The 230,686-nt window shown below is 71.3% G+C and carries 208 protein-coding genes and 2 riboswitches (1 of these 210 cut by a window edge); of the genes, 84 read left to right on the top strand and 124 right to left on the bottom strand.

Going from position 1 to position 230,686, the window contains the following annotated elements:
- On the top strand, positions 1–400 hold the 3' end of the coding sequence (locus BG418_RS14360) for an NPCBM/NEW2 domain-containing protein (RefSeq protein WP_188274211.1). 1,730 nt of this gene lie to the left of the window's left edge; only the last 400 of its 2,130 coding nucleotides appear in the window; its start codon lies off the left edge, out of view; the stop codon is at positions 398–400.
- Positions 401–613: 213 nt separating this feature from the next.
- Positions 614–2,434, top strand: a complete 1,821-nt coding sequence (locus BG418_RS14355) for a bifunctional UDP-sugar hydrolase/5'-nucleotidase (RefSeq protein ID WP_188274210.1) — start codon at positions 614–616, stop codon at positions 2,432–2,434.
- A 118-nt stretch (positions 2,435–2,552) separates the two neighbouring features.
- On the opposite strand, the gene BG418_RS14350 is transcribed toward BG418_RS14355, so the two are convergent.
- The 5 genes from BG418_RS14350 to BG418_RS14330 all read right to left on the bottom strand — a co-directional run bounded on the left by BG418_RS14350 (position 2,553) and on the right by BG418_RS14330 (position 9,521).
- Positions 2,553–3,962, bottom strand: coding sequence for a lysine N(6)-hydroxylase/L-ornithine N(5)-oxygenase family protein (locus tag BG418_RS14350; protein WP_188274209.1), 1,410 nt, complete (start codon positions 3,960–3,962; stop codon positions 2,553–2,555).
- The gene (locus tag BG418_RS14345; protein WP_188274208.1) at positions 3,959–5,323 is read right to left on the bottom strand and encodes an aminotransferase class V-fold PLP-dependent enzyme; all 1,365 of its coding nucleotides are present in this window, start codon (positions 5,321–5,323) and stop codon (positions 3,959–3,961) included. The genes BG418_RS14350 and BG418_RS14345 overlap by 4 nt, the downstream gene beginning before the upstream one ends.
- A gap of 218 nt (positions 5,324–5,541) precedes the next feature.
- Positions 5,542–8,028: an aminopeptidase N gene (pepN, locus tag BG418_RS14340; protein WP_188274207.1), complete on the bottom strand. Its 2,487-nt coding sequence runs from the start codon at positions 8,026–8,028 to the stop codon at positions 5,542–5,544.
- Positions 8,029–8,313: 285 nt separating this feature from the next.
- Positions 8,314–8,616, bottom strand: a complete 303-nt coding sequence (locus BG418_RS14335; RefSeq protein WP_188274206.1) for a chorismate mutase — start codon at positions 8,614–8,616, stop codon at positions 8,314–8,316.
- An 11-nt stretch (positions 8,617–8,627) separates the two neighbouring features.
- Complete coding sequence (locus BG418_RS14330; protein WP_188274205.1) at positions 8,628–9,521, bottom strand: AraC family transcriptional regulator; 894 nt, start codon at positions 9,519–9,521, stop codon at positions 8,628–8,630.
- Between the two features lie 144 nt (positions 9,522–9,665).
- Here BG418_RS14330 and BG418_RS14325 point away from each other — a divergent pair, with 144 nt between their 5' ends.
- Both BG418_RS14325 and BG418_RS14320 read left to right on the top strand, forming a co-directional pair.
- Positions 9,666–11,420 carry a beta-galactosidase family protein gene (locus BG418_RS14325; RefSeq protein WP_188274204.1) on the top strand — a complete coding sequence of 585 codons (1,755 nt, stop codon included), beginning with the start codon at positions 9,666–9,668 and terminating at the stop codon, positions 11,418–11,420.
- Between the two features lie 57 nt (positions 11,421–11,477).
- Positions 11,478–11,894, top strand: coding sequence for an enediyne antibiotic chromoprotein (locus BG418_RS14320; protein WP_188274203.1), 417 nt, complete (start codon positions 11,478–11,480; stop codon positions 11,892–11,894).
- 96 nt (positions 11,895–11,990) lie between these two features.
- Here BG418_RS14320 and BG418_RS14315 read toward each other — a convergent pair whose 3' ends face one another.
- The 4 genes from BG418_RS14315 to BG418_RS14300 all read right to left on the bottom strand — a co-directional run bounded on the left by BG418_RS14315 (position 11,991) and on the right by BG418_RS14300 (position 18,080).
- Entirely contained in the window at positions 11,991–15,056 is a 3,066-nt protein-coding gene (locus BG418_RS14315) for an endo-alpha-N-acetylgalactosaminidase family protein (protein WP_188274202.1), read from the bottom strand.
- Positions 15,057–15,435: 379 nt separating this feature from the next.
- Complete coding sequence (locus tag BG418_RS14310; RefSeq protein ID WP_188274201.1) at positions 15,436–16,575, bottom strand: histidine kinase; 1,140 nt, start codon at positions 16,573–16,575, stop codon at positions 15,436–15,438.
- The gene (locus BG418_RS14305) at positions 16,572–17,225 is read right to left on the bottom strand and encodes a response regulator transcription factor (protein ID WP_188274200.1); all 654 of its coding nucleotides are present in this window, start codon (positions 17,223–17,225) and stop codon (positions 16,572–16,574) included. The genes BG418_RS14310 and BG418_RS14305 overlap by 4 nt, the downstream gene beginning before the upstream one ends.
- A 72-nt stretch (positions 17,226–17,297) precedes the next feature.
- The gene (locus BG418_RS14300; protein WP_188274199.1) at positions 17,298–18,080 is read right to left on the bottom strand and encodes a trypsin-like serine protease; all 783 of its coding nucleotides are present in this window, start codon (positions 18,078–18,080) and stop codon (positions 17,298–17,300) included.
- Positions 18,081–18,309: 229 nt separating this feature from the next.
- On the opposite strand from BG418_RS14300, the gene BG418_RS14295 reads away from it, so the two are divergent.
- From BG418_RS14295 to BG418_RS14260, 8 genes are all read left to right on the top strand, one after another.
- Entirely contained in the window at positions 18,310–19,218 is a 909-nt protein-coding gene (locus BG418_RS14295) for a hypothetical protein (protein ID WP_188274198.1), read from the top strand.
- A gap of 40 nt (positions 19,219–19,258) precedes the next feature.
- Positions 19,259–19,969: an ankyrin repeat domain-containing protein gene (locus BG418_RS14290; protein WP_188274197.1), complete on the top strand. Its 711-nt coding sequence runs from the start codon at positions 19,259–19,261 to the stop codon at positions 19,967–19,969.
- Between the two features lie 241 nt (positions 19,970–20,210).
- Positions 20,211–21,380 carry an extracellular solute-binding protein gene (locus BG418_RS14285; protein WP_317453652.1) on the top strand — a complete coding sequence of 390 codons (1,170 nt, stop codon included), beginning with the start codon at positions 20,211–20,213 and terminating at the stop codon, positions 21,378–21,380.
- Positions 21,381–21,390: 10 nt separating this feature from the next.
- Complete coding sequence (locus BG418_RS14280; protein ID WP_188274497.1) at positions 21,391–22,281, top strand: ABC transporter permease subunit; 891 nt, start codon at positions 21,391–21,393, stop codon at positions 22,279–22,281.
- Positions 22,269–23,120: an ABC transporter permease gene (locus BG418_RS14275; protein WP_188274196.1), complete on the top strand. Its 852-nt coding sequence runs from the start codon at positions 22,269–22,271 to the stop codon at positions 23,118–23,120. The genes BG418_RS14280 and BG418_RS14275 overlap by 13 nt, the downstream gene beginning before the upstream one ends.
- On the top strand, positions 23,117–24,175 hold the full coding sequence (locus BG418_RS14270; RefSeq protein WP_188274195.1) for an ABC transporter ATP-binding protein: 1,059 nt from the start codon (positions 23,117–23,119) through the stop codon (positions 24,173–24,175). The genes BG418_RS14275 and BG418_RS14270 overlap by 4 nt, the downstream gene beginning before the upstream one ends.
- Positions 24,172–24,822 carry an HAD family phosphatase gene (locus BG418_RS14265; RefSeq protein ID WP_317453651.1) on the top strand — a complete coding sequence of 217 codons (651 nt, stop codon included), beginning with the start codon at positions 24,172–24,174 and terminating at the stop codon, positions 24,820–24,822. The genes BG418_RS14270 and BG418_RS14265 overlap by 4 nt, the downstream gene beginning before the upstream one ends.
- Before the next feature lie 18 nt (positions 24,823–24,840).
- The gene (locus BG418_RS14260) at positions 24,841–25,599 is read left to right on the top strand and encodes a GntR family transcriptional regulator (RefSeq protein ID WP_188274194.1); all 759 of its coding nucleotides are present in this window, start codon (positions 24,841–24,843) and stop codon (positions 25,597–25,599) included.
- Between the two features lie 103 nt (positions 25,600–25,702).
- Here BG418_RS14260 and BG418_RS14255 read toward each other — a convergent pair whose 3' ends face one another.
- Positions 25,703–26,104: a ribonuclease domain-containing protein gene (locus BG418_RS14255; protein WP_188274193.1), complete on the bottom strand. Its 402-nt coding sequence runs from the start codon at positions 26,102–26,104 to the stop codon at positions 25,703–25,705.
- Between the two features lie 177 nt (positions 26,105–26,281).
- Between BG418_RS14255 and BG418_RS14250 the strand changes: the two genes are divergently transcribed.
- The gene (locus BG418_RS14250) at positions 26,282–26,752 is read left to right on the top strand and encodes a MarR family winged helix-turn-helix transcriptional regulator (protein ID WP_188274192.1); all 471 of its coding nucleotides are present in this window, start codon (positions 26,282–26,284) and stop codon (positions 26,750–26,752) included.
- Positions 26,753–26,792: 40 nt separating this feature from the next.
- Here the strand turns inward: BG418_RS14250 and BG418_RS14245 are convergent, their stop codons facing one another.
- The gene (locus tag BG418_RS14245) at positions 26,793–27,674 is read right to left on the bottom strand and encodes an SDR family oxidoreductase (protein ID WP_188274191.1); all 882 of its coding nucleotides are present in this window, start codon (positions 27,672–27,674) and stop codon (positions 26,793–26,795) included.
- A gap of 1 nt (position 27,675) precedes the next feature.
- Positions 27,676–28,470 carry an SDR family oxidoreductase gene (locus tag BG418_RS14240; RefSeq protein ID WP_188274190.1) on the bottom strand — a complete coding sequence of 265 codons (795 nt, stop codon included), beginning with the start codon at positions 28,468–28,470 and terminating at the stop codon, positions 27,676–27,678.
- A gap of 56 nt (positions 28,471–28,526) precedes the next feature.
- Here BG418_RS14240 and BG418_RS14235 point away from each other — a divergent pair, with 56 nt between their 5' ends.
- The 4 genes from BG418_RS14235 to BG418_RS14220 are packed head-to-tail and all read left to right on the top strand — an operon-like array spanning position 28,527 to position 31,904.
- The gene (locus tag BG418_RS14235; RefSeq protein ID WP_188274189.1) at positions 28,527–29,285 is read left to right on the top strand and encodes an enoyl-CoA hydratase family protein; all 759 of its coding nucleotides are present in this window, start codon (positions 28,527–28,529) and stop codon (positions 29,283–29,285) included.
- Positions 29,282–30,127, top strand: coding sequence for a CoA transferase subunit A (locus BG418_RS14230; protein WP_188274188.1), 846 nt, complete (start codon positions 29,282–29,284; stop codon positions 30,125–30,127). Before BG418_RS14235 ends, BG418_RS14230 begins: the two co-directional genes overlap by 4 nt.
- The gene (locus BG418_RS14225) at positions 30,124–30,846 is read left to right on the top strand and encodes a CoA-transferase (RefSeq protein WP_188274187.1); all 723 of its coding nucleotides are present in this window, start codon (positions 30,124–30,126) and stop codon (positions 30,844–30,846) included. The genes BG418_RS14230 and BG418_RS14225 overlap by 4 nt, the downstream gene beginning before the upstream one ends.
- A complete protein-coding gene (locus tag BG418_RS14220) occupies positions 30,846–31,904 on the top strand; it encodes a nitronate monooxygenase family protein (RefSeq protein WP_188274186.1) in 1,059 nt (352 codons plus the stop codon). Before BG418_RS14225 ends, BG418_RS14220 begins: the two co-directional genes overlap by 1 nt.
- A gap of 246 nt (positions 31,905–32,150) precedes the next feature.
- Here the strand turns inward: BG418_RS14220 and BG418_RS14215 are convergent, their stop codons facing one another.
- The 5 genes from BG418_RS14215 to BG418_RS14195 form a co-directional block, all read right to left on the bottom strand.
- Positions 32,151–33,719: a DEAD/DEAH box helicase gene (locus tag BG418_RS14215; RefSeq protein WP_223184800.1), complete on the bottom strand. Its 1,569-nt coding sequence runs from the start codon at positions 33,717–33,719 to the stop codon at positions 32,151–32,153.
- 105 nt (positions 33,720–33,824) lie between these two features.
- Entirely contained in the window at positions 33,825–34,028 is a 204-nt protein-coding gene (locus tag BG418_RS14210; protein ID WP_053727847.1) for a cold-shock protein, read from the bottom strand.
- A gap of 206 nt (positions 34,029–34,234) precedes the next feature.
- On the bottom strand, positions 34,235–35,392 hold the full coding sequence (locus BG418_RS14205) for an acetyl-CoA C-acetyltransferase (protein ID WP_188274184.1): 1,158 nt from the start codon (positions 35,390–35,392) through the stop codon (positions 34,235–34,237).
- Positions 35,393–35,418: 26 nt separating this feature from the next.
- The gene (locus BG418_RS14200) at positions 35,419–36,030 is read right to left on the bottom strand and encodes a TetR family transcriptional regulator (RefSeq protein WP_188274183.1); all 612 of its coding nucleotides are present in this window, start codon (positions 36,028–36,030) and stop codon (positions 35,419–35,421) included.
- 25 nt (positions 36,031–36,055) lie between these two features.
- Positions 36,056–36,868: an SDR family oxidoreductase gene (locus BG418_RS14195; RefSeq protein WP_317453650.1), complete on the bottom strand. Its 813-nt coding sequence runs from the start codon at positions 36,866–36,868 to the stop codon at positions 36,056–36,058.
- Positions 36,869–36,944: 76 nt separating this feature from the next.
- On the opposite strand from BG418_RS14195, the gene BG418_RS14190 reads away from it, so the two are divergent.
- Positions 36,945–38,090 carry an acyl-CoA dehydrogenase family protein gene (locus BG418_RS14190; RefSeq protein WP_188274182.1) on the top strand — a complete coding sequence of 382 codons (1,146 nt, stop codon included), beginning with the start codon at positions 36,945–36,947 and terminating at the stop codon, positions 38,088–38,090.
- Positions 38,090–39,085, top strand: coding sequence for an acyl-CoA dehydrogenase family protein (locus BG418_RS14185; protein ID WP_188274181.1), 996 nt, complete (start codon positions 38,090–38,092; stop codon positions 39,083–39,085). Before BG418_RS14190 ends, BG418_RS14185 begins: the two co-directional genes overlap by 1 nt.
- A gap of 291 nt (positions 39,086–39,376) precedes the next feature.
- On the opposite strand, the gene BG418_RS14180 is transcribed toward BG418_RS14185, so the two are convergent.
- The 6 genes from BG418_RS14180 to BG418_RS14155 form a co-directional block, all read right to left on the bottom strand.
- Positions 39,377–39,886 carry a pyridoxamine 5'-phosphate oxidase family protein gene (locus BG418_RS14180; protein ID WP_188274180.1) on the bottom strand — a complete coding sequence of 170 codons (510 nt, stop codon included), beginning with the start codon at positions 39,884–39,886 and terminating at the stop codon, positions 39,377–39,379.
- Between the two features lie 35 nt (positions 39,887–39,921).
- Positions 39,922–40,641, bottom strand: coding sequence for a VWA domain-containing protein (locus tag BG418_RS14175; RefSeq protein WP_188274179.1), 720 nt, complete (start codon positions 40,639–40,641; stop codon positions 39,922–39,924).
- Between the two features lie 105 nt (positions 40,642–40,746).
- The gene (locus BG418_RS14170) at positions 40,747–41,844 is read right to left on the bottom strand and encodes a hypothetical protein (protein WP_188274178.1); all 1,098 of its coding nucleotides are present in this window, start codon (positions 41,842–41,844) and stop codon (positions 40,747–40,749) included.
- Between the two features lie 14 nt (positions 41,845–41,858).
- Positions 41,859–42,077, bottom strand: a complete 219-nt coding sequence (locus BG418_RS14165; protein ID WP_188274177.1) for a hypothetical protein — start codon at positions 42,075–42,077, stop codon at positions 41,859–41,861.
- A gap of 74 nt (positions 42,078–42,151) precedes the next feature.
- A complete protein-coding gene (locus tag BG418_RS14160) occupies positions 42,152–43,234 on the bottom strand; it encodes a glycoside hydrolase family 113 (protein WP_317453649.1) in 1,083 nt (360 codons plus the stop codon).
- Positions 43,231–45,054, bottom strand: coding sequence for a DUF2334 domain-containing protein (locus BG418_RS14155; protein ID WP_398998746.1), 1,824 nt, complete (start codon positions 45,052–45,054; stop codon positions 43,231–43,233). Before BG418_RS14155 ends, BG418_RS14160 begins: the two co-directional genes overlap by 4 nt.
- 505 nt (positions 45,055–45,559) lie before the next feature.
- On the opposite strand from BG418_RS14155, the gene BG418_RS14150 reads away from it, so the two are divergent.
- The 3 genes from BG418_RS14150 (at position 45,560) to BG418_RS14140 (ending at position 48,767) form a co-directional block, all read left to right on the top strand.
- A complete protein-coding gene (locus BG418_RS14150; protein ID WP_188274175.1) occupies positions 45,560–46,804 on the top strand; it encodes a glycosyltransferase family 2 protein in 1,245 nt (414 codons plus the stop codon).
- A gap of 101 nt (positions 46,805–46,905) precedes the next feature.
- Complete coding sequence (gene wecB / locus BG418_RS14145; RefSeq protein WP_317453648.1) at positions 46,906–48,066, top strand: non-hydrolyzing UDP-N-acetylglucosamine 2-epimerase; 1,161 nt, start codon at positions 46,906–46,908, stop codon at positions 48,064–48,066.
- A complete protein-coding gene (locus tag BG418_RS14140; protein ID WP_223184799.1) occupies positions 48,063–48,767 on the top strand; it encodes a family 16 glycoside hydrolase in 705 nt (234 codons plus the stop codon). The genes wecB and BG418_RS14140 overlap by 4 nt, the downstream gene beginning before the upstream one ends.
- Before the next feature lie 220 nt (positions 48,768–48,987).
- Here the strand turns inward: BG418_RS14140 and BG418_RS14135 are convergent, their stop codons facing one another.
- From BG418_RS14135 to BG418_RS14125, 3 genes are all read right to left on the bottom strand, one after another.
- The gene (locus tag BG418_RS14135) at positions 48,988–50,448 is read right to left on the bottom strand and encodes a glutamate synthase subunit beta (RefSeq protein ID WP_188274174.1); all 1,461 of its coding nucleotides are present in this window, start codon (positions 50,446–50,448) and stop codon (positions 48,988–48,990) included.
- Entirely contained in the window at positions 50,441–54,997 is a 4,557-nt protein-coding gene (gene gltB, locus BG418_RS14130; RefSeq protein WP_188274173.1) for a glutamate synthase large subunit, read from the bottom strand. The genes BG418_RS14135 and gltB overlap by 8 nt, the downstream gene beginning before the upstream one ends.
- Before the next feature lie 438 nt (positions 54,998–55,435).
- A complete protein-coding gene (locus BG418_RS14125; RefSeq protein WP_188274172.1) occupies positions 55,436–56,167 on the bottom strand; it encodes a VIT1/CCC1 transporter family protein in 732 nt (243 codons plus the stop codon).
- A gap of 243 nt (positions 56,168–56,410) precedes the next feature.
- Between BG418_RS14125 and BG418_RS14120 the strand changes: the two genes are divergently transcribed.
- The 7 genes from BG418_RS14120 to BG418_RS14090 all read left to right on the top strand — a co-directional run bounded on the left by BG418_RS14120 (position 56,411) and on the right by BG418_RS14090 (position 64,260).
- Complete coding sequence (locus BG418_RS14120) at positions 56,411–57,406, top strand: ADP-ribosylglycohydrolase family protein (protein WP_188274171.1); 996 nt, start codon at positions 56,411–56,413, stop codon at positions 57,404–57,406.
- On the top strand, positions 57,406–58,785 hold the full coding sequence (locus BG418_RS14115) for an ADP-ribosylglycohydrolase family protein (RefSeq protein WP_223184798.1): 1,380 nt from the start codon (positions 57,406–57,408) through the stop codon (positions 58,783–58,785). The genes BG418_RS14120 and BG418_RS14115 overlap by 1 nt, the downstream gene beginning before the upstream one ends.
- Before the next feature lie 61 nt (positions 58,786–58,846).
- Positions 58,847–60,010 (top strand): ADP-ribosylglycohydrolase family protein, encoded by a 1,164-nt coding sequence (locus tag BG418_RS14110; RefSeq protein ID WP_188274170.1) that lies wholly within the window; start codon positions 58,847–58,849, stop codon positions 60,008–60,010.
- Entirely contained in the window at positions 60,007–61,368 is a 1,362-nt protein-coding gene (locus BG418_RS14105) for an ADP-ribosylglycohydrolase family protein (RefSeq protein WP_188274169.1), read from the top strand. The genes BG418_RS14110 and BG418_RS14105 overlap by 4 nt, the downstream gene beginning before the upstream one ends.
- A complete protein-coding gene (locus tag BG418_RS14100) occupies positions 61,365–62,270 on the top strand; it encodes a ribokinase (RefSeq protein WP_188274168.1) in 906 nt (301 codons plus the stop codon). The genes BG418_RS14105 and BG418_RS14100 overlap by 4 nt, the downstream gene beginning before the upstream one ends.
- The gene (locus BG418_RS14095; RefSeq protein WP_188274167.1) at positions 62,267–63,454 is read left to right on the top strand and encodes a CaiB/BaiF CoA-transferase family protein; all 1,188 of its coding nucleotides are present in this window, start codon (positions 62,267–62,269) and stop codon (positions 63,452–63,454) included. The genes BG418_RS14100 and BG418_RS14095 overlap by 4 nt, the downstream gene beginning before the upstream one ends.
- Positions 63,451–64,260 carry a CoA ester lyase gene (locus BG418_RS14090; RefSeq protein WP_317453647.1) on the top strand — a complete coding sequence of 270 codons (810 nt, stop codon included), beginning with the start codon at positions 63,451–63,453 and terminating at the stop codon, positions 64,258–64,260. Before BG418_RS14095 ends, BG418_RS14090 begins: the two co-directional genes overlap by 4 nt.
- Positions 64,261–64,639: 379 nt before the next feature.
- Here BG418_RS14090 and lgt read toward each other — a convergent pair whose 3' ends face one another.
- From lgt to BG418_RS14050, 9 genes are all read right to left on the bottom strand, one after another.
- The gene (gene lgt, locus BG418_RS14085; RefSeq protein WP_188274166.1) at positions 64,640–65,587 is read right to left on the bottom strand and encodes a prolipoprotein diacylglyceryl transferase; all 948 of its coding nucleotides are present in this window, start codon (positions 65,585–65,587) and stop codon (positions 64,640–64,642) included.
- A gap of 82 nt (positions 65,588–65,669) precedes the next feature.
- A complete protein-coding gene (locus BG418_RS14080) occupies positions 65,670–66,662 on the bottom strand; it encodes a thioredoxin domain-containing protein (RefSeq protein WP_188274165.1) in 993 nt (330 codons plus the stop codon).
- Between the two features lie 130 nt (positions 66,663–66,792).
- The gene (gene trpA / locus BG418_RS14075) at positions 66,793–67,608 is read right to left on the bottom strand and encodes a tryptophan synthase subunit alpha (RefSeq protein ID WP_188274164.1); all 816 of its coding nucleotides are present in this window, start codon (positions 67,606–67,608) and stop codon (positions 66,793–66,795) included.
- Complete coding sequence (gene trpB, locus BG418_RS14070; protein ID WP_188274163.1) at positions 67,605–68,858, bottom strand: tryptophan synthase subunit beta; 1,254 nt, start codon at positions 68,856–68,858, stop codon at positions 67,605–67,607. Before trpB ends, trpA begins: the two co-directional genes overlap by 4 nt.
- A gap of 164 nt (positions 68,859–69,022) precedes the next feature.
- Complete coding sequence (gene trpM / locus BG418_RS41180) at positions 69,023–69,211, bottom strand: tryptophan biosynthesis modulator TrpM (RefSeq protein ID WP_398998733.1); 189 nt, start codon at positions 69,209–69,211, stop codon at positions 69,023–69,025.
- Complete coding sequence (gene trpC / locus BG418_RS14065) at positions 69,177–69,986, bottom strand: indole-3-glycerol phosphate synthase TrpC (protein WP_188274162.1); 810 nt, start codon at positions 69,984–69,986, stop codon at positions 69,177–69,179. Before trpC ends, trpM begins: the two co-directional genes overlap by 35 nt.
- 151 nt (positions 69,987–70,137) lie before the next feature.
- The gene (locus BG418_RS14060) at positions 70,138–70,575 is read right to left on the bottom strand and encodes a DUF2752 domain-containing protein (RefSeq protein ID WP_398998730.1); all 438 of its coding nucleotides are present in this window, start codon (positions 70,573–70,575) and stop codon (positions 70,138–70,140) included.
- Positions 70,576–70,706: 131 nt separating this feature from the next.
- Complete coding sequence (locus BG418_RS14055) at positions 70,707–70,979, bottom strand: HGxxPAAW family protein (RefSeq protein ID WP_188274160.1); 273 nt, start codon at positions 70,977–70,979, stop codon at positions 70,707–70,709.
- Positions 70,980–71,111: 132 nt separating this feature from the next.
- Positions 71,112–71,762, bottom strand: coding sequence for a TIGR02234 family membrane protein (locus tag BG418_RS14050; protein ID WP_188274159.1), 651 nt, complete (start codon positions 71,760–71,762; stop codon positions 71,112–71,114).
- A 296-nt stretch (positions 71,763–72,058) separates the two neighbouring features.
- On the opposite strand from BG418_RS14050, the gene BG418_RS14045 reads away from it, so the two are divergent.
- Entirely contained in the window at positions 72,059–73,273 is a 1,215-nt protein-coding gene (locus tag BG418_RS14045; protein WP_188274158.1) for a S53 family peptidase, read from the top strand.
- 89 nt (positions 73,274–73,362) lie between these two features.
- On the opposite strand, the gene BG418_RS14040 is transcribed toward BG418_RS14045, so the two are convergent.
- Positions 73,363–74,847 carry an anthranilate synthase component I gene (locus BG418_RS14040; RefSeq protein WP_188274157.1) on the bottom strand — a complete coding sequence of 495 codons (1,485 nt, stop codon included), beginning with the start codon at positions 74,845–74,847 and terminating at the stop codon, positions 73,363–73,365.
- An 11-nt stretch (positions 74,848–74,858) separates the two neighbouring features.
- Complete coding sequence (hisI, locus tag BG418_RS14035) at positions 74,859–75,215, bottom strand: phosphoribosyl-AMP cyclohydrolase (RefSeq protein ID WP_188274156.1); 357 nt, start codon at positions 75,213–75,215, stop codon at positions 74,859–74,861.
- An 83-nt stretch (positions 75,216–75,298) separates the two neighbouring features.
- On the opposite strand from hisI, the gene BG418_RS14030 reads away from it, so the two are divergent.
- Complete coding sequence (locus BG418_RS14030) at positions 75,299–75,931, top strand: TIGR03085 family metal-binding protein (protein ID WP_188274155.1); 633 nt, start codon at positions 75,299–75,301, stop codon at positions 75,929–75,931.
- A 140-nt stretch (positions 75,932–76,071) separates the two neighbouring features.
- Here BG418_RS14030 and hisF read toward each other — a convergent pair whose 3' ends face one another.
- Genes hisF through hisD form a run of 8 tightly spaced genes read right to left on the bottom strand, consistent with a single transcriptional unit; the run spans position 76,072 to position 81,800 of the window.
- A complete protein-coding gene (gene hisF / locus BG418_RS14025) occupies positions 76,072–76,827 on the bottom strand; it encodes an imidazole glycerol phosphate synthase subunit HisF (protein ID WP_188274154.1) in 756 nt (251 codons plus the stop codon).
- The gene (locus tag BG418_RS14020; protein ID WP_188274153.1) at positions 76,824–77,240 is read right to left on the bottom strand and encodes a RidA family protein; all 417 of its coding nucleotides are present in this window, start codon (positions 77,238–77,240) and stop codon (positions 76,824–76,826) included. Before BG418_RS14020 ends, hisF begins: the two co-directional genes overlap by 4 nt.
- On the bottom strand, positions 77,237–77,965 hold the full coding sequence (gene priA / locus BG418_RS14015; RefSeq protein WP_188274152.1) for a bifunctional 1-(5-phosphoribosyl)-5-((5-phosphoribosylamino)methylideneamino)imidazole-4-carboxamide isomerase/phosphoribosylanthranilate isomerase PriA: 729 nt from the start codon (positions 77,963–77,965) through the stop codon (positions 77,237–77,239). Before priA ends, BG418_RS14020 begins: the two co-directional genes overlap by 4 nt.
- Positions 77,965–78,615, bottom strand: a complete 651-nt coding sequence (hisH, locus tag BG418_RS14010; RefSeq protein WP_188274151.1) for an imidazole glycerol phosphate synthase subunit HisH — start codon at positions 78,613–78,615, stop codon at positions 77,965–77,967. The genes priA and hisH overlap by 1 nt, the downstream gene beginning before the upstream one ends.
- Positions 78,612–78,776 (bottom strand): hypothetical protein, encoded by a 165-nt coding sequence (locus BG418_RS14005; protein ID WP_188274150.1) that lies wholly within the window; start codon positions 78,774–78,776, stop codon positions 78,612–78,614. Before BG418_RS14005 ends, hisH begins: the two co-directional genes overlap by 4 nt.
- Positions 78,773–79,366, bottom strand: a complete 594-nt coding sequence (hisB, locus tag BG418_RS14000; protein ID WP_067158063.1) for an imidazoleglycerol-phosphate dehydratase HisB — start codon at positions 79,364–79,366, stop codon at positions 78,773–78,775. Before hisB ends, BG418_RS14005 begins: the two co-directional genes overlap by 4 nt.
- Positions 79,363–80,481, bottom strand: a complete 1,119-nt coding sequence (locus BG418_RS13995; protein WP_398998720.1) for a histidinol-phosphate transaminase — start codon at positions 80,479–80,481, stop codon at positions 79,363–79,365. Before BG418_RS13995 ends, hisB begins: the two co-directional genes overlap by 4 nt.
- Complete coding sequence (gene hisD / locus BG418_RS13990; protein ID WP_188274148.1) at positions 80,478–81,800, bottom strand: histidinol dehydrogenase; 1,323 nt, start codon at positions 81,798–81,800, stop codon at positions 80,478–80,480. Before hisD ends, BG418_RS13995 begins: the two co-directional genes overlap by 4 nt.
- A 218-nt stretch (positions 81,801–82,018) precedes the next feature.
- Here hisD and BG418_RS13985 point away from each other — a divergent pair, with 218 nt between their 5' ends.
- The 4 genes from BG418_RS13985 (at position 82,019) to ybaK (ending at position 86,166) form a co-directional block, all read left to right on the top strand.
- Complete coding sequence (locus tag BG418_RS13985) at positions 82,019–83,560, top strand: oxidoreductase (protein ID WP_188274488.1); 1,542 nt, start codon at positions 82,019–82,021, stop codon at positions 83,558–83,560.
- Between the two features lie 163 nt (positions 83,561–83,723).
- Positions 83,724–84,884 carry a hypothetical protein gene (locus BG418_RS13980; protein ID WP_223184796.1) on the top strand — a complete coding sequence of 387 codons (1,161 nt, stop codon included), beginning with the start codon at positions 83,724–83,726 and terminating at the stop codon, positions 84,882–84,884.
- A gap of 5 nt (positions 84,885–84,889) precedes the next feature.
- Positions 84,890–85,657, top strand: coding sequence for an LON peptidase substrate-binding domain-containing protein (locus BG418_RS13975; RefSeq protein WP_188274147.1), 768 nt, complete (start codon positions 84,890–84,892; stop codon positions 85,655–85,657).
- A 17-nt stretch (positions 85,658–85,674) separates the two neighbouring features.
- Positions 85,675–86,166: a Cys-tRNA(Pro) deacylase gene (gene ybaK, locus BG418_RS13970; protein ID WP_188274146.1), complete on the top strand. Its 492-nt coding sequence runs from the start codon at positions 85,675–85,677 to the stop codon at positions 86,164–86,166.
- Positions 86,167–86,500: 334 nt separating this feature from the next.
- Here the strand turns inward: ybaK and BG418_RS13965 are convergent, their stop codons facing one another.
- From BG418_RS13965 to BG418_RS13950, 4 genes are all read right to left on the bottom strand, one after another.
- A complete protein-coding gene (locus tag BG418_RS13965; protein ID WP_188274145.1) occupies positions 86,501–87,163 on the bottom strand; it encodes a hypothetical protein in 663 nt (220 codons plus the stop codon).
- A gap of 34 nt (positions 87,164–87,197) precedes the next feature.
- On the bottom strand, positions 87,198–88,010 hold the full coding sequence (locus BG418_RS13960; protein ID WP_398998946.1) for an ABC transporter permease: 813 nt from the start codon (positions 88,008–88,010) through the stop codon (positions 87,198–87,200).
- Positions 88,011–88,015: 5 nt separating this feature from the next.
- Positions 88,016–88,987, bottom strand: a complete 972-nt coding sequence (locus tag BG418_RS13955) for an ABC transporter ATP-binding protein (RefSeq protein WP_188274486.1) — start codon at positions 88,985–88,987, stop codon at positions 88,016–88,018.
- A gap of 142 nt (positions 88,988–89,129) precedes the next feature.
- Complete coding sequence (locus BG418_RS13950) at positions 89,130–90,389, bottom strand: NYN domain-containing protein (protein WP_188274144.1); 1,260 nt, start codon at positions 90,387–90,389, stop codon at positions 89,130–89,132.
- A gap of 281 nt (positions 90,390–90,670) precedes the next feature.
- On the opposite strand from BG418_RS13950, the gene BG418_RS13945 reads away from it, so the two are divergent.
- A complete protein-coding gene (locus BG418_RS13945) occupies positions 90,671–90,841 on the top strand; it encodes a hypothetical protein (RefSeq protein ID WP_188274143.1) in 171 nt (56 codons plus the stop codon).
- A 134-nt stretch (positions 90,842–90,975) separates the two neighbouring features.
- On the opposite strand, the gene dnaE is transcribed toward BG418_RS13945, so the two are convergent.
- A complete protein-coding gene (gene dnaE / locus BG418_RS13940; RefSeq protein WP_188274142.1) occupies positions 90,976–94,515 on the bottom strand; it encodes a DNA polymerase III subunit alpha in 3,540 nt (1,179 codons plus the stop codon).
- 223 nt (positions 94,516–94,738) lie between these two features.
- Between dnaE and BG418_RS13935 the strand changes: the two genes are divergently transcribed.
- From BG418_RS13935 to BG418_RS13920, 4 genes are all read left to right on the top strand, one after another.
- Positions 94,739–96,067, top strand: a complete 1,329-nt coding sequence (locus tag BG418_RS13935) for a DUF2252 domain-containing protein (protein ID WP_188274141.1) — start codon at positions 94,739–94,741, stop codon at positions 96,065–96,067.
- Between the two features lie 110 nt (positions 96,068–96,177).
- Positions 96,178–96,867 carry a hypothetical protein gene (locus BG418_RS13930; protein WP_188274140.1) on the top strand — a complete coding sequence of 230 codons (690 nt, stop codon included), beginning with the start codon at positions 96,178–96,180 and terminating at the stop codon, positions 96,865–96,867.
- A gap of 76 nt (positions 96,868–96,943) precedes the next feature.
- Positions 96,944–97,756 (top strand): thioredoxin domain-containing protein, encoded by an 813-nt coding sequence (locus tag BG418_RS13925; protein WP_188274139.1) that lies wholly within the window; start codon positions 96,944–96,946, stop codon positions 97,754–97,756.
- An 89-nt stretch (positions 97,757–97,845) separates the two neighbouring features.
- Positions 97,846–99,498: an alkaline phosphatase gene (locus BG418_RS13920; protein ID WP_188274138.1), complete on the top strand. Its 1,653-nt coding sequence runs from the start codon at positions 97,846–97,848 to the stop codon at positions 99,496–99,498.
- A gap of 8 nt (positions 99,499–99,506) precedes the next feature.
- On the opposite strand, the gene BG418_RS13915 is transcribed toward BG418_RS13920, so the two are convergent.
- Complete coding sequence (locus BG418_RS13915; protein WP_188274137.1) at positions 99,507–100,076, bottom strand: dienelactone hydrolase family protein; 570 nt, start codon at positions 100,074–100,076, stop codon at positions 99,507–99,509.
- 30 nt (positions 100,077–100,106) lie between these two features.
- On the opposite strand from BG418_RS13915, the gene BG418_RS13910 reads away from it, so the two are divergent.
- A complete protein-coding gene (locus BG418_RS13910; protein ID WP_188274136.1) occupies positions 100,107–101,150 on the top strand; it encodes a mechanosensitive ion channel family protein in 1,044 nt (347 codons plus the stop codon).
- A gap of 129 nt (positions 101,151–101,279) precedes the next feature.
- On the opposite strand, the gene BG418_RS13905 is transcribed toward BG418_RS13910, so the two are convergent.
- From BG418_RS13905 to BG418_RS13885, 5 genes are all read right to left on the bottom strand, one after another.
- Positions 101,280–102,866 (bottom strand): Na+/H+ antiporter, encoded by a 1,587-nt coding sequence (locus BG418_RS13905; protein WP_188274135.1) that lies wholly within the window; start codon positions 102,864–102,866, stop codon positions 101,280–101,282.
- A gap of 192 nt (positions 102,867–103,058) precedes the next feature.
- Positions 103,059–103,523, bottom strand: a complete 465-nt coding sequence (locus BG418_RS13900; RefSeq protein ID WP_188274134.1) for a GNAT family N-acetyltransferase — start codon at positions 103,521–103,523, stop codon at positions 103,059–103,061.
- Positions 103,520–104,461 (bottom strand): RluA family pseudouridine synthase, encoded by a 942-nt coding sequence (locus BG418_RS13895; RefSeq protein ID WP_188274133.1) that lies wholly within the window; start codon positions 104,459–104,461, stop codon positions 103,520–103,522. The genes BG418_RS13900 and BG418_RS13895 overlap by 4 nt, the downstream gene beginning before the upstream one ends.
- Before the next feature lie 71 nt (positions 104,462–104,532).
- Entirely contained in the window at positions 104,533–105,099 is a 567-nt protein-coding gene (gene lspA / locus BG418_RS13890; protein WP_188274132.1) for a signal peptidase II, read from the bottom strand.
- 60 nt (positions 105,100–105,159) lie between these two features.
- Positions 105,160–106,188, bottom strand: a complete 1,029-nt coding sequence (locus BG418_RS13885; protein ID WP_188274131.1) for a TraR/DksA C4-type zinc finger protein — start codon at positions 106,186–106,188, stop codon at positions 105,160–105,162.
- A 576-nt stretch (positions 106,189–106,764) separates the two neighbouring features.
- Between BG418_RS13885 and ileS the strand changes: the two genes are divergently transcribed.
- Complete coding sequence (ileS, locus tag BG418_RS13880) at positions 106,765–109,923, top strand: isoleucine--tRNA ligase (RefSeq protein ID WP_188274130.1); 3,159 nt, start codon at positions 106,765–106,767, stop codon at positions 109,921–109,923.
- 290 nt (positions 109,924–110,213) lie between these two features.
- On the opposite strand, the gene BG418_RS13875 is transcribed toward ileS, so the two are convergent.
- The 16 genes from BG418_RS13875 to rsmH form a co-directional block, all read right to left on the bottom strand.
- Positions 110,214–111,428 carry a DivIVA domain-containing protein gene (locus BG418_RS13875; protein WP_188274129.1) on the bottom strand — a complete coding sequence of 405 codons (1,215 nt, stop codon included), beginning with the start codon at positions 111,426–111,428 and terminating at the stop codon, positions 110,214–110,216.
- Between the two features lie 57 nt (positions 111,429–111,485).
- The gene (locus BG418_RS13870) at positions 111,486–111,776 is read right to left on the bottom strand and encodes a YggT family protein (protein WP_188274128.1); all 291 of its coding nucleotides are present in this window, start codon (positions 111,774–111,776) and stop codon (positions 111,486–111,488) included.
- A gap of 70 nt (positions 111,777–111,846) precedes the next feature.
- A complete protein-coding gene (locus BG418_RS13865; protein ID WP_188274127.1) occupies positions 111,847–112,458 on the bottom strand; it encodes a cell division protein SepF in 612 nt (203 codons plus the stop codon).
- A 142-nt stretch (positions 112,459–112,600) separates the two neighbouring features.
- Positions 112,601–113,323: a YggS family pyridoxal phosphate-dependent enzyme gene (locus BG418_RS13860; protein WP_188274126.1), complete on the bottom strand. Its 723-nt coding sequence runs from the start codon at positions 113,321–113,323 to the stop codon at positions 112,601–112,603.
- On the bottom strand, positions 113,310–114,053 hold the full coding sequence (gene pgeF / locus BG418_RS13855) for a peptidoglycan editing factor PgeF (protein WP_188274125.1): 744 nt from the start codon (positions 114,051–114,053) through the stop codon (positions 113,310–113,312). Before pgeF ends, BG418_RS13860 begins: the two co-directional genes overlap by 14 nt.
- 17 nt (positions 114,054–114,070) lie before the next feature.
- Complete coding sequence (gene ftsZ / locus BG418_RS13850) at positions 114,071–115,264, bottom strand: cell division protein FtsZ (protein ID WP_188274124.1); 1,194 nt, start codon at positions 115,262–115,264, stop codon at positions 114,071–114,073.
- Positions 115,265–115,540: 276 nt separating this feature from the next.
- A complete protein-coding gene (locus tag BG418_RS13845; RefSeq protein WP_188274123.1) occupies positions 115,541–116,338 on the bottom strand; it encodes an FtsQ-type POTRA domain-containing protein in 798 nt (265 codons plus the stop codon).
- Between the two features lie 24 nt (positions 116,339–116,362).
- Entirely contained in the window at positions 116,363–117,448 is a 1,086-nt protein-coding gene (gene murG / locus BG418_RS13840) for an undecaprenyldiphospho-muramoylpentapeptide beta-N-acetylglucosaminyltransferase (RefSeq protein WP_188274122.1), read from the bottom strand.
- A gap of 6 nt (positions 117,449–117,454) precedes the next feature.
- Positions 117,455–118,801 carry a putative lipid II flippase FtsW gene (gene ftsW, locus BG418_RS13835; RefSeq protein ID WP_188274121.1) on the bottom strand — a complete coding sequence of 449 codons (1,347 nt, stop codon included), beginning with the start codon at positions 118,799–118,801 and terminating at the stop codon, positions 117,455–117,457.
- 60 nt (positions 118,802–118,861) lie between these two features.
- On the bottom strand, positions 118,862–120,292 hold the full coding sequence (murD, locus tag BG418_RS13830; protein ID WP_188274120.1) for a UDP-N-acetylmuramoyl-L-alanine--D-glutamate ligase: 1,431 nt from the start codon (positions 120,290–120,292) through the stop codon (positions 118,862–118,864).
- Entirely contained in the window at positions 120,274–121,344 is a 1,071-nt protein-coding gene (mraY, locus tag BG418_RS13825) for a phospho-N-acetylmuramoyl-pentapeptide-transferase (protein ID WP_188274119.1), read from the bottom strand. Before mraY ends, murD begins: the two co-directional genes overlap by 19 nt.
- Entirely contained in the window at positions 121,341–122,747 is a 1,407-nt protein-coding gene (gene murF, locus BG418_RS13820) for a UDP-N-acetylmuramoyl-tripeptide--D-alanyl-D-alanine ligase (protein WP_188274118.1), read from the bottom strand. Before murF ends, mraY begins: the two co-directional genes overlap by 4 nt.
- A 4-nt stretch (positions 122,748–122,751) precedes the next feature.
- Entirely contained in the window at positions 122,752–124,443 is a 1,692-nt protein-coding gene (locus tag BG418_RS13815) for a UDP-N-acetylmuramoyl-L-alanyl-D-glutamate--2,6-diaminopimelate ligase (protein WP_188274117.1), read from the bottom strand.
- 14 nt (positions 124,444–124,457) lie between these two features.
- The gene (locus BG418_RS13810) at positions 124,458–126,389 is read right to left on the bottom strand and encodes a penicillin-binding protein 2 (protein WP_188274116.1); all 1,932 of its coding nucleotides are present in this window, start codon (positions 126,387–126,389) and stop codon (positions 124,458–124,460) included.
- 4 nt (positions 126,390–126,393) lie between these two features.
- The gene (locus BG418_RS13805) at positions 126,394–126,999 is read right to left on the bottom strand and encodes a septum formation initiator (protein ID WP_188274115.1); all 606 of its coding nucleotides are present in this window, start codon (positions 126,997–126,999) and stop codon (positions 126,394–126,396) included.
- Positions 126,996–127,952 (bottom strand): 16S rRNA (cytosine(1402)-N(4))-methyltransferase RsmH, encoded by a 957-nt coding sequence (gene rsmH / locus BG418_RS13800; RefSeq protein WP_188274114.1) that lies wholly within the window; start codon positions 127,950–127,952, stop codon positions 126,996–126,998. Before rsmH ends, BG418_RS13805 begins: the two co-directional genes overlap by 4 nt.
- 438 nt (positions 127,953–128,390) lie before the next feature.
- On the opposite strand from rsmH, the gene BG418_RS13795 reads away from it, so the two are divergent.
- The 4 genes from BG418_RS13795 (at position 128,391) to BG418_RS13780 (ending at position 134,058) form a co-directional block, all read left to right on the top strand.
- A complete protein-coding gene (locus BG418_RS13795; RefSeq protein WP_223184792.1) occupies positions 128,391–128,954 on the top strand; it encodes a carbonic anhydrase in 564 nt (187 codons plus the stop codon).
- Positions 128,955–129,254: 300 nt separating this feature from the next.
- On the top strand, positions 129,255–130,265 hold the full coding sequence (locus BG418_RS13790) for a MoxR family ATPase (protein WP_188274113.1): 1,011 nt from the start codon (positions 129,255–129,257) through the stop codon (positions 130,263–130,265).
- Positions 130,265–131,662 carry a DUF58 domain-containing protein gene (locus tag BG418_RS13785; RefSeq protein ID WP_188274112.1) on the top strand — a complete coding sequence of 466 codons (1,398 nt, stop codon included), beginning with the start codon at positions 130,265–130,267 and terminating at the stop codon, positions 131,660–131,662. Before BG418_RS13790 ends, BG418_RS13785 begins: the two co-directional genes overlap by 1 nt.
- On the top strand, positions 131,659–134,058 hold the full coding sequence (locus tag BG418_RS13780; RefSeq protein ID WP_188274111.1) for a DUF3488 and transglutaminase-like domain-containing protein: 2,400 nt from the start codon (positions 131,659–131,661) through the stop codon (positions 134,056–134,058). The genes BG418_RS13785 and BG418_RS13780 overlap by 4 nt, the downstream gene beginning before the upstream one ends.
- A gap of 181 nt (positions 134,059–134,239) precedes the next feature.
- On the opposite strand, the gene BG418_RS13775 is transcribed toward BG418_RS13780, so the two are convergent.
- From BG418_RS13775 to BG418_RS13765, 3 genes are all read right to left on the bottom strand, one after another.
- Positions 134,240–134,635: a DUF3040 domain-containing protein gene (locus tag BG418_RS13775; RefSeq protein WP_188274110.1), complete on the bottom strand. Its 396-nt coding sequence runs from the start codon at positions 134,633–134,635 to the stop codon at positions 134,240–134,242.
- A 352-nt stretch (positions 134,636–134,987) separates the two neighbouring features.
- A complete protein-coding gene (locus BG418_RS13770; protein WP_188274109.1) occupies positions 134,988–135,746 on the bottom strand; it encodes a methyltransferase in 759 nt (252 codons plus the stop codon).
- 154 nt (positions 135,747–135,900) lie between these two features.
- Complete coding sequence (locus BG418_RS13765; RefSeq protein ID WP_188274108.1) at positions 135,901–136,428, bottom strand: SAV_6107 family HEPN domain-containing protein; 528 nt, start codon at positions 136,426–136,428, stop codon at positions 135,901–135,903.
- Positions 136,429–136,671: 243 nt separating this feature from the next.
- Here BG418_RS13765 and BG418_RS13760 point away from each other — a divergent pair, with 243 nt between their 5' ends.
- The 5 genes from BG418_RS13760 (at position 136,672) to BG418_RS13740 (ending at position 142,633) form a co-directional block, all read left to right on the top strand.
- Complete coding sequence (locus BG418_RS13760; RefSeq protein ID WP_188274107.1) at positions 136,672–137,484, top strand: ATP-binding cassette domain-containing protein; 813 nt, start codon at positions 136,672–136,674, stop codon at positions 137,482–137,484.
- Positions 137,456–139,540 (top strand): YhgE/Pip family protein, encoded by a 2,085-nt coding sequence (locus BG418_RS13755; RefSeq protein WP_188274106.1) that lies wholly within the window; start codon positions 137,456–137,458, stop codon positions 139,538–139,540. The genes BG418_RS13760 and BG418_RS13755 overlap by 29 nt, the downstream gene beginning before the upstream one ends.
- A gap of 29 nt (positions 139,541–139,569) precedes the next feature.
- Positions 139,570–140,175 carry a TetR/AcrR family transcriptional regulator gene (locus tag BG418_RS13750; protein WP_188274105.1) on the top strand — a complete coding sequence of 202 codons (606 nt, stop codon included), beginning with the start codon at positions 139,570–139,572 and terminating at the stop codon, positions 140,173–140,175.
- A gap of 280 nt (positions 140,176–140,455) precedes the next feature.
- Positions 140,456–141,073 (top strand): DUF4126 domain-containing protein, encoded by a 618-nt coding sequence (locus BG418_RS13745; RefSeq protein WP_188274104.1) that lies wholly within the window; start codon positions 140,456–140,458, stop codon positions 141,071–141,073.
- Between the two features lie 45 nt (positions 141,074–141,118).
- Positions 141,119–142,633 (top strand): NAD(P)/FAD-dependent oxidoreductase, encoded by a 1,515-nt coding sequence (locus tag BG418_RS13740; protein ID WP_188274103.1) that lies wholly within the window; start codon positions 141,119–141,121, stop codon positions 142,631–142,633.
- Between the two features lie 82 nt (positions 142,634–142,715).
- Here BG418_RS13740 and BG418_RS13735 read toward each other — a convergent pair whose 3' ends face one another.
- The 5 genes from BG418_RS13735 to BG418_RS13715 form a co-directional block, all read right to left on the bottom strand.
- Positions 142,716–143,594, bottom strand: a complete 879-nt coding sequence (locus tag BG418_RS13735) for a hypothetical protein (protein ID WP_188274102.1) — start codon at positions 143,592–143,594, stop codon at positions 142,716–142,718.
- Positions 143,595–143,663: 69 nt separating this feature from the next.
- Complete coding sequence (metF, locus tag BG418_RS13730) at positions 143,664–144,581, bottom strand: methylenetetrahydrofolate reductase [NAD(P)H] (RefSeq protein WP_188274101.1); 918 nt, start codon at positions 144,579–144,581, stop codon at positions 143,664–143,666.
- 96 nt (positions 144,582–144,677) lie between these two features.
- Positions 144,678–145,334 (bottom strand): thiamine phosphate synthase, encoded by a 657-nt coding sequence (gene thiE / locus BG418_RS13725; RefSeq protein ID WP_188274100.1) that lies wholly within the window; start codon positions 145,332–145,334, stop codon positions 144,678–144,680.
- Between the two features lie 74 nt (positions 145,335–145,408).
- Positions 145,409–145,774, bottom strand: coding sequence for an Rv2175c family DNA-binding protein (locus BG418_RS13720; protein WP_101387944.1), 366 nt, complete (start codon positions 145,772–145,774; stop codon positions 145,409–145,411).
- 43 nt (positions 145,775–145,817) lie between these two features.
- Positions 145,818–147,038: an NAD(P)/FAD-dependent oxidoreductase gene (locus BG418_RS13715; protein ID WP_398998683.1), complete on the bottom strand. Its 1,221-nt coding sequence runs from the start codon at positions 147,036–147,038 to the stop codon at positions 145,818–145,820.
- A gap of 138 nt (positions 147,039–147,176) precedes the next feature.
- Positions 147,177–147,290: riboswitch (TPP riboswitch) on the top strand.
- Here BG418_RS13715 and thiO point away from each other — a divergent pair.
- The 6 genes from thiO (at position 147,288) to BG418_RS13685 (ending at position 153,082) form a co-directional block, all read left to right on the top strand.
- On the top strand, positions 147,288–148,469 hold the full coding sequence (thiO, locus tag BG418_RS13710; RefSeq protein ID WP_188274099.1) for a glycine oxidase ThiO: 1,182 nt from the start codon (positions 147,288–147,290) through the stop codon (positions 148,467–148,469). (Overlaps the previous riboswitch by 3 nt.)
- Positions 148,466–148,681, top strand: a complete 216-nt coding sequence (gene thiS, locus BG418_RS13705) for a sulfur carrier protein ThiS (RefSeq protein WP_188274098.1) — start codon at positions 148,466–148,468, stop codon at positions 148,679–148,681. The genes thiO and thiS overlap by 4 nt, the downstream gene beginning before the upstream one ends.
- 3 nt (positions 148,682–148,684) lie before the next feature.
- Entirely contained in the window at positions 148,685–149,479 is a 795-nt protein-coding gene (locus tag BG418_RS13700; RefSeq protein ID WP_188274097.1) for a thiazole synthase, read from the top strand.
- Positions 149,480–149,590: 111 nt separating this feature from the next.
- Entirely contained in the window at positions 149,591–151,570 is a 1,980-nt protein-coding gene (gene pknB, locus BG418_RS13695) for a Stk1 family PASTA domain-containing Ser/Thr kinase (protein WP_188274096.1), read from the top strand.
- Positions 151,571–151,578: 8 nt separating this feature from the next.
- Complete coding sequence (locus tag BG418_RS13690) at positions 151,579–152,430, top strand: deoxyribonuclease IV (RefSeq protein ID WP_188274095.1); 852 nt, start codon at positions 151,579–151,581, stop codon at positions 152,428–152,430.
- Between the two features lie 106 nt (positions 152,431–152,536).
- Positions 152,537–153,082 carry a DUF4396 domain-containing protein gene (locus BG418_RS13685; protein ID WP_188274094.1) on the top strand — a complete coding sequence of 182 codons (546 nt, stop codon included), beginning with the start codon at positions 152,537–152,539 and terminating at the stop codon, positions 153,080–153,082.
- A gap of 33 nt (positions 153,083–153,115) precedes the next feature.
- On the opposite strand, the gene BG418_RS13680 is transcribed toward BG418_RS13685, so the two are convergent.
- Complete coding sequence (locus tag BG418_RS13680) at positions 153,116–153,748, bottom strand: sulfite oxidase-like oxidoreductase (protein ID WP_188274093.1); 633 nt, start codon at positions 153,746–153,748, stop codon at positions 153,116–153,118.
- Between the two features lie 152 nt (positions 153,749–153,900).
- On the opposite strand from BG418_RS13680, the gene bfr reads away from it, so the two are divergent.
- Positions 153,901–154,380: a bacterioferritin gene (bfr, locus tag BG418_RS13675; protein WP_188274092.1), complete on the top strand. Its 480-nt coding sequence runs from the start codon at positions 153,901–153,903 to the stop codon at positions 154,378–154,380.
- A 77-nt stretch (positions 154,381–154,457) separates the two neighbouring features.
- On the opposite strand, the gene BG418_RS13670 is transcribed toward bfr, so the two are convergent.
- Both BG418_RS13670 and BG418_RS13665 read right to left on the bottom strand, forming a co-directional pair.
- Positions 154,458–154,706, bottom strand: a complete 249-nt coding sequence (locus BG418_RS13670; protein ID WP_188274091.1) for a bacterioferritin-associated ferredoxin — start codon at positions 154,704–154,706, stop codon at positions 154,458–154,460.
- A gap of 163 nt (positions 154,707–154,869) precedes the next feature.
- The gene (locus tag BG418_RS13665; RefSeq protein WP_188274090.1) at positions 154,870–156,207 is read right to left on the bottom strand and encodes a class II 3-deoxy-7-phosphoheptulonate synthase; all 1,338 of its coding nucleotides are present in this window, start codon (positions 156,205–156,207) and stop codon (positions 154,870–154,872) included.
- A 141-nt stretch (positions 156,208–156,348) separates the two neighbouring features.
- Here BG418_RS13665 and BG418_RS13660 point away from each other — a divergent pair, with 141 nt between their 5' ends.
- From BG418_RS13660 to BG418_RS13650, 3 genes are all read left to right on the top strand, one after another.
- Entirely contained in the window at positions 156,349–159,201 is a 2,853-nt protein-coding gene (locus BG418_RS13660; protein WP_188274089.1) for an N-acetylmuramoyl-L-alanine amidase, read from the top strand.
- A gap of 108 nt (positions 159,202–159,309) precedes the next feature.
- Entirely contained in the window at positions 159,310–159,417 is a 108-nt protein-coding gene (locus tag BG418_RS41175) for a trp operon leader peptide (protein ID WP_188274088.1), read from the top strand.
- Between the two features lie 93 nt (positions 159,418–159,510).
- Entirely contained in the window at positions 159,511–161,415 is a 1,905-nt protein-coding gene (locus BG418_RS13650; RefSeq protein WP_188274087.1) for an anthranilate synthase family protein, read from the top strand.
- 139 nt (positions 161,416–161,554) lie between these two features.
- Here BG418_RS13650 and BG418_RS13645 read toward each other — a convergent pair whose 3' ends face one another.
- The 5 genes from BG418_RS13645 to BG418_RS13625 all read right to left on the bottom strand — a co-directional run bounded on the left by BG418_RS13645 (position 161,555) and on the right by BG418_RS13625 (position 166,621).
- Positions 161,555–162,550, bottom strand: a complete 996-nt coding sequence (locus BG418_RS13645; RefSeq protein WP_188274086.1) for a 2-hydroxyacid dehydrogenase — start codon at positions 162,548–162,550, stop codon at positions 161,555–161,557.
- A gap of 149 nt (positions 162,551–162,699) precedes the next feature.
- Positions 162,700–163,728 (bottom strand): 6-phosphofructokinase, encoded by a 1,029-nt coding sequence (locus BG418_RS13640; protein ID WP_188274085.1) that lies wholly within the window; start codon positions 163,726–163,728, stop codon positions 162,700–162,702.
- A gap of 197 nt (positions 163,729–163,925) precedes the next feature.
- Positions 163,926–164,606: a response regulator transcription factor gene (locus BG418_RS13635; protein WP_188274084.1), complete on the bottom strand. Its 681-nt coding sequence runs from the start codon at positions 164,604–164,606 to the stop codon at positions 163,926–163,928.
- Positions 164,603–165,820, bottom strand: coding sequence for a MacS family sensor histidine kinase (gene macS, locus BG418_RS13630; protein WP_188274083.1), 1,218 nt, complete (start codon positions 165,818–165,820; stop codon positions 164,603–164,605). Before macS ends, BG418_RS13635 begins: the two co-directional genes overlap by 4 nt.
- A 33-nt stretch (positions 165,821–165,853) precedes the next feature.
- Positions 165,854–166,621, bottom strand: a complete 768-nt coding sequence (locus BG418_RS13625) for a 1-acyl-sn-glycerol-3-phosphate acyltransferase (RefSeq protein ID WP_188274082.1) — start codon at positions 166,619–166,621, stop codon at positions 165,854–165,856.
- Between the two features lie 153 nt (positions 166,622–166,774).
- On the opposite strand from BG418_RS13625, the gene BG418_RS13620 reads away from it, so the two are divergent.
- Positions 166,775–167,554 (top strand): carboxylesterase, encoded by a 780-nt coding sequence (locus tag BG418_RS13620; RefSeq protein ID WP_188274081.1) that lies wholly within the window; start codon positions 166,775–166,777, stop codon positions 167,552–167,554.
- On the top strand, positions 167,547–168,125 hold the full coding sequence (locus BG418_RS13615; RefSeq protein ID WP_188274080.1) for a hypothetical protein: 579 nt from the start codon (positions 167,547–167,549) through the stop codon (positions 168,123–168,125). The genes BG418_RS13620 and BG418_RS13615 overlap by 8 nt, the downstream gene beginning before the upstream one ends.
- Before the next feature lie 10 nt (positions 168,126–168,135).
- On the opposite strand, the gene BG418_RS13610 is transcribed toward BG418_RS13615, so the two are convergent.
- From BG418_RS13610 to BG418_RS13585, 6 genes are all read right to left on the bottom strand, one after another.
- Positions 168,136–168,876: an endonuclease/exonuclease/phosphatase family protein gene (locus BG418_RS13610; protein ID WP_188274079.1), complete on the bottom strand. Its 741-nt coding sequence runs from the start codon at positions 168,874–168,876 to the stop codon at positions 168,136–168,138.
- A 77-nt stretch (positions 168,877–168,953) separates the two neighbouring features.
- On the bottom strand, positions 168,954–169,895 hold the full coding sequence (locus BG418_RS13605; RefSeq protein WP_188274078.1) for an ROK family glucokinase: 942 nt from the start codon (positions 169,893–169,895) through the stop codon (positions 168,954–168,956).
- A 66-nt stretch (positions 169,896–169,961) separates the two neighbouring features.
- Complete coding sequence (locus BG418_RS13600) at positions 169,962–170,390, bottom strand: DUF5304 domain-containing protein (protein WP_188274077.1); 429 nt, start codon at positions 170,388–170,390, stop codon at positions 169,962–169,964.
- A gap of 67 nt (positions 170,391–170,457) precedes the next feature.
- Positions 170,458–171,633 carry an ArsA family ATPase gene (locus BG418_RS13595; protein WP_188274076.1) on the bottom strand — a complete coding sequence of 392 codons (1,176 nt, stop codon included), beginning with the start codon at positions 171,631–171,633 and terminating at the stop codon, positions 170,458–170,460.
- Between the two features lie 2 nt (positions 171,634–171,635).
- Positions 171,636–172,097 (bottom strand): SRPBCC family protein, encoded by a 462-nt coding sequence (locus BG418_RS13590; RefSeq protein WP_188274075.1) that lies wholly within the window; start codon positions 172,095–172,097, stop codon positions 171,636–171,638.
- Between the two features lie 90 nt (positions 172,098–172,187).
- Positions 172,188–172,949, bottom strand: coding sequence for a metallophosphoesterase (locus BG418_RS13585; protein WP_188274074.1), 762 nt, complete (start codon positions 172,947–172,949; stop codon positions 172,188–172,190).
- A 269-nt stretch (positions 172,950–173,218) separates the two neighbouring features.
- Between BG418_RS13585 and BG418_RS13580 the strand changes: the two genes are divergently transcribed.
- A complete protein-coding gene (locus tag BG418_RS13580; protein WP_188274073.1) occupies positions 173,219–175,015 on the top strand; it encodes a long-chain fatty acid--CoA ligase in 1,797 nt (598 codons plus the stop codon).
- Here the strand turns inward: BG418_RS13580 and BG418_RS13575 are convergent, their stop codons facing one another.
- Both BG418_RS13575 and BG418_RS13570 read right to left on the bottom strand, forming a co-directional pair.
- Positions 175,016–176,644: a GMC oxidoreductase gene (locus tag BG418_RS13575; protein WP_188274072.1), complete on the bottom strand. Its 1,629-nt coding sequence runs from the start codon at positions 176,642–176,644 to the stop codon at positions 175,016–175,018.
- Positions 176,645–177,009: 365 nt separating this feature from the next.
- Positions 177,010–178,152, bottom strand: a complete 1,143-nt coding sequence (locus BG418_RS13570) for a glycosyltransferase family 4 protein (RefSeq protein WP_188274071.1) — start codon at positions 178,150–178,152, stop codon at positions 177,010–177,012.
- A 110-nt stretch (positions 178,153–178,262) separates the two neighbouring features.
- Here BG418_RS13570 and BG418_RS13565 point away from each other — a divergent pair, with 110 nt between their 5' ends.
- On the top strand, positions 178,263–179,498 hold the full coding sequence (locus BG418_RS13565) for a glycosyltransferase 87 family protein (protein WP_188274070.1): 1,236 nt from the start codon (positions 178,263–178,265) through the stop codon (positions 179,496–179,498).
- Here the strand turns inward: BG418_RS13565 and BG418_RS13560 are convergent.
- The 5 genes from BG418_RS13560 to BG418_RS13540 form a co-directional block, all read right to left on the bottom strand.
- Positions 179,474–180,703 (bottom strand): hypothetical protein, encoded by a 1,230-nt coding sequence (locus BG418_RS13560; RefSeq protein WP_188274069.1) that lies wholly within the window; start codon positions 180,701–180,703, stop codon positions 179,474–179,476. The genes BG418_RS13565 and BG418_RS13560 overlap by 25 nt on opposite strands.
- A gap of 16 nt (positions 180,704–180,719) precedes the next feature.
- Positions 180,720–181,733, bottom strand: coding sequence for an NlpC/P60 family protein (locus BG418_RS13555; RefSeq protein ID WP_188274068.1), 1,014 nt, complete (start codon positions 181,731–181,733; stop codon positions 180,720–180,722).
- 263 nt (positions 181,734–181,996) lie between these two features.
- Positions 181,997–183,022 (bottom strand): NlpC/P60 family protein, encoded by a 1,026-nt coding sequence (locus tag BG418_RS13550; protein WP_188274067.1) that lies wholly within the window; start codon positions 183,020–183,022, stop codon positions 181,997–181,999.
- Between the two features lie 257 nt (positions 183,023–183,279).
- A complete protein-coding gene (locus BG418_RS13545; RefSeq protein WP_398998660.1) occupies positions 183,280–184,641 on the bottom strand; it encodes an NYN domain-containing protein in 1,362 nt (453 codons plus the stop codon).
- Between the two features lie 43 nt (positions 184,642–184,684).
- On the bottom strand, positions 184,685–184,930 hold the full coding sequence (locus tag BG418_RS13540; protein WP_188274066.1) for a hypothetical protein: 246 nt from the start codon (positions 184,928–184,930) through the stop codon (positions 184,685–184,687).
- Positions 184,931–185,097: 167 nt separating this feature from the next.
- Between BG418_RS13540 and BG418_RS13535 the strand changes: the two genes are divergently transcribed.
- Together BG418_RS13535 and BG418_RS13530 are read left to right on the top strand one after the other, a co-directional pair.
- A complete protein-coding gene (locus BG418_RS13535; RefSeq protein WP_188274065.1) occupies positions 185,098–185,844 on the top strand; it encodes a rhomboid family intramembrane serine protease in 747 nt (248 codons plus the stop codon).
- Positions 185,841–186,125: an Lrp/AsnC family transcriptional regulator gene (locus BG418_RS13530; protein ID WP_188274064.1), complete on the top strand. Its 285-nt coding sequence runs from the start codon at positions 185,841–185,843 to the stop codon at positions 186,123–186,125. Before BG418_RS13535 ends, BG418_RS13530 begins: the two co-directional genes overlap by 4 nt.
- A gap of 81 nt (positions 186,126–186,206) precedes the next feature.
- On the opposite strand, the gene BG418_RS13525 is transcribed toward BG418_RS13530, so the two are convergent.
- The 6 genes from BG418_RS13525 to BG418_RS13500 form a co-directional block, all read right to left on the bottom strand.
- Positions 186,207–187,595, bottom strand: coding sequence for an aminotransferase class V-fold PLP-dependent enzyme (locus tag BG418_RS13525; protein WP_188274063.1), 1,389 nt, complete (start codon positions 187,593–187,595; stop codon positions 186,207–186,209).
- Positions 187,596–187,822: 227 nt separating this feature from the next.
- Positions 187,823–187,940: riboswitch (SAM riboswitch) on the bottom strand.
- A gap of 96 nt (positions 187,941–188,036) precedes the next feature.
- Positions 188,037–189,101: an anthranilate phosphoribosyltransferase gene (gene trpD, locus BG418_RS13520; RefSeq protein ID WP_188274062.1), complete on the bottom strand. Its 1,065-nt coding sequence runs from the start codon at positions 189,099–189,101 to the stop codon at positions 188,037–188,039.
- A gap of 134 nt (positions 189,102–189,235) precedes the next feature.
- On the bottom strand, positions 189,236–190,864 hold the full coding sequence (locus tag BG418_RS13515; RefSeq protein ID WP_188274061.1) for a cytochrome bc complex cytochrome b subunit: 1,629 nt from the start codon (positions 190,862–190,864) through the stop codon (positions 189,236–189,238).
- On the bottom strand, positions 190,861–191,910 hold the full coding sequence (locus BG418_RS13510) for a ubiquinol-cytochrome c reductase iron-sulfur subunit (RefSeq protein ID WP_188274060.1): 1,050 nt from the start codon (positions 191,908–191,910) through the stop codon (positions 190,861–190,863). The genes BG418_RS13515 and BG418_RS13510 overlap by 4 nt, the downstream gene beginning before the upstream one ends.
- Positions 191,907–192,716: a c-type cytochrome gene (locus BG418_RS13505; protein ID WP_188274059.1), complete on the bottom strand. Its 810-nt coding sequence runs from the start codon at positions 192,714–192,716 to the stop codon at positions 191,907–191,909. The genes BG418_RS13510 and BG418_RS13505 overlap by 4 nt, the downstream gene beginning before the upstream one ends.
- Positions 192,717–192,779: 63 nt before the next feature.
- On the bottom strand, positions 192,780–193,400 hold the full coding sequence (locus BG418_RS13500; RefSeq protein WP_188274058.1) for a heme-copper oxidase subunit III: 621 nt from the start codon (positions 193,398–193,400) through the stop codon (positions 192,780–192,782).
- 178 nt (positions 193,401–193,578) lie between these two features.
- Between BG418_RS13500 and BG418_RS13495 the strand changes: the two genes are divergently transcribed.
- Positions 193,579–193,995, top strand: a complete 417-nt coding sequence (locus tag BG418_RS13495) for a response regulator transcription factor (RefSeq protein WP_188274057.1) — start codon at positions 193,579–193,581, stop codon at positions 193,993–193,995.
- Positions 193,996–194,017: 22 nt separating this feature from the next.
- Here BG418_RS13495 and BG418_RS13490 read toward each other — a convergent pair whose 3' ends face one another.
- The 4 genes from BG418_RS13490 to coxB all read right to left on the bottom strand — a co-directional run bounded on the left by BG418_RS13490 (position 194,018) and on the right by coxB (position 198,510).
- On the bottom strand, positions 194,018–195,268 hold the full coding sequence (locus BG418_RS13490) for an Ig-like domain-containing protein (RefSeq protein WP_188274056.1): 1,251 nt from the start codon (positions 195,266–195,268) through the stop codon (positions 194,018–194,020).
- Positions 195,269–195,410: 142 nt separating this feature from the next.
- Positions 195,411–195,809 carry a cytochrome c oxidase subunit 4 gene (locus BG418_RS13485; RefSeq protein WP_188274055.1) on the bottom strand — a complete coding sequence of 133 codons (399 nt, stop codon included), beginning with the start codon at positions 195,807–195,809 and terminating at the stop codon, positions 195,411–195,413.
- Complete coding sequence (gene ctaD / locus BG418_RS13480) at positions 195,806–197,542, bottom strand: cytochrome c oxidase subunit I (RefSeq protein WP_188274054.1); 1,737 nt, start codon at positions 197,540–197,542, stop codon at positions 195,806–195,808. Before ctaD ends, BG418_RS13485 begins: the two co-directional genes overlap by 4 nt.
- Positions 197,539–198,510, bottom strand: coding sequence for a cytochrome c oxidase subunit II (gene coxB, locus BG418_RS13475; protein ID WP_188274053.1), 972 nt, complete (start codon positions 198,508–198,510; stop codon positions 197,539–197,541). Before coxB ends, ctaD begins: the two co-directional genes overlap by 4 nt.
- A 324-nt stretch (positions 198,511–198,834) precedes the next feature.
- Between coxB and BG418_RS13470 the strand changes: the two genes are divergently transcribed.
- Positions 198,835–200,217, top strand: coding sequence for a cysteine desulfurase/sulfurtransferase TusA family protein (locus BG418_RS13470; protein WP_188274052.1), 1,383 nt, complete (start codon positions 198,835–198,837; stop codon positions 200,215–200,217).
- Positions 200,218–200,368: 151 nt separating this feature from the next.
- On the opposite strand, the gene BG418_RS13465 is transcribed toward BG418_RS13470, so the two are convergent.
- Positions 200,369–201,343, bottom strand: a complete 975-nt coding sequence (locus BG418_RS13465) for a carbohydrate kinase family protein (RefSeq protein ID WP_188274051.1) — start codon at positions 201,341–201,343, stop codon at positions 200,369–200,371.
- Between the two features lie 131 nt (positions 201,344–201,474).
- Between BG418_RS13465 and BG418_RS13460 the strand changes: the two genes are divergently transcribed.
- Both BG418_RS13460 and BG418_RS13455 read left to right on the top strand, forming a co-directional pair.
- Entirely contained in the window at positions 201,475–201,681 is a 207-nt protein-coding gene (locus BG418_RS13460; RefSeq protein WP_223184790.1) for a hypothetical protein, read from the top strand.
- 128 nt (positions 201,682–201,809) lie between these two features.
- Entirely contained in the window at positions 201,810–203,336 is a 1,527-nt protein-coding gene (locus tag BG418_RS13455; RefSeq protein WP_188274050.1) for a hypothetical protein, read from the top strand.
- 84 nt (positions 203,337–203,420) lie between these two features.
- On the opposite strand, the gene BG418_RS13450 is transcribed toward BG418_RS13455, so the two are convergent.
- Entirely contained in the window at positions 203,421–203,777 is a 357-nt protein-coding gene (locus tag BG418_RS13450; RefSeq protein ID WP_101387995.1) for an iron-sulfur cluster assembly accessory protein, read from the bottom strand.
- A gap of 264 nt (positions 203,778–204,041) precedes the next feature.
- Between BG418_RS13450 and nadA the strand changes: the two genes are divergently transcribed.
- Positions 204,042–205,229, top strand: a complete 1,188-nt coding sequence (gene nadA / locus BG418_RS13445) for a quinolinate synthase NadA (protein WP_188274049.1) — start codon at positions 204,042–204,044, stop codon at positions 205,227–205,229.
- A 113-nt stretch (positions 205,230–205,342) separates the two neighbouring features.
- Here nadA and BG418_RS13440 read toward each other — a convergent pair whose 3' ends face one another.
- The 4 genes from BG418_RS13440 to BG418_RS13425 all read right to left on the bottom strand — a co-directional run bounded on the left by BG418_RS13440 (position 205,343) and on the right by BG418_RS13425 (position 208,458).
- Positions 205,343–206,032 carry a response regulator transcription factor gene (locus BG418_RS13440; protein ID WP_188274048.1) on the bottom strand — a complete coding sequence of 230 codons (690 nt, stop codon included), beginning with the start codon at positions 206,030–206,032 and terminating at the stop codon, positions 205,343–205,345.
- Complete coding sequence (locus BG418_RS13435; RefSeq protein WP_188274481.1) at positions 206,029–207,288, bottom strand: sensor histidine kinase; 1,260 nt, start codon at positions 207,286–207,288, stop codon at positions 206,029–206,031. The genes BG418_RS13440 and BG418_RS13435 overlap by 4 nt, the downstream gene beginning before the upstream one ends.
- Positions 207,289–207,361: 73 nt before the next feature.
- Positions 207,362–207,640 carry a PspA-associated protein PspAA gene (locus BG418_RS13430; protein ID WP_188274047.1) on the bottom strand — a complete coding sequence of 93 codons (279 nt, stop codon included), beginning with the start codon at positions 207,638–207,640 and terminating at the stop codon, positions 207,362–207,364.
- A 23-nt stretch (positions 207,641–207,663) separates the two neighbouring features.
- Complete coding sequence (locus BG418_RS13425; protein ID WP_188274046.1) at positions 207,664–208,458, bottom strand: PspA/IM30 family protein; 795 nt, start codon at positions 208,456–208,458, stop codon at positions 207,664–207,666.
- 284 nt (positions 208,459–208,742) lie between these two features.
- On the opposite strand from BG418_RS13425, the gene BG418_RS13420 reads away from it, so the two are divergent.
- The 4 genes from BG418_RS13420 (at position 208,743) to BG418_RS13405 (ending at position 213,205) form a co-directional block, all read left to right on the top strand.
- Complete coding sequence (locus BG418_RS13420; protein ID WP_188274045.1) at positions 208,743–209,339, top strand: DUF3043 domain-containing protein; 597 nt, start codon at positions 208,743–208,745, stop codon at positions 209,337–209,339.
- Positions 209,340–209,425: 86 nt separating this feature from the next.
- Positions 209,426–210,133 carry a methyltransferase domain-containing protein gene (locus BG418_RS13415; protein WP_317453645.1) on the top strand — a complete coding sequence of 236 codons (708 nt, stop codon included), beginning with the start codon at positions 209,426–209,428 and terminating at the stop codon, positions 210,131–210,133.
- Between the two features lie 102 nt (positions 210,134–210,235).
- Positions 210,236–212,011 (top strand): ABC transporter ATP-binding protein, encoded by a 1,776-nt coding sequence (locus BG418_RS13410; protein ID WP_317453644.1) that lies wholly within the window; start codon positions 210,236–210,238, stop codon positions 212,009–212,011.
- Positions 212,012–212,095: 84 nt separating this feature from the next.
- A complete protein-coding gene (locus BG418_RS13405) occupies positions 212,096–213,205 on the top strand; it encodes a S1C family serine protease (protein WP_188274044.1) in 1,110 nt (369 codons plus the stop codon).
- Positions 213,206–213,277: 72 nt separating this feature from the next.
- Here BG418_RS13405 and BG418_RS13400 read toward each other — a convergent pair whose 3' ends face one another.
- Positions 213,278–213,490 (bottom strand): hypothetical protein, encoded by a 213-nt coding sequence (locus tag BG418_RS13400; protein WP_188274043.1) that lies wholly within the window; start codon positions 213,488–213,490, stop codon positions 213,278–213,280.
- A gap of 79 nt (positions 213,491–213,569) precedes the next feature.
- Here BG418_RS13400 and BG418_RS13395 point away from each other — a divergent pair, with 79 nt between their 5' ends.
- The 4 genes from BG418_RS13395 to BG418_RS13380 all read left to right on the top strand — a co-directional run bounded on the left by BG418_RS13395 (position 213,570) and on the right by BG418_RS13380 (position 218,488).
- Positions 213,570–214,754: a bifunctional adenosylcobinamide kinase/adenosylcobinamide-phosphate guanylyltransferase gene (locus BG418_RS13395; protein ID WP_188274042.1), complete on the top strand. Its 1,185-nt coding sequence runs from the start codon at positions 213,570–213,572 to the stop codon at positions 214,752–214,754.
- 73 nt (positions 214,755–214,827) lie between these two features.
- The gene (gene cobT, locus BG418_RS13390; RefSeq protein WP_188274041.1) at positions 214,828–215,901 is read left to right on the top strand and encodes a nicotinate-nucleotide--dimethylbenzimidazole phosphoribosyltransferase; all 1,074 of its coding nucleotides are present in this window, start codon (positions 214,828–214,830) and stop codon (positions 215,899–215,901) included.
- A gap of 83 nt (positions 215,902–215,984) precedes the next feature.
- Positions 215,985–217,751, top strand: coding sequence for a phosphatidylglycerol lysyltransferase domain-containing protein (locus BG418_RS13385; RefSeq protein WP_188274040.1), 1,767 nt, complete (start codon positions 215,985–215,987; stop codon positions 217,749–217,751).
- Positions 217,751–218,488 carry a hypothetical protein gene (locus BG418_RS13380; RefSeq protein WP_188274039.1) on the top strand — a complete coding sequence of 246 codons (738 nt, stop codon included), beginning with the start codon at positions 217,751–217,753 and terminating at the stop codon, positions 218,486–218,488. Before BG418_RS13385 ends, BG418_RS13380 begins: the two co-directional genes overlap by 1 nt.
- Here BG418_RS13380 and BG418_RS13375 read toward each other — a convergent pair.
- Positions 218,437–219,219, bottom strand: a complete 783-nt coding sequence (locus BG418_RS13375) for a hypothetical protein (protein WP_223184788.1) — start codon at positions 219,217–219,219, stop codon at positions 218,437–218,439. The two genes, BG418_RS13380 and BG418_RS13375, sit on opposite strands and share 52 nt — an antisense overlap.
- A gap of 90 nt (positions 219,220–219,309) precedes the next feature.
- On the opposite strand from BG418_RS13375, the gene BG418_RS13370 reads away from it, so the two are divergent.
- Entirely contained in the window at positions 219,310–220,092 is a 783-nt protein-coding gene (locus BG418_RS13370; protein ID WP_188274038.1) for an adenosylcobinamide-GDP ribazoletransferase, read from the top strand.
- 50 nt (positions 220,093–220,142) lie between these two features.
- Here the strand turns inward: BG418_RS13370 and BG418_RS13365 are convergent, their stop codons facing one another.
- The 5 genes from BG418_RS13365 to BG418_RS13345 are packed head-to-tail and all read right to left on the bottom strand — an operon-like array spanning position 220,143 to position 226,784.
- A complete protein-coding gene (locus BG418_RS13365) occupies positions 220,143–221,036 on the bottom strand; it encodes an endo alpha-1,4 polygalactosaminidase (RefSeq protein ID WP_188274037.1) in 894 nt (297 codons plus the stop codon).
- Positions 221,033–221,677 carry a spherulation-specific family 4 protein gene (locus BG418_RS13360; RefSeq protein ID WP_188274477.1) on the bottom strand — a complete coding sequence of 215 codons (645 nt, stop codon included), beginning with the start codon at positions 221,675–221,677 and terminating at the stop codon, positions 221,033–221,035. Before BG418_RS13360 ends, BG418_RS13365 begins: the two co-directional genes overlap by 4 nt.
- A 53-nt stretch (positions 221,678–221,730) precedes the next feature.
- Positions 221,731–223,182, bottom strand: coding sequence for a hypothetical protein (locus tag BG418_RS13355; RefSeq protein ID WP_188274036.1), 1,452 nt, complete (start codon positions 223,180–223,182; stop codon positions 221,731–221,733).
- Positions 223,179–224,717, bottom strand: a complete 1,539-nt coding sequence (pelF, locus tag BG418_RS13350) for a GT4 family glycosyltransferase PelF (protein WP_188274035.1) — start codon at positions 224,715–224,717, stop codon at positions 223,179–223,181. Before pelF ends, BG418_RS13355 begins: the two co-directional genes overlap by 4 nt.
- A 36-nt stretch (positions 224,718–224,753) precedes the next feature.
- The gene (locus BG418_RS13345; protein WP_188274034.1) at positions 224,754–226,784 is read right to left on the bottom strand and encodes a hypothetical protein; all 2,031 of its coding nucleotides are present in this window, start codon (positions 226,782–226,784) and stop codon (positions 224,754–224,756) included.
- A gap of 298 nt (positions 226,785–227,082) precedes the next feature.
- Between BG418_RS13345 and BG418_RS13340 the strand changes: the two genes are divergently transcribed.
- From BG418_RS13340 to BG418_RS13330, 3 genes are all read left to right on the top strand, one after another.
- Positions 227,083–228,594, top strand: a complete 1,512-nt coding sequence (locus tag BG418_RS13340; protein WP_188274033.1) for a leucyl aminopeptidase — start codon at positions 227,083–227,085, stop codon at positions 228,592–228,594.
- Positions 228,595–228,940: 346 nt separating this feature from the next.
- On the top strand, positions 228,941–230,329 hold the full coding sequence (lpdA, locus tag BG418_RS13335; protein WP_188274032.1) for a dihydrolipoyl dehydrogenase: 1,389 nt from the start codon (positions 228,941–228,943) through the stop codon (positions 230,327–230,329).
- Between the two features lie 54 nt (positions 230,330–230,383).
- Positions 230,384–230,686: biotin/lipoyl-containing protein (locus tag BG418_RS13330; protein ID WP_317453643.1), on the top strand; the 303-nt coding region annotated here is incomplete at its 3' end.

The following is a 230,686-nucleotide window of genomic DNA, read 5'->3' as shown; positions in this document are numbered from 1 at the left end:
CACCAACGGCTGGGGTCCGGTCGAGAAGGACCGCAGCAACGGCGAGCAGGCGGCCGGTGACGGCACACCGCTGACGATCAACGGAACGGTGTACGCGAAGGGCCTCGGCACCCACGCGCCGAGCTCCGTCGCGTACTACCTGGGCGGCACCTGCTCCTCGCTGACCACGGCGGTCGGGGTGGACGACGAGGTCACCACGAAGGGCTCGGTGGACTTCCAGATCTGGCGGGACTCCACGCTCGTCGCCGAGAGCGGCACGCTGACCTCGGCGGACGCGGCCAAGCAGCTCACCGCCGATGTGACCGGCGCCATGGAGGTGCGCCTGGTGGTCACCGACGCCGGGGACGGCATCGACTACGACCACGCCGACTGGGCGGGGCCGCGGCTCACCTGCGCGTAAGCGATCACCGAGCGCCCGCCGTCCCGCGCCACGCGCGCGTGGGCGGCGGGCGTCCGTGTATCCGTGGGTAAGGAGGCGCGTGACTTCTCCAGGTCATCGAACAGAAACCTGAGAGGGGTGTTGCGAACGGCAGTTCTGCGCCAAAATCCTCTCGACCTTCTACGCGCGTCGAGCGTGTCTACGCGCGTAACACACCGTCAGGGAGTGCATGAAATGCCGCTGAACCGTAGGACGTTCCTGGGCAGCTCGGCCGCCGCCGGGGCCGGCGTCGCGATCGCCGGAGGCGTCGCGGTCCCCGCCGAGGCCGAAGAGCAGCACCACGGCAAGGGCCACGGCCGTCCGCCGAAGCGGTACTCGTTCACGGTCATGGGCACCACCGACCTGCACGGCCACGTCTTCAACTGGGACTACTTCACCGACAAGGAGTACGACGACAAGGCGCACAACGACGTCGGCCTGGCGAAGGTCGCGACGCTGGTCAAGCAGGTGCGGGAGGACAAGGGCCACCACAACACGATGCTGATCGACGCGGGCGACATCATCCAGGGCACCCAGCTCTCGTACTACTACGCGCGCGTGGAGCCGATCACGGGCACGCACGGCAAGCGCGGGCCCAAGCACCCGATGGCGCTGGCGATGAACCACATGCGCTACGACGCGGCGGCGCTCGGCAACCACGAGTTCAACTACGGCATCCCCACCCTGCGCGCGTTCCAGGAGCAGCTGCACTTCCCGCTGCTCGGGGCGAACGCGCTGGACGCGAAGACGCTGAAGCCCGCGTTCCCTCCCTACGCGGTGCGGCGGCTCAAGGTGCACGGCGCGCCGGACGTCAAGGTCGGCATCCTGGGTCTGACCAACCCCGGCATCGCCATCTGGGACAAGGCGAACGTCCAGGGGAAGATGACGTTCCCGGGTCTGGTGGAGCAGGCGAAGAAGTACGTGCCGCGGCTGCGGGCGCTCGGCTGTGACGTCGTGATCTGCACGGACCACTCGGGCCTCGACGGCAGCACCTCGTACGGCGACGCGCTGCCGTACCCGGAGAACGCGTCGTCGCTGGTTGCGGAGCAGGTGCCCGGCATCGACGCGATCCTGGTGGGCCACACCCACAAGGAGGTGCCCTCGCGCACGGTGGTGAACGCCGAGACCGGCAAGTCGGTGGTGCTGTCCGAGCCGTACATGTGGGGCATGCGCCTGAGCGTCTTCGACTTCGAGCTGGAGCTCTCGCACGGCCAGTGGCAGGTCACGTCGGTGAAGGCGGACGTGCTCAACGCCAACACCGCCGACGAGGACCCGGTCGTCGCCAAGCTGGTGCGGGCCGAGCACGAGAAGGTCGTGGCGTACGTCAACCAGGTCATCGGCACGTCGAAGACGGCCATGACCACGGCCGAGGCGGCCTGGAAGGACGAGCCGATCATCGACCTGATCAGCACGGTGCAGACGGAGACGGTGAAGGCGGCGCTCGCGGGTGGCGCGTACGCCTCGCTGCCGGTGCTGTCGCAGGCGTCCTGCTTCTCGCGGACCGCCGCGATTCCGGCCGGGACGATCACCATCAAGGACGCGGCGGGTCTTTACCCGTACGAGAACACGATGGAGGCCCGTCTGCTGACGGGTGCGCAGCTCAAGGACTACCTGGAGTTCTCGGCCCGGTACTACGTGCAGACGCCCGCCGGTGCGCCCGTCGACACGTCGAAGCTGACGAACGCGGACAACACGCCGGACTACAACTACGACGCGGTGTCGGGGCTGACGTACGACATCGACGTCGCGAAGCCGGCCGGGTCGCGGATCGTGAACCTGTCGTTCCAGGGCAAGCCGCTGGACCCGGCGGGTCAGTTCGTGCTCGCGGTGAACAACTACCGCGCCAATGGTGGTGGCGGCTTCCCGCATGTCGCCACGGCCAAGCAGGTGTGGGCGAACTCCGACGAGATTCGCAACACGATCATTGCGTGGGTGAAGGCGAAGGGGACGATTGATCCCGCCGCGTTTGCTTCCGTGGACTGGAAGCTCGTCCGCGACGGGGTGCCGGTCTTCTAGGTTCGCTTTCGGCTGCGGGGCGTGGGGGGCTGGTCGCGCAGTTCCCCGCGCCCCTGATTGTCCGGGGGGTGCGCAGGCTGATCGCGTTGCTCCCCTGGCCCCCTGACGGCAACCTCCCCTACCCCTCCAGCGGGATCAGGCCCTCTGGTGTCTTTGTCGGGCGGGGTTGCGGTGTTTCCGTCAGGCCGAACGTCGTGAACGCCGTGCGGGTCGGGAGCGGGTAGGGCTCCTTGCCCGTCAGGGTGTTCAGGATGCGGGCGCTGCGCCAGGCCGCCAGGCCCAGGTCGGGGGCGCCCACTCCGTGGGTGTGCTTTTCCGCGTTCTGGACGTAGACCGCGCCCGTGACCGAGCTGTCGAGCACGAGCCTGAAGTCGGCGTCGATGCGCGGGCGTTCGGAGGAGTCGAGGCGCATGTACGGGTCGAGTCCGGCCAGCATGCGGCTCAGGGGGCGCTCGCGGTAACCCGTGGCGAGGACGACCGCGTCGGTGGTGAGCCGCGAGCGCGCGCCCTGCTGGACGTGTTCCAGGTGCAGCTCGACCTTGGTGGTGGCGACCCGGCCCGCGGTACGGACGGTGACGCCCGGCGTGAGGGTCGCGTCGGGCCAGCCGCCGTGCTGGGTGCGGCGGTAGAGCTCGTCGTGGATCGCGGCGATCGTGTCCGCGTCGATGCCCTTGTGGAGCTGCCACTGGCGGGGCACGAGCTGGTCGCGCATGGGCTCGGGCAGGGCGTGGAAGTAGCGGGTGTAGTCGGGCGTGAAGTGTTCGAGGCCCAGCTTGGAGTACTCCATCGGCGCGAAGGTCTCGGTGCGGGCGAGCCAGGTCACCCGCTCCTTGCCCGCCGGGCGGGCCCGCAGCAGGTCGAGGAAGACCTCGGCGCCGGACTGGCCCGAGCCGACGACGGTGACGTGGTCGGCGGCGAGGAAGCGCTCGCGGTGGTCGAGGTAGTCCGCCGAGTGGATCACAGGCACGGCGGGCGCCTCGGCGAGGGGCTTGAGCGACTCCGGTACGTACGGCTCGGTGCCGACGCCGAGGACCAGGTTGCGGGCGTAGCTGCGGCCGAGCGCCTCGGCCTGGCCGTGCACGTCGAGTTGGGTGAAGTCGACCTCGAACAGCTCGCGTTCGGGGTTCCAGCGGACCGCGTCGACCTGGTGCCCGAAGTGCAGCCCGGGCAGGCTCTCGCTGACCCAGCGGCAGTACGCGTCGTACTCGGTGCGCTGGATGTGGAAGCGCTCGGCGAAGTAGAACGGGAAGAGGCGCTCGCGGTGGCGCAGATAGTTCAGGAACGACCAGGGGCTCGCCGGGTCGGCGAGGGTCACCAGGTCGGCCAGGAACGGGACTTGGAGGGTGGCGCCCTCGATGAGCAGCCCGGGGTGCCAGTGGAAGGCGCGGCGCTGCTCGTAGAACGCGGTGGAGAGGCCGCCGGGGACACCGTGCGCGAGGGCGGCGAGCGAGAGGTTGAACGGGCCCACTCCGATGCCGACCAGGTCGTATGGGTGGTCCAGGTCTGGGGCGAGTGCCGGTGCGGTCATCGGGGGATGCTGCCTTCCACGATCTTGAGAAGCTGGGCCAGGTCGTCGGTGGTGGCGTAGGGGTTGAGCAGGGTGGCCTTGAGCCAGAGCCGCCCGTCGGCGCGGGCCCGGCCGAGCACGGCGCGGCCCTCGGTGAGCAGCGCCCGGCGGATGTGCGCCACCTCGTCGTCGGGGGCGCCGGCCGGGCGGAACAGGACGGTGGAGAGCGCGGGGCGTCCGTACAGCTCAAGGGCGGGATGTTTCTCGACGAGGTCCGCGAACGTGTGCGCCGCCCCGATCGTGCGGTCGACGAGGTCCGCGAGCCCGGCGCGGCCGAGCGCGCGGAGGGTGACGGCGATCTTCAGTACGTCGGGTCTGCGGGTGGTCCGCAGGGAGCGGCCCAGCAGATCGGGCAGGCCCGCCTCGGTGTCGTCGTCGGCGTTGAGGTAGTCGGCGGTGTGCGCGAGCGCGGCGAGGCGGGCCGGGTCGGGGACGGCGAGGAGCCCGGCGGCGACGGGCTGCCAGCCGAGTTTGTGCAGGTCAAGGGTGACCGAGTGGGCTCGCTCGATCCCGCGCAGGAGGGCCCGATGGGTCGGGCTGAAGAGCAGCGGTCCGCCGTACGCGGCGTCGATGTGCAGCTCGGCGCCGTGCCGTGCGCACAGGTCGGCGATCTCGGGGAGCGGGTCGACGGCGCCGGTGTCGGTGGTCCCGGCGGTGGCGGTGACGAGGACGGGGTGGTGCAGATCGGTGAGGGCGTCGTCGAGCGCGGCGAGGTCGAGGGTGCCGGCGGGGGCGGGCACGACGACGGGGTCGGGGAGTCCGAGCAGCCAGGCCGCGCGCGGGACGGAGTGGTGGGCGTTGGCGCCGCACACCAGCTGGACCGCGCCGTGCCGCTCGCGCGCGAGGAGCAGGGCGAGCTGGTTGGACTCGGTGCCGCCGGTGGTGACCAACGCGTCGCCGCCGCCGAAGAGTTCGGCGGCCAGGGCTCGGGTGACATGGCCTTCGAGCTCGGCGGCGGCGGGTGCCTGGTCCCAGGAGTCCAGGGACGGGTTGAGGACGGCGGCGGCGAGGTCGGCGGCGGCGGCGAGCGCGAGCGGCGGTGTGTGCAGATGGGCGGCACAGCGGGGGTCGGCGGGGTCGGCCGCGCCCTCCGCCACCGTACGGACGAGGCTGGCGAGCGCCTCCTCGGCGCCGGTGCCCTCGGCCGGGAACACCTCCCGTACGGCGGCCGCCACCCGCACCGCGACGGCCTGCGGTCCGCCTCCCGGCAGCGGCCCGCCCCGGGCCACCGCGCCGTCCCGCAGCGCGTCGAGGACGACACCGATCAGGGGGCGCAGGGCGGCGGGGCCGGTGGGGCCGCCGGCGAGGGGCGGGGTGTGCATGGGGGGGTCCTTCGGGTGGGCGAACGACGGCCCCACCAGCGTGCTGCGTCACGCGGTGGTGCGGCTGCCCTGCACAACGATCTCAACCCGAAAGTGGTACTGCCTTGCGGAGGTGGGGTGTTGGGGGGTGGCGCGCTGGTATGAGCGTCACCCCCCTGGGGCCTCTGGACTGCTGCTGAGGGCCTGCACCCCCGGGCCCCGGACCTCCCGTCGTGCGCCTACGACTCCCGTACCGCCAGCGCCCGGCGCAGGTCGTCGACCTGGTCGGCGAGCTTGCGGCGCAGGGCCGGCAGCAGGTCCTCGCGGGCCAGGCACGCCTCGCCCAGAGACACCGCCTCCGCGTCGATCGCGAAGTGCGGGAAGGCGTGACGGCCCGCCGCCTCCGCGATCGCGGGGCCGCGCCGGTCCGCGAGCGGCACCGCGTCGGCGTAGAAGCGCGCCACGTACTCCCGTACGAGATCGGCCTGTTCGGGCTGCCAGAAGCCCTGGGCCGTGGCCGTGAACAGGTAGTTCGAGAGCTCGTCGCCCTCGAACATGGCCGCCCACGCGGCCGCCTTGGCCGCCGGGTCGGGCAGGGCCGCGCGACAGCGGGCCGCGCCTTCCTCGCCGGTGGCGCTGGGGTCGCGGGCGAGCTCGGCCGCGATCGCCGCCTCGTCGGTGGCGCCGAGGACCGCGAGGCGGTTCAGGACGCGCCAGCGCAGCTCGGGGTCGAGCTCCGGGCCGCCGGGCACGCTGCCGTCGGCCAGCCACTCCTGGATGGTGTGGGGCTGGGCGGCGCAGTCGATGAAGTGGCGTACGGCGGTGAGCCGCAGGCCGGGGTTGTCGCCGTCCTCGGTGCGCCGGATCAGGTCCCGGGTCAGCTCGGTGAGCAGCGCGAGCGCGGCCGGGCGGGCGTCGGGGGCGAGGTAGCGGTTGGCGGCCTGCGCGGCGGCGAAGGTGAGGACGCCCTGCACATTGGCGAGGTCCGACTCGTACGGCAGATGCGCGCGGGCCGTCTCCAGGTAGGCGACGGGCTCCAGTTGACCGTCGCGGACCATGTCACGGGCGGCGTTCCAGACGACCGCGCGGGCGAGGGGGTCCGGCAGGCCGGAGAGGGTACGGAAGGCCGTCTCCGAGGACTCCTCGTCCAGGCGCACCTTGGCGTAGCTGAGGTCGCCGTCGTTGAGGAGGACGAGCGCCGGGCGGGCGCCGGTGCGGGTCAGGGGCGCGCCCGGGACGTCGATCTCGAAACGCTCGCGCAGCACGAGACGGCCGGGGCTCGACCGGTCGATGTCGTACGCGCCGACGGCGATCCGGTGCGGCCGGTTGCCGTCCTGGTCGACGGTGAGGGTCCAGGAGCCCTCGGCCTCCTCGACGACGGGCGTCAGCGTGTCCACGCCCGTGGTGCGCAGCCAGCTCTCGGCCCAGCCGTGCACGTCACGGTCGGTCGCCGAGGCGAGGTTGTCGATGAAGTCGGCGAGCGTGGCGTTGCCGAACTTGTGCCGCTTGAAATGGGTGTTGATGCCCGCGAGGAAGTCCTTCTCGCCCATCCAGGTCACCAGCTGGCGCAGCGCCGAGGCGCCCTTGGCGTACGAGATGCCGTCGAAATTGAGCATCGCGGAGGCGGTGTCCGGCACGGCGTCCGGGTCCGGGGCGACCGGGTGGGTGGAGGGGCGCTGGTCGGCGTCGTAGCCCCAGGCCTTGCGCACGATGCCGAAGTCGACCCAGGTGTCGGTGAAGCGGGTGGCCTCGGTGAGCGTCTGGTAGCCCATGTACTCGGCGAACGACTCGTTCAGCCAGATGTCGTCCCACCAGCGCAGCGTGACGAGGTCGCCGAACCACATGTGGGCCATCTCGTGCGCGATGACCATGGCGCGGGTCTGGCGCTCGGTGTCGGTGACGGCCGAGCGGTAGATGAACTCGTCCCGGAAGGTGACCAGACCGGGGTTCTCCATCGCGCCCGCGTTGAACTCGGGCACGAAGGCCTGGTCGTAGGAGTCGAACGGGTACGGCTCGTCGAACTTCTCGTGGTAGCGGTCGAAGCACTGCCGGGTGATCTCGAAGAGCTCGTCGGCGTCGGCGTCCAGATAGGGCGCGAGCGAGCGGCGGCAGTGCAGGCCGAACGGCAGGCCCGCGTGCTCGGTGGTCACCGAGTGGAAGGGGCCGGCGGCGAGCGCCACGAAATAGGTGGACAGCAGCGGGGTGGTGGCGGCCTTCCAGCGGCCGTCCTCCTGCCGCTCGGTGATGCCGTTGGCCAGCACGCTCCAGCCCTCGGGCGCGGTGACCGTGAGGTCGAAGGCGGCCTTGAGGTCGGGCTGGTCGAAGGCGGCGAAGACGCGCTGCACGTCCTCCATGAACAGCTGGGTGTACGTGTAGGTCTCGCCGTCGACCGGGTCGGTGAAGCGGTGCAGCCCCTCACCGGTGTGCGAGTACGTCATGGCCGCGTCCAGGCGCAGCTCGTGCGGGCCCTCGGCGAGGCCGGTGAGCGCGATCCGGTTCTCGACGAGCGAGGCGGGGTCCAGCGGCTGCCCGTCGAGGCTGACCGAACGCAGAACGGCGGGCTTGACCTCGACGAACGTGTCCCCGGCCGCGCGCGCGGTGAAGTGGATGACGGTACGGGAGTCGAAGGTGTCCTCGCCGGTGGTCAGATCGAGTTCGATCGCATACCGCTGTACGTCGAGGAGCTGGGCTCGGGTCTGCGCTTCGTCGCGCGTCAGTACGGACATGGGGGCCATGCTGCCTGATGGCCCCCGGTCCGCACAGCGGGATTACGTTGCGCTCTCAGCGCACGGGGCGCTTGGGCGCGCGGCTACGAGGTGGTGCCCCGGACGCGGTGCGGGCGCCGCTCCCGTGCGGCGGTGCCACTGCGCTTCGCTGGAAGTGCCGTCATTCGACTGCGGGCCGTGTGTGGCTGGTCGCGCCCACGCGGCGGAGCCGCACATTGGCACAGCCCCGCGCCCCTTACGTGACCCAGGCACGCATCGGACTTCCATACCTCCGCTGAGCCCCCGTTATGACGACTTCGCGATCGTCTCGTGGTGCCTGATCACCTCGGCGATGATGAAGTTCAGCAGTTTCTCGGCGAAGGCCGGGTCCAGCTTGGCGTTCTCCGCGAGCCGCCGCAGCCGGGCGATCTGCTCGGTCTCGCGGGTCGGGTCCGCCGGGGGCAGCTTGTGCTGGGCCTTGAGGTGGCCGACCTGCTGGGTGCATTTGAAGCGCTCCGCGAGCATGTGCACGACGGCCGCGTCGATGTTGTCGATGCTGTCGCGGAGCCGGGCGAGCTCCGCCTGCACGGAGGGGTCGATCGTGGTCATGGTCGTCGAGCTTACGTGGCCCGGCCCGCGATCGTCGGAGGGTGTTCGGGATCCGGGACGCGGCTGCTCCAGCCGCCGGGGACGGCGCGGCCCTGCTGCTCGCGGAAGCGGACCGGGGCGATGCCGACCCGACGGGTGAACAGCCGGGAGAAGTACGCGGGGTCGTCGTAGCCGACGCGCCGGGCCACGGCGGCGACCGGCAGCTCGGTGGCGGCGAGGAGTTCCTTGGCCCGGCCGAGCCGGATGCCGAGGAGGTAGTCCTTGGGGCTGCACCCGGCACCCCGGCGCACGGCGACGCGCAGCTCGGCGGGGGTCATCCCGTGCCGTGCGGCGTGTTCGGCGACCGACAGCGGCTGGAAGGCGTCGCGGGCGAGCGCCTGGAGGACGGGGTCGCCGTCGGGGGCGAGGTCGGCGCGGGCGCGGCGCAGGGCGACCAGGAGTTCATGGACGGCCGCGCCCGTCTCGACCTCCAGGAGCGGGTTGCCCCGGCGGGCCGCCCGCGCGATCTTCCCGACGGCGGCCCGGGCGCCCCCGGTGTCGGCGAGCGGGACGACCGGGCGGTCCGGCTCGATGTAGCCGAGCTCGGTGTAGGTGGCCGTCGCGGGTCCGGTGAAGTCGACGAAGGACTCGTCCCAGCCGGTCGCCGGGTCGGGCCCGTAGTGGTGCGGAACGCCCGGGGTGAGCCAGATCAGCGCGGGCGCGACGACCGCGACCCGCACCCCGTCCGCGCCCCGGAACCAGCCGCCGCCCGCGCCGACGACCACGGCCACATGGTGGTCGAGGGTGCGGGGTCCGACCGTGGGCAGCAGCCCGTGCTGCATCCCGACCCCGAGGCAGACCAGACCGAGCCGATGATGGACCGGGCTCGGGGTGAAATAACGCATCCAGGTGTGATATCCACCCATTTCGCCGCCTCCCGCCCGCCCGTGCATCCAACCGTTGGCGTTCCGCCTCTTGCGTCCAATCAGCGCCGATCTTTGTCCATGGACCGGCGGGGCGCCAGGGACAAAAGTGGCGGGGGCGAGCGGACGAGAGACGGGCGGGGGCCGGTGGCTGACTTCACCGTGGGTGACGAGGACTTTCTGCTGGACGGGCGGCCGGTGCGGCTGCTGTCGGGGGCGCTGCACTACTTCCGGGTGCACGAGTCCCAGTGGGGCCACCGCCTGGCGATGCTGCGGGCGATGGGGCTCAACTGTGTGGAGACGTACGTTCCGTGGAACCTGCACGAGCCGGCGCCGGGCACCTATCGCGACCCCGGCGCGCTCGGCCGGTTCCTGGACGCGGCCGAGGCGGCCGGGCTGTGGGCGATCGTGCGCCCCGGCCCGTACATCTGCGCCGAGTGGGAGAACGGCGGGCTTCCGCACTGGCTGACGGGCCCCCTGGGGCGGCGGGTGCGCACCCGGGACGCGGAGTATCTGGGTCATGTGCGGCGCTGGTTCGGGGAGTTGCTGCCGCAGGTGGTGGCGCGGCAGATCGACCGGGGCGGCCCGGTGCTCATGGTGCAGGTCGAGAACGAGTACGGCAGCTACGGCTCGGACCAGGCGTATCTGAGCGCCCTCGCCGAGCTGCTGCGGGAACTGGGCGTCGCCGTACCGCTGTTCACCTCCGACGGGCCCGAGGACCACATGCTCACCGGCGGGTCGCTGCCGGGCGTGCTCGCCACCGCGAACTTCGGCTCGGACGCGCTCGGCGCCTTCGAGGTGTTGCGCCGCCATCGGCCGAAGGGGCCGCTGATGTGCATGGAGTTCTGGTGCGGCTGGTTCGACCACTGGGGCGCGGAACCGGTCGTCCGGGACGCGCGCGAGGCGGCCGGGGCGCTGCGCGAGATCCTGGAGTGCGGCGCCTCGGTCAACCTCTATATGGCGCACGGCGGCACCAGCTTCGCGGGCTGGTCGGGCGCCAACCGCGACGGCGAGGCGCATGTAGGAGCGCTGCTGCCGGACGTGACCTCGTACGACTACGACGCGCCGATCGACGAGGGCGGCCGCCCGACGGAGAAGTTCTGGGCGTTCCGGGAAGTGCTCGCCGAGTACCAGGACGGCCTACTCCCCCAACTCCCGCCCGCTCCAAGGAGCTTGGGCACCCCGGTCACCGTGCCGCTCACCGAGTGGGTGGCCGCCGAGGACATGCTGGAGGTGCTGGGCTCGCCCGAGAGCGAGTACGGGATACCGCCGACGTTCGAGGAGCTGGACGTGGACCGGGGCGTGGTGCGCTACCGGTTCGAGGTGCCGGGCCCCCGGCAGCCGTATCCGCTGCGGGTGGAGGGGCTGCGCGATCGGGCGGTCGCCTACGTCGACGGGGTGCGGGCGGGGGTGCTCACCGAGGACGACGCGGTGCTGCCCGAGCCGGTCACGGGGCCCGCCGTGGTCGAGCTGTGGGTGGAGTCGCTGGGGCGCGTCAACTACGGCCCCCGGCTCGGCGAAGCCAAGGGCGTCACCGTCGGGGTGCTCCACGAACGGCAGTTCCTGCACGGCGTACGCGCGCGTGGGCTGCGGCTCGACGCGTTCGAGGACGCGGACCGGATGCGGCGGCTGCCGTTCCGTTCAACTGCGGAGAACAGCGGACGGGGTCTGTTTCAGGGCACGTTCGACATTCAAGAACCCGGCGACGCCCGCCTCGAACTTCCGGGTCTGGTACGAGGTTTCGCCTGGGTGAACGGATTCAACCTCGGACGTTACTGGTCCAGCGGGCCACAGAGGCCTCTTCGCGTCCCGAGAGCGGTGCTGCGGGAACAAGCCAATACGGTATGGATTTGGGAGCTGGAGCTTGATCATTCAACTAATCTGGAAGTGAAATTCCACTAGCCTCGAAGAGCGCGAGGAAAGCGCGTTCCCTCTTCCGTCGCACACATCGAGGTTGACATGAAGGGTCTCATCACCCGGTCCCGCATCGCCAAGTTGGCCGCCTCCGGTGCCGCCGTGGCGGCGACCGTACTGCTCGCGACTCCGGCGAGCGCCGCGACCGCCATCTCGGTGACCCCGAACACCGGGCTCTCCGACGGCCAGACGGTCACGATATCGGCCTCCGGCTACACGCCCGGCGCCGCTGTGAACGTGGGCGAGTGCGCCTCGGCCACCGTCTGTTCCACCGATGTCAAGTACCTCACCGCCGACGCCAGCGGCGCCGTCTCGCTGAGCTACAACGTCGCGAAGGCCTTCACGGCCAAGGACTGGTCCACGGGCAAGGACGTCACCGTGGACTGCGCCACCACGCAGTGCAACATCACCGCCTGGGAGCAGACCACCGGCAACACGGTCCAGACGATCGCCTTCAAGTAAGCACACTGCCTCAACAAGCCCGTGATCTCCTCCTGATCATGTGAATCCCGCGGGCCGCCCCGCCCCCTCGCATCGGGGCGGCCCGCGTCCCTCCCGTCAGACCTCGCGCACCTCGAAGGCGTCGAGCACGAACTCCGCCGTCCCGTCGTCGCCGGCCTTGCGCAGCCCGACCCACGCCTCACCGGCCGCCGGAGCCGTGAACTCATAGGCGTACACGGTCGGTTCGTTCACCGTCGGGAGTGCTTCGCGGCTCAGCTCGCGCGTCGCCGAGCCGTCGTCGACGCCGGTGATCCAGGCGTACTGACCCGCCTTCTCGCTCTCGTACCGGAACGCGACGCGATAGCGCTTACCCGGGACGAACCGGACGGTGAACGGAACCGTCCGGTAGACCAGGCCGTCGTTCTCGCCACGCGACTTCAGCGACTGACCGCCGTCGATCACATCGTCGATCGCCTTGCCGTTCCAGCCGCGCTGGGTGTACGGCGCGTGCCGCTGCGCGATGTGCGTGCGCGGGTCGGTGGCGCCGCCCGCGTCGCCCTTGACGAAGACGCCCCAGCCCTGCGGCACGTTCTCGAAGTCCTCGTACGCGAGCGTGCCCGCCTTGGCGGTGCGGCGCGCGGCGACGATCCGTACGTTGTCGAACCGCACCCGGGCGCTCCCGGCCTCCGCACGCAAGGTCAGCTCGACCGGCCCGCCGCCTTCCGGGACGGTGAAGTACGTGAACATCCGCTGGAATCGGGTGCCGTGCTTGCGGTCGGCGGCCACGTAGTTGCCCGCCGTGGAGGCCCGCGTCCAGTTGCGCGCGGTGACGCCGTCGGCGGTGCGGACCTCCAGGGCCGCCGTGCGCCGCTCGTCCGCCCGCTCCCCCACCTCGACCTGCACGGACGCCGCGTACTGTCCGGGGGCGAGGCGGCTGAGGCGTTGGCCGACGGCGGCCGCCGCACCCGCGCCGATCACCAGCTCGTAGTCGCCGAGCTCGCTGCGGCGCACGGACGCGGGGCCGCTGACCGTCCAGCCGTCCAGGGAGCCGGAGTTGAAACCGGGGTCGTGCAGGGGGGTGCCCTGGCCCCAGTCGGGGCGGCGGGCGGTGACACGGTCGCGGTAGACGACGTACGGCTGGGCGGCCTCCGCGTCGACGGTGACGCTCCCGGCGCGGACCGGAAGATCGCGTACGTACACCCGGCCCTGGTCGGTCAGGCGGTACAGGGCCACCGACCGCGATCCGGCCCAGCCGCGCGGCAGGCGCCAACTCGTCGTCCCGCCAGCCGGGTTGTAGTGGTAGAGCTTCGCCGGATCCAGCGCGCTGCGGGGATCCCAGGGCAGCAGATAGGAACCGCCGTCGTACACCACGCGCGCGTCCGTGGTGATCCGGCGGACGCCGTCCGTGTCGGAGACGGAGGTGGCGGTCGGGCCGAAGAAGGTGATCTCGTGGTCGTTCCAGCGCCGGATCGGATACGCCTGGAGGTACTTGGCGGGCAGCGACTCGGTCCAGATCAGCCGGTAGAACGCCGTCCAGTCGGTCTTGCCGACCCAGCCCTCGAAGTTGCCCATATGGACATGACCGAGCAGGGTCGGCCATTTGTTGGCGAACACGTCCTTCTGGTGGTTGCGCAGGAACCGGATCAGCCGGGAGTTGATGCCGCGCGAGGTGTCGCCGCCGTAGTCGGTCTCGTTCGCCCAGTGCGACCAGAGCGAGGAGCGCTCCAGGCCGTGCCCCCACTCCGAGGCGACCAGCCAGCCCTGGTCGCGCAGGGCGCGCTGGAGGCGGTCGGAGGTCCAGCCGGACTCGCGGAAGACGTCGAGGTAGAGCGCGTTGAGGGCCGGGTCCGCGTCCCGGCGCAGCTGGGCGAAGCGCCGTGCGATGTCGCCGGAGACCAGGTCGCGGCGCTGGTCGATGCGGTACGACTGGTCGAGCCAGTCCCACTGCTGGTTCTTCTTGTCGACCAGCGTCTCGGAGAAGGCGTGGGCGACGGGGTACGACTCGGTGGCGTTGACGTGGACCGCGAAGTCGCTGTTCCACTTGCGGCCCTCGCGCACCAGGAAGTTGAGGTCCGCGAGGCCGCCCGCGCGTGCGTTGTAGTTGCCCGCGTAGTCGGGGTGGGCGGAGTCGTGGCCCTCGGACTGATAGCCCTTGAGCAGGGTGAACTGGCGCAGGCCGTCGGTGGCGAGCGAGATCCGCTTGACGTTGTCGAGGGTGGCGAGGAACGGGTTGGTCGCCTGTGAGGCGAAGTTGAAGGGGATGTGCGGGACGACGCGCAGATGCTGTTCGTCGGCGCCGAGCGGGGTCACCATGATCTCGCGCAGCGCGGTCGCCGCGTCCTGCCAGTCGACTGCGTTGCCGCCGCCCCGGCCCCTTGTGATGATCACGGTGGCGTACGGCAGTGGCTCGGTGGCCTCGACCGGGGCGGTCGCCGCGCGGTGCGTCCACTGGCCAGGGACGAGCTGTGCCGTGACGTGACCGTCCCGCTGCACCGTCCGGCGCCACAGCCGCCCGTTCTCCCAGGTGGTTCCGGCGGCGCTGTCGGGCTTGTCGTAGACGGTGTTGGTCTCGATCGCGCCGCCGAGGGTGTCGTGCGCGACGACGGCGTACGCGCAGCCGATGGGCGCGGGGTCCGGGGCGGTGTGTGGGGTGACCGTGACGAGGGTGTCGCCGCTCTTCGCCTTGTCCAGCTGGATCTTGGCGGCGAGCAGCGCGGCGCCGGGCTGGTCGTCGCGTACGGAGAGCAGGGCGAGGCCGGGGATCTGGATCGTGCCGATCCGTAGCGCGGGGGTGTCGTGGATGCGGGTGATCCGCCAGTGGACTCGTTGTCCGTCGACGCGGATGTCCGCGCGGATCTCGGTGCCGTTGTCGAACGCGAGCGTGTACGTGATGTGGTCGCGGGTCGGGTGGGCTGTGACGTGGGGGGTGTGGGGTGCGCCGTCGATGAGGACGTCCTGGACGGGGTCCTCCTGTCCGTACAGCCGGGCGCCGGTCATTCGGTCGGTGTACGAGATCACGCGGGGGAACGCGGGGTCGACGCGTACGTCCAGGTCGCGGGAGCGGATGACGCACTCTTCGGCCGCGCCGGCTGTGCCGGGTGCCCCGAGGGCGACCCCGGCCCCGGCCAGCGCGGTGGCCGCGACCACCGTCCTCCGCTTCGGTCCGCGTACTTCGGCGTCCACGCTTCCTCCTTGCGCCGGGGGGTCGGTGCGGTCACCTTGGGCCGGGGGGTGTGGGCGCGCCCATGGACAAAGGGGAGGGGGGTGTTGGACTTGTTCGTCCGCGGACCGTGGCTGGCTGATCGCGCAGTTCCCCGCGCCCCTATTCGCCGTGGGGGTTCCGTCGGTGCGTCAGTGCGCCTTGACGGTGGCTTGTCGCGCAGTTCCCCGCGCCCCTAAAGGCCTGTGGCCGAGCCAAGTTTCCGGGTGCGGCGGACTACCTAGGGGGCGCGGGGAACTGCGCGACAAGCCCCCACCGACCCGCACCCGAACTGACCGCGTGCTTTAGGGGCGCGGGGAACTGCGCGATCAGCCACCGGCGAGCCGCAGATGAATGACCGCCTCACTCCAGCGGCAGGACCGCCAGCACCAACCACCCGCCCTCCGGCGACGGGCCCGCCGTCAACTCGCCGCCCAGCGCCGTCACCCGCTCAGCCAGGCCGGCGAGGCCGAAGCCGTCGCCCCGGGCGGAGAGCGGGAGGCGGACCGCACGGGAGCCGTCGTCGGCGACGCGGACCTCCAGGCCGCCGTCGACCACGCGCAACCCCACCCGCACCGCACTCGCATCCCCCGCATGCTTGCGGACGTTCGTCAGAGCCTCACGCACCACGCGGTACGCGGCGGCCGCGATCTCGCCGGGCACACGCTCCTCCAGGCCGGGCTCGACGTGCAGGACGGCCGGCGGGCCCGCGAGGGAGAAGCGGTCGGCCAGTTCGCGGATCTGGGCGAGGCCCGCGACCGGCTCGGTCTCGGGGTCGCCCGCACGCAACACCCGCACCAGACGCCGCATCGCACTCAGCGCCTCACCCCCCGCCTCCTCGATCAGGCCGAAGGTCTCGGCGGCCCGCTGCCCCTCCACCGAGGTGAACCGGGCCGCGCGGGCCTGCACGACGATGCCGGTGACATGGTGGGCGATCAAGTCGTGCAGTTCACGCGCGAGTTCGATGCGCTCGGCCTGACGTACGGCCTGAAGATCGCGCACGCGCTGCCAGGACTGGGCGCGCAGCAGCAGCGAGTACGCGCTGACCACCACCGTCAGCACCGCGAACAGCAGGGTGAACCGGCCAGGCGAGGCATCCCGCACCGGCACCGCCGTACAGCCGAGCCCGAGCAGCGGGCCGAGGACGGCGGCGGTGCGCGAGGGCGCCCGCAGCAGCACCGCCGACAGCAGAACAAGCAGCGCCAACGCCTCGCCCATCCCCCAGACGATCTCCGGCCGGTCGAGGAACATCAGCCCCGTCGCGGTCCAGGTGACGGCCGCCGCGGCCCACGCCCGTACGACCAACGACACCCGGGGCCACGGCAGCGCGCACAGGCAGACCACCAGGCCCGAGGCCCAGACGATGGCGTGCGGCCGGGTGGGCTGGCGGGCAAGGGCCAGGCCCTCGAAGACCACCAGGCCGACGAGGACCGCGGCGAGCGCCACGCGGGCGGCCTCGGCCGCGTGCGGATGGGTGCGCAGCCAGGTGCGTACGGGGCTCACGCCGCGCCCGTGGCCAGGCCGCTCTCCCAGGCCCAGGCGGCGATCTCCACCCGGTTCCGGGCCCCGAGCTTGCCCTGCACATTGGCCAGATGGGTCTTCACGGTGGAGAGGGAGACGTACAGGTCGGAGGCGATCTCGGCGTTGGTGGCGCCGCGCGCCAGGCAGCGTACGACATCGCGTTCGCGCTCGGTGAGGGGTTCGGCGGGGCGGCGCACCGATCCGGTGGGCCGGGCGGTGGCGAGCTCCTTCAGGAGCCGGACGGTGATCGCCGGGGAGACCAGGGAGTCACCGGCGGCGGCCGCCCGGACCGCCTCGACCAGCATCTCGGGGCTGGCGTCCTTGAGCAGGAAGCCCGAGGCGCCGCCGTGCAGGGCGGCGTGGACGTACTCGTCCAGGTCGAAGGTGGTGACGATGACGATGCGCGGGCGCTCGCGGCCCGAGAGCCGCCGGGTCACCTCCAGGCCGTCGAGGCCGGGCATCCGGATGTCGAGGAGCAGGACGTCCGGGTCGAGCCGGTCGACCGCCGCGAGCGCGGCCGGTCCGTCCGGGACGTCGTCCAGGACCTCGATGTCGGACCGGCTCTCCAGGATCATGCGGAACCCGGTCCTGACCATCTCCTGGTCGTCCGCGATGACCACTGTGATCGGCATGTCCCTATATGACCAGGTTCGACCGGACGCCCGCAAATTTCCGGGCGTCCGGCCACAAAGGCGATCAGACCATCACAGCGTCGCGGCCGCCTGCGCTATGTCGGCGGCGAAGGTCGAGACCTCGCTGTAGACGCCGGGGTAGCCGGGCTCGGCGCAGCCCTGGCCCCAGCTGACGATGCCGACCTGGATCCAGGCGTTGGTGTTGTCCTTGCGGAACATGGGTCCGCCGGAGTCGCCCTGGCAGGTGTCGACGCCGCCCTGCTGGAGGTTGCCGGCGCAGATCTCGTCACCCGGGACGAGGTCGCCGCCGTACGCGGCCTGGCAGTCCGCGTCGGAGACGAAGGGGACCGTCGCCTTGTAGAGATAGCGCTGCTGGCCACCGCCCTCGCTGCGGGCGCCCCAGCCGGCGATGGTGAAGGTGCCGGTGTTGAACTCGGTGGTGGTGGCGATCTTCAAGGTCGGCTGACCGACCGGCTTGGCGAGCTTGATCAGCGCCCAGTCCTTGCCCTTGCCGTTGTAGCCGGGCGCCTGGAGCACCTTGGTCGACTTCACCTTGACGGCGCTGCCGCTCTGGAGGTCGACGACGCCCGTGGTGGCCGTGATGGAGGTGTCGTCGCCGGAGCCGTCCACACAGTGGGCGGCCGTGAGCACGATCTGCTGGCTGTAGAGGGCGCCGCCGCAGCCCATGGAGAGGCGGACCATGAACGGGAACTCGCCCTGGGCCGCGCGGGTTCCGCCGACGACGGGCAGGGGGGACGCGGTGGCGCCGGTGACGGGTTGCAGGGCGACCGCCGCGAGGGTGACCGCCGCGACGGCCACGCATCTCTTGAGCGCACGTACGAGGGTGTTCTTCAAGGGACTGCCTTTCGTGGGGGGTTGGTCGTTCCACACCCCGGCGCCACCCGGACCCGTTCACCACGGAACGCAGCACATGTCATGGGCGCGTCAAAGCGTGTCCGAGGATTATCCGGAGCCCGCCGTACCCGTTACAAGGAGCACTTTCCGGCCAGGTGTGCGAAACCCCCCGCCGGGCGACGATCGCCGTACAGTGGAGGCCGGTTCACCGTCGTACGGGGGTGCCAGCGTGTCCCACGAGAGCGCGGCCGGGTCCAGTCCGGTCGTCCACGGGTATCCGCACCTCGACACCGTGCGGGCGGCGATCACCGCACTGCACAAGCGGCTGTCGTACGACGGGCTCCAGTCGTACGCGACGAGCGTGCTGCCCGCCGACGTGGCCTTCGCCGACCAGGACGACCTGCATCTCGGGGCCCAGCGGGTGGCCCGGGCGCTCGTCCAGCACCTGCGGCTGCCGGAGGCCCGGATGATCGTGGGCTTCCGCGAGATGCAGCACGCGGCGGCGGTCGAACTCGCGGCGGGGCCGGAGTACTTCATCGAGCTCAACGACCGCTTCCGCCGCCACCGGCGGGACATCGGGGCGGCGCTCGCGCACGAGATCACGCATGTGCTGCTGCACCGGCTCGACCTCTCGTTCCCGGGCACGCGCGACAACGAGATCCTCACCGACACCGCGACCACCTATCTGGGCGCGGGATGGCTGCTGCTCGACGCGTTCCGGGAGGACGGGGTCTCCAGCCAGAAGCTCGGCTATCTCACGCCGGAGGAGTTCGGTTACGTCCTGGCCAAGCGGGCGGCCGCGTTCGACGAGGACCCCTCGCCGTGGTTCACCAGCCCGCAGGCGTACCCCGCGTACACGGCGGGCCTCGCCCTCGCCCGGCGCGACCTCCAGCAGCCGCCGCTGGTGGCGGCGGGCTGGGCGGGACGGCGGCGGTACGCCAAGGACCGCCGGTACGCGGGCGAGAACGGCGGCCTGCCGGCCGGGCCCACGACGGCGTACTCCTTCGAGAGCGACCGCGGGGAGCTGCGGGTCTGCTTCGCGTGCCCGACGTGTCATCAGCGGATCCGGGTACCCGTGCGGGGGCGCGTACGGGCGCGGTGCGGGCTGTGCCGCACGGTCCTGGAGTGCGACACCTGACGATGATCATGAACGGGGCTTTCGAACGTAAGGTCGACATATGGACCTGTTCGAGGCGGTACTGGCCGGTGACGACGACGCGGTGATGCGGGCGCTGCGGTCGGGGACGGCCGCGGAGAGCGTGGACGCGGAGGGCACGACCGCGCTCTATCTCGCCGCCGTCGAGAACCGGCCGGGCGCGGTCCGGCTGCTCCTCGCCGCGGGCGCCGACCCCGAACGCGCGAGCGGCCCGGACGTGTCGGACCTGCCGCTGTGCGGCGCGGCGTGCGGCGGCCACACCGAGGTCGCACGCTCCCTGCTCGCGGCCGGCGCCCACCCGGACCTCCGCGAGGCCTTCGGCTTCACTGCCATGACCTGGGCGGTACGCCTGGGCCACGCGGCCACAGCCGAGGCCCTGCTGGCAGCGGGCGCCGACCCGTCCCTACCGGGCCCGAACGGCGAACCACTCCTGGTCCTGGCGACCCGCCGAGGCTCCCTCCCCACGGTGCGCACACTGCTGCGATACGGCGCACCAGCACGCCGAGAGGCCCTGGCAGAGGCCCGGATCTGGCTCACCCGCGACATCGCCGACGAGCTTCGCCGACAGCTGGTACGGACATACGGCGAGGAGATGGAGACGGTCGTACGCCGGGTGGCAGACGAGAACGGCGTGACGATAGCGGCGGAGGCGAGGCGCGACGGCGTGACCTGGGCAACCGTGGACCAGCAAACCGCGCACGCAGAAATCGCCGCGGTCCTGGAAGCCCCTTAAGGGGCGCGGGGAACTGCGCGACAAGCCCCCACCGGCCCGCAGCCGACGAACGCACCCTCGACCTGGCCAAAAAGGCGCCAGCCGTCGCGGCTGAAAATCGCCCCCAACCCGCCGCCCACCAGAACCACCCCCGCCGCCCCCCGTTAACCGCCAGGCCACCCGTCACCCCCGTAATGAAGGAGTTGTCTGTACAACAGTTGGCTGTACAACTCCGTACGGCCTCGCCCCTCATGGAGCCCACGTGACGACCGCCCCCCGTATACGCCGCAACACCGGTATCGCCCTCGCGCTCACCGCATCCGCGTTCGCCCTCGCCGCGTGCGGCGCCAAGAGTGACGCCAAGTCCGTCGACTCGGCCGGGAAGGGCGGGCAGAACATCGCGACCGCCGGGTCCGCCAAGGACGCGGGCGGCATGGACGCGCTCGTCACCGCCGCCAAGAAGGAGGGCACGCTCAACGCGATCGCCATCCCCCGCGACTGGGCCAACTACGGCGCGATCATCGACGGGTTCAGCAAGAAGTACGGCATCAAGGTCGCCGTCGACAACCCGGACGGAACCAGCCAGGACGAGATCAACGCCGTCAAGACCCGCAAGGGCCAGGACCGCGCCCCCGACGTCCTCGACCTCGGCGCCTCCTTCGCGCAGGCCGCGGCCCAGCAGGGGCTGACCGCCCCGTACCGCGTCGAGGCGTACGACAAGATCGCCGAGGGCCAGAAGGACGCGCAGGCGCGCTGGTTCAACGACTACGGCGGCTATGTCTCCATCGGCTGTGACGCCAAGCGCGTCAAGGAGTGCCCGCAGACCTTCGCCGATCTGCTCAAGCCGCAGTACAAGGGCCAGGTCGCGTTGAACGGCAACCCCACCAAGTCGGGTTCGGCGTTCGCCGGTGTGTACGCGGCCTCGCTCGCGAGCGGCGGCTCGTTCGACGACATCCAGCCCGGCCTCGACTTCTTCGCCAAGCTGAAGAAGAGCGGGAACTACAACCCCGTCGAGTCCACCCCGGCCACCGTCGAGAAGGGCGAGACCCCGATCAGCATCGACTGGGACTACCTCAACTCCGGTTACGGCGAGGAGTTCAAGACCAAGGGTCTGGACTGGAAGGTCGCCGTGCCCACCGACGGCGTCTACGCCCAGTACTACTCGCAGGCCGTCAACAAGGACGCCCCGCACCCGGCCGCTGCGCGGCTGTGGCAGGAGTACCTGTACTCCGCCGAGGGCCAGAACCTGTGGCTGAAGGGGCACGCCCGCCCGGCGCTCATGACCGTCATGGAGCAGGACGGCACGCTCGACAAGGACGCGGCGGCGAAGCTCCCGAAGGTCGGGGGCACCCCGAAGTTCCCCAGCGAGCAGCAGACCGCCCGGGCGAAGACGGTCCTCGCCCAGGGCTGGGCCAAGGCGATTTCGGGCTGACTCCGTGACCATCGAGACCACCACCCCGGCCCGGGCCGCCACAACTGCCGTCACTAGCAAGGCAGTTACCAAGCAACGCCGCCTCCCCAGCTCCTGGTTCGCCGCCGTCCCGCTGCTACTCTTCGTCGCTCTCGCCTTCGGCCTCCCGGCGATCGCGATGCTCGACGGGGCGTTGACGGTGAACGGCTCGTACGGCCTGGCCAACCTGGACGCGTCCGTGCACGGCGCCTACCGCACCGCGCTGCTCGGCAGCCTGAAGCTCGCGGCCACCACCGCCGCGATCGGCTCGGTGCTCGGGCTGCTGCTCGCGCAGGCCGTCGTCGCCTCGCGCGGCCGGGTGCTGCGCGAGAGCGTGCTCACCGCGTCCGGCGTCCTCGCCAACTTCGGCGGTGTGCCGCTCGCCTTCGCCTTCGTCGCCACCCTTGGCAACGCCGGTGTGCTCACCACCCGCCTCGGGCTCGGCGACCACGGCTGGAGCCTCTACAGCTTCTGGGGCCTGGCGATCACCTATCTCTACTTCCTGATCCCGCTGATGGTGCTCACCGTGGCGCCCGCGCTCGACGGGCTGCGCCCGCAGTGGCGCGAGGCGGCCCTCAACTCCGGTGCGAGCACCTGGCAGTACTGGCGGCACGTCGGCATCCCGGTGCTGCTGCCGACCCTGCTCGGCGGGTTCGTGCTGCTCTTCGGCAGTGCCTTCGCCGCGTACGCCACGGCCGCCGCGATGGTCGGCAGCTCGGTGCCGCTGGTGACGCTCCAGATCGCGGACGCGCTCTCCGGCAACGTCCTGCTCGGCCAGGAGAACGTGGCGCTCGCGCTCAGCCTCGACATGGTCCTGGTCGCGGCCCTCGTCATGGCCGTCCACCTGCCCCTCCAGCGAAGGAGCGCCCGATGGCTCGCCTGACGCAGCCGCTGCGCCCGTGGCGCGGCGCGGTCCTCGGTGTGGCCGGGGTCTACTTCCTGGTCCCGCTGCTCGCCGCCGCGGTCTTCACGATCGACATCCCGAATCAGGGCCTGGCCCTCTCCTCGTACACCCAGATCTTCGCCGCCGACGGCTTCAGCACCGCGCTGCTGCTCTCCCTCGGCCTCGGACTGACCACGGTCGCGCTCGCGCTGATCCTGACGGTCCCGGCTGCCCTCGCGGTGCGGCTCTCGGGCTCGGGGCGGCTGCGGGCGGTCCTGGAGACGGTGTGCACGCTGCCGCTGGTGGTGCCGCCGGTGGCGCTGGTGGCCGGAATCGGGACGGTCCTGAAGTGGGGGCCCGACCACCTCTCCACCACCCCGCTGTACCAGACGTTCGTGGCCATCCAGAACCCCGACTTCCCCGTCATCCTGGTCCTGGCGTACGTGGTGATGGCGCTGCCGTTCGTCTACCGCTCCCTCGACGCGGGACTGCGCGCCGTCGACGTGCGTACGCTCGTCGAGGCCGCCCGGGACCTGGGCGCGTCCTGGCCGCGTGCGATCTTCTCGGTCGTGCTGCCCAATCTGCGGACCGCACTGCTCAACGCGTCGTTCCTGGCGCTCGCGCTGGTCCTCGGCGAGTTCACGGTGGCGCAGCTGCTCGGGTTCCAGCCGTTCGCGGTGTGGATCGTGCAGGCGTCCGGCTCCAACGCCCAGTTGTCCGTGGCCGTCTCGCTGCTCAGCCTGGTGCTGACCTGGGTGCTGCTGCTCGTCGTGACGGGCCTGGCCCGCACCCGCTTTCGTAACCCCATCCGTAAGAACAAGAAGGAGGCGGGCGCGTGACGATCACCGACGCACCTGCGCGCACCGGAACCGCCCTGAAGATCCGGGGGCTGCGCCGCACGTTCGGCTCCGCCGTCGCGCTCGACGGGCTCGACCTCGATGTCGCGCCCGGTGAACTCCTCGCCCTGCTCGGCCCGTCCGGCTGCGGCAAGACAACGGCGCTGCGGGTCCTGGCGGGCTTCGAGCGGCCGGACGCCGGGCAGGTGCTGCTGGACGGCGAGGACATCGTGCCGGTGCCGGCCAACCGGCGCGACACGGGGATGGTCTTCCAGTCGTACAGCCTCTTCCCGCATCTGACGGTGGCCGAGAACGTCGCCTTCGGGATGCGGATGCGCAAGGTCGCGGCGGCCGAACGGCGTTCGCGCGCCGCCGAGTTGCTGGAGCTCGTGGGCCTGCCCGACCACGGCGGCCGCTTTCCGCACCAGCTCTCGGGCGGTCAGCAGCAGCGGGTCGCGCTGGCCCGCGCACTCGCGCTTCAGCCCCGCCTTCTGCTGCTCGACGAGCCGCTGTCCGCGCTCGACGCCAAGGTGCGCGTCAGCCTGCGCGAGGAGATCCGCCGCCTCCAGCTGGAGCTCGGCATCACCACGGTGTTCGTCACGCACGACCAGGAGGAGGCGCTTTCGATGGCCGACCGGGTCGCGGTGATGCGCGGCGGACGGCTCGAACAGTGCGCCAGCCCGGCCGAGTTGTACGACCGTCCGGCGACGCCGTTCGTGGCGTCCTTCATCGGCACGATGAACCGCATCCCGGGCCGCCCGACGGCCGACGGACAGGCCGAGGTCCTGGGCGTCACACTTCCGGTGGACGGGCCCGTCTCCGGTGCCACCGAGTTCCTGCTGCGTCCCGAGGCGCTGGACGTCACGGAGGGCGGCCCGGACCAGGTGACCGGCAGCGCCTTCCACGGCGCGAGCACCCGGCTGCACATCCGGCTCGCGGACGGTACGCAGGTCAAGGCCGACCTTCCCTCGCACGCGGCGGGCGCGTTCGGTGCGGGCGCGGCCGTGACCGTACGGCCGCAGCGGCGTCCGGTGCTGGCGGCGGGTGAGGACGCGTGAGCGGGCTGCGGGCCGTCCTGTTCGACATGGACGGCACCCTGGTGGACACCGAGGCGGCCTGGGTCGAGGTCGTCGAGCAGGTCTCGGCCCGGCACGGTTACGTACTGGCCGGTGCGGGGCGGCGGGCGGTGTACGGGCGGTCCGTGGAGGACACGGCCGCGATGCTGAGCGAGCCGCTGAACGAGCAACAGGCCCTGCTGGCCGCCGAGTTGGGCGAGGGATTCGCCGCGCGGCTCGTGGACGGGGCCGAGCCCCGGCCGGGCGCGGTCCGGCTGCTTTCCGTGCTGCGCGAGCACGGGGTGCCGACCGCGCTGGTGTCGGCGTCGCCGCGCGCCGTGGTCGACAAGGTGGCGGCCTCGCTGGCCGGGCACCGCTTCGACGCGGTCTACGGCGCGGAGGACACCGCACGGACCAAGCCCGCGCCCGACCCGTATCTGGCGGCCGCGGCAGCCCTCGGCGCGGAGCCCTCGCGGTGCGTCGCCGTCGAGGACACGGTGACCGGTGTGACCTCGGCGGAGGCGGCGGGATGCGCGGTGCTCGCGGTGCCGTCCATGGAACCCATCGCGCCCGCGGCGGGCCGAACGGTGCTGGCTAGTCTGGAGGATGCGGATCTCGCGTTGCTCCGCTCGCTGATCCGCACCGGCTGACACATCCAGGGGGAGAACGTGGCAGGCAAGGCGCCGCTGTACCGGAAGGTGGCCGCCGATCTGCGGGCCGCCATCACCGCGGGCGAGTACGGGTCGGGGGCGCGGCTGCCCGCCGAGGACGAACTCGCGCGTACGTATGGGGTGTCCAGGGGGACGATCCGCCAGGCGCTCGGTGCGCTGCGGGCCGACGGCCTGGTGACCTCGCGGCGCGGTGCGCGGCGGGTGGTGCTCGGCGGGACCGGCGGGGCGCGGCTGCAGAGCTTCGAGGAGCTGCGGTCCTTCGCACGCTGGGCCCGCTCGCTGGGCGAGGTGCCGGGCGGCCGGACGGTCTCGGTGGACCCGGGCGAGGCGAGCGAGGAGGAGGCGTACCACCTGCGACTGCCGCTGGGAGAGCGGGTGTTCCGGGTGCTGCGGGTGCGTACGCTGTCCGGCTCACCGGTGATGGTGGAGCGCACCACGTACCCGGAGCGGGTGGGCGAGCTCGTGCTCGCGATGGACCCTCGACTCGCGTCGCACGCGGACGAGTTGGAGGCGCACGGAATACTCTTCGTCGACGCCCATCACACGATCGACGTGGTCCCGGCGGACGCGGCCGACGCGGAGTTGCTGGGCTGCGGGGCCGGGGAGGCCCTGCTCCGTGAACGCCGCCGCTCCACCGACCCGGCGGGGCTGCCGCTCGAATGGTCCCAGGACCGCTATCTCCCGGGCACGGTGGCGTTCACGGTGCGGAACTCGACCGGGTCGCGCGCGATGGGCAGGAGCCTCGGCGGCTCCTGACCATCGGCGTTTTCCGGCCGTGCGGATCTGTCGGACCCGGCGGATCTTCGGGCTGCGGCTCAGCAGCGGATCTGTCAGGTCCGACGGGTCTTCAGGCTGCGGCTCAGCAGCCGAAGTCGATCAGGTTGAACGTCGCGTAGTGGTCCGAGGTGTAGTAGTCCTCGTTGTCCTGCTCACCGGTGACGACGCGGCGGGTACCGCGCGTCGGAGCGCCGGGCGTCGTGACGGTGTACTCGTGGTAGTAGCCGCTCGACTCCGTCGGCAGCACGTGCTCGCGGTTGGTGAAGACGACCCCGTCCTGCGAGTACGGGAACGGGCCGCCCTGGGCGATCAGGTCGAGCGTGTCGTGCGCCTGCGAGGGCAGGGCGCCGTAGCAGATGCTGCCGGTCGACTGGGTGGACGCGGTGGCCGTCAGCGCGGACGGGCCGACGAGGAGGGTCGCGGCGAGGGCGGCGACGCCGCCGAGCGTGGCGAGACGCTTGCTTATACGCGGGGGGTTACTCATGCGTCACATGATGACGCGCGTAGAGCGGAGGTAGTCAACGCCAAAACCATTGAATTTCCCACGAGTTAACCTGCGGCACCCTGGTGTAACGGAGGCGTCCACCGCTATTTGTCACAAGGGGGATAATTTAGCCATTCTTTCGTTTCAGCAAACTAAGGAGTTGCTACTCTCCCCCGCATGGACGACAGCAACGGCACTGACCGCGCCAAGGCGGTCGAAGACCTTCTGAGCGTGGCGCGCGAACACAGCGGCGTCACGGTGATGTTCCACACCGCCGTCGCCGGAAAGCAAGGCCTCGGCGCCTCGGAGAGCAAGACGCTCGATCTGCTCGAACGGTTCGGCCCGCTCACCGCCAAGGACCTCTGCCAGCACACCGGCCTCGCCCCCGCCTCCGTCACCGGCCTCGTCGACCGCCTGGAGACCAAGGGCTTCGTGCGCCGCGCCAAGCATCCCACCGACAAGCGCCGGGTGCTCATCGAGATCCGCCGCGAGAACGTGGCCGGTCTCAAGCGGTTCTTCGTCGACTGGTCGAGCGAGATGGCCTCGTTCTGCGACGAGTTCACGACCGATGAGCTGAAGTGCGTCGTACGGTTCCTGGCCGGTACGAGCACGCTGCAACGGGAGGCCGCGACCCGGCTGACGTCGTAACCCGGCAACCTTCCGCCGCGAACCGTCCCCAGCCTCCCCTTCACCCCGCCCCGTACACAGCCCCCGGCGCCTGCGCCCGCTCCAGCAGTTCGCGTGCCGTCTCGCCCGCCTCCGCCGGGGTCCTACGGGCGCCCTTGTCCGCCGTCGGGCCCGGTCGCCAGCCCTCCATCACGGTGATCCGGCCCGCCTCGGCCTCGAAGACGCGGCCCGTGACGCCGTCGCTCGCGGCCGAGCCGAGCCAGACCACCAGGGGCGCCACATCCTCGGGCGCGGCCGCGAGATCGGCGAAGGCACGTTCCGTCATACGGGTGCGTGCCGCCGGGGCGATCGCGTTGACCTGGACGCCGTACCGGGCGAGTTCGGCCGCCGCGACCAGCGTCAGACCGACGATCCCGGCCTTGGCCGCCGCGTAGTTGCCCTGCCCGACGCTCCCCAACAGGCCCGCGCCGGACGTCGTGTTGACGACGCGCGCTTGCGGCCGTCGCCCCGCCTTGGATTCGGCACGCCAGTACGCGGCCGCCTCCCGCAGCGGCAGGAAGTGGCCCTTGAGGTGGACGCGCATCACGGCGTCCCAGTCGTCCTCGTCGAGGTTCACCAGCATCCGGTCCCGCAGGAAACCCGCGTTGTTGACGAGCGTGTCCAGCCGGCCGAAGGTGTCGAGCGCGGCTTCGACCAGTGAGGCCGCGCCCTTCGCCGTCGCGATGTCCCCGCCGTGCGCGACCGCCTCGCCGCCCGCCGCCCGGATCTCGTCGACCACGTGCCGGGCCGGACTGTCGGAGCCGGGGGTGCCGTCGAGGCCGACCCCGAGGTCGTTGACGACGACCTTCGCGCCTTCGGCCGCGAACGCCAGGGCGTGGGCGCGGCCGAGGCCCCGCCCGGCGCCCGTCACCGCCACGACCCGGCCCGCACTCATGCCTGTCATTTCAACTCCCTTTGTTTTGAGTGGTGTTGACCGTCGCCGCATCCAGGAACGCCGGGCGCTCGCCTCCGCCGTGGATCAGGAGGGAGGCGCCGGTGATGTACGAGGCCGCGTCGGAGGCGAGGAAGACGACGGCCGCGCCGACGTCGGAGGGCTCGGCCAGTCGCCCGAGCGGCACGGTCCGCTCCACGGCGGCAACCCCCTGGGCGTCCCCGTAGTGGAGGTGTGCGAGCTCGGTGCGGACCATGCCCAGGACCAGGGTGTTGACCCGCACTTCGGGTGCCCACTCGACCGCCATCGAGCGGGCCAGGCTCTCCACCCCGGCCTTGGCGGCGCCGTACGCGGCGGTCCCGGGCGAGGGGCGCGTACCACTGACGCTGCCGATCATGACGACCGAGCCACCCGACGTACGCAGGTACGGGTACGCGGCGAGGGAGGCGGTGAGGGGTGCGGTGAGGTTGAGGGCGATCACGCGCGCGTGGCGCTCGGCGTCGGATTCACCTTTGACTTCGCTTTCGCCGAGAAGCCGGTACGGCGTGCCGCCCGCGTTGTTGACGAGGAGGTCGAGGCGCCCGTACTCCGTCGCGACCGCGCCGAAGAACTCCCGTACGGCCTCGCCTTCGCGCAGGTCGACCGGGCGGAACTCGGCCTCGCGGCCCGCCGCTTGGATCGGTCGCTCGGGTGGGCGGCGGGCGCAGACCACGACGTCGGCGCCCGCCGCGAGGAGCGCCCGTGCGATGCCCGCGCCGACACCCCGGGTGCCCCCGGTGACGACCGCCGCCTTCCCGGCCAGCTCCATCCGCTGCTACCTTCCTTGCCTAACAAATGTTTGGTGGAAAGGTAGCTGATCCGCTCATGGGTGTCTCCACCACCGCCCCCGAAAAGGGGATTTCCGTCGTCACGGTCGACTTCCCGCCCGTCAACGCGCTGCCCGTGAAGGGCTGGTACGAACTGGCCGACGCCGTACGCGCCGCCGGGCGCGACCCCGGCGTCCGCTGTGTCGTCCTGGCCGCCGAGGGGCGCGGCTTCAACGCCGGGGTCGACATCAAGGAGCTGCGCCGCGACCGGGGCCACAGCGCCCTCATCGGCGCCAACCGGGGCTGCTACGAGGCGTTCTCGGCGGTCTACGAGTGCGAGGTGCCGGTCGTCGCGGCGGTGCAGGGGTACTGCCTCGGCGGCGGCATCGGCCTGGTCGGCAACGCGGACGCGGTGGTCGCTTCTCAGGACGCCACGTTCGGGCTGCCCGAGCTGGACCGGGGCGCGCTCGGCGCCGCGACCCATCTCGCCCGCCTGGTCCCCCAGCATCTGATGCGCGCGCTCTACTACACCTCGCGGACGGTCACGGCGGGGGAGCTGCACGCGCACGGCTCGGTCTGGAGGGTCGTCGAGCGCGCGGAACTCCCCTCAGCCGCACTGGATTTGGCGCGCGAGATCGCCCGCAAGGACGGCACGCTCATCCGGCTGGCGAAGGCCGCCATCAACGGCATCGACCCCGTCGACGTACACCGCAGCTACCGCTACGAGCAGGGCTTCACCTTCGAGGCCAACCTCAGCGGGATCGCCGACCGGCTCCGCGCCGACTTCGGCGGCGGGGAAGGAGGGGATCAGGCATGACCGACAAGACCATGACGCCCGACGAGGTGGCGGCGCGGCTGCGCAGCGGCATGACCGTCGGCATCGGCGGCTGGGGCTCGCGCCGCAAACCTATGGCGCTGGTCAGAGCGATCCTGCGGTCCTCCGTCACCGATCTGACCGTCGTCTCGTACGGCGGTCCTGACGTCGGACTGCTCGCCGCCGCCGGGCGCGTCCGCAAGCTGGTCGCCCCCTTCGCCACCCTCGACTCCATCCCCCTCGAACCGCACTTCCGCGCGGCCCGCGAGGCGGGCGCGTTCGAGCTGATGGAGATCGACGAGGCGATGTTCATGTGGGGGCTGCACGCGGCCGCCAACCGGCTGCCGTTCCTGCCCGTACGGGCGGGGCTCGGCTCGGACGTCATGCGGGTCAACCCCACGCTGCGCACGGTCACTTCACCGTACGAGGACGGCGAGACGTTCGTCGCGATGCCCGCGCTGCGCCTGGACGCGGCCCTGGTCCATCTGAACCGCGCCGACCGCCTGGGCAACGCGCAGTACCTGGGCCCGGACCCGTACTTCGACGACCTGTTCTGCGAGGCGGCGGCAGAGGCGTACGTCTCCTGCGAACGTCTGGTGGACGGTGGCTTCGCGGACGCCGTCCCGCAGACCCTCCTCGTCGGGCGCCACTCGGTCACCGGTGTGGTGGAGGCGCCCCACGGGGCGCACTTCACGTCCTGTGCGCCGGACTACGAGCGCGACGAGCCGTTCCAGAAGCTGTACGCGACGACGCCGTGGGAGGACTTCGCCGTGCGGTTCCTGTCGGGGCCGGACGAGAAGAGCTACCAGTCGGCCGTCCAGGCCTGGCACGAGGAGGTCCGGTGATCAGTCGCGCGGAGTACTGCGTGACCGCGTGCGCCGAGGCCTGGCGGGGCGACGGGGAGGTGCTGGCCAGCCCGATGGGCCTGATCCCGTCGATCGGCGCCCGCCTGGCACGGCGCACGTTCGCGCCCGACCTGCTGCTCACCGACGGCGAGGCGACGCTGGTGGGGGCGGACGGGGCAGCCGAGGGCTGGCTCCCGTACCGCCGTCATCTCACCATGGTCACCGGCGGCCGCCGGCACGTGATGATGGGCGCGAGCCAAATCGACCGGTTCGGCAACCAGAACATCTCCTGCATCGGCGACTGGGCGGCCCCGACGCGGCAGTTGCTCGGGGTGCGCGGAGCCCCGGTCAACACCCTCAACAACCCGGTGAGTTACTGGATCCCCAGGCACTCACCCCGGGTGTTCGTCCCGGCGGTCGACATGGTGTGCGGCGTCGGCTACGACCGCGCGGCCGCCGCCGGGGCGCGCTATCACCATATCCCCCGGGTCGTGAGCGACCTCGGCGTCTTCGACTTCGCGACGCCCGACCACTCGATGCGGCTGGCGTCGCTGCATCCGGGGGTGACGGTGGAGGAGGTGCGGTCGGCGACGGGTTTCGCGTTGGTGGTCGACGCCGAAGTTCCGTATACGCGTGATCCGACTGCCGAGGAGCTGCACTGCATACGAGAGGTGATCGACCCATCGGGTCACCGTGAGCGAGAGGTCCGGGCCGTCTGATGGAGACGGCGCTGACGGCGCTCGTCGGGGTGCGGCACCCGATCGTGCAGACGGGCATGGGCTGGGTGGCCGGGCCCCGGCTGGTGACGGCCACGGCCGAGGCGGGGGCGCTGGGCATCCTGGCCTCGGCGACGATGACCACGGACGCGCTGCGGGCGGCGGTACGGGAGGTCAAGTCCCGTACGGACGCGCCGTTCGGGGTCAATCTGCGGGCGGACGCGGGGGATGCGCGGGAGCGGGTGCGGATCATCGTGGAGGAGGGCGTGCGGGTGGCGTCCTTCGCCCTCGCCCCGTCGCGCGAGCTGATCGCCGAGCTGAAGGACGCGGGGGTGGTGGTCGTGCCGTCCGTCGGGGCGCGGCGGCACGCCGAGAAGGTCGCGGCGTGGGGCGCGGACGCGGTGATCGTGCAGGGCGGGGAGGGCGGCGGCCACACCGGCGAGGTGGCGACGACGGTCCTGCTGCCGCAGGTGGTGGACGCGGTGGACATCCCGGTGATCGCGGCCGGCGGCTTCTGCGACGGGCGCGGTCTGGTGGCGGCGCTGGCGTACGGGGCGGCGGGGGTCGCGATGGGCACGCGCTTCCTGCTGACCTCCGACTCTCCGGTGCCGGACGCGGTGAAGGCGCGGTATCTGGCGGCGGGGGTGGGGGATGTGACGGTGACGCGGGCGGTGGACGGCCTGCCGCACCGCATGCTGCGTACGGAGTTCGTGGCCTCGCTCGAACGGGCGGGGCGGGTGCGGGCGTTGACGCGTGCGGCTCGGCACGCTTCCGCCTTCCGCCGCGTGTCCGGCCTGACCTGGTCCCGGATGCTCCGGGACGGGCTCGCCCTGCGGCACGGCAAGGACTTGACGTGGAGTCAGGTGCTGCTGGCTGCCAATGTCCCGATGCTGCTGAAGGCGTCGATGGTGGACGGGCGGCCGGAGTCCGGCGTGATGGCGTCGGGGCAGGTGGCGGGGGTGATCTCGGATCTGCCGAGCGTGGAGGAGCTGGTGGGGCGGGTGATGGGGGAGGCGACGTCGATCCTGACGGCCTTGTCCCCCACCCCACCCCTTCCCTGAGCCCTCCGGGGGTGGGTGGGGGTTGAGGTGTGTTCCCGGGGGCTACGCCCCCGGACCCCGGACCCCTTTTGCCTGCGGACCGTGCTGGGTTGCTCGCGCAGTTCCCCGCGCCCCTAGGTAGTTAGGGGCGCGGGGAACTGCGCGCTCAGCCCCCACCGGGCCGCAGCCGAAGAACCCGGCCGCCCGCCAAGGGCTTTCGGGAAGGGGCGGGGTGGGGGAAGGGGCCGGGGGCGAAGCCCCCCGGCCTTACGCCGTCGCGCTGCGACGACCCCCGCCGCCCTGGGGACGGCCTCCGCGCCGGGGCGCACCGCCCTGGCCCGCGCGGCCGCCGGCCTGGGTGCGGGCACCACCGCTGCCGCCCGACGTGCGGGCACCACCAGTGCCACCCGAGGTGCGCGTACCACCCGTGCCACCCGACGTACGGGCGCCCGAGGCGCTGCGCGCACCACCCGAGCGGGAGCCACGGCTGCGGCTGCGGCTCGTCGACGGGGCCGGCTGGGCCGGGACCTCGATCACGACCGGGACGCCGGACGGCTCGCGAGCGCCCGTCACGCGTACCAGCTCCTCGTCGCTCGACTTGACCGCCGCCGTCTGCGGGCGGATCCCCGCGAAGGACATGAGGCGGGTCATCTCGCGCTTCTGCTCGGGCAGGACGAGGGTGACCACGCTGCCCGACTCGCCCGCGCGGGCCGTGCGGCCGCCGCGGTGGAGGTAGTCCTTGTGGTCGGTCGGCGGGTCGACGTTGACGACCAGGTCGAGGTCGTCGACGTGGATGCCGCGCGCCGCGACGTTCGTCGCGACCAGCGCGGTGACCTGGCCGTTCTTGAACTGCTCAAGCGTGCGGTTGCGCTGCGGCTGGGAGCGGCCGCCGTGCAGGCCCGCCGCGCGGACACCGCTGGCGAGCAGCCGCTTGACCAGCCGGTCCACCGAACGCTTGGTGTCCAGGAACATGATCACCCGGCCGTCGCGCGCCGCGATGCGCTCGGTGACGGCCTTCTTGTCGGTCTCGTCCTGGATGTAGAGCACGTGGTGCTCCATCGTCGTGACCGCGCCCGCCGAGGGGTCCACGGAGTGGACGACCGGGTCGGTGAGGAACATCCGCACCAGGCGGTCGATGTTCTTGTCCAGGGTCGCGGAGAACAGCATCCGCTGGCCGCCCGGCTCGACCTGCTTCAGCAGCGCCGTGACCTGCGGCATGAAGCCCATGTCGGCCATCTGGTCGGCCTCGTCGAGCACCGTCGTACGCACCTGGCCGAGCACGCAGTCGCCGCGCTCTATGAGGTCCTTGAGCCGGCCCGGCGTCGCCACCAGGACCTCGGCGCCGCGTCGCAGCGCGTTGGCCTGCTTGGTGAGGGAGAGACCGCCGACGACGGTGGTCAGACGCAGGTTGACGGCGGTGGCGTACGGCGTGAGCGCGTCGGTGACCTGCTGCGCGAGCTCGCGCGTCGGCACGAGCACCATCGCCAGCGGCGCCTTCGGCTCGGCACGGTGTCCGGCCGTACGGGCCAGGAGGGCGAGGCCGAAGGCCAGGGTCTTGCCCGAGCCGGTGCGGCCCCGGCCGAGGATGTCGCGGCCCGCCAGCGAGTTCGGCAGGGTGGCGGCCTGGATCGGGAACGGCTCGGTGACACCCTGCGCCGCGAGCGTCTTGAGCAGCGCCGCGGGCATGTCGAGGTCGGCGAAGGCGGCCACGGAGGGCAGCGCGGGCGTGACGGTCTCCGGCAGCGTGAACTCACCCTGCGGCTGTACGGTCCGGCCGCGCGCGGGCTTCGCGGCGGGCTTGCTGGAGCTGGAGCTGGGGCGCTTGCGGGAGGTCATGCGCGTCATACGGAGGGTGCCTTCCGGGGCCGGGGGACGGACAGCACGCAAGCCGGGACCCGCACCTGCGCGGTGCGGGTCCCGGCTAGCGGAATTCGCCGAAGATCAGGCGGGGAGGATGTTCTCCGCCTGCAGGCCCTTCTGGCCCTGGGTGACCTCGAAGGAGACCTTCTGGCCCTCGAGGAGCTCACGGAAGCCGGAGGAGGCGATGTTCGAGTAGTGGGCGAAGACGTCCGGGCCGCCGCCGTCCTGCTCGATGAAGCCGAAGCCCTTTTCCGAGTTGAACCACTTCACGGTGCCAGTAGCCATGTCATTCTCCTGAATAGGTAGGGGCCCCATCCGGAGAAAGCCGGAAAAACAATAAAACGCGCCTGATGGAGAAACATTCCCGTCAGGCGCACATAAAGTCTATGGGTACCAAAACTGCAACGGGGAAACTGTACCACGCCACCCCGTTCCGGCCAGGCTCGAACGTGTGGGCCGCACCACTCCCCCGTCCACCCCCTGACCTCCCGCTACAGCCGCTCGATGATGGTCACGTTCGCCTGTCCGCCGCCCTCGCACATCGTCTGCAGGCCGTACCGGCCGCCGGTGCGCTCCAGCTCGTGCAGCAGGGTCGTCATCAGCTTGACGCCGGTGGCGCCCAGCGGGTGGCCGAGCGCGATGGCCCCACCGTTGACGTTGACCTTCGCCGGGTCGGCGCCGGTCTCCTTCAGCCAGGCGAGCACCACCGGCGCGAACGCCTCGTTGATCTCCACCAGGTCGATCGCGTCGAGTGTCAGACCCGCCTTCTTCAGGGCGTACGCGGTCGCCGGTATCGGGGCCGAGAGCATCCGGATCGGGTCCTCGCCGCGTACGGAGAGGTGGTGGACGCGGGCGCGCGGGGTCAGCCCGTGCTCCCGTACCGCCCGCTCGCTCGCGAGCAGCAGCGCGGCGGCGCCGTCCGAGACCTGGGAGGAGCAGGCGGCCGTGATCGTCCCGCCGTCGACGACCGGCTTGAGCGCCGCCATCTTCTCCAGGCTCGTGTCGCGGCGCGGACCCTCGTCCACGGTCACGCCTCCGTACGGCACGGTCTCGCGCGTGAAGCGGCCCTCGTCGATCGCGCGGAGCGCCCGCCGGTGCGAGCCGAGCGCGAACTCCTCCTGGTCGCCGCGGGTGATCCGCCACTTCCGCGCGATCAGCTCGGCGCCGTGGAACTGGTCGACCGGCTGCCTCCCGTACCGTGCCCGCCAGCCCTCGGAGCCCGCGAACGGGCCCTCGGTCAGGCCCAGCGGCACCGCCGCCTGCCGGGAGGCGTAGGCGATCGGGATCATCGACATGTTCTGGACGCCGCCCGCGACCACCAGGTCCTGGGTGCCGGAGAGGACCGCCTGGGCGGCGAAGTGCACGGCCTGCTGGGAGGAGCCGCACTGGCGGTCGACGGTGACGCCCGGCACCTCCTGCGGCAGCCCGGCCGCCAGCCACGCCGTCCGCGCGATGTCCCCGGCCTGCGGCCCGACCGCGTCGAGGCAGCCGAAGACGACGTCCTCGACGGCGGCCGGATCGATTCCGGAACGCTGCACGAGCGCGGTGAGCACATGCGCCCCCAGATCCGCCGGATGGACGGCCGAGAGCCCGCCCCCGCGCCGCCCGACAGGCGTCCGCACCGCTTCGACGATATAGGCCTCGGACATTCCAACTCCCTTTATGGAGAGGTGAGTTATTCGCGTACGGCGATTCCGTCCAGCACCATCGACAGATACTGGCGGGCGATTTCCTCCGGGCTGTGCTGCCCGCCCGGCCGGTACCAGGACGCGGCGACCCACACCGTGTCCCGAACGAATCGATAGGTGAGCCGGACGTCCAGGTCCGCCCGGAACGCCTTCGCCTCGACCCCGCGCTCCAGCGTCCCCAGCCACGCCTGCTCGAATTTGCGCTGCGAGTCGGCGAGGTAGGTGAAGCGGGGCTGGACGGCGAGGTGGCGGGACTCCTTCTGGTAGATCGCGACGGCCGCCCGATGCCGGTCGATCTCCCGGAACGACTCGGTGACCAGGGCTTCGATGGTCTCCCGCGGCCCGAGCCCGGCGGCGAGCACCGCGTCGTACCCCTCCCAGAGCTCGGTCAGGAAGGTGGAGAGGATCTCGTCGAGCATCGATTCCTTGGAATCGAAGTGGTAGTAGAGGCTGCCCGCGAGCATGCCGGCCTCGTCCGCGATCCGGCGGACGGTGGTGGCGTTGTAGCCCTGGGCCGCGAACACCTCGGCGGCGGTCGCGAGGAGTTCCCCGCGCCGCTCGGGCGAGGCGGTCACCTGCTGCTTCTTGTTCTTCGGCACGGGTCCATTGTGGTCCTGGGCGGCGCTAGGGGTGTTGGCTGCTGACCGCGACGACTTCGCCCGTCATGTACGACGAGTAGTCGCTGGCCAGGAAGACGATCACGTTCGCCACCTCCCACGGCTCGGCGTACCGTCCGAACGCCTCCCTGGCGGTCAGCTCCGCCAGCAGTTCGGCGGTGGTGACCTTCGCGAGGTGGGGGTGCATGGCGAGCGACGGCGAGACCGCGTTGACCCGTACTCCGTACGCGGCCGCCTCGATCGCTGCGCAGCGGGTGAGCGCCATGACGCCCGCCTTGGCGGCGGCGTAGTGGGCCTGCCCGGCCTGGGCGCGCCAGCCGACGACGGACGCGTTGTTGACGATCACGCCGCCGTGCCCGGAGTCGCGGAACGCGCGCAGGGCCGCCCTGGTGCACCGGAAGGTGCCGTTGAGGGTGACGTCGAGGACGCGGTCCCACTGCTCGTCACTCATGTCGACGAGCTCCGCCGTGCCGCCCAGGCCCGCGTTGTTGACGACGACGTCGAGGCGGCCGTGCAGCCGTACGGCCTCGTCGAACAGGGCGCGTACCTGCGTCTCGTCGGTGACGTCGCAGGTCAGCGAGGCCACCGCGGCGCTGCCGAACTCTGCCGCGAGGGCCTGCTCGGTCTCCTTGAGGCGGCGGGCGTGTACGTCGCCGAGCAGCACCCGTGCGCCCTCCTCCAGGAATCTGCGGGCGGTCGCGCCGCCGATCCCGGCCCCGGCGGCGGCGGTGACCACGGCGCTGCGGCCGTCGAGGAGGCCGTGCCCGGGCACGTACGCGACCTTGTTCCGAACCTCGTTCCGCACCTTGTTGTCGGTCACGGCCGCAGGCTAACCTACCAAACACTTGTTAGGGAAGCCGGTTGCCCGGTCGGCAGTCAAAGGGGCGAGGCACGTCATGGACCTGGACCACACGGCCGAGGAGGACGCCTTTCGCGCCGAGGCGCGGGACTGGCTCGCCGCACACGTCCCGGCCGAGCCGCTGCCGTCGCTGGAGACCGAGGAGGGCTTCGCGGCGCACCGGGTGTGGGAGGCCGAGCTGTACGCGGACCGCTGGTCGGTCGTCTCCTGGCCCGAGCGGTACGGGGGCCGGGGCGTCGACATCTTCGGGTGGCTGGCGTTCGAGGAGGAGTACTACGCGGCGGGCGCGCCCGGCCGGGTCGGCCAGAACGGCATCAACCTGCTCGCGCCGACGCTGTTCGACCACGGGACGCCCGAGCAGCGCGCCCGGGTGCTGCCGGACATGGCGAGCGGCGCGGTGGTCTGGGCGCAGGCCTGGTCGGAGCCGGAGGCCGGGTCCGACCTGGCGTCGCTGCGGTCGCGGGCGGTGCGGACGGACGGGGGCTGGCTGCTGTCGGGGCAGAAGACCTGGTCGTCGCGGGCCGCGTTCGCCGACCGCGCGTTCGGCATCTTCCGTACCGACCCGGCGGCGCCCAAGCCCCACCAAGGCCTGACCTACCTCATGTTCGACCTCTCCGCCCCCGGTGTGACGGTCCGCCCGATCGCCCGCCTCGACGGCAAACCCGCCTTCGCGGAGCTGTTCCTGGACGAGGTGTTCGTGCCGGACGAGGACGTCATCGGGGAGCCGGGGCAGGGCTGGCGGATCGCCATGTCGACCACGGGCAACGAACGCGGTCTCACTCTCCGCTCCCCCGGCCGCTTCCTGGCCGCCGCCGATCGGCTCGTACGGCTGTGGCGCGCGCACGGCTCGGATCCGGGCGTACGGGACCGGGTGGCGGACGCGGTCATCGGCGCCCGCGCCTACCAGCTCTTCACCCACGCCAACGCGTCCCGCTTCGCGGCGGGCGAGCGCATCGGCGCGGAGGCCAGCCTCAACAAGCTGTTCTGGTCGGAGTACGACATCGCGCTGCACGAGACGGCACTGGAACTGCTGGGTGAGGACGGCGAGTTGGCGGACGACGGGGGCGGGTGGGCCGAGGGGTACGTGTTCGCGCTGGCCGGACCGATTTACGCCGGGACGAACGAGATCCAGCGGGACATCGTCGCCGAGCGACTGCTGGGCCTTCCGAAGGGGCGCCGGTGATGAGGTTTCTGCTCACTGCCGAACAGCGTGAGTTCGCACGGTCGCTGGACGCGATGCTCGCCGGTTCGGACACCCCGGCGGTCGTACGGGCGTGGTCCGGCGGGGACCACGGGCCGGGGCGTGCGCTGTGGTCGCGGCTGGCCGACGCGGGGGTGTTCGGGCTGGGGGTGCCGTCGTTGTACGACGGGGTCGGTCCGCTTCCGGTGGAACTGGCTGTCGCGTACGTGGAGTTGGGGCGGCATGCCGTGCCCGGGCCTTTGGTGGAGACGGTGGGGGCGGCCGCGTTGCTGGCTCACCTTGCCGAGCTGGGTGACGCGGGGCCTGCCGAGCGGCTGTTGCCCGGGCTTGTCTCGGGGAAGGTGGTGGGGACGCTCTGCCTGTCGGGGGGTGGGGCGTACGTGGTGGACGCGGATGCGGCGGGGGTGGTGTTGGTGGCCGACGCGGGCGTCCCTGAGCTGCGGATCGCGCCGGGGCATGGGCCCGTGCTGGCGTCTGCCGATCCCGCTCGACGGCTCGCGCGGCCTGCGCCAGGTGGTGAACTCCTCGCTGTCGGGCCCCAGTTGGCCGATGCCGTTCGGCACGCCGTGCTGTGGGGGCGGCTTGCGGCGGCCGCGCAGGCGGTGGGAGTGGCGGAGGAGTTGTTGCGGCGTACGGTCGCGTACGTGAAGTCGCGGACGCAGTTCGGTGTCCCGATCGGGTCCTTCCAGGCCGTGAAGCATCGGCTTGCCGACACGCTGCTCGCGGTCGAGTTCGCGCGGCCGTTGTTGTACGGAGCGGCGGTTGGTCTCGACCCCGGGGATGTCGCTGCCGCGAAGGTGGCGGCGGGGTCGGCGGTGTACTTGGCTGCCCGTTCTGCGCTCCAGCTCCACGGGGCCGTGGGGTACACCGAGGAGCTCGATCTGTCGGTGTGGTTGCGGAAGGCTCGGCCGTTGCGGGAGGCGTGGGGGTCGGCGGGTGTGTGCCGAGCGGACGTGTTGGCGCACCACGTGCGGTGAGCACGCTTTCGGGTGCGGGCCGCGTGTGGCTGGTCGCGCAGTTCCCCGCGCCCCTTAATGGCCGCCTTTCAGGTGCGGACCGTGCGTGGTTCTCGCGCAGTTCCCCGCGCCCCTAAGTGCCAGGCACCGCGCTGCTTGAACGCCAGGTGCCGTGCCCCTTTAGGGGCGCGGGGAACTGCGCGACCAGCCCAGCACGGTCCGCAGACGACCGACGGCCCGATAAGGGGCGCGGGGAACTGCGCGATCAGCCACACACGGCCCGCAGACAAAGACCCGCACCCCGCGGAGCGCTTACGCATCCTCCCTCGGGGGCTCCGTTCCGCCTCCTCGGCGGATGGTGCGTAGGGCCGCGCCCGGGCGCCAGGCTCGTAGGACCAGCTCCTCGCCGTTCAGCGACGTGTGGACCACCTCCGTCAGTTCTGCTCCGAAGAGGAGGAAGGGCTCCGGGGGGTGCACCTCTGCCACGAAGCGGGCCAGGGTCGGCGGGTCGGTGATCTCGATGGCCCGGCCGCTGACGCGGACGTCGCCGTCGGCCATCTCCGCGTCGGGGCCCGGGTTCGCCTGGACCGCGAAGCGGGGGTCGCGGCGCAGGTCGAGGGCCTTGCGGGAGTTCGGCATCATGCCGAGCCACAGTTCGCCGGAGCGGATCTCGACCTCCAGACCGGTGACCCGGGGACTGCCGTCGGCCCGCAACGTGGCGAGGACATGGTGCTTGTACTGAAGGAAGCGCCTACGTACGGTCTCGGCGAAAAGCGGCTCGGCCACCTCGAACTCGGCCCAGCTCGATGTCTGTGATCCCATGCCTCAAGCTAAGCGCACACCACTGACAACGACGGCTAGTCGACGATGCCGCGCGCCCTCGCCTCCCGCAGCCACTGCGGGAACGCGCCCACGAGCCGGTCGTAGAGCTCCGCGTCGCTCACCCGGCGCGGATCGGCGCCCGCGTGGAAGAACCCCGCGTTGTCGACGGGTCGCCGCTCCGGCACCGCCAGCTCGTCCAGCCTGCGCAGGAAGGCGAACTGGCTGCTGTCCGGGTCGCCGAAGCCGATGAACTGCCAGAACATCGGCAGCTGCGCCGCCTTGCAGACGTATCGCTCGGCCGCGAGCTTGCTGCTCGGGCCGCCGTCCGTCTGGAAGATGACGAGGGCGGGCGCGGTGGCGCCGCTGTCCACGTAGTGGTCGATGACCGCGTCCATCGCCACGTGGTAGTTGGTGCGCCCCATGTGGCCGAGGTTCGCCACGATGCGCTCGATCCGGCCGTGGTGGTTCTCCAGCGCGATCTCGCCCTGGGCGTCGATGTCCGTGGAGAAGAGGAAGACCGGCACACGGCCGTCGTCGTCCAGGTGCGCGGAGAGGCCGAGCACCCGGTCGGCGAGGGCCTGCACGGTGCCGTCCTTGTAGTACGGGCGCATCGAGCCCGAGTAGTCGAGCACCAGGTAGACCGCCGCCTCCTCCCCGGCGAGGCCGTGCTTCTCCAGCGAGACGGCGGCCGTCTTGTAGAGCGAGACGAGCGCGGGCGCGCGCTCGGTCACCTTGTGGAGGGAAAGGGCGGCCATGACGCACGTCTCCGTTTCGCGAACCCGGGACCGGACCGCCGGAACAGTCGGATCATCGCCCGGCGGAACAGTGAGCCTAGCCCGGCGCCGCCCGCCCCGACCCCGCTAGCCCGCCCTGTCCTGGAACGCCGGCAACGTAAAGATCCGCTCCTTCGCCCCGTCGTCCATCAACTCCACCAGTGGCAGCACCAGTTCCCACAGGTCCCGCTTGTCCACCTCGCGGGCCAGCGCGTCCAGGTCCGCGGCGGGCAGCCCGCCCGCCGCGTCCGCCACCGTCTTGCGGGACTCCTCGGGGAGCAGGTCGAACAGCGGCAGGAACTCCGACCAGAGGGCGGTCGCCACCACCGCCGGGACCACTCCTGCCAGTACCTCGGGGTCGCGCAGTGCGGGCAGGACCGCGACCGCCCTGCGGTCCTCGTCCGACAGCACCGCCACCACCGGCAACAGCGACTCCCACAGGTCCTGCTCGGCCACCGTCCGTACGAGAGAGTCCAGTTGGGCCGGTTGCCTGCGCGCGGCCAGCGTGGCGATGCGGGTGCGCTGCTCGCCCGTGACCGCCGACGCGATCGCGAGCGCCTGCGGCCAGAGCCCGTCCGCCGCCGACGCCACGACCTTCTCCAGGCGGTCGTCCCCCATCAACTCGATGATGTGCGGCAGCCGTTCGGGCGCGTCCATCGCGTAACCCGTCCTCAGTACCACCTCGTCGCTCACCTGCGGCAGCACCCGTTCCAGTACCGAGTCGCGCAGATGGCCGACGAAGCGGCCCATCGTGAGGTGGTCGCCGCGTTCCGCCAGGGCGACCGAGACGCGGACCAGCAGGCCCTCGTCCAGGCCCGCGACGATCCCGGCGATGCGGCGCGGGTCCAGGTGGGCGCAGGACTCGGCCGTGAAGGCGACGGGCAGCTTGTCGATGATGTCGGCGGCGCGGGACGGTTCCAGCCTGCCCGCGACGGCCGCGGCCAGGCGCGGCCCCAGCGCCTTCTGCGAGATGGCCGCGGCGACCCCGGCCGGGACCAGTTTGGTGGCGCGGGCGATCCGGTCGAGCATCTCGGGGGTGTTGTCGAAGAGCGCGGCGACGGTCTGCTCGCGCAGCCGCCGTACGTCGTCGGCGGGGAGCTCCGTCAGGAACGCGAACTCGCCCGGGTCCCGGTCGAGCAGACGCGCGATCTTCTCGGTCTCGGCGCGGGTCGACAGCTTGTCCATGGGCTCTCCCCCGCTCACTTGAAGAGGATGCGGCGGACGGGGCCCCGGGCGAGGGCGGGGACGAGTTTCAGCGCCTCCTCGGCCGCCTCGCCGAGACCGGCGGCCCGGGCCTCCCGCTCACCCCTCACCGCGGAGGCCAGCAGATCCACCTGGGCGTCGGTCAGTCGGCCCACGCCCTCCGGCGGCGGCGCCCCCAGCTCCGTACCCAGTCGTGACAGCGCTTTCGTGCTCACGGAACCTCCCGGTGCTTCGAGCGGTGACTTCGAGCGGCAGCGGCCCGGTCCCGAGAGTGGAGGGTGTTTGACTTTTAGTCAATACTCTTGGTCCACCGCTCCCTCAGCACCTGCTCGGCCGGCTTGCCGTGCGGGGTGTAGGCGAGTTTGGCCGGGGTCTCGCCGCTGTCCGGCCAGTCGTCCCACATCCACCAGCACACCCCGGCCCACCAGTCGCGGCCCGCGAAGGTGTCGAGCAACGCCCGGTAGGCGGCGGCCTGTTCGTCCGTGCCCTCCTTCTTGCTGACCGTCCAGGAGTACGGGGCCGTGGCGGTGCCGCGCTGGCTGGTGTAGCCCGCCTCGGTGAAGAGGATCTTGCGGTGCTGGCGGCCCGAGAACGCGGCCAGCTCCCCCACGATCGGCTGCCACGCGCGGCTCAGCGCCGCCGTATCCGTGGTCGCGCTGGAGGCGAGCGGCCAGTACGCGTCGATGCCGATGACGTCGAGCTCCGGCCAGAACAGGATCTTGGCGTACTCGTCGTAGTTGGCCGCGTAGGTAAGAGGGTTCTTGTAGTGGGAGCGCACCGCCGTGATCACCTTGCGCCAGGCAGTCACGTCGCCTGACACGCCCGCCAGTTCGGTGCCCACCGAGAGGCGCTCGATGCCCGCGTCCTGCGCGAGGGTCGCGTAGTGGGTGATGAACTTCTCGTACGAGGCGAACCAGGCCGTCCGGTCGGTGGGACGGATCTCCGCGCGGTCCGTGCCGTCCACCAGGTCCACATGCGGTTTGAGCATGACCTTGAGACCGGCCTTGTGCGCCAGGTCCGTGATCCGGCGCAGGCTCGCGTCGCTCGCGGTCTCCTCGGTGGGTTTCTGCTCGGAGTCCTTGGTGGTCCGCTGGTACCAGGTTGGCGTGAAAACGACCCAGCGCGCGCCGGTGCTCGCGATGTCCCGCAGATACGCCGGGGCGCGCGGACTGTCGTAGTCCTCCGTCGACCAGGACGGCAGGGTCATCCCGCGCACCCGGCCGTCGTCGCCCCCGGACCCGCTCGGGTTCGGGCCGGACCGGCTGGGGCCCGTGTCCGAACCGCCGCCGTCGCCGTCGCCCGAGCAGCCCGAGAGCACCAGAGCGGCGGCCGCGGCGAGAGCCGCGACCGCCTTCTTCCCGGTCCTGATCACAGCGCCGCAGGGCTGACGAAGGTGTAGCCGAGGGCCTTGATGCCGTCGATCGTGTCCTTCAGCGGCTGGAGCGGATAGTAGGGGTGGTAGAAGAAGCTCGCGAAGCCGTCCCGGACCGCGAGGTTCGCCTTGGCCGACGCGATGAGGTCCGCGGGGAGCCGCGGCGGATGGTTGTTGAGTGCCACGGGTTCATAGTTCCCCAGGTTCTCGGGAAGCACCTTCGTCCCGTACACATCGTTGACGACGTACGGGAAGAACTGGCCGATGAACCGGTTCGGGTCCGCCGTACCACCGCTCAGTGTCCCGGCGAAGTACAGCGAACGTTCCAGCCGCGCCGAGAAGTTCTGACCGAAGACGCGGTAGTCGGCGGCCGATGCGGCGTAGTGCGGAGTGGTCCACAGCTGGGGGCGCGGCAGCCCGGCCGCGGCGAACGCGGCGAGTCCGGAGGTGACCCGGGACTGCGCCCAGAGGGTCGAGTCCTCGGCGACCGGACCGTCGTACACGACGTTGTTCGCCGAGTCGATGTGCGCCCGGTAGAACTCGAAGTCGTCGCCCGACACCCCGGTGTACGGGTTGTCGATGTTGCTGTACTGGTGCGTGTAGCCGTGCTCCTGCAGCACCGCGCCGTGCGACAGCATGTACTGCAGCGCCGAGACCACCAGCGGCTTCTGCGCCAGCGTCTCGGTCTGCGGGGTGCCGCCGTTGTAGACGCCGTTGGGGTCGGTGTAGACCGGGATGACGTTGATGCCGTACGGGATGTGCTGCGAGTACAGGTAGTCCGCCATCGACCGCAGCTGGGTGGGGTCGGATTCGGGGCTGATGTCCTCCAGGCGCATCATCGCCTGGTGACGGGTGGCGGTGCCCGGCGCGAGGGCGTCGAAGAGCATGTCCTCGAACGCGATCACCCGGTCGCTCTCGGAGACGTAGCTGAACGGGATCTCACCCACATAGGTGAGGTTCGCCGAGCGCACGGCCCACGGGAAGGTCGCCCCGCTCGCCGAGTCCAGCGCGGTGGCGACCGTGGTGACCGGCGGATATCCGGCTCCGGTGAGGACGTTCGGGCGCAGGATGCCGCCGTCCTGACCGGCCGGGATCTTGCGGGTCAGGGCCTGGCCGCCGTAGGTGACCTGGGTGACATTGCCGATGGAGCCGCTGCCGTCGGCGAAGTAGGACGTGGTCGGGTCCCAGCCGTACTTCTGGGTGAACTGCGGTACGCCGACGGCGTTCCCCATGTTCCAGATGTTGTCGCCGACCCAGGTCACCGGCTTGGTACCGGCCATGACGTCCTGGTAGAAGGCGGCCGGCACGGCGTCCGGCAGACCGCCGCCGTAGTACGTGGAGCCGAGGTAGATCGCCGCCGTGTACTGGCCGAGCATGCCCGAGGTGTACTGCTGGACGGGCTTGGCGGTGACGGTTCCGAAGTGGCCGCCGAGGTTGGCGGCCGCCATCGCGTACAGCTCACCGAGGTAGCCGTAGGGGCCCGCGGTGTCGTAGAGCACCAGAGTGGACGTTGAACTGGGCGTCTGGGCGAGGAGCTTGCTGACGGTGGAGGTCACCGTGCCGAGCAGGCCGGTCACCGGGTCGAGCAGGTTGTGCGGCGCCGAGCGGCGTGCCTTGTCCTTCGCGAGCTGGGTCTGTGCCCAGCCGGTGAGGCTCGCCTTGTTGAGGCTCGTGACCGGTGCGAGGCTCGGCGCGCCGGGCGGCGGCGGAGCGGACGCGGCGGAGGCCGCGACGGCGGTGCCCAGGAGCGCGGCGATCAGCAGGAACACCACGGAGAGCGGGCGTCGGCCCTGACGACGCCCTTGGGACGTTCTTCTCAAGGATTTCATGATTTCTTTCCCCCCTCTTGCCTCTTGCCATTCAAAGGCAGACCAGGAGCCGGCCCGGGAATCCATGGCCAGGGATCTTGGTCGAATGAGACCCATGATTCTTCAGCCCGGCTGTAAAGGCTGTCAATAGAGTCCGGGTCATTCACAGCTTTATGTGACACGCCCCAACGCGCCGTCTGTGAACTTTTAACTTCGGCCTCGCACCCACAGATCGATCTGCTACGTTCACCACCGCACGGAGACGTGTGCGGGAAAAAAATGGGGGGGAACCCATGTATGGAAAGCCTGCCCTGGGTACTGTGCTGCCCTTAGCGGGCATGGCGGCGGCACCCGAGGCGATACCCGGCCTACCTTTGGCCAAAGCTCTGCAGGCCATCGCGGGCGCGGGATTCGTTCTCTACTGCCTCACCGCCTGTGTCCTCATATCGATCAGAATTCGAATGCGTCGGCGCATCGCGACGAAAGCGCTACCGCACCCCGGCGACCAGGGGCAGATATGATCGTTGAGCTGCTCCTGTGGTCGAGCATTTCCATCATCCTGATGGCGGGCTGCTACAACACCGGCCTCTTTCTTCTCTCCAGGCGCAGGGCGCCCCGCCGGAATGGGCCGCGCAAAGAACGGCTCTACATATTCCTCCTCGCCTGTCTCAACGAAGAGCAGGTGCTGGCGGAGAGCCTGGCGCGGATCACCGAACTCCCGGCCGGGAATTTCCTGGCCCTGGTCATCGACGACGCCTCGGACGACCGTACGTCCGAGATCGCGCTCGCCGCGGGCGACCGGGTCCGGCTGCACCGGCGCGAACTGCCCGACGCACGCCGCGGCAAAGGCGCCGCCCTCAACGACGGCGTGCGCTACCTGACCGAGTCCGGCCTCCTCGCGGGGCACGACCCGGACGACGTCATCCTCTGTGTCGTGGACGCGGACGGCCGGCTGGACGCCCATGTGGTCCAGTCCGTCGACCCGTTCTTCGACGACCCCCGCACGGGCGCCACCCAGATCTGCGTACGGATGTACAACCGCGGCAAGGGGCTCCTGGCCCGGCTCCAGGACATGGAGTTCGTCGTCTACGGCGATGTCTTCCAGAGCGCGCGGCGCTTCATCGGAAGCGTCGGCATGGGCGGCAACGGCCAGTTCATGCGGCTCTCCGCGCTCAACACCCTTGGCCCCGGCGGCCCCTGGAGCGACAGCCTCACCGAGGACCTGGACCTCGGGGTGCGGCTGATCGCCAAGGGCTGGAACACCCAGCACTGCACCTCGGCCTCGGTCTCCCAGCAGGCCGTCCTCGATGTCAAACGCCTTATCCGGCAGCGATCCCGCTGGTTCCAGGGCCACTTGCAGTCCGCCGGACTCGTCCCGCTCATCCTGCGGGAGGTCCCGACCAACCGGGCCGCGCTCGATCTGCTCTACCACCTCTCCAGCCCGGTGCTCATCCTGCTCACCTCGCTGCTGCCGCTCTCCTTCCTGGTGGCCGTCGGCGGCACTGTCCTCGCCTCCGTCGAGACGGGCCGGGCACTGGTCTCACCGATGTGGCTGCTCGGCCCGTATCTGCTCTCCTTCATGGCCGCGTACGCGTACGGACTCGTCTACGCCAAGCGGGAGCGCGAACTCGGACTCGTGCGATCGGTGCTGGTCGCCCATGTCTTCGTCATCTACGGCTACATCTGGTTCGCCGCCGGCTGGATGGGGCTGTGGCGGATGGTGACCGGCAAGCGCACCTGGCTCAAGACCGCCCGTACGTGAGGTAGCGGTCTTCCGACCGGCGGCGGGGGCCGCCGCTCCGCGCCCCCGCACGCCCTCTTCTTCCTCTCATCTCCTGTCCGACCATGTCCTAGGGGGGACTTGTGTCCACGTTTGAGTCCAACGCGCCCGTTCGCGCCATGCTGGTCCTCGGCACCCGGCCCGAGGCGATCAAACTGGCCCCGCTCGCCCGGGCGTTGGAGAGCGACCCGCAGTTCGAGCCGGTCGTGGTGACCACCGGCCAGCACCGCGAGATGCTCCACCAGATGCTCGATCTGCTCCGCGTCGAGGTCGGCTTCACGCTCGACGTCATGCGCACCCGTCAGCAGCTCTCCGATCTGACGGCCCGCCTGGTGAAAGGTATCGGCAGCCTGCTGCGGGCGCAGCGGCCCGATGTCGTCGTCGTACAGGGGGACACGACGACCGCGCTCGCGGGCGCGCTCTGCGCGTTCTACGAGCGGATCCCCGTCGCCCATGTGGAGGCCGGGCTGCGCACCGGCGTCCCGGACAACCCGTTCCCCGAGGAGCTCAACCGCTGCCTGATCGGGCGCATGGCCCGCTGGCACTTCGCCCCCACCGAACGCGCCGCGAGCCATCTCGCCGCCGAGGGCATCGCGGCCGAGCAGATCCTCACCACCGGCAACACCGTCGTCGACAACCTCCAATGGGTGCTGGCCGAAGGGCTCGGCAGCTGCGCCTTCCGCACCACCCGCCGACGCGTCCTCGTCACCCTGCACCGCAGGGAGAACCAGGGCGAACGGATGCGCGGCATGGGCCGGGCGCTGTGCCGGCTCGCGGAGCGCGGCGACGTGGAGATCGTGCTGCCGCTGCACAAGAGCCCTGCGGTACGGGACGCGCTGCTGCCGCTGGCCCGCCAGGAGGGCATCAACTTGGTGGAGCCGCTGGACTACCCGGACTTCACGGCCACGCTCGCGGGCTGCGACCTGGTCCTGACCGACTCCGGCGGCATCCAGGAGGAGGCCCCCAGCCTCGGCAAGCCCGCCCTCGTCCTGCGCACCACGACCGAGCGGCCCGAGGCCGTGGAGGCCGGGGCCGCCCGCCTGGTGGGCACCGACCCGGACGCCATCGTGGCCGCCACGGCCGCGCTCCTGGACGACCCGGTGGCGTACGAGCGGATGGCGAGCGCGGGCAACCCGTTCGGCGACGGCCGGGCGACCGAGCGGATCCTCAGCCAGCTCGCCGAGGACTTCGCCGCCGATGTCCCGGTCATCTCCGCGGAACCGGGTCCATACTCGACGGCATGACGACAGCTCCGCGTCTTCGGCGCCCGGTGATGCCGGGCGAACCCGGGAGCCGGCGGCGCAGAGCCCTCGCCCTGGCACTGGCCGCCGCGCTGCTCGCGGCCGGTGCCTTCGGGCTCAGCCAGTGCGCCGGCGGCAACGGCTCCGGGCAGCAGGAACCTTGGGCGGACGGCACCGCGCACGGCCACTGGCAGTCCGTCTTCAACGGCCACGGCGTCAACTCGGGTGACGACAAAGGCCTCCAGCTGGCCCCGGAGCAGGCCACCGACCCCGGTACGACCCACGCGGGCCTGGTGGTGAGCCTGGCCTCGTACGGCGATGTCCGTTACGAGGCCAGGATGCGCACGGTGAAACAGCTGCGCACCCCGGCACCCAACAGCTGGGAAGTGGCCTGGCTGGTCTGGGGATACACCGACCCGGAGCACTTCTACTACATCACTCTGAAGCCCAACGGCTGGGAACTCGGCAAGCGCGACCCCGCCTACCCCGGCGGCCAGCGCTTCCTGGCAACGGGCCAACAGCCGTTCCCGGTAGGCAAGTGGTACTCGGTAGAGGTGGCCCAACACGGCGCCCGCCTCCAGGTAGCGGTGAACACGGCGGGCCTGGCGGACTTCACCGACATAGAACGCCCGTATCTGCGGGGGGCGGTGGGGGCGTACACGGAGGATGCGAGGGTGGAGTTCCGGGACTTAAAGGTGCGCTGAGAACACGCTCCCGCCGCACCACCAGGGGCGCGGGGAACTGCGCGACCAGCCCCCACCGGCCCGCAGACAAACACCGGGCCCCCGCGGATGCGCGCCGCGGCACCCACCCAGTCGTCCGGTCGGGGACAGTGGGGCAGGCGCCGCGCTACGGGGGTCGAGGGGTGAGCCCCGAACCTACGCAGCCCGTACACCGTTGTACGGAACGATCTTGGTGAGCGGATCAGACGGTCAGGGCCCGGTCCGTCGGACGGATCGGGGCCGGCAGTTCGCTCGCACCCGTAAGGTACCTGTCCACACCCCGTGCCGCCGAACGGCCCTCCGCGATCGCCCAGACGATCAAGGACTGGCCACGGCCCGCGTCACCGGCGACGAACACGCCGTCGACGTTGGTCGCGAAGTCGGCGTCGCGGGCGACATTGCCGCGCTCGTCGAGCTCCAGGCCGAACTGCGCCACCAGACCGTTGGACTGGTCGGTGCCGGTGAAGCCCATCGCCAGGGTGACCAGCTGCGCGGGGATCTTCCGCTCGGTGCCCGGCTTCTGGGTCAGCTTGCCGTCGACGAACTCGACCTCGACGAGGTGCAGGAACTGGACGTTGCCGTCCTCGTCGCCCTCGAAGTGGGTGGTCGAGACCGAGTAGACGCGCTCGCCGCCCTCCTCGTGAGCCGAGGTGACCTTGTAGAGCATGGGGAAGGTCGGCCACGGCTGGCCCGGGTTCCGCTCCTCGCCCGGCTTCGGCATGATCTCCAGCTGGGTGACGGAGGCCGCGCCCTGGCGGTGGGCGGTGCCCACGCAGTCCGCGCCCGTGTCACCGCCGCCGATCACCACGACGTGCTTGCCCTCGGCGGTGAGCGGCGGGGACACGAAGTCGCCCTCCTGCACCTTGTTCGCCAGCGGCAGGTACTCCATGGCGAAGTGGATGCCGTTGAGCTCACGGCCGGGGACCGGCAGGTCGCGCGAGACGGTGGCGCCGGCCGCGATGACGACCGCGTCGTAGCGGCGGCGCAGCTTCGCCGCGTCGATGTCGCGGCCGATCTCCACCTCGGTGCGGAACTTGGTGCCCTCCGCGCGCATCTGCTCGATGCGGCGGTTGATGTGCACCTTCTCCATCTTGAACTCGGGGATGCCGTAGCGCAGCAGCCCGCCGATGCGGTCGGCGCGCTCGTACACCGCGACCGTGTGGCCCGCCCGGGTCAGCTGCTGGGCGGCGGCCAGGCCCGCCGGGCCCGAGCCGATCACCGCGACGGTCTTGCCGGACAGCCGCTCGGGCGCCTGCGGCCTGACGTCGCCCGTGTCCCACGCCTTGTCGATGATGGAGACTTCGACGTTCTTGATGGTGACGGCGGGCTGGTTGATGCCGAGCACGCACGCCGACTCGCAGGGCGCCGGGCACAGCCGCCCGGTGAACTCCGGGAAGTTGTTGGTGGCGTGCAGGCGCTCCTGCGCCGCCGACCAGTCCTCGCGGTAGGCGTAGTCGTTCCACTCGGGGATGAGGTTCCCGAGCGGACAGCCGTTGTGGCAGAACGGGATGCCGCAGTCCATGCAGCGCCCGGCCTGCTTGCTGATGATCGGCAGCAGCGAACCGGGAACGTAGACCTCGTTCCAGTCCTTGACGCGCTCGCCCACGGGGCGGGTCTTCGCGACCTCGCGGCCCGTGGTCAAAAAGCCCTTGGGGTCAGCCATTGGTCGCCGCCTCCATCATCTTCTCGGTGGTCTCCTGCTCGGAGAGACCGGCGAGCTCAGCGGCTTCCTTGGCGGCGAGCACTGCCTTGTACGTGGACGGGATGATCTTGCTGAACCGGGCGAGTGCGGCGTCCCAGTCGGCGAGCAGCTTCTCGGCGACGGTGGAGCCGGTCTCCTCCTGGTGGCGGCGCACGACGTCGTGCAGCCACTGCCCGTCGGCCGGCGACAACGGCTCGACGGCCGCCAGGTTGCCGGAGTTGACGTGGTTCGGGTCGAGGTCGATCACGTAGGCGATACCGCCGGACATACCGGCCGCGAAGTTGCGCCCGGTCTCGCCCAGGACCACCGCCTGGCCGCCGGTCATGTACTCGCAGCCGTGGTCGCCCACGCCCTCCGAGACCACCAGGGCGCCCGAGTTGCGGACACAGAACCGCTCGCCGGTGCGGCCGCGCAGGAACAGCTCGCCGCCGGTCGCGCCGTACGCGATGGTGTTGCCCGCGATGGTCGAGTACTCGGCGAGGTGGTCGGCGCCCCGGTCCGGGCGGACGATCACCCGGCCGCCGGAGAGGCCCTTGCCGACGTAGTCGTTGGCGTCGCCCTCCAGGCGCAGCGTGACACCGCGCGGCAGGAAGGCGCCGAAGGACTGGCCGGCCGAGCCGGTGAAGGTGATGTCGACGGTGTCATCGGGCAGGCCCGCGCCGCCGAACTTCTTCGTCACCTCGTGGCCGAGCATGGTGCCGACGGTCCGGTTGATGTTGCGGATCGCGACCTGCGCGCGGACCGGCTGGGCGTCCTCGGCGGTGGCCGCGCCCAGCGCGTCGGCGGCGAGCTCGATGAGCTCGTTGTCGAGCGCCTTCTGCAGACCGTGGTCCTGGGCGATCACCGCGTGGCGCACGGCGCCCTCGGGCAGCTCGGGCACGTGGAAGAGCGCGTCCAGTTCGAGCCCCTGCGCCTTCCAGTGGCGCACGGCCCGGCCGGTGTCGAGCAGCTCGGCGTGGCCGACGGCCTCCTCGATCGTACGGAAACCGAGCTCGGCCAGGAGTTCGCGGACCTCTTCGGCGATGAACTCGAAGAAGTTGACGACGAACTCGGGCTTGCCGGAGAAGCGGTCGCGCAGCACCGGGTTCTGGGTGGCGATGCCGACCGGGCAGGTGTCCAGGTGGCAGACGCGCATCATCACGCAGCCGGAGACGACCAGCGGGGCGGTGGCGAAGCCGAACTCCTCGGCGCCGAGCAGCGCCGCGATGACCACGTCACGGCCGGTCTTGAGCTGGCCGTCGGTCTGCACCACGATCCGGTCGCGCAGGCCGTTGAGCAGCAGCGTCTGCTGGGTCTCGGCGAGGCCGAGCTCCCAGGGGCCGCCCGCGTGCTTGAGGCTCGTCAGCGGGGAAGCACCGGTGCCACCGTCGTGGCCCGAGATGAGGACGACGTCCGCGTGCGCCTTGGAGACACCGGCGGCGACCGTGCCGACGCCGACCTCGGACACGAGCTTCACATGGATGCGCGCGGCCGGGTTGGCGTTCTTGAGGTCGTGGATCAGCTGGGCCAGATCCTCGATGGAGTAGATGTCGTGGTGCGGCGGCGGCGAGATCAGACCGACACCCGGGGTGGAGTGCCGGGTCTTGGCGACCCACGGGTAGACCTTGTGGCCGGGCAGCTGGCCGCCCTCGCCGGGCTTGGCGCCCTGGGCCATCTTGATCTGGATGTCGTCCGCGTTGACCAGGTACTCCGAGGTCACACCGAAGCGGCCGGAGGCGACCTGCTTGATGGCGGAGCGGCGCGCCGGGTCGTAGAGGCGGTCCGGGTCCTCGCCGCCCTCACCGGTGTTGGACTTGCCGCCGAGCTGGTTCATGGCGATGGCCAGCGTCTCGTGCGCCTCGCGCGAGATGGAGCCGTACGACATGGCGCCGGTGGAGAAGCGCTTGACGATCTCGGAGACCGGCTCGACCTCGTCGATGGAGATCGAGGGGCGGTCGGAGGAGAAGCCGAACAGGCCGCGCAGCGTCATCAGGCGCTCGGACTGCTCGTTCACGCGCTCGGTGTACTTCTTGAAGATGTCGTAGCGGCGGCCGCGGGTGGCGTGCTGGAGGCGGAAGACCGTCTCCGGGTCGAACAGGTGCGGCTCGCCCTCGCGGCGCCACTGGTACTCGCCGCCGATGTCCAGCGCGCGGTGCGCCGAGGGGACGCCGGAGGCCGGGTAGGCCTTGGCGTGCCGGGCGGCGACCTCGGTGGCGACGACGTCGAGACCGGCGCCGCCGATCTTCGTCGCCGTACCGTTGAAGTACTCGTCGACGAAGGCCTCGTCGAGACCGACGGCCTCGAAGACCTGGGCGCCCCGGTAGGAGGCGACCGTGGAGATGCCCATCTTGGACATGACCTTCAGGACGCCCTTGCCGAGCGCGTAGATCAGGTTGCGGATGGCCTGCTCGGGCTCGAAGCCCTCGATGAAGGTGCCCGCGCGGACCAGGTCCTCGACGGACTCCATCGCCAGGTACGGGTTGACGGCCGCGGCTCCGTAGCCGATCAGCAGCGCCACATGGTGCACCTCGCGCACATCGCCGGCCTCGACGAGCAGACCCACCTGGGTGCGCTGCTTCGTACGGATGAGGTGGTGGTGGACGGCCGCGGTGAGCAGCAGCGACGGGATCGGCGCGTGCTCGGCGTCGGAGTGCCGGTCCGAGAGGACGATCAGGCGGGCGCCGTCCTCGATGGCCGCGTCGGCCTCGGCGCAGATCGCCTCGATCCGGGCGGCGAGCGCCGTGCCGCCGCCGGAGACGCGGTAGAGGCCCGAGAGCGTGGCGGCCTTCATGCCCGGCATGTCGCCGTCGGCGTTGATGTGTATCAGCTTCGCCAGCTCGTCGTTGTCGATGACCGGGAAGGGCAGCGTGACGGAGCGGCAGGACGCGGCGGTCGGGTCCAGCAGGTTGCCCTGCGGGCCGAGCGAGGAGCGCAGCGAGGTGACGAGCTCCTCGCGGATGGCGTCCAGCGGCGGGTTGGTGACCTGCGCGAACAGCTGGGTGAAGTAGTCGAAGAGCAGCCGGGGGCGCTCGGACAGGGCCGCGATCGGGGAGTCCGTGCCCATCGAGCCGAGCGGCTCGCCGGCGGTGCGGGCCATCGGCGCGAGGATGACGCGGAGCTCTTCCTCGGTGTAGCCGAAGGTCTGCTGGCGGCGGGTGACCGAGGCGTGCGTGTGCACGATGTGCTCACGCTCCGGCAGGTCCTCCAGCTCGATCTCGCCGGCTTCCAGCCACTCCTTGTACGGCATCTCGGCGGCCAGGCCCGCCTTGATCTCGTCGTCCTCGATGATGCGGTGCTCGGCGGTGTCGACGAGGAACATCTTGCCGGGCTGCAGGCGGCCCTTGCGGACGACCTTGGCGGGGTCGATGTCGAGCACGCCGACCTCGGAGGAGAGCACGACGAGGCCGTCGTCGGTGACCCAGTAGCGACCGGGGCGCAGACCGTTGCGGTCGAGAACGGCGCCGACCTGGACGCCGTCGGTGAAGGTGACACAGGCCGGGCCGTCCCAGGGCTCCATCATCGTGGAGTGGTACTGGTAGAAGGCACGCCGGGCCGGGTCCATCGAGTCGTGGTTCTCCCACGCCTCGGGAACCATCATCAGGACGCTGTGCGGAAGCGAACGGCCGCCGAGGTGCAGCAGCTCCAGGACCTCATCGAAGGAGGCGGAGTCGGAGGCGTCCGGCGTGCAGACCGGGAAGATCCGCTCCAGGTCGCCGCCGAGCAGCCCGCTGGCGAGCTGCGACTCACGGGCGACCATCCAGTTGCGGTTGCCCTTGACCGTGTTGATCTCGCCGTTGTGCGCGACGAAGCGGTACGGGTGGGCCAGCGGCCAGCTCGGGAACGTGTTCGTCGAGAAGCGCGAGTGGACCAGCGCGACGGCGGTGGCGAACCGGCGGTCGGAGAGGTCCGGGAAGAACGGCTCCAGCTGCCCGGTGGTGAGCATGCCCTTGTAGACGATCGTGCGGGCGGAGAGCGACGGGAAGTACACGCCGGCCTCGCGCTCGGCGCGCTTGCGCAGCACGAACGCCTTGCGGTCCAGCGCGATGCCCTCGCTGCTGCCGTCGGCGACGAAGAGCTGGCGGAAGGCGGGCATGGTGGCGCGGGCGCCGTTGCCGAGCAGCTCGGGGGTGACGGGGACCTCGCGCCAGCCGAGGACGTCCAGGCCCTCTTCGGCCGCGATCGTCTCGATCTTCGAGACGGCGGACGCGTTGTCCTCGACGGGGAGGAAGGCGATGCCGACGGCGTACGCACCGGCCTCGGGCAGCTCGAACGAGGTGACCTCGCGCAGGAACGCGTCCGGGACCTGGAGCAGGATGCCGGCGCCGTCACCGGAGTCGGGCTCGGAGCCGGTGGCACCGCGGTGTTCGAGATTGCGCAGTACGGTCAGCGCCTGCTCGACCAGCTCATGGCTGGCCTCACCGGTGAGGGTGGCCACGAACCCGACACCGCAGGCGTCGTGTTCGTTACGGGGGTCGTACATCCCCTGCGGAGCAGGTCGACCGTCCATGGGCGACCAGGCGTCGGAACGCATGGGCTCTCCCGTCGTCGTCGTGGCATAGAGATTGCCGAGGGACGACGTTGGCCCTCTGCGAAATTTCGTGCAGGTTACATGATGGAGCGGATCTCGAAAACCGGATAGTTCCGTTCCACCATGCGGACATACGGACACTCTCGCGGCGCTCACCGCGCGTCCCAGAGCAGGCTTCATTGCCTGCGGCGGCGGAGTGTGTACGGCCTATGCCCGGCCTTCGAGGATGCGAAACCGCCGAGTAACGATTAGTTATGTGGGATCCTGCATACTCCCCCATTCTACGGGGGATGCCGGGTTTCCGCGCAGGGACGTAGGTCACACGCCGTTCACACGGATGCAGGAAGCCCGCCACGTACGCCGTTTCGTACACGAAAAGGCCCGCCGGGCGGATGTCGCCGGGCGGGCCTTCTCGGAGGTCGAGGACGTTACGTCGGCGGGTCAGCCCACCGCCGTGCCGAAGAGCGAGCCGAGGCCGAAGGTGAGGGCCGCGGCCGCGCCGCCGAGGGCCAGCTGGCGCAGTCCGCTGAACCACCACGAGCGCGCGGTGACCTTGGCGACCACGGCGCCGCAGCCGAACAGGCCGATCAGCGCGAGCAGCACGGCGGGCCACAGCGCGGTCGCGCCGAGCAGATACGGCAGTACGGGCAGGATCGCGCCCAGCGCGAACGAGCCGAAGGACGAGACGGCGGCGACGAGCGGCGACGGCAGGTCGTCCGGGTCTATGCCGAGCTCCTCGCGGGCGTGGATCTCCAGCGCCTGGTCGGGGTCGCGGGAGAGCTGCATGGCGACCTCGCGGGCGAGCGCGGGCTCGACGCCGCGCGACACGTACAGCTCGGCCAGCTCCTCCATCTCGTCGACGGGGTGCTTGCGCAACTGCTGGCGCTCGACGTCGAGTTCGGCCTCGACCAGCTCGCGCTGCGAGGCGACCGAGGTGTACTCGCCGGCGGCCATGGAGAAGGCGCCGGCGGCCAGCCCGGTGAGCCCGGTGATGACGAGGGTGTGGTGCGAGACGGCGCCGCCCGCGACACCGGTCATCAGGGCCAGGTTGGAGACGAGCCCGTCCATCGCGCCGAAGACGGCGGGGCGCAGCCAGCCGCCGTTGACGTCCCGGTGCGTGTGGTTGTCCCGGTGCGCTTCGTGCAGCGTCGCCGTCGTATCGATGATGGACACAGCTCTCCCCTTGCGTTTCAGCAGCGGGTCCTCATGTGTCCCGCACCCCTCGACAGAGTCGAAATTACGCTCGATGTAAGCCCCGCGCTAGCAAGGCAGGCCGTACTTACCCAGGTCAGAGCCGCTTTCTGCTCATCCGTGTCCACTCCTGCACACATGTGGCGGGCGGGTGACACATGGACTCGCAGATCGTTCGTCGTGGCAGAGATCAAGCGAAGGATCAGGCGAGCGAAAGGCCCTCCCATGGAGTTGATCGCCAGCGGCCCGGGAACAGCCGAGGCCATCCGCGAGCGAGCCAGGGGCGCGCTGCTGGGCCTTGCGGTCGGGGACGCGCTCGGCGCCCCCGCCGAGAACATGAAACCCTCCGAGATCCGCCGCCGCTGGGGCCGTATCGAGGGCTTCGTGCACGACGACCCGGCCGGTACGGACGACACGGAGTACGCCATCTTCTCCGGCCTCCTGCTCGCCCGGCACGGCTCGGCGCTCACCGTCCAGCACGTCGAACACGCCTGGCACGACTGGATCGCGGACCGGGACGAGGGCCCGTTCCGGGGCGCGGGGTTCAGCGAGCGGGGCACCCTGGAGAACCTGCGCCGGGGACTCGCCGCCCCGATCTCCGCCCAGCACCGGCACGCCTGGAGCGACGGGCTCGCGATGCGGGCGGCCCCCTTCGGGGTGTTCGCGGCGGGCCGTCCGCAGGAGGCGGCGCGGCTGGTGGCGATCGACGGCTGCGTCAGCCACGAGGGCGAGGGGATCTACGGCGGCCAGACGGTGGCGGCGGGCGTGGCGGCGGCGATGGCGGGCGCCGACCTGGACACGGTGATCGCCGCGGCGCTCGCCGTCATCCCGCAGGACTCCTGGACCGCGCGCTCCCTGCGGCGCGCGGTGTCGGTGGCCGACCAGGGCGAACGGGCGGTCCGCTCGGCCGTGGTGATCGGCGGCTACCCCTGGACGGACCTGGCCCCGGAGGCGGTGGCGCTGGCGTTCGGCGCCTTCGCCGCGGCCCGGGGCGACTTCACGGAGTCGGTCCTGACGGCCGTGAACATGGGCCGCGACGCGGACACGACGGCGGCGGTGGCAGGCGCCCTGTCCGGCGCGTTCGGCGGCACCGCGTCGATCCCCACGACCTGGTCCACAAGGATCGGCCCGGTCCGCGGCACCTGCCTCCCGGAGATGCGCGGCTACCACGTCCTGGACATCGCGGATCTGCTGACGCCGGACGCGGAGGAGGGGGCGTGATGGGAGAAGCAGTCCCGCGGGGGTCCGGGGGCGAAGCCCCCGAGGGGGGTGCAGGGGGCGCAGCCCCCGCCGGGGCTCCGGGGCGAAGCCCCGAGAGGCTTCAGGGGCGCGGGGAACTGCGCGACCAGCCCCCACCGGCCCGCAGCCGAACACGGGCTCCGGGGTCCGGGGGCGAAGCCTCCGGGAACACCGCCTACTCCCAGCCGCCCGCAGGGCTTTCGGGAAGGGGCGGGGTGGGGAACCAATCCCCCGACACCCGCACCCGCATCGAAGGCCTCCTCCTGGGCCTCGCCGCAGGTGACGCCGCCGGGTGGCCCGCCGCCCGGCACCGGGCCGCCCGTATGCCCGACTGGACCCGCAGACTCACCCGCGAGCTCGACACCTTCGCCGAGCAGAACGCCACGACCACCCTCCCCGTCCCCATCGCCCTCAACCAGCCCCCCGAACCCCTGCGCCTGGGGCCCTCCGACGACGCCGAGTGGGCCGCGTTCGCCGCCGAGTCCGTCCTCACCGCCGCCGAACCCCTGCTCGCCCACCTCGCCCCGGCCCGCCGCGTCCGCGCCGCCGTGGACCGCGCCTGGAACCTGCTCGCCGCCGAGGTCGCGGCGGCCGCCGCCCGCGCCCCCGAGGTCGAGTCGGCCGTACTGCCGCTGCGCGCCCGTATCTCCGTACGGGCCGGGCTCGGCAACCTCGTCACCGGCCTGCGCCCGCCCGCCACCGGCCACGACAACCCGCACTACTTCGACGACGCCGCCTGCGTACGGGCCGCCGTGCTCGCCGTGGTCCACCCGGGCGCGCCCCAAGCCGCCGCCGAACTCGCCGAGTTCGACGCCCGCTACACCCAGGACGGCGACGGCGTGCACGGCGCCCGGGCCGTGGCGGCGGCCGTCGCGGTGGCGCTCGGCGGGGCCACGACCGAGGCCGTCGTCGACGCCGCCCTCGCCGAACTCCCGCCCGACACCGAGATCGGCCGCAACGCCCAGCTCGCCGTCAAGCTCGCGCACGACTTCGCCGACGACACGGCGGGCGCGTTCGCCCTCGTACCGCTGCTTGAGCATCAGATCGTCGACCACGTCTACAGCTATGGGATCGCCGCCGCCGAGACCGTCCCCGTCGCCCTCGCCCTGACCCTCGCCTCACGCGGCACGGTGGCAACAGCCGTCCCGGCCGCCGCCTGTCTGTCCCGGGTCGCGGACTCGGCGCCCGCGCTCGCCGGGGCGCTCACCGGCGCACTCGGCGGCGGCGCCGCGATCCCCGCACCCTGGCGGGACGCCTGCCGCACGCTCTCCGGCTGCGCCCTGCCACGCCTGGCCGGTACCGACCTCGTGGAGCTCGCCGGACTCCTCGCCGACACGCTGCGCCACCACCCGGGCGGCTGACCTTTGCGCCACAATGCCGCGAACCACCCCGAACTGATCGCCCGGGGTGGACAATTCCGGCATGACGCTCACGACGTCGTACACGACGCCCACTCTTGAGGACCGCATCACCGGCGCGCTGGTCGGCGCGGCCGTCGGCGACGCCCTCGGCGGCCCGGTCGAGGGCTACTCCCCCGAGCAGATCGTGGAGCGGCACGGCGGCCGCGTCCACGGGATCGTCGGCCCCTGGCACGGCGACGACTGGCGCACGGCGCGCCCGATCGCCCCGTACCACAAGGGCGACGGCCACGTCACCGACGACACCTTGATGACGCATGCGCTGATCCGGGTGTACGAGAAGGTCCGCGACCACCTCGACGCGTACGCGGTCGCCGACCACCTCGTCCCCGACCTTCTCTCCCGCCCGGTCTGGATCCCGGAGCTGGAGGCCGAGACGATCCCGCTGCACCGGATCTTCCTCGCGGAGAAGTGGCTGGTGGCGCGGCTGCATTACGGGCATGTCGACCCGCGCGAGGCGGGCGGCGGCAACATCGTCAACTGCGGCGCGGCGATGTACATGGCACCGGTCGGCCTGGTCAACGCGGCGAACCCGGCGGCGGCGTACACGGAGGCCCTGGAGGTCGCGGCCCCGCACCAGTCCTCGTACGGGCGCGAGGCGGCGGGCGTGTTCGCCGCGGCGGTGGCGGCGGCGTGCGTGCCGGGCGCCACGGCGGACTCGGTCGTCGAGACGTGCCTGTCGCTGGCGAAGGACGGCACGCGCGCGGCGATCGAGGCGGTGGCCGAAGTCGCCGCGCGCCACACGGACTTCGAGTCGGCGCTGGCCCCCCTGCGGGCGGCGATCGCCCCCTTCGACACGGTCGGCCCCGACTACCGCGCCCCGTCCCTGGGAGCCCGCCGCCCGTCCCGCCTGCACGCGATCGAGGAACTGCCGATCGCGCTCGGCATGCTGCTGGTCGGCGACGGCGACTTCCGTACGACGGTCCTGGGTGCGGTGAACTACGGCCGCGACTGCGACTCGATCGCCACGATGGCAGGGGCGGTGTCCGGCGCACTGCACGGCGAGGCGGCCGTCCCCGCCACCTGGTCCAAACAGATCGCCGAGGCCAGCCGCCTGGACCTGCACGCCCCGGCGGCGACACTGGCGACGGTGACCCGCGAGATCCACGCCAAGGACCGCACCCGCCACGAGGCCCACGTCACGGCCTTCGAGGCCCTGACCCGATGACCCCCTTGCGCGTGACCTGGGTCCAACCGGAGGACCTGATCGCCCACGAACTCCGCCAGGCGACGGAGGACGGCCGGGACGCGACCGGGATCGCGAGCCGCTGGAAGGCGGCAGGCGGCACCACGACCCCGTTCCCCGGGGGCGCGTCCACGCCTCCGGCACCCCCGCCCCTGCGCGCCTTGGCGATCCGCCTGCTGGACGAACTGGCGGAGATTCCTTCCCCGTTGGCGACGCGTGAGCCGACAGACCTGCCGACGATCAGATCGCTCGGGAGCCCGCGGCGCAGCCCCGAAAGCGGCGGGGTGGGGGAAATCCACGCTCTCCACGCCGCCTGGCTCGGCCGAGCCGTCGGATGCCTGCTCGGCAAGCCCGTCGAGAAGCTGCCCCTCGACGGCATTCGGCAGCTCGCGCGGGCCACCGGCAACTGGCCCCTGACCAGCTGGTTCACCGCACGCGGCCTGCCCGAGGAGCTCGCCGCCGCGTACCCCTGGAACCGCCGCTCCGCACCCACCTCCCTCGCCGAGAACATCGACGGCATGCCCGAGGACGACGACCTCAACTACCCGCTCATCGGCCTGCTCCTCCTCCAGCGCCACGGCCCCGCCTTCACCACCACGGACGTCGCCCGGCTCTGGCTGGACGAGCTCCCGGCGGGGCGTACGTTCACCGCCGAGCGGGTCGCGTACCGCAATCTGCTCGACGGGATCGAACCGCCGCGCACGGCCACCCACCGCAACCCGTTCCGCGAGTGGATCGGCGCCACCATCCGCGCCGACATCCACGGCTGGACCCACCCCGGCGACCCCGTGGCCGCCGCCGAGCAGGCCCACCGCGACGCCGTCCTCACCCACACCGCCAACGGCGTGTACGGCGCGATGTTCGCGGCCGCCGCCATCGCCGAGGCGGCCCACGTCAAGGACGTCCACGCCTGCCTGCGGGCCGGGCTCTCGATGGTGCCGCCGCGCTCACGGCTCGCCGAAGCCGTCCGCCTCGGGATCCAACTGGCCCACGACGAGGCCGACTTCAACCTTGTCGTCGACCAGCTGCACACCGCCCTCGGCGCGTACCACTGGGTGCACGCCGTCCCCAACGCCGCACTCCTCGCCGCCGCTCTCACCCACGCCGACGGCGACTTCACCGGTTCCATCTGCCTCGCGGTCTCCGGCGGCTGGGACACCGACTCCAACGGGGCCACCGCCGGCTCGATCGCCGGACTCCTCGCCGGACACCCCGACGCGCTGCCCGCACGCTGGACCGCGCCGCTCAAGAACCGCCTCGCCACCACCGTCGCCGGTTTCGACGGCGTCGGCTTCGACACCCTCGCAGAACTCACCCAACGGGAGGTACGCAGAGCATGACCCGAATCGCGGTGCTCGGCAGCACCAACATGGACCTGGTCGCCTATGTGGCGGCCGCCCCGCGCCGCGGCGAGACCGTCACCGGTCACGACTTCCGTACGATCCCGGGCGGCAAGGGCGCGAACCAGGCCGTCGCCGCGGCCCGCGCGGGCGGTGACGTCGCGATGATCGGCGCGGTCGGCACGGACGACTTCGGCCCCCGGCTGCGGGCCGCGCTCGACGGCGCCGGGGTCGACACCGACCTGCTGCGCACCACCGAGGGCCCGTCCGGCACGGCTCATATCGTGGTGGACGCGAACGGCACCAACGCGATCGTCGTCATCCCCGGCGCCAACGGATCCGTCAGCCATCTCGGCCCCGGCGACGAGGCCGAGATCGCCTCGGCCGAACTGCTGCTGCTCCAGCTGGAGCTGCCGATGGACACGGTCGTGGAGGGTGCGAAGGCGGCCCGCCGCCATGGAGTACGTACGGTCCTGACCCCCTCCCCCGTCCAGCCCCTGCCGACCGAACTCCTCGCCGCCACCGACCTGTTGGTGGCCAACGAGCACGAGGCCACCTCCCTCACCCACGCCGACGACCCCAAGGCAGCCGTCCGCGCGCTGCTCGACCTGGTGCCCGAGGCCGTGGTCACGCTGGGCGCGCGGGGCAGTCTGTACGCGGCCCGGGGCCAGGACCCCGTCGCCGTGGCGGCCCCCGAGGTCACCCCGGTGGACTCGACGGGCGCGGGCGACACCTTCGTGGGCGCGCTCGCGGTCGCGCTCGGCGAGGGCCGCGCGATGCCGGACGCGCTGGCCTGGGCGTCGGCCGCCGCCGCGCTCTCGGTCCAGCGCGTCGGCGCCGTGCCCTCCATGCCGTACCGCGCGGAGATCGACAAGGCGGCGGGCGGGGAGCGGCAGGAATGACCACCCCCTTGCGGGACCTGCGGGTTCTCGACCTGGCCACGCTCTTCGCCGGACCGCTCGCGGCGACGATGCTCGGCGACTTCGGCGCCGAGGTCATCAAGGTCGAGCACCCCCGCCGCCCCGACCCCTCGCGCGGCCACGGCCCGGCCAAGGACGGCGTGGGCCTGTGGTGGAAGCTGCTCGGCCGCAACAAACGGGCCATCACCCTCGACCTCTCGGCGCCCGGCGGCCGCGACACCCTGCTCCGGCTCGCCGCGTCCGCCGATGTCGTCATCGAGAACTTCCGTCCGGGAACGCTGGAGAAATGGGGACTGGGCTGGCCCGAACTCTCCGCCACCAACAGCGAGTTGATCCTCACCCGGGTCACCGGCTTCGGCCAGTCGGGCCCGTACGCGCACCGGCCCGGCTTCGGCACCCTCGCCGAGGCGATGAGCGGTTTCGCCGCCGTCACCGGCGAGCCGGACGGGCCGCCGACGCTGCCCCCGTTCGGCCTCGCCGACTCGATCGCCGCGCTGGCCACCGCGTACGCCGTACTGACCGCGCTCACCGCGCGCGCCGCGACCGGGCGCGGGCAGGTCATCGACATGGCGATCATCGAGCCGATCCTGACGGTGCTCGGCCCGCAGCCGCTCTGGTACGACCAGCTCGGTTACGTCCAGCCGCGCACCGGCAACCGCTCCCGCAACAACGCCCCGCGCAACACCTACCGTACGGCGGACGGCAGTTGGGTCGCCGTGTCGACCTCCGCGCAGTCGGTCGCCGAGCGGGTGATACGTCTGGTGGGGCGCGCGGAGCTGATCGTGGAGCCCTGGTTCACCACCGGCGCCGGGCGGGCCGAGCACGCGGATGTCCTGGACGACGCGGTCGGCGGCTGGATCGCGCGCCGCACCCGTGAGGAGGCGATGGCAGCGTTCGAGAAGGCGGAGGCGGCGATCGCGCCGGTCTACGACATCCGCGATGTCATGGCGGATCCCCAGTACCGCGCGCTGGACACGCTCACCACCGTCGACGACCCGGAGCTGGGTCCGCTGCGGATGCAGAACGTACTGTTCCGCCTCTCCGAGACGCCCGGGTCGATCCGCTGGGCGGGCCGCCCGCACGGCGCGGACACGGAGGCGGTCCTGACCGAACTGGGCCTGTCGGGCCCGGAGATCACGGCCCTGCGCACGGCGGGCGCGCTGTGACGTCTGCGGCGACGATCCCTCTCACCTGGCTGTACGTTCCCGGCGACCGGCCGCAGGTGGTCGAGAAGGCGCTGTCGGCCGGGGCGGATGTGGTGATCGTCGACTTGGAGGACGCGGTGGGGGCGGGCCGGAAGGAGTACGCGCGGTCGGCGACGGCGGAGCTGCTGACCGACCGTCCCGCTGTCCCGGTCCATGTACGGGTGGCGGCCGAGGAGGACGTCCTGACCCTGGCGGACCTCCCCGGCGTCTCCGGCTTCCGCCTCCCCAAGATCACCCACCCGCACCAGGTGCAGCGCATGGCCGACCTGGCGCCGGGGGTGCCGCTGTATCCGTTGCTGGAGAACGCGCTGGGGGTGGAGCACGCGTACCCGATCGCCTGCTCGCACCCCTCGGTGGGGGGCATCGCGCTTGGCGAGGCGGATCTGTGCGCGGATCTGGGTGTACGGGGTGAGGCCGGGCTCGACTGGTCGCGCAGCCGGGTGGTGGTGGCGGCGCGGGCGGCGGGTCTCGCACCCCCGGCCCAGTCGGTCTTCCGCCACATCAGCGACCTGGCGGGTCTGGCGGCGTCGTGCGCCCACGGCCGTTCCCTGGGCTTCCTGGGTCGCGCGGCGATCCATCCGGCGCAGCTGCCGGTGATCGAACGCGCTTATCTCCCACCGCCGTCGGAGGTGGCGGCGGCGCAGGAAGTCCTGACGGCGTCGCGGACGGAGACGGGTGCGTTGGCGTTGCCGGACGGGCGCTTCGTGGACGCGGCGGTGGTCGAAGCGGCCCGCCGCACGGTATCGCTGTCCCACCGCCGGGTCTGATCCCCCACCCCACCCCTTCCCGAGACCCTCCGGGGGTGGGTGGGGGTGAAGGAAGTTTCCCGGGGGCAGGCCCCCGTCCCCCAGAGCGGGGGCTGCGCCCCCTGCACCCCGCTTGGGTGCGTTCGTCTGCGGATCGTGCTGGGTTGCTCGCGCAGTTCCCCGCGCCCCTAACGGGGCCCGGATGTTGCTCGCGCCCACGCGGCGGAGCCGCAAATGTCACAGCCCCGCGCCCCTAAGAAGGGCCCGAAGGGCCCATCAAGGGGCGCGGGGAACTGCGCGACAAGCCCCCACCGGCGGTCAGCCGACCGGACAGCCCCCGGCAGGGTTTCGGAAAGGGGTGGGGTGGGGTGGGGGATCAAACCCCCGGCCCCGGACCGTCTCAGCTCTTGCTCGGCGTCCCGTTCTCGGACGGCTCCTCGGCCTCGGCCTCCGCCGCAGGCGCGTCAGCAGGCGCATCCCCGGACTCCGGCTTCGCCTCCGCGTCAGCGGACTCCGCAGACTCCACGGGCTCCGACGCATCCGGCTCCACAACCGTCTCCCGGCCCGGCCGGACCCGCGACGAGATCACGATGTACGTGACCGCGAGGACGAAGACCGTGATCGCCGTCCAGTCGTTGAGGCGCAGCCCCAGCACATGGTGCGCCTCGTCGACGCGCATGTACTCGATCCAGCCCCGGCCCACGCAGTACGCCGCGACGTACAGCGCGAACGCCCGACCGTGCCCCAGCTTGAAGCGGCGGTCCGCCCAGATGACGAGGAAGCCGACGCCGACGCACCACAGCGACTCGTACAGGAAGGTCGGGTGGTACGTGCCCGCCACCCGGTTCGTACCCTCGCTGATCTTCAGCGCCCAGGGCACATCCGTGGGCTTGCCGTACAGCTCCTGGTTGAACCAGTTGCCCCAGCGGCCGATGGCCTGGGCGAAGGCGATGCCGGGGGCCAGCGCGTCGGCCCAGGCCGGCAGCGGGATGCCCCGGCGGCGGCAGCCGATCCACGCGCCCACGGCGCCGAAGGCGATCGCGCCCCAGATGCCGAGGCCGCCCTGCCAGATCTTGAAGGCGTCGACCCAGTCCTCACCGTCGCTGAAGTACAGCTGGTAGTCGGTGATGACGTGGTAGAGGCGGCCGCCGACGAGGCCGAAGGGCACCGCCCAGACGGCGATGTCGGCCACGGTGCCGGCTTTGCCGCCCCGGGCGATCCAGCGCTTGTTGCCGTACCAGACGGCGACGAAGACACCGATGATGATGCAGAACGCGTAGCCGCGCAGCGGGATCGGTCCGAGGTGGATCACGCCGGTCGACGGGCTGGGAATGAAAGCGAGGTTCATGGCAGGGTCGACGCTACCTTGCCGGGCGGGCGCTCGGACCACCCACCCGGCAACTTATGAGTAACGAGCCATGAGAGAGCGGTTACGAGGCCGCCGGGACGGGCACCGCGCCCGCCGTCGACGGGTGCTTCTTCGCCTTCATGCCGGTCTGTCCACCTGTCGGCGCCGACGGCTTCCCGGCCGCGCCGGGATGGGTGGGCGCCGGTCCGCCTCGTTCGTCGGCGGAACCCGGCGCCGGCGACGCCGAACCCGTCGACGGAGAAACCGCACCCGGCGTCGGCTTCCCCGGCTGCTTGCCCTTGTTCGCCTCCGCGACCCACTTCTTCAGGTTGGCCGGGGTGATCTGCTCGCTGCCCTTCTGCGGGAAGACCGACTCCCCGTTCAGCTGGACCGTCGGCGTGCCGTTGAAGCCGCCGTTCTGGAACGCGTCGTTGGACTTGGCCACCCAGCTGTTGTGCCTGCCGTCCTCCACGCACGCGCGGAAGCCCGCCGTGTCCAGGCCCGGGACCTTCCCGGCCAGCTCGATCAGCTTGGCGTTCTTCGCGTACGCGTCGTCCGTCTCCTGCGGCTGGTTCGTGTAGAGCACGTCGTGGTACTCCGGGAACTTCCCGGCGTCCTGCGCGCAGCCCGCCGCGTTCGCCGCGCGCAGCGAGCCGCTGCCGCCGAGGTTGCGGTCGATGAGGGTGGCGAGGTGGTACTGAACGCGGATCTGGCCGCTGTTCTCCAGCTCGTGGATCGTGGGCCGGAAGCTCGTCTCGAACGCCATGCAGGCCGGGCAGCGGAAGTCCTCCCAGATCGTCAGGGTGGACGGCGCGTCGGACGCGCCCACCGGGATCGCCAGGCTGTCCTTGCCACCGGCTCCGGAGGGCGCCATCACGGGGCCCGCCGCCTTCTTACTGCTGCCGCCCTTGGTGTTCGCCGCGATCACGCCGATCACCGCGGCCAGCCCCAGCACGCACACCACCGCCGCGCCGACGATCATCGTGCGCCGCCGCCGGTCGTGCGCCCGCTGCCGCTCGCGTTCCTGGGCCAGCCGTTCGCGGGCCGTTCGTTTGCCTTCGTTCTTCTCGCTCACACCCGGGGCAACGAACCGGGGAGGCACCCACGTGCCTCCCCGGTCCCAGATCCACCCGTACGAGCTAACGCGCTCCGCACCGCAACGACCCCGTGGAGGTTACGGAACGTCACGACGTACGGCCTACCCCCTACGGCGTACGGCGTACTCCACGGGCGAGTTCACCCGCGAGTTCGCGCACCGCGGCCAGACCGCTCTCGTGATCGGGAGCATCGAGCAGCCGCTGCACGAACGCCGAGCCGACGATCACGCCGTCGGAGAAGGCGGCGACCTCGGCGGCCTGGGCCGCGTTGGAGACGCCGAGCCCGACGCACACCGGCAGTTCGGTGGTCGCCCGGGTCCGGCGCACCAGGTCCTCGGCCTGCGCGCCGACCGACGCGCGCGTGCCCGTGACACCCATCAGGGACGCCGCGTACACGAAGCCGGAGCCGACGGCCGTGATCTGCGCGAGCCGTTCGTCCTTGCTGCTCGGCGCGACCACGAAGACCGTGCCGAGGCCGTGCTTGTCGGCGTGCTCGCGCCACAGCGCGGACTCCTGGACCGGCAGGTCGGGCAGGATGCACCCGGCGCCGCCCGCCTCGGCGAGCTCGGCGGTGAAGCGCTCCACGCCGTACCGGTCGATGGGGTTCCAGTACGTCATCACCAGCACCGGCTTGCCGGTCGCCGCGTACGCCTCGCGGACGGTGCGCAGCACGTCGGCGATCTTCACGCCGCCCTTGAGCGCGATGTCGTCGGCGGTCTGGATGACCGGCCCGTCCAGGACCGGGTCGCTGTGCGGCAGACCGACCTCGACCACGTCCGCGCCGCCGTCGAAGACGGCCTTGATCGCCTCGATGCCGCCGTCGACGGTCGGGAACCCGGCCGGCAGATACGCGATGAGCGCGGCCCGGTCCTCGGCCTTCGCCTTGGCGAGGGTGTCGCTCAGCAGAGTCACGTTCCCGCTCACTTCGCGTCCCCCTCGGTCCCGTTGTCGTACAGCCCGAAGTAGCGGGCCGCCGTGTCCATGTCCTTGTCGCCGCGCCCGGACAGGTTGACCAGGAGCAGCCCGTCCTTGCCCAGCTCACGGCCGACTTCGAGGGCGCCCGCGAGCGCGTGCGCGGACTCGATCGCCGGGATGATGCCCTCGGTGCGCGAGAGCAGCCGCAGGGCCTGCATCGCCGCGTCGTCGGTCACCGCGCGGTACTCGCCGCGGCCGATGTCCTTGAGGTAGGAGTGCTCGGGCCCGATGCCCGGGTAGTCCAGACCGGCCGAGATCGAGTAGGGCTCGGTGATCTGGCCCTCCTCGTCCTGGAGTACGTACGAACGCGAGCCATGCAGGATGCCCGGCTCGCCCGCCGTCAGCGTCGCCGCGTGCTCGCCGGTCTCGATGCCGTGCCCCGCGGGCTCGCAGCCGATCAGGCGGACGCCCGCGTCGGGGATGAAGGCGTGGAAGAGCCCGATGGCGTTGGAGCCGCCGCCGACGCACGCCACGGCCGCGTCCGGGAGGCGCCCGGCGCGCTCCAGGATCTGGCGGCGGGCCTCGACGCCGATGACCCGGTGGAAGTCGCGGACCATGGCCGGGAACGGGTGCGGGCCCGCGACCGTGCCGAAGAGGTAGTGCGTACGGTCCACGTTGGCGACCCAGTCGCGGAACGCCTCGTTGATGGCGTCCTTCAGGGTGCGGCTGCCGGACTTCACGGGGACGACCTCGGCGCCGAGCATCCGCATCCGGGCGACGTTCAGCGCCTGGCGCTCGGTGTCGACCTCGCCCATGTAGATGGTGCATTCGAGGCCGAACAGGGCGCACGCGGTCGCGGTCGCGACGCCGTGCTGGCCCGCGCCCGTCTCGGCGATCACGCGCGTCTTGCCCATGCGCTTGGTGAGCAGCGCCTGGCCGAGGACGTTGTTGATCTTGTGCGAGCCGGTGTGGTTCAGGTCCTCGCGCTTGAGGAAGACCCGGGCGCCGCCCGCGTGCTCGGCGAACCGGGGCACCTCGGTGAGCGCGCTCGGCCGGCCGGTGTAGTTGACCATGAGGTCGTTGAGCTCGGCGGCGAAGGCGGGGTCGGCCTTGGCCTTCTCGTACTCGACGGCGACCTCGTCCACGGCGGCGACCAGCGCCTCGGGGATGAACTTGCCGCCGAAGATGCCGAAGTACCCCTCGGCAGTGGGGACTTGACCCTCCGGGTCCGGGATGAAGAACTCGTGCTCGTGGGACATGGGGATACCTCCCCGGGGCGCCGTAGCGTGGCCCCGGTCCTGGGTTACGTGTGGTCACGGGTTCGCCCAGGCGCCGTACGTGTTGAGCTGGTCGCGCCCACGCGACGGAGTCGCATATGGACACAGTCCCGCGCCCCTATGGGGCGCTCAAACTCAGGCGGCGCTCAGGGCAAGCCGCGCCATCGCATCCCGTTGACCTGACCCGGCTCCGAGCCGATCACGTACCGCACGCGTCGCCCGTGCACCCGGCGTGCGGGGGCGCGGCAGCCGCGGGGGCGGCAGCCGGGGGCGAGGCGGGCGGAAATCGGCATCGTGGGGTCAGCTCCGCCCGTGCCGCAGGGCGGGGTGGGCACCGGCGGCCACCAGGTCGGCGACGGCCGCCCGGGGGTCCTTGCCGGTGACCAGCGACTCGCCGACCAGGACGGCGTCGGCGCCCGCGTTGGCGTACGCGATCAGGTCGTGCGGACCGCGCACTCCCGACTCGGCGATCTTCACGATGTGCGAGGGGATCTCGGGGGCGACGCGCTCGAACGTGGTGCGGTCGACCTTGAGGGTCTTGAGGTTGCGCGCGTTGACGCCGATGATCTTGGCGCCCGCGTCCACGGCCCGCTCGACCTCCTCCTCGTCGTGCACCTCGACCAGCGGGGTGAGCCCGATGGACTCGGCCCGCTCGATGAGGGAGACCAGGGCGGGCTGCTCCAGGGCGGCCACGATCAGGAGTGCCAGGTCGGCACCGTACGCACGGGCCTCCCACAGCTGGTACGCGGTGACGATGAAGTCCTTGCGCAGCACCGGGATGTCGACCTTGGCGCGCACGGCCTCCAGGTCGGCCAGCGAGCCGCCGAAGCGGCGCTGCTCGGTGAGCACGGAGATGACGGCGGCGCCGCCCGCCTCGTAGTCGGCGGCGAGGCCCGCCGGGTCGGCGATGGCCGCCAGCGCGCCCTTGGAGGGGCTGGAGCGCTTGACCTCACAGATGACCTTGACGCCTTCGCCGCGCAGAGCCGCGACGCCGTCCCGAGCCTGGGGCGCCTTGGCGGCGCGCTCCTTGAGCTCGTCGAGGCCCACCCGCGCCTGCCGTTCCGCCAGATCGGCGCGGACGCCCTCGATGATCTCGTCGAGCACACTCACGCGAGCGGCCCCCTTCCGAAACGGTGGTGACGTTGACGATCGGCCTGGATCAGCCATGACGATGGTATCCGCACCGAGCCGCCGAGCTCGCATCCGGTTGACGTCCGTCCCACTGTGCGGACAGCCGGGACATGCGCAGATATACGGAATGTCACGGTGCGAGCACAGACCCGAACGGTAGATTCCGGGCCACCGAGAAGATCACCAGAACCACTCCGATGCCCCACCAGTGGGCGTCCTTGAGGTCGATACGGAAGGGCAGCCCGCGCGCCGAACGGGTGGCCCAGAGGGTCCACAGGACGGCGAAGAGCAGATAGCCGACGACGGCGAGCGCGTTGGCTCCCAGGGCCGCGCCGAAGTGGCCGGTGATGAAGTCGTGGGCGCTGCGCAGTCCGCCGCAGCCGGGGCAGTAGATCCCGGTCAGCGCGTACAGCGGGCAGACGGGGTAGTGGCCCGGCTCGTTCGGGTCGACCGTGCCCACATACGCGAAGGCCGCGCCTACTGCGGCGAGGGTGCCCAGCGGCACGAGCAGCCGGCGCGCCGCCGGGGCGGGGGCCGCTGCGGGTCTCGGGGTCTCGGTGGCGTCCACCCGGCGATTGTCCCCGCTCGCGCGCGAGGGCGCAGCCCCGTCGTCCCCGCTCATACGGAAAGGCGCAGCCCCGTCGGGACTGCGCCTCACCTGCGTACGACGAATTGCGCGTACTGCCGTTCCGCGGAGCGTCAGCGGGCCTCGGCGAGGCGGGCGGCGGCCTTGAGGCCGGCCTCCTCGCGGGCGCGCGTCATCTCGGGGGTCTCCTTGGGGGTGCCCATGCCGGCCATCTTCATGACCCCGCCGACGACCGCGCCGAGCACCGTGAGGGCCGTGCCGGCCCAGAAACCGATCGGGTTGGCGGCGACGATGAAGACCGAGGCCGCACAGAAGCCGATGAAGGAGATGATGACACCGGTCCAGGCGGCCGGGGTGTGTCCGTGGCCGCCGCTGCTGCCCGCCATGAGTTGCTCCTCGTTGGTGAATCTCTGGGTCGACTGGCCGGCCGCTCTGTCCCGGGGACGCCGACCGCTCATCGACCATTGTCGCGCACCCGCGTGCGTGCCCCGAGCCCGGGGCCTCCCCCGTGGGGGAGCTCACACGCCGGTCGGGTCCTCGCCCCGGTCCAGCGCCTTCCACAGCTCCTCGGGCCGGTCCGGGTCCTTGACCGGGCGGGGCTTGCGCGCCCGGGGGCTGCCGTCGCGCTCGTAGCGGCCGCCCATGGCGGGCCAGTTCGCGCCGAAGCGCAGCGCGAGGAGCCCGGCGATCAGGATGAGGAGCCCGCCCGCGAAGGTCACGTACGGCCAGGCGGTGTGGGTGAGGCCGCCGATGGTCGCGGCCGCGTCGCCGCTGGTGCGGGCGGCCTTCTCGTCGAGGGCCGCGCTGTTGTCGGCGCCGAGGAAGGCGGCGACGGAGGCGCCGGCGCCGCTCAGCGCCAGCATCGCGGAGACCAGCAGCCGCCCGGCCCGGCGGACCGCGAAGACCGCGACGAGGGCCGCGAGGCCGACTATCGCGAGGGCGGCGGGGACTCCCGTCACGTTCTGCCCGGTGGCGTGCAGCGGCACCGTGCCGCCCCCGACGGCGGCGTGGCCCTTGGCCCAGGTCTGCCCGGAGGCGAGCAGGACGACGGCGGCTCCGGCGGCGCCGAAGAGCAGGGCGGCGGCGAGGGTGCGGCGGCCGCCGCCACGGTTTGGCGACGCGGATTCGGCACGCGACTGGGGTACGGGAACGGCACTCACGTACTCCACTATCGCCTGCGGCGCACCGATCTTGTCACCGGGGGCCGGGTAATGGCGTGATTTCGCACCGCCCCCTGGCCGGAGTCAACCCCCGGGTCGGGCAAGGGTCGCACCGGGTCCGGCAAGCGATCCGCCATCGAATCGCCCGTACGGCAAAGCGGAGGTAGATAGTCCAGCACTCATCTTGTTGACATGAGCCGGTCACCCCTACGGTCACGGCGGTTCGTGCCGCGTACCACGCGTCACGCCCGGAACAGCGCACCCGCACGTACTCCCTGGTTCACCCACCTCTCGGAGGAACTAAGTTGCGCAGAAACCTCTCCCCCACCGCCGTGGCCGCCTCACTGGCCGCGGCCGCGCTCGCCCTGGCGACTCCCCTGGCCCAGGCGGCGCCGAGCTCCTCGCGCGGTGTGACGACCGTCCGCTCCTGTGCGCTCCCCACGCACAAGGACGTCATGGCCTGCAAGGCGCTCAAGGTGACCGGCGGCACGGTCCGGTCGGCGAACGCCGAGCGTTCCCTGACCGCTGCCGCCGCGCCCTCGGGCTACGGCCCGGCCTCGCTCCAGTCGGCGTACAAACTGCCGTCCGCCACGGCCGGTTCGGGGCAGACCGTCGCCATCGTCGACGCGTACGACGACCCCAAGGCCGAGTCGGACCTCGCCGCCTACCGCTCCCAGTACGGTCTGTCCGCCTGCACCACCGCCAACGGCTGCTTCAAGAAGGTCGGCCAGAGCGGCACCAGCAAGCTGCCGCGCGCCAACTCCGGCTGGGCCGAGGAGATATCCCTCGACCTCGACATGGTCAGCGCGGCCTGCCCCAACTGCAAGATCCTGCTGGTCGAGGCCAGTACGGCGTCGATGACCAACCTCGGCACGGCCGTGAACACCGCGGTCTCGCTGGGCGCGAAGTACGTCTCGAACAGCTACGGCGGCGGCGAGTCGTCCTCCGACACGTCGTACGACAGCACGTACTTCAACCACCCGGGCGTCGCCATCACCGTCAGCTCCGGTGACGGCGGCTACGGCGTGGAGTACCCGGCGGCCTCCCGCTATGTCACCGCCGTCGGCGGCACCTCGCTCAGCTCGGCCTCCAACAGCCGGGGCTGGAGCGAGTCGGTGTGGAGCGGCGCGGGGTCCGGATGCTCCGGGTATGACGCGAAGCCGAGCTGGCAGAAGGACAGCGGGTGCGCGAAGCGGACTGTGGCTGACGTGTCGGCTGTGGCCGACCCGGCCACGGGTGTGGCTGTGTACGACACGTACGGGTCGGGGACGGGGTGGATGGTCTTCGGCGGTACCAGCGCTTCTTCGCCGCTGATCGCTGCGGTGTACGCGTTGGCCGGTGCCCCGTCTTCGGGCTCGACCCCTTCGTCCTTCCCGTACGCCCACACGTCCTCGCTCAATGACGTGACCAGCGGGTCGAATGGCAGTTGCTCGCCTAGCTACCTGTGCTCGGGTGGTACGGGGTACGACGGGCCGTCGGGGCTTGGTACGCCGAACGGCGTTGCTGCGTTCACTGGTTGATCGTTCGGCTGCGGGTCGGTGGGGGCTTGTCGCGCAGTTCCCCGCGCCCCTAGGAGGGCCCTCCGGGCCCCCAAGGCGCGCGGGGGTCGCTAGCCGCTGATCCTGTTCGCCGTGTGTACCGCTCGTAGTACCGCCGCCGCCTTGTTGCGGCACTCGTTGTCCTCCGCCACCGGGTCGGAGTCGGCCACCACGCCGGCTCCGGCCTGGACGTATGCCGTGCCGTCGCGGAGCAGGGCGGTGCGGATGGCGATCGCGGTGTCGGAGTCGCCGGCGAAGTCGAGGTAGCCGACGCAGCCGCCGTAGAGGCCTCGGCGGCTGGGTTCCAGTTCCTCGATGATCTGCATCGCGCGCGGCTTGGGCGCCCCGGAGAGGGTGCCGGCCGGGAAGCACGCGGTGAGGACGTCGAAGGCGGTACGGCCCGGGGCGACCCGGCCCGTCACCGTCGACACGATGTGCATGACGTGCGAGTACCGCTCGACCGACATGAAGTCGACGACCTCGACCGAGCCCGGCTCGCAGACCCGGCCCAGGTCGTTGCGACCCAGGTCCACCAGCATCAGGTGCTCGGCCCGCTCCTTGGGGTCGGCGAGCAGTTCCTCGGCGAGGTCGTGGTCCTCCTGCGGGGTGGCGCCCCGGTGCCGGGTCCCGGCGATCGGGTGCACCATCGCCCGCCCGTCCTCGACCTTGACCAGCGCCTCGGGGCTGGAGCCCACGACGTCGAAGCCGTCGAAGCGGAAGAGATACATGTACGGGGACGGGTTGGTGGCCCGCAGCACCCGGTAGACGTCCAGGGCGCTCGCGTGGCACGGCGTCTCGAACCGCTGCGAGGGCACCACCTGGAAGGCCTCGCCCGCGCGGATGCGCTCCTTGATGTCCTCGACGGCGTCCTGGTAGGCCGGGCCGCCCCACAGCGCGGTGTACTCGGGCAGCTCCGACGTCGGCAGCGCGACGGGCGCGTACTCGACCGGCTTGGCCAGGTCCGCCTCCATCGCGTCGAGCCGGGCGACGGCGTCCGCGTACGCCTCGTCGACGCCCGTGTCGAGGTCGTTGTGGTTGATCGCGTTGGCGATCAAGAGGACCGAGCCGTCCCAGTGGTCGAGGACGGCGAGGTCGGAGGTGAGCAGCATCGTCAGCTCGGGGAGCTTGAGGTCGTCGCCGCCGTGCTCGGCGATCTTCTCCAGGCGGCGCACGATGTCGTAACCGAGGTAGCCGACCATGCCGCCGGTGAACGGGGGCATCCCGGCCACCAGGTCGCGCGGGGTGTGCAGCGCCTCGACGGTGGCCTTCAGGGCGGCCAGCGGATCACCCGAAGTGGGGACGCCGACCGGCGGGGTGCCGAGCCAGTGGGCCTGGCCGTCGCGGGCGGTGAGGGTGGCGGCGGAGCGGACGCCGACGAACGAGTAGCGCGACCAGGACCGGCCGTTCTCGGCCGACTCCAGCAGAAACGTGCCGGGGCGTTCGGCGGCGAGCTTGCGGTAGAGACCCACCGGGGTGTCGCCGTCCGCGAGGAGGCGGCGGCTGACCGGGATGACGCGGCGGTCCACCGCCAGCTTGCGGAAGGTTTCGAGATCCATGCCGCCCGACCCTACTGACCGGTGGCGGGCAACAGCACGTCGGCGTCGAAACACGTCCGGTTACCGGTGTGGCAGGCGGCCCCGACCTGGTCGACCTTCACGAGCAGCGTGTCCGCGTCGCAGTCGAGCGCGACGGACTTGACGTGCTGGAAATGCCCCGAGGTGTCGCCCTTGACCCAGTACTCCCGGCGGCTGCGCGACCAGTACGTGCAGCGGCCGGTGGTCAGCGTGCGGTGCAGGGCCTCGTCGTCCATCCAGCCGAGCATGAGCACCTCGCCGGTGTCGTACTGCTGGGCGATGGCCGGGACCAGACCATCGGCGCTGCGCTTGAGGCGGGCGGCGACGGCGGGGTCGAGATTGCTGGTCATGGGCCTATTGTGCCGTGGCGCGGACGGTGGGCGGGCGGTGCGTCCACTGGGCGGACGGGGCCCGCGGTCGTACGCTGACCCCCATGTCGACCCATGCCAAGCGTGAACGGCTTCTGCTCGCCGATCTGTTGGAGGCGGCGGGCCCGCAGGCCCCGACCCTGTGCGACGACTGGACCACCCGGGACCTCGCCGCCCATCTGGTCGTGCGCGAGCGGCGTCTGGACGCGGCGGGCGGGCTGCTCGTCGGCGCGCTGAAGGCCCGGCTGGACCGGGTGCAGGCGGAGTTCGCCGCGAAGCCGTACGAGGAGCTGATCCAGCTGATCCGTACGGGGCCGCCGAAGTTCTCGCCGTACAGCCTCAAGCAGGTCGACGAGGGGGCGAACGCGGTGGAGTTCTACGTCCACGGCGAGGACGTCCGCCGGGCCCAGCCCGACTGGACCCCGCGCGAGCTGGATGCGGTGTTCTCGGATGCGCTGTGGTCCCGGCTGGAGAAGATGGCGCGGCTGATGGGGCGGCGCTCGCCGGTCGGCCTGGTCCTGCGCCGTCCGGACGGCCAGACCGCCGTCGCGCGCCGCGGCACCCCGGTGGTCACGGTCACCGGCGAGCCGGGGGAACTGGCCCTGTTCGCCTCGGGCCGCCAGGGCGCGGCGAACGTCCAGGTCGAGGGGGACAAGGCCGCGGCGGCGAAGGCGCTGGAGGCGAAGCTGGGGGTTTGATCCCCCACCCCGCCCCTTCCCGAAACTCTCCGAGGGATCTCTTCGGGTGCGGATCGTGCTGGGTTGCTCGCGCAGTTCCCCGCGCCCCTTAAATGGGCCCTTCGGGCCCTCCTAGGGGCGCGGGGAACTGCGCGAGCAATTCAGCGGACCGGGTGGCCCGCCGCCCGCAGTTCCGACTTCACGTCCGCGATCCGCAGGTCGCCGAAGTGGAACACCGACGCCGCCAGGACCGCGTCCGCGCCCGCCGCCACCGCGGGCGGGAAGTCGGCGAGGCGGCCCGCGCCGCCCGAGGCGATCACCGGCACGGTGACGTGGGCCCGGACCGCCGAGATCATCGCGACGTCGTACCCGTCTTTCGTCCCGTCCGCGTCCATCGAGTTGAGCAGAATCTCCCCCGCCCCCAGCTCGGCCGCCCGGTGCGCCCACTCCACCGCGTCGATGCCGGTGCCACGGCGGCCGCCGTGGGTGGTGACCTCGAAGGAGCCGGACGGGGTGCGGCGCGCGTCGACCGACAGGACGAGGACCTGACGCCCGAAGCGCTCCGCGATCTCGCGGATCAGCTCGGGGCGCTCGATCGCCGCCGTGTTGACGCCCACCTTGTCCGCCCCGGCCCGCAGCAGCCGGTCCACGTCGTCGGCGGAGCGCACCCCGCCGCCCACCGTCAGCGGGATGAAGACCTGCTCGGCGGTGCGCCGCACCACGTCGTACGTGGTCTCGCGGTTGCCGGAGGACGCGGTGATGTCCAGGAACGTCAGCTCGTCCGCGCCCTCGGCGTCGTACAGCTTGGCCATCTCGACGGGGTCGCCGGCGTCGCGCAGGTTCTGGAAGTTGACCCCCTTGACCACCCGGCCGTTGTCGACGTCCAGGCAGGGGATGACTCGGACCGCGAGGGTCATGCGGGGGCTCCTTCGGGGGCGCCGCCCAGGGCGCCCCGGTACGCGTCTACTTCTACTTCGACCAGCATGCGCGGGTCGACCAGGCCGGTCACGATGACCAGCGTGGCCGCCGGACGGACGGCGTCGAAGAGCTCCTTGTGGGCCCGTCCCGCCTCGTCGATGTCGCGCGCATGGGTCAGGTACATCCGGGTGCGGACCACGGACTCGACGCCGAGTCCGAGCTCCTCGAGCGCGGCCAGCGCGTTGCCGAAGGCGACCTTGGCCTGTTCGTAGGGGTCGCCCTCGCCGTACAGGACCGTGCCCTTGAAGGGTGTGGTGCCCGCGACATGCACATGGTCGCCCGCCACCACGGCGCGCGCGAAGCCGAAGGCCTCTTCCCAGGGACTGCCGCTCTGTACCCGCGCACCGGTCATGCTGACACAGCCTCCAGGGCTTCTTCGAGGGTGAACGCCTTCGCGTACAGAGCCTTGCCCACGATCGCCCCCTCGACACCCAGCGGGACGAGGCCCGACAGCGCCCGCAGGTCGTCCAGCGAGGAGACGCCGCCCGAGGCCACCACCGGCTTGTCGGTGGCGGCGCAGACGTTGCGCAGCAGCTCCAGGTTGGGGCCGGTGAGCGTGCCGTCCTTGGCGATGTCGGTCACCACGTAACGGGCGCAGCCCTCGGAGTCGAGGCGGGCCAGCGTCTCGTAGAGGTCGCCGCCGTCGCGCGTCCAGCCGCGGCCGCGCAGCGTCGTCCCGCGTACGTCCAGGCCGACCGCGATCTTGTCGCCGTGCTCGGCGATGACCTTGGCGACCCACTCGGGGGTCTCCAGGGCCGCGGTGCCCAGGTTGACCCGGGTGCAGCCGGTAGCGAGGGCCGCGGCCAGCGAGGCGTCGTCGCGGATGCCGCCGGAGAGCTCCACCTTGATGTCCATGGCGGCGGAGACCTCGGCGATCACCGCGCGGTTGTCGCCGGTGCCGAAGGCGGCGTCCAGGTCGACCAGGTGCAGCCACTCGGCGCCGGACTTCTGCCAGGCGAGCGCCGCCTGGAGCGGGGAGCCGTAAGAGGTCTCCGAGCCGGACTCGCCGTGGACGAGGCGGACGGCCTGGCCATCGCGGACGTCGACGGCGGGCAGGAGTTCGAGCTTGGCGGACATCACAGGGTTCCGATCCAGTTGGTCAGCAGCTGGGCGCCGGCGTCGCCGGACTTCTCGGGGTGGAACTGGGTCGCCCACAGCGCGCCGTTCTCCACCGCGGCCACGAACGGCTCGCCATGGGTGGCCCAAGTGACCTTGGGGGCACGGATGTTGGCGTTGCCGACTTCCAGCGTCCAGTCGTGCACCGCGTACGAGTGCACGAAGTAGTACCGGGTGTCGGCGTCCAGGCCCGCGAAGAGCTCGGTGTCCTCGGGGGCCTTGACCGTGTTCCAGCCCATGTGCGGGACGATCGGGGCCTTCAGCGGCCCGACCGTGCCGGGCCACTCGTCCAGGCCCTCGGTCTCCACGCCGTGCTCGATGCCCTTGGCGAAGAGGATCTGCATACCGACGCAGATGCCCATCACCGGGCGCCCGCCGGAGAGGCGCCGTCCCACGATCCAGTCGCCGCGCGCCTCGCGCAGCCCCTGCATGCACGCCGAGAAGGCGCCCACGCCGGGCACGAGCAGCCCGTCCGCGTTCATCGCCGTGTCGAAGTCACGGGTGATCTCGACGTCCGCGCCGACATGGGCGAGGGCGCGCTCGGCGGAGCGGACGTTGCCGAAGCCGTAGTCGAAGACCACGACCTTCTTACGAGGAGCGGTCGCGCTCAATTCCACACCTCCAGGCGGAGGATGCCGGCGGCCAGGCACAGCGCCGAGCTGATCGCGAGCAGCGTGATCAGGCTCTTGGACATCTCCTGCTTGATGAAGGAGTAGACGCCGCCCGCGAGGAAGAGCCCGAGGACGATGAGGATGGTGTTGAGGCCGGTCACAGCGCGCCCTTGGTCGAAGGAAGGATGCCCGCGGCACGCGGGTCGTGCTCGGACGCGTACCGCAGTGCACGGGCCAGCGCCTTGAACTGGCACTCCACGATGTGGTGCGCGTTGCGCCCGTACGGGACGTGGACGTGCAGCGCGATCTGCGCCTGCGCCACGAACGACTCCAGTATGTGCCGGGTCATCGTGGTGTCGTACTCGCCGATCATCGGCGCCATGTTCTCGGGCTCGGTGTGCACCAGGTACGGGCGGCCGGAGAGGTCCACGGTCACCTGGGCCAGGGACTCGTCGAGGGGGACCGTGCAGTTGCCGAAGCGGTAGATGCCGACCTTGTCGCCGAGCGCCTGCTTGAATGCGGCGCCGAGGGCGAGGGCGGTGTCCTCGATGGTGTGGTGCGAGTCGATGTGCAGATCGCCGTCGGTCTTGACCGTCAGGTCGAAGAGGCCGTGGCGGCCGAGCTGGTCGAGCATGTGGTCGTAGAAGCCGACTCCCGTCGACACATCGACCTTTCCGGTCCCGTCGAGGTCGATCTCGACAAGGACGGACGTCTCCTTGGTGGTGCGTTCGACACGGCCGACGCGGCTCATGCTCTCTGCTCCTTCTTCAGCTGACGGACCGCGTCCAGGAACGCGTCGTTCTCGGTGGGGGTGCCGGCGGTGACGCGCAGCCACCCGGGCACTCCGTTGTCACGGACCAGGACACCCTGGTCGAGGATCTTCTGCCAGGCGGTGTGGGAGTCCTCGAAGCGGCCGAACTGGACGAAGTTGGCGTCCGAGTCGGTCACCTCGTATCCGGCCGCGCGCAGCTCGGTGACCAGCCGGTCCCGCTCCTTCTTCAGCTGCTCGACATAGCCGAGCAGCGTGTCCGTGTGCTCCAGGGCCGCGAGCGCGGTCGCCTGGGTGACGGCGGAGAGGTGGTACGGCAGCCGTACGAGCTGGACGGCGTCGACCACCGCCGGGTGCGCGGCGAGATAGCCGAGCCGCAGCCCGGCCGCGCCGAACGCCTTGGACATGGTCCGCGAGACGACCAGGTTCGGGCGGCCCTCGATGAGCGGCAGCAGGGAGGCGCGGTGGCTGAACTCGACGTACGCCTCGTCGACGACGACCAGCGACGGCTTCGTGGCCTGCGCGGTCTCGTACAGCGCGAGGACCGTCTCGGCCTCGACCGCCGTGCCCGTCGGGTTGTTGGGCGAGGTGATGAAGACGACGTCCGGCCGGTGCTCGGCGATCGCCTTCCTCGCCGCCTCGACGTCGATGGTGAAGTCGTCGTTGCGCGGGCCCGAGATCCAGCCGGTGCCGGTGCCGCGCGCGATGAGGCCGTGCATCGAGTACGAGGGCTCGAAGCCGATCGCGGTGCGGCCCGGGCCGCCGAAGGTCTGGAGCAGCTGCTGGATGACCTCGTTGGAGCCGTTGGCCGCCCAGACGTTCTCGGCGCCGACCGGGTGCCCGCCGGTGCGGGTGAGATAGCGGGCGAGCTCGGTACGCAGCTCCACCGCGTCCCGGTCCGGGTAGCGGTTGAGGCCGCGCGCGGCCTCGGCGACCCGCTCGGCGATCCGCGCGACCAGCGGCTCGGGCAGCGGGTACGGGTTCTCGTTGGTGTTCAGCTGGACGGGCACGTCGAGCTGCGGGGCCCCGTACGGGGACTTGCCGCGCAGTTCGTCCCGGATGGGGAGGTCGTCGATGCCGATGTCGTACGTGCTCACTGGCCCGGCACCTTCCATCCGAACCGCGCCTTCAGGGCCGCCCCGTGCGCGGGCAGGTCCTCGGCCTCGGCGAGCGCCACGACGTGGTGGGTGACCTCGGCGAGGGCGTCGCGCGTGTAGTCGACGATGTGGATGCCGCGCAGGAACGACTGCACGGACAGACCCGAGGAGTGGCAGGCGCAGCCGCCGGTGGGCAGCACGTGGTTGGAGCCCGCGCAGTAGTCGCCGAGCGAGACCGGGGCGTACGGGCCGACGAAGATCGCGCCCGCGTTGCGGACCCTCCCGGCCACCGCGGCGGCGTCGGCGGTCTGGATCTCCAGGTGCTCGGCGCCGTACGCGTCGACCACCTTCAGGCCCTGCTCCAGCCCGTCGACCAGGACGATCGCGGACTGCTTGCCGGCCAGGGCGGGCTTGATCCGGTCCTCGACGTGCTTGGTCGCCGCGACCTGCGGCTCCAGCTCGCGCTCGACCGCGTCGGCGAGCGCGGCGCAGTCGGTGACCAGGACGGCGGCCGCCATCGGGTCGTGCTCGGCCTGGCTGATCAGGTCGGCGGCGACGTGCGCGGGGTCGGCGGTCTCGTCCGCGAGGACGGCGATCTCGGTCGGCCCGGCCTCGGTGTCGATGCCGATCCGGCCGGTGAAGTAGCGCTTGGCGGCGGCGACCCAGATGTTGCCGGGGCCGGTCACCATGTTCGCGGGCGCACACTCCTCGGTGCCGTACGCGAACATCGCGACGGCCTGGGCGCCGCCCGCCGCGTACACCTCGTCGACGCCGAGCAGCGCGCACGCGGCCAGGATCGTCGGGTGCGGCAGGCCGCCGAACTCCTTCTGCGGCGGGGACGCGAGCGCGATGGACTCGACGCCCGCCTCCTGGGCCGGGACGACGTTCATGACCACGGACGACGGGTAGACGGAGCGCCCGCCCGGCGCGTAAAGGCCCACGCGCTCGACCGGTACCCACTTCTCGGTGACCGTGCCGCCGGGCACCACCTGGGTGGTGTGCTCGCTGCGGCGCTGCTCGCGGTGGACGATCCTGGCCCGCCGGATCGACTCCTCCAGAGCGGCCCTGACCTGCGGGTCCAGCTGGTCCAGGGCCTCGGCGACCGCCTCGGCGGGCACCCTGATGCGCTCCAGGGTGACGCCGTCGAACCTCTCCGCGTACTCGATCAGCGCCGCCGTGCCACGATGATGGACGTCCTCGCAGATGGGCCGCACCTTCTCCAGGGCGGCTTCCACGTCGAACTCGGCACGGGGCAGCAGGTCGCGCAGGGCGCCCCCCTCGGGGAGGGCGTTGCCGCGCAGATCGATTCGAGAGATCACGGAACCAATTCTCTCAGACCGCTTCGCGCCACCGGTCGCCCGTATCACTGGCTGATACGTGTCCCGCCCGTCCCGCACTTCGACAGTGACCACTAGCGTTCACTCCGTTACACACGCACGCGAGGGTGCGGGACCGGCAGGGGACGAGGGGGACGGCAGTGACCGTGGCGGCGGACGACGAGACGCCACCGGGCTGGTTCAGCCCGGTGGAGCGGGGGATGTGGACGAACTTCCGCAACGGCAGCACCTACGACCTGCGCACCCGCAATCCGCTGCGGGACGACCCGTTCTCCGGGCGCGCCTGGGGGCCCGAGCGCACGGTGCGCGCGCGGGCGGTCGCGCGCGTGCTGCTCAACGGGCCGTCCGCGATGCCCGGGCGGGTCGCCGCGCTGAAGCTCAACGGCGTGCAGATCATGGGGCCCCTCAACCTCGCCGGCGGCACCGTCACGCCGTACGTCGAGCTGAACAACTGCCGGTTCGAGAACGAGGTGCTGCTGCCCGAGTGCCGGGTCACCACCTGGCGGATGGTCCGCTGCGCGATTCCCCGCCTTGAGGCGGCCCGCCTGCAGACCGAGGGCGATCTGCATCTGCCGCGCTGCCGCATCGCCCACGGCATCCGCCTCACCGACGCCCACATCGGTACGGATCTGCTGCTCAACGAGGCCGTGATCCACCCCGACCGCAAGGGCCGCTCGATCGCCGCCGACGGTCTCTCGGTCGCCCAGGACCTCCAGGCCGAGCTCATCGAGTCGTACGGCGAGGTGAGCCTGCGCTCCGCCAAGGTCGGGGTCACCCTGAGCCTGCGCGGCAGCAAACTCGTGAACCCGGAGGGCCGCCGCGCGCTCAACGCCCCGCAGCTCACCGTGGAGCGCACGGTCTACATGACGGCGGCCGCGGTCTCCCCGGGCGCGACCGAGACCACCACACCGCCGTACGGGACGAACTACACCAGCACCCCGGCCCGGGGTACCCGCGTCCAGCCGTTCGTCTGCGAGGGCGGGCTGCGTCTGGACGACGGGCGGTTCGGGGACGCCCTGGACCTGCAGAGCGCGCGCTTCGTGATGCGGGACTACCAGGAGCTGTCGCTGCGCCGGGTGCAGACGCCGGAGCTGCGCTTCCTCGGCGAGCGGCCGGAGCACGGCAAGGTGGTGCTCTCGGGCGCCCGGGTCGTCAACCTCGTCGACATGTCGACCAGCTGGCCGGGGCCCGGGGGCCTGGCGATGGGCGGCTTCAGCTACGAGAACCTGATCCCGCGCGGACTGTTCCCGCTGACCAGACGGCTTGAGTGGGTGGCGGCCGCGACCCCCGAGTACGCGCCGGAGCCGTACGAGCGCCTCGCGACCGTGCTGCGCAACAGCGGCGAGGACGCGGACGCGCGCGAGGTGCTGCTCGCCAAGCAGCGCCGACGCCGCGAGACGCTGCCGCTCGCGGGCAAGCTGTGGGGCGTGCTCCAGGACGTCACCGTGGCGTACGGCTACCGGCCCGGCCGGGCCGCGCTGTGGATGGCGATCCTGTGGGCGATGGGCGCGCTGGCGTTCTCGCACTACGACCCGCAGCCGATCAAGGCGGACGAACACCCCGACTGGAACGCCTCCCTGTACGCCCTCGACCTCCTCATCCCCGTGGTCAACCTCGGCCAGGACGGCTACTGGAAGCTGCACGGCGGCTGGCAGTGGGTCTCGGCGGCGCTCATCCTGCTGGGCTGGATCCTGGCGACGACGGTGGCGGCAGGCGCCTCACGGCTGCTGCGACGCGGCTGAGGGAGGCTTGGAGGACGGCGGGCGCCATGGCCACGTCCATGCCATGACCGGCACCGCGCCCGGCCGAAATTTGCAACGCCTTGACCCGCGCCCGTACAACCGTCACGGCCGCCACAGACTCTTCACCGCACACCACTGGCGGAGCTCCGACCTGCGGTTTTGAATGGTTCGCACCATGTCATTCGTACGCGCCCTGATCCGTGCCGTCCGCGCGGTCAGGCACACCCCGCACCTCGCGGCCGCCCTCCCGGCCGACGAGGAACTGCTCCTCGACGCGCCCGACGGGCGGCTCGGCCCCGCGCTGGTGGCCGCCGCCGGGGGCGAGTACGCAGGGGTGGCCGCACTCCTCGCCACCACCCGGGAGTCCGCCGAGTGGGAGAACCGCGACCGGTACACGATGCGGCTCGCGGCGTTCGCCGTCAGCCGTCCGGACTGGCTCGCCGACTGGCTGGCCGCCGCGCCACGGGACCCGGACGCCCTGCTGGTCAAGGCGGAGCTGGCGATCGTACGGGCCTGGGGCTCGCCCGCCCGCGCGGAACTGCTGCGGGAGGTCGCGCCGCTGATCGACGCGGCGGCCTCGGCCGAGCCCGCCGACCCGGTGCCGTGGCGCATCGCGCTCGACCACGCGCGCGGCACCCATGCGCCGCACACCGCCTTCGAGTCGCTGTGGGCGGAGGCGGTCGGGCGCTCCTCTCACCATTACGGCTGCCATGTCGCCGCCCTTCAGTACCTCTCCGCGCAGTGGTACGGCTCGCACCGCGAGTGCTTCGGCTTCGCCGAGGAGGCGGCCGCCGACGCGCTGCCCGGCTCGCTGGTGCAGGCGCTGCCGGTGCGGGCCGCGTTCGCGTGCCTGGCCGCCGGGGCGACGCCGCTGCCGGGCCGGCAGAGCCCGCAGGAGCTGTTCAGCGACCGCATCGACGCGGCGGCCGACCTCGCCGTCGCGCTCTCCGCCGCGTACGAGGTGGGCGACCCGTGGCCCGCCGAGGTGCGCAATCTGCTGGCGTACGTCCTGGTCGTGCGCGGGCGGTACGAGGAGGCGCTTGAGCAGTTCCGGCGCATCGGCCCGTATGTGACCGCCTTCCCGTGGGCGCGGCTCGACGACGACCCGCTGGGCCGGTTCGTGGAGCTGCGCGACGGGGCGCGCAGGCAGGTGGCGGCGGGCATGCCGCTGGGGCGCGAACAGGGTCCGGCGGCGGATCCGGCCGGCCCCGTGGACCCGCTGCGGAACGCACCGGCGAAGGCCCCCGGCCGGGCCGCCGGGCCGCCCGGTGCGAGCGCCCTGGGGAAGCCCGGACGCAGCCGGTCCGGCGACCATTACGCTTGAGCGTTGTGACCACCGCACGCCTCCCCCTCTTTCCGCTCAACTCGGTACTGTTCCCCGGCCTCGTCCTGCCGCTGAACGTGTTCGAGGAGCGGTATCGCGCCATGATGCGCGATCTGCTGAAGTCCGGCCCGGACTCCGGCACCGGCTCGGACTCCGACGACGAGCCGCGCCGGTTCGCCGTGGTCGCGATCCGCGACGGCCGGGAGGTCGCGCCGACCGGGCCCGGCCTGCCGGACCAGACGGCGCTGCCCGAGAAGGGCCCGGCGGCCGGGTTCGGCTCCGACCCGATCCAGGCGTTCCACCAGGTGGGCTGTGTCGCCGACGCGGCGACGATCCGGGAGCGCTCGGACGGCAGCTTCGAGGTCCTGGCGACCGGCACCACCCGCGTGAAGCTCCTCTCGGTGGACGCGAGCGGCCCGTATCTGACGGCCGAGCTGGAGGAGCTGCCGGAGGAGCCGGGCGAGGAGGCGGGGGCGCTGGCGGAGGGCGTGCTGCGGGCGTTCCGGGCGTACCAGAAGCGGCTGGCGGGCGCCCGTGAGCGCTCGATGACCGGCTCGGCCGAGCTGCCCGACGAGCCGTCGGTGGTCTCGTACCTGGTGGCGGCGGCCGCCGTCCTGGACGTCCCGGCCAAGCAGCGGCTGCTCCAGGCGCCGGACACGGCCACGCGGCTGCGCGAGGAGCTCCAGCTCCTGCGCGCCGAGACCGCAGTGATCCGCCACCTCCCGTCGCTCCCGGCGGTGGACCTGACCCGCTCTCCCACGAGCCCCAACTGATGTAGAGGACCGGTGCGTTGGCGAAGAAGAAGGCGGCCGGGGGCACACCGGCGACGGTGGCGCTGACGGCGGCGGGCACGTCGTTCACCATGCACGCGTACGAGCACGACCCCGCTTCCCCGTCGTACGGGGAGGAGGCGGCCCAGGCCCTCGGGGTGTCCCCCGACCGCGTCTTCAAGACGCTGGTGGCGGACGTGGACGGCGAGCTGACGGTGGCGGTGGTCCCGGTCGCGGGCTCGCTCGACCTCAAGGCGTTGGCGGCGGCGGTGGGGGGCAAGCGGGCGGCGATGGCTGATCCGGCGGCGGCGGAGCGTACGACGGGGTACGTCAGGGGTGGCATCTCGCCGCTGGGCCAACGCAAGCGCCTCCGTACGGTCCTGGACTCGTCGGCGTCCGCGCACGCCACGATCTGCGTGTCGGCGGGGCGGCGGGGCCTGGAGGTCGAACTGGCGCCGTCCGACCTGGTCGCGCTGACGGGAGCGGTGGTCGCGGCGGTGGGCCGCGCCTGACCGGTATTGCCCCTGGACACATCGCCGCGGGGCGAGCACGTTGCCCCCATGTCGAAACGCACCCGCAAGCGCAAGTGGCGCATCCGCAAGGGCAAAGCAAACCACGGCCGCCGCCCGGCGTAACGGGCGTCAGCTCCCCCACCCCGCCCCTTCCCGAAACTCTCCGAGGGATCTTTTCGGGTGCGGATCGTGCTGGGTTGCTCGCGCAGTTCCCCGCGCCCCTTAATGGGCCCTTCGGGCCCTCCTAGGGGCGCGGGGAACTGCGCGACAAGCCCCCACCGGCTCGCAGACGAACGACACCCGCCGGAGGCTTTCGGGAAGGGGCGGGGAGGGGCTAAATCTCCGGTGGGGCCCAGACGTCCGGGACCGGCTCCGGATCACGCGGGGCGAACAGCGCCGTCAGCCCCAGGTGGACCGCCATCGCGGCCAGCGGCCACGCCAGCAGCGCCCCCTTGGCGTTCAGCTTCAGGGGAGCGGAGAACGTCACACCCTTCCCCGCCGCCCGCGCCGCAGCGACCACGTCCTGGTTCGGCCCCAGCCACATCCCCACCCGCCACGCCAGCAGCGACCCGAGCAGCGCACCGAGCGCCAGCCCCGACACCACAGGAATCCCGCCCCGCTTGCGCAGCAGGAAGACCACGGCCGCGCACACCACACCGAACGCCAGCGCGAGCAGGATGAACGTTCCGTCCGCCCCGATCGCCTCCTCGCCCTCCGTGTCCTTCAGGAACACGGCCTTGTCGTCGGCGACGAGCGGCACCCGGGGCGCCAGCCACACCCACAGCAGTCCGAGCAGGACGCCCGAGACCGCCACGGCGACCGTCGCGACCACGGCGTCCCGCAGCTCCGCCTTCAGCTCGGTCCGCATCCCGCTTCCCTCCTCGCCGACGGGCACGGCATCGGCGGGGCCCACGGCCCCGGGCCCTGAGCCGGGCGTACGGTCCTGCCAGCCGTCGTTCGGGGGCGGCTGGTGAGGCGGAGTCAGAGGTGCGGTCACCCCGCCATCGTGCCAGGCGCTCCTGTGCGCCGCCTCACCGGGAGACCGCCGCCCGGCGGTACGCCCAGGTGGCCAGCGCGAGCGAGACGACGCCCACTGCCGCGCATACCCCCAGGTCGAGCCCCACGACCGCCCAGTCGGGATGCCCGCCGAAGGTCCGGGCGAACGCCTCCACCCCGTACGTCGAGGGCAGCAGATCACGTGCGTACGCGATCGGTCCCGGCAGCCGGTCCGCCGGGAGCACGCCGAGCAGCAGCGCAGCCGACATGCCCAACTGTCCGAGCAGGGTGGCGAGTTCCTGGCGGGGGGCGAGCAGCCCGAGCGCCGCGCCGAGGCCCGCGAGGGCCGCGCCCGACAGCGGGATCACCGCCGCGAGCACCCACAGATGCGCCAGCGGCAGCCCGAACAGCACACACCCGGTGACGGCCGTGACCAGCGTGCCGGGCACGGTGAACGAGGCGTACGCCGCCGCCGCGCCGAGCACCACGGAGGCGGGCGGCACCGGCAGCGTCGCGTAGTGGTCGAGCCCGCCGCCCGCCCGCAGCTGCCCGAAGTACTGGGCGAGCAGGTTGAGCGCCACGAAGGCGACCACCAGGACGCTGGATCCGGCGACCACGGCCCGCGCCTCGCTGCCGCCGTCCACGACGCCCCGCATCAGGACCATGATCCCGATGGACTGGAAGGTCGCCACGAACAGAAGCGGGATACGGGCCACCTTGGCCCGCGAGAGCTGGGCCCGGTAGACGGCCGCGAGGGCGGGGAAGAGCCGGGCCCGGGGCGCGAGCGGCGCCGCGGTCACCACGCGCGCACCGGGGGCCGCCGCCTCCACGGAAACCTCCAGGGGAATCGCGCTCACGCCTTCACCAGACCTTCCATACGTCCGCCGAGGGCGAGATAGACGTCTTCCAGGCTCGGCGTGGCCAGCGTGAAGTCGTCGAGGGCGGCGAACGCCGGGCCGCCGGTGACCGCCGCGACGGCGGCGCGCGCGGCGTCCGGGCCGAGCCGCAGCACCCAGCGGCGCCCCGACTCCTGCGCCGACGCCCGCAGCGCGGCGACCTCGGGAAGTTCGACGGGCGCCCGCTCGCGCCAGACCAGTTCGACCCGTACCTCGTCCGCGACCCGTTCCTTCAGGCCCGCCGGGGTGTCGCAGGCGATGACCTTGCCGCGGTCCAGGACCGCGACCCGGTCGAGCACGGTCTCGGCCTCGATGACGTTGTGGGTGACGAGCAGGACGGTCGCGCCGCGCTCGGCCCGGCGCCGGTCGACGGCGGCCCAGACGGCCCGCCGGGCCACCGGGTCCATGCCGGTCGTCGGCTCGTCGAGGACGAGGACGGGCCGGTCGCCGACGAGTACGGCGGCGAAGCAGGCGAGCCGCCGCTGTCCACCGGAGAGCTTCTTGAGCGGCCGCCCGGCGAGCTCGGTGAGCCCGAGCTCCTCCAGTACGGCGTCGCGCTCGGCCCGCGCGTCCCGGGCGCTCAGCCCGCGCAGCCGCCCGGTGGTCTCGGCCGCGAGCGCCACGGTCAGCTCGTCCAGGGCGGTCGACTCCTGCCCGAGGTAGCCGATGAGCCGCGCGGCCCGCTCCGGGTGGCGCACCAGGTCGTGGCCGAGCACGTCGACGCTGCCGGAATCCGGCCGCATCAGCCCGGTCAGCTGGCGCACCAGGGTCGACTTGCCCGCGCCGTTGGGCCCGAGCAGCCCGAAGATCTCGCCGCGCCGCACGTCGAGGTCGACCCCGTCGGTGGCCCTGATCTCGGGCGTACCGGCCCTGCCACGTCTGCCGCGCGCGGCAGGGTACGTCTTGACGAGGCCCCGCACCGCGCACACGGTGCCGCCCCCCGCCACTGCTGTGCCGATACTCACGGACAACGAGCCTACGGGGTCATCCGGCCAGTCCCACCCCCGGACCCCCAGTTAGTTCAGCAAGCCGAACGACCACCGAGGCCTCACACCGCGCCCCGCACACCGGTCACTCCCCCGCGGGAACCCGTTCCGCCGCGGCCCGGACGTCGATCTCCCGCCAGAACCCGGCCCGGATCGCATACCGGTCGTGCTCGTCGATCTGGTCGTCCTTGTGCGCGAGCAGCCCGAACCGCGCCGCGTACCGAAGCAGTTCACCGTCGATACGGTGCGGAATGCGCGGGTACATCGTGGACAGCTTCTGCACATGCGCCGACTCCGGCAGCCGCTCCATCCAGCGCCGCGCGAAGACCTGCCCCACCTCGTACGGATCGCCCCCGACCGTGGTGATGTCCTCCTCGCGGTCCGCCCACCGCTGCTCCGCGCTGGTCAGCTGGGCCAGCGTCGGCAGCGAGGCGGTCTCCGGGGACTCGCCGAGCGTGGAGCCGGGCCGCTCGACCCACCCCTTGTCGGAGGACCAGCGCAGGGTCGCGTGCGGGGCGTGCGGCGACGCGGGCGGCGTCCCGGGCCCGCGCAGGCCCGCCAGGTCCTTCGGGGTGGGCACGCCCTTGACGCCGGGCCCGGGCGCGGGGGCCGAGGAGCCGTTGCCGTTGGCCGTCGCGGGCGGCGCCGTCCCGTTGCGTACGGCCGCGGCCTGGGCCTCGGCGGCGCGCTCGGCGGAGGCGGCGAGCGCCGACTCGGGCAGCGGGGCCGAGAGGATCGCCGCGATCTCGGGGCGGGGGGCGGCGGCCGGGGCGTAGATGGTGGTGAGGTCCTTGACCCGGACCGCCTGGGTGATCCACGCCCGGTCGAGCACCCGCCGCTCGTCGGCCTCGGCCACCAGGTCCTCGGACTGGTTGTAGTCGCCGTCGGCGGCCTGTACGGCCCACAGGTGCACGGCGACCCCGTGTTCCTTGGCCGACATCAGACCGGGCAGCAGATCGCCGTCACCGGTCACGAGCACCACATCCGAGCAGGCGCGGTTTCTGGCCAACTCGGTGAGCTCGGCGTGCATCGCCGCATCGACGCCTTTCTGCGCCCACCGCCCGTCGCTCCGGGTCAGTGCGCCGAGCCGGACCGTCACCCGTGACATCACCCGCAGCCTGCGGTGTTCCGGCTGCGGTACGCGGTCGGGGGCCCCGTCGAACCAGTAGATCCGCAGCAGCGGCTGCTCGGTGTCGGCCTCCGCCCGCTCGCGCAGCGCCTGGATCAGGGCGGCGTGGTCGACGGTGATCCGTGAACGGGCCGGTTCTCCGGCCAGAAGGCTCGCGGCGGCGCCCAACAAGTAACCGGCATCCACCAGGACGACGCAGCGGTCCACGCGTTCCACCCTCTTTCATAACCTTGAAAATCAAAAGATCAGCGGCAAAGAGATCAGAGAGATAAGAGTGCAGGAGATCGAGAGATCAGGGAACGAACTTCGGGTTTCCTTCGAGTCTGCCCGACCTGGTGAGCCTTAACGGCCGGAACTCGATCATCGGCGTGGCGAACCCGCACACTGCGCGTCCCGCACGGGTGACTACGCACGGTAATGATCCGAAATGCGCGCTTTGTCAAGGTGTGTGAGTCTGGCAGCGGCCCTGGACCCTAGTCCCCCCAGGAGGCATCACCATGGCCAAGAACAAGCAGAACCGCAAGGAGAAGCAGGCTTCCCAGGCGGAGCGCGGGCAGCAGGAAGCCGTGCGGTCCGCGATGGAGTCGCAGGCCCAGCCGCAGACCCAGGCACAGGGCAGCCCTGCGGATGTTGCCCGTAAGCACCAGCGTCGCTTCGGTCACAACTGATAACTCCACACGCACCAGGCACACAAATACGGAAGGGGCGCACCCCAATGGGACGCGCCCCTTCCGTATGCCCTTATGTCCGTACGCGGTCGTATGCCCCGTACAACTGCGGGAAATAAAAGCGGTCGGCCGACTCAGCCCGCCAGGCAGGACGGGCCGAGCAGCACCTTGAGATCGCCGAAGAGCGCCGGGTCCGGCTGGACGCGGTGGCGGTCGAGCCGCAGCACCGTCGTCTTGCGCGGGCCCTGGAGCTTGATCCGCACCTCGGTGTTGCCCTTGTGGTGGCCGAGAATCTCACCCAGGCGGCTGACCATCGGCGGGGTCACCTTCACCGTCGGGATGGTCAGCACCACCGGCGCGTTGGTGCCCGCCGAGGACAGGTCGGGGACCATCAGCTCCATCGCGACCAGGCGCGGGATGTCCTCGCGCTTGTCGAGGCGGCCCTTGACGAACACCACTGCGTCCTCGACCAGTTGGGTCGAGACCAGCTGGTAGGTCGCCGGGAAGAACATGCACTCGATGGAGCCCGCCAGGTCCTCGACGGTGGCGATCGCCCAGGCGTTGCCCTGCTTGGTCATCTTGCGCTGGAGGCCCGAGATGATGCCGCCGATGGTGACGATCGAGCCGTCCGCGTAGTCCCCGCCGGTGAGCTGGCCGATGCCCGCGTCCGCCTTGTCGCTGAGCACGTGCTCAAGCCCGAAGAGCGGGTGGTCCGAGACGTACAGACCGAGCATCTCCCGCTCCTGGGCGAGCAGATACGCCTTCTCCCACTCCACGTCGCCGAACTCGACGTCGAGCCCGAAGCCCGGCTCGTCGGCGCTGTCGTCGCCCATCCCGCCGAAGAGGTCGAACTGCCCCTCGGCCTCCTTGCGCTTGACCTGCACCACGTTGTCGATCATCGGCTCGAACTGCACGGTCAGACCCTTGCGGGTGTGGCCCATGGTGTCGAACGCGCCCGCCTTGATGAGCGATTCCGTGGTGCGCTTGTTGCAGACGACCGCCTCGACCTTGTCGAGGTAGTCGGGGAACGAGGCGTACTTCCCCTTGGCCTTGCGGGACTTGATGATCGAGTCCACCACGTTCTGGCCGACGTTGCGCACGGCCGTGAGGCCGAACAGGATCACGTCGTCGCCCTGCGCCGAGAAGTTGGACTCGGACTCGTTCACATTGGGCGGCAGCACCTTGATGCCCATACGACGGCACTCGTTGAGGTAGACCGCCGACTTGTCCTTGTCGTCCTTGACGGAGGTCAGCAGCCCCGCCATGTACTCGGCGGGGTAGTTCGCCTTGAGGTAGGCGGTCCAGTACGAGACCAGGCCGTACGCGGCGGAGTGCGCCTTGTTGAAGGCGTAGCCGGCGAACGGGACCAGCACGTCCCACAGGGCCTGGATGGCCTCGTCGGAGTAGCCGTTCTTGCGGGCACCGCTCTGGAAGATGGTGAAGTTCTTCGCCAGCTCGTCGGGCTTCTTCTTGCCCATGACGCGGCGGAGGATGTCGGCCTCGCCGAGTGAGTACCCGGCGATGATCTGGGCGGCCTTCTGGACCTGCTCCTGGTAGACGATCAGGCCGTAGGTGACCGCCAGGACCTCTTCGAGCGGCTTCTCCAGCTCGGGGTGGATCGGGGTGATCTCCTGCTGCTTGTTCTTGCGCAGCGCGTAGTTCGTGTGCGAGTTCATGCCCATCGGGCCCGGGCGGTAGAGCGCGGACACGGCGGAGATGTCTTCGAAGTTGTCGGGCTTCATCAGCCGCAGCAGGGACCGCATGGGCCCGCCGTCGAACTGGAAGACACCGAGGGTGTCACCGCGCTGGAGCAGTTCGAAGGTCTTCGGATCGTCGAGCGGCAGGGCCAGCAGGTCGAGATCGATGCCCTTGTTGGACTTCACCATCTTGACGGCGTCGTCCATGATCGTCAGGTTGCGCAGACCCAGGAAGTCCATCTTCAGCAGGCCGAGCGACTCGCACTGCGGGTAGTCCCACTGCGTGATGGTCACGCCGTCCGTGTGCCGCACCCAGATCGGGGCGTGGTCGACGATGGGCTCGCTGGACATGATCACGCCGGCCGCGTGCACACCCATCTGCCGGACCAGGCCCTCGACGCCCTTGGCGGTGTCGATGACCTTCTTCACGTCCGGCTCGTTCTCGTACATCCCCCGGATCTCGCCCGCCTCGCTGTAGCGGGGGTGCTTGGGGTCGGTGATGCCGTTGAGGTCGATGCCCTTGCCGAGGACGTCGGCGGGCATCGCCTTGGTGAGCCGGTCGCCCATCGCGTACGGGTAGCCGAGGACTCGCGCGGAGTCCTTGATGGCGTTCTTCGCCTTGATCTTTCCGTAGGTGCCGATCATGGCGACCTTGTCGGCGCCGTACTTCTCGGTCACATACCGGATCACCTCGACGCGCCGACGCTCGTCGAAGTCGATGTCGACATCGGGCATCGAGACGCGCTCGGGGTTGAGGAACCGCTCGAAGATCAGGCCGTGCGGGATCGGGTCGAGGTCGGTGATGCCCATCGCGTACGCCACGATCGAGCCGGCCGCGGAGCCTCGGCCGGGGCCGACCGCGATGCCCTGCTTCTTCGCCCACATGATGAAGTCGGCGACGACGAGGAAGTAGCCGGGGAAGCCCATCGAGATGATGGTGTCCATCTCGTACTCGGCCTGCTTCATGCGGTCCTCCGGGATGCCTCCCGGGAAGCGGCGGTGCATGCCGCGCATGGTCTCCTCGCGGAACCAGGTGACCTCGGTGTAGCCGTCCGGGATGTCGAACTTCGGCATCAGGTTCTTGGCCTCGAACATGCCGCTGACGTCGACCTGCTCGGCGACCAGCGCCGTGTTGGCGCAGCCCTGCTGCCAGGCGTCCGAGGAGTCGATGGCGTACATCTCGTCCGTGGACTTGAGGTAGTAGCCGGTGCCGTCGAAGCGGAAGCGGTCGGGGTCCGAGAGGTTCTTGCCGGTCTGGATGCACAGCAGCGCGTCGTGGGCGGTCGCCTCGTGCGCGTACGTGTAGTGCGAGTCGTTGGTGACCAGCGGCGGGATGCCGAGCTCCTTGCCGATCTTCAGGAGGTCGTCGCGGACCCGGCGCTCGATGTCGATGCCGTGGTCCATCAGCTCCAGGAAGTACCGGTCCTTGCCGAAGATGTCCTGGTACTCGCCGGCGGCCTTGCGGGCCTCCTCGTACTGCCCGAGCCGCAGCCGGGTCTGGAGCTCGCCCGACGGGCAGCCGGTGGAGGCGATCAGGCCCTCCGACCACTGGGAGATGGTCTCCTTGTCCATCCGGGGCCACTTCTGCAGCCAGCCCTCGGCGTACGCGTCGGAGGAGAGCTTGAAGAGGTTGTGCAGCCCGGTGCGGTTCGCCGCCCAGATCGTCTTATGCGTATAACCACCGGAACCGGACACGTCGTCCCGCTTCTGGTGCGGCTGACCCCACTGGATCTTGCGCTTGTTGCGCCGGGACTCGGGGGCGACGTACGCCTCGATGCCGATGATCGGCGTCACACCGGCCTTCTTGGCCGTGTGGAAGAAGTCGTACGCCCCGTGCAGGTTGCCGTGGTCGGACATGGCGATGTGCGTCATGCCCATCTCATTGCACGCGTCGAACATGTCCTTGAGCCGCGCGGCACCGTCCAGCAGCGAGTACTGGGTGTGGACGTGAAGGTGCGTGAACGGCGGCTTTGACACGGCTGGGGCCTCCTGCGGCTCGGGGGGTCTCATAGCGAGGGGACAGCCTGGAAGTCTACGTGGCCCCACTGACACTCGGAGGGCTCTGTGGACGACCGCGGCGGGTAGCGGGACCCGGGGCACTACGAGGTACGGTCGCGCGTTGAAGGGGCAGCACAGCAGTCCCTTTTCGTACGCAGCACGACCTTGTCACCCAGCTTTACGCACCAGGAGGCACCCGGAGATGTCGGTCCCGCAGCACACCGCCGAGCAGCGCGGCGAGCAGATCCTCTCCGTCTTCGACACCGCCTTCGGTGAGCTCCTGGCCGCCGACCCGGCCGCGTTCCGGGTCAAGTTCCGCAAGATGGCGGCCTCCGCGTTCGCCTTCTACCGGGGCACGGCCTGCCTGTTCTACGCGGATCTGGACGCAGAGAAGCGCGGCGGGCCGTATCTGGACGAGCGGACCGGGCGGGTGTGGATCCACGGCGATCTGCACGCCGAGAACTTCGGTACGTACATGGACGCCAACGGCCGGCTGATCTTCAACGTCAACGACTTCGACGAGGCGTACGTCGGCCCCTTCACCTGGGACCTCAAGCGCTTCGCCGCCTCGCTCGCCCTGATCGGCCACGCCAAGGCGCTCAGCGACAAGCAGATCACCGAGCTGGTGCGGATCTACGCCGCCGCCTACCGCGAGCGCATCCACGCGCTGGCCGCCGGCGCCAAGGACGACGAGGTGCCGTCGTTCACCCTGGACACGGCCGAGGGGCCGCTGCTCGGCGCCCTGCGGGCGGCACGCGCGCGTACGCGCTTCTCGCTCCTGGACTCGATGACCGAGATCCGCGAGTACGAACGCCGGTTCACCGAGGGCGACGGCTCGATCGAGCTGGACGCGGCGACCCGCTACAAGGTCCTGGCCGCGTTCGACGGCTACCTGGAGACGCTGCCGGACTCCAGCCTGCTGCGCCCGGACTCCTACCGGGTGAAGGACGTCGTCGGTCGGCGCGGGATCGGGATCGGCTCGGCCGGGCTGCCCTCGTACAACATCCTGCTCGAAGGACACAGCGACGCCCTGGAGAACGACGTCGTGATCTACATGAAGCAGGCGCAGACCCCGGCGGTCTCGCGGCACATCACCGACCCGGCGGTGCGCGGCTACTTCGAGCACGAGGGCCACCGCACGGTGATCTCGCAGCGCGCCCTGCAGGCCGCCGCCGACCCGTGGCTGGGCTGGACGGAGCTGGACGGGGCCGGGCAGCTGGTCGCCGAGGTCTCGCCGTACGCGGTGGACCTGGACTGGTCGGACATCGACGACCCGGAGCAGATCGCGGCGGTCGTCGCCGACCTCGGCCGGGCGACGGCCACCATGCACGCGGCGGCGGACGACGAGAGCGGCCACTCGGACCTGGTGCAGTTCTCCACCGAGCGGGCCATAGACGCGGCGATCGCGGCCGACGAGGAGAGCTTCGCAGAGCTGCTCGTCGACTTCGCGCACAGCTACGGGGCGCGGGCCCGCGCGGACCACCAGATCTTCGTCGACCTGTTCCGTAACGGTCGGATTCCGGGTCTGTAGTCTCACCGATTTCTTAGGCGCCCCCGACAGCGGCCCATGGGAGACTCGTCGCCGACGACAGCATTTCCGGGGACCCTCCCCGGACCCCGGATCACCCCGAGGCCAACGCAGTGGACATATCGGATACGCGACTCAGAGCGGCACGCGCGGCGCTTTTCACAGCGCTCGTCGTGACGCTCTCCAGCGCGTCCCACGTCCTGCTCTCCCGGGTCCCGCTGCCGACGCCGCTGGTGGCCGGGGCGGCGGCGACGGTGTTCCTCGTCGCCTACGCGCTGGCGGGCCGCGAGCGCGGCTTCTGGTCGATCGCCGGACTGCTCGTCCCCCTCGAACTGGCCGCCGACACCGTCTTCTCGACCGGCCAGCACGTCTGTTACGGGCCGTCCGGCGGCCCGGTCGCGGGCGCGCTCAGGGCGGTCGGCGTGAACGTGCTGTGCGGCGGGGGCATGGGCGGCGAGCTGCCCGGTGTCGCGGACTCCCGGGCCCGCGCCGCCGCGCTGCTCGCCGGGCCCGGACCTGCCGTGCCGTGGCTGCTGCTCGCGGCGCATCTGGTGATCGGGCTGCTGGCCGCGCTGTGGCTGCGGCGCGGTGAGGCGGCGCTGGCCCGGCTGGTGCGCACGGTCGCGCTGCTCGCGTTCCGGCCGCTGCTGCTCGCGGTCGCCGTGGTGGGCGGCGCGTTCCGTACCGTACGACTGCGCGTGCGCCCCGTGCGCCGGAGCCCTTCGGCATCCCGCGCGCGGCTGCTCGTGCACTCCGTGGGCCGGCGGGGACCGCCCTGCTCGACGCTGCTCGTAGCCGTCTGAGCACGGCCGTACGAACACAGCAGTCCCCTCACAGCACTTTCTCACCTGCCACACCTGCCACACGGAGAAAACGATCATGAGTTCACGCAACAGCCAGGCCAACAAGGCGGCCGCCCGCGATCGGCTGCGACTGGAGCGCGAGCGCCAGGCAAAGAAGGACAAGGTCCGCCGCCAGGTGGTCGTCGCCGGCTCGATCGTCGGCGTCCTCGCGATAGCCGGCGGCGTCGGCTACGCGGTGATGCAGGCCAACAAGCCCGACGCGTGGGACGCGGCCAAGGACAAGGCGCTGGTGAAGCCCGCCAACAGCACGGGCACCGACGGCACCACCGTCGTCATCGGCAAGCCGACGGCCAAGAAGACCCTGGAGATGTACGAGGACCCGCGCTGCCCGATCTGCTCGGTCTTCGAGGAGCAGGTCGGCTCCACGGTGAAGAAGGACGTCGACGCCGGCAAGTACAAGATCCAGTTCATCGGCGCCACCTTCATCGACAACGGCAGCCCGGGCACCGGCTCCAAGAACGCGCTCAGCGCGCTGGGCGCCGCGCTCAACGTGAGCCCCGAGGCGTTCATGGAGTACAAGGCGCAGCTCTACTCGGCGAAGTGGCACCCGGCCGAGACCAGCGACAAGTTCGCCAAGGACGACTATCTGCTCCAGGTCGCCGACACCGTGCCGGCGCTCAAGGGCAACGCCAAGTTCCAGAAGGACGTGCAGGACGGCACGTTCGACAAGTGGGCGCTCACCATGTCGAAGAAGTTCGACGACAGCGGTGTGACCGGAACGCCTACGCTCAAGATGGACGGCAAGAAGATCACCGCCGAGGGCAGCGACAACGCGCCGCAGGACCCGGCCTCGTTCACCAAGGCCATCGACAAGGCCCTGAAGGGCTGACCCGGTTCGGGTAACGGTATGTGAACGGGCAGGCGAACATTGGGCGTGAGCCTGCCCGTTCTCACTACCCGTCAGTAAGGTGTGCGGCTGTGACCAGTCGATTCACCTCAACCCCCACCCGCCGCTCGGTCGTCAAGGCCGCTGCCGCCACCGCCGTCGTCGCCGCACCCCTGGTGGCCGGCGTGACCGCCGCCGTCGCCGACACCGCGTCGTCGGCCCCCGCCTTCCTGCACGGCGTCGCCTCGGGCGACCCGCTGCCCGACGGGATCCTGCTGTGGACCCGGGTCACCCCCGCCCCCGAGGCCGTGCCGGGCTCCGGCAAGGGCCCGGACACGGACGTCACTTGGGAGATAGCCGAGGACAAGGGCTTCGCGCGGATCGTCGCCAAGGGCGTCACGACCGCGACCGCCGCCTCGGACCACACCGTCCGGGCCGATGTGCGCGGTCTGCGCCCCGCGACGCCGTACTGGTACCGCTTCACGGCGGGCACCACGGTCTCCCCCGTCGCCCGTACGCTCACCGCCCCCGCCACGGACGCGGCGGCCGCCAACGTCCGCTTCGGCGTGGTCTCCTGCTCCAACTGGGAGTCCGGCTACTTCTCGGCGTACCGCCACCTCGCCGCCCGCTCGGACCTGGACGCGGTACTGCACCTGGGCGACTACATCTACGAGTACGCGACCGGTATCTACCCGGCGGCCAAGTACGTCGTACGACAGCACGAGCCCACGCACGAGATCATCAACCTCGCCGACTACCGCACCCGGCACGGCCAGTACAAGGCGGACGCCGACACCCAGGCGATGCACCACGCGCACCCGATGATCGCGATCTGGGACGACCACGAGTTCGCCAACGACGCGTGGAACGGCGGGGCCGAGAACCACACGCCGGGCGCCGAGGGCGACTGGTCGGACCGGGTGGCCGCCGCCAAGCAGGCGTACTTCGAGTGGATGCCGGTCCGCCCGTCGATCGCGGGCACCACCTACCGCCGCATCCAGTACGGCAAGCTGGCCGATCTGCACCTTCTCGACCTGCGCTCCTTCCGCTCCCAGCAGGCGAAGGTGGGCAGCGGCAAGGTGGACGACCCGGACCGTACGATCACCGGCCGGGCCCAGCTGGACTGGCTCAAGAGCGGGCTCTCGCAGTCGCAGGCCGCGTGGAAGCTGGTCGGCAACCCGGTGATGATCTCGCCGGTGGCCTTCGGCTCGCTCCCGGCCGAACTGACCGCGCCCATCGCGAAGTTGCTGGGCCTGCCCCAGGAGGGCATCGCCATCAACGTCGACCAGTGGGACGGCTACACGGACGACCGCCGTGAGCTCCTGAGCCACCTGGTGGACAACGGCATCTCCAACACCGTCTTCCTCACCGGTGACATCCACATGGCGTGGGCCAACGACGTACCGGTGAAGGCGGGCACGTATCCGCTGTCGAAGTCGGCGGCCACGGAGTTCGTGGTGACCTCCGTGACCTCCGACAACCTCGACGACACCCTGCATGTGCCCGCGCACACGGTCTCGCTGGTCGCGGCCGCCGCGGTCAAGGCCGCCAACCGCCATGTGAAGTGGGTCGACATGGACGGGCACGGCTACGGCGTCCTGGACGTCACCGCCCAGCGCTCGCAGATGGACTACTACTCGCTGTCCGACAAGCGCAGGCGCGACGCGACGTCCTCGTGGACCCGCTCGTACCGGACGCTCAACGGCACCCAGAAGGCCGAGCGGGTCTACTCGCCGGTCGTCTGAGCCGCGGACTACAGCGTTTCGAGGAAGGCGAGCGCGGTCCGCCAGCTCTGCTCGGCGGCCGCCTCGTCGTAGTCCGCAAGGCCGGGGTCGGTGTAGAGATGCCCCGCCCCCGGGTACCGGTAGATCTCCGCGTCGGCGCCGATCCGGCCCATCCGCAGGTACCAGGTGTTCAGCCAGTCGTGCGTCTCGAACGGGTCCGGGTCCGCCACGTGCAGCTGTACGGGCAGCTCGTCCACCGAGGCGTCCTCGGCGATGTCGGCGGTGCCGTGGAAGAGCAGCAGAGCACGCGCCTTCTCGTCACCGAGCGCCAGCGTCTGCGCGAGCGAGCCGCCGAGCGAGAACCCGGCGTAGACCAGACCCGCCTCGGAATGCGGTGCGGCGGCCAGGATGGCCCGCTTGAGCAGCTCGTCGTTGCCGATCTCGTCGCGGATCGTCATGCCCTCCTCCACGGTCTCGGCGGTACGGCCGTCGTAGAGGTCGGGCACGTGCACCACGTGTCCGGCGGCGCGCAGCCGCTCGGCCGCCTCGTGCACGGCGGGCCGCAGGCCGTACGCCGAATGGAAAAGCATGATGTTCATGGGGCCATGGTGCCAGCTACGGTCGGGGGCATGGAGAACGTGCTGCGCCCGTTGATCGTGATCGGCGGCTCGGTCGTGCTCACACTGGCCCTGGTGTGGCTGGCCGACCGACTGCTGCGACGTGCCGACGCCCGGCACAGCGAGACCCCGCTGTGGGGCCTGCTGCGCCGCTGCCGCGTCCCCTTGCAGGTCGTGGTCCTGGCCGCGCTTCTGAGAGGCACGTACGGGCAGATCAAATGGCGACCGGTCAAGGACCACGAGGAGGGCCTGGGACAGACGCTCTCGCTGGTCCTCATCGGCGCGAGCGCCTGGCTGGTGGTACGGATCGCGGCGGCGGTCGTCGAGGCCTCGTACGCCCGTTACGCGGCCTCCGCGCTGAATCCCGCGCGCGTGCGCCGGGTGCGTACGCAGGTGACGCTGATCCAGCGCGTGGTGACGGCGGTCGTGGGCGTGGTCGCGGCGGCGTCGATGCTGCTGACGTTCCCTGCGATGCGGACGGCGGGAGCCTCGCTGCTCGCCTCGGCGGGCATCATCGGCATCGTGGCCGGTGTGGCCGCCCAGTCGACGCTCGGCAACCTCTTCGCGGGGCTGCAGATCGCGTTCGGCGACATGGTGCGGATCGGGGACACGGTCGTCGTGGACGGCGAGTGGGGCGTGGTCGAGGAGATCACGCTGACCTTCCTCGCGGTCCGCACCTGGGACGAGCGCCGACTGACCATGCCGGTCTCGTACTTCACCAGCAAGCCGTTCCAGAACTGGTCGCGCGGCGGGGCGCAGATGACCGGCACGGTCTTCTTCCACCTCGACCACTCGGCGCCCATCGCGCTGATGCGCGAGCAGCTGGCGGACATCCTGCGCGAGTGCCCGGCCTGGGACGGCCGCGACAGCGCACTGGCCGTCACGGACACCACCCCGTCCACGATCGTGGTGCGCGCGACGGTCACGGCGAAGGACGCGGGCGACATCTGGACGGTCCGCGTCACGGTCCGCGAACAAATGATCACCTGGCTCCACACCCGCCACCCGTACGCCCTCCCCCGAATCGCCACGGCGGAGGCGGACGAACAGGGCTGAACCTCCTGGGGGCGCAGCGCATCAATTCCCTTGCCGTTGTGGGCATGCGTGCCGCCGGGGCGGCACGGGTGGGCACAACGGCCCACGGTCCGCAGACGAACAGGGGGTTCGGGGGCGAAGCCCCCGACGTCACCGCAGGCTGCGGACATCCAGCTGGCGCAGGACCCGGTCCACGATCTCCGGGTCCGCGCCCGGCTCACTGCGCGCAGAGAGCACTTCATGCCGCGCCGCAGACATCATCTCCCGCTGAATCCGCTGCACCGTCCGCAACCGCTGAACCCGCTTCGCGTACGCCTCCCGCCGCTCCTCGTCGACCATGTCCGGACTGATCCGCGCCCCCACGTCGTACGCCCTGCGCAGCAGCTGCTCCATGACCTCCTCCGGCAGCTCCTCCACGTCCTCGATCTCCCGCAGCCGCCGCTTCGCGGCCTTCGCCGCGCGGATCGCGAGCTCGCGCTCCAGCGCGCGCTCGGCGTCGGTGTCGGCCCGTACGCCGAGCCGCCGCACCAGGGACGGCAGGGTAAGCCCCTGGAACACCAGCGTCGCCATGATCACGCAGAAGGCGATGAACACGATCTCGTCGCGCCCGGGGAAGGGCGAGCCGTCGTCCGTCTTGAACGGGATCGCGAGGGCGAGCGCCACCGAGGCCACGCCCCGCATCCCGGCCCACCACATGACGATGGTCTCCCGCCAGCTGGTGGGGATCTCCTCGTCGTAGTCCCGGCGCGTGTGCAGCCGCTTGGCGAGCCAGGTCGCGGGCAGCAGCCACAGCAGGCGTACGCCCACCACGACCCCGACGACCGCCGCGCCCCAGCCCGCCATCTCGCCGACGCGGCCGGTCGCAGTGCCGAACACGTTGTGCAGTTCGAGGCCGATGAGACCGAACGCGATCCCCGTGACCAGAGTGTCGACGATCTGCCAGAACGTGGCCCCCGCGAGCCGCCCCTGCACATCGTCGGCGTCGAGCGCGTGCTCGGCCAGGAACAGCGCGAGGGTGAGCACGGCGAGCACTCCGGACCCGCCGAACTCCTCGGCCAGTACGTACCCCACGAACGGCACCAGAAGGGTCAGCCCGATCTGGAGCGTGGCGTCGTCGAGCAGGCCCATCAACTTGTTGGCGGCCCAGCCGAGTACGAGCCCGACGGCGACGGCCACCACGGCCGAGAGCACCAACTCGCCCACCGCGTCCGGCCAGGAGAAGTCTCCGCTGACGGCCGCCGCGATCGCCACGTGGTAGAGCACGATCGCGGTGACGTCGTTGAACAGCCCCTCGCCCTCCAGGATCGACACCAGCCGGCGGGGCAGCCCCAGCGAGCCCGCGACGGCGGTGGCGGCGACCGGGTCGGGCGGTGCGGCGAGGGCGCCGAGCGCGACGGCGGCGGCGATCGGCAGCCCCGGCACGACGGCCTGCGCGACGGCCGCGACGGCCGCCGTGGTGACGAACACCAGCGCCACCGCGAGCAGCAGGATCGGCCGTACGTTGGCGGCGAACTGCCGCCAGGACGTGCGCTGTACGGAGGCGTACAGCAGCGGCGGCAGGACGAGCGGAAGGATGTAGTCCGGCGGAACGGCGACGTTCGGCACGACCGGGACGAGGGCGAGGACGCCGCCGAGCAGGGTCATCAGCACCGGCGCGGGCAGCCCGAGCCGGTCCCCGATCGGGACCGTGACGACCGCGCCGAGCAGCAGCACGAACAGCAGGGCCAGCTGATCCACGGTGCCCTCCGGGCGAGGCGAGCCGATCAAGGCCCTCAGCGTGCCACGAACCCCCCGGGGGCGACGTGAGGCTGCGGACCGTGCGTGGCTGATCCCGCACCTAGGAGGGCCCGAAGGGCCCATTTAAGGGGCGCGGGGAACTGCGCGACCAGCCCCCACCGGCCCGCAGGCGAAAAACTCACGCGCGCAGCGCTAAAGCGCCCGTCGCATCGCAACATGCGGCATCCCCGCATCGGGGAACTCGGGCCCGTACGCCACGTAACCGAGCCGCTCGTAAAACCCCGCCGCACGCGTCTGCGCATGCAGATCCACCGCGGCCAGACCCAAGCGGCGGGCCTCATCCTCGATGGCCCGCACCAACGCCGCCCCCACGCCGAGCCCCCGCGCCGCACCGGTGACGGCAAGGCGCCCGAGGGACCCCACGGAGGCGTCACCACCGGTCCGGCCCACAGCGGCAGCGCCGTGCAGCAGTCGGCCGGTACCGAGCGGCGACCCGCCCGAGGCCGCGGCCAGGACATGCACCGCCACCGCGTCGAGCGCGTCGTACTCGATCTCCTCCGGCACACCCTGCTCCACGACGAAGACCTCCCGGCGTACCGCGAAGCACGCCTGGAGGTCAGCCGGGCCGTCGACGACCCGGACGGCGAACGCCGTCACTCGCTCTCCGCGCGGATCACGTCCAGCGCGTGCTGCAGGTCGTCCGGGTAGCGGCTCTCGAACTCTACCCACTCGCCGTCGCCGGGATGCGTGAAGCCGAGGCGCACCGCGTGCAGCCACTGCCGGGTCAGGCCGAGGCGCTTGGCGATGGTGGGGTCCGCGCCGTACGTCAGGTCGCCCACGCACGGGTGGCGGTGGGCGGACATGTGCACGCGGATCTGGTGCGTACGGCCCGTCTCCAGCTTGATGTCGAGCAGCGAGGCCGCCCGGAACGCCTCGATGAGGTCGTAGTGCGTCACGGACGCCTTGCCCTCGGCCGTGACCGCCCACTTGTAGTCGTGGTTGGGGTGGCGCCCGATCGGCGCGTCGATCGTGCCGCTCATCGGGTCCGGGTGGCCCTGGACCAGGGCGTGGTAGCGCTTGTCGACGGTCCGCTCGCGGAACTGCTGCTTCAGCGAGGTGTACGCCCGCTCCGACTTGGCGACGACCATCAGGCCCGAGGTGCCCACGTCGAGGCGGTGGACGATGCCCTGGCGCTCGGCGGCGCCCGAGGTCGAGATCCGGTACCCGGCCGCCGCGAGGCCGCCGATGACCGTCGTCCCGGTCCAGCCCGGGCTCGGGTGGGCGGCGACGCCGACCGGCTTCACGATCACGACGATGTCGTCGTCGTCGTGGACGATCTCCATGCCCTCGACCGGCTCGGCCACGATCTGCACCGGCGCGGGCGCCTGGGGCATCTCGACCTCCAGCCACGCACCCCCGTGCACCCGCTCGGACTTGCCCACCACCGAGCCGTCGACCAGGACCTTCCCCGCGGCGGCGAGCTCGGCCGCCTTCGTACGGGAGAACCCGAACATGCGGGAGATGGCGGCGTCGACGCGCTCGCCCTCAAGGCCGTCGGGAACGGGCAAGGTGCGGATCTCGGGAATCGTACTCACCCGTCGAGTATGCCTTGTCGCACCGACAACCCCGTTCGCACCGGGTTGTGGATCAGTCCCTGTGGACCGTTTCAGTCCTTGTGGACCGTTCCGTCCGGGTCCAGGCCCCGGAACGAGAGGATCACGATCAGGAAGCCGCCGCAGACGATCGCGGAGTCGGCCAGGTTGAAGACCGCGAAGCCCTTGGGGGCGATGAAGTCGACCACCGCGCCCTCGAAGACGCCCGGGGAGCGGAAGATCCGGTCGGTGAGGTTGCCGAGCGCACCGCCGAGGAGCAGGCCGAGCGCGATCGCCCACGGCAGGCTGTAGAGCTTGCGGGCGAGCCGGAAGATCACCACGATGACCGTCGCCGCGATGACCGTGAAGATCACCGTGAACGCCTCGCCCATGCCGAAGGCAGCACCCGGGTTGCGGATCGCCTCCAGCTTCAGCAGATCGCCGAAGACCTCGATCGGCTCGTGGTGCTCCAGCCTGGCCACCACGAGCATCTTGCTGCCGAGGTCGAGGAGGAACGCGAAGAGCGCCACCGCGAACAGCACGGCGATCCTGCGCCTGCCCCTGGGCCGCTCGGCGGGGACAGCGGCCTCGTCGGGCCCGTCTACGTCCGGCGTACCGATGATGCGCTCCGCCTCTGCCACGTGAGTCCCTCAACCCTAGGTACCTGACTGAGGACGAGGGTACGACACACACGTAAGGAGTCAGCCCCGCCGTTCCTGCTTCTGCTTGTCCTCGACGCAGAGGGTCGCGCGCGGGAACGCCTGCATCCGCGCCTTGCCGATGGGATTGCCGCAGACCTCGCAGTAGCCGTACGTACCGGCGTCCAGGCGCTCAAGCGCCCGCTCGGTCTGCTCCAGCATCTCGCGCGCGTTGGCGGCTAGCGCCATCTCGTGTTCGCGGGTGATGTTCTTGGTGCCGGTGTCGGCGTCGTCGTCGCCCGCGCCGTCCCCGGAGTCGCGCATCAGCCCGCTCAGCGCCTGCTCGGAGTTCTCGATCTCGCTGCGCAGCCGCAGCACCTCGCTGGAGAGCTCGTTACGGGCCTCGGCGACCTCTGCCGGGGTCCACGGGTCCTCGCCGGGCCGCACCGGCAGCACACCGGGCACGGCTGAGTCGACGGCCCGCGCCTTGGGCACGGTCGACGCCGCCGTGGACTTCCTGGCCGGCGCCCCGCCCGCCGTGTTCTTGGCAACCACCTTGTTGGCTCCCCTCTGCTCCGCGGCCTGGGCCGCCCCCTTGGCCGCGGTGGCGGCCTTCTTCGCTGCCCCACCGGCAGCCTTGCCCGGCAGTGCCTTCTTGGCAGACGCCGCCTTCTTGGCGGCAGCCTTCTCGGCCGGAGCCGCCTTTTCAACGGCTGCCTTCTCGGCCACGGCTTTCTTGGCCGGAGCCTTCTTGGCAGCGGCCTCCTCGGCCACGGCCTTCTTTGTCGCCGCCTTCTTTGTCGCCGCCTTCTTTGTCGCCGCCTTCTTTGTCGCCGCCTTCTTTGTCGCCGCCTTCTTCGGCGTGGCCTTCTTGGCGGCGGCCTCCTTGGTCGCGGTCTTCTTGGCCGGTTCCGTCCTGGCAGCCGCTTCCTTTGTCGCGGCCTTCTTGACCGACGTGCCCGTGGTCTTTCGGGCCGCGGTCTTCTTCGGGACCGCCTCCTTCTTGGCCGCGGCCTTCTTCCCGGACGAGCTCTTCGTGGCCGCGGCCACCACGGCGTCATCGGACGCCAACGCGGTCTTCTTCGCCACCATGGCCGCGGCCCCTTCACATATTGTGATCTTGCTCGCGAATCGTGCTGGGACGATAAATCGACCCCAGGCCCGCGGCAACGGGGCACGCCGCCGGTCCGGCCCCGCCACGCATGCCCGGAGACGAACCTGCATCCGTTGTGCCCAGCTCCGTGGCCCGTAATCCGCCACACGGGCGGAGCCGGACTCCGCCCGACCACGTATGGCCATTCGGGTCATCTGCGCACGCGGGGGCACCGCTCGGCGGACCACCGGTTCCGGCCCGTCGAAAACCGGTCGGCCGCTGTCGGTGCGGGCCCGTACACTGGGCGCAGCGAGAGGCGTGAATGGGACGAGTAGCGTCGTACGCAGCCAAGAGCGATCCGGGGACGGTGGGAGCCCGGAGGCGAGCGCGATGTGAAGATCACCCCGGAGCCGCCGGAAGAAAGCGCCCGCGTCGTGCGGGAGCGAGTAGAACCGGCTTCGCGACCCCAATGAGGGGGCGGTGTTCCGCACACCGCCAAGGAGGGTGGTACCGCGGGAGCGCAAGCTCTCGTCCCTCCGACGGAAACGTACGACGATCCGCCGGAGGATGAACGGATGTCGCAGTACCGCCAGGTGCCCGCCCAGGTAGACCTGCCCGCCCTTGAGCACGCCGTGCTCGACTTCTGGGAGCAGGCGAAGGTCTTCTCCAAGAGCCTCGAACAGTCCGAGGGCCGCCCCGAGTGGGTCTTCTACGAGGGCCCGCCGACCGCCAACGGCATGCCCGGTGCCCACCACATCGAGGCCCGCGTCTTCAAGGACGTCTTCCCGCGCTTCAGGACCATGCAGGGCTACCACGTGGCCCGCAAGGCCGGCTGGGACTGCCACGGCCTGCCGGTCGAGCTCGCCGTCGAGAAGGAGCTCGGCTTCAACGGCAAGAAGGACATCGAGGCGTACGGCATCGCCGAGTTCAACGCCAAGTGCCGCGAGTCCGTGACCCGCCACACCGACGCCTTCGCCGAGCTCACGACCCGTATGGGCTACTGGGTCGACCTCGACGACGCCTACCGCACGATGGACCCCGAGTACGTCGAGTCCGTCTGGTGGTCGTTGAAGGAGATCTTCAACAAGGGCCTGCTCACCCAGGACCACCGCGTCGCCCCCTGGTGCCCGCGCTGCGGCACGGGCCTCTCCGACCACGAGCTGGCGCAGGGCTACGAGACGGTCGTCGACCCCTCGGTCTTCGTCCGCTTCCCGCTCACCGGCGGCCCCCTCGCGGGCGAGGCGGCGCTCCTGGTGTGGACGACGACCCCGTGGACCCTGGTGTCCAACACGGCGGTCGCGGCCCACCCCGAGGTCACCTACGTCGTCGCCACCGACGGCGAGGAAAAGCTGGTCGTCGCCCAGCCGCTCCTGGAGAAGGCGCTCGGCGAGGGCTGGGAGGCCACCGGCCAGACCTTCACCGGCGCCGAGATGGAGCGCTGGACCTACCAGCGCCCCTTCGAGCTGGTGGAGTTCCCGGCGCCCGCCCACTACGTGGTGAACGCCGACTACGTCACGACCGAGGACGGTACGGGTCTGGTCCACCAGTCCCCCGCCTTCGGCGCCGACGACCTCCTGGTCTGCAAGGCGTACGACCTGCCGGTGGTGAACCCGGTCCGCCCCGACGGCACCTTCGAGGAGGACGTCCCGCTCGTCGGCGGCGTCTTCTTCAAGAAGGCCGACGAGAAGCTGACGCAGGACCTCGCCGACCGCGGTCTGCTCTTCCGCCACGTGCCGTACGAGCACAGCTACCCGCACTGCTGGCGCTGCCACACCGCGCTGCTCTACTACGCGCAGCCGTCCTGGTACATCCGCACCACCGCCGTCAAGGACGCGATGCTGCGGGAGAACGAGAAGACCAACTGGTTCCCGGACTCGGTCAAGCAGGGCCGCTTCGGCGACTGGCTGAACAACAACATCGACTGGGCGCTCTCCCGCAACCGCTACTGGGGCACGCCGCTGCCCATCTGGCGCTGCGAGGACGACCACCTCACCTGCGTCGGCTCGCGCGCGGAGCTCTCCGAGCTGTCCGGCCAGGACCACACCGAGCTGGACCCGCACCGCCCGTACATCGACGACGTCACCTTCACCTGCACGGCCGAGGGCTGCTCGCACACGGCGGTCCGCGTCCCCGAGGTCATCGACGCCTGGTACGACTCGGGCTCGATGCCGTTCGCGCAGTGGGGCTACCCGTACAAGAACAAGGAGCTGTTCGAGAGCCGGTACCCGGCGCAGTTCATCTCCGAGGCGATCGACCAGACGCGTGGCTGGTTCTACACGCTGATGGCGGTCGGCACGCTCGTCTTCGACAAGTCGAGTTACGAGAACGTGGTGTGCCTGGGCCACATCCTGGCCGAGGACGGCCGCAAGATGTCCAAGCACCTGGGCAACATCCTGCAGCCGATCCCGCTGATGGACCAGCACGGCGCGGACGCGGTGCGCTGGTTCATGGCGGCCGGCGGCTCCCCGTGGGCGGCCCGCCGAGTCGGCCACGGCACCATCCAGGAGGTCGTCCGCAAGACGCTCCTGACGTACTGGAACACGGTGGCCTTCCAGGCGCTGTACGCCCGTACGTCCGAGTGGGCGCCCAGCGCGGCCGACCCGGCCCCGGCCGAGCGCACGGTCCTCGACCGCTGGCTGCTGAGCGAGCTGAACGCACTGGTCGACCAGGTGACGCAGGCGCTGGAGGCCTACGACACGCAGCGCGCGGGCAAGCTCCTGTCGTCGTTCGTGGACGACCTGTCCAACTGGTACGTACGCCGTTCGCGGCGCCGGTTCTGGCAGGGCGACAAGGCGGCGCTGCGCACGCTGCACGACGTCGTGGAGACCGTCACCCGGCTGCTGGCCCCGCTGACGCCGTTCATCACCGAGCGGGTGTGGCAGGACATGGTGGTGCCGGTGACGCCGGACGCGCCGGAGTCCGTGCACCTGTCGTCGTGGCCGAAGGCGGACGCGTCGGCGATCGATCCGACGCTGTCGCAGCAGATGCTGCTCGTGCGCCGTCTGGTGGAGCTGGGCCGCGCCACGCGCGCGGAGTCGGGCGTCAAGACGCGCCAGCCGCTGTCGCGCGCGCTGGTCGCGGTGGCGGGCTTCGAGTCCCTCTCGCCTGAGCTGCACGCGCAGATCACGGAGGAGCTGAACGTCTCGTCCCTGGCGTCCCTGGCTGATTCCTCCGCTGGTGCAGCGGGAGGCGGCTCGCTGGTCGACACCACGGCCAAGGCGAACTTCCGTGCCCTGGGCAAGCGGTTCGGCAAGGGCGTCCAGGACGTGGCCAAGGCGGTCGCGGCGGCCGACGCGGCGGCGCTGTCGGCGTCACTGCGGGACACGGGTTCGGCGTCGGTCTCGGTGAACGGCGAGGAGGTCGTTCTCGCCCCCGACGAGGTGATCATCACGGAGACCCCGCGTGAGGGGTGGTCGGTGGCCTCGGACTCCGGCGCGACGGTCGCGCTCGACCTGGAGATCACTCCGGAGCTGCGGCTCGCGGGCCTCGCCCGTGACGCGATCCGGCTGATCCAGGAGGCTCGCAAGAACAGCGGGCTCGATGTGGCGGATCGGATCGCGGTGCGGTGGTCGTCGTCCGACGCGGAGGTCGTGTCGGCGCTGTCCGCGCACGCGGCGCTGATCGCGGAGGAGGTTCTGGCGACGGACTACGCGTCCGGCTCGGCGGACGACACGTACGGCGCCCCCTTCACCGACGAGTCCCTGTCGCTGACGTTCCGCCTGCGCAAGGCGTAGCCACTCGGCCGAGAGCGGCCCGCTTCCCCGTATGCCGGGGCGGCGGGCCGCTTTGTTGTCTCGACTGCAGGCCGGTGGGGGCTTGTCGCGCAGTTCCCCGCGCCCCTAGGTATTCAGGGGCGCGGGGAACTGCGCGAGCAACCCAGCACGATCCGCACCCGACCAGATCCCTCGGAGAGTTTCGGGAAGGGGTGGGGTGGGGGCGCAAAAGGGCCGGGCCCCCGGAGAAATCCGGGGGCCCGGCCCTTAGCCTGCCGACGGCTACGCGCGCGTCACGCGCGTACCGCCCGTCAGTTGTCGTCCTCGTCGATGAGGAAGCCGCGCATCGGGGACGGAGCCTGCTGCATCGGCGACGGGCCCTGCGGCCGCACCGGCGCCATCGGCTGCGTCATCGCGGGCGACATCTGCTGCTGCCCGCCGTACGACGGCGCGCCGCCCATCGACGGCTGGCCGCCCATGGTGTGGCCCATCGAGCCCGCACCGGCCGACGCCATCGACCCGCTCATCTGCGGGGCCGGCGGCAGCGACGCGGTCGCCGGGGTACGCGGCGGAGCCAGCGAGTCGTCCGCCTGGGTCTCCAGCTGACGCAGCTGCGACTCCAGGTAGGACTTCAGGCGCGTACGGTACTCGCGCTCGAAGCCGCGCAGGTCCTCGACCTTGCGCTCAAGCGTGGCGCGGGCGGACTCCAGGGAGCCCATCGCGACGCGGTGCTTCTCCTGCGCGTCCCGCTCCAGCGCGTCCGCCTTGGCGCGGGCGTCCCGCTCCAGGCCCTCGGCACGCGACCGGGCCTCGCCGACGATCTTGTTGGCCTCGGAGCGGGCCTCGGCGATCGCCTGGTCGGCGGTCTGCTGGGCCAGCGAGAGGACACGGGCGGCGCTGTCGCCGCCGGGGCCCTGGCCGGGCTGGGACATCTGCGGGCCGTGACCGCCCATGGGGCCGCCCATCGGCTGGCCCATGGGGCCCTGGCCGAGCTGGTTCTGGCCCATCTGGTTCTGGCCCATCGGACCCTGACCCATGGGGCCCTGGCCCATCGGACCCTGGCCGAGCTGGTTCTGGCCCATCTGGTTCTGGCCCATCGGACCCTGGCCCATGGGGCCCTGACCCAGCTGGTTCTGGCCCATGGGGCCCTGGCCGTGCTGGCCCTGCGGGCCGTGGCCACCGGGGCCGGCCGGCAGCTGCGGGGCGCCGCTCGGCAGCTGGGGCGGGCCCATCTGCGGCTGCTGCTGCACCTGCGGCGGTCCGGATATGGCGGCGGGCACGGGAGCGCCCGGGCCTCGCTGGTCCTGCGGCTCCGGCTTGCGCATGCCCTGCTGCTGCTGGTTCTGCGCGGCGGCACGCGTCGCGGCGGCCAGCTTGGCGCGCAGGTCCTCGTTCTCGCGAAGCAGGCGGGTCAGTTCGGCTTCGACCTCGTCCAGGAAGGCATCGACCTCGTCCTCGTCATAGCCTTCTCGGAGGCGGACGGTCGTGAACTGCTTGTTCCGCACGTCCTCAGGGGTCAGCGGCATCTCTTCTTCACCTCTACGTAGTCGTCGGCAGTCGGCAGGAACCCGTATCGCTCACATCTATCTCCCCACGCTGGTGACGATGGAGATCAGGATGTAGACGATGATCATCAGAACGAAGAAGGACAGGTCGAGTGCCACGCCCCCGAGACGCAGCGGCGGAATGAACCGCCGCAGAAGCTTGAGCGGTGGATCGGTGACAGTGTAGGTGGCCTCAAGAACGACCACCATCGCCTTGCCGGGTTGCCATGAGCGGGCGAACTGCAGGACGTAGTCCATGACGAGCCGGAAGATCAGCACGATGAGGAAGCACATCAGCGCGATGTAGACCACCTGTAGTGCGACGCCCATCTCGCGCTTCCCTCTCCCCTTGCACTCAATGCCCCGGCCCCTTGGCCGGTTCGTTCCCGGTGTCGTGTTCTCAGCTCTGGTTGAAGAAACCGCCCTCTGCGATACGGGCCTTGTCCTCCGCCGTGACATCGACGTTAGCAGGCGACAACAGGAACACCTTCTGCGTCACCCGTTCAATGCTGCCGTGCAAACCAAACACGAGTCCGGCGGCAAAGTCGACAAGTCGCTTCGCATCCGTGTCGTCCATCTCGGTGAGATTCATGATCACAGGCGTGCCCTCGCGGAAGTGTTCCCCGATGGTACGGGCCTCGTTGTAGGTCCGCGGGTGCAGCGTGGTGATGCGGTACGGCTCTCGCTCGGACACGACCTTGGGCATGATCACCGGTGCGTTCTTCTCCAGGCTCGGACGTTCAGGTGTGATGGACGCCACGGGGGCGATTCGCGCCGGACGCCCTGATTCCGCAGGCAGCGCGGCCGCGTGGACCAGCGGCTCGCGCTGCGCGGGGGGTTGTGCGACTCGTACCGGTTCGTCCCGTTCGACCTGATGCGGAGGCTGATGCCGCCGACGGTCGGGCTCCGGCTCGGGTTCGAACTCGTCATCGGGGTCGAACCCCGGGCCGTCGTACCCGTCGTCCTCCACGAGACCGAGGTAGACCGCCATCTTGCGCATCGCGCCGGCCATTCTCCGATTCCTCCGCTCTGTGGTGGATCGCCCTTGTAGCCATATGTCGCAGTGTCACCAAGTGCCCACGATCCACTAGGTCTGCCCACCGAAGAGTGGGAATGACCATATTTTCTGCTGTGGTCCGACTTGCTTCGCGACGTTACCCGAGCCTGGGTCGGACTCCGAGTACCGCCGTACCGACGCGTACATGTGTCGCTCCGGCCGCAACAGCCTCTTCGAGGTCCGCACTCATCCCTGCTGACACCATGTTCGCAGCCGGATGAGCGCGGCGCAGGTCAGTCGACAAATCCATCAGCCGCCCGAACGCGGCCCGTTGCCTGTCCGCGTACTCGCCCGCCAGCGGCGCCACGGTCATCAGGCCGTCCAGGCGCAGACCGGGCGCGTCCGCCACAAGTCGGGCCAACTCCTCGATTCCGTCCGGCGCGACGCCCCCGCGGTCGCCCCGCGCGCCCGACTCCGCGTCCAGCGCGACCTGGATCAGACACCCCACCTCCCGCCCCGCCTTCACGGCGGCGGCGGAGAGGGCGGTGACCAGCCGGTCCCGGTCGACGGACTGCACCACATCCGCGTAACCCACCACGGAACGGACCTTGTTCGTCTGGAGCTGCCCCACGAAGTGCCAGCGCAGTCCGTCGAGGTCGGCGCAGGCGGCGGCCTTGGGGGCCGCGTCCTGGTCCCGGTTCTCGGCGACCTGACGGACGCCCAGTTCATGGAGGAGTCGTACGTCGTCGGCGGGGTAGGTCTTGGTGACCACGATGAGCGTCACCTCGTCCCGCTTGCGCCCGGCGGCCGCGCAGGCAGAGGCGATACGTTCCTCCACCTGGGCCAGATTCGCGGCGAGTTCCGCCTTACGGTCCGTCATGCCCGCTTCCTTCCCCCTCGGCGTCCAGCCAGACGTACCCGGCGAGCCGACCGGTGGTGCGGTCGCGGCGGTACGAGTAGTGGTCGCGCGATTCCAGGGTGCACACCGTCGAGGCCTGCCGGTCGCTCACGCCGAGCGCCGCGAGCTGGGCGTGCACCCCGGCCGTGACGTCCACCGCGGGCGTTCCCCAGCTGGTCTCGGACCGGGCGGCCGGTTCGGCCAGGGCGACCTCGTCCCGCATGGCGGCCGGGACTTCGTAGCACCGCCCGCACACCGCGGGCCCGGTCCGCGCGGTGATCCGGGACGGCTCGGCGCCGAGCGAGATCATCGCCCGTACCGCCGCGGGCACCACGCCCGCGACCATCCCGGGCCGTCCCGCGTGCGCGGCGGCCACCACCCCCGCGACCGGGTCGGCGAGCAGAACGGGTGTGCAGTCGGCGGTCAGGACCGCGAGGGCGAGCCCACGACGGGCCGTCACCACCGCGTCCACCGACGGAATCTCAACGTCCGCACCCCACGGCCCGTCCACCACGGCGACGTCCGGCCCGTGCACCTGGTTCATCCAGACCACCAGGCCGGGGTCGAGCCCCAGCGACTCGGCGGCGAGCTCGCGGTTGGCGCGCACGGACGCGGGGTCGTCGCCGACCGCCCCGCCGAGGTTGAGCTCCTCGTACGGAGCGGCGCTCACCCCGCCCCACCGGTCGGTGAAGGCGAAGTGCGCGCCGCTCACGAGGGAGTGCTGCCCTATCACTTCAAGAAGTCCGGGACATCCAGCTCTTCGGCCTGGCTGTCCTGGTACGGGCGGGCCGTCGGCACGTGCGGCGGGTTGGCCTCGGCGACCGGGGCGGGGTCGACCGGCGCGGGCGCCGGGGTGTCCTCGCGGGAGCTCACCGAGCCGAGTCCGCCGAGCGGGCGCTCGGTGGCGCGCACGGGCGTGGGCTCCTCGCGCTTGGCGCCGGCGCTGCCCAGGACGTTGTCCCGGCGGGCCGGCGGCTGTCCGCCGTCGAACCCGGCCGCGATGACCGTGACCCGGACCTCGTCGCCGAGCGCGTCGTCGATGACCGCGCCGAAGATGATGTTCGCCTCGGGGTGGGCGGCCTCGCTGACCAGCTGGGCGGCCTCGTTGATCTCGAACAGACCGAGGTCCGAGCCACCGGAGATGGAGAGCAGCACGCCGCGGGCGCCGTCGATGGACGCCTCCAGGAGCGGCGAGGAGATCGCCATCTCGGCGGCGGCCACCGCGCGGTCGTCGCCGCGCGCCGAGCCGATGCCCATGAGCGCCGAACCGGCCTCGGACATGACCGACTTGACGTCGGCGAAGTCGAGGTTGATCAGGCCCGGGGTGGTGATCAGGTCGGTGATGCCCTGGACGCCGGAGAGCAGCACCTGGTCGGCCGACTTGAACGCGTCGAGCACCGAGACCTGGCGGTCCGAGATGGACAGCAGCCGGTCGTTGGGGATGACGATGAGGGTGTCGACCTCTTCACGGAGCTCGGCGATGCCGTCCTCCGCCTGGTTGGCGCGACGGCGGCCCTCGAAGGTGAACGGCCGGGTGACCACACCGATCGTGAGGGCGCCGAGCGAGCGTGCGATGTTGGCGACGACGGGCGCGCCGCCGGTGCCGGTGCCACCGCCTTCGCCCGCGGTGACGAAGACCATGTCGGCCCCCTTGAGGACCTCCTCGATCTCCTCGCGGTGGTCCTCTGCCGCCTTGCGCCCGACTGCCGGGTTGGCTCCGGCCCCGAGGCCGCGGGTGAGTTCACGGCCGACGTCGAGCTTGACGTCGGCGTCGCTCATCAACAGAGCTTGTGCGTCGGTGTTGATCGCGATGAACTCGACGCCCTTGAGACCGACCTCGATCATTCGGTTGATGGCATTGACACCACCGCCGCCGACACCGATGACCTTGATGACTGCGAGGTAGTTCTGCGGTGCTGCCACGTCGAAGGCCTCTCGCCTCGAGTTACGGGTCGTCACGTGCGGTTGCCGCACGGCGACGACGACTGCCGATGTGGGACGGTCCGAACGCCGACCCGAACCCTAACGTTGAAGTTTAGGGTTACCAATGTGTCTGTTCCCTGGACTCTTCCGAACAGGACACTAAGTCGACAAGTGGCGCACGTTCAACGAACACGCCGAACCTCCCGTTTTTCTTTTCACCCTATGTGATCACCCGTAGCGATGACCAACCAGGGTGCTGGCCAGCGCGGATGTGCGTCAACTGCCCGATACCGCAGGGGCGGTGGGCGCACTCACATCGAAGTACCGCGCCCTGGCTGCCGCTTTCATGAGGGCGACCAGGGTACGGGCCTTGAGTTCACCGTCCTCGTCACTGCCCCACAGGACGGTACGCCCGCGGCTCAACTCCAGGGAGACGGCGTCGTACGACGTGACTCGTACCAGCCGGGTGTCCTTGGCCACCGGCGCCGGGAGTTCGCCCGTGACCTTCACCGCCTCGCGCAGCAGCGCGTCGACCGGAAACCGCCGCAGGCTGGGCGAGTTGTCCGGGTTCAGTTCGAGCAGCGGTACGCCCGCGGGCGCCTTGGCGACCGTGGCGAACCGCACACCCTTGGCGTCCACTTCGACGAACTTCGCGCCTTTTCGCATGAGGAGTACGGGCTTTCGCTCGGTCACCTCAAGCGTGATGCCGTGCGGCCAGGAACGGCCGACGTCCACCGAGTCGATCCGCGGCAGCGCGTGCAGCAGCCGCGCCTCGATCGCCCCCGTGTCGACCGAGACCAGCGGCGAGCCGACGGGCACCTTCGCGGCCGCCTCGACCTCGGCGGTGCTCAACACCTCGGTCCCGGTGGTTTTCACCCGCTCGACCCGCAGCCACGTGGAGCCGTACAGCACCCAGGTGGCGGCGGCGCCGAGCACCACGACGGCGGCCAGGATCAGCAGCGCCCGGGGCCGCAGCGGCAGCCGAAGGCGTCCGCGGCCCGGCCGGCGGGGGCCGGACGGGCCGGACTTCCTCGCCTGCCCCGCCCCGCGTCGAGCGGTCGCCTGTCCGGCCACGGTCCCCTGCCTTCTGCCGCTCCGTCAGCGCGCGGCGATCGCCTCGTACACCATGCCGACGAGCAGGTCGTCGGCGTCGCGGCGGCCGAACTCGCTGGCCGCGCGCGACATCTCGTAGAGCCGGTGCGGGTCGGCGAGCACGGGCAGGACCTGGCCCTGCACCCACTCGGGGGTGAGCTCGGCGTCGTCGACCAGCAGACCGCCGCCCGCCTTCACCACCGGCTGGGCGTTGAGCCGCTGTTCGCCGTTGCCGATCGGCAGCGGTACATAGGCGGCGGGCAGCCCGACGGCGGAGAGTTCGGCGACGGTCATCGCGCCCGCGCGGCAGAGCATCATGTCGGCCGCGGCGTACGCGAGATCCATCCGGTCCACGTACGGTACCGGGATGTACGGCGGCATTCCGGGCATGTTGTCGGCGCGCGGCAGCTCGTTCTTCGGGCCGACCGCGTGCAGGATCTGGATGCCGGAGCGCTGGAGCACCGGCGCGACCTGCTGGATCACCTCGTTGAGGCGGCGGGCGCCCTGCGAGCCGCCGGAGACGAGCAGCGTCGGCAGGTTGGGGTCGAGCCCGAACGCGGCGCGCGCCTCGGGGCGGACCCGGGCGCGGTCGAGGGTGGCGATGGAGTGCCGCAGCGGGATGCCGATGTAGCGCGCGCCCCGCAGCTTGCTGTCGGGCGTGGCGACGGCGACCCCGGCCGCGTACCGCGAGCCGATCTTGTTGGCCAGGCCCGGGCGGGCGTTGGCCTCGTGGACCACGATCGGCACCCCGAGGCGCTTGGCCGCGAGGTAGCCGGGCAGGGCGACATAGCCGCCGAAGCCGACGACGCAGTCCGCCTTGGTGCGCTCCAGGATCTGCTCGGCGGCCTTGATGGTGCCGCGCAGCCGCCCCGGGACGGTGATCAGTTCGGGGGTGGGCCTGCGGGGCAGCGGGACGGCCGGGATGAGCGCGAGTTCATAGCCCCGCTCGGGGACCAGCCGCGTCTCCAGGCCTTTCTCCGTGCCGAGGGCCGTGATCCCCACGGTCGGGTCCTGCCTGCGCAGGGCGTCCGCGAGGGCGAGCGCGGGCTCGATGTGGCCGGCGGTCCCCCCACCGGCGAGTACGACATGCACCGAAATTCACCGCTCTCCGGACGGACGCTTCTTGACGCGCCGTCTCATCGACTTCCAACTCACCCGAGGCTGCCGCATGGCCAGCGCCGCCCGCGCCGCGGGGTCGTCCCGCGCGAACGAGATCAGCAGCCCCACGGCGAACATGGTCGGCAGCAACGCGGACCCACCGTAGGAGAACAGCGGGAGCGGGACACCGGCGATCGGCAGCAGGCCGAGCACCGCACCGATGTTGATCACGGCCTGGGCCACGATCCAGGTGGTCACACCTCCCGCGGCGTACCTCACGAAGGGGTCCTCCGTGCGTCCGGCCACGCGGATACCCGCATAGCCTAGAGCCGCGAACAGGGCGAGCACCGACAGTGTCCCCGCCAGGCCCAGTTCCTCACCGGTGATGGCGAAGATGAAGTCGGTGTGCGGTTCGGGGAGTTGACCCCATTTTTCCACACTCGCACCCAGACCGGAACCGAACCATCCGCCCGACGCCAGCGCGTAGATTCCATGGACCGCCTGCCAGCACTTGTCCTGCGGGCCGGGGTCGGTGGCGCCGATGCAGGCGAGCCGGCCCATCCGGTTGGGGCTGGTCTTGATGAACAGCACCGCGAGCGATCCGGCCACCGAGAGGACGCCCGCGAAGAGCCGGGTGGGGGCCCCGGCGAGCCAGAGCAGCCCGAAGAGGATGGCCGAGAGAATCATGGTGGTGCCCATGTCGCCGCCGAGCATGATCAGCCCGAGCAGCAGGAAGGCGACCGGGACCAGCGGCACCAGCATGTGCTTCCACTGGGTGAGCAACCGTTTGTCCTGCTTGCGGGCGAGCAGGTCGGCGCCCCACAGGACCAGCGCCAGCTTGCCGAACTCGCTGGGCTGGAGCTGGAACGGGCCGCCCAGATAGATCCAGTTCTGGTTGCCGTTGACCCGCATCCCTATCCCGGGGATCTGCACCACGATCATCAGGAAGACGGTCACGACGAGGATCGGGTACGCCAGCGCCCGGTGCAGCTTGGCGGGCATCCGGGCGGCCGCCGCCATCAGCGCCCCGCCGATCATCGCGGCGAGGAACTGCTTGCGGAAGAAGTACGAGGCCGGCAGCGAGAGCTCCAGGGCCTTGATCATCGAGGCCGAGTAGACCATCACCAGACCGAGCACGGTGATCAGCAGCGAACTGCCGAGGATCAGGTAGTACGCGGTCAGCGGCCGGTCCCAGGCTCGCCGGACCTGCTCGAACAGACGCCTGGGGCCGCCTCGGGGGCTGCGGCCGGAGCTGCTGCTTCCGGTTCGCTTGACCGCCGGGCGGCGCACGGAACCGACGGCACGGCTGCGCAGTACGAGCCCGGGCGGGATCGCTTCGGCCGGCATGTGTGCTGTCCCCTCCAGTCGTGCCCGGCGCCGCCGGTCCGCGGGACGGGCCCCGGCCGGCTAGGCGCGCTCGGCGGCGAGTTCGCGGACCGCTTCCGCGAACGCCTCGCCGCGCTTGTTGTAGTTGGTGAACATGTCCATCGAGGCGCAGGCCGGGGCCAGCAGGACGGTGTCCCCGGCCTTCGCGAGCCCGGCCGCCTCGCGGACCGCCGCGGACATCGCCCCAGTGTCGGTCCGGTCGAGGTCGACCACCGGTACCTCGGGGGCGTGTCGCGCCAGCGCTTCGGCGATCAGGTGCCGCTCGGCGCCGATCAGGACGACCCCGCGCAACCGCTCCGCCGCATTGCGTACCAGCTCGTCGAAGGACGCGCCCTTGGCGAGCCCGCCGGCGATCCAGACGATCGACTCGTACGCGGCCAGCGACGCCTCGGCGGCGTGCGTGTTGGTCGCCTTGGAGTCGTCGACGTACGCGACGGAGTCGATGTCCTGGACGTGCGCGATCCGGTGCGCGTCGGGCGTGAACGCCCGCAGCCCGTCCCGTACGGCCTTGGGCTCGACGCCGAAGGCACGGGCGAGGGCCGCCGCCGCGAGGGCGTTGGCGATGTTGTGGGGGGCCGGCGGATTGACGTCCGCGACCTCGGCCAGCTCCTGGGCGTTCTTCTGCCGGTTGGCGACGAAGGCGCGGTCGACCAGGATGCCGTCCACGACACCGAGCTGGGAGGGGCCAGGGGCGCCGAGGGTGAAGCCGATCGCCCGGCAGCCCTCCTCGACGTCCGCCTCGCGCACCAGCTCCTCGGTGGCGGGGTCGGCCACGTTGTAGACGCAGGCGACCGTGTTGCCCTCGTAGATCCGGCCCTTGTCGGCGGCGTACGCCTGCATGGAGCCGTGCCAGTCGAGGTGGTCCGGCGCCAGGTTGAGCACGGCGGCCGAGTGGGCGCGCAGCGAGGGCGCCCAGTGCAGCTGGTAGCTGGAGAGCTCGACGGCGAGGACGTCGTACGTCTCCTCGCCGAGCACCACGTCGATGATCGGGGTCCCGATGTTCCCGACGGCGGCGGTCCGCAGCCCCGCCGCGCGCAGGATCGAGGCGAGCATCTGGGTGGTGGTGGTCTTGCCGTTGGTGCCGGTGATCGCCAGCCACGGCGCCGCTTTCTCGCCCCGCAGCCGCCAGGCGATCTCCACGTCGCCGACCACGTCGACGCCCGCCTCGGCGGCCGCCGCGAAGAGCGGGGAGTCGGGCTTCCAGCCGGGCGAGGTGACGACCAGGTCGGTCCCCTCGGGGAGCGTGGCCGCGTCTCCCAGCCGTACGGAGATACCTTCCTCCGCCAGGTCCGCCGCGCGCTCCCGGTGCGTACCGGAGTCGCCGCCGTCCACGACCGTGACCACGGCGCCGAGACCGGCCAGGGCGCGGGCGGCGCTGATGCCGCTCACCCCGAGACCGGCGACGGTGATCCGCCTGCCCTGCCAGCTCTGGCTCACTTGTCGGCTGCCCATCCCGCGTAGAAGAGTCCCAGACCCACGATGACGCACATGCCCTGGATGATCCAGAACCGGACCACCACAAGGACTTCGGACCACCCCTTGAGTTCGAAGTGGTGCTGGAGCGGCGCCATCCGGAAGACCCGCTTACCGGTCATCTTGAAGGAGCCGACCTGGATGACCACCGACATGGTGATCATCACGAAGAGGCCGCCGAGCAGCGCTATCAGGAACTCGGTCCGCGAGCAGATCGCGAGGCCGGCGAGCGCGCCGCCGAGCGCGAGCGAGCCGGTGTCGCCCATGAAGATCTTGGCCGGTGAGGTGTTCCACCACAGGAAGCCGAAGCAGGAGCCCATCAGGGCCGAGGCGACCACCGCGAGGTCCAGCGGGTCGCGCACCTCGAAGCAGGCGTTGGGGTTGGTGAGGGTCTGCGCGTTGGCGCAGGACTCCTGGAACTGCCAGAGCCCGATGAACGTGTACGCACCGAAGACCATCACCGACGCGCCGGTGGCCAGGCCGTCCAGACCGTCCGTCAGGTTCACGCCGTTGGACATGGCGAGAATCATGAACAGCGCCCAGACCACGAACAGGACCGGGCCGATCGTCCAGCCGAAGTCCGTGATGAACGACAGCTTGGTGGAGGCCGGGGTGTTGCCGCGGTGGTCGGCGAACTGGAGCGCCAGCACCGCGAAGGTGATGCCGACGATCAGCTGACCGGCCATCTTCGCCTTGGCCCGCAGACCCAGCGAACGCTGCTTGACGATCTTGATGTAGTCGTCCAGGAAGCCGACCAGGCCCATGCCGGCGGTCAGGAAGAGCACCAACAGGCCCGAGAACGTCGGGTCCTCACTGGTGATCACCTTGGTGGCGGCGTACGCGATGAGCGTGGCCAGGATGAAGGCGATGCCACCCATGGTGGGTGTGCCCTTCTTCCCGGCGTGGCCGCGCGGGCCGTCGTCGCGGATGAACTGGCCGTAGCCCTTGCGGGCGAGCAGCTTGATGAGCAGCGGGGTGCCGACCAGGGTCAGGAAGAGACCGATGGCTCCCGCGAAGAGGATCTGCCTCATCGGGCGGCGACCTCGCCCTCGACGCCACCGTCGAGCAGCGCGAGTGCCACCCGTTCCAGGCCGATCGACCGCGATGCCTTCACCAGCACGACGTCTCCCGGGCGCAGTTCACTGCGCAGCAGGTCGACGGCCGCCTGTGCGTCGGACACGTGCACCGACTCCTCACCCCACGAACCCTCGTTATATGCGCCCAGTTGCAGCCAGGACGCTTCCCGGTCCCCGACTGCCACGAGCTTGCTGACGTTGAGCCGGACGGCGAGCCGTCCGACCGCGTCGTGCTCGGCGAGCGATTCGTCGCCGAGCTCGGCCATCGGACCGAGCACCGCCCACGTCCGTCGCCCCTTGCCCATGGCCGCGAGCGCGCGCAGAGCGGCTCGCATGGACTCGGGGTTCGCGTTGTAGGCGTCGTTGACGACTGTCACTCCGTCCGGACGCTCGGTGACCTCCATACGCCAGCGGGAGAGGGTGCCCGCCTCGGAGAGCGCGAGGGCGATCTCGTCCACAGGCATGCCCAGCTCATGGGCGACGGCGGCCGCGGCGAGCGCGTTCGACACGTGGTGCTCACCGTACAGGCGCAAGGTCACGTCACTGCACCCGGAGGGTGTGTGAAGCCTGAAGGAGGGCTGTCCGGCGTCTGTGAGCCGGACATTCTCGGCGCGTACGTCCGCGTCCTCGGCCTCGCCGAACAGCAGGACGCGCGCCGTGGTGCGGGGCGCCATGGCCCGTACGAGCGGATCGTCCGCGTTGAGCACCGCGCAGCCGTCGGCCGGCAGCACCTCGACCAGCTCGCCCTTGGCCTCGGCGATCTGCTCGCGGCCGCCGAACTCGCCGATGTGGGCGGTCCCGACGTTGAGGACGAGGCCGATACGCGGCGGGGTCAGCCCGGTGAGGTAGCGGATGTGGCCGATTCCGCGCGCACCCATCTCCAGGACCAGGTGCCGGGTCTCGGAGGTGGCGGTGAGCGCGGTCAGCGGCAGGCCGATCTCGTTGTTGAGCGAGCCCGGCGTGAAGACCGTCGGCGCGTGCCGCTGGAGCACCTGGGCGATCAGGTCCTTGGTGGACGTCTTGCCGGACGAGCCGGTGAGCGCGACCACGTCGGTGCCCAGGCGGCGTACGACCTCGCGGGCCAGCGCGCCGAGGGCGCCCTGGACGTCGTCGACCACGATCGCGGGCACACCGACGGGACGGGCGGCCAGCACGGCCACCGCGCCCGCCTCGTACGCCACGCGCGCGTAGTCGTGGCCGTCGACGTGCTCGCCCGCGAAGGCGGCGAAGAGGGAGCCGGGCGCCACCTGGCGGGAGTCGATGACGACGGAACCCGTGACCTGGACGGACGGATCCGGTATGTCGCACGACTGCCCGCCGACGATGGCGGCGATCTCGGCGAGGGAGAGGGCGATCACTGCTTCATCCCTGACTGTTCTTGGCGGTGTTCGATCGGCGTTCTTCGATCGCGGCCCGGAGCACCAGGCGGTCGTCGAAGGGGCGGACCACTCCGGCGGTGTCCTGGCCCTGTTCATGGCCCTTGCCCGCGACCAGGACGGTGTCGCCCGGCTCGGCGCGGGCCACGGCCGCGGCGATGGCCGCGGCCCGGTCGGCCTCGACCACGACGTCGCCGCGCTCGTGCGCGGGCACCTCGGCGGCGCCCGCGAGCATGGCGGCGAGGATCGCGAGCGGGTCCTCGGAGCGGGGGTTGTCGGAGGTCAGTACGGCGGTGTCGGCGAGCCGTGCGGCGGCCGCGCCCATCGGGCCGCGCTTGGTCTGGTCGCGGTCGCCGCCGCAGCCGAGCACGATGTGCAGCTTGCCCCGGGTGACCTTGCGCAGTGAGCGCAGAACCGATTCGACGGCGTCCGTCTTGTGCGCGTAGTCGACGACGGCCAGGAACTCCTGGCCCGCGTCCACCCGCTCCAGGCGGCCGGGCACGCCGGGCACGGCGGCCACGCCGTCGGCGGCGGTCTGCGGGTCGATGCCGGCGATGGCCAGCGTGACGATCGCGGCGAGGGTGTTGGCGACGTTGAAGGGGCCGGGCAGCGGGGCGGTGGCCGAGATGCGCTCGCCCTTGGGGCCGACGGCCGTGAAGGTGGAGCTGTCCTGGCGTACGTCCACGTCCTCGGCGCGCCAGTCGGCGTCCGGGTGGCCCTCGGCCGAGAAGGTGGTGACCGGGATGCCGGACTCGACCACCAGCTTGCGGCCGTACTCGTCGTCGAAGTTCACCACGCCGAGCCGGGCGCGCTGCGGTGTGAACAGCTGCGCCTTGGCCCGGAAGTAGTCCTCCATGTCGGAGTGGAACTCCATGTGCTCCGGGCTCAGGTTGTTGAAAACGGCGACGTCGAAGACGCAGCCGTCGACCCGGCCGAGCACCAGGGCGTGGCTGGAGACCTCCATGGCGACCGACTCGACCCCGCGCTCGCGCATCACCGCGAACAGGGCCTGCAGATCGGTGGCTTCGGGGGTGGTGCGCTCGGACTTGATGCGCTCGTCGCCGATGCGGGTCTCGACGGTGCCGATCAGGCCCGTCCGGTGCCCGGCGCCGCGCAGCCCGCCCTCGACGAGGTACGCGGTGGTGGTCTTGCCCGAGGTCCCGGTGATGCCCAGCTGGAGCAGGTCGCGGCCGGGGTACCCGTAGATCTCGGCGGCCAGCTGGCCCATCACGGCGCGCGGGTCCGCGGTGACCAGCACCGGCAGGCCCGTGGCGGCGGCGCGGTCGGCGCCCGCCGGGTCGGTGAGGACGGCACTGGCTCCGAGGCCCGCGGCCTGGGCGGCGAAGTCGGCGCCGTGGAAGCGGGCGCCGGGCAGTGCGGCGTAGAGATCGCCGGGGCGGACCGCGCGGGAGTCGTGGGTGATGCCACTGACCTCGCCCGGTCCTGGGTTCCCGGCGCCCAGCCGGTCGGCCAGCTCGCCCAGGGATGTCGGGCGGACCTGGTCCGGGCGGGGCGCTCCCGGCTGCTGCGCGGGGGTCTCCTGCGGGGCGGTTCGGTACTGATCAGCGTGTGGCACGGCGGTGAGCGTACCGGGCGTACCCGCCGGGTCGCCAAAAGAGGGGGGCGGGGCGTGGTGGTTGCGGTCCTGGTTCCCGGGACCGGGGGTGATGGTTGTCACTGATGGTTCCGGATTCAGTCGTTGGCGCCGAAGCTGACGGGCAGATTGGGGGCCGGGGCGCCGGTCGGCGGGACCTGGAGGGTCTTGAGCGCGAACTCCATCACCTGCTTGTAGATGGGGCCGCAGATCTGGCCGCCGAAGTAGCTGCCCTTGGTGGGGTTCTGGATGGCGCAGTAGACGGTGACGGCGGGCTTGTCGGCGGGGGCGAACCCGGCGAAGGACGCGGTGTAGCCGTGGTAGCGGCCGGTCTTGGGGTCGACCCGGTTGGCCGTGCCGGTCTTGCCCGCGACCAGGTACCCGGGGATGCGGGCCTTGACTCCGGTCCCCTCCTCGTCGCCGACGACCGACTCCAGCATCTGCGCCAGGGTCTTGGCGGTCTTCTCACTGACCACCCGCGTCTGCTTGGGCGCGGGCGCCGGGGCGAACCGGCCGTCGGGGCCCTTGGTGCCCCGTACGAGCGTCGGCTCGATCCGCACCCCGCCGTTGGCGATCGTCGAGTAGACGGAGGCCGCCTGCATGGCGTTGAGCGAGAGGCCCTGGCCGAAGCGGACCGTGTACTGCTGGGAGGTCGACCACTTCTGCGGCGGGGCGAGGATGCCGGGGGTCTCGCCGGGGTAGCCGAGGCCGCTCGGCGAGCCGATGCCGAACTTGCGCAGATACGAGTAGAGGACCTGGTCGGCCTCGGCGTCGGTCTTGCCCAGCTGCTCGACCGCCAGGATCGTCCCGATGTTGCTGGACTTGGCCAGGACGCCGTTGAGCGTCAGGTTCCAGGTGGCGTGGTCGATGTCGTCCTTGAAGAGCCGGTCGCCCCGGTGCAGCCGGTTGGGCACGGTGACATGGGTCAGCGGTGTCGCCGCGTTCTCCTCCAGGACCGCCGCCATGGACATGACCTTGGCGGTGGAGCCGGGCTCGTACGCGTCCTGGACGGCGGCGTTGCCCATCGCGGCCCTGTTGGCCTGCGAGAGGTCGTTGGGGTCGAAGCCGGGGGCGTTGGCCATGGCCAGCACCTCGCCGGTGTCGGTGCGCTGGACCACCACATAGCCGCGGTCGGCCCGCGACTTGCGGACCTGGTCGGTGATGGCCTTCTGGGCCATCCACTGGATGTCCCGGTCGATGGTCAGCTCGACGCCCGAGCCGGGCACGGCCGGGGTCTCGTGGGTGCCCGCCGTGGGCACCCGGCGACCGCCGGACTGGGCGTAGGTGATCTTGCCGTCCTGGCCGGCCAGGGCCTTGTCGAGCTGGGCCTCCAGGCCGCCGCCGCCCCGGCCCTCGGCGTTGACGTAGCCCAGTATCCCGGCGGCGAGGTCGCCGTTCGGGTAGACCCGCTTGCTGCTGGACTCGTTGAAGACTCCGGAGAGCACATTGGCGCCGCGGCCGCCCTTGGCCAGGTCGGCGCGGGCCTTCTCGGCGAAGACCTTCTTCAGGTCCTTGATCTGGTTCCAGACCTGCGGGGTCTGGCGCCGGGCGAGGACCACATAGCGGCTCTTGGGCGTCTTCAGCTTCTTGGCGATCTCCTCCTGGTCCTTGCCGATCAGCGGCGAGAGCAGGGCCGCGGCCTGCTCCGGGGCGTCGTCGGCCTTGCTGGAGGCGAGGGTGAACAGCGACGGGTCGGCGGTGATGTCGTACGCGTCGACGCTGGTGGCCAGGGCGACGCCGGAGCGGTCGGTGATCTCACCGCGCTCGGCGGGCAGCGCGTAGCTGGCGTACCGGTTCTTCTCCGCCTTGGCGGAGTACGCGCTGGCGTCGACCGCCTGCACCTGGAGCAGCCGCACCACGAAGGCGGTCATGACGAGCGCGAGCAGCACGCTGACCAGGCGCAGCCGGGGCCGGGGACTGCCGAGCCTTATGCGGGTGGGGGCCTTGGGGCGGCGCGGCGCCGGGCGGGCCGCCGGACGCGGCCGCGCGGGCCCGGGCACCCGGCGGCGCGGAGGTTCCTGGGGGCTCACTGCGTCACCTGCCGGGGGTCGGGGAGGTCTTCGCGGGGGCGTGCGCCGGGGGCGCGGCGGGAACGGCGTCGTGCGGCGGGACGGCTTGCGGGGTACGCGTGGCCGGAGCGGCGGGTTCCGGAGCGGGGTGCGCCTGCTCGGGCACGGGGTGCGTCGGGGAGGCGGCGGGGGCCTCGGTGGCCGGGACCGTCACCGCCGCGCCCTGGACCATCTCGGGGCTGAGCGCCGGTGACGGCTGGACGGAACCGGCGGCGGGGACGCCCTTGACCGTGCCGTTCGGGTTCAGGAACAGGGGGCTGCCGCCGGGGACCATCCCGAGCTCGGTGGCCCGGCGCGAGAGCGCGTCGGGGGCGGACAGACCGTCCACGTCGTGCTGCAGCGCCTGCTGCTCGTCGGTGAGCTCGGTGGTCTTGCGGCGCAGCTCGCTCAGCTTGAACGAGCCTTCGTTGAGCGAGGAGTTGAGCAGCAGCAGACTGATCAGGCCGCCGCCGAGGAGCGCCACGACCAGCAGCACGAACGGGGTGCGGGCGGCGCTGCGCCCGCCCGTCGAGGGCAGCAGCCTGCCGAGCCGCGCGGCCCGCCCCCTGAACTGCTTGGCCGGTTCGCTCACGAAATGTCCTCCCGGATGCGCTCCGCGCCCCTGAACCGGGCGGGGGCGGCCCGCCGGTTCTCGGCGACCTCCTCCTCCGTCGGCAGTTCGGCGCCTCGGGTCAGCAGCTTCAGTCGCGGTTGGTACTGCTCGGGCACGACCGGCAGGCCGGGCGGCGCGGTGTTGGCCGCGCCCGCCGCGAAGACCTGCTTGACCAGCCGGTCCTCCAGCGAGTGGTACGAGAGCACCGCGATCCGGCCGCCCACGCCGAGCGCCTTCACCGCGGCCGGAATCGCCCGCTCCAGGACCGAGAGCTCACCGTTGACCTCGATGCGCAGGGCCTGGAAGGTGCGCTTGGCCGGGTTGCCACCGGTGCGCTTGGCGGCCTGCGGCAGCGAGTCGCGGATCAGCTCGACGAGCCGGGCGCTGTTGCTGAACGGCTCCTTCTCGCGCTCGCGGACGATCGCGGAGACGATCCGCTTGGCCTGCTTCTCCTCGCCGTACTGGCGCAGGATCCGCACCAGCTCGCCCGGCGGGTAGGTGTTCAGGACCTCGGCGGCGCTGACGCCGGTGGTCTGGTCCATACGCATGTCCAGCGGGGCGTCCTGGGCGTACGCGAAGCCGCGGTCGGCCTCGTCGAGCTGCATCGAGGAGACGCCGAGGTCGAAGAGGATGCCCTGGACGCGCGGGACGCCGAGCCGGTCCAGTACGTCCGGGAGCTCGTCGTAGACGGCGTGGACCAGCGTGGCGCGCTCCCCGAAGGGCGCCAGGCGCTCGCCGGAGAGCCGCAGGGCCTCCTTGTCCCGGTCGAGGGCGATCAGGCGCGCCTCGGGGAACCGGGTGAGCAGGGCCTCGCTGTGGCCGCCGAGGCCCAGGGTGCAGTCGACGACGACCGCGCCCGGCTCGGTCAGGGCCGGGGCCAACAGGTCCAGGCACCGCTGGAGCATCACCGGGACGTGTCGACTCTGGCTCATGCGCCCTCTCAGGTCCGGCGGGGCGCCGCGCATACTGCCGGGCCCCCGCCCTCCCCCGGCTGACGCCGGGAGGTGCCCCTCGTAAGGGGAGGGTCTGCTGGCGCCGGGGAAGTGGCGTCAGCCGACCGGCGAGCGGGAGGAGGCCGAGCCGTACGCACGCCGCGCACGCGGGGGGAAACTGTGCAACTGCTCTGTACTGCGGACACGAGGTGTGTCCCCACAAGCGGGCCGGAGCGTGTCACCCCTCCCACTTCGCGTCACTTTAGTCCACCGGTCCTTTCGGTCAATCAACGGCCCAGCGCGTCGCGGGGTTCGCTTTTCACCCGTACGGATTACCGGTTAGCACGCTTGTGGGTTACCTCACAACCGACCGAGTTGACGGGATTTTTCCCTCTCCAGGACGCGACTGGACGATCTCCGGCGACTACCGTCATAGACATGTCGACTCCTGCGCACCGCCCCGCAGAGCCCCCCGTCCGCCCCCACCTCGCGGTCAGTGACGGGGGAACCGTCACAGACCGGCTGGTCGCCGCGAACCGCCGGTACGCGGACGCGTTCAGCGATCCGGGCATGGACGCCCGGCCGGTCCTCCGCGTCGCCGTCGTGGCCTGTATGGACGCCCGACTCGACCTGCACGCCGCCCTCGGCCTGGAACTCGGCGACTGTCACACCATCCGCAACGCGGGCGGCGTGGTCACCGACGACGTCATACGGTCGCTGACCATCAGCCAGCGGGCGCTCGGCACCCGCAGCATCATGCTCGTCCACCACACCGGCTGCGGCCTGGAGTCGCTCACCGAGGACTTCCGCCATGAGCTGGAGGACGAGGTCGGCCAGCGCCCCGCGTGGGCCGTGGAGTCCTTCCGCGACGTCGACCAGGACGTACGCCAGTCCATGCAGCGGGTACGCACCTCGCCGTTCCTGCCGCACCTCGACGACGTACGCGGCTTCGTCTTCGACGTCACCACCGGTCTGCTGCGCGAGATCGACCCGACGGACTGAGGCCTCCGGCGGGTCCGCCACGCCGCTCGTACGACAAGCGGAAGCATCGCTTCGGCATCTTTTCGCAGCGTCTTCGGGGATAAAAACACGGCAACCCCCGACATATCCCCTCCAGTTATCCACAGGCGAGTGACACAACCCGGCGACGGCAACAAGAATGCGGTGGTGACACCCCGTCCGAACGCCTCGGGCCAGGTGTCCGTATGTCGAGGTGGGCCGGGTCGCTCTCAGTGCGCCGGCCCACCAGGTAACTGGGGTATCCCCGCTCGCTGAGCGCGGGGAAGGGCCGAGGAGGGCCGGGTGACGACCTATGACGAGCGAGCGAGCCTCACAGATCTGACCGCCACTGCGGAGCGTGTCCGCAGGTCGGTGGAGGGTGTGATCGAGGGCAAGCCCGAGGTCGTACGGCTCTCGCTGACCGTACTGCTCGCGGAGGGGCACCTCCTCATCGAGGACGTGCCCGGCGTGGGCAAGACCATGCTGGCCAAGGCGCTGGCGAAGTCCATCGACTGCTCGGTGCGGCGCATCCAGTTCACACCGGACCTGCTGCCGTCGGACATCACCGGTGTGTCGATCTACGACCAGCAGCGGCGGGACTTCGAGTTCAAGCCGGGCGCGATCTTCGCCCAGATCGTGATCGGCGACGAGATCAACCGCGCCTCGCCCAAGACCCAGTCGGCGCTCCTGGAGTCGATGGAGGAGCGCCAGGTCACCATCGACGGGCAGACCTACGAACTGCCCAGCCCGTTCATGGTGGTGGCCACCCAGAACCCGGTGGAGATGGAGGGCACCTACCCGCTCCCCGAGGCCCAGCGCGACCGCTTCATGGCCCGCGTCTCGATCGGCTACCCGTCGGCCGAGGCCGAGCTCCAGATGCTCGACGTGCACGGCGCGGTCTCGCCGCTGGACGATCTGCAGCCCGTGGCGCACGCGCACGACATCGTCAAGCTGGTCGACGCGGTCCGCAAGGTGCACGTCGCCGACGCCGTGCGCAGATACGCGGTGGAGCTGGTCGGGGCGACCCGCAGCCACCCGGACCTCAGACTCGGCGCCTCGCCGCGCGCCACGCTGCACCTGCTGCGCGCGGCCAAGGCGTCCGCGGCCCTGAGCGGGAGGGAGTACGCGCTGCCGGACGACGTCCAGGCGCTCGCCGTGGCCGTCCTCGCGCATCGCCTGCTGCCCACCGCCCAGGCCCAGTTGAACCGCCGCACCGCCGAACAGGTCGTCCTGGAGATCCTGCAGCGCACCCCGGTGCCGCAGGCCGGCGGCCCGCTCTACGGCCAGCAGCAGCCCGGCACCCGGCGGCTGTGATGGCGAGCGGCGGACCCTCGGCGGGAGCCGGACCCGAGGACGCCGAGAGGGGCGGCGCGCGCGCCGCCCTGTCCGGGCTCACCACCCGCGGCCGCTCGTTCCTGGCGGCCGGTATCGCCGCCGCGATCTGCGCGTACGTCCTGGGCCAGGAGGATCTGCTGCGGGTCGGGCTGCTGCTCGCCGTGCTGCCGCTGGTCTGCGTGACGGTCCTGTACCGCACGCGGTACCGGGTCGCGGGCAGCCGCCGCCTCTCCCCCGCGCGCGTGCCCGCGGGCTCCGAGGCCCGGGTGCATCTGCGGGTCGACAACGTCTCGCGGATGCCCACCGGCCTGCTCATGCTCCAGGACCGCGTTCCGTACGTGCTCGGGCCCCGGCCCCGGTTCGTCCTGGACCGGGTGGAGGCGGGCGGCAAGCGCGAGGTGTCCTACCGGGTCCGCTCGGATCTGCGCGGGCGCTATCCGCTCGGGCCGCTCCAGCTGCGGCTCACCGACCCGTTCGGGATGTGCGAGCTCACGCGCGCGTTCAGCGCGTTCGACACCCTCACGGTGATACCGCGCACCGAGCCGCTGCCGCCGGTGCGGCTGTCCGGCGAGGCCGCCGGGTACGGCGAGGGGCGGCACCGCTCGCTGGCGCTGGCTGGTGAGGACGACGTGATCCCGCGCCTCTATCGGCACGGCGACGACCTGCGCCGGGTCCACTGGCGCTCCACCGCGCGCTACGGCGAGCTGATGGTGCGCCGCGAGGAGCAGCCGCAGCGGGCCAGGTGCACGGTGCTGCTCGACACCCGTGACATCGCGTACGCGGGCGCGGGCCCCGACTCGGCCTTCGAATGGGCCGTCTCGGGCGCGGCCTCGGCGCTGGTGCACATGCTGGAACGCGGCTATTCGGTGCGGCTGTTGACCGACACCGGCAGTGCGGTCCCGGGCGAGGGCGGCGGCGGCTTCGCCGGCTCCTCGCAGGACACGACGGACTCAGCCGGGCTGATGATGGACACCCTCGCGGTCGTGGACCACTCCGACGGCGGCGGCCTCTCGCGCGCGTACGACGTGCTGCGCGGCGGCAACGAAGGGCTGCTCGTGGGGTTCTTCGGCGACCTCGACGAGGAACAGGCCGCGGTCGCGGCGAAGATGCGGCGGCGCAGTGGCGCGGCGGTCGCCTTCGTCCTCGACAGCGACCTGTGGACGCACGGCACACCGCCGCCCGGCGGGCCCTCCCCGGCCGAGCGGTCGCTGCGGCTGCTGCGCGAGGCCGGCTGGACGGCGCTCGCCGTGCCGCCCGGAGCTCAACTCGCCGCCCTGTGGCGGCAGGCGGGTCATGAACGGACGGGTCCGGGCGCCTCCTTCGGCAGCGCCCCGCACCCGTCGGGAACCTCGGGAATGTCGGGAGCATGGTCATGAGCGGGCGCGGACGGCTGGCGCTGTGCGCCTTCGCCGCCACGGTGATGGCGTCGTGCTCGCTGCTGCCGCTGGTCAATCCGGCTTCCTGGATCGTGCAGGCCGCGTTCCTGCTCGCGATCCAGAGCGGGGTGGGCATGCTGGCCCGGCGGGTGCCGCTGGCCCGGCCGCTCACGGTGCTCGTGCAGGCCGTGGTGACGCTGGTCGTGCTGACCCTGGTGTTCGCCCGGGACCAGGCGCTGGGCGGGCTGCTGCCGGGCCCGGACGCCTTCGAGCAGCTCTCCACGCTGCTGGGCCAGGGCTCCGACGACGTCGGGCGGTACGCGATCCCGGCGCCCTCGACCGACGGCATCCGCCTGATGGTGGTCGGCGGCACGCTGGTGATCGGGCTCGCGGTGGACGCGCTGGCCGTGACCTTCCGCAGCGCCGCCCCGGCCGGGCTGCCGCTGCTCGCGCTCTACTCGGTGGCCGCGGGGCTTTCGAACGGCGGGGCGAGCTGGCTGTGGTTCGTGCTCGCGGCCGCCGGCTATCTGCTGCTTCTGCTCGCCGAGGGCCGCGACCGGCTCTCGCAGTGGGGGCGGGTGTTCGGCGGGGCCGCGCGCTCCAACCGGCCGCAGACTCCGCTGGAGGCGGAGGGCTCCCCGCTGGCGCCGGTACGCACCGGACGGCGGATCGGCGCGCTCGCGCTCGGCATCGCCCTGGTGATCCCGGCCGCGCTGCCCGCCATGGGCAGCGGACTGCTCGGCGCCGCCGGAGGCGGCAGCGGTGAGGGCGGCGGGGGCGGCACGATCTCGGCGGTCAACCCGCTGGTCTCGCTCCAGAACAGCCTCAACCAGCCCGAGGACCGCGAGGTCCTGCGCTATCGCACCAACGCGCAGGAAACCCAGGACATGTACCTGCGGATCGTGGCGCTCGACCAGTTCGACGGCACCTCCTGGAAGTCGTCCGAGCGCAAGATCCGGGACGTGCCGGACGTACTGCCGCAGCCCGAGGGGCTGAGCCCGTCGATCGGCACCGCCGAGATCAGGACGAGCGTGTCGGCCGCGGGCTGGTACAGCCAGAACTGGCTGCCGATGCCGTATCCGGCGACCAAGGTCGACATCGGCGGGCACTGGCGGTTCGAGCCGGTCGGCCGGACCCTGGTCGGCGACCGGGGACAGACCACGCGCGGAGCGCAGTACCAGGTCAGCAGCCTGCAAGTGCGCCCGACAGCGGACCAGCTGGCCTCGGCGCCGCCCGCGCCCGGAGCGCTCGTACGGGAGTACACCCAGGTCCCGCCGTCCCTGCCGCGCGTGGTGAACAGCACCGCCCGCCAGGTCACCAAGGGCGCGACCAGCGACTACCAGCGGGCCGTCATGCTCCAGGACTGGTTCGCGGTGCGCGGCGGGTTCACGTACGACACCCAGGTGGAGTCCGGCAGCGGTACGGAGGCGATAGCCCGCTTCCTCAAGGACAAGCAGGGCTTCTGCGTCCACTTCGCGTTCTCGATGGCCGCGATGGCCCGGACCCTGGGCATCCCGGCCCGGGTGGCGGTGGGCTTCACGCCCGGCGAGCCGCGCCCGGACGGCACGATGTCGGTGGGGCTGCGGGACGCGCACGCGTGGCCCGAGCTGTACTTCGAGGGCGTGGGCTGGACCCGTTTCGAGCCGACCCCCTCGCGCGGTTACGCCCCCGACTACACCCGGCCGGACACCCCGTCGGGCTCGCCCACCAACCCGGTGAAGCCGTCCACGGGCCCGTCCGCTCAGCCCTCGGCCGAGCCGACCCCCTCGTCCTCCTGCACGGCGCAGCAGCGCAAGCAGAACGACTGCGGCCCGGTCGCCCCGGCGGCCACCACGGGCGGCGGCGACAGCGGGACCCCGCTGGCCACGGTCGCGGCGGTGTCCCTCGGCGTGCTGGCCGCGCTGGGACTGCCGCTGCTGCCCTGGCTGTGGCGGGTGCGGGTACGGTCCAGGCGACTCGGCGCGAGCGGGCACCCGGACGCCGATCCGACCGCCGCCACGCTGGCCGTGTGGCGGGAGATCATCGACACGGCCTGGGACCACGGCCTGGTCCCCGACGAGTCGTTGACCCCCCGCAAGGCCGCCGCGCGGATGGTGCGGCTCGGCCGACTGGACGGCATGGCGGCGGAGTCGGTGCACCGGGCGGCGAGCGCGGTGGAACAGGTGCTGTACGCGCCACAGCCGCGGCCGGTGGCAGACCTCGCCGAGGATGCCCACCGCACCCGCACAGGCCTGCGCGCCTCGGTCACCGCCTGGACCCGCCTGCGCGCGAACGTGGCCCCGCGCTCGGCCGTACGGGTGCTGTGGTCGGCCTCGGCCCGCTGGGAGAAGGCGACGGCGGGCCTGACGGCGCGCGCGACGACGCTGATACGGAGGCCTTCGCGACAGCGGGGGTAAATCCAGCCCGTCCGGCGCTTGAGGACGAGCAAGGCCGCAGGCCGAGCGATTCACCCCGCTCCGGCCTGCGGCCGACACACATACCGGGGCACCCGGGCCAGGGCGCCGGGAACACGACTGAGGGGTGATCACCTCAAAGGTGATCACCCCTCAGCCACATCCAGGTGCAGGGCCGCCAGGCCTAGCGGCCGCCTTCGTCGCGGCGCCGCTGCCAGCGCTGCTCGATACGGTCCATCATCGACCGCTTCGGTGCGCGCGCGGCCTGCCGCCGCGTCGTACCTCCGCCGCCCGCCGGCTGCTCACCGCGCCGTGGCGCCTTGCGCCAGCCGGTGACCGCGAGCACGGCGCAACCGAGCATGATCAGGAACCCGACCACGCTGATCCAGATCCCCTGCCCGATACCAATCATGAGGAGCGCGATACCCACCAGGAAGCCAGCGACCGCCTGGTAGACCCGTCGTCGGGTGTACGTACGCAGCCCGCTTCCCTCAAGCGCTGTCGCGAACTTGGGATCTTCGGCGTACAGCGCTCGCTCCATCTGCTCGAGCATGCGCTGCTCGTGCTCCGAGAGCGGCACGGAGTCCTCCTACTCGTCGGTCGCGGGGGGCGACCGGATGCGGCCCCTTCAGGATAGGCAGGGAATCGCCCCCGTGAAACCCGCCCTCTACGCCAATTCGCCAATCCGAGCCGCCACGGCGGCTCGGCCGGTGGGGAGTCAATGCCCCATCGACCGACCCGCCATGCCGGACCTTGTACCTCGATCATACGGGGCGAAGCCGCCGATCGGGCGGCCTGTGGCGTACTGCATGCGCTACTCCGTCCGGGACTGCGTCGCTGATCAGCGCCGGGACGGCCGGGCGCGGACCCGCGGGAGGCGGGCAGGCGTTCGCCGGGTTCGCCCCGGATCGGCCCGCTCCGCCCGGGACGGCTCAGGCGCGCTTCTCGCCCAGGACGTGGAGCTGGGTCGCCACGGCGTGGAACGCGGGCAGCTCGGCGGCCGCCGCCTCCAGCTTGAGCAGCGCGTCCAGGGCGCCCGGTTCGGTGTCCACCAGGACCCCGGGGACCAGGTCGGCGAAGACCCGTACGCCGTGCACCGCGCCCACCTCGACGCCGGTCGCGGCGACGAGCGCGGTGAGCTGCTCGGCCGTGAACCGCCGGGGCACCGGGTCGCCGTCGCCCCAGCGGCCGGCCGGGTCGCCGAGCGCGCGGCGGGCCTCGGTGAAGTGCCCGGCGAGCGCGCGGGCGAGCACCGCACCGCCGAGCCCGGCGGCGAGCAGGCTGAGCGCCCCCTCGGACCGCAGCGCGTCCACCGCGTTGCGCACGCCCGCGGCCGGGTCCTCGACGTATTCGAGGACGCCGTGGCAGAGCACCGCGTCGTAGCCGCCGCGCTCGACCACGTCGAACAGGCCGAGCACATCGCCCTGGACGCCGCGCACCCGGTCGGCCACGCCGGCCTCGGCGGCGCGGCGCTCCAGGGCGAAGAGCGCGTTGGGGCTGGGGTCGACCACGGTGACGCGGTGGCCGAGGCGCGCTACGGGCACCGCGAAGTTGCCCGAGCCGCCGCCGGTGTCGAGAACGTCCAACGCCTCGCGCCCGGTCGCCTTGACCCGGCGGTCGAGAGCGTCCTTGAGGACGTCCCAGACCACGGCGGTACGGAGGGAGGCGCGGGGGCGCATGGGGTCCGGCACGGCAGTTGACTCCTCGGCGCGGTGCCGCCGCGTGACGGCGGGGCAAATAACGGTGAAGACCCGTCCACCCTATTGCCTCGCGTGCCCGCCCCGGCTCATCCCCGCACCTCACCCGGCGCCTGCCCCGTGTCGCACCGCAGGCTCACCCCGCACCTCACCCCGCGTCCGGCTCCCGGGGCCTGGGCTGGGGCAGCAGCGGCTGGAGCACCAGGAGCCGTTCGACCAGGCGCAGGAACATGGCGGCGTCGCGGATCAGGTCGTCGGCGTCGCGACCCGTCGCCGCGCCCGGTATGCCCGCCTCGGCCCGGGCCCGGCGGGTGGCGCCCGAGGCGAACAGGGCGCTCCACTCGGTCAGTTCGGGCGCTATCTCGGACAGCACCTCCCACGCGGTACGGATCCGGCGCCGCCGATGGGGCTCGGTCTCGGGGCGGCCGCGGGCGGCGAGGACGGCGGCGGCGGTGCGCAGCGCGGCCAGATGGGCCGTCGCGTACCGCTCGTTGGGGGTTTCCAGCACGGCGGCCTCGTCCAGACCGCTGCGGGCCTGGGCGAGCAGATCAAGGGCGGCGGGTGGTGCGCCGTCGCGGCGCAGCACGGGGTGGATGTCGCTCGCGGGACCGGTCAGTGAGGGGGCAGGGCCGGTGGAGCGGCGCCGGTGGGCGGCTGCCGCGCGATGGCTGGCCATGACGAACCTCCTGTCGTCGTGTGACGGCGCTGTGGCCGTATGTGTCCATCGTGAGGGCGACCACTGACAATCGGCCGTCGCGCACCCTCGACCCGCCTCCCGGACCGCCCGCAGCCCACCTCCGGGGCGCCAACGGCCCACCTCCGGCCCGCTCTTGACCTGCCCCTTTGTCCCGTACGCAGGTTCGGGCTATCTTTTGTACTGACCAGTCAGTTCAAAAGTTCACCAGCGCGAGGGGGGACCGTGGACAGCCCGCACGGGGCAGGCGTCAGCGCCGAGGACTTCGGACTCAAGGGCCCACGCGGCTGGGCGTTCCGGGGTGTGCGGCTCGACGCCGCGCCCGGCTCGCTCATCGCCGTCGAGGGGCCGTCCGGCTCGGGCCGCACCTGTCTGCTGCTCGCGCTCACCGGCCGTATGAAGCCCACCGAGGGCCACGCCGAGGTGGGCGGCGAGCGGCTGCCGCGCCGGATGGCCGCCGTGCGCCGGTTCAGCGCACTGGGCCAGGTCCCGGGGGTCAGCGACCTCGACCCCGCCCTGACCGTCGCCGAGCACCTGCGTGAACGGGCGCTGCTCGGGCGCTGGTTCGACGGTTCCGTGCGCGCCCTGCTGCGCTCGCCCGCCGAGCGGCGGGCCGAGGCGAAGGCCGCGATCGCGCGGGCGCTGAAGGAGGCCGGGCTCGACCTCGACACCCTGCCCAAGGGCGAGCGCACCTCGGTGCGCGATTTGGAGCGCCTGGAGGCGCTGCGGCTGTCCCTCGCGCTCGCGCTGATCGGCAGGCCCCGCCTCATCGGCGTGGACGACATCGACCTGAAGCTCTCCGACGCCGAGCGGGCCGAGGCCTGGGCGCTGCTGCGGTCGGTCGCGGACGCCGGTACGACGGTGGTCGCCGTCTGCAGCCAGGCGCCCGGGGGCGCCGACATCACCGTACGTAGTACGGAAGAAGACCACGACGTACACACGGACACAGACACGACCGGTCCGGTCTCGGGGGACGAGGCGCGGGGGATCGACGAGGAGGGGGCGGGGGATGCGTTCGCCGAAACTGGCCGCGCTTGAGCTCAAGCGGTTCGGCAGGGGGAAGCTGCCGCGCGCCGCGCTGGTGGCGCTCCTGCTGCTGCCGCTGCTGTACGGCGGGCTCTACCTGTGCTCGTTCTGGGACCCGTACGGGCGGCTCGACAAGGTGCCGGTCGCGCTGGTCAACGAGGACAAGGGGGCGACCGCGGGCGGCCAGAAGGTCGCCATGGGCGACGGGATCGCCGAGAAGCTGCGCGCGAGCAAGACGTTCGACTGGCACGAGGTCAGTGACGCCGAGGCGCGCAAGGGCGTCGAGGACGGCACGTACTACCTGTCGTTGACGATGCCCGCCGACTTCAGTAAGAGGATCGCGTCGAGCTCCGGGGACTCCCCCGAGACCGGCGCCCTCCAGGTGCGCACCAACGACGCCAACAACTACATCGTCGGGTCGATCTCCCGCACGGTCTTCTCCGAGGTGCGCTCGGCGGCCTCCGCCAAGGCGTCCCGTACGTTCCTCGACAAGATCTTCATCTCGTTCTCCGACCTCCACGACGCCACCGAGAAGGCCGCCAAGGGCGCCGCCGACCTCAAGGGCGGCCTCGGCAAGGCCAAGAAGGGCTCCAAGGACCTCGCGGACGGGCTCAGCGACGCCAAGGACGGCAGCGACAAGCTGGCGGGCGGCATCAAGAAGCTCGACTCCGGCTCCGCCGACCTGGAGGACGGCGCCCGGCAGGTCGCCGCGGGCACCCAGACCCTCGCGGACAAGGTCAACGGCGCGGCGGACAAGGCGCGTCCGTTCCTCAAGGAGAACGCCAAGGCCATCGGCGACACGGCCAAGCTGGTCGACGACTCGGTGCAGCCGGTACGCGACCACCTCGCCGACGTCATCAAGGCGGCGCCAGCCGCCGCGTCCGCGTCCCACAAGGCCGCCGAGCGCCTGGACGGCGACTACAAGGCGCTGTGCCGGTCCACCGCGACGCCCGGCCCCCTCTGCCCGCAGTTGAAGGACGCCAAGGACGCGGCGGCCACCGTCGCGACCATCGCCGACGACCTGAACACCGTCGTCAAGGACCAGAACAGCGACGTCAAGACGCTCGACCGGAACCTCGCCGACCTCCAGAAGCAGGCGCGCAGGCTCGCCGCGAACGCCCCGACGCTCGCCACGGACCTCGACAAGGCCGTCGGCGACGTGAACGCCCTCAACAAGGGCGCCAAGAAGGTCGCCAAGGGCGCGAGCACCCTCCACACAGGTCTGGCCTCCGCCAAGTCAGGCATCGGCGAACTCGACACGGGTGTCGGCAAGCTCAAGAAGGGCGCGGGAACCCTCGACGGCGGGCTGCTCAAGCTCTCCGACGGCTCGGCCGACCTGGCGGGCGGTCTGCACGACGGCGTCGGCAAGATCCCCGACTACGACAAGCAGGACCGCGACAAGCGCACCGGCGTCATGGCCGACCCGGTCCAGCTCGCCTCGCACGCGCTGCACAAGGCGCCCAACTACGGCACCGGCTTCGCCCCGTACTTCATCCCGCTCTCCCTGTGGGTGGGCGCGATGGTCGCGTACATGCTGATCCAGCCGATGAACCGGCGGGCGCTCGCGGCGGGCGCGTCGGCGTGGCGGATCGCGCTGGCGGGCTGGCTGCCGGTGGCGGCGGTCGGGGTGCTCCAGGTCGGCGCGCTGATGGCGGTGCTGCACTTCGGGCTCGGCCTTCAGATGGAGCGCGCGGCCGGCACGATCGGCTTCCTGGTGCTGGTCTCGGGCTGCTTCGCGGCCATCGTGCAGTGGCTCAACGCCCGCTTCGGAGCGGCCGGAAGGATCCTGGTGCTCGCGGTCCTGATGCTCCAGCTGACCTCGGCGGGCGGCACGTATCCGGTCCAGACGAGCCCGGCGTTCTTCAACGCGATCCACCCGTATCTGCCGATGAGTTACGTGGTGGACGGGCTGCGGCGGCTGATCACGGGCGGCGGGCTCGGCCCGGTCTGGCAGGCGTGCGCGGTGCTGGCCGCGTTCACGGCGGGCTCGCTCGCCCTGACCGCGCTCTCGGCCCGCAAGAAGCAGGTCTGGACCCTGGACCGGCTCCACCCCGAGCTGAGCCTCTGAGAGGGCCGAGACCTGTGAGAATCGACGGCATGGACAGCAGCACCAGACGGCAGGCGACCCGGCAGAAGCTCTACGAGGCGGCGGTGACGCTCATCGCCGAGCAGGGGTTCTCGGCCACCACCGTGGACGAGATCGCGGAGCGCGCCGGAGTCGCCAAGGGCACGGTCTACTACAACTTCAAGAGCAAGACCGAGCTCTTCGAGGAGCTGCTGCGGCACGGCGTCGGCCTGCTGACCGCGTCACTGCAGGACGCGGCCGACGCCACCCACGCGCGCGGTGGCACCCGGGTCGAGGCGCTGGACGCCATGATCCGGGCCGGTCTGGAGTTCATCCACCGGTATCCGGCCTTCACGCAGCTGTACGTGGCGGAGCTCTGGCGGACCAACCGGGCCTGGCAGTCCACCCTGATGGTGGTGCGCCAGGAGGCGGTGGCCGTGGTCGAGACGGTGCTGCGGGAGGCCGTCGCGGAGGGCGAGCTGAGCGAGGAGATCGACATCCCGCTCACGGCGGCCGCGCTGGTCGGGATGGTCCTGGTGGCCGCCCTCGACTGGCAGGCGTTCCAGAGCGAGCGCTCCCTCGACGAGGTGCACGCGGCGCTCTCACGGCTGCTGCACGGGCGGGTCAGCGGGCGCTGAGCCCAAGAACGACGAAGGGGGCCGGGCCGGGCTCTTGAGCCCCGGCACGTCCCCTCCACGGGGTCTCCCCCGTACCCCGTTCGTCAGGGGAGGCGCGCCGTTCCGCCGCCCCGTGTCGGCGGTCCGGACGCGTCTGCCCCCTCCGTGCGCTCCACTCTCCCGTTCGCACAGGTGGCACCCCATCCGCGCAACTACTCATCTCATGTTCTAAGTACGGGTACTCAGGCGTCCGTGCTCAACCTCAGCCACGGCAAAGTCGGAAATCGTTACGATCATGCCCGTGTCCGTTCTCCCCTTGGTATTCACCAGCGGCTGGGCCAGTGGGGTCAACGCGTACGCGGTGGTCCTGCTGCTCGGCATCTTCGGCGCGACCGGCGTCACCGACCAGGTGCCCGACGCGCTCCAGCGCCCCGACGTCCTGATCGCCGCCGGCGTGTTGTTCCTCTGCGAGGCCGTCGCCGACAAGATCCCGTACGTCGACTCGGTCTGGGACTCCGTGCACACGGTGATCCGGCCGGTCGCCGGAGCCGTGGTGGGCGCGCTGCTCGCCGGGCAGAGCGGGTCGCTGTCCCACATCGCGGCGGGCGCGATCGGCGGCTCCAGCGCGCTCCTGAGCCATGTGGTGAAGGCCGGGACGCGGATGGCGGTGAACACCTCGCCCGAGCCGTTCAGCAACATCGCGCTCAGCACGGCCGAGGACCTGGGCGTGGCCGCGCTCATAAGTTTCGCGATCTTCCACCCGCTGGCGGCCGCGATCATCGCGGGCGCTCTGCTGCTGATCGGCCTGGTGATACTGGTCGTCCTGTGGCGCCAGATCCGCCGCTTCCGGCGCCGCCGCGCCCAGCGCCGCGAGGAGAAACGCCTGGCGGCGGCCGGCCACCCGGGCCCGGAGCGCTAGGCCTGCCCGGGCCCGTTGTCAGTGGTGGCGGATAAAGTCCCCGACATGGCAAGGATTGCGGTGATCGGCGCCGGGATGGGCGCCATGGCGGCTGCCGCCCGGCTGGCCGTGGCGGGCAACCGGGTGACGGTGTACGAGCGCACGTCGACGTACGGCGGCGCGCTGGGGCGGTACGAGCGGGACGGGTTCACCTTCGACACCGGCCCCGGTCTGCTGCGCCTGCCCGCGGTCTACCGGGATCTGTTCCTCAAGACCGGCAAGGAGCCCCTGGAGGACCGCGTCGAGCTCGCGCCGACCGACCCCGCCTCCCGGCACCTCTTCGCCGACGGCACCGCGCTCTCGCTGCCCAACGCCTCGCGCGCGGGCGTGGTCTCGGCCCTCGACGCGGCGCTCGGCGCGGGCGCGGGCGAGAAGTGGGGCGACTTCCTGGGGCGGGCGCGGGACGCCTGGGACCGCTCGCGCCGGCCGCTCCTGGAGGAGCCGCTCTGGCCCGACTGGCAGGTCCTGGCCCGCGATCCGTATCCGGCGCCCAAGCAGCGCCGCCTGCTGCGCTCCGCGCGCCAGGCGAGCACCCTGGCCGAGGTCGGCGCCTGGGAGCTGGGCGATGACCGGCTCGCCACGCTGCTGAGCGGTTACGCGCTGGCGGAGGGCCTGGACCCGCGCACCGCCCCGGCGAGCGCGGCCCTGCTGCCGTATCTGGAGCAGACGTTCGGCAGCTGGTACGTGCGCGGTGGCATGCGGGAGCTGGCACGCGCGGTGTACGAGCGGTGCCTGGCCCGGCGGGTCACGTTCGTCTTCGACGCCGACGTCACCGGGATCCACGAGAAGGACGGCCGCGCGGCCGGTGTGGAGCTCGCCGACGGCACCGTGCAGGAGGCCGACTCGGTGGTCCTCGCCGCCCAGCCCCGCCCCGGCTCCGGCCCGCTGCGGGAGCGGGAGCCCTGGCAGGAGGGCGATGTGAGGCCGCGTGAGACGCCTGCCCCCGGCCGGTTCACGGTGCTGCTCGCGCTGCGCGGCGAGCGCCCGGCGGACACGGTGCACCGTACGGTGGTCCACTCCCCCGACCCGGCGGCGGAGGCGGCCTCCGTCTTCGCCACCCGCCACCCGGCGATACGGCCGACGGTGACGGTGCTGCGGCCCGACGACCCCACGACCCGCCCGGACGACGACCACGAGGCCGTCACGCTGACCGCGACGGTGGCCCCGCACGGCCCGGTCGACTGGACCGACGCGGAGCTGCGCGAGCGGTACGCGGACACGCTGACGGAGATCGCCGAGGCGGCGGTGCCGGGGCTGCGGGAGCGGACGCTGTGGCGCGTGGTGCGCACACCCGCCGAGACGGCGGCCGAGACGGGCGCCGAGGGCGGCTCGGTCCCGGCACCCTCGCTCGCGGGGGCGCGGGCCCACCATCTCCACCCCGGCAACCGGACCCGGCTGCCCGGTCTCTACCTCGCGGGCGGCTGGGCCCACCCGGGCGGCGGGCTGGCGCACGCGGGGATGTCCGGGTCGCTGGTGAGCGGCCTGATCGTGGAGGGCGACGACTTCCGCGGCTCGCAGTGAGCGACATGGCCGCAGCGAGCGGGCGGGCCGGGGCACCTCACCGGCGCCGCCCGGCCCGCCACGGCCACTCGGCCACCGTCACTCAATAGCGGTACGGGTGCTGCTCGTTGGTGTAGCCGTTGCCGGTGTCGTACGTGCCGCCCGGCGGGTACGGCGGCGGCTGCTCCTCGCCGTACTGCTGCTGCTCGCCGTCGCGCTGCTGCGGCACCCAGACGCCTCCGGGCGGTGTGTCCATGCCGTACTGCTGGGCGTAGGGGTCGCTGTAGGGCTGCTGGGGCGCGGCATAGACGTCATAGGCACCGGCGCCGTACGCCTGGGTGGTGCCGCTGCCGATGTACGGGTCGGAGTACGCGGCGTACTGCTGCTGCCCGCCCTCCGTGCCATAGCCGTACTGACCCGCGTACGGGTCGGCGTACTGCTGCTGTCCGGCGTCGTAGCCGTACGGCTGCTGGGCGTTGGCGTAGGCCGTCTCGGTGTAGATGCCGTACTGGCCGGTCTCGTCGGGCAGCGGCTGCGGCTCGTAGACGGAGCCCGCCTGCGTGGCCGTGGCCGGATCGGTGGCATCGGCGTCCGTCATGTGCTGACCCTCGGCGGCGAAGCCGTCGGCCGGGCCCTCGGACTCGTCGCGCATGTCCGAGACCTGGAGCACCGGGTCCTGGAGCGGGGCCGTCTTCCCGCCCGCGCGGCGACGGCGGCTGGCGCCCGGCCTGCCGCCGACCGCCCACCCGGTCGAGAAGCCCCGGCGGAACGAGAGGGTGACGTACGTCTGGCCGACCGCGAAGGCGATGGCGCCCACGATGATCACGAAGATGGACGGGAGGAGCACGCCGAGGACCACGCACAGGAACCCCGCGAAGGCCAGCAGCCGCCAGCGCAGCCGCGCCTTGTACTGCAGGAGCACCTCGCCGAGCAGCCAGAGCGCGACGATGCCGAACGCGATGTAGAGGACCGCCCAGCCCATGTACGCCCCTCTTCCCACGGCCGCCGCCCCCTTGGCGGGACGGCCGGCCGGTACGCCTGATGCGACAGATCAGGGCTGCTGGTGCAGTCCCAGATTCTCGTAGATCTCGAGCGTCGCCGTGGAGTTGTTGAGGGTAATGAAATGCAACCCGGGTACGCCATCGGCGAGCAGCCGCGCGCAGAACTCCGTGGCGAACTCGATGCCAATGGAGCGTACAGCGGCCGCGTCGTCCTTGACCGCGAGGATCCGCTCTTTCAGCTCGGGCGGGAATTCGGCGTTGCTGAGCTGCGGCAGCCGCTCCAGCTGCTTCACGCTGGTCACGGGCATGACCTCGGGGATGATCGGGGTCGTGCAACCGGCCGCGGCGACCTTGTCGCGCAGTCGCAGATAGCTCTCGGGGCGGAAGAACATCTGGGTGATCGCGTAGTCGGCGCCCGCGCGGCACTTGTCGACGAAGTGCCGTACGTCGGTGTCCCATTCGCTGGAGCGCGGGTGCATCTCGGGGAAGGCCGCGACGCCGACGCAGAAGTCGCCGGACTCCTTGATCAGCCGAACGAGGTCGGCCGCGTAAGTCACGCCGTCCGGATGCCTCACCCAGTCGCCCATCGGGTCGCCGGGCGGGTCGCCCCGGACCGCGAGGATGTTGCGGATGTCGGCGTCCGCGTACTGCCCGATCATGTTGCGCAGCTCGGCGACGGAGTGGCCGACGGCCGTGAGGTGCGCGACCGGGGTCAGCGTCGAGTCGGCCGCGATCTGCTCGGTCGCCTTGACCGTGCCCGAGCGGGTGGAGCCGCCCGCGCCGTAGGTCACGGAGACGAAGCTGGGGGCGACCGCCTCGACCCGGCGCAGCGCGTTCCAGAGGTTCCGCTCGCCCTTCTCGGTCTTGGGCGCCCAGAACTCGAACGAATACGTCGTCTCACCGGACGCGAGCATCTCGCGCACGGTACGCGCGCGATGAGTCCTGGTAGAAGCTGTGCCAAGGGCCATACTCGCAGGTTAGCCAGGCTCCGCCGGTCGCCCAACAAGGGGAAGGTAATTTGTCCGCATTGCCGGACTCTTGTCCACCCCTCGGACAAATGACCTTTACCGAGCCACCGCGCGTTCACGTATGCGCTTCGCGAGGTTCGCCGTCGCCTCGGCGGGATCGTCCGCCTCGGTGATCGCGCGGACGACCACGATCCTCTCGGCGCCCGCGTCAAGGACCTCGTCGAGGTTGGCCGCGTCGATGCCGCCGATGGCGAACCAGGGCCGCGCGATGCCGAGCGAGGCCGTGTAACGCACCAGGTCCAGGCCCGGGGCGTGGCGGCCCGGCTTGGTCGGGGTGGGCCAGCAGGGGCCGGTGCAGAAGTAGTCCACGCCGGGCTCCACGGCGGCCGCGAAGGCCTCCGCGTCGGCGTGGGTGGAGCGGCCGATCAGGACCTCGTCGCCGAGGATCGCGCGGGCGGCCGGGACCGGCAGATCGCCCTGGCCCAGGTGCAGCACGTCGGCGCCGATGGCGTGCGCCACGTCCGCCCGGTCGTTGACCGAGAGCAGCTTGCCGTGCCGGCGGCAGGCGTCGGCGAAGACGGCCAGGTGCTCCAGCTCCTCGGCGGCCTCCATGCCCTTGTCCCGCAGCTGCACGATGTCCACGCCCGAGGACAGCACCGCGTCCAGGAACGCGGGCAGGTCGCCCTGGCGCCTGCGGGCGTCCGTGCAGAGGTAGAGCCGGGCGTCGGCGAGCTGCTCACGGGCCGTGGGCATGAAGGTCCCCCGTTGGGTCCGGTGCGGTACGGACCGGACGAGCCGGTCCGTACCCACCTGTCGAACGATCCAGGTCAGACGGCGAGCGCCTGGGCGCGGCGCTTCACCTCCGTGCCGCGATTCTCGCTCAGGGCCTGCGCGGGGGTGCCGGGCAGGGTCGGGTCGGAGGTGAAGAGCCACTCGAGCATCTCTTCGTCGGAGTAGCCGTCGTCCCGCAGCAGCGTCAGGGTCCCGGCGAGGCCCTTGACGACCTTGTCGCCGTCGATGAAGGCGGCGGGCACCTGCAGCGTCCGGTTCTCACCGCGGCGCACGGCGATGAGCTGGCCCTCCTTGACCAGCTGCCGCACGCGCGTCACCTCGACATCGAGCATCTCCGCGATGTCGGGGAGGTGGAGCCAGGCGGGGACGAGTGCATCGGTTTTTGCGTCAATCTCGGTCACGGGACAAGCCTGCCATCTGCCACTGACAGCCGGTAGCCGGAGCTCAGCCAGCTGCCGCCTTGAGAGGGACCGACGGGTCGGCGGCGCGGGCCGGATCCAGCGCCGCACCTGCCTCGATGAGCTTGCGGCCCTGTGCCAGATCGCGCGGTCGGCCGACGGCCAGGAGGGCGACGAGCACCCCGTCCCGCAGCCAGCACACCGTCCACGCGGCGCCCGACGGGTCGCCCCGCCACAGCAGCCGGTCGGCGCCGCGGTGGTGGCCGACGTACTGCACGAACCGCCCGAACTGCTCCGACCAGAAGTACGGCACCGGGTCGTACGGCCGCACCGCCTCGCCGACGATGTCCGCGGCGACCGTGCGCGGGCCCTGGAGGGCGTTGTCCCAGTGGTGGATGAGCAGCCGCTCCCCGTACCTTCCCGAAGGGAAGGAGGCGCAGTCGCCGACCGCGTACACATCGGGCAGCGAGGTGCGCAGCCGGTCGTCGGCCGTGATGGCGCCTTCGCGGCCGCGCTCGATGCCGGTGTCCTCCAGCCAGTCGGTGGTGGGCCGGGCGCCGATGCCGACGACGACCGCGTCGGCGACCAGGCGCCGCCCGTCGGCGAGCAGGACGGCGCCGGGTTCGAGGGCCGCCACGCGCGCGTGGGTGAGCAGTTCGGCGCCGCTCTCCGCGTACCAGGCGGCCATCGGCTCGGTGACCTCGGCGGGCAGCGCGCCCGCGAGCGGGCGTTCGGCGGCCTCGACGACGGTGACCGCGCAGCCCGCCTCGCGCGCGGCCGTGGCGAACTCGGCGCCGATCCAGCCCGCCCCCACGACCACGATCCGCCGCTGGTCGGTGAGGACCGCGCGCAGCCGCCCGGCGTCGTCCAGGGTGCGCAGCAGATGCACATCGGGCAGGTCCGAGATACCCGGCAGGGTGATGGGCTCCGCGCCGGAGGCGATCACCAGGACGTCGTACGGGACGGGCCCGGCCGCGGTGTCGATCTCGTGCTCACGCGCGCGTACGCCGGTGACGCTCTCGCCCAGGCGCAGCTCGACACCGAGCCCTTCGAAGTCCACCTCGAAGGCCGAGCCCTCCGCCTTGCCGAGCAGCACCGCCTTGGAGAGCGGGGGCCGGTCGTACGGCTGGTGGGGCTCGGCCCCGATGAGGGTGATCCGGCCCGGAAAGCCCTGTTCACGCAGGGCCACCGCCGTCTGGACGCCGGCCATGCCCGCGCCGACGACGACCACGTGCCGCTGTTCCGCATGCGTCTGCTGTTCGCTCACCCGATCACCATAAACATCTGACACAGCGTCAGGTACCCCGGCTCGGACGCTCCCTACTGCCGAGGGGGCGCTGGGGTTAGTCTGGCCGACGTACCGCCGTCGCCCCGGGGCCCTGCCCCGGGCGCCCCGGCGGGACGAAAACCATCTCGCGGGAGCCCGGACGCAACGGGCTGAGAGGGAGGCTGAAGCGGCCTCCGACCGTACGAACCTGATCCGGGTCATGCCGGCGAAGGGAGGGGCTGGACGCCCATGCATTCATCCGAGAACGGGTCGGACGTGCTCGTCGTCGGAGGCGGCATCATCGGCCTCGTGACGGCCTGGCGGGCCGCGCAGCGCGGACTGCGCACCGCGCTCGCCGACCCCGAACCGGGCGGCGGGGCCGCCCAGGTGGCCGCGGGCATGCTCGCCGCCGTCACCGAACTGCACTACGGCGAGGAGACGCTGCTCGGCCTCAACCTGGCCTCCGCGCGCCGCTACCCGGACTTCGTGGCCGAGCTGGAGCAGGCGAGCGGTCTGGAGACCGGCTACCGCGCCTGCGGCACGCTGGCGGTCGCCCTGGACGCCGACGACCGCGCCCATCTGCGCGAACTGCACGCGCTCCAGCAGCGCTCCGGGCTCGACTCGCAGTGGCTGACCGGGCGCGAGTGCCGAAAGCTCGAACCGATGCTGGCACCCGGCGTACGCGGCGGGCTGCGGGTCGACGGCGACCACCAGATCGACCCGCGCCGCCTGGCGAAAGCCCTGGTCGTGGCGTGCGAGCGGGCCGGGGTCCGCTTCCACCGCCAGTGGGCGGAACGGCTCTCGGTCGTACGGGAGCGGGCCGCCGGGGCCGTCCTGACCGACGGGACCGCGCTCACCGCAGGCCAAGTGGTGCTCGCGGGCGGCAGCCTCAGCGGGCGCCTCGCGGGCGTCCCGGCCGAGCTGCTGCCGCCGGTGCGGCCGGTCAAGGGCCAGGTGCTGCGGCTCACCGTGCCGCCCGCGTACGCGCCGTTCCTGTCCCGCACGGTCCGCGCGGTCGTCCGGGGCAGCCATGTCTATCTGGTGCCGCGCGCCGACGGCGAGCTCGTCGTCGGCGCGACCAGCGAGGAGCTGGGCTGGGACACCACGGTCACCGCGGGCGGGGTCTACGAGCTGCTGCGCGACGCGCACGAGCTGGTGCCCGGCATCACCGAACTGCCGCTGACCGAGACCCGCGCCGGGCTGCGCCCCGGCTCCCCCGACAACGCGCCGCTGCTCGGCCCGACCGCGCTGCCCGGCCTGCACCTGGCCACCGGCCACTACCGCAACGGGGTGCTGCTCACCCCCGTCACCGGCGACGCGCTGGCGCACGCGCTGACCACCGGTGAACTCCCGGACGAGGCCCGTCCGTTCACCCCCCGCCGCTTCACCTCCGCCCCGGCGGAGTCCGCACCGCAGGAGCTGACCGTATGACCGTCTCCGTGCTGACCGTCTCTGTGAACGGTGAGGTACGCGACCTCGCCGCGGGCACCACTCTGGACGTGCTCGTCGCCACCCTGACCCCCGCGCCCGCCGGGGTCGCCGCCGCCGTCAACGAGATGGTGGTGCCGCGCGGCGAGTGGTCCGCCACCACGCTCGGCGACGGCGACCGCGTCGAGGTCCTTACCGCCGTACAGGGAGGCTGAGCCATGGCCGACGACCTGTTCGCCCTCGGCGGTACGACCTTCACCTCGCGCCTGATCATGGGCACCGGCGGGGCGCCCAGCCTGGACGTCCTGGAGCGCTCCCTGGCCGCCTCCGGCACCGAGCTGACGACGGTCGCGATGCGCCGCCTGGACCCGACGGTGCAGGGCTCGGTCCTGTCCGTCCTGGAGAAGCTGAACATCGCGGTCCTGCCGAACACGGCGGGCTGCTTCACGGCCGGGGAGGCGGTGCTCACCGCCCGCCTCGCGCGCGAGGCGCTCGGCACGGACTGGATCAAGCTGGAGGTGGTCGCGGACGAGCGCACCCTGCTGCCCGATCCGATCGAGCTCCTGGACGCGGCGGAAGTGCTGGTCGACGACGGTTTCACGGTCCTGCCGTACACCAGCGACGACCCGGTGCTCGCCCGCAAGCTCCAGGACGTGGGGTGCGCGGCGATCATGCCGCTCGGCTCCCCCATCGGCTCCGGGCTCGGCATCCGCAACCCGCACAACTTCGAGCTGATCGTGGACCGCGCGACGGTCCCGGTGATCCTGGACGCGGGCGCGGGCACCGCCTCCGACGTCTCGCTCGCGATGGAGCTGGGGTGTTCGGCGGTGATGCTCGCGTCGGCCGTCACGCGCGCGCAGGAGCCGGTCCTGATGGCGGAGGCGATGCGGTACGCGGTGGAGGCGGGCCGCCTGGCCCACCGGGCGGGCCGCATCCCCCGCCGCCACTTCGCCGAGGCGTCGTCCCCGATGGAGGGGCGGGCCGCACTGGACCCGGAACGCCCGGCGTTCTGAGGCTTCGTACAGCACCGCGAGGCGGCCGCGCTGTTACAGGTCGGCTGCAGTACCGCCCCGGGATGCCCCGGGGCGGTCGGGGTGTCGGTGGCCGCTCGTAGACTCTCCTGCGTGGATACGACCCTTCAGGACCCCCTCGTCGGGCAGGTGCTCGACGGCCGCTACCGAGTCGAGGCGCGCATCGCCGTCGGCGGTATGGCCACGGTCTACCGGGCCGTCGACACCCGGCTCGACCGGGTGCTCGCCCTCAAGGTGATGCACCCGGCGCTCGCCGCCGACGGCTCCTTCGTCGAGCGGTTCATCCGCGAGGCCAAGTCCGTGGCCCGGCTCGCGCACCCCAATGTGGTGGGCGTCTTCGACCAGGGCACGGCCGGCGGATACGTGTACCTGGCGATGGAGTACGTGGCGGGCTGCACCCTGCGGGACGTACTGCGCGAGCGCGGGGCCCTGCAGCCCCGGGCCGCCCTCGACATCCTGGAGCCGGTCCTCGCAGCCCTCGGCGCCGCGCACCGGGCCGGGTTCGTGCACCGCGACATGAAGCCCGAGAACGTGCTCATAGGGGACGACGGCCGGGTCAAGGTCGCCGACTTCGGCCTGGTCAGGGCGGTCGACGCGGTCACCAGCACCACCGGCGGCGTCCTCGGCACCGTCTCCTACCTCGCCCCCGAGCAGATCGAGCAAGGCACCGCCGACACCCGCGCCGACGTCTACGCGTGCGGTGTCGTCCTCTACGAGATGCTCACCGGCGCCAAGCCGCACACCGGGGACACCGCCGCCCAGATCCTCTACGCCCACCTCCACGAGGGCGTGCCCGCGCCGTCCGCCGTCGTGCCCGGCCTCGCGGTCGAGCTGGACGAGCTGGTGGCGTCGGCGACCGCGCGCGACCCCGAGGTCCGTCCGTACGACGCGGTGGGGCTGCTCGCGCAGACCCGCCAGGCGCGCGCGGCGCTGGGCGACGAACAGCTGGACGCGGTGCCGCCGCAGGCCCGCCCGGCTGCGGGCAGTTCCGGCTCCGAGGACCGTACGAGCGTCATACCGCGCGCGGTGGCCACCCCGGCGCGGCCCGCCGCGACCCCGGCGGGCGCCGCCCCGCTCCCGGCCGAGCAGGACCCGATGAACCGGACGAGCAGGCTGGTGATGCCGACGCCCGAGCCCGCCCCCGCGCGCGGGCACGGCGGGCGGCGCCCCCGGCTCGTACTGAACGGGCGGCGCGGTCTGATCGCGCTGCTCGCCGCCGTGCTCCTGGTCCTGGGCGTCGGCGCCGGTGTCTGGTACATCAACTCCGGCCAGTTCACCCACGTCCCGGCCGTCATCGGGCAGAGCGAGAGCGCCGCGAAGAAGCGGCTCTCGGACGCCGGTCTCTCCGTACGCAAGGTCGAGGGCCGCTACAGCGACACCGTCAAGCGCGGCCAGGTGATCGAGACGGATCCGGCGACGGGCGCGCGCGTGCGCGGCAACGCGTCGGTGACCGTCGTGGTCTCGCGCGGCCCCGAGATGGTCAAGGTCCCGGACGTCACCGGCAAGTCCCTCGACGACGCCAAGAAGGCGCTCGCCGACGCGGGGCTGACCCCGGGCTCGGTGACCCAGGAGTTCAACGAGGACACCGACCAGGGCTCGGTCGTCAGCACGGCCCCGGCCGCCGGCACCCCGCGCCGCGCGGACGCCGCCGTCGCCCTCGTCGTCAGCAAGGGCGCCCCCGTCGAGGTCCCCAAGGTCGTCGGCGACTCGGTGGCCGACGCCACCGCCGCCATGAAGGACGCCGGTCTGACCGTGGAGATCGCGCCCGAGCAGGTCAACTCACCGGAGGACGCGGGCAAGATCGCGGCCCAGTCCACGGCCGCGGGCGCCCAGGCGGCCAAGGGCGACACGGTCACGCTCACCGTCTCCAAGGGCCCGCGGATGATCACCGTGCCCAAGGTGACCGGCGAGAAGTCGGGCGACGCGCAGAAGGAGCTGGAGAAGGCCGGCTTCAAGGTCAAGGTCGACCACGGGTTCCCGTTCCTCAGCGACGAGATCGCCAGCCAGTCGGTGAACGGCGGCGACCAGGCGCCCGAGGGCTCCACGATCACCATCAAGACCAAGGGACTCTGAACCACCCCATGCGCAACCCCATCGGCGGCCACGTCCCCGTGGCCGGCGGCCTCGCCACGGTCGGACTCAGCTACGCGCGCGAGCTGCGGGCGGAGACCGTCCAGGTCTTCGTCGCCAACCCGCGCGGCTGGGCGACCCCGGTCGGCAACCCGGCCCAGGACGAGCTCTTCCGTACGCAGTGCGAGGCCGAGCGGATCACGGCGTACGTCCACGCCCCGTATCTGATCAACTTCGGCTCGCACACCGAGGCGACCGTCGAGAAGTCCGTGGAGTCGCTGCGGCACTCGCTGCGGCGGGGCCGGGAGATAGGCGCGCTCGGCGTGGTCGTGCACACCGGCTCGGCGACCGGCGGCAGGCCGCGCGCCGAGGCGCTGGCGCAGGTACGGGAGCGGCTGCTGCCGCTGCTCGACGAGCTCACGCACGACGACGACCCGTATCTGCTGCTTGAGTCGACGGCCGGGCAGGGGTACTCGCTCTGCTCCCGGACCTGGGACTTCGGGCCGTACTTCGAGGCACTGGACGCCCACCCCAAGCTGGGCGTCTGCCTGGACACCTGCCACATCCACGCGGCCGGGCACGACCTCGCGGGCCCCGGCGGGGCCGCGCAGACGCTCGACCTGCTGGTGGAGACCGTCGGCCCGGGCCGCCTGAAGCTGATCCACGCCAATGACTCCAAGGAGGCCGTGGACTCGCACCTCGACCGCCATGTGAACATCGGCGCCGGCCACATCGGGTCGGAGCCGTTCCGGGAGCTGCTCGCCCACCCGGCGACCGAGGGCGTACCGCTGATCATCGAGACGCCCGGCGGCAAGGAGGGGCAGGCGGCGGACATCGCGCTGCTCAAGAAGCTGCGCCCATGACGGCGTTCATGACAACGAAGATGTTCATGAACCCTTGAGGAATACCCCCTGGGGGTATACCGTTCCAGTCATCGACAGGGACGGTCATCCGGCATTGGGGGAAGTCATGCAGCACGAGACGCACGTACACGCGGAGCACGAGCACGACGAGCACGCGGCGCACCACGAGCACGCCGACCACCAGGGTCACCAGCACCACGGCCACACCGGCGGCAAGGTCACCTGGTCCATGGCCGCTCAGGCCACGCTGCACTGCCTCACCGGGTGCGCCGTCGGCGAGATCCTCGGCATGATCGTGGGCACCGCCTTCGGGTGGGGCAACATGCCGACGATGATCCTGGCGACCGTCCTCGCCTTCTTCTTCGGCTACTCGCTCACCCTGCGCGGCATCACCCGGGCCGGTGTCGACTTCCGTACGGCCTTCAAGGTCGCCCTCGCCGCCGACACCCTCTCGATCGCGGTCATGGAACTGATCGACAACGGGGTGATCGCGCTGTGGCCGGCCGCCATGAACGCCACGCTCGGGCAGTGGCTGTTCTGGGGCTCGCTCGCCCTGTCGCTGGCGCTCGCCTTCGTGGCCACGACGCCCGTCAACAAGTGGATGATCGGCCGCGGCAAGGGCCACGCGGTGGTGCACCAGTACCACCACTGACCGGCCCGAAAAAGACCGGCGTGGTAGCAGGACTCAGAGCTCGGGGCCGTCCCCGGGCTCTTCCTGGTACGAGTAGCGCTGCTCCCGCCAGGGGTCGCCGATGTTGTGGTAGCCCCGCTCCTCCCAGAAGCCCCGCCGGTCCGCCGTCATGTACTCGATGCCGCGGACCCACTTCGGGCCCTTCCAGGCGTACAGATGCGGCACGACGAGCCGGACCGGGAAGCCGTGTTCGGCGGTCAGGAGCTCACCGCCCTTGTGGGTGGCGAAGACCGTGCGGTCCGAGAGGAAGTCGGAAAGGCGCAGGTTGGAGCTGAAGCCGTACTCGGCCCAGACCATCACATGGGTGGCGTCGGGGGCGGGCGGCGCGAGTTCGGCGACCGTACGGGCGAGGATTCCGCCCCATTCGGCCCCGGTCATCGAGAACTTCGTGACACAGTGCAGATCGGCGACCACGGTGGCGAACGGCAGCGCCGTGAACTCCTCGTGGTTCCAGCAGTGTTTGTCACCGTCGGCGGTCGCCCCGAAAACGCGGAACTCCCAGCGCTCGGGCTTGAACTTGGGGACCGGGCCGTAGTGCGTGACCGGCCAGCCGCGCTGGAGCCGCTGCCCCGGGGGAAGCTCCTGCTGCACTGCTTCCCGTTGCTCCGGGCGTTCCGGCTGACCCATGACTCCATGGTGACAGACGGCAAGGGGTGGTCATGACCAGGTGCGCCCGGATTCGGGCAACTCGTACTAAGCGTGCACTTACTGGACGGTCATTGCGCGCGGTGCGAGGATGCGCGCGAATCTGCCCCTCCCCCGTGGAAGGAGCCTCTGCGATGCAGGGCGACCCCGAGGTCATCGAGTTCCTGAACGAGCAGCTGACCGCCGAGCTGACCGCGATCAACCAGTACTTCCTGCACGCGAAGATGCAGGAGAACTTCGGCTGGACGAAGCTCGCCAAGTACACGCGGCACGAGTCCTTCGACGAGATGAAGCACGCGGAGGTGCTGACCGACCGGATCCTGTTCCTGGACGGGCTGCCCAACTACCAGCGGCTCTTCCACGTCCGGGTGGGGCAGACCGTCACGGAGATGTTCCAGGCGGACCGGCAGGTGGAGGTCGAGGCGATCGACCGGCTCAAGCGCGGGATCGAGGTCATGCGGGCCAAGGGCGACATCACCTCGGCGAACATCTTCGAGTCGATCCTGGCCGACGAGGAGCATCACATCGACTATCTCGACACCCAGCTGGAGCTGGTCGAGAAGCTCGGTGAGGCGCTGTACATCGCGCAGCTGATCGAGCAGCCGGAGAGCTGAGCGCTCCGCTGGACGGGCGGATATTCGACTGCGGACCGTGCGTGGCTGGTCGCGCAGTTCCCCGCGCCCCTGAAAACCTAGGCCGCTTCCGCCAGGCCCTCATCGGCGGCTAGCACCGCGGTGATCTCGCCCTTCTCCAGCAGCTCCCGGCGGGGGCAGGCGCCGCGGCCGAGCAGACCCTGGATGGTGCGCACACAGGAGCCGCAGTCGGTGCCCGCCTTGGTGGCCGAGGCGATCTGGCGCGGGGTGCAGGCGCCGGCGGCCGCGTGCTCCTTGACCTGCTTGTCGGTGATCCCGAAGCAAGAGCAGACGTACACGCGGTTCACCTCCCGGACGGGAAAAAGGTCGGACCAGCCATCCCCATTTCGGTGAGGCTTACCTAACCGTACCCAAAGTTAGGGTGACCTTAAAGCCCCGGGTACGACTGTGGGGCGCGGATCACAGTTCCGCGCCCCACAGGCTCGTACGAAGCTACCTACTGATCACGACTCACTGGTCGCGGTACATCTCCGCGACCAGGAACGCCAGGTCCAGGGACTGGCTGCGGTTGAGGCGGGGGTCGCAGGCCGTCTCGTAGCGCTGGTGCAGATCGTCGACGAAGATCTCGTCGCCGCCGCCCACGCACTCGGTGACGTCGTCACCGGTGAGCTCGACGTGGATGCCGCCCGGGTGGGTGCCGAGCGCCTTGTGGACCTCGAAGAAGCCCTTGACCTCGTCGAGCACGTCGTCGAAGCGGCGGGTCTTGTGGCCGGAGGCGGCCTCGAAGGTGTTGCCGTGCATCGGGTCGGTGACCCAGGCGACGACCGCGCCGGACGCGGTGACCTTCTCGACCAGCTCGGGCAGCTTGTCGCGGACCTTGTCGGCGCCCATGCGGACGATGAAGGTCAGCCGGCCGGGCTCGCGGTCCGGGTCCAGGCGCTCCACGTACGTGAGCGCCTCGTCGACCGAGGTCGTCGGGCCGAGCTTGATCCCGATCGGGTTGCTGATGCGGGCGGCGAACTCGATGTGCGCGTGGTCGAGCTGACGGGTGCGCTCGCCGACCCAGACCATGTGGCCGGAGGTGTCGTAGAGCTTGCCGGTGCGCGAGTCCACCCGGGTGAGCGCCGACTCGTAGTCGAGCAGCAGCGCCTCGTGCGAGGCGTAGAACTCGACGGCCTTGAACTCGGCCGGGTCGGTGCCGCACGCCTTCATGAAGTTCAGCGCGTTGTCGATCTCGCGGGCCAGCTGCTCGTAGCGCTGGCCGGACGGGGACTGCTTGACGAAGTCCTGGTTCCAGGCGTGGACCTGGCGCAGATCGGCGTAGCCGCCGGTGGTGAAGGCGCGGACCAGGTTGAGCGTGGACGCGGACGCGTTGTACATCCGCTTCAGGCGCTCGGGGTCCGGGATACGGGCCGCCTCGGTGAAGTCGAAGCCGTTGACCGAGTCGCCGCGGTAGGTCGGCAGGGTCACGCCGTCGCGGGTCTCGGTGCCCTTGGAGCGCGGCTTCGAGTACTGCCCCGCGATCCGGCCGACCTTGACGACCGGCACGGAGGCGGCGTACGTCAGCACGGCGCTCATCTGGAGGAGGGTCTTGAGCTTGGCCCTGATGTGATCGGCCGACACGGCGTCGAAGGCCTCGGCGCAGTCGCCGCCCTGGAGCAGGAACGCCTCGCCCTGGGCGACCGCCGCCATCCGGGCGCGCAGCTGGTCGCACTCGCCCGCGAAGACGAGCGGCGGATACGACTCGAGGTCCGCGATCACATCGCGCAGAGCCTCGGCATCGGGGTACTCGGGCTGCTGCGCCGCGGGAAGGTCACGCCAGGTGTTTTCGTTCACGGTCACCTCCACAACCTTACGGGGTCCGCCAAGCCGTCCACCCCCGCGCCCACCCTGTGAGACGCGAGTGACCGGCCGGTGATCGAGGTCACGCACCCGCCTGTTAGCCTCCCCCCGTTTCAGAAGCGAACAGAGTGAATTTTGGGGTGGGAGTTGAAGCGAAGACACCGCAGAGACCGCACGACGAAGCTGATTGCCTACGGCGTGGGCACGGCGGTCATCGCGGGTGCGGCGATCACGACGCTCGCGATGGCCTCGCCGGGGCCCGCGGACGCGAACGCGAACGCGAACGGCAAGGCGTCCGCGCCGGGCGCGGCGCTCCAGTCGGGGTTCGCGGACGCGGCGCGTGAGTTCGAGGTCCCGCAGAGCGTGCTGATGGCGGTCTCGTACCGCCAGACGCTGTGGGAGAGCCACGGCGGGCAGCCGTCGACGACCGGCGCGTACAACGTCATGGGTCTGACCCATCTGACGGCGGACGACGTCGAGCAGCCGAGCGACGCCGAGCGGCTCTCGCACATGAACATGAGCGGCGACCCGACCGTCATGAAGCACTTCGACGCCAAGCGCGCCCTGAAGAAGGCGCCCAAGGCCGTCGACACGGACGACCCCCGGCTGCACACCCTCGACGAGGCCGCCAAGCTGATCGACGCGTCCGTCGACTCGGTACGGGGGGACGAAAAGCAGAGCATCCGCGCGGGCGCGGCGCTGCTCGCGAAGTACCAGAAGGACGCGACGGGCTCGCTACCCGAGGACGCGGGCCGGTGGTACGCGGCCGTGGCCCGCTACAGCCAGGCCCCGGACACCAAGGGCCCGACGCTGTTCGCGAAGCGGGTGTACGAGTCGATCAGGACGGGCGAGAGCCGCGTCACGGCGGACGGCCAGCAGGTCGCGCTCCCGGCGGACCCGTCGGTGAAGCCGACGAAGCCGGACACGATGTCGCTCGCGGCGTTCTCCAAGGCGGACCAGACGCCGGAGTGCCCGACGGGGCTGAACTGCAACTTCATCCCGGCCGGCTACGCCCACAACCCGCCCGCCCCCGGGAAGCCGGACGACCCCACGGACTTCGGCAACTACAACGAGTCGAACCGCCCCGGGAACGGCGAGGACATCCGCTACATCGTCATCCACGACACCGAGGGCAGCTACGACGCGTCGCTGAAGACGTTCCAGAACCCGGCGACGTACGCGGCCGCCCACTACATGATCCGGGCCTCCGACGGCCTGGTCACGCAGCTGGTGGCGACCAAGGACGAGCCGTGGCACGCGGCCAACAAGACCGTGAACATGCACTCCATAGGCATCGAGCACGAGGGCTACGCCATCAACGGCGACGCCACGTGGTACACCGAGCCGCAGTACGAGTCGTCGGCCGCGCTGGTGAAGTACCTGGCGGGCCGGTTCAACATCCCGCTGGACCGTGAGCACATCATCGGCCACGACGAGGTGCCGGGCGTCCTGGACGCCAATGTGAAGTCCCAGCACTGGGACCCGGGCCCGTACTGGGACTGGAACCACTACCTGCAGCTGATGGGCGCGCCCACCGGCGACCAGGGCGCGGGCGGCCCGCTGAAGGTCGGCCAACTGGTGCGCGTGGTCCCGCCGTTCACCTCGGCCGACCAGCAGACCGTGACGTACGGCGGCGCCACCTTCACCAAGCCGGTGAACTTCGGCTACCTGTACGAGACGCCCTCGACGTCGGGCGTGCCGCTCCAGGACGCGTACCTCGGCACCCAGACCGCCACCGAGGGCCCCAACTGGTCCGACAAGGTCGTCGCGGGCGGCGAGTACGTCGTCGCCGACGTCCAGACCGACTGGACCGCGATCTGGTACGGCGGCCAGAAGGCCTGGTTCTCCAACCCGGCCGGCAAGTTCACCGCCCCGGTCGGCAAGACGGGCCGACCCGTTCTGACGCCGAAGGCGGGCCAGACGTCCATCCCGGTGTACGGGCGCGCCTACCCGGAGGACTCGGCGTACGCGGGGACCAACGTCCCGGCGCAGGCCGGTAATTCGGCGTCGCTGACCAAGTACGCGATCCCGGCCGGCCAGGCGTACACCCAGGTGGGCCCGGCGCAGCCCGGTGACTACTGGTACGCCGGTACGTTCGCGGGCACCGCGACCGGCGACCGCACCCTGGTCACGGGAAAGACGAATTCGTTCTACCCGATCCGCTACAACCACCGTCTGGCCTTCGTGAAGGCCGACGACGTGGACGTGGCCACCAGCACCGCCCCCGACCCCGGCACCACCCGCTACAACCTGCTCGGCCGGGACTCCTCCGGGGTGCTGTGGCAGTACCAGGGCACCGGTGGCGCGGCCACGCCGTTCTACGGGCGGTACCAGGTCGGCGGCGGCTGGCAGGGGTACAACACCGTCTCCGCGATGACCGCGCTGCGCGCGGACGGCACCGGGGACATGGTGGCCCGCGACGCCACCGGCACGCTCTGGTACTACCAGGGCAGCGGCAACCCGAACGCCCCGTTCAAGGGCCGCCTCAAGGTCGGCGGCGGCTGGCAGACGTACAACTTCCTGACCGGCGCGCGCGACCTCGACGGTGACGGCAGGGCCGATCTGATCGGCCGGGACAGCGCCGGTGTGCTCTGGTTCTACAAGGGCACCGGCAACCCGGCGGCGCCGTTCGCCACCCGCGCGCGGATCGGCGGCGGCTGGCAGGTGTACAACACCATGGTCTCGACCGGCGACCTCACCCGCGACGGCAAGGCGGACCTGGTGGCCCGGGACGCGTCCGGCGTGCTGTGGCTGTACAAGGGCACGGGCAACCCCACCGCCCCGTACGCCCCCAGGGTCCGGATCGGCGGGGGCTGGCAGGCCTACAACGCCATGGTCGGCCCCAGCGACCTGAACGGTGACGGCATCCCGGACCTGGTGGCCCGCGACTCCTCCGGCGTGCTCTGGTACTACAAGGGCACGGGCAGCGCGACGGGCGCCCCGTTCGCCGCGCGCACGCAGGTCTGCGGCGGCTGGCAGATGTTCAACCTGCTGGTCTGAGCCGGTACGGCAGACGCACGCGAAGAGAGGGGCCCGCTCCGTCCACGGGATGGGGCGGGCCCCTTCCGTACTCCCGTATGACTCGGTGCGGGTTCCGCAGATCCGCACATGATCGGGACGAGAGCGCAGGATGCCGGTTCTTCGGCTAGGGTGCGGGGCATGTTCGCGCACTCGAACCAGAACTGGTGGTGGACCGCTCATCCGGCGGCCCACTGATCGCGCGTACACGAACACGCGAAAGGCCGCCCGAGGGGCGGCCTTTTCTGCTTTCCACGGCCGTTCCTCTCCGCTCCACCGGAAGGAACACCCATGCCAGCCACGCACACCACCCTCGCCGGACTCCTCGACGCCGACTGCCCGCCCTTCGCACTGCTCAGGCGCCGCACACCGGGCCGCGACCACGACGTCGTGGAGCTGCTGATCGGCGAGGTGCGCGAGGTGGAACGGCTCGCCGACATCCCGTACGGCGACAAGCCGTCCCTCTCCCTCGTCCCGTTCCGCCAGATCCGCGAGCGCGGTTTCGACGTACGCGACGACGGCACTCCGCTGTCCGTCCTGGTCGCCGACGAGACGTACGAACTGCCGCTCGCCGAGGTCCTGTCGGCGCTCCCCACGCACGAGGTGCGGGTCGAGGGCGGCGGCTTCGACGTCTCGGACGAGGAGTACGCCCAGGTCGTACGGCGGGTGATCGAGGACGAGATCGGGCAGGGCGAGGGCGCCAACTTCGTCATCCGGCGCACCTTCACCGGCGAGATCCCGGGCTTCGGCCGGGCCGACGCGCTCGCCCTGTTCCGCCGACTGCTCGCGGGCGAGCGGGGCGCGTACTGGACGTTCGTGGTCCACACGGGAGAGCGCACGCTGGTGGGCGCGAGTCCCGAGGTGCATGTGCGGATGTCGGGCGGGACGGTGGTGATGAACCCGATCAGCGGGACCTACCGCTACCCGGCGACCGGCCCGACGCCGGAGGACCTGCTCGCTTTCCTCTCCGACGCGAAGGAGATCGACGAACTGTCGATGGTCGTGGACGAGGAACTGAAGATGATGTGCACGGTGGGCGACCGGGGCGGGGTGGTGGTCGGGCCCCGGCTCAAGGAGATGGCCCATCTCGCGCATACCGAGTACGAGTTGCGCGGCCGCACCTCGCTGGACGCGCGCGAGGTGCTGCGCGAGACGATGTTCGCGGCGACGGTGACCGGCTCGCCGGTGCAGAACGCGTGCCGGGTGATCGAACGGTACGAGCCCGCCGGGCCGGACGGCCTGGGACGCGGGTACTACGCGGGCGCCCTCGCCCTCCTCGGCCGCGACGAGGGCGGCGCCCAGACCCTCGACTCGCCCATCCTGATCCGTACGGCCGACATCGCGGCGGACGGGCGGCTGCGGGTCCCGGTCGGGGCGACGCTGGTGCGGCACTCGGACCCGGCGGGGGAGGTGGCGGAGACGCACGCGAAGGCGGCGGGGGTGCTGGCGGCGCTGGGCGTACGGGAGGGTCGCCCGTTGCGCTCCGTTCGCCCGGGTCCCTCTCTCGCCGATGACCCCCGGGTGCGGGCGGCGCTGGATGCCCGGCGGGCGGACCTGGCGCCGTTCTGGCTGCGGATGCAGGACCGGGTGGAGGTGTCGGTGGGCGAGGCGCTGGTGGTGGACGCGGAGGACACGTTCACGGCGATGCTGGCGCATCTGCTGCGGTCGTCGGGGCTGGGGGTGTCGGTGGTGCGCTACGACGCGCCCGGGCTGCGGGAGCGGGCCCTTGCCCACGTCGGCCCGGTGATCCTGGGCCCGGGCCCGGGCGATCCGTCGGACGCGTCCGACCCGAAGATGCGCCTGCTGCGCGGTCTGACGGCCGAACTCCTCGGCTCCCACCGCCACGGCCTGCTCGGCGTGTGCCTCGGGCATGAACTCATCGCGGCGGAGCTGGGGTTGCCGATCGTGCGGAAGCGGGTGCCGCAGCAGGGGGCGCAGGTGCGGGTCGACCTGTTCGGTCGGTCGGAGACGGTGGGGTTCTACAACAGCTTTGTGGCGCGGTGGGACGGGGTGTCGCGGGACGGGGTGGAGGTGTCGGCGGATGCGGCTTCGGGGGAGGTGCATGCGGTGCGGGGCCCCGGGTTCGCGGGGGTCCAGTTCCACCCGGAGTCGGTGCTGACCCTGCGGGGGCCGGGGGTGGTGGGTGAGCTGCTGTCCTCCCTGCGGGAGCCGTTCCCCACCCCGCCCCTTCCCTGAAGCCCTGGGCGGGCGGCCTGGGCCTTCGACTGCGGGCCGTCTTGGGCTTGTCGCGCAGTTCCCCGCGCCCCTTAATGGGCCCTTCGGGCCCTCCTAGGGGCGCGGGGAACTGCGCGAGCAACCGGGGTCGGGTGGGGGCTCACCCCCTGGGGACCAGGACGTTCTCCGTGTGGTGGCCCGCCACATAGTCCGCCACGTTGCGGACCGTCGCCGCCACGATCTGCCCCACCGCGTCCCGCGTGTAGTACGCCTGGTGCGACGTCACCACCACGTTCGGGAACGTCACCAGCCGCGCGAGCGTGTCGTCCTCGACGACCTCCAGCGACTTGTCGAGGAAGAAGAGACCGGCCTCGGCCTCGTACACATCGAGCCCGACCCCGGCGAACCGCCCCGCCCGCACCTCGCTCACCAGCGCCTCCGTGTCCACCAGCCCACCCCGACTGGAGTTCACCAGGATGGCGTCGTCCTTCATCAGCTTGAGCGCCGCCCGGTCGATGAGGTGGTGCGTTGACGGCAGCAGCGGCACATGCAGGCTGACCACGTCCGCGTTGGCCAGCAGCTCGTCCTTCTCGACGTACTTCATCCCGAGCGACACGCACGCCGGATTCTCCGCCGCGTCCCAGCCGAGCAGGTTCATGCCGAACCCATGGGCGATCCGGGTGAACGCCTCGCCGATCTTCCCGGTGCCGAGCACCCCCGCCGTACGCCCGCGCAGATCGCGGCCCATCAGCCCGTCGAGCCGGAAGTCGAAGTCCCGGGTGCGGTTGGAGGCGCGGACGATCCGGCGGTTGACCGCCATCGCCAGGGTCCAGGCGAACTCGGCCACGGAGTACGGCGAGTAGTACGACACCCGCGCCACCGTGATGCCGAGCCGCTCCGCGACCTCCAGGTCGATGTTGTTGAACCCGGTCGAACGCTGGGCGATCATCTGCGTCCCGCCCACCGCGAGCGTCTGCAGCACCGTCCGGTCGAGGGTGGCGTTCACACTGGTCGAGATCACCTCGTACCCGGCCGCGATGGGCGCGGTGTCCTCGGTGAGGAACACGTCGAGGCACCGCACGTCGTGCTGCCCCGCGAAGGCCGCCTCGATCAGCGGCCGCTCGTCGGCCTGCACACCGAAGGCCAGGATGTCCATGGGTTCACCTAGGGATCGGGGAGTACGGGCCGGACAGTCACGTTTTCCCGAAGCGCCCATACGCGTACATCACGCGCATCACGCCGAATACCGCGAATATACGACCCATCCCCGTGTCCCGCCCGCCCGCCGCCAGGCGCCTCGCGGCGTCAGCCGAAGAACACCCCCACCTCCGCGTACAGCGCCGGATCCACCGTCTTCAGCCGGGCCGTCGCCTCCGCGATCGGCACCCGGACGATGTCCGTGCCCCGCAGCGCGACCATCTTGCCGAAGTCGCCGTCCCGTACCGCCTCGATCGCGTGCAGTCCGAACCGCGTGGCCAGCCAGCGGTCGAAGGCGCTGGGGGTGCCGCCGCGCTGGACATGGCCGAGGACCGTGGTGCGGGCCTCCTTGCCCGTGCGCTTCTCGATCTCCTTGGCCAGCCACTCCCCCACGCCCGAGAGCCGGACGTGCCCGAACGAGTCCAGCGTGCCGTCCTTCAGGACCAGCTCGCCGTCCTGCGGCATCGCGCCCTCGGCGACCACGACGATCGGCGCGTACGACGCCTTGAAGCGGGAGGTGATCCAGCCGCAGACCTGGTCGACGTCGAAGCGCTGCTCGGGGATGAGGATGACGTTGGCGCCGCCCGCCAGGCCGGAGTGGAGCGCGATCCAGCCCGCGTGGCGGCCCATCACCTCGACGACCAGGACCCGCATGTGCGATTCGGCCGTGGTGTGGAGGCGGTCGATGGCCTCCGTCGCGATGCCGACCGCCGTGTCGAAGCCGAAGGTGTAGTCGGTCGCGGAGAGGTCGTTGTCGATCGTCTTCGGCACGCCGACGCACTTGATCCCGTACTCGTCGCTCAGCCGGGTCGCCACGCCCAGGGTGTCCTCGCCGCCGATCGCGATCATCGCGTCGATCTCGTGCTTGGCGAGGTTCTCCTTGATGCGGCGCACCCCGTTCTCGGCCTTGAGGGGGTTGGTGCGCGAGGAGCCGAGAATGGTGCCGCCACGGGGCAGGATGCCGCGCACGGCCGGGATGTCGAGCTTGACGGTGTCGCCCTCCAGCGGACCGCGCCAGCCGTCCTTGAACCCGGTGAAGTCGTATCCGTACTCCTGGACGCCCTTGCGGACGACGGCCCGGATGACGGCGTTGAGCCCGGGGCAGTCGCCGCCTCCGGTCAGTACTCCGACTCGCATGGAATTGTCCCTTCGCCGTGGCAGACGCGTGGAAAGACCTATACGAGCCACGCTAATGGTGACCCAGGTCACTCCGGGATGGGACGAAACGTCAATTCCGGGAATTCAAAGGGGTGTTGACGGCCTTTCATTCACCCGTACGAGCGTTGTACGGGCGGACGCACGCCACCCACCCCCGTCTGTGAGCCAAGGACCGCTCAGGCCTCGTCCAGGCCCTGCTCTATCGCGTACCGGACCAGCTCCACGCGGTTGTGCAGCTGGAGCTTGCCCAGGGTGTTCTGGACGTGGTTCTGGACCGTGCGGTGCGAGATGACCAGGCGCTCGGCGATCTGCTTGTACGACAGCCCCTTCGCCACCAGGCGCAGCACCTCGGTCTCGCGCTCGGTGAGCTGCGGGGCCTTCGGCTCGTCGGGGGCCGCGGGCGCCGGGTCCGAGGCCAACCGTCGGTACTCGCCGAGGACCAGACCGGCCAGGCCCGGGGTGAACACCGGGTCGCCGGCCGCCGTACGGCTCACCGCGTCGGTGAGCTCCTCCGTGCTCGCCGACTTCAGCAGATAGCCGGTCGCGCCGGACTTCACCGCCTCCAGGACGTCCGCGTGCTCGCCGGAGGCGGACAGGACCAGGACCCTGAGCGCCGGGTTGGCTCCGACCAGCTCCTTGCAGACCTGGACGCCCGGCATCCCGGGCAGGTTCAGGTCCAGGACCAGCACGTCGGGTGTGACGGCCTGGGCCCGGCGGACCGCCTGCGGGCCGTCCCCGGCGGTGGCCACCACGTCGAACCCGGCGGCCGCCAGGTCGCGCGCGACCGCGTCGCGCCACATCGGGTGGTCGTCGACCACCATCACCTTCACGCTCTGCCGCTCGATCGTCTGCGTCATGCCTTCGCCTTCCCCCGTGGAACCTTCAGCTCTACTTCTGTCCCCTGGCCCGGCACCGAGATCAGCTCGGCGGTGCCGCCCAGGTCCCGCAGCCGGCCGCGGATCGAGAGGGCGACGCCCAGGCGCCCCTCCCCCTCGGCCTGCGCGAGCCGGCCCGCCGGGATTCCGGGACCGTCGTCCCGTACCGTCACGATCACTTCGTCCCCCCAGTCCTCGACCAGGATCCAGGCCTGGGCGGACTCCCCCGCGTGTCTGTGGACATTGTCCAACGCGGCACTGACAGCGGCCGCGAGCTCGCGCGCCGCCGGGGGCGGGAGCAGCACCGGAGCGCCGGGTTCCGCGAGCGAGACCCGCGATCCGGCGTGCGGGGCGAGCAGCGCGCGCAGATCGAGCTCGGCCCCTTCGGGGTCCGTACGCCCGTCGTCCTCGTCGTCGACCGTACGGACCAGGGCGCCGAGCGCCGGGTCCTCGGACGCGCGCGTGGTGGGCACCAGACCACTGGAGACCAGGGTGCGCAGCGCGACCTCCTGCTCCCCGGCCATCCGGCCGAGCTCGGCCGCCTCGCCGCCGAGCGCCGTGCCCCGGCGCTGCACCATGGCGAGCACCTGGAGGACGCTGTCGTGGATGTCCCGGGCGAGGCGCTCCCGCTCCCGGGTGGCGGCCTCGATCTCCAGGGCGCGGGCGAGGGTGGCCTCACTCGCGCGGGCGACCTCCACCACGTAACCGATGGCGACGGAGGCGACCCAGACGAGCAGCACGTTGTGGAGCGTGTCGCGGGTGGGGGCGCCGCGCTCGACCAGGTTGGCGGCGGCGACCAGGGAGGACGCGAAGGCGGCCCAGCGCCAGCCGCCCTTGATGGCGAAGGCGAGCACCGACCCCGCGGCCCAGATGGTCGGCAGGGTCGGCCCGTTCACCGTCCGGGCGTCGGCGTCGGCCAGCGGGGTGATCAGGATGCCGGTGAGCGCGATCGTCAGGTCGGCGCCGAGGAACCGCTTGGTGCAGCTCGCCGCGTTCGCCACCCGGGGCAGCGTCGCCAGCGTCCACACCGCGAGCACCGACAGGAAGGCGATGCCCACCCAGGGCCGCTCGAAGTGCCGGTACTCCGAGACGAAGAGCAGCACCGCGTAGATCATCGTCAGTACGCGGTACCCGGTGAGCGCGCGCCACAGCGGCAGCTCGACGGACATCCTGATGACGCGCTCGCGCTTCGCCATGCTCCCCAACCCCTGAAAAACGAACGAACGAGGCTAGTCGCCAGGCCGTTCCGCCTGCTTGGCCTGCTCGGCCTCGCGGGACCGCTCGGCCTTCTCCTCGTCGGCCTTGCGCTTGGCCTCGTCGGCGATCTGGCGCTTGGCCGCGGTCGCGTAGATGTCCACGTACTCCTGGCCGGAGAGCTTCATGATCTCGTACATGACCTCGTCGGTCACCGAGCGCAGGATGAAGCGGTCGCCCTCCATGCCGTGGTAGCGGCTGAAGTCGAGCGGCTTGCCGATGCGGATGCCCGGGCGCATCAGCTTGGGCATCACCTTCCCGGGCGGCTGGATCTTCTCCGTGTCGATCATCGCGACCGGGATCACCGGCGCGCCGGTGGCGAGCGCCACGCGCGCGAGCCCGCCGGGCTTGCCCCGGTAGAGGCGGCCGTCGGGCGAGCGGGTGCCCTCGGGGTAGATCCCGAACAGCTCACCGCGCTCCAGGACCTCGATGCCGCTCTTGATGGCCGCCTCGCCCGCGCCGCGCGCGCCCGAGCGGTCCACCGGGAGCTGGCCGACGCCCTTGAAGAAGGCGGCCGTCAGCTTGCCCTTCACGCCGGGCGAGGTGAAGTACTCGGCCTTGGCGATGAAGGTCACCTTGCGGTCGAGGACCGCCGGCAGGAAGAAGGAGTCCGAGAAGGACAGGTGGTTGCTCGCGAGGATCGCCGGCCCCTCGGCGGGAATGTTGTCGAGGCCCTCCACCCAGGGCCTGAAGGCAAGCTTCAGCGACCCGCCGATGGAGAACTTCATAGCGCCGTAGATCAACTCGGATGCCTTCCCTTGTCTGTCGAACAGACCTTAACCCGTGTCGGAGCCCCCCTCCCGCGCGCGGGCCGGTGACGGCTCTGGTCGGTGTCAGTCCGGTCGCGTACCGTGAAGTACAACTCCCCCGCCCCTGCTCATGAACAGGAGATCCCGGTGCCCGTCCTCCCTGGAGCCGAGCCGTTCCGCCACGAGGGCGGAGAGGTCGGCGTCCTCCTCTGTCACGGCTTCACCGGTTCCCCGCAGTCGCTGCGCCCGTGGGCCGACCATCTGGCCGAGCGCGGCCTGACGGTCTCGCTGCCGCTGCTGCCCGGACACGGCACGCGCTGGCAGGACATGCAGCTCACCGGCTGGCAGGACTGGTACGCGGAAGTGGACCGGGCACTGCGCGAGCTCCTCGAGCGCTGCACCCAGGTCTTCGTCTTCGGCCTCTCCATGGGCGGCGCGCTGGCGCTGCGGCTCGCGGCGAAGCACGGCGACGACATCACGGGCCTGGTCCTCGTCAACCCGGGCAACAAGGTGCACGGCCTGGCCGCCCACGCCCTGCCGGTGGTCCGCCACTTCGTGCCGTCCACCAAGGGCATCGCCAGCGACATCGCCAAGGAGGGCTCGGCTGAGGTCGGCTACGACCGGGTGCCGCTGCACGCGGCGCACTCGCTGCGCAGGTTCTTCCAGGTGGTGGACCGTGAACTGCCGCAGGTGACACAGCCGTTGATCGTGCTGCACAGCCCGCAGGACCATGTGGTGCCGCCCGCCGACTCGGCCCGCGTGCTCGCCCGGGTCTCCTCCACCGACGTCACCGAGATCCTGCTGGAACAGAGCTACCACGTGGCGACGTTGGACCACGACGCGGAGCGGATCTTCGAGGAGAGTTACGCGTTCATCGGCCGCCTCGCTCCGAGCATCGGGAAGAAGGGGAGCACAACCGGTGGCTGAGCACGACGCGGACCGCGAACCGCAGCCGATCGACGAAGAGGCTGCGTGGGCGGCGATCGTGGCGGGGTACGGCGAGGAGCCGGCCGACCCGCCGGGGACGAAGCCGTTCAAGTCGGTGGAGGACCTGGCGGTCCTGGAGGGCGAGCGGAACGGGACGCCCGCTCCGGCGGCGGACGGGCCCGAGACGCCGGAGCCACCGGTTCCGCCGGTTCCGCCCGAGCCGAAGCCGCTGGGCAGCTCGATCGTGTTCGCGCCCGGCGTGGGCGGCCCGCGCGACTTCAGCGTCGCGGAGCCGTCCGATTCCGACCTCGACGGCTCCGACGAGGGCCACTTCATCCCGCCGGAGCCGCCGCCGCTGCCCGAGGCGGACGTCACGGCGAAGTTCGCGTGGCTTGCGGTGATCGGCGGGCCGCTGCTGATGCTGCTCGCGGCGATCTTCCAGTGGGAGTTCACGTGGTGGCTCACCACGCTGGGAGTGGGCGGCTTCATCGGCGGCTTCGGCACGCTGTTCGCGCGGATGAAGCATGACGACGAGGACGACGACGATCCTGGGCGGGGTGCGGTGGTCTGACCCGGAGCCGCTAGCGCGTCGGCACCCGTAGCGCCGCCAGAACCGGCAGATGGTCCGTCGCCGCGCGCAGGTCCGCGTCCGGCAGGCCCGTCGGGACCCCGCACCCCAGGACCTCGATCCCGCTCGTCGCGAAGATCGCGTCGATGCGTTGGTGGGGGTCCTCCGGGGTCGACGTGTACTCCGTACCCCACGGGCGTACCGACCAGCAGTCCTGGAGTGCGGCCGACAGCCGGCGGAAGGCGCGGCCGTCCGGACGGTCGTTGAGGTCGCCGCCCGCGACCGCGTGCTCGACGCCCAGCTCCGCGAGGCGTTCCAGCAGCATCCCGGCCTGGGCCTCGCGCTCGTCCGCCCGGAGGCTCAGGTGACAGCTGAGGACGCCCAGGCGGGCGCCCCCGACGCGTACCACCGCCGTCGCGAAACCACGGCGGTGCAGCCCGGGAGTGAGCGGCAGCAGGACGTCCTCGGTGCGCTCCACCGTCGCCCGCAGCGAGCACAGCAGCAGCGGGCCCGCGGCGGTCGCCCCACCGCTCAGGACCACCAGCTCGCTCGCCGCCGCGAGCCGCGCGGCCGCCTTGCGCCAGCGGAAGAACCGGGGCGCCTCCTGGATGAGGACCAGATCGGGGTCGCAGGCGCGGATGACCCTGGCCAGGGCCGCGTTGTCGTCCCGCATCGAGCGGATGTTGTAGCTGAGGACGCGGATCACGGCCGAGCCGTTCTCCGTACGGGAGGCGGGAAGATCCATGAGCGGCATGGGCCACAACATAGGGCAGCGCCCGCCGCTTCCCCAGAGGGACGCGACGGGCGCCGACAGTGCCTACGAGCGTACGGTCAGCCCTGGCGGGCCAGGTCCGCCGCGCCCACCAGACCGGCCTTGTTGCCGAGCTGGGCGGCGAGGACCTGGGCGTGCGGACGCCACTGGCCGCCGATCAGCCAGCGCCGGAACGACTTGCGGATCGGGTCGAGGACCAGCTCGCCCTCGTCCGAGACGCCGCCGCCGACGATGAACGCGGACGGGTCGAAGAGCGAGGCCAGGTCGGCCAGGCCAGCGCCCGCCCAGCGGGCCAGCTCGCGGAAGGAGTCCACCGCGACCGGGTCGCCCCGGCGGGCGGCGGCGCTGATGTGCTTGCCCTCGATGCCCGCTACGGTGCCGTCGCCCAGACCGAGCAGGATCTCGGCGTTCTCCGGGGTCGCGTTGGCGCGCTGACGGGCGTACCGCACGAGCGCGCGCCCCGAGGCGTACTGCTCCCAGCAGCCCTGGCTGCCGCAGCCGCACAGGAGGCCGTCCGGCACGACCCTGATGTGGCCGAACTCGGCGGCCACGCCGAAGCGGCCGCGGCGCAGCTTGTTGCCGATGATGATGCCGCCGCCCAGGCCCGTGCCGAGCGTGATGCAGATGACGTCCTCGTGGCCCTGGCCCGCGCCGAACTTGTACTCGCCCCAGGCCGCCGCGTTCGCGTCGTTCTCGACGACCACGGGCATCCCGACGCGCTGCTCGACCTTGTCCTTCAGCGGCTCGTGGCGCCAGTCGATGTTGGGCGCGAAGAGGACGGTGGCGCGCTTGTCGTCGACGTAACCGGCGGCACCGATGCCGACGGCCTCGATCTCGTGCCCCTTGCCCGCCCCTTCGACGGCGGCGCAGATCGCGTCCACGATGGCGTCAGCGGTCGGCGGCGTGGGCACGGTGTGCGTCTCGAGGATGTGGCCCTCCTCGTCGACCACTCCCGCCGCGATCTTGGTGCCGCCGATGTCGACGCCGATGGTGAGTCCCATTAAGTCCCTCAGTTTTCGGTCGAGCCCCGCTGAGGCCAACCGTACCCGAGGGCGGGCACCGGATCGTCAGTCCAGGTCGATGTGCTCGCCCGGGCCCGGGCCGTCGCCGTCCTCGTCCTTCTTGGGCCGCTCGGAGGCCCAGCGGCGCTCCTGGCCCTCGACGGCTGAGCGGTAGGCGGCGAGCAGTTCGCCACCGGCCGCGGCCAGGTGGTCGAAGACGTCCGGGTTGCGCTCGATGACCGGCTCGACGGCCGCCTTGGCCTGGTTGATCAGCTGCTGCACGGCGCTCTGCGCGGCCATGCCGGGCAGCGAGGACTGGAGCGAGGAGACCTTGTCGGCGACGGCGTCGACCAGCTTGCGCAGCTCCTCGGCGGCCGAGCCGGGCGGCTGGCCGTACTCGGCCCGGCGGCGCGCCTTCTCCGCGGCGAGGTCCTCGGCGCACGCGTCGGCCCAGGCATCCGCGTCGGAGGCGGGACGCTCGGTGGCATCGCTCATGGCGGACTCCAGCTACTGAAGAGAAGGGTCTTGTTCTCTCGACGTTACCCGAATGGGGGTACGGCGTTCAGTGCGCGCGGGGCCACAGGGCGGGGTCCGGCGTGAACCGGATCCGCAGGACGCCGTCGGTGAGGGCCGCGCCGGAGACCGTGCAGCGGCGCAGTGCGGACGGCAGGGTGACGATCCGGCGGAACGGCCCGGCGTTCAGAAGGAGTTCATCGCCCCGGCGCACCAGGCCGAGCGCGTCCTTGGCCGCACCCGGCAGGGGCACCACCCAGACGAGGACGCCGTCGTCGGCGAGGCGGTCCTCGACGGCCCAGGGCTGCGACTCCGGCCCCTGCACGTCCCACAGGCCCGTCTCGCCGGTCGGCCCGTCGATGAGTTCGTCGAGCTCGTCGACGCCCTGCGGCTCGCGCCCCAGATGCGGGACCTCGTGGACCGGTACGGCGCCGAACTCCTCGGCCAGTCCCTTGAGCGCGCACTGCTGGCGCCCGGAGAGCCCGGCGAGGAAGGGGTCGGCCGAGCTGGTGGGAAGTATCCGGTTGGCCACCACCGCGTCCAGCCGCAGCCCGTGCAGGGCGAGGCCCAGGCGGGCGGTGCGCAGGGCGGCCGAGGCCGCCGGTCCCGGCTCGGCGACCAGGCGTACGGTCGTCCGCGGGTCCTCCACCACGGCCTGCACGGCGGCCAGTTCCGCGTCCCAGCGCGCGGCCGTCTCGTACAGCCACTGTGCGGGCATCGGAACGCCCGCCAGCTGGGCGAGGACCGGGCGCAGCGAGCGCGCGGCCTGCCGCTCGGGCGGCAGCAGCCGACGCAGATAGCGGCGCAGCTGCCCGGGCAGGGCGAGGGCCGCCACGCACGCGTGGGTGGGCGGCATGTCGACGACGACCAGGTCGTGGTCGCCGGTGGCCGACTCGCGCAGCGCCTTGAGCAGGGCGAGCTGGTCGGCGCCGGGCAGCTCGGTCAGTTCCTCGCCGTCCAGGCGGCCCGCGCCGAGCAGGTCGAGCGCGGTGGCGGCCCGCTCCTGGAGCGCGAGGAGTTCGGTGCGGAAGTGGGCGCCCGCGTCGATCCGTACGAGGTCCAGGCCCTGGACCTCGTCGCCGCCGAGCAGCCGTACGAGGCTGTCGTCGCGGTCGGTGTGGAGCAGCAGGGCGCGCTCTCCGCGCCGCGCCGCCGCGAGCGCGGTCGCGGCGGCGACGGTGGTGCGGCCCGCGCCGCCGGGACCGGTGACGAGGACCGTACGCACGATCAGGCCTGCTCGGCCCCGGCGGCGCCGCCGCTCTCGACACGCTTCTTCAGCCCGGCGAGCGCGCGGTCGATGATGACCTTCTCGGCCTTGCGCTTGATCATGCCGAGCATCGGGATCTTGACGTCGACGGTGAGCTGGTAGGTGACCTCGGTGTGGCCGCCGGGGGCGTCCGCGAGGCTGTACGAGCCGTCGAGGGTGCGCAGCATCTGGGACTTGACCAGGCTCCAGCTGACCTTGTCGGCGCCGTGCCAGGTGTACTTCAGGGTGTGGTCGTCCTTGATGGCGCCGGCGTCGAGGACGAGCCGGACCTGCTCGGCGCGGCCCTCGGCGTCCTTGGACAGCACCTCGGCCTCCTTCACCTCTCCGGTCCACTCGGGGTACCGGGTGAAGTCGGCGATCACCCCCATCACGTCGGCCGGTGCCGCCTCGATGGTGATAGACGAGCTGGTGTGTTCCGCCATCGTCGTGGCTCCTCCAGTGCGCGGGCCGCTGTGTGGGGTGGTGTTGTGCAGGCTATCGCGTGCCCGCCGGGCCTCTTGCCGGAGGCCGCCTCACCACTCAAGGGCGAACGGCTTGGAGGTGGCGGCGAAGTGGCCGACGTTCACGCACTCGGTGCGTCCAATGCGTACCCGGCGGGCGAGCGGCTGGTGGACGTGGCCGAACAGGGCGTAGCGGGGTTTGGTGCGGCGGATGGCGTCGAGGAGCGCGCGCGAGCCGCGCTCGAAGCGGCGGGCGACCGTGTCGTAGACGAGCTCGGGGACCTCCGGCGGGATGTGCGAGCAGAGCACGTCGACCTCGCCGAGCGCCTCGACCTTGGCCGCGTACTCCTCGTCGGAGATCTCGAACGGCGTACGCATGGGGGTGCGCAGTCCGCCGCCCACGAAGCCGAAGACGCGGCCGCCGATCTCGACCCGCTGGCCGTCCAGGACGGTGGTACCGGGTCCGGCGTACTCGGACCACAAGGACGGTATGTCGACATTGCCGTAGGTCGCGTACGTCGGGGTGGGAAGGGCGGCGAACATCTCGGCGTACTGACGGCGCACCGCCGACTCGATGGCGGCCTCCCGGTCGAGGCCCGCCCAGAGCGAGCGGCCCAGGTCACGGGCCTCCTCGAAGCGGCGGGCGGTGCGCAGGGCGACGATGCGGTCCGCGTTCTCGACGCCGAAGAGGTCGGGGAAGATCCCGCGCGAGTGATCGGCGTAATCGAGGAAAAGGACGAGGTCACCCAGGCAGACGAGGGCGTCCGCGCCGTCGCCCGCCTTCGCCAGGCCTTCGGTGTTCCCGTGCACATCGCTGACCACATGTACTCGCATGACGACCACCCTAGGCCGCCGGACCTGCGGTTACTTCCGAGTCGCGAAAGGAGTGGACTACTGTGCGTGGAGCGGTGCGAACCGTGTGACGCAGCGAACATCTGGCCAGGACCCCCTATCGGGAACCCACTACCGATGGGTAACGTCCGGGCAGTCCAGTCGTGCTCGGAGTCCGCCCCACAGGTTCTCCGGGCACCTGCCCGATCTTGGACCGCAGCCGGTGCGTCACACAGAGCCGTGGCACCGGCGCCCGATGAGGAGCAGCAGTCTTGCGCGAGTTCAGCCTTCCGGCCCTGTACGAGGTCCCCACGGACGGCAACCTGACGGATCTGATCCGCCGCAATGCCGCTCAGCATCCCGATGTCGCGGTCATGGGCCGCAAGGTCGCGGGACGCTGGACCGATGTCACCGCCACCCAGTTCCTGGCCGAGGTCCGTGGCGTGGCCAAGGGCCTGATCGCCGCGGGCGTGGAGCCCGGCGACCGGGTGGCCCTGCTCTCCCGGACCCGTTACGAGTGGGTCCTCTTCGACTTCGCCGTCTGGAGCGCGGGCGCGGTCACCGTTCCCGTGTACGAGACGAGCTCGCCCGAGCAGATCCAGTGGATCCTCGGCGACTCCGGCGCCACCCTGTGCGTCGTCGAGTCCGAGGCGCATCTGGAGGCCGTGGCCTCCGTACAGGCCGGGCTCTCGGGTCTGAAGGGCATCTGGCAGATCGAGTCCGACGCCGTCGCCGAACTCACCGCCCTGGGCTCCGACATCTCCGACGAGGTGCTCGACCAGCGGATGTCGTCGGCGCACGCGGACGACCCGGCGACCATCGTCTACACCTCCGGCACCACCGGCCGCCCCAAGGGCTGTGTGCTCACCCACCGCGCCTTCTTCGCGGAGTGCGGCAACGTGGTGGAGCGCCTCAAGCCGCTCTTCCGCACCGGCGAGTGCTCGGTCCTGCTGTTCCTGCCGACCGCGCACGTCTTCGGCCGCCTGGTCGAGGTGGCGTCCGTGATGGCGCCGATCAAGCTCGGCTGCGTACCGGACATCAAGAACCTCACCGATGAACTGGCCTCGTTCCGGCCGACGCTGATCCTCGGTGTGCCGCGCGTCTTCGAGAAGGTCTACAACTCGGCCCGGGCCAAGGCCCAGGCGGACGGCAAGGGCCCGATCTTCGACAAGGCCGCGCACACCGCCATCGCCTACAGCCGCGCGCTCGGCACCCCGCAGGGCCCGTCGCTCGGCCTCAAGATCAAGCACAAGGTCTTCGACCGGCTCGTCTTCAGCAAGCTGCGCGCGGTGCTCGGCGGCAAGGGCGAGTACGCGATCTCCGGCGGCGCGCCGCTCGGCGAGCGCCTGGGCCACTTCTACCGGGGCATCGGCTTCACGGTCCTGGAGGGCTACGGCCTCACCGAGTCCTGCGCCGCGACCGCGTTCAACCCGTGGGACCGGCAGAAGATCGGCACGGTCGGCCAGCCGCTGCCCGGCTCGGTCGTACGGATCGCGGACGACGGCGAGGTGCTGCTGCACGGCGAGCACCTGTTCACCGGATACTGGAACAACGAGGCGGCGACCGCCGAGGCGCTGGCCGACGGCTGGTTCCACACCGGCGACATCGGCACCCTCGACGAGGACGGCTACCTCGCGATCACCGGCCGCAAGAAGGAGATCATCGTCACGGCGGGCGGCAAGAACGTCGCCCCGGCGGTGATCGAGGACCGCATCCGCGCGCACGCGCTGGTCGCGGAGTGCATGGTGGTCGGCGACGGACGCCCCTTCGTGGGCGCGCTCGTCACCCTCGACGAGGAGTTCCTGGCCCACTGGGCCTTGGACCACGGCAAGCCGGCCGGTTCGACGGCGGCCTCGCTGCGCGAGGACGTGGATCTCCTCGCGGAGGTGCAGCGGGCGGTGGACGACGGCAACGCCGCGGTCTCCAAGGCGGAATCGGTGCGGAAATTCCGCATTCTCACCTCCCAGCTCACGGAGGAGGCGGGGCACATCACCCCGTCGCTGAAGCTCAAGCGCAATGTCGTGGCGAAGGACTTCGCCGACGAGATCGAGGCGATCTACGCCCACTGATCAGGTGGGTGTGTCCTCCGCGAGGACGCGCTGGACGTTGCGCTCGGCGAGCGCCGTGATCGTGACGAACGGGTTGACGCCGATGGAGCCGGGGATCAGGGCTCCATCGGTGACGTAGAGGCCCGGATACCCCTTCACCCGCCCGTAGTCGTCGGTCGCCCGCCCCAACGGGCAGCCGCCGAGCGGGTGGTAGCAGAACCCGTCGGCGAACGGCGTGTTGTTGCCGAACAGGTCGTACCGGTAGATCGTCGCGTTGCTGAAGTTGATCCGGTCGAAGAGCTTCTTCGTCGCGTCGACCGCGGGCTGGTTCTGCGCCCGACTCCAGTTGAGCTTCGCCGAGTCGGTCGCCGGATCGTACGAGAACGTGCCGCGCTGCGGGTTCCTGGTGATCGCCAGATACAGGCTCACCCAGTGCTCGAAGCCCATCGGCAGCGGGGCGATCTCGGCGAAGACGGGGTTGGCGGTGTTGTCCCAGTCGTCGATGCCGAGCGCGGGCATGGTGGCCTCGTTGGCGCCGACCGTGTCCCACACGTGGTTGGCGCGGGCCGTCATGATGTTGCCGTTGGTGCCCCAGCCGGTGCCGACGGCCGGGTCGAGGGCGGGCAGGGTGCCCGTCTCCCGGGCGCGCACCAGCAGTTCGGTGGTACCGAGGCTGCCCGCGCCGAGGAAGAGCTTCCCGCAGCCGATCTCCCTGGTCTCGACGACCTTGCCGGTCAGGTCGATGCGGTCGGCGGTGACGACGTACGTGCCGTCCGGCTGTCTGCGGATCGCGCGGGCGTGGTGCAGGGTCTCGATGGTGACGTTGCCGGTGCCGAGCGCCGCGGCTAGGTAGGTCTTGTCCACCGACCGCTTGCCGTAGTTGTTGCCGTAGATCACCTCGCCCGCGAGCGCGGACCTGGTGGCGGTGCCCGCCGCCTCGCGCTGCATGTACCCGAAGTCGTAGACGTTGGGTACGAAGACGGTCTTGAGGCCGGTGTTCTGGGCCGCCTTGCGCGAGGTGCGGGCGAACTTGTACCACTCGGTGGACTCGAACCAGGCCGGGTCGACGGAGTTCACGCCGAGCATGGCGTTGGCGCGCGGGAAGTACGTGGCGTACATCTCGGCGGCGTCCACCTGGGGCAGGACCTCGGCGAAGTAGTCGCGGCGGGGGGTGACGGCCATACCGCCGTTGACCAGCGAGCCGCCGCCGACGCCGCGGCCCACGTAGACGGACATGTCGCCGTAGTTCACGCGGTCGAGTACGCCGGGGTACGGGCTGATCGTCTTGTTGACCACATCGAGCCAGAGGAAGGTGGCCAGAGGGGCCTCTGTTCTTGTGCGGAACCACATGGAGCGCTGGTCCGGTGCCGCGGTCGAGCAGAAGATCTTGCCGTCGGGGGCGGGGGTGTCCCAGAGTCCGCCCATCTCCAGGACGAGGGTCCGGATGCCCGCCTGTGCGAGTCGGAGGGTGGCTACTGCGGCTCCGTAGCCGGAGCCTATGACCAGGGCGGGGGTGTAGGTGGCGTCCTGCGGCTGTGCCGCCTCTGCGGCGTGGGCCGGGTCGAGGGTGATTCGGGTGAGGCCGAGCAGTGCGGCCGTCTCCAGGGCGGCGAGGCCCAGTAGGTGACGGCGCGTCAGATTTGGTGTCATGCGCGCAGCATGGGCGGAATTTGGGCTTCCGCCCAGCGGTCACGTTGTCTTAAATCTGAGTGACCGTCAGGGGTGGGAATGTGGTGGGCGGGGGTGCGTTGTGTTTTGGCTGCGGGTGGGTGGGGGCTGGTCGCGCAGTTCCCCGCGCCCCTTAAGTGCGGGCACCACGCCTCTTGAACGGTGGGCAGCGCGCCCCTTACCGGGCCTTCGTTCGCCTGCGGACCGTGCGTGGCTTGTCGCGCAGTTCCCCGCGCCCCTGGGTGGTTAGGGGCGCGGGGAACTGCGCGATCAGCCCAGCACGGTCCGCAGGGAACCCACGCTTCTTGGGGGCGCGGCCACCCACCATCCGCAGACGAAGGCCGGGCCTACAGCAGCGCCCGCAGCTTCTCCGCGAGCAAGTCCCAGCGCCACTTCTCCTCCACCCACGCCCTGCCCCGCTCGCCCATCCTGCGGCGCAGGTCGGGGTCCTGGAGCAAGGTGACGATGCGGTCCGCCGACTCCTCCGGGGAGCCGCCTCGGACCACCCAGCCCGTTTCGCCGTCCAGGACCGCGTCGGGCGCGCCGCCCGAGTCGCCTGCCACCACCGGGAGGCCCGTCGCCGAGGCTTCCAGGTAGACGATGCCCAGGCCCTCTACGTCAAGGCCGCCACGGCGGGTGCGGCAGGGCATGGCGAAGACGTCGCCGGCGCCGTAGTGGGCGGGGAGTTCGGCCCAGGGGACGGAGCCGGTGAAGCGGACCGAGGGGGCGACGCCCGTCTCCTCGGCCAGTTTGCGGAGCTCCTGCTCGTACGGGCCGCCGCCGACGATCAGCAGCACCGCGTCCGGCACGCGCGCGAGGATCGCGGGCATCGCGAGGATCAGGGTGTCCTGGCCCTTGCGGGGGACCAGGCGGGAGACGCAGACCACGACCGGGCGGTCGGTCAGGCCCAGACGCGCGCGGACCTCGTCGCCGCCCGAGCCCGGGTGGAACGTCTTCTCGTCCACGCCCGGCGGCAGTTGGACCATCCGGTCGGCGGCACGCTCAGTGAGCGCGGCGGCGATCCGGGACCGCGTGTACTCACCCAGATAGGTGATCGTGTCCGTGCCCTCGCCGATCCGCCGCAGCAGCTGGCGCGAGCCGGGCAGCTGGGCCCAGCCCGCCTCGTGGCCGTGCGTGGTGGCGACCAGGCGTTCCGCACCCGCCCGGCGCAGCGCGGGGCCCATCAGACCGAGCGGCGCCGCCGCCCCGAACCACACCGAGGAGCAGCCGTGCTCCTTGAGCAGGCCCACCGCGCGGCGGGTGACCCGGGGCGTCGGCAGCAGCATCGTGGTGCGGTCGCGCACCACGGTGAACGGCTGCTCGGCGTCGAACGCCGCGGTCGCCTCGACGCCCTCCCGGCTCCGCTTCCAGGTCGAGGCGTAGACGACGAGCTGCTCGGGGTCGAGCCGCAGCGCCATGTTGTGCAGGAACGCCTGGATGCCGCCGGGGCGCGGCGGGAAGTCATTGGTCACGATCAGGGTCTTGTGCATCGCCGCCGACAGTACCGAACGGCCCCGCCTCATCGCTCGGGCACGCCCCCGCCCGGCATCATGACTCCTCCGCCATGGGAATTACCGGAGGGAAAACGGACGAGGTGCGCATGTCCCCAGTGAACGGTGCAGGACACACGAAGAGCACCGGCGCGATCCTCGCCGTGTTCGCCTTCACCCGGTGTCTGCTGCTGCTCTGCGTCTTCCGGGTCCTGGTCGCGCCCGGCCCGGACGTCACCAGCGACGTCAACGTCATCTACCAGGGCTGGTACGAGGTGCTGCGCACCGGCACGTATCCGCTGGACGACGTCACCTGGCAGTACCCGCCGGCCGCCGCCCTCGCCATCCTCGCGCCCGGCGCCGTCCCCTTCCTCGGCTACCCGTCCGCTTTCTTCGTCCTCGCGTTCCTCGCCGACTGCGCCGTCTTCGAGCTGCTGCTGTACGCGGGCGGGCGGTCGGGGAAGTCCCGTACGGGCGCGTGGGTCTGGGTCTGGGGCGTGCCGCTGCTCGGGCCCACCGCGTACGCGCGCTACGACCTGATGGTGACCGCCGTCGCGGTGGCCGCGCTGCTGGCCGGGGTCCGGCGGCCGGGGGTGCTCGGCGCGCTCGCCGCGTTCGGCGCGCTGCTGAAGGTCTGGCCGGTGCTGCTGCTGGCCCGGGCGCCGCGCCGGGCCTGGGCGACCGCCGCCGTGACCGGCGGCGGGTTCCTGCTGCTGTGCCACGCGGTCGCGCCCGGTGCCTTCGCGTTCCTCACCTTCCAGCGCGAGCGCGGCACCGAGGTCGAGTCGCTGGGCGCGCTCGTCTTCCATGTCGCCCGCCACTTCGGCTGGCAGGGCCATGTGCAGCTCAACTACGGGTCGGTGGAGTTCCTGGGCCCGTACGTCCCGCTGGTCTCCACGCTGGCCATGGGGCTGACCGTGGTGGCGTTCGGCTGGCTGCTGCTGTGGCGGCTGCGGGCCCGCGAGAGCGGACCCGGCACGCTCGCGGACGCCGCCTTCACCGCCGTGCTGCTCTTCACCACCACCAGCCGGGTGATCAGCCCGCAGTATCTGATCTGGCTGGTCGGGCTGGCCGCCGTATGCCTGGTCTTCCCTGGCAGTCCGATGGCCCGGCCCGCCAAGCTCGTGCTCGCCGCCGCCGGGGTGACCCTGCTCGAATTCCCGCTGTTCTTCTCGCATGTGGTGGCGAGTGACTGGCTGGGGGTGCTGCTCCTGTTCGTACGCAACGGACTGCTCGTGGTCGCGTCGGTCAGTGCGTGTCGGCGTCTGTGGCGCGCCACGGTTCCGGCGCCGGTCGGGGCGGCCCGCATGGTCCTCACCGCTCAGGCCAGCCGGTCCCGTACGTAAGAGCGCCACAGGGTGGTGAACTCCCTTGGCGTGGTGCCCAGTTCGTCGTTCATCGCCTTCTCCACGGCGCCCGCGCGGTGCTTCTGCTCGCCCACCTTCGCGTAGAAGGCGGCGAGTCCGGCCTCGCCCCAGCGCTGGGCGATCAGGGAGCAGGCCAGCCAGCCGCCCTCGTACGCCCGGGCCAGCCGGTCGGCGCCGCCCTCGAAGCCGAAGTCCGCGTCGGAGGGCAGCTCGTCGGGCAGTTCGCCGCGCCGTACCGCCTGCTGGAGTTCGGGCGCGGCCTGGGCGGCGGTGCGCCCGGTGCCCCGGTAGCCCACCCAATCGGCATAGCCCTCGGAGAGCCACATCGGGGTCGCGGGCGAGGTGCGGGCGCGGGTGGCGACGTGGGTGGTCTCATGGGTGAGGACGACGCGTTTGCCCAGGTCGCCGAGGACTCCGTACGCCTCGGGGTTGACGATCACGCGGTCCGCGGGGGTCGTCCCGGCCGCGCCCGCCTCGCCGGTGGTCACCGCCGCGATCCCCCGGTACGAGGCCGGGGGCGCCCCGAGCAGCGCCGCCATCGAGTCGAGCGAGGCGGGCACCAGGACGACCACCTTGCCCGCCCAGGTGCCCGGCCAGGCCGATGAGACGGCGGGCACCGCGCGGTCCTCGGTGCGGGCGATCTCCTGGAGCAGCGTGCGGTCCTGGCCGACGCCGAGGACGAGGCTGTGCGTGCCGCGCAGGACGGTGACCGGGCCCTGCTGCCACAGCGGCTGGGCGGCGCCGTCGGCCGGGCGGTCGCCGGTGACGTACCAGCGCCCGGCGCGCTCGCCGAGCTCCACGACCCGGTCCGAGACGACGGGCGCGCTGTCGTACCCGTCGATCCGGTAGCTCAGCTCCACCTGGGCGCTGGCCCGCGCGCCGTCGTGGCTCAGGCCCGTCACCCGGTACGCCCAGGCGCTCAGCGGCACCTGGCGCAGATTGACGAACTCGGCCCGCTGGGCGTCCCGCAGGGTCCCGGCGGCCGGGTCCACCGCGTCGAGATAGCCGCCTTCGTCGTGGTGCAGGACGGCGGCGGCCCGGCTGTCGAGGGTGCGCTGGACCTGGCGGGCGGTGGCGTCGGGAGCGGCGGCCGGGGCCGAGCAGGCGGAGGCGAGCAGCAGCGCCGCGAGTCCGTATCCCGCCGTGCGCCGTCGCCACCCGCCGGTGAACCGCCGATCCGCCATCCTCCCGATCGTACGGTCACACGCGGGTGACCGAGGAGACGGGCATCATGCCCACCGGGTCGTAGCGCACCGGCGCGCCCGGGTAGGGGGCGTGGATGACCTGCCCGTTGCCCACGTACATCGCGACATGGCTGGCGTCGGAGCGGTAGACGACGAGGTCGCCGGGGCGCGCCTGGGAGAGCGGCACCTGGGTCCCGGCGTACCGCTGTGCCTGCGAGGTGCGCGGCAGCCCGACGCCCGCCTGCGCGTACGACCACTGCATCAGGCCCGAGCAGTCGAACCCGGACGGCCCGGTGGCGCCCCAGATGTACGGCCTGCCCAGCGCCTGGCGGGCCGCGAGCACGGCGGCCGCCGCCCGGCCCGACGCGGGCACCGCACTGCCCAGGTCCGGGGTGCGGCCGCCGCCGCGCGAGGCGTGGTCGAAGGCGGCGCGGTCGGCGGTCGGCAGCGCGTTGAGCACCCGGCGGGCCTCGGCGAGCTTGGCCTCGACGGTCCGCTTGTGCCGGGCCACCTCGATACGGCTGCGCTCCAGCTCGGCGAGTTTGCGGGTGGCCTCGGTGCGCTGCTGGCCGATCCGCCGCAGTTCCTGCTGGAGTTCGCGCAGCTGCACGCTCTGGCGCTCGCTGAGCCGGTCGAGGGCGGCGGCCTTGTCGAGATAGCTGTCCGGGTTCTCGGAGAGCAGCAGCGCGAGGGAGGGGTCGATGCCCCCGGAGCGGTACTGGGCGCCGGCGATCGCGCCGAGCGCGCCCCGCATCCGGTTGATCCGCTCCTGGCCCCGGGCGACGCTGTCCTGCGCGTCACTGACCTGCCGGCGCAGTTCAGTGGCGTGCTCGTCCGCCTTGTCGTACTCCTCGGTCGCCTTCTCCGCCTGGGCGAAGAGCCGGTCGACCCGGGCCTTGCCGGTGTCGCCCGGGTCGGCGCTGGCCGGTGCCGCGAAGGCCGCGGCCGCGGTGGCCGCCGCCGCGGAGAGAACGGTGACCCGGGCGGTCTGGCCGAGGCCGGGCTGCGTGGGACGGCGATGGGACGCCACGTGAAGCCGCACTCCTTCCGGCGGTGCGGCCCCTGCCGCCCGGGGCGGGCGGACGAGTGGGAGGTTCACGGGGGCACCGCACGCCGGACAGTAGCGGGACCGGCACGGGCGTCCAACGACCCTTGTGCCTACGCAAAGTGACGCCCCACCGGAGAACACAGGTCACCGGCGGGGCGTGGCGTCAGCGTGAGTTACCGGAATTCGCCCGTTCGGGCGCCGTCGGCAAGCGGCCCGTGACCGGGCCGTACGCGTGGCGGGAGGCGTCAGCCGATGCGGACACCGAACTGGAACGGCATGTTGTCCATCGACTCGTAGCGCACGACCGCGCCCGGCTTCGGGGCGTGCAGCACCTGGCCGTTGCCCGCGTAGAGAGCGACGTGGTGCAGGTCGCCGTAGAAGAGCACCAGGTCGCCCGGCTTGAGCTGGCTGCGGCCTATCTGGGTGCCGGCGGTGGCCTGCTCCTCCGAGGTGCGGGGTATGTTCACGCCGGCCTGGCGGTACGCCCAGGAGGTGAGCCCGGAGCAGTCGAACGAGGCTGTGCCGGTGGCGCCGTACACGTACGGCTTGCCGAGCTGCGACTGGGCGGCCGAGAGGGCCGCGGCGCCGCGCTGCGAGGCGGGGACCTCGCTGCCGAGGTCGGTGCGGGTCTCGGTGCGGTTGGCCCGCGCGTCGTCGGCCGCGAGCGACGCCTTCTCGGCGGCGGTCAGCGAGTTGAGGAGCTTCTGCGCGTCGGCGAGCTTGGACTGGGTCTCGGCCTTCTTGTCGCCGAGCTCCTTGCGGGTGTCCGCGAGGTCCTTGAGCTTGTCCGTGGCTTCCTTGCGCTCCTGCGCGAGGCCGCGCTGCTTCTCCTGGATCTTCTGCAGCGCCTCGGTCTGCTTGGCGCTCAGCTGGTCCAGGGAGGACGCCTTGTCCAGGAAGTCGTCCGGGTTGGAGGAGAGGAAGAGCTGGACCGAGGGGTCGATGCCGCCCGAGCGGTACTGCGCCGAGGCCATCGAACCCAGGCCGTCGCGCAGCTTGTTGAGCTCGTCCTGGCCGCGGGCCACCTTGTCCTGGAGCGCGCCGACCTGCTTCTCCAGCTGGTCCTGCTTCTCCTTGGCGCCGTTGTACTTCTCCGTCGCCTGCTCGGCCTCGTCGTAGAGCTTGTCGACCTTGGCCTTCACTTCGCTCTTCGAAGGCTTCGGGTCCGCGTGCGCGGCCTGGGACGTGAGAGCGACGGCCGCGGCGGCGGTCGCGGTGAGCACGGTCACACGGGTACGGCTCGCGGGCTTGGGTCGACGGTGGGACGCCACGAAGGCGAGCTCCTTCTTCCTCAGCCGCCGAACAGCGCAGACTCGGCGGGACCTTCACGGTCACCCCGGACGAGTGATCAACCGCGTGAAGGTTCGAGCCCCGACCCTAGTGACCCTCTTGTGATCAGTTCAAATCCTGATACGCAAAAACTCGGTCGCAGGGAGGATTCTTTACAGTCATCCCACGCGTAGTAATGGGCACTTGACAGAGCGCTGGGAACTGATCACCCGAATTCGGGCATTGAACGCAGGAGTTACTAGACGCGCGAAAGCCGCTTCAGAAGCATGACGGACGCGACGGGCCGGGCACCGGCCTTGGCGACGCCGTCCGCGACCTCGCGGTCGGTCGAGACGACCACCACGGGACGCCCCGAAGGCTCGGCCCGTACGAGCTGACGGATCAGCTCGTCGGCGGTCACGCCCGGCTTGGAGAACAGCACCCGTACGCCTCTGGGCGGCGCCAGGAGCACCGGGGCGGCGAGCTCGGCCCCGTCGAAGACACAGGTGATCTCGGCGCCGGTCTGCGCGGCGAGCATCGAGAGACCGCCGAGCAGGCGCAGCCGCTGCTTCTCCAACGGCATCGTCGGATAGCCGGTCTTGGTGACGTTGTAGCCGTCCACCACCAGATGCACCTGCGGCAGCGCGAGCAGCTGGTCGAGCAGCGCCGGGTCGGTCTCGGACAGGGCCCGGGCCGCGATGTCCTTCGGGGTCATCTGGCCGGGGGCGACCGCGTCCACGGTGTCGGCCGGGCGCACCGAGGCCGGGGGCAGCGCCAGTTCGCGCCGCAGCCCGGAGGCCGCGTCCAGGACCGTGTCGAGCAGCAGCCGCAGCCGCATGTCCTCGATGGAGCGCCCCTCGCGCACCGCGCGCCGGCTCGCCTCGACGGACGCCTCGGCCTCACCCAGGCGCGTCTTGAGCCGCCGCGACTCGCTCTCGGCGGCGGCCACCCGGGCCGCCGCCTCCGCTCTGACCCCGTCGATCTCCCCGGTGGCCTTGCGCAGGGCGGCCTCGCCGCGCTTGACGTCGCTGAGCGCGCTGCGCAGCTTGCGCTGGAGCGTTTCGGCTTCCTTACGGGCGGCCGCCAGGTCGGCGCGCAGCTCCTCGTGCTCGGCGCGGCCCCGCTCGTGCGCCTCGGCCAGCTCCGCGCGCAGCCGCTCCAGTTCGCGCTTGCCCTCCTCGTCGGCGCGCTCGGCGTCCGCGCGCTGGGCCTCCTCGCCCGCGGCGGCGACGAGCTTGACCCAGCCGGTGGGGCGCAGCACATAGGCCGCGGCCGCGACGTCGACCGGATCGGCGGCCGCGGGCGGCGCGCCGGACTCCAGGGCGGCGGCCAGCTCCGGCTGAGCCTCCTTCAGACGCTCGCCGATGCGCTGGCGGAACAGCGGGTCGGATTCGAGGGCGGCGGCCATGGCGTTGCCCGCGAACTTGGCACGGCGGATCGGGGTGAAACGGGCGTACTGTCGCAACTGGGACGGCAGTTCGGTGACGGTCAGCCCGCCGAAGGCGTCCGAGACCAGCGCGACGACCCGGCGCCGCACCCCTTCGGGCAGCGGGCGGTCGAGCACCTCGGCGGGGCCGTCACCGGCAGCACCGGCCGGTTCGGCACCGCTTGCATGCTCCACAATCCGTCACCTCAACTGTCGTCCGTCGCTCACCGGGACCCCGTCACTGGGAGACGGCGCCCGGCCTGTCCACGAGCTCGATCTGGTCCACCGCGTTGCACCAGCGGCAGCGCACCGACTCGATGGTCTCACTGACCACCTCGCGCTCCTCGACCTTCGGCTCTCCGGAGAGGTCCAGATGGACGTACTCGACGACCTTCGACGAGCGGGTGACGTCGAAGCGGGTCAGGTTGCCGCAGAGCGTGCAGCGCCACCGGGTGTCGGCGGTCGGCTGGGGAACGGTGGTCATGGAGTGCAGTCCTTCTTCCATGCTGTCAATGATCGGCCATGGTCCAGGATCTCGCGGTGCGCCGTCGAACTGCGGATGTACTGCCCGTAACCCTACGGCCTACCGGCTGTGCCACGGCACGGCGAGGCGGTCTGTACCGTTCGCTCCCGTTACGCCATGCTCTGGTCATGATCAAGCGGAGTGCCCTGCGGGGAACGGCGGCGCAGGGTCCGGCGGTCACCTACACGGTGCTCGCGCTCTGCTGCCTGGTCTTCATCGTCAGCCCCGTATCCGGACTCAACCCGTCATACGGAACGGGGGACGCGCTGCTCGCCGCGCAGAGCGCGTATTTCGCCCGCTGGGGTGTCATCCCGAACGAACTCACGACCGGCGATCCCGCCACCCTCGTCACCCCCCTCACCGCGCTCTTCGTCCACGGCAACTGGCTGCATCTGCTGGGCAACATGCTCTTCCTCTACGTCTTCGGCGCGATGGCCGAGGAACGCATGGGCAAGGTCGCGTTCGCGCTGTTCTATCTGGGCGTGGGCTATCTGGCCCTGCTGGCGTACGCGGCGGCGCACTCCGCCTCCGACCAGACGCTGGTGGGGGCTTCCGGCGCGATCTCGGGGGTTCTGGGGGCATTCCTGTATCTCTTCCCCCGGGCGCGGGTGACCAGCCTCTTCCCGTTCCTCTTCTTCCTGCCGCTGCGCTTTCCCGCCTGGATCGTGCTGGTCTTCTGGTTCGTGCTCCAGTGGCTCGCGGTACGGGCGGCGCCGGCCGGGCCCGGGGTGGCGTATCTGGCCCATCTCGTCGGCTTCGGCCTGGGCTTTCTCTACGCCTGGGGACGTTATCGCCGTACGGCTAGAGTGAAACGACCGAAGCCGCCACCGGCGTCGGCCGCCACCGCCGCCACCGAGGGAGAAGACCAGCCGTGATCACCGCGATCGTGCTCATCAAGACCAGCGTGGACCGGATCCCCGAGATCGCGGAGTCGATCGCGGCGCTGGAGAACGTGTCCGAGGTCTACTCGGTGACCGGCACCTACGACCTGATCGCCCTGGTCCGCGTGGCCCGCCACGACAACCTCGCGGACATCATCCCCGGCCGCATCAGCAAGATCCCGGGCGTAGAGGCCACGGACACCCACGTGGCGTTCCGCACGTATTCGCAACACGACCTGGAGGCGGCGTTCGCGATCGGCCTCGACGCCGAGTAATTCGCCTGCGGCCCGCGCCCCTAGGTATTTAGGGGCGCGGGGAACTGCGCGAGCAACCACGCACGATCCGCAGACGAAACCTCACACCGCCGGGACGCAGCGCCCCTCTTCCGTCCGGTACGACCACTTCGCACCGTCCCGCACCAACTCCCCAACCGCCCGCACAAACCGATCCACGTGCTCGTCGGGCGTCCCCGCCCCAAAGCTGACCCGGATCGCGTTCAGCGACCGCTCCCCCGGCTCCGCCTCCGGCGCCCCGCACTCCCCCGGCTCCTGCGGCTCGCTCCCCAGCAGCGTCCGCACCAACGGATGCGCGCAGAACAGCCCGTCCCGCACCCCGATCCCGTACTCCGCAGACAGCGCCGCCGCGAAGTGCGAGCTGTTCCACCCCTCCACCACGAACGAGATGACGCCGACCCGAGGCGCGTCGTCGCCGAAGAGCGACAGCACCCGCACCTCCGGCACCGCCGCAAGCCCCGCACGCACCTTCGCGATCAGGTGCTCCTCCCGCTCCACGAGACCCGAGAACCCCGCCTCGGTCAGCGCCTTGCACGCGGACGCGATCGCGTACACACCGATGACGTTCGGCGAACCGGCCTCGTGCCGCGCGGCCGTGGTGTGCCACTCCACATCGACCCCGCCGTCACCGCGCCGCGCGACCCGCCGCGAGGCGCCCCCGCCCGCCAGATACGGCTCGGACGCCTGGAGCCAGTCGGCCCGCCCCGCGAGCACGCCAGAGCCGAACGGCGCGTACAGCTTGTGGCCGGAGAACGCGATCCAGTCGACGTCCAACTCCCTTACGGAGACGGGGTGATGAGGCGCCAGCTGCGCCGCGTCCAGCACGATCCGCGCGCCATGGGCGTGCGCGGCCGCCGCCAACTCCCGCACCGGCCACAGCTCACCGGTCACATTCGAAGCACCCGTCACACACACCAGGGCGGGACCGTACGGGTCACGGTCCGCGAGCGCCCGCTCCAGCGTGGCCACCGCCTGCTGCGGCGTACGCGGCGCGTTGAGGTAGGTCACCCGCGCGTCCCGCCACGGCAGCAGCGAGGCGTGGTGCTCGGTCTCGAAGACGAAGACCTGGCAGTCGGCCGGGAGCACCTGGGCGAGGAGGTTCAGGGAATCCGTGGTCGAGCGGGTGAACACGACCTGGTCGGTCGGGCGGCAGTCCAGGAACTCCGCCACCGCCGCCCGGCTGTTCTCGAACAGGTCGGTGGAGAGCTGCGAGAGATACCCCGCGCCCCGGTGCACGCTGCCGTAGTACGGGGCGTACGCGGCGACGTCGTCCCACACCCGCTGGAGGGCGGGCGCGCTGGCCGCGTAGTCGAGGGCGGCGTAGGTCACCTCGCCGCCGGTGACCAGCGGGACGGTGACATCGCGGCCGAGCACCGGCAGCGGCGCGGCGCAGCAGGGCTCTTCCGAAGAAGTGGAGGCGACGGTGGAGGACGTGGACGCGTATGCGGACATGACGGTATCTCCCGGCAGGACAAGGCGAACTGACTGTGAAGGCCCCGCGCGACGGCTCGACGGCCGTTCCGCGTACGGGGGTTGACCTCGACGTACGCCAAAGAAGGGCGTACGGAGGTGTACAGAAAGAGGGGCCGAAGGCCCTATCGCATTCGCTTGCTCACGAGACTGCTCCCTTGAGGACCAGGACCCCAGGGGCGCGCCACTCAAGGAAATGAGTGCGCAGGGGTCCGCGCTTGCCGTAGACCTCGCTGCCTACGACCTGGTCTTCACCCGGGGCACCCCGCCACGGACGGAGGGTTGCCGGACAGCGGGCCGGGGCCGTAGTCGCTGTCACTCATGACCTTGGAAAGCATCCTGCCATATGTCCGCGTACGCGCAAGGCGCGGTCCGGCATCCGGACCGCGCCTTGCGTCACACTCGTACGGGACCGCTCCGGGCCTACGCGTTGCTCGCCGCGACCCAGCGCTCCAGGGTGCGGCGGGCCGCCCCCGAGTCCACCGCCTCGGCCGCCTTGTCGATCTTGGCCCGGATCTGCTCGACCAGAGTGCCCTCGCCCGGCTCCAGGGCGACAAGCGCCGCCGCCGAGTTGAGCAGCACCGCGTCCCGCACCGGTCCCGTCTCCCCCGCGAGCAGCCGCCGGGCCACGTCCGCGTTGTACGAGGCGTCGGCGCCGCGCAGCGCCTCCACCGGCACCAGGTCGATGCCCACGTCCCTCGGGTCGAAGGGCTCCTCGCGCACGGCGCCGTCCCGCACGATCCAGACCCGCGAGGTCGCGGTGGTCGTCAGCTCGTCGAGGCCGTCGTCGCCGCGGAACACCAGCGCCGAGGAGCCGCGCTCGGCGAGCACCCCGGCCACGATCGGCGCCACCCGTGCGTCCGCTACCCCGGTGGCCTGGGCCTTCACCCGGGCCGGATTGGTCAGCGGGCCCAGGAAGTTGAAGGTCGTGCGGATGCCGAGCTCGCGGCGGGCCGGGGCCACGTATCTCAGCGCGGGGTGGAACGTCACCGCGAAGCAGAAGGTGATGCCCGCCTGCTCGGCCACCTCGACCACCCGGCGCGGGGTGAGGTTCAGATTGACGCCGAGCTTCTCCAGGACGTCGGAGGCGCCGCTGGCCGAGGACGCGGCCCGGTTGCCGTGCTTGACGACCTTCGCACCGGTGCCCGCCACCACGATCGCGGACATGGTGGAGATGTTGACGGTCTTGGCGCCGTCACCGCCGGTGCCGACGATGTCCACGGTCCGGCCGGGCACTTCGATGAGATTGGCGTGCTCGTACATCGCCCGGACCATGCCGGTGATCTCGGCGACCGTCTCGCCCTTGGCCCGCAGGGCCACCATGAAGGCGGCGATCTGCGCGTCGCTGGCCTCGCCGCGCATGATGCGGTCCATCGCCCAGGCGGTCGCGTCCGCGCTCTGGTCGGTGCCGCTGAGCAGCGCGTCCAGTACGCCCGGCCAGGAGTAGGCCGCCACGCTGTCGCCGCCGACCGGGGTCACAACGTTCATGGTCCACTCCTGGGTCCATCTACGGGTATGGGATGGGAACACCCTATCCAGCCCCGGGGACGGCGAAGGGCCCCGTCCATCGCCTGGACGGGGCCCTGTGCTGTGTGGCGTACAGCGATACCGCTAAGAGGGGATCAGTGGTGGCCGTGGCCGCTGGTGATCTCCTCGAACTCCTCGGCACTCGGCTTGGCGATCTGGCTCTGCTCGCCGAAGTACCCCTTGTGGATCTTGACGCGCAGCTTCTCCATGGCGGAGACCTTGCGCTTGACACCGTTCTCGTCGACCGCCGCGGGCAGCTCGTGCGGAACGGTCTGCTCGTGCGCGGTGAGCTTGTACAGCTGGCCCGCGTCGAGCGGCTCGTGCACCTCGATGAACTCACCGTGCGGCAGCCGCTTGATGATGCCGGTCTCACGACCGTGCAGCACCTTCTCGGCGTCCCGGCGCTGCAGGCCGAGGCAGATCCGCTTGGTGACGATGAACGCGAGGACCGGGCCGGCGAAGAACGCGATCCGGACGAACCAGGTGATGGCGTTCAGCGACAGGTGGAAGTTGGTCGCCCACAGGTCGTTGCCACCGCCGACCAGCATCACCATGTACGCGGTGATCCAGGCCACGCCGATGCCGGTGCGCACCGGAGCGTTGCGCGGGCGGTCGGCGATGTGGTGCTCGCGCTTGTCCTTGGTGATCCAGGCCTCGATGAACGGGTAGGCCGCGATCGCGAACAGCACCAGCGGGAAGATCACCAGCGGGATGAACACACCGAGGACCAGCGTGTGGCCCCAGGCGTTGATCTCCCAGCCCGGCATCACTCGGATCAGGCCTTCGGCGAAGCCCATGTACCAGTCGGGCTGGGCGCCGGTGGACACCTGGTCCGGGCGGTACGGGCCGATGGCCCAGATCGGGTTGATCGAGGCGACCGCCGAGATGACCGCGATGACACCGAAGATCAGGAAGAAGAAGCCACCGGCCTTGGCCGTGTAGACGGGCAGCAGCGGCGCGCCCACGACGTTCTTGTTGGTGCGGCCGGGACCCGCGAACTGGGTGTGCTTGTGGTAGAAGACCAGGATCAGGTGCGTGACCATCAGGCCGAGCATGATGCCGGGCAGCAGCAGGATGTGGACCGAGTAGAACCGGGCCACGAAGTCGCCGCCGGGGAACTCGCCGCCGTAGATGAAGAACGACAGGTACGTACCCACGACCGGGACACCGAGGACGGCGCCCTCCATGAAGCGGACACCGGTGCCCGAGAGCAGGTCGTCCGGCAGGGAGTAGCCGGTGAAGCCGGTGAACATGCCGCAGAAGAACAGCAGGAAGCCGAAGAGCCAGTTGACCTCGCGCGGCTTGCGGAACGCGCCCGTGAAGAAGACGCGCATCATGTGCACGAACATCGCCGCGAGGAAGATCAGCGCCGACCAGTGGTGGATCTGCCGGATCAGCAGACCACCGCGCACCTCGAAGCTGATGTGCATGGTCGAGTTGAACGCCTCGGACATCTGCACGCCCTGGAGCGGAACGTAGGAGCCGTCGTAGACGACCTCGTTCATGCTCGGGTGGAAGAACAGCGTCAGATACACACCCGTGAGGATGATGATGATGAAGCTGTACATGCAGATCTCGCCGAGCATGAAGGACCAGTGGTCCGGGAAGATCTTGCGCATGTTGGTCTTGGCCAGGGTGTAGATCCCCAGCCGACCGTCGGCCCAGTCGGCGAACTTCTCGCCGTTCCCGGGCTCGCGCCGCTCGTCAGTGGTGGTGGTGCTCATCCGCGCTCCCAGAAGGCAGGACCGACGGGCTCTTCGAAGTCGCCGAGCGCTTCGAGGTAACCCTCGCTGTTCACGCCGATCCGCAGCTGCGGCAGAGCGTGACCGGCCGGGCCGAAGATGACGCGGGCCCCGTCGGAGAGGTCGAAGGTGGACTGGTGGCACGGGCAGAGCACGTGGTGGGTCTGCTGCTCGTACAGGCTGATCGGGCAACCGACGTGGGTGCAGATCTTCGAGAACGCCACGATGCCCTGGTGCGACCACTCCAGCTCGCGCTTGTCCTTGATGTTCTCCGGCTGCAGCCGGACGATCATCAGGGCCGCCTTGGCGATCTGGGTCTGGAAGTCGTGCTGGTCCTCCTCCAGGCCCTCGGGCTTGGCGAAGGTCAGCGAGCCGACCGCGACGTCCTCGGGACGCAGCGGCTCGTTGGTGTTCATGTTGATGAGGGCCTTGCCCTTGGCCCACATCGTCTTGCGCAGCTTGTCCTCGGGCAGCGTGCCCAGGTCGCGCAGGAGCACCACACCGGCGAGCGGCACCATGGCCAGCGCGCCGTACATGGTGTTGCGGATCAGCTTGCGGCGGCCGAAGCCGGACTCGCGGACGCCGTCCGCCCAGTCCTGCATGACCTTCTCGCGGACCTCCGGCGGCGCCGCGATCTCGTGGCGCTCGTCCGACATCTCCTCGTCCGACATCAGCGTGCGGGCCCAGTGGACCGCGCCGGCGCCGATGCAGAACAGCGCGACACCCAGGGTCAGACCCAGGGAGAAGTTCAGCGCGCTGACGTGCCCGAACGGGAAGATGTAGACGATCTTGTCGATCGGGAAGATCACGAACGACGCGATGAAGCCGACCGTCGCGATCATCGACAGCGTGAAGAGGCCGGCGACCACGCGCTCGGAGCGCCTGGCGGCCGCCTCGTCGATGTCCTGGACACGCGGGCGGTGGGGCGGCAGCCCCGGGTCCGCGAACGGGTCGCGGGCACGCTCTACCGAGCCGTGCTCGGGGTCCTGCTCGCTGGGCAGGTTCTCGGAATTGTCTTGGCTACTCATGACTTCTTGGCCTTAGCGGAGTGGGCCGCGATCCAGATGGCAACTGCGATGAGGGCACCCAGACCGAAGATCCAGGCGAACAGGCCCTCGCTGACCGGTCCGAGGCCGCCCAGCTCAAGGCCGCCGGGGCTGGCGGTCTTCTCGCTGTTCACAGCGTCCAGGTACGCGATGATGTCCTGCTTCTGCTTCTGCGGCATCGTCGTGTCGGGGAACGACGGCATGTTCTGCGGGCCGGTCTGCATGGCCTCGTAGAGGTGCTTGGGTGTCACGCCCTCAAGGCTGGGGGCGTACTTGCCGTGCGTCAGCGCACCGCCCTTGCCGGAGAAGTTGTGGCACTGGGCGCAGTTGGTACGGAACAGCTCGCCACCCTTGGCGATGTCCGCACCGTCCGGGCTGTACTGCTTCTCGGTCGGCTTGATCGGGCCGGCGCCGAGGGACGCGACGTACGCGGAGAGCTGGTCGATCTCTGCCTGCGTGTAGATGACCTTCTTCTTCGGCACCTGCGCGCCGGGCTGCTGCGCCGGCATACGGCCGGTGCCGACCTGGAAGTCCACGGCGGCGGAGCCGACGCCGACCAGCGAGGGACCGTCAGAGGTGCCCTGACCGCCGGTTCCGTGGCAGCTGGCGCAGCCGACGGAGTAGAGCTTCTTGCCCTCGTCGATGGCGAGGGACTGGGCGGTTTCGTCGGCCTTCGCCTTGTCCGCGGGCGCGAACGCGGCGTACAGCCCCCCGGTGGCCGCCAGCGCGAGGAGTAGGACGACGAGCGCCGCCAGCGGATGGCGTCGTCGTGCGGAGAGCTTTTTCACGGATTACCCCGGTGTCAGGATCTTCTGCGTCGATGCGGGATGGGTTCGGGCCTGCGGGCCCGATTACTTGATCAGGTAGATCGTGGCGAAGAGGCCGATCCAGACGACATCGACGAAGTGCCAGTAGTAGGACACGACGATGGCGGCGGTTGCCTGTTCGTGGGTGAACCTCTTGGCCGCGTAGGTCCTGCCGAGAACCAGCAGGAAGGCGATCAGACCGCCCGTCACATGCATGCCGTGGAAGCCGGTGGTCAGGTAGAACACCGAGCCGTACGGGTCCGAGGACAGCGAGAGGCCGTCCTTCTTCACCAGCTCGGTGTACTCGAAGACCTGGCCTCCGATGAAGATCGCACCCATCACGAACGTGATCGTGAACCAGGTGCGCAGCTTCTTCACGTCGCCCCGCTCGGCGGCGAAGACGCCGAGCTGGCAGGTGAGAGAGGAGAGCACCAGGATCGTGGTGTTCGTCGCCGAGAACGGAAGGTTCAGCGAGGACGCCATTTCCTTCCAGTGCTCGGCACCCGTCACCGATCGCAGGGTGAAGTACATCGCGAAGAGGGCCGCGAAGAACATCAGCTCGGAACTCAGCCAGATGATGGTTCCGACGCTGGTGAGGTTCGGCCGATTGACCGACGGGTGCGCGTGCCCGGTTTCTACTGTCGTTGCTGTCGCCACGACCGACATTATGTCGGTCGCTTATCTCGCGCTCACTCCGGGGGGTGCCGTTCGGTGTGTCCGCGCCCCGTGTCCTGCTCGAACGGCCCATCCGGGCGCTCGCGGAACCGGTGTTGACAGGGTGTCGGACGGAGTAGCATCCGCGCATCGGCTCCCGAGCCCGTACCGCCGTCGATTCGGAGGAACAATGCATTCGAGCGCCACCGTACTTGTCTACAGCGACGACGCGAGCACCCGTGAGCAGGTGCGGCTCGCCGCCGGACGCAGGCCCGCCTCCGATGTTCCCCCGGTGACCTTCCTGGAGTGCGCGACGCCACAGGCCGTCCTCAAGGAGCTGGACCGCGGCGGCATCGACGTGTGTGTGCTCGACGGGGAGGCCGTCCCGGCGGGCGGCATGGGCATCTGCCGGCAGATCAAGGACGAGATCTTCCAGTGCCCGCCCGTGCTGCTGCTCATGGGGCGCCCTCAGGACGCCTGGCTGGCCACCTGGAGCCGCGCGGACGCCGCGGTGACCCTCCCGGTCGACCCGGTCGAGTTCGCGGGCGCACTGGCCGCCCTGCTCCGTTCCCGCCGCTCCGACGGCGCCGTGGCCGCCCGGGGCTGACCCGGATCCCCCCACCGGGCCCTCAGACCTGCGGCCGCAGCCGGGCGGAGTTCAGCTTGCTCTGCCCGGCCTTCAGGTCGGCCTGGAGCACGCTGCCCTTGCGCCACTTGTCCCATTCGACGTTCCAGTCGCCGAAGCCGTTGTCGAAGGGCGTCATGTCCTCGCCGATGCTGTTGACGACCTTGACGATGTCGCCCTCGGTCACGGTCTCGTAGAACCAGGCCGCGTTGCCGGTGGACATGCCCGTACAGCCGTGGCTGACGTTCTCGGAGCCCTGCGAACCGACCGACCAGGGCGCGGCGTGCACGTATTCACCGCTCCAGGTGACCCGTGTGGCGTAGTAGACGGGCAGGTCGTACCCGTCCGAGCTGCTGGCCGAGATGCCGACGGTCTCCCCGCGCATCCGTACGAAGTACTGCTTGCCGAGCACCACTTTGACGCCGTTACGGGTGGAAAAGCCCGGCTTGCCGGTGGTCACCGGAATGGTGTTGATCACTTCTCCGTTGCGTTTGACCGTCATGTAGTGCGACGAGGCGTCCGTGATGGCCTCGATCCGGTCGCCCGTGGTGATCTTCAGGGGGTGCGCGGCGCCGCCGTAGAGCTTGTTGGCGATTTTCACGCCCTCCAGGCGCGAGGAGACCCTGATGGTCGCGTCCGTCGGCCAGTAGTCCTTGGGCCGGTAGTGGAGCATCTTGTCGTCGACCCAGTACCAGTTGCCCTCGACCTTGGGCGTGGACTCGACCTTGAGCGCGCGTTCGACGATGGCGCGGGCCGCCTTGTCCTTGACCGGCTTGCTCAGCTCCGCCGTGATGGGCTGTCCGACGCCGTACTTGCCCGCCTCCGGGCCGAATTCGACCTTCACGGCATCCTTGGGCGCCGCCGTGTCGAACGTCAGCGTACGGCGGCCCGGAGAGCCGTCCGAGTCCTCCGTGGAGACCACGACCGTGTAGTGGGTGCCGGCCACCAGCGGGGCGGTGGAGTGCCAGCGGTGGCCGTCGCCGTCCAGTTCGCCCGCCAGATAGCGGCCCTGGGCGTCCGCGGCCGTCACGTCCGTGAGGCGGCCGTTGCCCCTGGCGGAGATCTCCAGGGGGCGCTCCGGATCCGCCTTCGCGCTGCCCGCCGGGCCGTTGTAGACGACCTGGCCGGCCGCGTCGTACGGCTTGGCCGAGAGCGGGTTGCTGTCGGACCGGCCGCACGCGCCGGCGCCCGCCCCGAGGGACACGACCAGCAGGGTGCAGCCAAGGACGGTACGGGTACGCGGTGCGTGACTCATGACCACACGTTATGAAAAATAGTCATATTCAGCGCGCGGTATGACTGCAAACGAGCCGCCCTCACCCGGACGGCGCAGAGAACGCGAAGACCCCCACGGCTCGGAGCGAGCCATGGGGGTCCTCACAAGTACTGCGGCGGAACTACTGGTTCTGGTTCTCACCGCGGTAGTACTCGAACACCCAGCCGTAGATGCCGACCACGATCAGCGGCGCCGAGAAGTACAGCAGCCACCAGCCCATCGCGATGGCGAGGAAGGCGAGCGCGCCACCCACCGCCAGCGAGAGCGGCTGCCAGCTGTGCGGGGAGAAGAATCCCAGCTCACCGGCGTCGTCCGCGACATCGGCCTCCTTGTCGTCCTGCGCGCCCGCGTCGACCCGCCGGGCCGTGAAGGCCAGGTAGAAGCCGATCATCACGCTCAGGCCGAAGGCCATCACGAGAGCGGTCGCACCGGCCGGCTCCTTCGACCACACGCCGTACACGACGGCCATGATCAGGATGAAGACGGAGAGCCAGAGGAACATCTTGCCCTGGATCTTCACTTGCCCGCCTCCTTGCCGCCGGCGAGGGCCTTGTCGCCGTGACCGTGGTTCTCGAGCTGGTCGAGAGCCGCGATCTCCGGGTGGTGCAGGTCGAACGCCGGGGATTCGGAGCGAATACGCGGCAGGGTGAGGAAGTTGTGCCGCGGCGGCGGGCACGACGTCGCCCATTCGAGCGAACGGCCGTAGCCCCACGGGTCGTCGACCTCGATCTTCTTGCCGTACTTGGCGGTCTTCCAGACGTTGTACAGGAACGGCAGGATCGACAGGCCGAGCAGGAAGGAGCTGATGGTCGAGATCGTGTTCAGCGCGGTGAAGCCGTCGGCGGCGAGGTAGTCCGCGTAACGACGCGGCATGCCCTCGGCACCGAGCCAGTGCTGCACCAGGAACGTGCCGTGGAAGCCCACGAACAGCGTCCAGAAGGTGATCTTGCCCAGGCGCTCGTCCAGCATCTTGCCGGTGAACTTCGGCCACCAGAAGTGGAATCCGGAGAACATCGCGAACACCACGGTGCCGAAGATGACGTAGTGGAAGTGCGCGACCACGAAGTACGAGTCGGAGACGTGGAAGTCCATCGGCGGCGAGGCCAGGATGACGCCGGTCAGACCACCGAAGGTGAAGGTGATCAGGAAGCCGACGGCCCAGAGCATCGGTGTCTCGAAGGACAGTGAGCCCTTCCACATCGTGCCGATCCAGTTGAAGAACTTCACGCCTGTTGGCACGGCGATGAGGAACGTCATGAAGGAGAAGAACGGCAGGAGCACGCCACCGGTGACGTACATGTGGTGCGCCCACACGGTCACGGAGAGACCGGCGATGGCGATCGTCGCGCCGACCAGGCCCATGTAGCCGAACATCGGCTTTCTGGAGAACACCGGGATGACTTCGGAAATGATTCCGAAGAACGGCAAGGCGATGATGTACACCTCTGGATGGCCGAAGAACCAGAAGAGGTGTTGCCACAGTAGTGCGCCGCCGTTTTGGGCGTCGAACACATGGGCACCGAACTTGCGGTCCGCCTCCAGGGCGAACAGCGCGGCGGCCAGCACCGGGAACGCCAGCAGGACCAGCACACCGGTCAGCAGGACGTTCCACACGAAGATCGGCATACGGAACATCGTCATGCCGGGCGCGCGCATGCAGATGATCGTGGTGATGAAGTTGACCGAGCCGAGGATCGTGCCGAAGCCGGAGAAGGCCAGACCCATGATCCACATGTCGGCGCCGACGCCCGGCGAGCGGACCGCGTCCGACAGCGGGGAGTAGGCGAACCAGCCGAAGTCGGCCGCACCCTGCGGGGTGAGGAAGCCACCGACCGCGATGGTCGAGCCGAACAGGTAGAGCCAGTAGGCGAACATGTTCAGCCGCGGGAACGCCACGTCGGGCGCGCCGATCTGCAGCGGCATGATCCAGTTCGCGAATCCGGCGAACAGCGGCGTCGCGAACATCAGCAGCATGATCGTGCCGTGCATCGTGAACGCCTGGTTGAACTGCTCGTTCGACATGATCTGCGTGCCGGGACGGGCGAGTTCGGCGCGCATGAGGAGCGCCATCACACCGCCGATGCAGAAGAACACGAACGACGTGACCAGATACATCGTGCCGATCGTCTTGTGGTCAGTGGTGGTCAGCCACTTCACGACGACGCTTCCCGGCTTCTTGCGCCGGACCGGCAGCTCGTTCTCGTACGAGTCGTCTGCTGCCGCGGCACCCTGAGATTCGTTGAGGATGCTCACAGTTTGTTCGTCTCCGCGTTCTTGGCGGGGTCGGTCTGAGCGATGCCGGCCGGCACGTAGCCGGTCTGGCCCTTCGCCGCCAGCTCCTTGAGGTGCTGCTGGTAGCGCTCCGGGGAGACGACCTTCACGTTGAAGAGCATCCGGGAGTGGTCGACACCGCACAGCTCGGCGCACTTGCCGAGGAAGGTGCCCTCCTGGGTCGGGGTCACCTCGAAGGAGTTGGTGTGCCCCGGAATGACGTCCTGCTTCATCAGGAAGGGGACCACCCAGAAGGAGTGGATGACGTCACGGGACGTCAGCACGAAGCGGACCTTCTCGCCCTTGGGCAGCCACAGCGTGGGCCCGGGGTTTCCGGTCTGCGGGTTCCGCGTGCCGGGGATGCCGACGTCGTAGACGCCTTCGGCGCCGGCCGGGAAGTCCTTGGTGAAGCGGTCCGGAATGGCGGACAGCTCCTTGGACTTCGCGGCGTCGCCCGTGGCCGGGTTGCCGTCCACGTCCTCGACGTAGTTGAAGCCCCAGCTCCACTGGTAGCCGACCACGTTGACCGTGTGCGCCGGCTTCGGGGAGAGAGCAAGGAGCTTCGACTCATCACGCGCGGTGAAGTAGAAGAGCACCGAGACGATGATGAGGGGGACGACCGTGTACAGCGCCTCGATGGGCATGTTGTACCGGGTCTGCGGAGGTACCTCGACCTTGGTGCGGCTGCGCCTGTGGAAGATGACACTCCACAGGATCAGGCCCCAGACCAGCACGCCCGTGGCGAGCGCGGCCGCCCACGAACCCTGCCAGAGGGAGAGGATCCGCGGAGCCTCTTCCGTCACCGGGGTGGGCATACCGAGGCGAGGGAAGTCTTTCCAGTTGTACGAGCAACCGGAGGCGGTAGCCAGGACCAGGCCCGCGGTCAGCACCTGCAGCAGCTTCCGCCGCATCGGGCGCCGCGACGAGCGGTCGGAGCCGTTGGGACTCACGTAGCGCCTTCCCGAGAGTCTCGCCCGCGCCGGCCGGCTACGGCCGTCCGTCTCGCTGGTCGGTCGCCGCCCTGGCCGCGGGCAGGGGTTTGGATGTTTATGCGGACCAAACCCTACTGGACGCTATTTGGGGTCGCGCGGGGAGGGTGCCCAACGCGCCGCCCGGGCCCCCGAAGGGGTGGAATACGGGCCTCCGGGCGGGTATCTGACGGGTGTTTGCGTGCCCCAAAGGGGCGCGGGGAACTGCGCGACCAGCCCACGACGGCCCGCAGTCGACCAACGGCCGCTCCCAGCGGAGGATCCCGCCGGGGTTAGCGTGACCGGGTGCCCTACTTTGACGCTGCATCCGCAGCTCCGCTGCACAACGTGGCCCGTCAGGCCCTGCTGGCCGCCCTGGACGAGGGCTGGGCCGATCCGGCCCGGCTCTACCGGGAGGGGCGCCGGGCCCGGCTGTTGCTCGACGCCGCCCGGGAGGCCGCCGCCGAGGCCGTCGGCTGCCGTCCGGACGAGCTCGTGTTCACCCCTTCGGGAACACGCGCGGTGCACGCCGGAATTTACGGAAGCCTTGCCGGGCTCCGGCGTGTCGGCCGCCATCTGGTGGTGTCGGCGGTCGAGCACTCCTCCGTACTGCACGCGGGCGAGGCCCTGGAGGCGGACGGCGGGTCGATCACCGAGGTCCCGGTCGACCGGAGCGGGGCGGTGTCCCCCGGCGCGTACGCCGCCGCCCTGCGCCCCGACACCGCGCTCGCGTGCCTCCAGTCCGCCAACCACGAGGTGGGCACGGTCCAGCCGGTGGCCGAGGTCGCCGAGGCGTGCCGGGCGGCCGGGGTGCCGCTCCTGGTGGACGCGGCCCAGTCGCTGGGCTGGGGCCCGGTGGACGCGGGCTGGTCGCTGCTCGCCGCGAGCGCGCACAAGTGGGGCGGTCCGGCGGGGGTCGGGCTCCTCGCGGTCCGCAAGGGCGTCCGGTTCGCCCCGCAAGGCCCCTCCGACGAGCGCGAGTCGGGCCGGGCGCCCGGCTTCGAGAACATCCCGGCGATCGTGGCGGCCGCGGCGTCGCTGCGGGCGGTCCGGGCGGAGGCGGCGGCCGAGTCGGTACGGCTGCGGGCGCTGGTCGACCGGATCCGCGCGCGGGTGCCGCAGCTCGTCCCGGACGTGGAGGTGGTCGGCGACCCGGTGCGGCGGCTGCCGCATCTGGTCACCTTCTCCTGTCTCTATGTCGACGGAGAGACGCTGCTGCACGAGCTGAACCGGGTGGATTTCTCCGTTTCCTCCGGTTCGTCGTGCACGAGCAGCACGCTGACGCCCAGCCATGTGCTGCGGGCGATGGGGGTGCTGAGCGAGGGGAACGTACGGGTGTCGCTGCCGACGGGGACGGCGGAGGCGGACGTGGACCGGTTCCTGGAGGTGCTGCCGGGGGTGGTCGCGTCCGTACGCGAGAAGTTGGGTGCGCCGGTGTCGTCCCCGGCCCCCGCGGCCCCGTCCGGCGATCTCACCGTGGACGCGCTCGGTCGGCGCTGCCCCATTCCGGTGATCGAGCTGGCGAAGGTGATCGGCGACGTGCCGGTCGGCGGGACCGTCACGGTCCTGGCCGACGACGAGGCGGCCCGGCTCGACATCCCGGCGTGGTGCGAGATGCGGGGGCAGGAGTACGTGGGGGAAGAGGCGCGGGAGCGGGGGGCTGCCTACGTGGTGCGGCGGGTGAGCTGAACGCAAGGCCGCCGGGGCGCAGGGGGAAGCGCAGCCCGGCGGAAACGGGGGTGCCGCGTGCCCACCCTCCCCCAAGCTCTTAAGGAGCAGGGGGGACCCCCAGCCCCAGCGGCACGCATGCCCACAGCGGCGGGGAGGGTGGGTGGGTGGACTACGACAGATGCGCGCGGACTTCCGCCGCTGCCTCGTCGCCGTACGCCTTGGTGAAGCGGTCCATGAAGTGGGCGCGGCGGAGCTGGTACTCCTGGGTGCCGAGGGTCTCGATCACCAGCGTCGCCAGCATGCAGCCGACCTGCGCGGCGCGCTCGTGGCCGACGCCCCAGGACAGGCCGGACAGGAAGCCCGCGCGGAACGCGTCGCCCACGCCCGTCGGGTCGACCTTCGCGTCCTCCTCCGGGCAGCCGACCTCGATCGGGTCGGCCCCGACCTGCTCGATGCGGACGCCGCGCGAGCCGAGCGTGGTGACCCGGTAGTCGACCTTGGCCAGGATCTCGGCGTCGCTCCAGCCGGTCTTGGTCTCGATGAGCCCCTTCTCGTACTCGTTCGAGAAGAGGTAGGTCGCGCCTTCGAGCAGCGTCTGGATGTCGTCGCCGGACATCCGGGCGATCTGCTGGGAGAAGTCGGCCGCGAACGGGATCGCGCGGGCCTTGCACTCCTCGGTGTGGCGCAGCATCGCCTCGGGGTCGTCCGCGCCGATGAGGACCAGGTCGAGGCCGCCCACGCGCTCGGCCACCGAGTGGAGCTCGATCTGGCGGGCCTCGCTCATCGCGCCCGTGTAGAAGGAGCCGATCTGGTTGTGGTCGGCGTCCGTGGTGCAGACGAACCGGGCGGTGTGCAGGACCTCGGAGATCCGCACCGAGTCGGTGTCCACCCCGTGGCGGTCCAGCCAGGCCCGGTACTCGTCGAAGTCGGAGCCCGCGGCGCCGACCAGGATCGGACGGCCGCCGAGCTGACCCATGCCGAAGCAGATGTTCGGGCCGACGCCGCCACGGCGTACGTCGAGGTTGTCGACCAGGAACGAGAGGGAGACCGTGTGCAGCTGATCGGCGACCAGCTGGTCGGCGAATCGGCCGGGGAAGGTCATGAGGTGGTCGGTGGCGATGGAGCCGGTGACAGCGATACGCACGGCTAGGACACTCCTGCGTGGAGGACTGTTGACAGTTAACGCTACCGGGTCGCGCGGGCTCCCCTGAAGTGCGGAAACTACCCAATAGTAGGTCTTTTTTCGCATGGTTCCTGATGCGTACGGTGCGGAATATGGAAACCATGAAGCGCACCGGGGATGTCCTGTCCATCGAGCCGGGCCTCGCGGAGCTGCGCGGCGACTGCGCGCGGATGGCGCCGCACTGGGTGGTCCCGGCGGCGGCCGCGCCCGCTCCGGTTCCGCCGTCCCTGATCCACGGGGTGTCGGTGCCGTCGGACTCGGTCCGGCTCATTTCCGGTATGTCCGAGTACGGGGACTGAGCCGGGCGATCGCCGAGGCGGTCGGGTCAGTCGGGCAGCGCGCGAAGGGAACCGTGCGCTCCCCCGCTCCGTCCAAGGCGTGTCCCCCGTAAAGGGGATGCGGGATACGACTGGACAGGAGCGATGCGGTGAGCAGCGAGCACACGCAGGAAGAGTCGCGTCAGCGGCGGACGCGACGATCCCCCTTCGTCCTCGCCTCCGTCGCGGCCGCGGTGCTGGTCGCGGGCGGCGGCGGGGCGTACTGGGCGTCCACCGCCTCGGGCGGCTCGTCCGCCGACGACAAGGCGGCCGGGGCGGGCGCGGGCTCCACCCCGCCGCCGCTGGCACTGGACAGCGGCAGCGGCGGCGGGCCGGGCATCGCCCCCGGCGAGCCCGACCCCAACGGGGTGATCTACCGCGCCGAGGGCAAGCTCCCGGACGGCCCCGCCAAGGCGGCGGTGTACCGGGCGGGCGGCACGGTCGGCGAGGCCGAGGTGGCCAGGCTGGCGAAGGCGCTGGGGGTGGACGGCACTCCGCGCCTGGAAGGCGGGGTCTGGCAGACCGGGGTGGTCAAGGACGGCTCCGGACCGGTCCTGACGGTCAATCAGAAGGCCCCGGGTTCCTGGACGTTCCACCGGTACGGCAGCGGCGGCTCGGACAACTGCCCCAAGGGCATGATGTGTCCGCTGCACACCACCGGCGCGGACTCCGGCTCCGCCGTCCCGGGCGGCCCGCCGGTGAGCGAGCAGGCCGCGGAGAAGGCGGCCGCGCCCGTGCTGAAGGCGCTGGGCGAGGACGACGCCAAGCTGAACGCGACCCAGCTGATGGGCGCGGTCCGGGTGGTCAACGCGGATCCGGTGATCGGCGGGCTGCCCACGTACGGCTGGACGACCGGCGTCCAGGTCGGCCCCGACGGCCAAGTGGTCGGCGGCAGCGGCCAGTTGAAGACTCCGCAGAAGGGCGCCACGTACCCCGTACTGAGCGCCGAGGACACCCTGAAGCAGCTCAACGGCTCGGGCGGCGCACGCCCGGCCAGCAAGGACTGCACGGGGCCGGTGCCGCTCGGGGACCAGAGCCAGGGCGAGCCCACCAAGGGCAAGCTCCCGAGCGACCCGCAGCGCAAGCTGCCGAGCGACCCGCAGGGCCCCATGCGGCCGTGCAAGCAGCCCACGCCCTCGACGGTGACCGTCGACAAGGCGGTGTTCGGGCTCGCCGCGCAGTACGTGGACGGGCAGCAGACGCTCGTACCGTCGTGGCTGTTCGAGGTGAAGCCGACCGGCGCTGCCCAGCCGGTCACGATCACGGCCGCGGCGGTGGCCCCGCAGTACGTGGTCAAGCCGCCGGCGCCGCCGTCCGGGACCGGCACGACCGTGCCCGTGCCGCCGTCCGGGCACCCGTCACCGGCCGGGCATCAGGCGCTGGTGTCGTACGCGATCGGCGAGGACGGGAAGACGCTGACCGTCAGCTTCTGGGGCGGGGTGTGCGACACGTACGCGGCGACCGCCGACGAGAGCGGCCAGGACGTGCGCGTGCGGGTGGGCGTGGCGCACCACGACCCCAAGAAGATCTGCGTGATGCTCGCCAAGAAGGAGAGCGTCACCGTGGCGCTGCACCAGACGCTGGGGGCGCGTCAGGTCGTGGACGCGGACACCGGGCAGGCGCTGCCGAAGGGCTGAGCGCCGACGTGGAGAACGCAGATGGGCGGGGCCCCCGGAGGAATCCGGGGGCCCCGCCCATCTCACGCAGGGTGTACGGCGCTCTTAGCTGAAGGAGTCGCCGCAGGCGCAGGAGCCCGTCGCGTTCGGGTTGTCGATCGTGAAGCCCTGCTTCTCGATGGTGTCCACGAAGTCGATCGAGGCGCCGCCGAGGTACGGGGCGCTCATGCGGTCGGTGACGACCTTGACGCCGCCGAAGTCCTTGACGACATCGCCGTCGAGCGAGCGCTCGTCGAAGAAGAGCTGGTAGCGCAGGCCGGAGCAGCCGCCGGGCTGGACCGCGACGCGCAGCGCCAGGTCTTCCCGGCCTTCCTGGTCAAGGAGGGCCTTGACCTTGGCCGCAGCGGCGTCGGACAGGAGGATGCCGTCGCTCACAGTGGTGGTCTCGTCCGATACGGACATCTGCTTCTCTCCCGGGTTGTACGGAGACTGCTTGCCGACCGGTGAAACCGGCGGTGCCCCGGATTCATTCCGGGCCATGCGTGTGTCTTGGCTCCCCTTCATGCTCGCATACCCGGCGACCGGCCGGAAAAGACCTGTGGACAACGTCGGAAAGGGGATGTGTCACATAGACGCTATGGCCATCGTCAAACTGACGTGAAGCGGTTATGATAGATAGCGTCATTTAGACGAAAACTCGTCTGCGGAACAGAAAGGGTGCGTGACGTGACCACCGCCCAGACCAGTGTGGACCTCGACGTCCAGCCGTCGCCGCTCGCTCTGCTGCTGCTCGGCCGCGAGGCCGACCCCAAGAGCGAGCGCGGTGTGGAGTGCCCCGGCGACCTGCCGTCCCCCTCCGACCCCGACCTCGTGGCGCGCGCCCGAGCGGCCAAGGAGAAGCTCGGGGACAAGGTCTTCGTGCTCGGCCACCACTACCAGCGCGACGAGGTCATCCAGTTCGCCGACGTCACCGGTGACTCCTTCAAGCTGGCACGGGACGCCGCCGCGAAGCCGGAGGCGGAGTACATCGTCTTCTGCGGTGTGCACTTCATGGCCGAGTCGGCGGACATCCTGACCGGCGACGACCAGAAGGTCGTGCTGCCGGACCTGGCCGCGGGCTGCTCGATGGCCGACATGGCCACCGCCGAGCAGGTCGCCGAGTGCTGGGACGTGCTGACCGAGGCCGGGATCGCCGAGCAGGTCGTGCCCGTCTCGTACATGAACTCCTCGGCCGACATCAAGGCGTTCACGGGCAAGCACGGCGGCACGATCTGCACCTCGTCCAACGCCAAGAAGGCCCTTGAGTGGGCGTTCGAGCAGGGCGAGAAGGTGCTCTTCCTGCCGGACCAGCACCTGGGCCGCAACACCGCCGTCCGCGACATGGGGATGTCGCTCGACGACTGCGTGCTCTACAACCCGCACAAGCCCAACGGCGGCCTCACCGTCGAGCAGCTGCGCGACGCCAAGATGATCCTGTGGCGCGGCCACTGCTCGGTGCACGGCCGGTTCTCGGTGGAGTCGGTGAACGACGTGCGCGAGCGGATCCTGGGCGTGAACGTCCTGGTGCACCCCGAGTGCCGCCACGAGGTCGTGGCCGCGGCCGACTACGTGGGCTCGACGGAGTACATCATCAAGGCCCTGGAAGCCGCGCCGCGCGGCTCCAAGTGGGCGATCGGTACGGAGCTGAACCTGGTCCGTCGTCTGGCGAATCGATTCGCCGCGGAGGACAAGGAGATCGTCTTCCTCGACAAGACGGTCTGCTTCTGCTCGACCATGAACCGGATCGACCTGCCGCACCTGGTGTGGGCGCTGGAGTCGCTCGCGGACGGCAAGTTGATCAACCAGATCCAGGTCGACGCGGAGACCGAGAGCTTCGCGAAGCTGGCGCTTGAGCGGATGCTGGCGTTGCCGTAGGCGCTGGTTGTTCGTCTGCGGACCGTGCTGGGTTGCTCGCGCCCACGCGGCGGAGCCGCACAATGTCACAGCCCCGCGCCCCTGGGTATTCAGGGGCGCGGGGTACCGCATGCCTACTCCACCCTTGGCCGCACCAAGCCCGACTCGTACGCGATCACCACGAGTTGGGCCCGGTCGCGGGCGCCCAGCTTCGCCATGGCCCGGTTGACGTGGGTCTTCACCGTGAGCGGGCTGACCACCAGGCGTTCGGCGATCTCGTCGTTGGAGAGGCCCGCCGCGACCTGGGTGAGGACTTCGCGCTCGCGGACCGTGAGGGCGGACAGGCGCTCGCCGTGGACGCCCGGCGGGTCGCCCGAGCCGTCCCAGGTACCGCCCTGGGCCAGGAACGTGGCGATCAGGCCCTTGGTCGCCGCAGGGGAAAGCAGGGCCTCGCCCGCCGCCGCGATACGGATGGCGTTCAGGAGCTCGTCCGGCTCGGCGCCCTTTCCGAGGAAGCCCGAGGCCCCGGCGCGCAGCGACCGCACCACGTACTCGTCGACCTCGAACGTGGTGAGCATCACCACGTGCACACCGGCGAGTTCGGGGTCCGCGCTGATCATCCGGGTGGCGGCGAGGCCGTCCGTGCCGGGCATCCGGATGTCCATCAGGACGACGTCCGCCCGGGCGGACCGGGCCACCGCGACCGCCTCGGCGCCGTCCGACGCCTCCCCGACCACCTGCATCCCCGGCTCGGAGTCGACCAGGACGCGGAACGCGGAGCGCAACAGCGCCTGGTCGTCGGCGAGTACCACCCTGATCGTCATGCGCTGCCTTCCCACGGCCCCTCGGCCGCGGTCCGGACGGCGTCGGCCGCCTTGCGGGTCCGCGCCGTACGGGCCGTGTCGGCCGTCTTGACCGGCAGTATCGCCTGGACCCGGAAGCCGCCGCCGTAGCGGGGTCCGGCGGTGAGGCGGCCGCCGAGCGCGGTGACCCGCTCGCGCATGCCGAGCAGACCGTGCCCGCCGCCGTCGCCGTCGGTGGTGCCGGTGCCGTTGTCGATGACGGTGACTTCGGCGTTCGGCCCCACCCGCACCACGCTGACCTCGGCCTTCGCGTCGGGGCCCGCGTGTTTGCGTACGTTGGTGAGCGCTTCCTGGATCACCCGGTACGCGGCGAGGTCGACGGCCGCCGGGAGTTCGGCGCGTACGGCCGCGTCGATCGGGGCGAGGTCGACCGGGAGCCCGGCGCGGCGGACCGCGTCCAGGAGGTCGTCCAGGACCGCGAGGCCCGGGGCCGGTTCGGTGGGGGCCTCCGGGTCGCCGGACTGGCGCAACAGGCCGACGGTGGCGCGCAGTTCGTTCAGCGCCGAGCGGCTGGCCTCGCGTACATGGGCGAGCGCTTCCTTGGCCTGGTCGGGGCGCTTGTCCATGACGTGGGCGGCGACCCCGGCCTGCACATTGACCAGCGCGATGTGGTGCGCGACGACGTCGTGCAGGTCGCGCGCGATGCGCAGGCGCTCCTCGGCGACCCGGCGGCGGGCCTCCTCCTCCCGGGTGCGCTCGGCGCGCTCGGCGCGCTCGCGGATCGACTCGACGATGGCCCGGCGGCTGCGCACGGCGTCGCCCGCGGTCGCGGCGAGCCCCGTCCAGGCGAGCACGCCGACGTTCTCCTGGGCGTACCAGGGCGCGTCCCCGAAGACCATGGCGGTGGTGGTGAGGATGCCCATGGTGGCGGTGCCGACGCGGTACGTGGTGGCGCGGTCGGTGTGGGCCGCGACCGTGTACAGCGCGACGACCGGGCTGATCGCGATGGGCGCGGGCGAGTTGCCCGAGAGGAGGTCGACGACGGTGACGGCGCTGGTCCAGGCGAGCACGGCCAGCGGGTTGCGACGGCGCAGGACCAGCGCGGCGGAGCCCAGCGTGACCAGCACGAGGGCGGTGGCGCTGGGGGTTCTGGTGCCGAAGACGGGGCCGTTGGAGCCGTGCGGGTCGGCGAAGGAGCCGACGATCATGCAGATGAGGACGACGGTGGCCAGGCCCGCGTCCCCTGCCAGGGGGTGGGCTCTGAGCCAGGCGTGCATACGGGCGAGCGTCACGGGTCCACGGTACGGGGCACTCCCCTGTCGGGGCCGCGCCCCGAACCCCGTACCTCGGTCAGCCCGGAATCAGGCCGTCGTCGCTCAGCATCTGGCGGACCTCGTCCAGGGACGCGTCCGGGGCCGGGAGGATCAGCTCCGAGGGCTCCAGGGCGTCGTCCGGGAGGGGTTCGCCCAGGCGGCGGACCGCGTCCAGGAGGGCGCCGAGGGTGCGGCGGAAGCCTTCCTCGTCACCCGCCTCCATCTCGGCGAGCAGTTCGTCGTCGAGCTTGTTCAGCTCGGCGAAGTGGCCGTCGGCCAGCTTCCACTGCCCCTCCCCCATGATCCGTACGATCATGGTGACTCCTCCTTGGCCTTGGCCTACTGCTTGTCGAAGCGCGGGGTCTGCTGCGGACGGTCCTGCGGGGTCGACTTGCCGTTGCCGCCCTCGATGGCCTGCTGGCCCGAGGTGCCGCCGGTGAGCTCGGCCTTCATCCGCTGAAGCTCCAGCTCTACATCCGTACCACCGGAGATCCGGTCCAGCTCGGCCTGGAGGTCGTCCTTCCCGAGCCCGGACTGGTCGCTCAGGGCGCCGGAGGCCAGCAGCTCGTCGATCGCGCCGGCCCTCGCCTGGAGCTGCGCGGTCTTGTCCTCGGCACGCTGAATGGCCATGCCGACGTCGCTCATCTCCTCGGAGATGCCCGAGAAGGACTCGGCGATCCGGGTCTGCGCCTGGGCCGCCGTGTAGGTCGCCTTGATGGTCTCCTTCTTCGTACGGAAGGCGTCGACCTTGGCCTGGAGGCGCTGGGCCGCAAGAGTGAGCTTCTCCTCCTCGCCCTGCAGCGTCTGGTGCTGCACCTCCAGGTCGGAGACCTGCTGCGTGAGGGCGGCGCGGCGGGACAGCGCCTCGCGCGCCAGGTCCTCGCGGCCGAGCGCCAGCGCCTTGCGGCCCTGGTCCTCCAGCTTGGCCGACTGGCTCTGGAGCTGGTTCAGCTGCAGTTCGAGCCGCTTGCGCGAGGTCGCCACGTCGGCGACACCGCGGCGCACCTTCTGAAGCAGCTCAAGCTGCTTCTGGTACGAGTAATCGAGGGTCTCGCGCGGGTCCTCGGCCCGGTCAAGGGCCTTGTTCGCCTTCGCGCGGAAGATCATCCCCATACGCTTCATGACACCGCTCATGGGCTTCGCGCGCCCCCTTCTGACGGACTCCAGCTCCAGCTGCTGCAACAGAACCCACAGTACGGGCCCTGCATCCATTACCGCACTGTTCGGACACGGATGCGCTCATCCCCAAGGACGACTGCGTCCCCGGGCGCTCCGGCGCAAGGAGTAGGTGACGGTCAGGGACCCCGCACTCACTTCCCGCACACCTTGGCCCGCACACCCCCAGTGACGCAAGGCGTTGCCGGATCGTTCCCCACCGGCCTGTGGTCGTCGCCCGCGACCCCGTACCCTTGGGCTTTGTGTTCCGTAGCCGTTCCAAGGAAGAGAAGGCCCCCACCGACAAGGTGACGGCGGACCTCTCCACGCAGCCCCGCGACCCCGAGGCCCCCAAGGGCCGGCCCACGCCGAAGCGCAGTGAGGCCCAGACCCAGCGCCGTCGGGCGTCGACCGTGCCGACCGACCGCAAGGAGGCCGCCAAGCGCCAGCGCGAGGCCCGCCGTGCCGATCTCGCCAAGCAGCGCGAAGCGCTCGCCAACGGCGACCAGCGCTATCTGCCGGCCCGCGACAAGGGTCCCGTGCGCAAGTTCGTGCGCGACTTCGTCGACTCCCGCTGGTGCATCGCCGAGTTCTTCCTGCCGCTGGCCGTGATCATCCTGGTCCTCTCGATGGTCCGGATCGGCAGCCTGCAGAACATCGCGCTGCTGCTGTGGCTCGCCGTGATCGTGCTGATCGTCCTCGACTCGATCGGTCTGGCGTTCCGGCTCAAGAAGCAGCTGAAGGCGCGCTTCCCGGACGAGCCCACGAAGGGCGCTGTGGCGTACGGCCTGATGCGTACGCTCCAGATGCGCCGGCTGCGGCTGCCGAAGCCGCAGGCCAAGCGCGGAGAGCGACCCTGAGCACGGAGGTCGCCGGTTTCAGCGGCGCCTCCGGCTCCTGGCTGAAGGGTCTGGGCGGGCTGCGCAACACCGTGCGCCAGGAGCTCGTGGCCCGTCAGCTGGACGAGCAGATAGCCGCCCGCTTCCCGGTCGGCCAGCGGCTGCGCGTCCTCGACGTCGGTACGGGACAGGGCACCCAGGCCCTGCGCCTGGCCCGCGCCGGGCACACCGTGACGGGCCTGGAGTCCGACCCGGAGATGCTGCGGGCGGCGCGCGAGGCGCTGTCGACCGAGCCCGAGGGCATCCGTGAGCGGGTGCGCCTGATCGAGGGCGACGGCCACGAGACGGGCGTGCACTTCCTGCCCGGCTCGTTCGACGTCGTGCTGTGCCACGGCGTACTGATGTACGTGCAGGAGCCGGACGCGATGCTCGCCGGTCTCGCGCGGATGCTGGCCCCTGGTGGTCTGCTGTCGCTGCTCGTGCGCAACGCCGACGCCCTGGCCATGCGGCCCGGTCTTGCCGGGGACTGGTCCGGGGCGCTGGCCGCGTTCGACACCGATGCGTATACGAATCGGCTCGGGCTGTCCGTTCGTGCGGATCGTCTCTCGACGCTGACCCAGACTCTGGATGGCATCGCAGCGCCGCTGCACGCTTGGTACGGCGTACGGGTTTTCACGGACAACGTGCCCAACGAGGTGCAGCTGCCTGCTGCGGATGAGCTTGATCGGTTGCTCGCCGCGGAGGACAAGGCCGGGCGGACCGATCCGTATCGGCAGGTTGCTGCGCTGCTTCATCTGTGTGGAGTGCGGGGCTAGTTCGTTTGACTGCGGGCCGGTGGGGGCTGGTCGCGCAGTTCCCCGCGCCCCTTAGTAGGTGCCTGCACTCAGGTGGGCTCGGGGTTTTCGCGTCCTTCCTCTGTGACCACTTCCGACATCAGTTCCAAACTGCCCGCCCGGGAGACCTGGCGGGCTTTGTATCGGCATTTTCGGGCGCATCGCGGGGCCGTCGGGCTCGGGGCGTTGCTGACGCTCGTCGGGGCCGCCACCGGGCTGGCTCAGCCGTTGGCCGCGAAGGCTCTGGTGGATCGGCTCGGTGGGGACGAGCCGATCGGCGGGGTGTTGGCGCTGCTCACCGCGTTGGTAGTGCTCGGGACGGTGGTGGAGTCGTTCGGGGCGTACGTCCTGGAGCGGACCGCCGAGTCCGTCGTGCTCGCCGCTCGGCGCACCCTCATCGGAAGGCTGCTGCGGCTGCGGCTTCCCGAGGTGGAGCGGCTGCCGCCGGGGGATCTGATGTCCCGGGTGACCTCGGACACCACGCTGCTGCGGGCCGTCACCACCCAGTCCGTGGTCTCGGCCGCCACCGGTGGGCTCACCTTCCTCGCCACGATCGCGATGATGGCGTACATGGACGCCGTGCTGCTCGGCGTCACCCTCGGCGTGATCGTGCTGATCGGCTCGGCCGTGGCCCTGGTGATGCCGAAGATCGCGCGGGCCACGGCACAGTCGCAGGCGGCCGTCGCGCAGATCTCCACGGTCCTGGAGCGGGCGTTCGGCGCCTTCCGTACGGTCAAGGCGTCCGGCGCCGAGGCGCGGGAGAGCGCGGTGGTGGACGCGGCCGCCGAGGAGGCCTGGCGGCACGGGGTGCGGTCGGCCAAGTGGCATTCGGTGGCCGGGACTTCGGTCGGCCTCGCGGTCCAGGTGTCGTTCCTGGCAGTGCTCGGCATCGGCGGGGCGCGGGTCGCCTCGGGCGCGATACCGGTGTCCACGCTCATCGCGTTCCTGTTGTTTCTCTTCTATCTGATCGATCCCGTCTCGAAGCTGGTGCAGGCGGCCACGCAGTACCAGGTGGGGTCCGCGGCCATCGCCCGGATCGAGGAGGCCGAGCGGCTGGAGGTCGAGCCTCTGGCCGAGGTTGCGGCGCCGCGCGGCGCGGTGCCCGCGCCCCGGTCCGGGGCCGCCTCGGTGGTCTTCGACGCGGTGACGTTCCGCTACCGGGACGACCTTCCGTATGTGCATCACGGGGTCTCGTTCGAGGTGCCGGGCGCCGGGATGACCGCGTTCGTGGGGCCGTCGGGGGCCGGTAAGACGACCGTGTTCGGCCTGATCGAGCGCTTTTACGAGGCGACCGGCGGCCGGGTGCTGATCGACGGGCGGGACGTGCGCGAGTGGCCGCTGGCCCAACTGCGCGGCGCCATCGGCTATGTGGAGCAGGACTCCCCCGTGCTGGCCGGGACCGTGCGCGAGAACCTGGTCTTCGGGGCGCCGGACGCGACCGACGCCGAGATCGCCGACGTCCTCGTACGGGCGAAGCTGGACGCGCTCGTGGAGCGGCTGCCGGACGGGCTGGAGACCGTGGTCGGGCACCGGGGGTCGAAGCTGTCGGGCGGCGAGCGGCAGCGGGTCGCGATCGCGCGGGCGCTGCTGCGCAGACCCCGGCTGCTGCTCCTGGACGAGGCGACCTCGCAGCTGGACGCGGTCAACGAGCTGGCGCTGCGGGACGTGGTGGCCGAGGCCGCCCGGGACACGACCGTCCTGGTCGTGGCGCACCGCCTTTCGACGGTGACGCTGGCGGACCGGATCGTGGTCATGGAGGCGGGCAAGGTACGGGCGGTGGGCACGCATGCCGAGCTGGTGGCCGGGGACCCGCTCTACGGGGAGCTGGCGGCCACGCAGTTCCTGGCCACCAGCTCCTGAACGGATCCGCACCTCATCGCGCCTCCACGCCTGATCGGACCTCCACAGGAGGCTGCTCGACGGAGCAGAAGGGACACTCCGGACATGGATGGATTGCTGAACCGCGGCCGTCGGCTGCTGGCGCCCATGGCCGCCGCCGTCGCCGCCGCCACGCTGCTCGCGGGCTGCACGGACACCGGGACACCGGCCAAGGCCGCCGACTCCACCCCGCAGGCCCCGCGCGCCCCACAGGCCGCCCAGGCCCCCGCCCAGGCCGCGCGCAAGGCCGACGGCAACGGACTGCAGAGCGACTACGAGCGGGTGATCAAGGACGTACTGCCGTCGGTCGTCCAGATCGACGCGGCCAACAGCCTGGGCTCCGGCATCGTCTACGACGACCAGGGGCACATCGTCACCAACGCCCATGTGGTCGGCGGCGAGCGCCAGTTCAAGGTGTCCACCGCGACCGGCGGCGGCTCGGTGGGCGCCAAGCTCGTCGCGGCCTATCCCGAGCAGGACCTCGCGGTGATCAAGCTCGACTCGGTGCCCAGCGGGATGAAGGCCGCGAAGTTCGGCGACTCGACGAAGGTCGAGATGGGCCAGATCGTGCTGGCCATGGGCTCGCCGCTGGGCCTGTCCAGCAGCGTCACCCAGGGCATCGTCTCGGCGACCGGCCGCACGGTCACGGAGGGCGCGGCGGGCGGCGGCCCGGGCGCCACCATCGGCAACATGGTGCAGACCTCGGCCGCGATCAACCCGGGCAACAGCGGCGGCGCGCTGGTCAATCTGAACAGCGAGGTCATCGGCATCCCCACGCTCGCGGCCGTCGACCCGGACATGGGCGGCAGCGCGGCCCCGGGCATCGGCTTCGCGATCCCGGCCTCGATGGCCAAGACGGTCGCGGACCAGATCATCAAGAGCGGCAAGGTGACCGACTCGGGCCGGGCGGCCCTGGGCATCACCGGACGTACGGTCGTGGACGCGAACTACCAGCCCGCGGGCGTCGCGATCGTGGACGTGAAGCGGGGCGGGGCCGCCGACAAGGCGGGTCTGAAGGCCGGTGACATCGTCACCAGGGTCGGCCGGACGGACATCACGACGATCACCTCGCTGTCGGAGGCGCTGGCCGCCGACAAGCCCGGCCAGACCGTCCAGGTGACGTACACGCGCGGCGGCGGAGCCAAGACCGCCACGGTCACGCTCGGCGAGATCTGAGGCCCCGCGGAACGCCACGGCGCCCGTGGACCGTCGATCCGGTCCACGGGCGCCGTACGGGCCGTTCGTCGATCAGGCGTCGACGGCGTCGTGCAGGCTCATCGGGCCGTAGATCTGCGTACTGTCCTCGAACAGGAACACCTGATCCGCGCCGCCCTCAAGCAGGTCCTTCCAGACCTCGCCGATCCAGGACTCCGCGTCGCCCTGGGTCGTGAACTCCTCCGGCGCCACCGCCGGCTCGACCTCCGTCCCGTCGGACTTCTCGAATCGCCACGTCCACGCCATGTGCGCCTCCCGGGTCACGTTGCTGCCCGCAGCGTAGCCGGGCGCGCACCGAGTGCGGTGACGCGGGAGGATCGTCCTCGTGGAACTGACTCTCCTCGGCACCGGAGCCCCCGACGGGCTGCCGCGCCCCGACTGTCCCTGCGCCGCGTGCGCCTCGGCCCGCGGCGACCAGGCGCGGTCCGCGACCGCGCTGCTCGTCGACGGGGCCCTGCTGCTCGATCTCACCCCCGGGGCCGCGCTGGCCGCCGCCCGGGCCGGGCACTCGCTCGCGGGCGTACGCCAGGTGCTGCTCACCCATCCGCACGACGGGCCCGCCGTGGAACTGCCCCCCGGGCTTCCGTCGGCCGGGCGGGTGCCGGACGGGCGGGTCCTCACGCTGATCAGCGGCCACCGGGTGCGGGCGGTGGCGATGGACGCGCCGGGCACGGGGTACGAGGTGACCTCACCCGAGGGCGAGCGGCTGCTGTACCTGCCGCCGGGGGGCGCGCCCTCCGGGATGGCCGAGGTGCACCCGTACGACATGGTCCTGTGCGATGTCGTGGGGCGGCCGGACGCGCTGGCGCGGCTGCGCGCGGCCGGGGCCGTCGGGCCGACCACGGACGTGGTCGCCGTCCACATCGACCACGAGGTGCCGCCCGGGCGCGAGCTCGCCCGAAGGCTGGCCGCAGCCGGGGCGCGGGCGGTGCCGGACGGGACGACGCTGATCGTCGGCGAGTACCACGCCGTGCCCGATCTCCCGCGCCGCACCCTGGTGTTGGGCGGTGCGCGCTCGGGCAAGTCGGTGGAGGCCGAGCGCCGTCTGGAGTCCTTCCCGGAGGTCGTGTACGTGGCCACCGGCGGCACCCGGGACGGGGACGCGGAGTGGGCCGCGCGGGTCGGGCTGCACCGCGAGCGCCGGCCCGGCTCCTGGCGTACCGAGGAGACCTGCGACCTGGTGCCGCTGCTCGCCGTGGACGGGCCGCCGCTGCTCGTGGACTGTCTGTCGCTGTGGCTGACCGACGCGATGGACCGGGCCGGGGCGTGGGAGGAGCCGAAGGTCCCCGACGCGCTGCGCGAGCGGATGACGGAGCTGGTGGCCGCGGTCCGCGCGACCTCCCGGACCGTGGTCATCGTCAGCAACGAGGTGGGCTCCGGGGTGGTCCCCGCGACCCGCGCGGGACGGCTCTTCCGCGACGAGCTCGGCAGGCTCAACGCGGCGGTGGGGGGCGAGTGCGAGCACGTCCTGCTCGTGGTGGCGGGACAGGCGCTCGCGCTGCGCGGCTGACGACGGACGCGAACCGGCCTTACCGGCCGCACCACTCGAAACACGGGGCACCCGTGCCGGTACTGTTCGGCGAATGAGCAGGCTGAATCTCGACGACTTCTCCGATCTGATCGAACGCCCCGACAGCGGTGTGCGGCGTGACGCCGAGGAACGCCGGGAGCGGCTGACCGTGCCGTCCGGCGCGCTCGGCCGGCTCGACGAGCTGGGCGAGTGGCTTTCCGCCGCGCAGGGTGTGGTTCCGGTCAAACCCATCGAGCACCCGCGCGTGATCCTCTTCGCCGGTGACCACGGCGTCGCCGAGCTGGGCGTCTCCGCCCGCCCGGCGGGCTCCGGGCACACGCTGGTCCGCTCGGTGCTGGACGGCGCGAGCCCGGTCTCGGTGCTGGCCCGCCGCCTGGGCGCCCCTGTACGGGTCGTCGACGCGGGTCTGGACTGCGACCCCGAGTTGCTGCCCGAGGACGTCGTACGCCACCGTGTGCGGCGCGGCAGCGGGCGCATCGACATCGAGGACGCGCTCACCGTCGAGGAGGCCGAGGCGGCCGTACGCCTCGGTGTGAGGATCGCCGACGAGGAGGCCGACTCCGGCACCGACCTGGTCGTCCTCGGCGACCTCAGCGTCGGCGGCACCACGGCCGCGGCCACCCTGATCGCGGCGCTCTGCGGCACCGACGCCTCGGTCGTCACGGGCCGTGGCGGGGCCGGGATCGACGATCTGGCGTGGATGCGCAAGTGCGCCGCGATCCGGGACGCGCTGCGCCGGGCGCGGCCGGTTCTGGGCGACCAGCTGGAGCTGCTGGCGGCCGTCGGCGGCGCCGACCTTGCCGCGACGACCGGTTTTCTGCTTCAGTGCGCGGTGCGCCGAATGCCGGTCATCCTCGACGGGGTGGTCTCCTCGGCCTGCGCGCTGGTGGCCCAGCGGGCCGCCTTCCGGGCTCCGGACTGGTGGCTGGCCGGTCAGCTGAGCGGTGAGCCGGGCCAGTCGAAGGCACTGGACCGGATGGCACTCAACCCTCTGCTCGATCAGGGCGTCACTGTGGGTGAAGGAACGGGGGCCCTGCTCGCTCTCCCTCTCGTGCAGGCCGCCGCCGCCCTGTCGGCGGAGCTGCCCGAGCGCGCGGAGGCCGAGAGGGACCGCGCCGAAGACTGAGCCGTGGTGCGGCCGGGAGGTCCCCGGCCGCATCCGCGACCGCCATGACGCGCGCTGTCAGTTGCCCCATATGATCGCGTTTCATGGGAGAAGTCCGCTTGACCACCGAAGGATTGAACCGGAGCACCGTCCGGTCGCGTCGCAGTGCGGCATTCGCCGTCTGGTACCTGCGCGCCGTGACATTCATCAACTTCCTGAGCGCCGTTTGGGTTTCACTGGGCCAGGACCTTCGGCGTCACAACACGGACAATTATTTCACGCCGTACCTGCTGGACGCGGGATTCGCGTCCGGCGTGCTGACCCTGTTCCTCGCCGTGACCATGCGCCGCCGCAAGCGCGCCGCCTGGATCCTCAACCTCGTGCTGAGCGGCCTGTTCCTGCTGCTGTTCGCGTTCGTCATGGTCTTCCCGGAGATCCGGCAGTACGCGCAGAACTGGGTGTCGCTCGTCCTGACCGCCGCGTTCGTGCTCGCCCTGCTGATGGGGCGCCGCGAGTTCTACGCGAAGGGCGACCGCTCCAACCCGAAGCTCGCGGCGGCCGTCGCGGCGGGCGGCCTGCTGCTCACCTCGCTGCTCGCCACGCTGCTGGTCACGGTGACCAACAACTACACCGGCTCGCACCCCTCCACGTTCCTGGGCCGCTGGCGCTACGGCGTGATGCGCCTGGTCTCGCTGACGCCGGACGACACCGACATCACCGGGATCTCCTCCCCGGGCTGGGTCGACGTGACCATCAACGTCATGTCCACGCTGCTGCTCATCGCGGTGATCTACGCGGCCTTCCGCAACCGCAAGGCCGTCGACCCGATCACCGTCGAGGACGAGGAGAAGCTGCGCGCGCTGCTCGACAAGCAGGGCGAGCGCGACTCGCTCGGCTACTTCGCGCTGCGCCGCGAGAAGAGCGTCATCTGGTCCCCCACCGGCAAGGCCGCCGTCACCTACCGCGTGATCAACAGCGTCTCGCTGGCCTCCGGCGACCCCATCGGCGACCCCGAGGCCTGGCCCGGCGCCATCGAGCTGTGGCTGGCCGAGGCCCGCGAGCACGGCTGGATCCCGGCGGTGACCGGCGCCAGCGAGGAAGCGGGCACCATCTACGCCCGGCACGGCCTGGACGCCCTGGAGATGGGCGACGAGGCGATCGTGGAGATCGCCGAGTTCACCCTGGAGGGCCGCGCCATGCGGACCGTCCGCCAGGCGTACAACCGGGTGAAGCGGGCCGGGTACGAGGTGAGAATCCGCCGCCACGCGGACATTCCTGCCGATGAGATGAGTGAACTGCTGCGCAAGGCCGACGACTGGCGCGACGGCGCCACCGAGCGCGGCTTCTCCATGGCCCTGGGGCGCCTGGGCGACCCGGCGGACGGCCAGTGCGTGATGCTGGAGTGCACCGACGGCGAGGGCGCCCTGCGGGCCGTCCTGAGCTTCGTGCCGTGGGGCCCGAACGGGCTCTCGCTCGACCTGATGCGCCGCGACCGCGACTCCGAGAACGGTCTGATGGAGTTCATGGTCATCGAGCTCCTCCAGCGGGCCAAGGAGATCGGGATCACCCAGGTCTCGCTCAACTTCGCGATGTTCCGCTCCGTCTTCGAACGTGGCTCGAAGCTCGGCGCCGGACCGGTGCTGAGGCTGTGGCGCTCGCTGCTCAGCTTCTTCTCCCGCTGGTGGCAGATCGAGTCGCTGTACCGCGCCAACGCCAAGTACCGGCCGATCTGGGAGCCTCGGTTCACCCTCTTCGAGAAGAGCGCCGACCTGCCGCGCATCGCGATCGCGTCGGCACGCGCGGAAGGCTTCCTGGAGGCGCCCGGGCTGCCCAAGTGGCTGCACCGCAAGCACCTGGAGTCCCAGAGGTGATGGTTCCCCGCTCCCTGCCGGGCCACGGACCAGTACGTCGGTTCGTCCGTCGGGAGTGGGGTCCGCTCTACCTCGCCGTCCGCTACGCGCTGAGCACCCAGCGCTGGCGGGCGGTCCCCATGACGCTCGGCGCGGTCGCGCTGACGTCGCTCTTCCAGCTGGTGCAGAACCAGTCCTGGGGCTTCCGTCCGGTACAGATCCTCGGCTCGGTGAAGGCCGAGGACGCCCTGTGGATCTCCCTGCTCCGCACCCCGCTGTCGCTCTTCGTGCCCGCCCTGGACCTGCCGGTCTGGGGCGCGCTCATGCAGCTCCTGCTGGTGTTCGGGATCGCGGAGATCTGCATCGGCCGCCGCTCCACCCTGCTCATCGCGTACGCGGCCACCCTGGCCGGGACGATGTACGCGCGCGTGGGCATCGCGCTCGGCCCCGGCATCCTGGGGCTGCCCGTCTCGGCCGAGGAGATGGTCGACACCGGCCCCTCGGCCGCGGTGGTCGGGCTCGCGGTGTACGTGTGCTGGCGCTACCGGGCGTACTGGACGGCCGGCGCGGTGGTCCTGGCCATGGTCGTCGAGGTGACGCTCAAGGCCAATCTCGCGGGCAAGGAGCACGTCGCCGCGCTGCTCGCGGTGGCGGTGCTGTGCTGGATCACCGCGGTGCGCCAGAAGCGCCGCCGGGCCCGCGCGGCTCAGGGCCGGCGCACCGGCAGCCTGTCCGGGGCGCCCCCGATGAAGTCGTGAAGCCTCCGCCGCAGCCGCGTCCAGCGCCGGTCGTGCCGGTGGACCCGCATCGCCGACCGGGCGCGGGCCCGGGGCCGGTTGCGGTAGAAGCGGCGGGCCCACGGCGAGCCGGGCCGGGCGAGCCGGATCGCGCCGATGAGCGCCACGAACGGGACCAGCGTTCCCATGATCGCCATCCGGAACTTCCCCTTGAAGAGCGCGACCAGCACGAAACAGAAGTTGATCCAGAGGGTCAGGATGAACGACGCCCGGTCGTGCTGCTCCTGCGGTGAGACGTCGTTGACCCCCAGCGGCGAGAACCCGGCGAGCGTGAGCAGCACCAGCGCGGCCGTCAGCACCACCACCTCGACGCTCTTGCGCCCCTGCTCGGTCCAGTAGACGTCGTCCAGGTGCAGGATCAGCGCGAACTCGTCGAGCACCAGACCCGCGCCCATCCCGAACACCACCGCGAACACGCTGGCGGCGACGCCGTGCCGCCCGGCACCGACCGCGCCGAACCCGCCGAGGATGGTCAGGATCACCCCCGGCACCACATGGTGGATGTGCAGCCCGCCCGGCTTGATGTTGCGGAACGGGCCCCGGCCGGCCCGGATCAGCCGGGTGATCATCCGGGTGACGAGGAAGGTCAGGACGAAGGAGCCGAGCGCGAGCAGCATCGGAAGCTTCCCCGGCTCGACGAAGTTCCGGTTGAACCAGTCCATGCCTTCGGCTTCCGCTCCCGTAGTACGCATTACGGGCAATTTACCGCCCGGCCGCACCGAACGGCGGGCGGACCGGCGCCGACACCACCGTGCGCCCCGGCGCGGGATACCCTGCGGCCGATGAACCCCATGGACGGCATACGTTTCGCCTTCGGCACCCTCACCGCGCTGCCGGTCCGGGTCACCCGCTGGGACCGCACGGCGGCCCGGGCCGGGATGCTCTGGGCGCCGCTGCCCGGTCTGGTGGTCGGCCTGTGCGCGGCGGCCGCCGGGGGCGCCTTCCTGCTCCTGGACTCCGGTCCCCTGCTCGCGGCCGTCGCCACCGCCGCCGTCCCGGCCGCACTCACCCGGGGCCTGCACCTGGACGGCCTCGCGGACGTGGCCGACGGCCTGGGCAGCGCCAAGCCCGCCGAGGACGCGCTGCGGATCATGAAGCAGTCGGACATCGGCCCGTTCGGCGTCCTCACCCTGGTCTTCGTCCTGCTGGCCCAAGTGGCGGTCCTGGCCGAGCTGTACGCGGTGAGCTGGACCCGGGGCGCACTCGCGGCGACGGTCGCGGGAGTGACGGCCCGCCTGGCCCTCACCCTCGCCTGCCGCACAGGCGTCCCCCCGGCCCGCCCGGACGGCCTCGGCGCGGCGGTCGCGGGCGCGGTCCCCGTACGAGTGGCGGCCCCACTGGCGCTGACGGTGACGGCGCTGTGCGCGACGGCGGCGGGAGCGACGTGGGGCCTGGACGCGGCGGTCCATTACGCGCTGGCGGTGGCGGCGGCGCTGACGGCAGCCCAACTACTGCTGTCGCACTGCGTGCGCAGGTTCGGCGGAGTGACGGGGGATGTGTTCGGCGCCGTGGCAGAAACAGCAGCCACGGCAGCCCTGATCGTGTCAGCGCTGGGTACGTTCTAGGGGCGCGGGGAACTGCGCGACAAGCCCCCACCGGCCCCCAGACAAAGAACTCAGCATGCCTTACGCCAAGTACCCAGCTCCTTCTGCTTCTGCATAGAGCTGAGCCCCAACTTGCGCGCCTGGGAGCAGAACGCGCCGGGGTTCCTGTCGTACTCGACATGGAAAACGGCCTTACCCGCACGGGTAAACGGCGCCAGCTGGTCACACTCCCCGAACTCCGCGCACTGCTCGTTCACGGCGAAGTCGAAGTCCCGTACCAGATCCGGGATCTGATCCAGGTCATTTTTCAGGCCAACGGCCAGCCCCCGGTCATGGGCAAGCCGAGCAACAAGCCGGTTGTACGCCAGCTGATGCGCGGCCGTCAGCGGAAAACCCGTCTCGTTGGAGTAGCCATCCATGTTGTCCGGCTCCACCGCGTCGAACCCCTTCTGCTTGCACATGTCGAACCGCTTGGCCATCAGCGGGCCCAGTACGTCGGTGCGGCGGATGTCGAGCCAGCGTTCACCCTTCCAGCCGTTGCCCTTGCCGAGGACCGACTTGGGGAAGCTGTCGGCGTCGGGCCGGAAGTCCTCCCAGGCTCCGGTGGAGACGTAACAGATGACCTTGCGTCCACGCCGGTGCAGATCGTCGACCTGCGCCTTGGAGATGTTGAAGCCGTCGACGTCGTACACCGGGACGTTCACCGTCGGGTCCAGCTTCCCGGTGAGCTGCCACTGCCAGGCCACTCCCGGCTTCGGCTGCCAGCGGCCGCGGTCGGCCTCCGGGGACGCGGACTGGGTCGGGGCCTCGGACGGGGACGAGGAGTGCGAACGGGACGGCGCCGGCTGGGCGTTGTCGCTCTCGTCCGGCCCCGGCCCGTCGTCGGAGGACGAGGAGGAGCACCCCGCCACCAGGAGCAGAGGCAGCAGCAGCGCGAGGGCGAGGCGGTTAAGCGAACGATTCATCGGACCGGCTCCAGGAAGTGCGGCAGCGTGCCCCACGGGTGCGGGGCCTCGCCCGGTACCGCGCAGTGCACCCGGGTGGCCGGGCGCGCGCCGGGCGGGGCGGCGTAGACGAGATGGCAGAAGCGGTCCGGCGGATGGCCGTGCGTCCACTGCGGGACGTCCACCGAGGGATAGGTCGCCCAGGTGCCCTCGTACGTGACGAGCAGGTCGGCCAGGTCCGCGTAACCGGGGTCGGGGTGGGCGCCGTGGTTGAGGACCAGCGTGCGGGCCCCGGCCGCGCGCGCGGCGACCGAGAGCCGCCGGTAGTGCGCGAGCAGCGCCGGGTCGGTGGCCGCCTGGTCCAGGAACGCGCCGTCCGCGCCGTACCAGTCGCGGTGGCGCAGCAGGTCCCGTACGACGTCGGCGTGCGGGCGGCGGCCGTAGTCGGTGTCCGCGTAGCCGAGGACCGGCACGCCCGCCGCGCGCAGCCGGGCCGCGGCCTCGGCGAACGCCGGGTCGGGCGCCTCGCCCGCCCCGTTGGCGGGGTTGAGCACCACCCCGTACAGCCGGGGCGCGGCGGCGATCAGTTTCTCCCAGGCGTCGGGCCGGTCGGCGGGGTGGTCGTAGAACGGCACGAGCAGATCGCGGTGCGTCAGGTGCATGTCGTACGGGGTGTCCGTCCTAGGTCGTCCGGCCGGTGGGGTCGCGTGAGTGGTCATACCCGGTGTGCCGTCGCCCTTCCCAGCAGGACGCCGACGAGTACGGCGTGCACGACGGCGGCCACGCCCGCCACCACCGGCCCGACCGTGCTCGGATGGCCCGCCCTGGTCAGCAGCGCGAGGACCTGTATCCCGCCCGCCGCGCAGCACACGGCGGCCGCGCTGCGCACCGCGCCGAACGACTGGAGCAGCAGCGCCGTCCACAGCACCATGCCGGTGGCGAGCAGCCCGGCGAGCCGCAGCGCGCCGAGCTCGGGGGCGCCCGGCCACAGCAGTGTCCCGGCGACCGTGAGCGCGAGCAGCACGGCCAGATAGCCGCCGAGGCACACCGCGATGGTGGCGGCGACGGCCTTGCGGAAGCCGTACGCCGTGGTGCTCGCCCGCAGCCCGGCCAGGCTCTCGCTGCGGAAGCGATACAGCAGCCACTCGGCCGGGCCCATGCTCAGCGTCAGCGCGACCGCCGAGGGCGCGGCGACGGCGGAGTCGACGCCGTCGGCGAGGACATCCCCAACTGCCGTGTACAGCACGAGAATTCCGGTGCCGAGCCCGAACAGCGCGTACGGGACGGACGCGACCAGCCGTGGCCCCGGGCGGTCGTCCGCCCCCGCGTCGCCGCCGTCCTCCTTGGCCAGGGCGCGGGCCGCGAAGCCCGCCGCCGCCGTGAGGGAGAGCAGGAGCAGCGCGGTGCGCAGCGCGTCCGGCAGGTCGTACGAGACGGTCGGCGCCGCGCCCGCCGCCATCGGCACCAGGGCGCACAGCAGATCGCGTTCGCGGCCGAGGGCGAGCAGGACGGTGGCCGCCGCCAGATACACCGCCTGCCCGGCGGCGAACGCGGCGGCGTTCAGCTCACCGGGACCCGCCGCCGCCAGCGCCACCAGCGCGCTCAGCAGCGCCCCCAGCGGCGCCCCGACACGCAACGCCCTTGCGGCGGCCGGGCGGTCGCCCAGGCCGAGCCAGGAGTAGGCGCGGTGCGAGAGGCCCTGGTTCCACACCCAGCCGGTGATCGCCCCGGCGAGCAGCGGGACCGTGCCCCAGGGCAGCCCGAGCCCGTTCGGCGGACCCGCGAGCAGTGGCGCGCCCAACACGTATGCCAGGCCCGGCAGGGCGAAGAGCAGACCGCGCAGCAGGCAGGCGGGCAGCGACGAGTGCCAGGGGTCGGCGGCCGGGCCCGCGACCGCCGGGTAGCGGCGCTCCACGCGCGCGTAGAGGTCCTCGGCAAGCGTGAAGGAGTCCTCGCGGCCGTAGGTGGTCCTTATATGGGCGTCGGTCATCCCGTCGGATTCGAGGATGGCGGCCACCTCGTCGGGATGGACGGCGGCCGCTATCAAGTCCTCCAGCCGGTCGGCGAGTTCGTCGATGGGGTCGGCGGCGGCGCCGTGCGGGCGCTGGCGCGGGATGTAGGGCAGGGTGTCCTGGCCCTCCTTGCCCAGCCAGAGCGAGCCGCTCACCAGACGGATCCGTCCGACGCCAGTTCCCGGTACCAGGGGTCGGTGAGCTGGAGCGTCCAGTCGTCGGCCTCCTGCGGCGTCTCGGGGCACCGGTCTTCGGCGAGCTGCGGCTCGGGGCACCCGGCGAGCTCCAGATAGATCCGGCGGAAGCCGTCCACGGACCGGTGCAGGGTGAACTGGTCGACGACCCGGGTACGGGCCCGCGCGCCCAGTTCGGCGCGGTACGCGTCGTCACGCAGCAGCGCGAGCGTGGCCTCGGCCATCAGCGCCGGTTCGCGCGGCGGGACCACCAGACCGGCGTCCCCGACCGCCTCGCGCACCCCGCCGACGTCCGTGGAGACCGTGGCGCGGCCACAGGACATGGCCTCGATGATGGAGAAAGGGAACCCCTCACTGATGCTGGAGAGCATCACCACGCTCCCCGCCGCGTACGCGCTGGCGACATCGCTGATGCGGCCCTCGTAGCTGATGCCGTCACTCACGCCGAGTTCGGCGGCGAGTTTCTCCAGCCTGGTGCGGTAGTCCGCGTTGCCCGCCGGGACGGGGCCGAACAACCGCAGCCGCACCTCGGGCAGTTCGGCCCTGACCATGGCGTACGCCCTGATCAGGGTCTCCAGGTCCTTGATGGGGTCGACGCGGCCGCACCAGCTGAGGGTGGGCACGGCCGGGTCGGGTCCGGCGTGCGGGAAGAGGTTGGGGTCCACGCCGTTGTAGACCGTGCGGATCCGGTCGGCCGGCGCCCCGCCGCGCTCCTCCCAGCGGCGGTTGTACTGGTTGCACGGGGTGATGAGGTCGGCCTGGCGGTAGCCCATCGAGTTGAGCTCCCGGTAGAAGCTCAGGATCACCGACTTCACCGGCCAGCTCTGCTCGCCCGTGCGGTAGCCGAGGTAGCGCTCGCGCAGATAGATCCCGTGTTCGGTGAGGAGGAAGGGCACACCGTCCAGGTGCTGGGCGGCGAGCGCGGGCAGGGTGGCGAGCCCGCTGCTGACCGCGTGCGCCACGCAGTCCTCCGGGAGCCGGGCGGCCAGCGGGCGCAGCGCGTGTTCCAACAGGTCGGTGGCGGTGAGGGCGTCGTGCACGGTGGGCCGCGCGGCGGCGATCTGGAGATGCGGCATCGTCCAGATCCACATGAGCGAGCGCAGCGCGGCCTCCGAGCGCAGCGCCGTGGAGAGCCGCCCGGCCCGGGCCAGCCGCGCCAGGGCGTACAGGCCCTGGGTGAAGTCGCAGCCGGACTCCGGGTCGAGCATCGAGAGCAGGAACCGCTCATAGACGTCTATGAAACGGCGCCGCTCCTTGCCGAGGAGTGGCCGCCGTGTCGGCGCCGGTCCCCACAGCGGGAACGCGGTGTGCCGGTACACGTTCGGCGGCAGCTCCCAGGTGACCGGTTCACGTCCGCTGCCGGTGAGGGCGAGGACGTTGAAGTCGACCTCCGGCATGCCCCGGACGAGCTGGTCGCACCAGGTGCTCACACCTCCGTGGATGTGCGGATAGGTGCCTTCGGTGAGCATGGTGACATGACGGCCACTGCTCGGCATTGGTGTCCCCCCTGGACAGCGATGGCAGACGGCTGGTCAGGCCGGAAGCTTCAGCGTGATAGCCGCCTGGAAGACATCGGGTGAGGACCAGGCGGAGCGCTGACCCGCGTACGGCGTGCCGAACACGGTGGTGCTGAGGAGCTGTTGCTTGACGGTGCCCTCGGGGGCGGTGACGGGTGCCACCACGCCCGACGGCGTCTGGACGGTCACGGTGTTCCCGATGCGGTACGCGGTGACCTTGCCGTCGGCGAGGGCCGTGGCCCAGGCGGACTGGCGGCTGAGCTCGGTGCCGATGTCCTTCTGTCGGAGGTTCACGATGGGAGCACTGTCCGCGAACAGGCCGCGGTAATCACCGAGCACCTTGTCGAGGACCGGGTACGCGATCCGCTCCTCGGCGAGATTGGACTGGTGCATGTAGTGCGGGCGCGGGTCGTTGCCCAGCACATGGCGCAGGGCGGTGGTGGCCTCCTGCGGAACGATGTACGACTGGTAGCCGGTGGCGGTGTCCAGCGGCGCCGGCAGACACGTCGACGTCGGGTTGTTCTCGCAGATCCCGCTGCCGCCATCGGCCTTCGACGTGTAGATCCAGTTGTACTCGTCGGTCATCTCGGCTGCCTTGCCGACGTTGTAGTACACGTTCATCGGGTAGCGCGGCACCGTGAGGGTGTTGCCGACCGGGCGCTGCTGCGGCTCGCGCGAGTCGTCGCTCCCGGTCCACTTCACCCCGGCGTCACCGAGCGCGCCGGCGAGGTTGGGGTTGTCCTGGGGCTGCTGCGGCAGGGTCTTCAGGCCGGAGTGCTCACCGGTGACCAGTTCGGTGCGGTCGACCGGAAGGCCGTTCTGCACGCCCCAGTTGTAGTTGTTGACGATCTGGCCGTAAATGTCGCTGCGGCTCACCCACTGCGTGCTGCCGTCCGGGTTCGTGGCGCAGCTCCAGGGCACGGTGGTGGTGTTCTGGACGCAGCCGAGGAACTCATGGGTGTAGGTGTGGTTCTCCCACCGGAACTTGGCCTTGTCGGCGAGCAGCTGGGTGGCGAGGGGATCGGAGCCCGCGTGTTCGGTCTTCCACTCCTCACCGGAACCCGCGTTGTACAGCAGGTCGAGGGTGAGACCGCTGGACTGCTCCCACTGGGCGGCGTACTGGGCGTCGGCCGCCGTCATCCGGATGTCGCTCGCCTGGCCCGCCCCTCCGGCGCAGTCGAAGTCGCCGGGTGTGCAGTGGAGCGTGGTGTCCCAGCGGGCGTCCGGCGCGAAGACATCGTCGACATGCACGGCAAAGTAGTTGCGGCTCTGCCCGAGGTGTACACCCTGAGTCAGCCATTCCACCATGCCCCGGGCCAGTACCTTGAACTGCTCCTGGTACTGGTTGTAGGCGAAGGTGACGACGAGTTCGCTGCGGCCGTCGTGGGTGTAGGCGCCGAGCAGGGAGCCGCCCGTGGGCGCGGTGAGATAGCTGGTGTAGCCGTCCCGGGGATGGCCCGCGTAGCCGTAACTCTCGGAGACGAGCGCGGAGTTGTCCTCGAAGAGGACCGGCCCGTCGAGGTAGCCGAAGGGGCCCGTCTTACCCGCGTCGGTGATCTGGGTCTTGGCGCCGTCCAGGACGCCGGCCCAGCCGCCGTTCTGGTCGGTGTAGTCGAGCCCGACCTCGGGGTGGGCCCAGGTGTACGCGTCGATCTGGCGGATGCCGAAGGTCTTCTCGTACGCCGCGAGCGCGGTCTGCTCGGGGCTGTCGGCGGTGCCGAACGGTATTTCGTTGGGCGTGATGACGCCCTGGAACTTGGCGCGGGGCCGCCCGCTCACCGTGTCGCTGAGGAACCCCGCGTCGACGGTCTGGCGCCCGGAGTCCCCGAGCTTCACCGTCTGGTAGGGCAGCCCGATGCTCTTGAGCTCCCACACCAGCGCGTCGACGGCGCTGCCGCCGTCGTCCAGCACGAGCACCTTCAGATCGATTCTCGGAGGTGTCGTCGCCGTGTCGGCCGAGGCCGCGGGTATGCCCGCCGCCAGGAGGCCGGCGGCGAGCAGCGCCACCGTGGCTCTGCCCGCGTTCGAGCCGTACGCCTTCTTCATGTTCCCCCCTCATGGGGGCCCTTCCGTATGCGTGCGCACCAGGGAGGACCTGTGGAGATGATGCAAAGGTGCTCCGTGCGCCCTTGCCCGAACGGGCCGAGTGTGACTGAGCGGTCACAGTCTGGCGGGGAAACGTTGAAGAGACACCACGGATGAGTGAATTGCTGTCGCCGTGATCGAAGCGCACTTGCGCGCGTACGCTCGTATCCGCGCCCAACTCGGCCGATTTACGATGCGCCGGGGCACAGCCGACCCATCCCTCGGCTCAAAAACTCAACGGAAGAGAGACTTCACCACCGTGACTGCTCTGACTCTCAGCACTGCCGGTGCCGCGACGCTGCGCGCCGACGCCATCGTCGTCGGTCTCGCCAAGGGCGCCAAGGGCGCGGTCGTCGCCGCCGGCGCCGAGGCCGTGGACAAGGCGTTCGGCGGCAAGCTCGCCGGCGTCCTGGAGACCCTGGGTGCCTCCGGTGCCGAGGGCGAGACGACCAAGCTGCCGTCGCCGTCCGGCCTGAAGGCCCCGGTCGTGCTGGCGGTCGGGCTGGGCGCGGCTCCCGAGAAGGACGAGGCGTTCGGCGCCGAGGCGCTGCGCACCGCCGCCGGTGTCGCGGCCCGCGCGCTGACCGGCACCAAGAAGGCCGCGTTCGCGCTGCCCATCGAGGCCGCCGAGGACGTCGCCGCGATCGCCGAGGGCGCACTGCTCGGCGCGTACGCCTTCACCGCGTACCAGGAGAACGGCAAGAGCGCGAAGGCGCCACTGGCCGAAATCGCCGTGCTCGGCGCCAAGCCGCGTGACAAGGCTCACAAGGCGGCCGCCGAGCGCGCCGTCATGCTGGCCGAGGAGATCAACCGCGCCCGCGACCTGGTGAACACCCCGCCGAACGACCTCTACCCCGAATCCTTCGCGGCAGTCGCGACGGCGGCGGCCAAGGAGCACGGCATCAAGGTCCAGGTGCTCGACGAGAAGGCGCTCACCAAGGGCGGCTACGGCGGCATCCTGGGCGTCGGCACCGGCTCGGCCAACCCGCCCCGCCTGGTCAAGATCGCGTACACGCACCCCGAGGCGGCCAAGTCGCTCGCCTATGTCGGCAAGGGCATCACCTACGACTCGGGCGGCATCTCGCTCAAGCCGGCCGGCCACAACGAGACGATGAAGTGCGACATGGCCGGCGCCGCCGCCGTCTTCGCCGCCGTCGTCACGGCCGCGCGCCTGGGCCTGCGGGTCAACGTCACCGGCTGGCTGGCGCTCGCCGAGAACATGCCGTCCGGCACCGCCACCCGCCCGGGCGACGTGCTGCGCATGTACAGCGGCAAGACCGTCGAGGTCCTGAACACCGACGCCGAGGGCCGGCTGGTCCTGGCCGACGCGCTGACCAGGGCCTCCGAGGAGAACCCGGACGCGATCGTGGACGTGGCGACCCTGACCGGCGCCATGGTCCTCGCGCTCGGCAACCGCACCTTCGGTGTGATGGCCAACGACGACGCCTTCCGCACCGCGGTCCACGAGACCGCCGAGGAGACCGGCGAGCCGTCCTGGCCGATGCCGCTCCCCGCCGACCTGCGCAAGGGCATGGACTCCCCGACCGCCGACATCGCCAACATGGGCGAGCGGATGGGCGGCGGCCTGGTGGCCGGTCTGTTCCTGAAGGAGTTCGTGGGCGAGGGCATCACCTGGGCCCACCTGGACATCGCGGGCCCGGCCTTCAACGAGGGCGCCCCGTTCGGCTACACCCCCAAGGGCGGCACCGGCTCCGCCGTGCGCACCCTGGTCCGGCTGGCCGAGCGCACCGCCGACGGCGAGCTTGGCTGACGCCCCATGACCTGGGCCGACGCCCGGTGACACAGACGGCCTCGGGCATACGTCCGAGGCCGTTCGTGTTCACCTCCCGGACACATCCGGTATCCATGCTCCGATGACGTCCGGATTCCGCTCTGGACGAAATCGGTACTTCCGTACGCGGCGATCGCCCCCGCAACCGGCGATCAGCCGTCTAACAGCCCGGCCCCGCGTCCCGCCTTCCGGCAACAAGTGCGAAGATGGGTTCTCGGCAGGACAGGGCCCCCACCACAGGGCCGAAGAAGACAGCGGCCGAGACACCAGCCGCCGACCGGTCAGCGGTGACCGGCGACCGGCGCACATGCATGGAGGACGTGACGTGGCGAACGACGCCAGCACCGTTTTCGACCTAGTGATCCTCGGCGGTGGCAGTGGCGGTTACGCCGCGGCCCTGCGCGGAGCTCAGCTGGGCCTGGACGTCGCACTGATCGAGAAGAACAAGCTCGGCGGCACCTGCCTGCACAACGGCTGCATCCCGACGAAGGCCCTGCTGCACGCCGGTGAGATCGCGGACCAGGCGCGCGAGGCCGAGCAGTTCGGTGTCAAGGCCACCTTCGAGGGCATCGACATCAACGCCGTCCACAAGTACAAGGACGACGTGATCTCGGGCCTGTACAAGGGTCTGCAGGGTCTGGTCGCCTCCCGCAAGGTGACGTACATCGAGGGCGAGGGCAAGCTCTCCTCCGCCACCTCGGTCGACGTCAACGGCCAGCGCGTCCAGGGCCGCCACGTCCTCCTGGCGACCGGCTCCGTGCCGAAGTCGCTGCCGGGCCTGGAGATCGACGGCAACCGCATCATCTCCTCGGACCACGCGCTGACGCTGGACCGCGTCCCGCAGTCCGCGATCATCCTGGGCGGCGGCGTCATCGGCGTCGAGTTCGCCTCGGCGTGGAAGTCCTTCGGCACCGACGTGACCGTCGTCGAGGGCCTCAAGCACCTCGTCCCGGCCGAGGACGAGAACTCCTCGAAGCTTCTTGAGCGCGCGTTCCGCAAGCGCGGCATCAAGTTCAACCTCGGCACCTTCTTCCAGAAGGCCGAGTACACCCAGAACGGTGTGAAGGTCACCCTGGCCGACGGCAAGGAGTTCGAGGCCGAGGTCCTCCTCGTCGCCATCGGCCGCGGCCCGGTCTCGCAGGGCCTCGGTTACGAGGAGCAGGGCGTCGCGATGGACCGCGGCTACGTCCTGGTCGACGAGTACATGCGTACCAACGTGCCGACCATCTCGGCCGTCGGCGACCTCGTCCCGACCCTCCAGCTCGCGCACGTCGGCTTCGCCGAGGGCATCCTGGTGGCGGAGCGTCTGGCCGGTCTCAAGACCGTCCCGATCGACTACGACGGTGTGCCGCGCGTGACGTACTGCCACCCCGAGGTCGCCTCCGTCGGCATCTCCGAGGCCAAGGCCAAGGAGATCTACGGTGCGGACAAGGTCGTCGCTCTGAAGTACAACCTGGCGGGCAACGGCAAGAGCAAGATCCTCAAGACCGCGGGCGAGATCAAGCTCGTCCAGGTCAAGGACGGTGCCGTGGTCGGCGTCCACATGGTCGGTGACCGTATGGGCGAGCAGGTCGGCGAAGCCCAGCTGATCTACAACTGGGAGGCTCTGCCGGCCGAGGTCGCGCAGCTCATCCACGCGCACCCGACGCAGAACGAGGCGCTCGGCGAGGCGCACCTGGCGCTGGCCGGCAAGCCGCTGCACTCCCACGACTGACTGCCCTCGGGCGCGACGACCACTTCCGCAATTCTGTAAGGAGAAACTGAAACCATGTCGGTTTCCGTAACCCTTCCGGCGCTCGGCGAGAGCGTCACCGAGGGCACCGTCACCCGCTGGCTGAAGGCCGAGGGCGAGCGCGTCGAGGCCGACGAGCCGTTGCTCGAGGTCTCGACCGACAAGGTCGACACCGAGATCCCGGCCCCCGCCTCCGGCATCCTGGCCTCCATCAAGGTGGCCGAGGACGAGACCGTCGAGGTCGGCGCCGAGCTGGCGATCATCGACGACGGCACGGGCGCGCCCGCCGCGGCTCCGGCCGCCGAGCCGGTCGCGGCCCCGGCCGCTCCGGTCGCCGAG

Origin of the sequence: Streptomyces sp. CBMA152 (assembly GCF_014596475.1) — a bacterium.
Taxonomy (GTDB): domain Bacteria; phylum Actinomycetota; class Actinomycetes; order Streptomycetales; family Streptomycetaceae; genus Streptomyces.
The sequence above is the reverse complement of the archived record's forward strand: the minus strand, read 5'-3'. Positions and strand labels throughout refer to the sequence as shown.

Bases quoted from the DNA above. Each gene is read 5' to 3' on its own strand.
- BG418_RS14355 (WP_188274210.1), top strand. From the start codon at position 614: ATGCCGCTGAACCGTAGGACGTTCCTGGGCAGCTCGGCCGCCGCCGGG.
- BG418_RS14350 (WP_188274209.1), bottom strand. From the start codon at position 3,962: ATGACCGCACCGGCACTCGCCCCAGACCTGGACCACCCATACGACCTG.
- BG418_RS14345 (WP_188274208.1), bottom strand. From the start codon at position 5,323: ATGCACACCCCGCCCCTCGCCGGCGGCCCCACCGGCCCCGCCGCCCTG.
- pepN (WP_188274207.1), bottom strand. From the start codon at position 8,028: ATGTCCGTACTGACGCGCGACGAAGCGCAGACCCGAGCCCAGCTCCTC.
- BG418_RS14335 (WP_188274206.1), bottom strand. From the start codon at position 8,616: ATGACCACGATCGACCCCTCCGTGCAGGCGGAGCTCGCCCGGCTCCGC.
- BG418_RS14330 (WP_188274205.1), bottom strand. From the start codon at position 9,521: ATGGGTGGATATCACACCTGGATGCGTTATTTCACCCCGAGCCCGGTC.
- BG418_RS14320 (WP_188274203.1), top strand. From the start codon at position 11,478: ATGAAGGGTCTCATCACCCGGTCCCGCATCGCCAAGTTGGCCGCCTCC.
- BG418_RS14305 (WP_188274200.1), bottom strand. From the start codon at position 17,225: ATGCCGATCACAGTGGTCATCGCGGACGACCAGGAGATGGTCAGGACC.
- BG418_RS14290 (WP_188274197.1), top strand. From the start codon at position 19,259: ATGGACCTGTTCGAGGCGGTACTGGCCGGTGACGACGACGCGGTGATG.
- BG418_RS14275 (WP_188274196.1), top strand. From the start codon at position 22,269: ATGGCTCGCCTGACGCAGCCGCTGCGCCCGTGGCGCGGCGCGGTCCTC.
- BG418_RS14255 (WP_188274193.1), bottom strand. From the start codon at position 26,104: ATGAGTAACCCCCCGCGTATAAGCAAGCGTCTCGCCACGCTCGGCGGC.
- BG418_RS14250 (WP_188274192.1), top strand. From the start codon at position 26,282: ATGGACGACAGCAACGGCACTGACCGCGCCAAGGCGGTCGAAGACCTT.
- BG418_RS14245 (WP_188274191.1), bottom strand. From the start codon at position 27,674: ATGACAGGCATGAGTGCGGGCCGGGTCGTGGCGGTGACGGGCGCCGGG.
- BG418_RS14240 (WP_188274190.1), bottom strand. From the start codon at position 28,470: ATGGAGCTGGCCGGGAAGGCGGCGGTCGTCACCGGGGGCACCCGGGGT.
- BG418_RS14235 (WP_188274189.1), top strand. From the start codon at position 28,527: ATGGGTGTCTCCACCACCGCCCCCGAAAAGGGGATTTCCGTCGTCACG.
- BG418_RS14230 (WP_188274188.1), top strand. From the start codon at position 29,282: ATGACCGACAAGACCATGACGCCCGACGAGGTGGCGGCGCGGCTGCGC.
- BG418_RS14220 (WP_188274186.1), top strand. From the start codon at position 30,846: ATGGAGACGGCGCTGACGGCGCTCGTCGGGGTGCGGCACCCGATCGTG.
- BG418_RS14215 (WP_223184800.1), bottom strand. From the start codon at position 33,719: ATGACCTCCCGCAAGCGCCCCAGCTCCAGCTCCAGCAAGCCCGCCGCG.
- BG418_RS14210 (WP_053727847.1), bottom strand. From the start codon at position 34,028: ATGGCTACTGGCACCGTGAAGTGGTTCAACTCGGAAAAGGGCTTCGGC.
- BG418_RS14205 (WP_188274184.1), bottom strand. From the start codon at position 35,392: ATGTCCGAGGCCTATATCGTCGAAGCGGTGCGGACGCCTGTCGGGCGG.
- BG418_RS14190 (WP_188274182.1), top strand. From the start codon at position 36,945: ATGGACCTGGACCACACGGCCGAGGAGGACGCCTTTCGCGCCGAGGCG.
- BG418_RS14185 (WP_188274181.1), top strand. From the start codon at position 38,090: ATGAGGTTTCTGCTCACTGCCGAACAGCGTGAGTTCGCACGGTCGCTG.
- BG418_RS14180 (WP_188274180.1), bottom strand. From the start codon at position 39,886: ATGGGATCACAGACATCGAGCTGGGCCGAGTTCGAGGTGGCCGAGCCG.
- BG418_RS14175 (WP_188274179.1), bottom strand. From the start codon at position 40,641: ATGGCCGCCCTTTCCCTCCACAAGGTGACCGAGCGCGCGCCCGCGCTC.
- BG418_RS14170 (WP_188274178.1), bottom strand. From the start codon at position 41,844: ATGGACAAGCTGTCGACCCGCGCCGAGACCGAGAAGATCGCGCGTCTG.
- BG418_RS14150 (WP_188274175.1), top strand. From the start codon at position 45,560: ATGATCGTTGAGCTGCTCCTGTGGTCGAGCATTTCCATCATCCTGATG.
- BG418_RS14140 (WP_223184799.1), top strand. From the start codon at position 48,063: ATGACGACAGCTCCGCGTCTTCGGCGCCCGGTGATGCCGGGCGAACCC.
- BG418_RS14135 (WP_188274174.1), bottom strand. From the start codon at position 50,448: ATGGCTGACCCCAAGGGCTTTTTGACCACGGGCCGCGAGGTCGCGAAG.
- gltB (WP_188274173.1), bottom strand. From the start codon at position 54,997: ATGCGTTCCGACGCCTGGTCGCCCATGGACGGTCGACCTGCTCCGCAG.
- BG418_RS14120 (WP_188274171.1), top strand. From the start codon at position 56,411: ATGGAGTTGATCGCCAGCGGCCCGGGAACAGCCGAGGCCATCCGCGAG.
- BG418_RS14115 (WP_223184798.1), top strand. From the start codon at position 57,406: ATGGGAGAAGCAGTCCCGCGGGGGTCCGGGGGCGAAGCCCCCGAGGGG.
- BG418_RS14110 (WP_188274170.1), top strand. From the start codon at position 58,847: ATGACGCTCACGACGTCGTACACGACGCCCACTCTTGAGGACCGCATC.
- BG418_RS14105 (WP_188274169.1), top strand. From the start codon at position 60,007: ATGACCCCCTTGCGCGTGACCTGGGTCCAACCGGAGGACCTGATCGCC.
- BG418_RS14100 (WP_188274168.1), top strand. From the start codon at position 61,365: ATGACCCGAATCGCGGTGCTCGGCAGCACCAACATGGACCTGGTCGCC.
- BG418_RS14095 (WP_188274167.1), top strand. From the start codon at position 62,267: ATGACCACCCCCTTGCGGGACCTGCGGGTTCTCGACCTGGCCACGCTC.
- lgt (WP_188274166.1), bottom strand. From the start codon at position 65,587: ATGAACCTCGCTTTCATTCCCAGCCCGTCGACCGGCGTGATCCACCTC.
- trpB (WP_188274163.1), bottom strand. From the start codon at position 68,858: ATGTCCCACGAGCACGAGTTCTTCATCCCGGACCCGGAGGGTCAAGTC.
- BG418_RS14055 (WP_188274160.1), bottom strand. From the start codon at position 70,979: ATGGCGGGCAGCAGCGGCGGCCACGGACACACCCCGGCCGCCTGGACC.
- BG418_RS14040 (WP_188274157.1), bottom strand. From the start codon at position 74,847: ATGGATCTCGAAACCTTCCGCAAGCTGGCGGTGGACCGCCGCGTCATC.
- hisI (WP_188274156.1), bottom strand. From the start codon at position 75,215: ATGACCAGCAATCTCGACCCCGCCGTCGCCGCCCGCCTCAAGCGCAGC.
- BG418_RS14030 (WP_188274155.1), top strand. From the start codon at position 75,299: ATGTCGACCCATGCCAAGCGTGAACGGCTTCTGCTCGCCGATCTGTTG.
- hisF (WP_188274154.1), bottom strand. From the start codon at position 76,827: ATGACCCTCGCGGTCCGAGTCATCCCCTGCCTGGACGTCGACAACGGC.
- BG418_RS14020 (WP_188274153.1), bottom strand. From the start codon at position 77,240: ATGACCGGTGCGCGGGTACAGAGCGGCAGTCCCTGGGAAGAGGCCTTC.
- priA (WP_188274152.1), bottom strand. From the start codon at position 77,965: ATGTCCGCCAAGCTCGAACTCCTGCCCGCCGTCGACGTCCGCGATGGC.
- hisB (WP_067158063.1), bottom strand. From the start codon at position 79,366: ATGAGCCGCGTCGGCCGTGTCGAACGCACCACCAAGGAGACGTCCGTC.
- BG418_RS13985 (WP_188274488.1), top strand. From the start codon at position 82,019: ATGTGGACGAACTTCCGCAACGGCAGCACCTACGACCTGCGCACCCGC.
- BG418_RS13980 (WP_223184796.1), top strand. From the start codon at position 83,724: ATGGTTCGCACCATGTCATTCGTACGCGCCCTGATCCGTGCCGTCCGC.
- BG418_RS13945 (WP_188274143.1), top strand. From the start codon at position 90,671: ATGGCCAAGAACAAGCAGAACCGCAAGGAGAAGCAGGCTTCCCAGGCG.
- BG418_RS13935 (WP_188274141.1), top strand. From the start codon at position 94,739: ATGTCGGTCCCGCAGCACACCGCCGAGCAGCGCGGCGAGCAGATCCTC.
- BG418_RS13925 (WP_188274139.1), top strand. From the start codon at position 96,944: ATGAGTTCACGCAACAGCCAGGCCAACAAGGCGGCCGCCCGCGATCGG.
- BG418_RS13915 (WP_188274137.1), bottom strand. From the start codon at position 100,076: ATGAACATCATGCTTTTCCATTCGGCGTACGGCCTGCGGCCCGCCGTG.
- BG418_RS13910 (WP_188274136.1), top strand. From the start codon at position 100,107: ATGGAGAACGTGCTGCGCCCGTTGATCGTGATCGGCGGCTCGGTCGTG.
- BG418_RS13885 (WP_188274131.1), bottom strand. From the start codon at position 106,188: ATGGTGGCGAAGAAGACCGCGTTGGCGTCCGATGACGCCGTGGTGGCC.
- ileS (WP_188274130.1), top strand. From the start codon at position 106,765: ATGTCGCAGTACCGCCAGGTGCCCGCCCAGGTAGACCTGCCCGCCCTT.
- BG418_RS13875 (WP_188274129.1), bottom strand. From the start codon at position 111,428: ATGCCGCTGACCCCTGAGGACGTGCGGAACAAGCAGTTCACGACCGTC.
- BG418_RS13870 (WP_188274128.1), bottom strand. From the start codon at position 111,776: ATGGGCGTCGCACTACAGGTGGTCTACATCGCGCTGATGTGCTTCCTC.
- BG418_RS13865 (WP_188274127.1), bottom strand. From the start codon at position 112,458: ATGGCCGGCGCGATGCGCAAGATGGCGGTCTACCTCGGTCTCGTGGAG.
- BG418_RS13860 (WP_188274126.1), bottom strand. From the start codon at position 113,323: ATGACGGACCGTAAGGCGGAACTCGCCGCGAATCTGGCCCAGGTGGAG.
- ftsW (WP_188274121.1), bottom strand. From the start codon at position 118,801: ATGCCGGCCGAAGCGATCCCGCCCGGGCTCGTACTGCGCAGCCGTGCC.
- murD (WP_188274120.1), bottom strand. From the start codon at position 120,292: ATGGGCAGCCGACAAGTGAGCCAGAGCTGGCAGGGCAGGCGGATCACC.
- mraY (WP_188274119.1), bottom strand. From the start codon at position 121,344: ATGAGGCAGATCCTCTTCGCGGGAGCCATCGGTCTCTTCCTGACCCTG.
- rsmH (WP_188274114.1), bottom strand. From the start codon at position 127,952: ATGAGCCAGAGTCGACACGTCCCGGTGATGCTCCAGCGGTGCCTGGAC.
- BG418_RS13795 (WP_223184792.1), top strand. From the start codon at position 128,391: ATGTCGACTCCTGCGCACCGCCCCGCAGAGCCCCCCGTCCGCCCCCAC.
- BG418_RS13785 (WP_188274112.1), top strand. From the start codon at position 130,265: ATGGCGAGCGGCGGACCCTCGGCGGGAGCCGGACCCGAGGACGCCGAG.
- BG418_RS13780 (WP_188274111.1), top strand. From the start codon at position 131,659: ATGAGCGGGCGCGGACGGCTGGCGCTGTGCGCCTTCGCCGCCACGGTG.
- BG418_RS13765 (WP_188274108.1), bottom strand. From the start codon at position 136,428: ATGGCCAGCCATCGCGCGGCAGCCGCCCACCGGCGCCGCTCCACCGGC.
- BG418_RS13755 (WP_188274106.1), top strand. From the start codon at position 137,456: ATGCGTTCGCCGAAACTGGCCGCGCTTGAGCTCAAGCGGTTCGGCAGG.
- BG418_RS13750 (WP_188274105.1), top strand. From the start codon at position 139,570: ATGGACAGCAGCACCAGACGGCAGGCGACCCGGCAGAAGCTCTACGAG.
- BG418_RS13740 (WP_188274103.1), top strand. From the start codon at position 141,119: ATGGCAAGGATTGCGGTGATCGGCGCCGGGATGGGCGCCATGGCGGCT.
- BG418_RS13735 (WP_188274102.1), bottom strand. From the start codon at position 143,594: ATGGGCTGGGCGGTCCTCTACATCGCGTTCGGCATCGTCGCGCTCTGG.
- metF (WP_188274101.1), bottom strand. From the start codon at position 144,581: ATGGCCCTTGGCACAGCTTCTACCAGGACTCATCGCGCGCGTACCGTG.
- thiE (WP_188274100.1), bottom strand. From the start codon at position 145,334: ATGCCCACGGCCCGTGAGCAGCTCGCCGACGCCCGGCTCTACCTCTGC.
- thiO (WP_188274099.1), top strand. From the start codon at position 147,288: ATGCATTCATCCGAGAACGGGTCGGACGTGCTCGTCGTCGGAGGCGGC.
- thiS (WP_188274098.1), top strand. From the start codon at position 148,466: ATGACCGTCTCCGTGCTGACCGTCTCTGTGAACGGTGAGGTACGCGAC.
- BG418_RS13700 (WP_188274097.1), top strand. From the start codon at position 148,685: ATGGCCGACGACCTGTTCGCCCTCGGCGGTACGACCTTCACCTCGCGC.
- BG418_RS13690 (WP_188274095.1), top strand. From the start codon at position 151,579: ATGCGCAACCCCATCGGCGGCCACGTCCCCGTGGCCGGCGGCCTCGCC.
- BG418_RS13685 (WP_188274094.1), top strand. From the start codon at position 152,537: ATGCAGCACGAGACGCACGTACACGCGGAGCACGAGCACGACGAGCAC.
- BG418_RS13680 (WP_188274093.1), bottom strand. From the start codon at position 153,748: ATGGGTCAGCCGGAACGCCCGGAGCAACGGGAAGCAGTGCAGCAGGAG.
- bfr (WP_188274092.1), top strand. From the start codon at position 153,901: ATGCAGGGCGACCCCGAGGTCATCGAGTTCCTGAACGAGCAGCTGACC.
- BG418_RS41175 (WP_188274088.1), top strand. From the start codon at position 159,310: ATGATCGGGACGAGAGCGCAGGATGCCGGTTCTTCGGCTAGGGTGCGG.
- BG418_RS13650 (WP_188274087.1), top strand. From the start codon at position 159,511: ATGCCAGCCACGCACACCACCCTCGCCGGACTCCTCGACGCCGACTGC.
- BG418_RS13645 (WP_188274086.1), bottom strand. From the start codon at position 162,550: ATGGACATCCTGGCCTTCGGTGTGCAGGCCGACGAGCGGCCGCTGATC.
- BG418_RS13640 (WP_188274085.1), bottom strand. From the start codon at position 163,728: ATGCGAGTCGGAGTACTGACCGGAGGCGGCGACTGCCCCGGGCTCAAC.
- BG418_RS13635 (WP_188274084.1), bottom strand. From the start codon at position 164,606: ATGACGCAGACGATCGAGCGGCAGAGCGTGAAGGTGATGGTGGTCGAC.
- macS (WP_188274083.1), bottom strand. From the start codon at position 165,820: ATGGCGAAGCGCGAGCGCGTCATCAGGATGTCCGTCGAGCTGCCGCTG.
- BG418_RS13610 (WP_188274079.1), bottom strand. From the start codon at position 168,876: ATGCCGCTCATGGATCTTCCCGCCTCCCGTACGGAGAACGGCTCGGCC.
- BG418_RS13605 (WP_188274078.1), bottom strand. From the start codon at position 169,895: ATGGGACTCACCATCGGCGTCGACATCGGCGGCACCAAGATCGCGGCG.
- BG418_RS13600 (WP_188274077.1), bottom strand. From the start codon at position 170,390: ATGAGCGATGCCACCGAGCGTCCCGCCTCCGACGCGGATGCCTGGGCC.
- BG418_RS13590 (WP_188274075.1), bottom strand. From the start codon at position 172,097: ATGGCGGAACACACCAGCTCGTCTATCACCATCGAGGCGGCACCGGCC.
- BG418_RS13585 (WP_188274074.1), bottom strand. From the start codon at position 172,949: ATGCGAGTACATGTGGTCAGCGATGTGCACGGGAACACCGAAGGCCTG.
- BG418_RS13575 (WP_188274072.1), bottom strand. From the start codon at position 176,644: ATGACACCAAATCTGACGCGCCGTCACCTACTGGGCCTCGCCGCCCTG.
- BG418_RS13570 (WP_188274071.1), bottom strand. From the start codon at position 178,152: ATGCACAAGACCCTGATCGTGACCAATGACTTCCCGCCGCGCCCCGGC.
- BG418_RS13565 (WP_188274070.1), top strand. From the start codon at position 178,263: ATGTCCCCAGTGAACGGTGCAGGACACACGAAGAGCACCGGCGCGATC.
- BG418_RS13560 (WP_188274069.1), bottom strand. From the start codon at position 180,703: ATGGCGGATCGGCGGTTCACCGGCGGGTGGCGACGGCGCACGGCGGGA.
- BG418_RS13540 (WP_188274066.1), bottom strand. From the start codon at position 184,930: ATGACCACCGTTCCCCAGCCGACCGCCGACACCCGGTGGCGCTGCACG.
- BG418_RS13535 (WP_188274065.1), top strand. From the start codon at position 185,098: ATGATCAAGCGGAGTGCCCTGCGGGGAACGGCGGCGCAGGGTCCGGCG.
- BG418_RS13525 (WP_188274063.1), bottom strand. From the start codon at position 187,595: ATGTCCGCATACGCGTCCACGTCCTCCACCGTCGCCTCCACTTCTTCG.
- trpD (WP_188274062.1), bottom strand. From the start codon at position 189,101: ATGAACGTTGTGACCCCGGTCGGCGGCGACAGCGTGGCGGCCTACTCC.
- BG418_RS13515 (WP_188274061.1), bottom strand. From the start codon at position 190,864: ATGAGCACCACCACCACTGACGAGCGGCGCGAGCCCGGGAACGGCGAG.
- BG418_RS13510 (WP_188274060.1), bottom strand. From the start codon at position 191,910: ATGAGTAGCCAAGACAATTCCGAGAACCTGCCCAGCGAGCAGGACCCC.
- BG418_RS13500 (WP_188274058.1), bottom strand. From the start codon at position 193,400: ATGTCGGTCGTGGCGACAGCAACGACAGTAGAAACCGGGCACGCGCAC.
- BG418_RS13495 (WP_188274057.1), top strand. From the start codon at position 193,579: ATGCATTCGAGCGCCACCGTACTTGTCTACAGCGACGACGCGAGCACC.
- BG418_RS13490 (WP_188274056.1), bottom strand. From the start codon at position 195,268: ATGAGTCACGCACCGCGTACCCGTACCGTCCTTGGCTGCACCCTGCTG.
- BG418_RS13460 (WP_223184790.1), top strand. From the start codon at position 201,475: ATGGAAACCATGAAGCGCACCGGGGATGTCCTGTCCATCGAGCCGGGC.
- BG418_RS13450 (WP_101387995.1), bottom strand. From the start codon at position 203,777: ATGTCCGTATCGGACGAGACCACCACTGTGAGCGACGGCATCCTCCTG.
- BG418_RS13440 (WP_188274048.1), bottom strand. From the start codon at position 206,032: ATGACGATCAGGGTGGTACTCGCCGACGACCAGGCGCTGTTGCGCTCC.
- BG418_RS13435 (WP_188274481.1), bottom strand. From the start codon at position 207,288: ATGCACGCCTGGCTCAGAGCCCACCCCCTGGCAGGGGACGCGGGCCTG.
- BG418_RS13430 (WP_188274047.1), bottom strand. From the start codon at position 207,640: ATGATCGTACGGATCATGGGGGAGGGGCAGTGGAAGCTGGCCGACGGC.
- BG418_RS13425 (WP_188274046.1), bottom strand. From the start codon at position 208,458: ATGAGCGGTGTCATGAAGCGTATGGGGATGATCTTCCGCGCGAAGGCG.
- BG418_RS13405 (WP_188274044.1), top strand. From the start codon at position 212,096: ATGGATGGATTGCTGAACCGCGGCCGTCGGCTGCTGGCGCCCATGGCC.
- BG418_RS13400 (WP_188274043.1), bottom strand. From the start codon at position 213,490: ATGGCGTGGACGTGGCGATTCGAGAAGTCCGACGGGACGGAGGTCGAG.
- cobT (WP_188274041.1), top strand. From the start codon at position 214,828: ATGAGCAGGCTGAATCTCGACGACTTCTCCGATCTGATCGAACGCCCC.
- BG418_RS13385 (WP_188274040.1), top strand. From the start codon at position 215,985: ATGGGAGAAGTCCGCTTGACCACCGAAGGATTGAACCGGAGCACCGTC.
- BG418_RS13380 (WP_188274039.1), top strand. From the start codon at position 217,751: ATGGTTCCCCGCTCCCTGCCGGGCCACGGACCAGTACGTCGGTTCGTC.
- BG418_RS13375 (WP_223184788.1), bottom strand. From the start codon at position 219,219: ATGCGTACTACGGGAGCGGAAGCCGAAGGCATGGACTGGTTCAACCGG.
- BG418_RS13370 (WP_188274038.1), top strand. From the start codon at position 219,310: ATGAACCCCATGGACGGCATACGTTTCGCCTTCGGCACCCTCACCGCG.
- BG418_RS13365 (WP_188274037.1), bottom strand. From the start codon at position 221,036: ATGAATCGTTCGCTTAACCGCCTCGCCCTCGCGCTGCTGCTGCCTCTG.
- BG418_RS13360 (WP_188274477.1), bottom strand. From the start codon at position 221,677: ATGCACCTGACGCACCGCGATCTGCTCGTGCCGTTCTACGACCACCCC.
- pelF (WP_188274035.1), bottom strand. From the start codon at position 224,717: ATGCCGAGCAGTGGCCGTCATGTCACCATGCTCACCGAAGGCACCTAT.
- BG418_RS13345 (WP_188274034.1), bottom strand. From the start codon at position 226,784: ATGAAGAAGGCGTACGGCTCGAACGCGGGCAGAGCCACGGTGGCGCTG.